Source organism: Alistipes sp. (assembly GCF_048465575.1).
Taxonomy (GTDB): domain Bacteria; phylum Bacteroidota; class Bacteroidia; order Bacteroidales; family Rikenellaceae; genus Alistipes.
On the sequence record NZ_DBFWLG010000009.1, the window covers coordinates 171,567 to 370,587 of the forward strand.

At 59.4% G+C, this 199,021-nt stretch carries 170 protein-coding genes, 4 tRNA genes and 1 other RNA gene (1 of these 175 running past the window's edge); 100 read left to right on the forward strand and 75 right to left on the reverse strand.

Features of this window, described 5'->3' with window-relative positions:
- From ACMQ11_RS03465 to proC, 3 genes are all read left to right on the forward strand, one after another.
- Window positions 1-742: the 3' portion of a WD40-like domain containing protein gene (locus tag ACMQ11_RS03465; protein ID WP_418991295.1), read on the forward strand. 509 nt of this gene lie to the left of the window's left edge; only the last 742 of its 1,251 coding nucleotides appear in the window; the start codon falls outside the window, past its left edge; it ends in the stop codon at window positions 740-742.
- 98 nt (window positions 743-840) lie between these two features.
- Window positions 841-1,515 (forward strand): YggS family pyridoxal phosphate-dependent enzyme, encoded by a 675-nt coding sequence (locus ACMQ11_RS03470; protein WP_418991297.1) that lies wholly within the window; start codon window positions 841-843, stop codon window positions 1,513-1,515.
- Window positions 1,512-2,291, forward strand: coding sequence for a pyrroline-5-carboxylate reductase (gene proC, locus ACMQ11_RS03475; protein ID WP_418991298.1), 780 nt, complete (start codon window positions 1,512-1,514; stop codon window positions 2,289-2,291). The genes ACMQ11_RS03470 and proC overlap by 4 nt, the downstream gene beginning before the upstream one ends.
- Window positions 2,292-2,344: 53 nt before the next feature.
- Here proC and ACMQ11_RS03480 read toward each other — a convergent pair whose 3' ends face one another.
- From ACMQ11_RS03480 to ACMQ11_RS03505, 6 genes are all read right to left on the reverse strand, one after another.
- Entirely contained in the window at window positions 2,345-3,403 is a 1,059-nt protein-coding gene (locus ACMQ11_RS03480; RefSeq protein ID WP_418991299.1) for a peptidoglycan DD-metalloendopeptidase family protein, read from the reverse strand.
- On the reverse strand, window positions 3,400-3,981 hold the full coding sequence (locus ACMQ11_RS03485) for a DUF3109 family protein (RefSeq protein WP_418991301.1): 582 nt from the start codon (window positions 3,979-3,981) through the stop codon (window positions 3,400-3,402). Before ACMQ11_RS03485 ends, ACMQ11_RS03480 begins: the two co-directional genes overlap by 4 nt.
- Window positions 3,978-4,964, reverse strand: a complete 987-nt coding sequence (locus ACMQ11_RS03490; protein WP_418991302.1) for a D-alanine--D-alanine ligase — start codon at window positions 4,962-4,964, stop codon at window positions 3,978-3,980. Before ACMQ11_RS03490 ends, ACMQ11_RS03485 begins: the two co-directional genes overlap by 4 nt.
- Window positions 4,964-5,773: a nicotinate (nicotinamide) nucleotide adenylyltransferase gene (gene nadD, locus ACMQ11_RS03495; RefSeq protein ID WP_418991304.1), complete on the reverse strand. Its 810-nt coding sequence runs from the start codon at window positions 5,771-5,773 to the stop codon at window positions 4,964-4,966. Before nadD ends, ACMQ11_RS03490 begins: the two co-directional genes overlap by 1 nt.
- A 3-nt stretch (window positions 5,774-5,776) precedes the next feature.
- A complete protein-coding gene (gene gmk / locus ACMQ11_RS03500; RefSeq protein WP_418991305.1) occupies window positions 5,777-6,340 on the reverse strand; it encodes a guanylate kinase in 564 nt (187 codons plus the stop codon).
- 110 nt (window positions 6,341-6,450) lie between these two features.
- Entirely contained in the window at window positions 6,451-7,311 is an 861-nt protein-coding gene (locus ACMQ11_RS03505; RefSeq protein WP_418991484.1) for a YicC/YloC family endoribonuclease, read from the reverse strand.
- A gap of 10 nt (window positions 7,312-7,321) precedes the next feature.
- Between ACMQ11_RS03505 and ACMQ11_RS03510 the strand changes: the two genes are divergently transcribed.
- The 4 genes from ACMQ11_RS03510 (at window position 7,322) to ACMQ11_RS03525 (ending at window position 10,913) form a co-directional block, all read left to right on the forward strand.
- On the forward strand, window positions 7,322-7,450 hold the full coding sequence (locus tag ACMQ11_RS03510; RefSeq protein WP_418991306.1) for a hypothetical protein: 129 nt from the start codon (window positions 7,322-7,324) through the stop codon (window positions 7,448-7,450).
- A gap of 70 nt (window positions 7,451-7,520) precedes the next feature.
- Window positions 7,521-8,591, forward strand: a complete 1,071-nt coding sequence (gene serC / locus ACMQ11_RS03515) for a 3-phosphoserine/phosphohydroxythreonine transaminase (protein ID WP_418991307.1) — start codon at window positions 7,521-7,523, stop codon at window positions 8,589-8,591.
- An 80-nt stretch (window positions 8,592-8,671) separates the two neighbouring features.
- The gene (locus tag ACMQ11_RS03520) at window positions 8,672-9,595 is read left to right on the forward strand and encodes a 3-phosphoglycerate dehydrogenase (protein WP_418991308.1); all 924 of its coding nucleotides are present in this window, start codon (window positions 8,672-8,674) and stop codon (window positions 9,593-9,595) included.
- A gap of 73 nt (window positions 9,596-9,668) precedes the next feature.
- Window positions 9,669-10,913, forward strand: a complete 1,245-nt coding sequence (locus ACMQ11_RS03525; RefSeq protein ID WP_418991310.1) for a DUF1015 domain-containing protein — start codon at window positions 9,669-9,671, stop codon at window positions 10,911-10,913.
- A 138-nt stretch (window positions 10,914-11,051) separates the two neighbouring features.
- Here the strand turns inward: ACMQ11_RS03525 and ACMQ11_RS03530 are convergent, their stop codons facing one another.
- Entirely contained in the window at window positions 11,052-11,363 is a 312-nt protein-coding gene (locus tag ACMQ11_RS03530; protein WP_418991311.1) for a DUF2752 domain-containing protein, read from the reverse strand.
- A complete protein-coding gene (locus tag ACMQ11_RS03535; protein ID WP_418991312.1) occupies window positions 11,329-11,640 on the reverse strand; it encodes an NINE protein in 312 nt (103 codons plus the stop codon). Before ACMQ11_RS03535 ends, ACMQ11_RS03530 begins: the two co-directional genes overlap by 35 nt.
- A gap of 197 nt (window positions 11,641-11,837) precedes the next feature.
- Between ACMQ11_RS03535 and ACMQ11_RS03540 the strand changes: the two genes are divergently transcribed.
- The 5 genes from ACMQ11_RS03540 (at window position 11,838) to ACMQ11_RS03560 (ending at window position 15,108) form a co-directional block, all read left to right on the forward strand.
- Window positions 11,838-12,308, forward strand: coding sequence for a DUF805 domain-containing protein (locus ACMQ11_RS03540; protein WP_418991313.1), 471 nt, complete (start codon window positions 11,838-11,840; stop codon window positions 12,306-12,308).
- 153 nt (window positions 12,309-12,461) lie between these two features.
- The gene (locus ACMQ11_RS03545; protein WP_418991315.1) at window positions 12,462-12,689 is read left to right on the forward strand and encodes a 4Fe-4S binding protein; all 228 of its coding nucleotides are present in this window, start codon (window positions 12,462-12,464) and stop codon (window positions 12,687-12,689) included.
- Between the two features lie 3 nt (window positions 12,690-12,692).
- Window positions 12,693-13,787, forward strand: coding sequence for a 3-methyl-2-oxobutanoate dehydrogenase subunit VorB (locus tag ACMQ11_RS03550; RefSeq protein WP_418991316.1), 1,095 nt, complete (start codon window positions 12,693-12,695; stop codon window positions 13,785-13,787).
- Between the two features lie 4 nt (window positions 13,788-13,791).
- Window positions 13,792-14,559, forward strand: coding sequence for a thiamine pyrophosphate-dependent enzyme (locus ACMQ11_RS03555; protein ID WP_418991317.1), 768 nt, complete (start codon window positions 13,792-13,794; stop codon window positions 14,557-14,559).
- Between the two features lie 3 nt (window positions 14,560-14,562).
- Window positions 14,563-15,108: a 2-oxoacid:acceptor oxidoreductase family protein gene (locus ACMQ11_RS03560; RefSeq protein ID WP_418991318.1), complete on the forward strand. Its 546-nt coding sequence runs from the start codon at window positions 14,563-14,565 to the stop codon at window positions 15,106-15,108.
- Between the two features lie 95 nt (window positions 15,109-15,203).
- On the opposite strand, the gene ACMQ11_RS03565 is transcribed toward ACMQ11_RS03560, so the two are convergent.
- Complete coding sequence (locus tag ACMQ11_RS03565) at window positions 15,204-15,953, reverse strand: hypothetical protein (RefSeq protein WP_418991320.1); 750 nt, start codon at window positions 15,951-15,953, stop codon at window positions 15,204-15,206.
- 114 nt (window positions 15,954-16,067) lie between these two features.
- Here ACMQ11_RS03565 and ACMQ11_RS03570 point away from each other — a divergent pair, with 114 nt between their 5' ends.
- Window positions 16,068-16,772 (forward strand): peroxiredoxin, encoded by a 705-nt coding sequence (locus ACMQ11_RS03570; RefSeq protein WP_418991322.1) that lies wholly within the window; start codon window positions 16,068-16,070, stop codon window positions 16,770-16,772.
- Between the two features lie 40 nt (window positions 16,773-16,812).
- On the opposite strand, the gene fmt is transcribed toward ACMQ11_RS03570, so the two are convergent.
- From fmt to ACMQ11_RS03595, 5 genes are all read right to left on the reverse strand, one after another.
- Entirely contained in the window at window positions 16,813-17,784 is a 972-nt protein-coding gene (fmt, locus tag ACMQ11_RS03575) for a methionyl-tRNA formyltransferase (RefSeq protein ID WP_418991324.1), read from the reverse strand.
- 3 nt (window positions 17,785-17,787) lie between these two features.
- Window positions 17,788-19,011: a bifunctional 3,4-dihydroxy-2-butanone-4-phosphate synthase/GTP cyclohydrolase II gene (locus ACMQ11_RS03580; RefSeq protein WP_418991325.1), complete on the reverse strand. Its 1,224-nt coding sequence runs from the start codon at window positions 19,009-19,011 to the stop codon at window positions 17,788-17,790.
- Window positions 18,986-20,488 (reverse strand): LptF/LptG family permease, encoded by a 1,503-nt coding sequence (locus ACMQ11_RS03585; protein ID WP_418991327.1) that lies wholly within the window; start codon window positions 20,486-20,488, stop codon window positions 18,986-18,988. Before ACMQ11_RS03585 ends, ACMQ11_RS03580 begins: the two co-directional genes overlap by 26 nt.
- The gene (locus ACMQ11_RS03590; RefSeq protein ID WP_418991329.1) at window positions 20,485-21,318 is read right to left on the reverse strand and encodes a metal ABC transporter permease; all 834 of its coding nucleotides are present in this window, start codon (window positions 21,316-21,318) and stop codon (window positions 20,485-20,487) included. Before ACMQ11_RS03590 ends, ACMQ11_RS03585 begins: the two co-directional genes overlap by 4 nt.
- Before the next feature lie 123 nt (window positions 21,319-21,441).
- Window positions 21,442-21,825 (reverse strand): DUF4377 domain-containing protein, encoded by a 384-nt coding sequence (locus tag ACMQ11_RS03595; RefSeq protein ID WP_418991330.1) that lies wholly within the window; start codon window positions 21,823-21,825, stop codon window positions 21,442-21,444.
- A 117-nt stretch (window positions 21,826-21,942) separates the two neighbouring features.
- On the opposite strand from ACMQ11_RS03595, the gene mtaB reads away from it, so the two are divergent.
- From mtaB to floA, 6 genes are read left to right on the forward strand one after another with little or no spacing between them, the layout of a single operon-like run.
- Window positions 21,943-23,241 (forward strand): tRNA (N(6)-L-threonylcarbamoyladenosine(37)-C(2))-methylthiotransferase MtaB, encoded by a 1,299-nt coding sequence (mtaB, locus tag ACMQ11_RS03600; RefSeq protein ID WP_418991331.1) that lies wholly within the window; start codon window positions 21,943-21,945, stop codon window positions 23,239-23,241.
- A 37-nt stretch (window positions 23,242-23,278) separates the two neighbouring features.
- Complete coding sequence (locus ACMQ11_RS03605) at window positions 23,279-24,064, forward strand: hypothetical protein (protein WP_418991332.1); 786 nt, start codon at window positions 23,279-23,281, stop codon at window positions 24,062-24,064.
- A 7-nt stretch (window positions 24,065-24,071) separates the two neighbouring features.
- On the forward strand, window positions 24,072-25,517 hold the full coding sequence (locus tag ACMQ11_RS03610; protein ID WP_418991333.1) for a TrkH family potassium uptake protein: 1,446 nt from the start codon (window positions 24,072-24,074) through the stop codon (window positions 25,515-25,517).
- 26 nt (window positions 25,518-25,543) lie between these two features.
- A complete protein-coding gene (locus tag ACMQ11_RS03615; protein WP_418991334.1) occupies window positions 25,544-27,061 on the forward strand; it encodes an SPOR domain-containing protein in 1,518 nt (505 codons plus the stop codon).
- A 43-nt stretch (window positions 27,062-27,104) separates the two neighbouring features.
- The gene (locus tag ACMQ11_RS03620) at window positions 27,105-27,572 is read left to right on the forward strand and encodes an NfeD family protein (RefSeq protein ID WP_418991335.1); all 468 of its coding nucleotides are present in this window, start codon (window positions 27,105-27,107) and stop codon (window positions 27,570-27,572) included.
- Window positions 27,573-27,583: 11 nt separating this feature from the next.
- Complete coding sequence (gene floA, locus ACMQ11_RS03625; RefSeq protein ID WP_418991336.1) at window positions 27,584-28,555, forward strand: flotillin-like protein FloA; 972 nt, start codon at window positions 27,584-27,586, stop codon at window positions 28,553-28,555.
- 64 nt (window positions 28,556-28,619) lie between these two features.
- On the opposite strand, the gene ACMQ11_RS03630 is transcribed toward floA, so the two are convergent.
- Entirely contained in the window at window positions 28,620-29,387 is a 768-nt protein-coding gene (locus ACMQ11_RS03630) for a CDGSH iron-sulfur domain-containing protein (RefSeq protein WP_418991337.1), read from the reverse strand.
- Between the two features lie 148 nt (window positions 29,388-29,535).
- Here ACMQ11_RS03630 and ACMQ11_RS03635 point away from each other — a divergent pair, with 148 nt between their 5' ends.
- From ACMQ11_RS03635 to ACMQ11_RS03645, 3 genes are all read left to right on the forward strand, one after another.
- A complete protein-coding gene (locus ACMQ11_RS03635; protein ID WP_418991338.1) occupies window positions 29,536-30,963 on the forward strand; it encodes a hypothetical protein in 1,428 nt (475 codons plus the stop codon).
- Window positions 30,964-31,051: 88 nt separating this feature from the next.
- On the forward strand, window positions 31,052-32,254 hold the full coding sequence (locus tag ACMQ11_RS03640; RefSeq protein WP_418991339.1) for an MFS transporter: 1,203 nt from the start codon (window positions 31,052-31,054) through the stop codon (window positions 32,252-32,254).
- Window positions 32,255-32,426: 172 nt separating this feature from the next.
- Window positions 32,427-33,659: a fimbrillin family protein gene (locus tag ACMQ11_RS03645; protein ID WP_418991340.1), complete on the forward strand. Its 1,233-nt coding sequence runs from the start codon at window positions 32,427-32,429 to the stop codon at window positions 33,657-33,659.
- 34 nt (window positions 33,660-33,693) lie between these two features.
- Here ACMQ11_RS03645 and ACMQ11_RS03650 read toward each other — a convergent pair whose 3' ends face one another.
- The 4 genes from ACMQ11_RS03650 to ACMQ11_RS03665 form a co-directional block, all read right to left on the reverse strand.
- Entirely contained in the window at window positions 33,694-34,908 is a 1,215-nt protein-coding gene (locus ACMQ11_RS03650) for a homoserine dehydrogenase (RefSeq protein ID WP_418991342.1), read from the reverse strand.
- Window positions 34,909-34,919: 11 nt separating this feature from the next.
- Window positions 34,920-35,930, reverse strand: a complete 1,011-nt coding sequence (locus ACMQ11_RS03655; protein WP_418991343.1) for a homoserine O-acetyltransferase family protein — start codon at window positions 35,928-35,930, stop codon at window positions 34,920-34,922.
- Window positions 35,930-37,213 carry an O-acetylhomoserine aminocarboxypropyltransferase/cysteine synthase family protein gene (locus tag ACMQ11_RS03660; protein ID WP_418991344.1) on the reverse strand — a complete coding sequence of 428 codons (1,284 nt, stop codon included), beginning with the start codon at window positions 37,211-37,213 and terminating at the stop codon, window positions 35,930-35,932. Before ACMQ11_RS03660 ends, ACMQ11_RS03655 begins: the two co-directional genes overlap by 1 nt.
- A gap of 85 nt (window positions 37,214-37,298) precedes the next feature.
- Window positions 37,299-37,451: a hypothetical protein gene (locus ACMQ11_RS03665; RefSeq protein WP_418991345.1), complete on the reverse strand. Its 153-nt coding sequence runs from the start codon at window positions 37,449-37,451 to the stop codon at window positions 37,299-37,301.
- A gap of 188 nt (window positions 37,452-37,639) precedes the next feature.
- Between ACMQ11_RS03665 and ACMQ11_RS03670 the strand changes: the two genes are divergently transcribed.
- Entirely contained in the window at window positions 37,640-40,027 is a 2,388-nt protein-coding gene (locus tag ACMQ11_RS03670) for an LruC domain-containing protein (RefSeq protein WP_418991346.1), read from the forward strand.
- Window positions 40,028-40,352: 325 nt separating this feature from the next.
- On the opposite strand, the gene ACMQ11_RS03675 is transcribed toward ACMQ11_RS03670, so the two are convergent.
- The 4 genes from ACMQ11_RS03675 to ACMQ11_RS03690 are packed head-to-tail and all read right to left on the reverse strand — an operon-like array spanning window position 40,353 to window position 46,670.
- Window positions 40,353-40,931, reverse strand: coding sequence for a TetR/AcrR family transcriptional regulator (locus tag ACMQ11_RS03675; RefSeq protein ID WP_418991347.1), 579 nt, complete (start codon window positions 40,929-40,931; stop codon window positions 40,353-40,355).
- Complete coding sequence (locus ACMQ11_RS03680) at window positions 40,931-42,307, reverse strand: TolC family protein (RefSeq protein ID WP_418991348.1); 1,377 nt, start codon at window positions 42,305-42,307, stop codon at window positions 40,931-40,933. Before ACMQ11_RS03680 ends, ACMQ11_RS03675 begins: the two co-directional genes overlap by 1 nt.
- Before the next feature lie 3 nt (window positions 42,308-42,310).
- Entirely contained in the window at window positions 42,311-45,496 is a 3,186-nt protein-coding gene (locus tag ACMQ11_RS03685) for an efflux RND transporter permease subunit (protein ID WP_418991349.1), read from the reverse strand.
- 4 nt (window positions 45,497-45,500) lie between these two features.
- Window positions 45,501-46,670, reverse strand: coding sequence for an efflux RND transporter periplasmic adaptor subunit (locus ACMQ11_RS03690; protein ID WP_418991350.1), 1,170 nt, complete (start codon window positions 46,668-46,670; stop codon window positions 45,501-45,503).
- A gap of 158 nt (window positions 46,671-46,828) precedes the next feature.
- Between ACMQ11_RS03690 and ACMQ11_RS03695 the strand changes: the two genes are divergently transcribed.
- The 11 genes from ACMQ11_RS03695 (at window position 46,829) to ACMQ11_RS03745 (ending at window position 62,029) form a co-directional block, all read left to right on the forward strand.
- Entirely contained in the window at window positions 46,829-47,677 is an 849-nt protein-coding gene (locus ACMQ11_RS03695; RefSeq protein ID WP_418991351.1) for a helix-turn-helix domain-containing protein, read from the forward strand.
- A 60-nt stretch (window positions 47,678-47,737) separates the two neighbouring features.
- Complete coding sequence (locus ACMQ11_RS03700) at window positions 47,738-48,790, forward strand: class I fructose-bisphosphate aldolase (RefSeq protein WP_418991352.1); 1,053 nt, start codon at window positions 47,738-47,740, stop codon at window positions 48,788-48,790.
- A 10-nt stretch (window positions 48,791-48,800) separates the two neighbouring features.
- Window positions 48,801-49,817 (forward strand): 2-hydroxyacid dehydrogenase, encoded by a 1,017-nt coding sequence (locus tag ACMQ11_RS03705; RefSeq protein ID WP_418991353.1) that lies wholly within the window; start codon window positions 48,801-48,803, stop codon window positions 49,815-49,817.
- A complete protein-coding gene (gene gpmA, locus ACMQ11_RS03710) occupies window positions 49,814-50,560 on the forward strand; it encodes a 2,3-diphosphoglycerate-dependent phosphoglycerate mutase (RefSeq protein ID WP_418991354.1) in 747 nt (248 codons plus the stop codon). The genes ACMQ11_RS03705 and gpmA overlap by 4 nt, the downstream gene beginning before the upstream one ends.
- A gap of 137 nt (window positions 50,561-50,697) precedes the next feature.
- Entirely contained in the window at window positions 50,698-52,170 is a 1,473-nt protein-coding gene (locus ACMQ11_RS03715; protein ID WP_418991356.1) for a 4Fe-4S binding protein, read from the forward strand.
- An 11-nt stretch (window positions 52,171-52,181) separates the two neighbouring features.
- Window positions 52,182-53,546: an aldo/keto reductase gene (locus ACMQ11_RS03720; RefSeq protein ID WP_418991357.1), complete on the forward strand. Its 1,365-nt coding sequence runs from the start codon at window positions 52,182-52,184 to the stop codon at window positions 53,544-53,546.
- Window positions 53,547-53,701: 155 nt separating this feature from the next.
- Entirely contained in the window at window positions 53,702-55,192 is a 1,491-nt protein-coding gene (locus ACMQ11_RS03725; RefSeq protein ID WP_418991358.1) for an ATP-binding protein, read from the forward strand.
- A 439-nt stretch (window positions 55,193-55,631) separates the two neighbouring features.
- Window positions 55,632-57,182, forward strand: a complete 1,551-nt coding sequence (locus ACMQ11_RS03730; protein ID WP_418991359.1) for a type I restriction-modification system subunit M — start codon at window positions 55,632-55,634, stop codon at window positions 57,180-57,182.
- The gene (locus ACMQ11_RS03735; RefSeq protein WP_418991360.1) at window positions 57,179-57,766 is read left to right on the forward strand and encodes a restriction endonuclease subunit S; all 588 of its coding nucleotides are present in this window, start codon (window positions 57,179-57,181) and stop codon (window positions 57,764-57,766) included. Before ACMQ11_RS03730 ends, ACMQ11_RS03735 begins: the two co-directional genes overlap by 4 nt.
- A 1-nt stretch (window position 57,767) precedes the next feature.
- Window positions 57,768-58,919: an AAA family ATPase gene (locus tag ACMQ11_RS03740; protein ID WP_418991361.1), complete on the forward strand. Its 1,152-nt coding sequence runs from the start codon at window positions 57,768-57,770 to the stop codon at window positions 58,917-58,919.
- Window positions 58,916-62,029 carry a type I restriction endonuclease subunit R gene (locus tag ACMQ11_RS03745; protein ID WP_418991362.1) on the forward strand — a complete coding sequence of 1,038 codons (3,114 nt, stop codon included), beginning with the start codon at window positions 58,916-58,918 and terminating at the stop codon, window positions 62,027-62,029. Before ACMQ11_RS03740 ends, ACMQ11_RS03745 begins: the two co-directional genes overlap by 4 nt.
- A gap of 56 nt (window positions 62,030-62,085) precedes the next feature.
- On the opposite strand, the gene ACMQ11_RS03750 is transcribed toward ACMQ11_RS03745, so the two are convergent.
- From ACMQ11_RS03750 to ACMQ11_RS03765, 4 genes are all read right to left on the reverse strand, one after another.
- Window positions 62,086-62,571, reverse strand: a complete 486-nt coding sequence (locus ACMQ11_RS03750) for a tyrosine-type recombinase/integrase (protein WP_418991363.1) — start codon at window positions 62,569-62,571, stop codon at window positions 62,086-62,088.
- A gap of 18 nt (window positions 62,572-62,589) precedes the next feature.
- Window positions 62,590-63,177: a phage integrase SAM-like domain and Arm DNA-binding domain-containing protein gene (locus ACMQ11_RS03755; RefSeq protein ID WP_418991364.1), complete on the reverse strand. Its 588-nt coding sequence runs from the start codon at window positions 63,175-63,177 to the stop codon at window positions 62,590-62,592.
- A gap of 177 nt (window positions 63,178-63,354) precedes the next feature.
- Window positions 63,355-63,430: transfer RNA gene (locus ACMQ11_RS03760), tRNA-Gly, on the reverse strand.
- A 105-nt stretch (window positions 63,431-63,535) separates the two neighbouring features.
- Window positions 63,536-64,138 carry a nitroreductase family protein gene (locus ACMQ11_RS03765; protein WP_418991365.1) on the reverse strand — a complete coding sequence of 201 codons (603 nt, stop codon included), beginning with the start codon at window positions 64,136-64,138 and terminating at the stop codon, window positions 63,536-63,538.
- A gap of 78 nt (window positions 64,139-64,216) precedes the next feature.
- On the opposite strand from ACMQ11_RS03765, the gene ACMQ11_RS03770 reads away from it, so the two are divergent.
- The 4 genes from ACMQ11_RS03770 (at window position 64,217) to ACMQ11_RS03785 (ending at window position 66,789) form a co-directional block, all read left to right on the forward strand.
- Entirely contained in the window at window positions 64,217-65,203 is a 987-nt protein-coding gene (locus tag ACMQ11_RS03770; RefSeq protein ID WP_418991366.1) for an acyl-CoA reductase, read from the forward strand.
- Window positions 65,204-65,248: 45 nt separating this feature from the next.
- Window positions 65,249-65,761 carry an IS1096 element passenger TnpR family protein gene (locus ACMQ11_RS03775; protein WP_418991367.1) on the forward strand — a complete coding sequence of 171 codons (513 nt, stop codon included), beginning with the start codon at window positions 65,249-65,251 and terminating at the stop codon, window positions 65,759-65,761.
- Window positions 65,754-66,653, forward strand: coding sequence for a tRNA (adenosine(37)-N6)-dimethylallyltransferase MiaA (gene miaA / locus ACMQ11_RS03780; protein WP_418991369.1), 900 nt, complete (start codon window positions 65,754-65,756; stop codon window positions 66,651-66,653). The genes ACMQ11_RS03775 and miaA overlap by 8 nt, the downstream gene beginning before the upstream one ends.
- A 50-nt stretch (window positions 66,654-66,703) precedes the next feature.
- Window positions 66,704-66,789, forward strand: a tRNA-Leu gene (locus tag ACMQ11_RS03785).
- A gap of 80 nt (window positions 66,790-66,869) precedes the next feature.
- Here ACMQ11_RS03785 and ACMQ11_RS03790 read toward each other — a convergent pair.
- The 12 genes from ACMQ11_RS03790 to lepA form a co-directional block, all read right to left on the reverse strand.
- Complete coding sequence (locus tag ACMQ11_RS03790) at window positions 66,870-67,640, reverse strand: S1/P1 nuclease (RefSeq protein WP_418991371.1); 771 nt, start codon at window positions 67,638-67,640, stop codon at window positions 66,870-66,872.
- A gap of 29 nt (window positions 67,641-67,669) precedes the next feature.
- The gene (gene rho / locus ACMQ11_RS03795; protein ID WP_418991372.1) at window positions 67,670-69,265 is read right to left on the reverse strand and encodes a transcription termination factor Rho; all 1,596 of its coding nucleotides are present in this window, start codon (window positions 69,263-69,265) and stop codon (window positions 67,670-67,672) included.
- Window positions 69,266-69,655: 390 nt separating this feature from the next.
- Window positions 69,656-70,939: a hypothetical protein gene (locus ACMQ11_RS03800; protein ID WP_418991373.1), complete on the reverse strand. Its 1,284-nt coding sequence runs from the start codon at window positions 70,937-70,939 to the stop codon at window positions 69,656-69,658.
- Between the two features lie 32 nt (window positions 70,940-70,971).
- A complete protein-coding gene (locus tag ACMQ11_RS03805) occupies window positions 70,972-71,181 on the reverse strand; it encodes a hypothetical protein (protein ID WP_418991374.1) in 210 nt (69 codons plus the stop codon).
- A gap of 14 nt (window positions 71,182-71,195) precedes the next feature.
- Window positions 71,196-72,575, reverse strand: a complete 1,380-nt coding sequence (locus ACMQ11_RS03810) for a RagB/SusD family nutrient uptake outer membrane protein (RefSeq protein ID WP_418991375.1) — start codon at window positions 72,573-72,575, stop codon at window positions 71,196-71,198.
- 12 nt (window positions 72,576-72,587) lie between these two features.
- A complete protein-coding gene (locus tag ACMQ11_RS03815; RefSeq protein WP_418991376.1) occupies window positions 72,588-75,950 on the reverse strand; it encodes a SusC/RagA family TonB-linked outer membrane protein in 3,363 nt (1,120 codons plus the stop codon).
- A gap of 21 nt (window positions 75,951-75,971) precedes the next feature.
- Window positions 75,972-78,245 (reverse strand): prolyl oligopeptidase family serine peptidase, encoded by a 2,274-nt coding sequence (locus ACMQ11_RS03820; RefSeq protein ID WP_418991377.1) that lies wholly within the window; start codon window positions 78,243-78,245, stop codon window positions 75,972-75,974.
- Window positions 78,242-79,741 carry a S8 family serine peptidase gene (locus tag ACMQ11_RS03825; RefSeq protein WP_418991485.1) on the reverse strand — a complete coding sequence of 500 codons (1,500 nt, stop codon included), beginning with the start codon at window positions 79,739-79,741 and terminating at the stop codon, window positions 78,242-78,244. The genes ACMQ11_RS03820 and ACMQ11_RS03825 overlap by 4 nt, the downstream gene beginning before the upstream one ends.
- A complete protein-coding gene (locus tag ACMQ11_RS03830) occupies window positions 79,660-79,860 on the reverse strand; it encodes a hypothetical protein (RefSeq protein ID WP_418991378.1) in 201 nt (66 codons plus the stop codon). Before ACMQ11_RS03830 ends, ACMQ11_RS03825 begins: the two co-directional genes overlap by 82 nt.
- Before the next feature lie 294 nt (window positions 79,861-80,154).
- A tRNA-Gly gene (locus ACMQ11_RS03835) sits at window positions 80,155-80,226 on the reverse strand.
- A 107-nt stretch (window positions 80,227-80,333) separates the two neighbouring features.
- Window positions 80,334-82,241: an AMP-dependent synthetase/ligase gene (locus ACMQ11_RS03840; protein WP_418991380.1), complete on the reverse strand. Its 1,908-nt coding sequence runs from the start codon at window positions 82,239-82,241 to the stop codon at window positions 80,334-80,336.
- Between the two features lie 2 nt (window positions 82,242-82,243).
- The gene (gene lepA / locus ACMQ11_RS03845; RefSeq protein ID WP_418991381.1) at window positions 82,244-84,034 is read right to left on the reverse strand and encodes a translation elongation factor 4; all 1,791 of its coding nucleotides are present in this window, start codon (window positions 84,032-84,034) and stop codon (window positions 82,244-82,246) included.
- 121 nt (window positions 84,035-84,155) lie between these two features.
- On the opposite strand from lepA, the gene ACMQ11_RS03850 reads away from it, so the two are divergent.
- The 3 genes from ACMQ11_RS03850 to ACMQ11_RS03860 all read left to right on the forward strand — a co-directional run bounded on the left by ACMQ11_RS03850 (window position 84,156) and on the right by ACMQ11_RS03860 (window position 87,133).
- Window positions 84,156-84,998, forward strand: coding sequence for a TIGR01777 family oxidoreductase (locus ACMQ11_RS03850; RefSeq protein WP_418991383.1), 843 nt, complete (start codon window positions 84,156-84,158; stop codon window positions 84,996-84,998).
- Window positions 84,999-85,059: 61 nt separating this feature from the next.
- Window positions 85,060-86,217: a diaminopimelate decarboxylase gene (gene lysA / locus ACMQ11_RS03855; RefSeq protein ID WP_418991385.1), complete on the forward strand. Its 1,158-nt coding sequence runs from the start codon at window positions 85,060-85,062 to the stop codon at window positions 86,215-86,217.
- Window positions 86,218-86,227: 10 nt separating this feature from the next.
- On the forward strand, window positions 86,228-87,133 hold the full coding sequence (locus tag ACMQ11_RS03860) for an EamA family transporter (protein WP_418991386.1): 906 nt from the start codon (window positions 86,228-86,230) through the stop codon (window positions 87,131-87,133).
- A gap of 30 nt (window positions 87,134-87,163) precedes the next feature.
- Here ACMQ11_RS03860 and ACMQ11_RS03865 read toward each other — a convergent pair whose 3' ends face one another.
- On the reverse strand, window positions 87,164-88,525 hold the full coding sequence (locus ACMQ11_RS03865) for a TrpB-like pyridoxal phosphate-dependent enzyme (protein ID WP_418991387.1): 1,362 nt from the start codon (window positions 88,523-88,525) through the stop codon (window positions 87,164-87,166).
- A 319-nt stretch (window positions 88,526-88,844) separates the two neighbouring features.
- Here ACMQ11_RS03865 and pheT point away from each other — a divergent pair, with 319 nt between their 5' ends.
- Complete coding sequence (gene pheT / locus ACMQ11_RS03870) at window positions 88,845-91,310, forward strand: phenylalanine--tRNA ligase subunit beta (protein WP_418991388.1); 2,466 nt, start codon at window positions 88,845-88,847, stop codon at window positions 91,308-91,310.
- 66 nt (window positions 91,311-91,376) lie between these two features.
- Here pheT and ACMQ11_RS03875 read toward each other — a convergent pair whose 3' ends face one another.
- Window positions 91,377-92,960, reverse strand: a complete 1,584-nt coding sequence (locus tag ACMQ11_RS03875; RefSeq protein ID WP_418991390.1) for a sulfatase — start codon at window positions 92,958-92,960, stop codon at window positions 91,377-91,379.
- Between the two features lie 7 nt (window positions 92,961-92,967).
- Entirely contained in the window at window positions 92,968-95,124 is a 2,157-nt protein-coding gene (locus ACMQ11_RS03880) for a beta-N-acetylhexosaminidase (protein ID WP_418991391.1), read from the reverse strand.
- A 98-nt stretch (window positions 95,125-95,222) separates the two neighbouring features.
- Between ACMQ11_RS03880 and mazG the strand changes: the two genes are divergently transcribed.
- The 6 genes from mazG (at window position 95,223) to ACMQ11_RS03910 (ending at window position 102,226) form a co-directional block, all read left to right on the forward strand.
- Window positions 95,223-95,999 (forward strand): nucleoside triphosphate pyrophosphohydrolase, encoded by a 777-nt coding sequence (mazG, locus tag ACMQ11_RS03885; protein WP_418991392.1) that lies wholly within the window; start codon window positions 95,223-95,225, stop codon window positions 95,997-95,999.
- 3 nt (window positions 96,000-96,002) lie between these two features.
- Window positions 96,003-96,545 carry a gamma carbonic anhydrase family protein gene (locus ACMQ11_RS03890; protein ID WP_418991393.1) on the forward strand — a complete coding sequence of 181 codons (543 nt, stop codon included), beginning with the start codon at window positions 96,003-96,005 and terminating at the stop codon, window positions 96,543-96,545.
- The gene (locus ACMQ11_RS03895; protein WP_418991394.1) at window positions 96,535-97,836 is read left to right on the forward strand and encodes a histidine kinase; all 1,302 of its coding nucleotides are present in this window, start codon (window positions 96,535-96,537) and stop codon (window positions 97,834-97,836) included. The genes ACMQ11_RS03890 and ACMQ11_RS03895 overlap by 11 nt, the downstream gene beginning before the upstream one ends.
- Window positions 97,833-98,594: a LytR/AlgR family response regulator transcription factor gene (locus tag ACMQ11_RS03900; RefSeq protein WP_418991396.1), complete on the forward strand. Its 762-nt coding sequence runs from the start codon at window positions 97,833-97,835 to the stop codon at window positions 98,592-98,594. Before ACMQ11_RS03895 ends, ACMQ11_RS03900 begins: the two co-directional genes overlap by 4 nt.
- A 132-nt stretch (window positions 98,595-98,726) precedes the next feature.
- Window positions 98,727-99,164, forward strand: coding sequence for a DUF4890 domain-containing protein (locus ACMQ11_RS03905; RefSeq protein WP_418991397.1), 438 nt, complete (start codon window positions 98,727-98,729; stop codon window positions 99,162-99,164).
- A gap of 152 nt (window positions 99,165-99,316) precedes the next feature.
- Window positions 99,317-102,226 carry an outer membrane beta-barrel protein gene (locus ACMQ11_RS03910; RefSeq protein ID WP_418991398.1) on the forward strand — a complete coding sequence of 970 codons (2,910 nt, stop codon included), beginning with the start codon at window positions 99,317-99,319 and terminating at the stop codon, window positions 102,224-102,226.
- A 31-nt stretch (window positions 102,227-102,257) separates the two neighbouring features.
- On the opposite strand, the gene ACMQ11_RS03915 is transcribed toward ACMQ11_RS03910, so the two are convergent.
- The 7 genes from ACMQ11_RS03915 to ACMQ11_RS03945 form a co-directional block, all read right to left on the reverse strand.
- Window positions 102,258-102,737 (reverse strand): VOC family protein, encoded by a 480-nt coding sequence (locus ACMQ11_RS03915; protein WP_418991399.1) that lies wholly within the window; start codon window positions 102,735-102,737, stop codon window positions 102,258-102,260.
- Window positions 102,734-103,960 (reverse strand): ABC transporter permease, encoded by a 1,227-nt coding sequence (locus ACMQ11_RS03920; RefSeq protein WP_418991400.1) that lies wholly within the window; start codon window positions 103,958-103,960, stop codon window positions 102,734-102,736. Before ACMQ11_RS03920 ends, ACMQ11_RS03915 begins: the two co-directional genes overlap by 4 nt.
- A 52-nt stretch (window positions 103,961-104,012) precedes the next feature.
- Entirely contained in the window at window positions 104,013-105,191 is a 1,179-nt protein-coding gene (locus ACMQ11_RS03925; protein ID WP_418991401.1) for an ABC transporter permease, read from the reverse strand.
- Window positions 105,192-105,194: 3 nt separating this feature from the next.
- On the reverse strand, window positions 105,195-106,184 hold the full coding sequence (locus tag ACMQ11_RS03930) for an HlyD family secretion protein (RefSeq protein ID WP_418991402.1): 990 nt from the start codon (window positions 106,182-106,184) through the stop codon (window positions 105,195-105,197).
- Between the two features lie 12 nt (window positions 106,185-106,196).
- On the reverse strand, window positions 106,197-107,651 hold the full coding sequence (locus ACMQ11_RS03935) for a TolC family protein (protein WP_418991403.1): 1,455 nt from the start codon (window positions 107,649-107,651) through the stop codon (window positions 106,197-106,199).
- Between the two features lie 104 nt (window positions 107,652-107,755).
- A complete protein-coding gene (locus ACMQ11_RS03940; protein ID WP_418991404.1) occupies window positions 107,756-108,841 on the reverse strand; it encodes a dihydrofolate reductase family protein in 1,086 nt (361 codons plus the stop codon).
- The gene (locus tag ACMQ11_RS03945; RefSeq protein WP_418991405.1) at window positions 108,832-110,001 is read right to left on the reverse strand and encodes a metallophosphoesterase; all 1,170 of its coding nucleotides are present in this window, start codon (window positions 109,999-110,001) and stop codon (window positions 108,832-108,834) included. The genes ACMQ11_RS03940 and ACMQ11_RS03945 overlap by 10 nt, the downstream gene beginning before the upstream one ends.
- Window positions 110,002-110,253: 252 nt before the next feature.
- On the opposite strand from ACMQ11_RS03945, the gene ACMQ11_RS03950 reads away from it, so the two are divergent.
- From ACMQ11_RS03950 to ACMQ11_RS04000, 11 genes are all read left to right on the forward strand, one after another.
- The gene (locus ACMQ11_RS03950) at window positions 110,254-111,603 is read left to right on the forward strand and encodes a DcaP family trimeric outer membrane transporter (protein ID WP_418991406.1); all 1,350 of its coding nucleotides are present in this window, start codon (window positions 110,254-110,256) and stop codon (window positions 111,601-111,603) included.
- A 688-nt stretch (window positions 111,604-112,291) separates the two neighbouring features.
- Entirely contained in the window at window positions 112,292-112,606 is a 315-nt protein-coding gene (locus tag ACMQ11_RS03955; protein ID WP_418991407.1) for a DUF4491 family protein, read from the forward strand.
- 6 nt (window positions 112,607-112,612) lie between these two features.
- Window positions 112,613-113,653, forward strand: coding sequence for a CapA family protein (locus ACMQ11_RS03960; protein ID WP_418991408.1), 1,041 nt, complete (start codon window positions 112,613-112,615; stop codon window positions 113,651-113,653).
- A gap of 113 nt (window positions 113,654-113,766) precedes the next feature.
- On the forward strand, window positions 113,767-114,345 hold the full coding sequence (rbr, locus tag ACMQ11_RS03965; RefSeq protein WP_418991409.1) for a rubrerythrin: 579 nt from the start codon (window positions 113,767-113,769) through the stop codon (window positions 114,343-114,345).
- A gap of 698 nt (window positions 114,346-115,043) precedes the next feature.
- Window positions 115,044-116,720, forward strand: coding sequence for an energy-dependent translational throttle protein EttA (gene ettA / locus ACMQ11_RS03970; RefSeq protein ID WP_418991410.1), 1,677 nt, complete (start codon window positions 115,044-115,046; stop codon window positions 116,718-116,720).
- A gap of 129 nt (window positions 116,721-116,849) precedes the next feature.
- Window positions 116,850-118,223 carry a histidine--tRNA ligase gene (gene hisS, locus ACMQ11_RS03975; RefSeq protein WP_418991411.1) on the forward strand — a complete coding sequence of 458 codons (1,374 nt, stop codon included), beginning with the start codon at window positions 116,850-116,852 and terminating at the stop codon, window positions 118,221-118,223.
- A 186-nt stretch (window positions 118,224-118,409) separates the two neighbouring features.
- The gene (locus tag ACMQ11_RS03980; RefSeq protein WP_418991412.1) at window positions 118,410-119,987 is read left to right on the forward strand and encodes a S41 family peptidase; all 1,578 of its coding nucleotides are present in this window, start codon (window positions 118,410-118,412) and stop codon (window positions 119,985-119,987) included.
- Between the two features lie 190 nt (window positions 119,988-120,177).
- On the forward strand, window positions 120,178-120,483 hold the full coding sequence (locus ACMQ11_RS03985; RefSeq protein ID WP_418991413.1) for a DUF3276 family protein: 306 nt from the start codon (window positions 120,178-120,180) through the stop codon (window positions 120,481-120,483).
- Window positions 120,484-120,887: 404 nt separating this feature from the next.
- Window positions 120,888-121,820: a DUF368 domain-containing protein gene (locus tag ACMQ11_RS03990; protein WP_418991414.1), complete on the forward strand. Its 933-nt coding sequence runs from the start codon at window positions 120,888-120,890 to the stop codon at window positions 121,818-121,820.
- A 2-nt stretch (window positions 121,821-121,822) separates the two neighbouring features.
- The gene (locus ACMQ11_RS03995) at window positions 121,823-122,557 is read left to right on the forward strand and encodes a shikimate dehydrogenase family protein (protein WP_418991415.1); all 735 of its coding nucleotides are present in this window, start codon (window positions 121,823-121,825) and stop codon (window positions 122,555-122,557) included.
- A gap of 10 nt (window positions 122,558-122,567) precedes the next feature.
- A complete protein-coding gene (locus ACMQ11_RS04000; protein ID WP_418991416.1) occupies window positions 122,568-123,287 on the forward strand; it encodes a TonB family protein in 720 nt (239 codons plus the stop codon).
- Between the two features lie 59 nt (window positions 123,288-123,346).
- Here ACMQ11_RS04000 and ACMQ11_RS04005 read toward each other — a convergent pair whose 3' ends face one another.
- Window positions 123,347-123,556: a putative signal transducing protein gene (locus tag ACMQ11_RS04005; protein WP_418991418.1), complete on the reverse strand. Its 210-nt coding sequence runs from the start codon at window positions 123,554-123,556 to the stop codon at window positions 123,347-123,349.
- Window positions 123,557-123,680: 124 nt separating this feature from the next.
- Here ACMQ11_RS04005 and dnaE point away from each other — a divergent pair, with 124 nt between their 5' ends.
- The 3 genes from dnaE to ACMQ11_RS04020 are packed head-to-tail and all read left to right on the forward strand — an operon-like array spanning window position 123,681 to window position 128,684.
- Complete coding sequence (gene dnaE / locus ACMQ11_RS04010; RefSeq protein WP_418991419.1) at window positions 123,681-127,337, forward strand: DNA polymerase III subunit alpha; 3,657 nt, start codon at window positions 123,681-123,683, stop codon at window positions 127,335-127,337.
- 36 nt (window positions 127,338-127,373) lie between these two features.
- Window positions 127,374-127,688 (forward strand): thioredoxin, encoded by a 315-nt coding sequence (gene trxA / locus ACMQ11_RS04015; RefSeq protein ID WP_418991420.1) that lies wholly within the window; start codon window positions 127,374-127,376, stop codon window positions 127,686-127,688.
- A gap of 3 nt (window positions 127,689-127,691) precedes the next feature.
- Complete coding sequence (locus tag ACMQ11_RS04020; protein ID WP_418991421.1) at window positions 127,692-128,684, forward strand: aldose 1-epimerase; 993 nt, start codon at window positions 127,692-127,694, stop codon at window positions 128,682-128,684.
- A gap of 134 nt (window positions 128,685-128,818) precedes the next feature.
- Here ACMQ11_RS04020 and ACMQ11_RS04025 read toward each other — a convergent pair whose 3' ends face one another.
- Window positions 128,819-129,337: a nitroreductase family protein gene (locus ACMQ11_RS04025; RefSeq protein WP_418991422.1), complete on the reverse strand. Its 519-nt coding sequence runs from the start codon at window positions 129,335-129,337 to the stop codon at window positions 128,819-128,821.
- Between the two features lie 156 nt (window positions 129,338-129,493).
- Here ACMQ11_RS04025 and htpG point away from each other — a divergent pair, with 156 nt between their 5' ends.
- Both htpG and ACMQ11_RS04035 read left to right on the forward strand, forming a co-directional pair.
- On the forward strand, window positions 129,494-131,554 hold the full coding sequence (htpG, locus tag ACMQ11_RS04030) for a molecular chaperone HtpG (RefSeq protein ID WP_418991423.1): 2,061 nt from the start codon (window positions 129,494-129,496) through the stop codon (window positions 131,552-131,554).
- 123 nt (window positions 131,555-131,677) lie between these two features.
- Window positions 131,678-133,564 (forward strand): TlpA family protein disulfide reductase, encoded by a 1,887-nt coding sequence (locus ACMQ11_RS04035; protein WP_418991424.1) that lies wholly within the window; start codon window positions 131,678-131,680, stop codon window positions 133,562-133,564.
- A gap of 86 nt (window positions 133,565-133,650) precedes the next feature.
- Here the strand turns inward: ACMQ11_RS04035 and ACMQ11_RS04040 are convergent, their stop codons facing one another.
- Genes ACMQ11_RS04040 through ACMQ11_RS04070 form a run of 7 tightly spaced genes read right to left on the reverse strand, consistent with a single transcriptional unit; the run spans window position 133,651 to window position 140,389 of the window.
- Window positions 133,651-134,061: an acyl-CoA thioesterase gene (locus ACMQ11_RS04040; RefSeq protein WP_418991425.1), complete on the reverse strand. Its 411-nt coding sequence runs from the start codon at window positions 134,059-134,061 to the stop codon at window positions 133,651-133,653.
- A gap of 10 nt (window positions 134,062-134,071) precedes the next feature.
- Window positions 134,072-135,076 carry a GNAT family N-acetyltransferase gene (locus tag ACMQ11_RS04045; RefSeq protein WP_418991426.1) on the reverse strand — a complete coding sequence of 335 codons (1,005 nt, stop codon included), beginning with the start codon at window positions 135,074-135,076 and terminating at the stop codon, window positions 134,072-134,074.
- A 3-nt stretch (window positions 135,077-135,079) separates the two neighbouring features.
- On the reverse strand, window positions 135,080-135,727 hold the full coding sequence (locus ACMQ11_RS04050) for a redox-sensing transcriptional repressor Rex (RefSeq protein WP_418991427.1): 648 nt from the start codon (window positions 135,725-135,727) through the stop codon (window positions 135,080-135,082).
- A gap of 1 nt (window position 135,728) precedes the next feature.
- Window positions 135,729-137,573, reverse strand: coding sequence for a LysM peptidoglycan-binding domain-containing protein (locus tag ACMQ11_RS04055; RefSeq protein ID WP_418991429.1), 1,845 nt, complete (start codon window positions 137,571-137,573; stop codon window positions 135,729-135,731).
- Window positions 137,570-138,337 (reverse strand): exonuclease domain-containing protein, encoded by a 768-nt coding sequence (locus ACMQ11_RS04060; RefSeq protein ID WP_418991431.1) that lies wholly within the window; start codon window positions 138,335-138,337, stop codon window positions 137,570-137,572. The genes ACMQ11_RS04055 and ACMQ11_RS04060 overlap by 4 nt, the downstream gene beginning before the upstream one ends.
- 11 nt (window positions 138,338-138,348) lie before the next feature.
- Window positions 138,349-139,473 carry a DNA polymerase III subunit beta gene (gene dnaN / locus ACMQ11_RS04065; protein WP_418991433.1) on the reverse strand — a complete coding sequence of 375 codons (1,125 nt, stop codon included), beginning with the start codon at window positions 139,471-139,473 and terminating at the stop codon, window positions 138,349-138,351.
- A gap of 37 nt (window positions 139,474-139,510) precedes the next feature.
- The gene (locus tag ACMQ11_RS04070) at window positions 139,511-140,389 is read right to left on the reverse strand and encodes a nucleoside phosphorylase (protein WP_418991486.1); all 879 of its coding nucleotides are present in this window, start codon (window positions 140,387-140,389) and stop codon (window positions 139,511-139,513) included.
- 99 nt (window positions 140,390-140,488) lie between these two features.
- Here ACMQ11_RS04070 and glmM point away from each other — a divergent pair, with 99 nt between their 5' ends.
- The 5 genes from glmM to glmS all read left to right on the forward strand — a co-directional run bounded on the left by glmM (window position 140,489) and on the right by glmS (window position 146,438).
- Window positions 140,489-141,877 (forward strand): phosphoglucosamine mutase, encoded by a 1,389-nt coding sequence (gene glmM / locus ACMQ11_RS04075; RefSeq protein WP_418991434.1) that lies wholly within the window; start codon window positions 140,489-140,491, stop codon window positions 141,875-141,877.
- Between the two features lie 5 nt (window positions 141,878-141,882).
- Window positions 141,883-142,329: a copper resistance protein NlpE gene (locus tag ACMQ11_RS04080; protein WP_418991435.1), complete on the forward strand. Its 447-nt coding sequence runs from the start codon at window positions 141,883-141,885 to the stop codon at window positions 142,327-142,329.
- A gap of 4 nt (window positions 142,330-142,333) precedes the next feature.
- The gene (locus tag ACMQ11_RS04085) at window positions 142,334-143,701 is read left to right on the forward strand and encodes a dipeptidase (RefSeq protein ID WP_418991436.1); all 1,368 of its coding nucleotides are present in this window, start codon (window positions 142,334-142,336) and stop codon (window positions 143,699-143,701) included.
- A gap of 2 nt (window positions 143,702-143,703) precedes the next feature.
- Window positions 143,704-144,486 (forward strand): inositol monophosphatase family protein, encoded by a 783-nt coding sequence (locus tag ACMQ11_RS04090; protein ID WP_418991437.1) that lies wholly within the window; start codon window positions 143,704-143,706, stop codon window positions 144,484-144,486.
- A gap of 107 nt (window positions 144,487-144,593) precedes the next feature.
- Window positions 144,594-146,438 (forward strand): glutamine--fructose-6-phosphate transaminase (isomerizing), encoded by a 1,845-nt coding sequence (gene glmS, locus ACMQ11_RS04095; RefSeq protein ID WP_418991438.1) that lies wholly within the window; start codon window positions 144,594-144,596, stop codon window positions 146,436-146,438.
- 59 nt (window positions 146,439-146,497) lie between these two features.
- On the opposite strand, the gene ACMQ11_RS04100 is transcribed toward glmS, so the two are convergent.
- The 4 genes from ACMQ11_RS04100 to ACMQ11_RS04115 all read right to left on the reverse strand — a co-directional run bounded on the left by ACMQ11_RS04100 (window position 146,498) and on the right by ACMQ11_RS04115 (window position 149,614).
- The gene (locus tag ACMQ11_RS04100; protein ID WP_418991439.1) at window positions 146,498-147,442 is read right to left on the reverse strand and encodes an alpha/beta hydrolase; all 945 of its coding nucleotides are present in this window, start codon (window positions 147,440-147,442) and stop codon (window positions 146,498-146,500) included.
- 2 nt (window positions 147,443-147,444) lie between these two features.
- Window positions 147,445-148,125, reverse strand: coding sequence for a DUF2461 domain-containing protein (locus ACMQ11_RS04105; protein ID WP_418991440.1), 681 nt, complete (start codon window positions 148,123-148,125; stop codon window positions 147,445-147,447).
- Window position 148,126: 1 nt separating this feature from the next.
- Complete coding sequence (glyA, locus tag ACMQ11_RS04110; RefSeq protein WP_418991441.1) at window positions 148,127-149,407, reverse strand: serine hydroxymethyltransferase; 1,281 nt, start codon at window positions 149,405-149,407, stop codon at window positions 148,127-148,129.
- A gap of 84 nt (window positions 149,408-149,491) precedes the next feature.
- Window positions 149,492-149,614 carry a hypothetical protein gene (locus ACMQ11_RS04115; RefSeq protein WP_418991442.1) on the reverse strand — a complete coding sequence of 41 codons (123 nt, stop codon included), beginning with the start codon at window positions 149,612-149,614 and terminating at the stop codon, window positions 149,492-149,494.
- A 239-nt stretch (window positions 149,615-149,853) separates the two neighbouring features.
- Here ACMQ11_RS04115 and ACMQ11_RS04120 point away from each other — a divergent pair, with 239 nt between their 5' ends.
- From ACMQ11_RS04120 to fabG, 3 genes are all read left to right on the forward strand, one after another.
- Entirely contained in the window at window positions 149,854-150,129 is a 276-nt protein-coding gene (locus tag ACMQ11_RS04120; protein ID WP_418991443.1) for a hypothetical protein, read from the forward strand.
- Between the two features lie 218 nt (window positions 150,130-150,347).
- The gene (locus tag ACMQ11_RS04125; protein ID WP_418991444.1) at window positions 150,348-150,803 is read left to right on the forward strand and encodes a hypothetical protein; all 456 of its coding nucleotides are present in this window, start codon (window positions 150,348-150,350) and stop codon (window positions 150,801-150,803) included.
- A 115-nt stretch (window positions 150,804-150,918) separates the two neighbouring features.
- Window positions 150,919-151,665, forward strand: a complete 747-nt coding sequence (gene fabG, locus ACMQ11_RS04130; protein WP_418991445.1) for a 3-oxoacyl-[acyl-carrier-protein] reductase — start codon at window positions 150,919-150,921, stop codon at window positions 151,663-151,665.
- A 232-nt stretch (window positions 151,666-151,897) separates the two neighbouring features.
- Here the strand turns inward: fabG and ACMQ11_RS04135 are convergent, their stop codons facing one another.
- Window positions 151,898-154,591: a carboxypeptidase-like regulatory domain-containing protein gene (locus tag ACMQ11_RS04135; RefSeq protein WP_418991446.1), complete on the reverse strand. Its 2,694-nt coding sequence runs from the start codon at window positions 154,589-154,591 to the stop codon at window positions 151,898-151,900.
- A gap of 119 nt (window positions 154,592-154,710) precedes the next feature.
- On the opposite strand from ACMQ11_RS04135, the gene ACMQ11_RS04140 reads away from it, so the two are divergent.
- The 3 genes from ACMQ11_RS04140 to ACMQ11_RS04150 all read left to right on the forward strand — a co-directional run bounded on the left by ACMQ11_RS04140 (window position 154,711) and on the right by ACMQ11_RS04150 (window position 156,098).
- Window positions 154,711-154,950, forward strand: coding sequence for a ubiquitin-like protein (locus ACMQ11_RS04140; RefSeq protein WP_418991487.1), 240 nt, complete (start codon window positions 154,711-154,713; stop codon window positions 154,948-154,950).
- A 63-nt stretch (window positions 154,951-155,013) separates the two neighbouring features.
- On the forward strand, window positions 155,014-155,166 hold the full coding sequence (locus tag ACMQ11_RS04145) for a hypothetical protein (RefSeq protein ID WP_418991447.1): 153 nt from the start codon (window positions 155,014-155,016) through the stop codon (window positions 155,164-155,166).
- A gap of 53 nt (window positions 155,167-155,219) precedes the next feature.
- Entirely contained in the window at window positions 155,220-156,098 is an 879-nt protein-coding gene (locus ACMQ11_RS04150; RefSeq protein ID WP_418991448.1) for a PorV/PorQ family protein, read from the forward strand.
- A 59-nt stretch (window positions 156,099-156,157) separates the two neighbouring features.
- Here the strand turns inward: ACMQ11_RS04150 and ACMQ11_RS04155 are convergent, their stop codons facing one another.
- Window positions 156,158-156,634, reverse strand: a complete 477-nt coding sequence (locus ACMQ11_RS04155; RefSeq protein ID WP_418991449.1) for a low molecular weight protein-tyrosine-phosphatase — start codon at window positions 156,632-156,634, stop codon at window positions 156,158-156,160.
- A gap of 47 nt (window positions 156,635-156,681) precedes the next feature.
- Between ACMQ11_RS04155 and ACMQ11_RS04160 the strand changes: the two genes are divergently transcribed.
- The 4 genes from ACMQ11_RS04160 to ACMQ11_RS04175 all read left to right on the forward strand — a co-directional run bounded on the left by ACMQ11_RS04160 (window position 156,682) and on the right by ACMQ11_RS04175 (window position 160,646).
- Window positions 156,682-157,095 carry a DoxX family protein gene (locus ACMQ11_RS04160; protein WP_418991450.1) on the forward strand — a complete coding sequence of 138 codons (414 nt, stop codon included), beginning with the start codon at window positions 156,682-156,684 and terminating at the stop codon, window positions 157,093-157,095.
- A 101-nt stretch (window positions 157,096-157,196) separates the two neighbouring features.
- Entirely contained in the window at window positions 157,197-157,715 is a 519-nt protein-coding gene (locus ACMQ11_RS04165; protein ID WP_418991451.1) for a hypothetical protein, read from the forward strand.
- A 5-nt stretch (window positions 157,716-157,720) separates the two neighbouring features.
- Window positions 157,721-158,929: a BamA/TamA family outer membrane protein gene (locus ACMQ11_RS04170; RefSeq protein ID WP_418991452.1), complete on the forward strand. Its 1,209-nt coding sequence runs from the start codon at window positions 157,721-157,723 to the stop codon at window positions 158,927-158,929.
- 4 nt (window positions 158,930-158,933) lie between these two features.
- Window positions 158,934-160,646 (forward strand): lipid A phosphoethanolamine transferase, encoded by a 1,713-nt coding sequence (locus tag ACMQ11_RS04175; RefSeq protein WP_418991453.1) that lies wholly within the window; start codon window positions 158,934-158,936, stop codon window positions 160,644-160,646.
- Between the two features lie 53 nt (window positions 160,647-160,699).
- On the opposite strand, the gene ACMQ11_RS04180 is transcribed toward ACMQ11_RS04175, so the two are convergent.
- A complete protein-coding gene (locus ACMQ11_RS04180) occupies window positions 160,700-160,873 on the reverse strand; it encodes a histone H1 (protein WP_418991454.1) in 174 nt (57 codons plus the stop codon).
- Between the two features lie 173 nt (window positions 160,874-161,046).
- Here ACMQ11_RS04180 and ACMQ11_RS04185 point away from each other — a divergent pair, with 173 nt between their 5' ends.
- The 9 genes from ACMQ11_RS04185 to ACMQ11_RS04225 all read left to right on the forward strand — a co-directional run bounded on the left by ACMQ11_RS04185 (window position 161,047) and on the right by ACMQ11_RS04225 (window position 173,665).
- Entirely contained in the window at window positions 161,047-162,156 is a 1,110-nt protein-coding gene (locus ACMQ11_RS04185) for an efflux RND transporter periplasmic adaptor subunit (protein WP_418991455.1), read from the forward strand.
- 4 nt (window positions 162,157-162,160) lie between these two features.
- Complete coding sequence (locus ACMQ11_RS04190; protein WP_418991456.1) at window positions 162,161-165,295, forward strand: efflux RND transporter permease subunit; 3,135 nt, start codon at window positions 162,161-162,163, stop codon at window positions 165,293-165,295.
- The gene (locus tag ACMQ11_RS04195) at window positions 165,292-166,656 is read left to right on the forward strand and encodes an efflux transporter outer membrane subunit (RefSeq protein ID WP_418991457.1); all 1,365 of its coding nucleotides are present in this window, start codon (window positions 165,292-165,294) and stop codon (window positions 166,654-166,656) included. The genes ACMQ11_RS04190 and ACMQ11_RS04195 overlap by 4 nt, the downstream gene beginning before the upstream one ends.
- A 244-nt stretch (window positions 166,657-166,900) precedes the next feature.
- Window positions 166,901-169,372 (forward strand): ferrous iron transport protein B, encoded by a 2,472-nt coding sequence (gene feoB, locus ACMQ11_RS04200; protein WP_418991458.1) that lies wholly within the window; start codon window positions 166,901-166,903, stop codon window positions 169,370-169,372.
- Window positions 169,363-169,530 (forward strand): hypothetical protein, encoded by a 168-nt coding sequence (locus ACMQ11_RS04205; RefSeq protein WP_418991459.1) that lies wholly within the window; start codon window positions 169,363-169,365, stop codon window positions 169,528-169,530. The genes feoB and ACMQ11_RS04205 overlap by 10 nt, the downstream gene beginning before the upstream one ends.
- Window positions 169,531-169,586: 56 nt before the next feature.
- Complete coding sequence (locus tag ACMQ11_RS04210) at window positions 169,587-169,958, forward strand: CidA/LrgA family protein (protein ID WP_418991460.1); 372 nt, start codon at window positions 169,587-169,589, stop codon at window positions 169,956-169,958.
- Window positions 169,951-170,649: an LrgB family protein gene (locus tag ACMQ11_RS04215; RefSeq protein ID WP_418991461.1), complete on the forward strand. Its 699-nt coding sequence runs from the start codon at window positions 169,951-169,953 to the stop codon at window positions 170,647-170,649. The genes ACMQ11_RS04210 and ACMQ11_RS04215 overlap by 8 nt, the downstream gene beginning before the upstream one ends.
- Window positions 170,650-170,733: 84 nt before the next feature.
- Window positions 170,734-172,398, forward strand: coding sequence for a putative transporter (locus ACMQ11_RS04220; RefSeq protein WP_418991462.1), 1,665 nt, complete (start codon window positions 170,734-170,736; stop codon window positions 172,396-172,398).
- Window positions 172,399-172,477: 79 nt separating this feature from the next.
- Window positions 172,478-173,665 (forward strand): pyridoxal phosphate-dependent aminotransferase, encoded by a 1,188-nt coding sequence (locus tag ACMQ11_RS04225; protein WP_418991463.1) that lies wholly within the window; start codon window positions 172,478-172,480, stop codon window positions 173,663-173,665.
- A 256-nt stretch (window positions 173,666-173,921) separates the two neighbouring features.
- On the opposite strand, the gene ACMQ11_RS04230 is transcribed toward ACMQ11_RS04225, so the two are convergent.
- Both ACMQ11_RS04230 and purT read right to left on the reverse strand, forming a co-directional pair.
- Window positions 173,922-174,362, reverse strand: a complete 441-nt coding sequence (locus ACMQ11_RS04230; protein WP_418991465.1) for a peptidylprolyl isomerase — start codon at window positions 174,360-174,362, stop codon at window positions 173,922-173,924.
- 11 nt (window positions 174,363-174,373) lie between these two features.
- Window positions 174,374-175,549 carry a formate-dependent phosphoribosylglycinamide formyltransferase gene (gene purT, locus ACMQ11_RS04235; RefSeq protein WP_418991466.1) on the reverse strand — a complete coding sequence of 392 codons (1,176 nt, stop codon included), beginning with the start codon at window positions 175,547-175,549 and terminating at the stop codon, window positions 174,374-174,376.
- 129 nt (window positions 175,550-175,678) lie between these two features.
- Here purT and ACMQ11_RS04240 point away from each other — a divergent pair, with 129 nt between their 5' ends.
- The gene (locus ACMQ11_RS04240; protein WP_418991467.1) at window positions 175,679-177,067 is read left to right on the forward strand and encodes an AAA family ATPase; all 1,389 of its coding nucleotides are present in this window, start codon (window positions 175,679-175,681) and stop codon (window positions 177,065-177,067) included.
- Entirely contained in the window at window positions 177,060-177,695 is a 636-nt protein-coding gene (locus ACMQ11_RS04245) for an HNH endonuclease (protein WP_418991468.1), read from the forward strand. The genes ACMQ11_RS04240 and ACMQ11_RS04245 overlap by 8 nt, the downstream gene beginning before the upstream one ends.
- 29 nt (window positions 177,696-177,724) lie before the next feature.
- Here ACMQ11_RS04245 and ssrA read toward each other — a convergent pair.
- Both ssrA and ACMQ11_RS04255 read right to left on the reverse strand, forming a co-directional pair.
- Window positions 177,725-178,128: a transfer-messenger RNA gene (gene ssrA, locus ACMQ11_RS04250) on the reverse strand.
- 173 nt (window positions 178,129-178,301) lie between these two features.
- Window positions 178,302-181,046: an ATP-binding protein gene (locus ACMQ11_RS04255; protein ID WP_418991469.1), complete on the reverse strand. Its 2,745-nt coding sequence runs from the start codon at window positions 181,044-181,046 to the stop codon at window positions 178,302-178,304.
- A 230-nt stretch (window positions 181,047-181,276) separates the two neighbouring features.
- On the opposite strand from ACMQ11_RS04255, the gene ACMQ11_RS04260 reads away from it, so the two are divergent.
- From ACMQ11_RS04260 to udk, 3 genes are all read left to right on the forward strand, one after another.
- Window positions 181,277-182,011, forward strand: coding sequence for a cell division ATP-binding protein FtsE (locus tag ACMQ11_RS04260; RefSeq protein WP_418991470.1), 735 nt, complete (start codon window positions 181,277-181,279; stop codon window positions 182,009-182,011).
- Between the two features lie 169 nt (window positions 182,012-182,180).
- Window positions 182,181-184,139, forward strand: a complete 1,959-nt coding sequence (gyrB, locus tag ACMQ11_RS04265; protein ID WP_418991471.1) for a DNA topoisomerase (ATP-hydrolyzing) subunit B — start codon at window positions 182,181-182,183, stop codon at window positions 184,137-184,139.
- A gap of 75 nt (window positions 184,140-184,214) precedes the next feature.
- Window positions 184,215-184,835, forward strand: coding sequence for a uridine kinase (gene udk, locus ACMQ11_RS04270; RefSeq protein ID WP_418991472.1), 621 nt, complete (start codon window positions 184,215-184,217; stop codon window positions 184,833-184,835).
- A gap of 275 nt (window positions 184,836-185,110) precedes the next feature.
- Here the strand turns inward: udk and ACMQ11_RS04275 are convergent, their stop codons facing one another.
- The 5 genes from ACMQ11_RS04275 to ACMQ11_RS04295 form a co-directional block, all read right to left on the reverse strand.
- The gene (locus ACMQ11_RS04275) at window positions 185,111-186,343 is read right to left on the reverse strand and encodes a permease (protein ID WP_418991473.1); all 1,233 of its coding nucleotides are present in this window, start codon (window positions 186,341-186,343) and stop codon (window positions 185,111-185,113) included.
- Window positions 186,344-186,416: 73 nt separating this feature from the next.
- Window positions 186,417-186,950 (reverse strand): helix-turn-helix domain-containing protein, encoded by a 534-nt coding sequence (locus tag ACMQ11_RS04280; RefSeq protein ID WP_418991474.1) that lies wholly within the window; start codon window positions 186,948-186,950, stop codon window positions 186,417-186,419.
- Between the two features lie 58 nt (window positions 186,951-187,008).
- On the reverse strand, window positions 187,009-189,672 hold the full coding sequence (mutS, locus tag ACMQ11_RS04285) for a DNA mismatch repair protein MutS (RefSeq protein ID WP_418991488.1): 2,664 nt from the start codon (window positions 189,670-189,672) through the stop codon (window positions 187,009-187,011).
- A gap of 127 nt (window positions 189,673-189,799) precedes the next feature.
- A complete protein-coding gene (locus ACMQ11_RS04290) occupies window positions 189,800-190,375 on the reverse strand; it encodes a uracil-DNA glycosylase family protein (RefSeq protein WP_418991475.1) in 576 nt (191 codons plus the stop codon).
- Window positions 190,368-191,783 carry an ATP-dependent DNA helicase gene (locus ACMQ11_RS04295; protein ID WP_418991476.1) on the reverse strand — a complete coding sequence of 472 codons (1,416 nt, stop codon included), beginning with the start codon at window positions 191,781-191,783 and terminating at the stop codon, window positions 190,368-190,370. The genes ACMQ11_RS04290 and ACMQ11_RS04295 overlap by 8 nt, the downstream gene beginning before the upstream one ends.
- 48 nt (window positions 191,784-191,831) lie before the next feature.
- Here ACMQ11_RS04295 and ACMQ11_RS04300 point away from each other — a divergent pair, with 48 nt between their 5' ends.
- From ACMQ11_RS04300 to ACMQ11_RS04325, 6 genes are all read left to right on the forward strand, one after another.
- Complete coding sequence (locus tag ACMQ11_RS04300; RefSeq protein ID WP_418991477.1) at window positions 191,832-192,467, forward strand: hypothetical protein; 636 nt, start codon at window positions 191,832-191,834, stop codon at window positions 192,465-192,467.
- 40 nt (window positions 192,468-192,507) lie between these two features.
- On the forward strand, window positions 192,508-193,056 hold the full coding sequence (locus ACMQ11_RS04305) for a hypothetical protein (RefSeq protein ID WP_418991478.1): 549 nt from the start codon (window positions 192,508-192,510) through the stop codon (window positions 193,054-193,056).
- Window positions 193,047-193,580 carry an RsmD family RNA methyltransferase gene (locus ACMQ11_RS04310; protein WP_418991479.1) on the forward strand — a complete coding sequence of 178 codons (534 nt, stop codon included), beginning with the start codon at window positions 193,047-193,049 and terminating at the stop codon, window positions 193,578-193,580. The genes ACMQ11_RS04305 and ACMQ11_RS04310 overlap by 10 nt, the downstream gene beginning before the upstream one ends.
- 77 nt (window positions 193,581-193,657) lie before the next feature.
- Window positions 193,658-193,734, forward strand: a tRNA-Asp gene (locus ACMQ11_RS04315).
- A 130-nt stretch (window positions 193,735-193,864) separates the two neighbouring features.
- Window positions 193,865-195,166 (forward strand): alpha-L-fucosidase, encoded by a 1,302-nt coding sequence (locus ACMQ11_RS04320; RefSeq protein WP_418991480.1) that lies wholly within the window; start codon window positions 193,865-193,867, stop codon window positions 195,164-195,166.
- Between the two features lie 6 nt (window positions 195,167-195,172).
- Window positions 195,173-197,797: a transglutaminase domain-containing protein gene (locus ACMQ11_RS04325; protein ID WP_418991481.1), complete on the forward strand. Its 2,625-nt coding sequence runs from the start codon at window positions 195,173-195,175 to the stop codon at window positions 197,795-197,797.
- Here the strand turns inward: ACMQ11_RS04325 and ACMQ11_RS04330 are convergent.
- Complete coding sequence (locus ACMQ11_RS04330) at window positions 197,781-198,527, reverse strand: copper homeostasis protein CutC (RefSeq protein ID WP_418991482.1); 747 nt, start codon at window positions 198,525-198,527, stop codon at window positions 197,781-197,783. The genes ACMQ11_RS04325 and ACMQ11_RS04330 overlap by 17 nt on opposite strands.
- Window positions 198,528-198,918: 391 nt before the next feature.
- Here ACMQ11_RS04330 and ACMQ11_RS04335 point away from each other — a divergent pair.
- On the forward strand, window positions 198,919-199,021 hold a 103-nt coding region (locus ACMQ11_RS04335), incomplete at its 3' end, for a hypothetical protein (protein WP_418991489.1).

A 199,021-nucleotide genomic window follows, 5' to 3' on the forward strand; every position in this document is an offset into this window, starting at 1 on the left:
GGTCTGCGGCCCCGGGCAGAACCGGATTTACGGACTGAGCTCGACAGCCCGGGGCAGCCTGGGTGTGTTCTACGACCTGACGATGCGCTACCTGCGCGACTCCGATCCGGAGCACTACCTCGTGGCGGGCGTGATCGGTACGAGTGCGGCCTATTTGCGCTGCGAGGACGACCGGCTCTATCTGACCTCGATGAACCGGACGCGGACCTCTCCTGTGGCGCCCCCTTCGTGGCAGCTGCCCGACGGGCTGGAGACTTCGATGCTGGCCGACCGTCCTTTCGTGCTGGGACCGCAGGGGACGCTGCTGCTCGCGGCCGACCGGGGCGACGGGACTTTCTCGGCGGTGGTGCTTTGTCCGGGCGTCAGCGGTTGCCGGGTGCAGGTCGGCGAGCCGGTCGCCTGCGACGGGATGATTCCGTTCCGTCTGATCCGTTCGCTGGAGGCCGAGGGACAGCAGCGCGACTATCCGGTCGCCGGCTATGCCCTGTCGGCCGCAGCGGGCGGCCAAAGCGAACTGCGGCTGTTCGATCCGGCGGCGATGGCTTTCGACGAACCGTTTGCCGTGCTCGATCTTCCCGTTCGTTCGCTGGCGGTGGATTACGACAGTGCGGCGCAGGAGATCTATTGTCTTGCGGAGCGCGCAGGGGGCGGGCAGATCGAGGTATACGACTGCGTGGAGAAGAGTTGGCGGACGCTGCCCGGCCGCGATTATCCCTATGCGGAGATCGTGCTGGCGAGGTGACCGGTCGGTAACATACGGAAGCGGGTGCGGAAAAACTCCGCACCCGCTTCCGTATTGTATGGATTTTGCGTAATTTTACCCGACCAAAATTGCATGATATGTCGGAAATAGCCTGTAACATCGCATTCGTAAGAAAGACGCTGCCCGAAAACGTGACGCTGGTAGCCGTATCGAAAACGCATCCCGTCGAAGCGATCCGCGAAGCGTACGATGCCGGACATCGCGTGTTCGGCGAAAGCCGCCCGCAGGAGCTGTGCGAAAAGTACGAGGCCCTGCCCAAGGACATCGAGTGGCACATGATCGGCCATTTGCAGACCAACAAGGTCAAGTCGATCGTACCTTTCGTAGCGCTCATCCACTCGGTGGACAGCGCCCGCCTGGCCGAAACGATCCAGCGCGAAGCCGCCCGCTGCGACCGGACGGTTGAGATGCTGCTCGAAATCCACGTGGCACGCGAAGAGACCAAGACGGGCTGGGACATCGGGGAGCTGAAGAACTACGTCGGCTCGACCCCCTTTGCGCGCATGCCCAACCTGTGCGTGCGCGGTGTGATGGGTATTGCCACCAATACGGACGTCGGCAAGGTCGTCGAGCGCGATTTCCGGGAGCTGAAGCGCTGCTTCGACCTTTTGCAGCCCTATTTCGGTCCGCGGTTCAATACCCTCTCGATGGGCATGTCGCACGATTACCCCATCGCCGTCGAGTGCGGCTCGACGATGGTGCGCGTGGGGTCGCTGATCTTCGGTGAAAGGGATTATACGCAGAGAGGATGAACGTAGGATTTATCGGATTCGGAAACATGGCGCAGGCCATGGCGGACGGCTGGCTGCGCTGCGAAGCGCTCCGTGCCGAGGAGATCGGCGCCTGCGCGCGCGACCCGCAGAAACTCGAACGCAATGCCCGCGTCCGCGGAATTCGTCCCCTGACGGATGCCGAGGCCGTCGTCCGGTTTGCGGATGTTGTTGTGGTCGCGGTCAAGCCCCGTCAGGTCGAAGAGGTGGTCGGGCCGGTGGCGGAACTGTTGCGGGACAAGATCGTCGTTTCGGTGGCCGCAGGCGTCCTGTTCGACGACTACGAGCGGATGCTGCCGTCAGGCGTTCGCCACCTCTCGACCGTACCCAACACGCCCGTGGCGGTCGGCGAGGGAATCGTCGTTTGCGAACGCCGCCATTCGCTCGGTGAAGAGGGGTGGCGGACCGTGGAAACGCTGTTTTCGCATTTGGGGCTGGTGATCGCTGTCGATACCCCGCTGCTGGGCATTGCCGGAACCGTGTGCGGCTGCGGTCCGGCGTTCGTGGCGCTGTTCATCGAGGCGCTGGCCGACGCCGCTGTCAAGCACGGTCTGCCGCGTGCCGATGCCTACCGCATGTGCAGTCAGATGGTCGTGGGAACGGGGAAGCTCCAGCTTCACACGGGACAGCATCCGGGGGCAATGAAAGATGCGGTCTCATCGCCCGGCGGGACGACCGTCCGCGGGGTGGCGGAGCTGGAGCGAAAACGGTTCCGCGGCGCGGTGATCGACGCCGTGGATGCGATCGAGAATAAGTAAAAATGCCCGGTGTGTGCGCACACACCGGGCATTTTCGTTTCCGGAAAGGTCCGTCAGCGGACCCGCAGCTTGCGGCCCAGCCGCAGGATGGTGGTCGACTTGATGTTGTTCAGCCGGCAGATGTTGCCCACGGTCGTGCCATATTTGCGGGCGATGTGGCCCAGCGTGTCGCCCGAGCGGATCGTGTGGTAACGCATGGCCGCTTTCTCGGCCGCCTCTTTCTTGTCCTGCTCCTCGTTGGCGATCTCGTCGTCGAAATCCTGCCCGGCGTTGGAGTAGATGCTGAAGAACGATTTTTTCAGCAGGAACGTCTCGCGGCACAACATTCCGTTCTTGAAATCGATCAGCCGCTCGGGGTCGAACGACTGGCCGTAGTAACGGGTTTCGAAATGGAGGTGCGGCCCCGTCGAGCGGCCCGTGGAGCCGCCCAGACCGATGATCTGCCCCGCTTCGACCCACTGTCCGGGCTCGACCATCCGCTCCGACAGGTGACCGTAGTAGGTCTCCAGCCCGTTGTCGTGGCGCAGGATGACCAGATTCCCGTAGCCACCCTTGTTGTATTGCGAGATACGCACGCGGCCGCAGAAAGTGGCGTAGATCGGATCGCCCGTCTTCAGGGGCAGGTCGACGCCCTGGTGCTGACGGCGGCGGCGCGGTCCGTATTTGCCGCGCGGATGCACCGAGCCCTGGTAGGGACAGTGGTAGCTGGTGGTGGAGTCGATCAGGTCGATGACCACCGACTGCGGCATGGCCGACATGTCGACCTCGCGGTAGGGAAAGAGCGTCGTGGTGTCCCAGTATTTTTCGAAGATGGTGCTGTCCTTGGCCACCTCGCGGTTGCGGACGTATTTCCAGGTGTTGTTGCTGAAAAGAACGACCTGCACGGCGTCGTTGCCCGATTCGAGGGTGTCGATCACGGTCAGTCCGTTGGTGTCGAAGATCGATTCGATCCGCGTGGGTTGCAGGCGGATCCGCAGGGCGGCGATCGAGTCGGCTGCTGCGGCCTGCTCGGGTGTCAGAGCCGCGACGAGCAGCGTGTCGGCGGGCTGCTCCTGGGCGGCGGCGGTAAATGCAGCCACGCTGGCTGCGAGGCAAAAGCAATATTTTTTCATCTGGTTCCTTGTTTGCGGATGAGGTCCCCGGCGGCTTCGAGCGCCCGGTAGAATTCTTCGCCGAAGCGGCGGATAATGGGCTCTCGAAGCGCTTTGTAGACGGGAATGCCCAATTTGCGGCCGCATTCGCGCGCCGCGGAGCAGACCTCCCAGCGGTGGTAGTTCAGCCCCGTGGAGCCGTTGGAGAAGCGCGTGAGCCGGATGGGATAGAGGTGGCATGAGATGGGTTTGCGCAGCGGCGTGCGCCCCTCCTGCCATGCTTTTTCGATAGCGCAGAGCGTGATGCCGTCCGCACGATAGGCATAGGCGCACTGGGCGTCGTCCACCAGCGGCGTGGTGAGGTCGCCGTCTTCGTCCACGACCATGAAACCCTGCCGCTCGACGGCTTCGATGCCCTCGGGCGTCATGCAGGACTTGTAGTTCGGATATTCGCGTTCGAGGATTTCGACCTCCTCGGGTTCGAGCGGCGCGCCGGCATTGCCCTCGACGCAGCAGATGCCCTTGCACCGGGTGAGGTCGCAGGCGAAGCATTCGCGCAGCAGATCGGCGCTTACGATCTTGTCGTCGATCTCGATCATCTGCGGCACGTGTCTTTGATGATCAAGTCGTACAGCTCTCCGAGCGACATGCCCATCGCGCGGGCCTGTTTGGGGACGATGCTGCCAGAGCTCATGCCCGGAATGGAGTTGAGCTCGATGAAATAGGGTTTGCCCTCCTCCGTCACGATGAAATCGACGCGCACCACGCCCGAGCAGCGGCACGTGCGGTAGGCTTCGCGCGTCATGCGGTTCAGTTCGGAGCGGATTTCGGGCGCGATGCGTGCCGGGGTGATCTCCTCGGAACAGCCGGCCGTATATTTGGCTTCGTAGTCGAAGAACTCCTTTTTCGGAACGATCTCCGTTTCGGGAAAGATATACTCCCTGCCTGCGGCCACGAGCATGCCGCAGCCGATCTCGCGGCCCGCGATGCACTCCTCCACCAGTATTTCGTCGCCCTGGGCGAAAGCCGCATCGACGGCTGCGGGGAGCTCGGCGGCCGCGCGCACCTTGGTCACGCCGAACGACGAGCCGCTGGCGTTGGGCTTGACGAAGAGCGGAAGCCCCAGTTCGGAGACGATCCGCGCCGGATCGACCGGCTCGCCGCGCCGCAGGAACACCTCGCGTGCCAGATTCAGGCCGCGGCCCGCGAGGGTGCGCTTGGTGGTGATCTTGTCGAAAGTGATAACCGAGGAGGCCATCGAGCACGACGAGTAGGGAATGCCCATCATGTCGAGGTAGCCTTGCAGGCGGCCGTCCTCGCCCGGGGTGCCGTGGATCATGATAAGCGCATAGTCGAACGCCTTGCGCCGGCCGTCGACCGTGAGCGAAAAGTCGTTCTTGTCCACCTGCCAGCAGCGGCCGTCGGGGGCCGTGTAGTGCCAGTCGCGGTGGTGGAGGTCGATGACCGTGATGTCGTATTTCGAGTGGTCGAGCGCCGCTTCGATCTGCGCCGCGCTCTGGAGTGCGATCTCCCGCTCGGGAGAGTCGCCGCCCGCCAGGAGGGCTATTTTCAATCGTTCCATCAGGGGTTGTAGATGTCTTTGTAACGGAATGCGAGAATTTCCCGAACCATATTTGCGAGTTGCCGCGCTTCGGCGTGCGATGCGTCCGCTTGCAGGACGCGGTTGAAATCGTTGAGCGCCGCACCCCATTCGTCGAGTCGGAAATGCAGCCGGCCCCGTTCGAGCAGCAGCGCGATGTCGTCGGGCGTGTTTTCTATCTGCGCCGTGAGGGCGGCCATGCGCGTCGCCGGGCTCCAAAGCCCCTTACGCCGAATGTAGGCCGCCACGGCGGGGTCGAGCATCGCGGCCGTGTCCTCGCCCCGCCCGAGCCGCTCGCGGACCTCCGTGGAGGAGAAATCGTGCAAGGGAGCCCCGTCGAGAAGCGTGATCCGGTCGCGGAAAAGGAAGGTGCCGGCACCGCGGCGCGGATAGACGTAGAGCGGGTATTCGAGTATTTTTTCGTGCTCTTTCCAACCTGAAAGACGGGCGATCTGATCGGCGCCCAAGAGGAGGGAGAACTGCCGCCCGGAGCTGAAATTCTCCTCCAGGTAGCGCAGCGTGTCGATGGTGTAGGAGGGTTTGGGAAGCAGGAACTCCACGACCGAGGGTTTGATCCGCTCGGGGAATTTCGAAGCCTTGCAGGCGAGTTCGGCCATTTCGAAGCGGTCCAGTTCGGGTGCGAGTTCATCGGCCGCTTTGTAGGGACTTTGGGGCGAAACGACCAAAACGACCTCGTCCGCCAGGTCGCGTTCGAGGACGTACTCTGCCAGGGCGATGTGGCCGTTGTGCACGGGGTTGAACGACCCGAAATAGAGCATCGTGCGTTTCATGGGTCAGCGGGCAAGGAATTCATCTATCACGCCGCAAGTCGAGCAGACGGCCTCGTCCAGGCAGTCATTGACAATGACGTGGTCGAACTGAGGGGCTTTGGTCAGCTCGAACTCCGCCTTGGCCACGCGGCGGTCGATGACCTCCGCCGTGTCGGTGCCGCGGTTCTCCAGCCGCCGGCGCAGCTCCTCGACCGAAGGCGGCATGACGAAAACCGAGCAGGCGTCCGCGCCGAAGATGCGCTTGAGGTTGAGCCCGCCGATCACGTCCACGTCGAAAACGATGACGTGGCCCTTTTGCCAGATGCGCTCCACCTCGCTGCGCAGCGTGCCGTAGCAGGTGCCCTTGTAGACCTCCTCCCACTCGACGAAGCGGTTTTCCGAGACGGCCTGCATGAACTCCTCCTCCGTGAAGAACCAGTAATCCACGCCGTTGCGCTCCTCTCCGCGGGGCGCGCGGCTGGTGGCCGAGACAGAGAATTCGAATTGCGGATAGCGCGCCAGCAGCCGGCGGACGATGGTTGTCTTGCCCGAACCGCTCGGAGCGGAGAATATGATGACTTTGCCCATTCCTTTTGGAATTAAGAATTAAAGTTAAGAATTAAAAATTAGAGACCTGCGCGGAACAAGTCGCAATAATTTTTCATTCTTAATTTTTCATTTTTAATTGTGTTGAATATTCAGAGAATATTCAACACTTGTTCCTTGATCTTCTCCAGTTCGTCTTTCATCTTCACCACCAGGATTTGGATGTTCGACTCGTTGGCCTTGGAGCCCATCGTGTTGATTTCGCGGCCCATCTCCTGGGAGATGAAGCCCAGCTTGCGGCCCGCGCCCTCCTCCGAGGCGGCCACCTCGCGGAAATAGCGGCAGTGGTTCGAAAGACGGACTTTCTCCTCGGTGATGTCGAGTTTTTCGAGGTAGAAGATCATCTCCTGCTCCAGCCGGTTGCGGTCGACATCTACCTTGAGTTGCGCGAGGTTGTCCAGGATGCGGGCCCTGACGGTCTCGGTGCGGGCTTTTTCGAACGGGACCACCTCCTCTTTATATTGCTCGATCAGATCGACGCGACGCAGCAGGTCGGCGATCAGAATCGCCCCCTCCTGTCGGCGGAAAGCGTCGAGCTGCGCGAGGGCGGCTTCGGTGGCTGCCGTCAGTGCCTCCTGTTCTTCCCCGGAGATGGTGTCGGTTTGGGTCGAAACCACTTCGGGCAGGCGCATGACCACCGGAACGAGGGCGTCGTAATCGGCGTCGATGCCCGAATAGACCAGCGCGTCGTTGAGCTGGCGCAGGTATTCGCGGAACAGGTCGCGGTTGACGCGGGCCGGGGTCTCGACGGTCTGCGTCTCGACCGAGACGAAGACATCGACCTTGCCGCGCTGGACGGCCCGCGAGATCAGGCTGCGGAGTTCGAATTCCGACTGCCGGTAGACGGCCGGCAGGCGCAGCGAGAGGTCGAGCTGCTTGGAGTTGAGCGACCGGATTTCGACCGTCAGCTTCTTATTGTCGAGAGCGGCTTCGCCCTTGCCGAAGCCCGTCATGGATTTTATCATGGAAGACATTGATTTTGGCGTTGAAGCCCTGATTTTCCCGGCAAATGTAGTAAAAACAATTCAAAAAGGCCAGCGTTCGGTTGGGGGGATTGAAATTAATTTGCGAAACCATTTGTTTTGGGAATAATTTTATATATATTTGTGTTAGTAAACTAACAGTTTAAAGTCGGAATCATCAAATTCTTATACGAATCATTATGAAAAAGCACAATTTCAATGCGGGACCTTCCATTCTGCCGGAAGAGGTGATCGAAAATGCCGCCAAGGCGATTCTCGATTTCAACGGATCGGGGCTGTCGTTGCTCTCGATCTCGCACCGCACCAAGGATTTCGACGAGGTGATGGCCGAGGCCGACACGCTGTTCCGCGAGTTGCTTCGTATTCCCGACAACTACAAGATCATCTACCTGGGCGGCGGCGCGAGTACTTATTTCTATGAAATACCGGCCAATTTCCTGGGTAATAAAGCCGGCTATGTCAATACGGGCGTATGGGCGAAGAAAGCCATCAAGGAGGCCAAACGCTACGGCGAGGTCGAGGTGCTGGCATCGTCCGAAGACCGCAGTTTCACTTACATTCCCAAGGGTTTCCCGATCCCCGAGGACCTCGACTACCTGCATATCACCACCAACAATACCATTTACGGAACCGAGTACCACGAGGACCTTGCGTCGCCCGTTCCCCTCATCGCCGACATGTCGTCGGACATTCTTTCGCGGCCGGTCGAGGTCGAAAAGTATGCCATGATCTACGGCGGCGCGCAAAAGAACCTGGCCCCGGCGGGCGTGGCTTTTGCCATCATCCGCGAGGACATGCTCGACCGCATCGTCCGCGACCTGCCCACCATGATGTCGTTCAAAACCCATGTGGAGAACAACTCGATGTTCAACACCCCGCCCGTTTTCCCGATCTACGTCTTGAAAGAGACCCTCAAATGGCTCAAGTCCATCGGCGGTGTTTCGGAAATCTACCGCCGCAACAAGGAGAAAGCCGCACTGCTCTACGACGAGATCGACCGCAATCCCCTCTTCCGCGGCACGGTCGACAAGGAGGACCGCTCGCTGATGAACATCTGCTTCGTGATGGCCGAGGGCCGCGAGGAACTGGCGCCCGAGTTCATGGAGTTCACCAAGAGCCGCGGTATCGTAGGCATCAAGGGCCACCGGCTCGTGGGCGGTTTCCGCGCGTCGTGCTACAACGCCCTGCCCGTCGAAAGCGTCGAGGTGCTGGTGGAGTGCATGCGCGAGTTTGCCGAGAAACACGCTTAGCGATGTGCCCGACCATTGTTCCGTTCATGCGGGAGACGAAAAAAGAGAAAGAGATTCATTTCACCTCATTGTTGAAAGATATGAAAGTATTGGTTGCAACGGAAAAACCGTTTGCCAAAAAGGCGGTGGACGGCATCCGCGGGATCGTCGAGGCTGCGGGCTACGAGCTGGCGCTGCTTGAAAAATACACCGACAAGGGTCAACTGCTGGAGGCTGTGGCCGACGCGGACGCGCTGATCGTCCGCAGCGACAAGGTGACGGCCGAGGTCATTGCGGCTGCCAAAAACCTCAAGATCGTGGTGCGTGCAGGCGCCGGATACGACAATGTGGACCTGGCGGCTGCGACTGCACGCGGTATTGTGGTGATGAACACCCCGGGCCAGAACTCCAACGCCGTGGCCGAACTGGCCATCGCCATGATAATCTACATGGCCCGCAACCGCTTCACGCCCGGTACGGGGACCGAGATTCAGGGCAAAACGCTCGCCATCCATGCCTACGGCAATGTCGGCCGGCTGGTCGCCTGCAAGGGCAAGGCCCTCGGCATGGAGGTTGCGGCCTACGACCCGTTCATCACCGATCCGGCTCTCTTCGAAGCCGACGGGGTGAAGCAGGTCGGGTCGGTCGAGGAGCTTTACAAGTGCGCGGACTTTCTCTCGCTGCACATTCCGGCCACGGAGCAGACGAAAGGCTCGATCGGCTACGAGCTGCTGATGTCCATGCCCAAGGGCGCTACGCTGGTCAACACGGCCCGCAAGGAGGTGATCGACGAAGCGGGGCTGGTGCGTGCGCTGACCGAGCGGGAAGACCTGAAATACATTACCGACATAGCCGCGGGCAATCAGGCGGAGCTGGATGAAAAGTTCGGCAAGCGGGTTTTCGCCACGGCTAAGAAGATGGGTGCCGAGACCGCCGAGGCCAACATCAACGCGGGGCTGGCGGCGGCCAACCAGATCGTGGATTTTCTGAAGAACGGCAATACGCGGTTCCATGTCAACAAGTAGAAATCACTGCATGAAAATGGCGGGTGCGACGATGCCGGGCCCGCCATTTTCGACTTAAAAAACCGATTGTAATATGGTAAGAATCAAACCTTTCTCAGCGATACGTCCCCCGAAGCAGTACGCTTCGGAGGTGGCCTCGCGCCCCTACGACGTGCTCAACTCCGCCGAGGCCAAGGCCGAAGCCACGGAGCGTTCGCTGCTGCACATCATCAAACCCGAGATCGATTTCGACCCCATCGCCGACGAGCATTCCGAGCCCGTCTACTGCAAGGCGGTCGAGAATTTCCGCAAGTGGCGCTCGGAGGGGTGGCTGGAGCAGGACCCCGAGGCGTACTACTACATTTATGCGCAGACGATGGAGGGCCGCACGCAGTACGGACTGGCCATGTGCTGCCATTTCGAGGACTACCTCTTGGGCGCCATCAAGAAGCACGAGCTGACGCGCCCCGACAAGGAGGAGGACCGCATGATCCATGTGCGCAACCAGCAGGCCAATATCGAGCCGGTGTTCTTCGCCTACCCCGACAATGCCCAGATCGACGCCATCGTGGCCGGGGTGGTCGAAAACAACGCGCCGGAGTACGATTTTACGGCCGAGGACGGCTTCGGGCACCGGTTGTGGGTGATCCGCGACCGCAAGACCAACGACCGCATTACCGAGATTTTTGCAGGCATACCGGCTCTCTATGTGGCGGACGGCCACCATCGTACGGCTGCGGCGGCACGTGTCGGCCAGGAGTGCAAGGCCAAGAATCCCGGCCACAAGGGGGATGAGGAGTACTGCTATTTCCTGGCGGTGACGTTCCCGGCCAATCAGCTGCGGATCATCGATTACAACCGCGTGGTGAAAGACCTGAACGGTTTGACGCCCGAGCAGCTGCTCGAAAGGCTGCGCGAGAATTTCACGGTCGAGGACAAGGGCGCGGAGGAGTACCGCCCGACTGGGCTGCACAATTTCTCTTTGTACATGGAGGGACGTTGGTACAGCCTGACGGCCAAGCCCGGGACCTACGACAACAACGACCCGATCGGGGTGCTGGACGTGACGGTGCTGTCCGATCTGGTGCTGGACAGGATTCTGGACATCAAGGACCTCAGAACCTCCAAGCGAATCGATTTCGTGGGAGGTATCCGCGGCCTGGGTGAACTGAAGCGCCGCGTCGACAGCGGGGAGATGAAAGCGGCGTTCGCCCTCTACCCCGTTTCGATGCAGCAGCTCATCCGGATCGCCGACACGGGGAACATCATGCCGCCCAAGACGACGTGGTTCGAACCCAAGCTGCGCTCGGGGGTGGTGATCCACTCGTTCGAAGAGTAAGACACGAAAAAGCCGCCTTTCGAAAGGCGGCTTTTTCGTGCCCGGCTGTACGAGTGGTTCGCCGCGGGCGGCACGAGCATTTGATGGGATGGTTGTGCCGTCGCCCGCAGGTCCCGTTGCGGAACGTTTCGGAGCTGGCTATTCGACCGGTTTCAATGCGCGGACGGCTCCGACGACCTCTTTCAGATAGAGCCACGCGAGCAGCGGCGCTACGACGACGACCAGACGGTTGTAACTCCAGGCGGCGCTCAGGTCGAAATGCAGCAGCGAAAAGAGCGCCCGCGTCATGCCGCAGCCGTAGCACTCCGTGCCGAAGAGGTTGCGGAACAGACAGACCGTGGGACCGCCGAAGACCAGTCGCTGCGGAATGCAGTAGAGCAGCACCGGAAACGCCAGCAGGAACAGCAGCCGGAGCTTAGCGTTTGTTGACGATGACCTTTCCCTCGCCATCGCGGAAACTGCCGCAGATTATCATGATGAAATCGATCAGCGCCCAGATGCCGCATCCGCCCAGAGTCAGCAGCTGGACCACGCCGATAACCGGTTTGCCCGAGTAGAAGCTGTGAATGCCGAATCCGCCCAGGAAGAAGCAGAGAAGCAGCGTCGTGAGCCAGTCCTTGTCGCTGGCGTCGGCCGGGATCTCGGGGCCTTTGCGGGTCGGGGCGCCGCAGGCGGGGCACATGAGGGCGTTGTCGGCAAGCTCCTTGCCGCAGTTGGTGCAGAACATAATGAAACGGTTTGAGTCAGTTGCGCCTACTCTTCAGCGGATTTCGGCTTTCTTCGTAGATCATTGTACAAAAATAGTAAAAAAGCTACGGAAAACAAGGCGGGTGCATTTTGTCGGTTTTTCTGGTGTAAAGAGATTATTTCCGTGCATTTTGTGTATATTTGTGGATGAATTAACCTTTAAAAAAACGTATCGATATGAAATGGTTCGTCAAGTGCATTAAGAATTATGTCAATTTTTCGGGGCGTGCGCGCCGGGCCGAGTACTGGTATTTCGTGCTTTTTTCGGTGATCTTCGCCATTGCGGCGATGATCCTCGACAAGATCGTGTTCGGAAAACCCAACAGCGTGTTCTATGCGTTGTGGGGGCTGTTTATCTTCCTGCCCGGTTTGGCGGTGCAGGTCAGGCGTCTGCACGATACGGGGCACAGCGGGAAGATGCTGCTGTGGTTTCTGATCGCCGAGATCGTCTGGATGGTGCTGCTGGTCGTTACCGGTTTGAGTTTTCTCATGTCGGCCGGGGCCGGATCGCCGTCGATCCTTTTCCTGATCATCGCCATTCTGGGTGGTTTGGGAATATTCGTATGGGGGATCTTTTTCCTGGTCTGGTACTGCACGGCCGGGGACAAGGGCGAGAACAAATACGGCCCCGATCCCTTGGCCGAATAATGCCGAAACGTTTTTGTATGCAGGGAGTTCGAACCGACGGGTTCGGGCTCCCTGCTTTTCGTTTGTCGTTTTCGACGAAAGATTTGTTGCGATCGGTTAGGAATCATGCGAAAAATTCGTATATTTGTAAGCAACTTAACAATACTTGGCGTTATGGCTAAAATAAAAGGAACAATCGTTGTCGACAGGGAGCGCTGCAAAGGGTGCGGGGTCTGCGTGGCTTCGTGTCCGTGCAATGTGCTGGCAATGTCCGCAGAGGTGAACAGCAAGGGGTACCCCGTGACCTGGATGGCGAATCCCGATGCCTGCACGGGCTGCGCTTCGTGCGCGGTGATCTGCCCGGACAGCGTGATCACGGTTTATCGTCAAAAAATCGAGTAAGCTATGGCAGAGAAAGAGGTGAAACTGATGAAAGGCAACGAGGTGATCGCCCATGCTGCGATCCGCTACGGTTGCGACGGATATTTCGGCTACCCCATCACGCCCCAGTCGGAGGTGATGGAGACGCTGATGGAACTCAAGCCCTGGGAGACGACCGGCATGGTCGTGTTGCAGGCCGAGTCGGAGATCTCTTCGATCAACATGGTCTACGGCGGCGCCTCGACCGGCAAGCGGGTGATGACCTCGTCGTCGAGCCCGGGCGTTTCGCTCATGTCCGAGGGGCTGAGCTACTTGGCCGGGGCCGAACTGCCGTGTCTGGTAATCAACTGCCAGCGCGGAGGTCCGGGACTGGGGACCATCCAGCCCTCACAGGGCGACTATTTCCAGGCCTGCAAGGGGGGCGGTCACGGCGATTTCCACCTGATCGTACTGGCGCCCAACTCGGTGCAGGAGATGCACGACCACGTGGCCGAGGCGTTCGACCTGGCGTTCAAATACCGCAATCCGGCGATGATTCTCGCCGATGGCGCTATCGGGCAGATGATGGAAAAGGTGGTGCTCGCGCCGCAGCGTCCGCGCAAGACCGACGCAGAGATCGCCTCGGAGTGCCGCGACTGGGCGACCTATGGCAAACCCGCCGACCGGGCGCGCAACGTCGTCACGTCGCTCGAATTGCAGTCCGAGAAGATGGAGATCATCAACAAGCGGCTGCAAGCCAAATACAGGGCACTGGAGGAGAACGAGGTGCGCTACGAGGCCATCGCGTGCGACGATGCCGACTACGTGATCGTGGCGTTCGGTTCGTCGGCCCGCATCTGCTCGGCCACGGTCGAGATGGCGCGCGCCGAGGGGCTGAAAGTGGGGCTGCTGCGTCCGATCACCCTCTACCCTTTCCCGACAAAGCAGCTGGCCGAGCTGGCCGCTCGCGGAGTCAAGGGGTTCCTCTCGGCCGAGCTCAATGCCGGGCAGATGGTCCAGGACGTGCGTCTGGCCGTGAACGGCAAGGCTCCGGTGGAACATTACGGCCGCCAGGGCGGTATGCTTTTCAATCCCGACGAGGTGCTCGACGCACTCAAGGAAAAACTGATTAACAAGTAAGACGATGGCAGAGGTTGAAATCAAACGGGAGAATCAGGTTTACGCCAAACCGAAACTCATTACCGATAATGTCATGCACTACTGCCCCGGTTGCAGCCACGGTACGGTGCACAAGTTGATCGCCGAGGTGATCGAAGAGATGGGGCTGGAGGAGAAGACCGTGGGCGTGTCGCCCGTGGGTTGCTCCGTCTTCGCCTACAATTATATCGACATCGACTGGATTGAGGCCGCACACGGACGTGCGCTGGCCGTGGCGACGGCCGTGAAGCGGCTGTACCCGGGCAATCTGGTCTTCACGTACCAGGGCGACGGCGACCTGTCGGCGATCGGTACGGCCGAGTCGATCCATGCGGCCGCGCGCGGCGAGAATGTGGTGGCGATCTACATCAACAACGCCATCTACGGCATGACGGGCGGGCAGATGGCCCCCACTACGCTCCTGGGCATGAAGACTGCGACGACCCCCTACGGGCGCGATCCGCGGTTGAACGGCTACCCCTACAAGATCGCCGAGATGATGGCCCATCTGGACGGTGCCACCTACATCACGCGCCAGAGCGTGCATACGGCGGCCAACGTGCGCAAGTGCAAGCGGGCGATCCGCAAGGCGTTCGAAAATTCGATGGCCGGAAAGGGCTTTTCGCTCGTGGAGGTCGTCTCGACCTGCAACAGCGGCTGGAAACTCTCGCCCGTGGCTTCGAACGAGTGGCTCGAGCAGAACATGCTCCCCTACTACCCGCTGGGCGACATCAAGGACGTTAAAAACGAGTAAGGTATGAAAGAGACGTTGATAATTGCAGGATTCGGAGGACAGGGCGTCCTCTCGATGGGTAAGATACTGGCCTACTCGGGCGTCATGCAGGATTTCGAGGTGACGTGGATGCCCTCCTACGGACCCGAGATGCGCGGCGGCACGGCCAACGTGACGGTCATCTTGTCCGACCGGAAAATCTCGTCGCCCATCGCGCACGAGTTCGACACGGCGATCATCCTCAACCAGCAGTCGATGGAGAAATTCGAACCGATGGTCAAGCCGGGCGGCGTACTGATCTACGACACCAACGGCATCACGCGCCACCCCGTCCGGGAGGACATTGCGGTCTATGCCATCGACGCCACGGCTGAATGCGCCCGGATGGGACAGGCCAAGCTGTTCAACACGATGATCCTGGGAGGTTACCTGAAAGTGCGCCCCGTCGTGGAGATGGAAAATGTGATGGTCGGTCTGAAGAAATCGCTTCCCGAGCGCGCCTGGAAGATGCTGCCTCAGAACGAGGAGGCGATCCGCCACGGCGGGGAGATCATCCGCAAGGTGCGGTAGTCGTCCTCTCCGGTATGATTGCAGCGCCCGGCCTTTTCGGCCGGGCGCTGTCTTTCGCAGAGGCCGGAATGGTTGTTCCTGCCCGCCGGTTCCTGTCAGAATCCGAATCCGATGCGGAACAGAATGGCGTTGGTGCCGGTTCCCATGTGTTGGAAGCGGATGCCGAAATCGCCGCGCAGGCGGCTCTTTTTGCTTGTGAGGCAGATGCCCGGACCGATCGATGCGTAGAACTCCGTGCCGTCGGCGTAGCCGGAGACGCCGATCGCAGCGCCGAGGTCCAGCGCAAGGAACGCGGAGACGTTTCGCCCAACGGGGCAGTAGCCTTTTATGTTCCAGAACGGGGCAAGAACAAGCGCACCGTCGTACAAATCGTCGATCCAAGAGTTTGAAATCTCCATGTCGGAGTAGAAATAATCGACACCCACGCCGATGCCGGTAAAGAGATAGGGATTGATTCGCAGACCGTGTACGGTTTCGAATACGATGCGGTCGGTGTTCAGAAAGTCCGATACATTCCCGACCCCAAGGCCATAACCCAAAGCGATCTCGCCCTGGTATTTCATTTGAAAGTTGTCCGCTATTCCCAAATGACCTCTTCGTGGTGCATTCCAGGTGGTTATAACGTCTTTCGAGCCGTTCTGATAGCGGATGAAAAAGACATCGCGGGTCGGAATGACGTACACGGGGCCGTCGGGATTGTCCCATCTGAGGTATTCGATTTCGGTGTCGGAAACCCGGAGCACCCTGGCTTCGATCTCTTCGGCGTTGCGTTTGGTGATGACGTCCTGTGCGAGCGCCGGACCGCTTACGGCGGCGAAAAGGAGGATAAAAAAGAATTTCTTCATGGTTGTGCGTTTGGTTGTGGAGTACAAATATAAGTAATAATTCCCTGTTCTCCTCCAAAAATCTGCGGGGCATCTATTTTGCTATGTATCGGTAGCAAGTTAAAAATCGAATTTATGGAAAATCAAGAACACGTCCTGCCGCGCCTGGGTGAACCCGTGCCGGCCTTTGAGGCGATGACCACCAGGGGCCATATCCGCTTCCCGGGAGACTACAAGGGAAAATGGGTGATCCTCTTTAGCCATCCGGCGGATTTCACGCCGATCTGCACCTCGGAGATTCTGACGTTCGGCGCCCGCGCCCGTGAGTTCCGGGAGTTGAACTGCGAGTTGGTCGGTCTGTCGGTGGACAGCCGCAACAGCCACATCGCGTGGCTGAGGACCATTCACGACAAGATCGAATACCGGGGCATGAAGCAGGTGAAAATCGAATTTCCGATCATCGACGACGTGGGGATGAAAGTGGCGTCGCTCTACGGAATGATCCAGCCGGGTGAGAGCCGGACCGCAGCCGTGCGGGCGGTCTTCTTCGTCGATCCGCAGGGCATCCTGCGTGCGATGATCTACTATCCGCTGGCGTTGGGCCGCAATTTCGATGAACTGCTGCGGGTCGTGACCGGGTTGCAAACCATCGACGCATTCGACATTGCGCTGCCTGCCGATTGGCGGCCGGGCGATGAGGTGATCGTCCCGATGAAAGGCGAGGACATGGACGACCAGCCCGACGGGGCCCGCTGCTACGACTGGTTCTTCTGCACGCGGCCGCTCCCGAAAGAGCAGATCGAAAAGAGGATCGGGCGACACGAGGCGGTCGAGGTGTAAAGAAAAAGAGCTTGCGGTTTTTGCAAGCTCTTTTTTCGCCTTATGCCTTGAACCGGTATTGCAGCACGTCGCGCCACCCCAGGAGCAGATCGCGGACCGAGAGACGCTTTTTTCCGGCGATCTGAATCTCGTCCAACTCGATCCAGCCGTCGGCGCAGGCCGCCCGAACAAAAGTGCGGCCGTCGCTCTGGAGCGTGCCGCACGCCTGGTCGTGTGCCGCAGGCTCGAAAGTAGCGGAGAACACTTTGGCGGTTTCGGGGGTTGCGCTCCCCTCTTTCCAGAGTTCGGTCCAAGCCGCCGGATAGGGCGAAAGGCCGCGGATGAAATCGAGGATGTTTTTGCCCGGCCCCGACCAGTCGATCCGGCAATCTTCCTTGAAGATTTTGGGTGCGGAACGCAGTGTGGACGGGTCGATATGGTGTTGCTCGACGGGCCGGATGTTGCCGGCGGCGATGCGGTCCACGGTCTCGGTCACCAGCGCCGCGCCGGTGTGCATCAGCCGGTCGTAGAGACTGCCCACATTGTCCTCGGCTCGGATCGGGACGCGGACCTGGCCCAGAATGGCGCCTTGGTCGATCTCGTGGTTCAACAGGAACGTCGTGACGCCCGTTTCTGTCTCGCCGCGGATGATGGCCCAGTTGATCGGAGCCGCACCGCGGTACTGCGGCAGCAGCGAGGCGTGGAGGTTGAACGTGCCCAGCCGCGGCAGGGCCCAAACGATTTCGGGCAGCATGCGGAATGCGATGACGATCCCCAGATCGGGCCGGAGCGCTGCGAGCGCTTCGACGAACTCCGGGGCTTTGAGCTTTTCGGGTTGCAGCACAGGAAGCCCCAGCTCTTCGGCAGCGACCTTGACCTCGCTGCGGTGCAGCCGCTGCCCGCGGCCGGCGGGTTTGTCGAGCGCTGTGACGACCGCTACGATATTATACCCCCCGGCGACCAGCGCCCGGAGCGACGGCACGGCGAACTCGGGCGTACCCATGAATACGATGCGTAACTCCTTGGGATTCATCGCTTATTTTTTGTCAAGTCCCAGTGCGTGGTGCATGCGCTGCTGCTTGGTCTTGAGGTATTGCTCGTTGAACGGGTTGGGCGCAACGACGATCGGTACGATCTCTTCGATCTTCAGACCGTAGCCCTCCAGTCCGGCGCGTTTGAGCGGGTTGTTGGTCATCAAGCGCATGCGGCGGATACCCAGCTCGCGGATGATGCTCGCCCCGACCCCGTAGTCGCGCTCGTCGGCCTTGAAGCCCAGTTGGAGGTTGGCGTCCACGGTGTCGAGCCCCTCGTCCTGGAGCTTGTAGGCGTGGATCTTGTTGCACAGCCCGATGCCGCGGCCCTCCTGATTGAGGTAGATGACGGCGCCCTTGCCCTCCTTGTCGATCATCTCCATGGCGCGGTGCAGCTGCTCGCCGCAATCGCAGCGGTACGAACCGAAGATGTCGCCCGTGGCGCACGAGGAGTGGACGCGAACCAAAACCGGTTCGTCTTCGCTCCACTCTCCCTTGGTCAGAGCCACGTGTTCGACGCCGTTGGATTTCTGGCGGAACGGCGTGATGCGGAACTCGCCCCATGCGGTAGGCAGCGGGACGGTAACGCCCCGTTCGATGATCGACTCCTCGCGCAGCCGGTAGGCGATCAGCGAGGCGATGGAAATGATTTTGAGTCCGAATTTCGCGGCGATCTGCTGCAATTGGGGCAGGCGGGCCATCGTGCCGTCGGCGTTCATGATCTCGATCAGGGCTCCGGCGGGCTGCAAGCCGGCCAGCCGGGCCAGGTCGATCGTGGCTTCGGTATGTCCCGGACGGCGCAGAACGCCCTTTTCGCGGGCACGCAGGGGGTTGATGTGTCCGGGGCGTCCCAGGTCGACGGGGCGGGTTGCGGGATCGGCCAGGGCGCGGATGGTGGCGGCACGGTCGTGGATCGAGACGCCGGTGGTGCAGCCGTTGCCCAGCAGATCGACCGTGACGGTGAACGGAGTGCCCAGCAGCGAGGTGTTGTTCTCCTCCATCATTTTCAGCCCCAGTTGCGCACAGCGCTCTTCGGACAAGGGGGCGCACAGCACGCCGCGGCCTTCGTGCAGCATGAAATTCACGATCTCGGGCGTGATTTTCTCCGCGGCGACGATGAAATCGCCCTCATTCTCCCGGTCCTCGTCATCGACGACGATGACCACCCGACCTTGGCGGAAATCTTCGATGACCTCCTCCACACTATTGAGTATCGTGTTTTTTTCCATTTCGTTTGGGTTTTATTGCTTTCTTCAGTTTGGCGAATTTGGGGGTCAGTTTGTCGCGCAGCGCCTTGATGCGACCCGCATACCAGTCGGTATCGAGCAGCGTCGAGTCGTTGGTGGCCTTGTAGGTGAGGTAGACGGCGATGGGCGTGAGGATGAAAGTGGAGAGCCACATGCCGTATACGGCGTCCCAGTTTCCCTCCTTGGCCAGTTTTTCGCCCGTGATGCTGATGATGTAGTAGATGACGAAGAAGATGATCGAGACCACCACGGGAAGCCCCAGGCCGCCCTTGCGGATGATCGCCCCGAGCGGCGCACCGATCAGGAAGAAGATCATGATCGAAACCGGCAGCGAAATTTTCTTGTGCCACTCGACTTTCGACCGGTAGAGCTGGTTCAGCGCCTCCTTGGCGTTGGATTCGTCGACCGAGAACATGTTGCGCGAATTTTTGGCCAGCGAACGGGCCTGGTCCCAGATGCGCTCCTTTTCGCGCAGCGGGAGAACCTCCAGGGAGTCTGTAATAAGGATGTCGCGGTAGCGGCTTTTATCGATCCTGAGGCTGTCGGGCAGCGGCAGTACCTGGTTGTCGCGGACGAAGATCTGCTCCTTGAGAAGCGGTTCGTAGGAGCGCGTGGTGGCCGAGTTTACGGTCAGTTCCAGCGAGTCGATGTCGCCTTGCAGCTGGTTGATGTTCTTGGTCTGGCTGTTGGAGAACTGGTTGGCGTCGCTGCGGCCCATGTCGAAGCCAGACATGGGAATCACCTGGTCCTGCCTGTCGAAGATGTGGTGGCGCAGCGCACTCTTGGTGAACCACTGGCTGTTGCGGGTCTGCTCGTAGGTTTCGCCGTGGAAGAGGGTGACCAGCAGGTATTTCTTGTCGTCCGACAGACGGATATAGCCCGAGTCGGCCGCGATGGTGTTCATGTTGCCGTTGGCCGCGCGGTTGTCGTAGATCAGTACGTCGTGCAGCAGGTGCGTCTGAGGCTCCTGGCGGCCGACGCGGATTGACATGTTTTCGATGCCGTTGAAAAAGAGGCCGTCCTGGAACTCGAGACTCTGCTTCTGCTGCCGGATGTCGTAAAGAATGCTGTATACCTTTTTGTTCGCATACGGCACCAGGTTGTTGCCGATGAAGAAACTGCCGACGGAGATGATGCTTACCAGGATAATCAGCGGTTTGGAGATCTGGATGAGCGACAGACCGGCCGATTTCATGGCCAGCAGTTCGTAGTTTTCGCCCAGGTTTCCCAGTGTCATGATCGCGGCCAGCAGCACGGCGAGTGGCAGACCCAAGGGCAGCATGTTGGCCATGAAATAGGTCATCAGCTCGATGATGATGCCCGCGCTCAGTCCCTTGCCCACCAGTTCGTCGATATAACGCCACACGATGTTCATCATCAGCACGAACATGACGATGAAGAACGTGAGGATCATCGGGCCCAGGTAGGCTTTCAGAACGAGTTTATGGATGGTTTTCATGCGGCGGCTCCCGGTTTTTTCCGACACAAAGTTAACAGTTTTACCATAACAAGCGTCAAGGTGAGCGTAAATATTATGGCGGCGCCGGACGGAACGTCGAATCGGTAGCTGGCTACGAGCCCCGCCACATTCCCGGCCACGGCGACCAGCGGGGCCGCGAGGGCGATGGTGCGGTAGGAGCGCGAAAGCGTGTTGACGATCACCACGGGCATGGTCAGCAGCGAGATAAGCAGCACGATGCCCATGATGCGGATCGAAAGTACGATCGTCACGGCTACCAGAGCGGCCATCAGGTAGGAAATGATGCGCGTCGGGATGCCCCGGCTGCGGGAGAAATCGCGGTCGAAAGCCACGTACATGACCGGTCGCAGCCACACGAGCGCCCCGCCGACCAGGAGCAAAGTCAAGAGGGCGAGTCCCCGCACGTCGCTGTCGATAACTGTAACGATGCTGCCGAAGAGGTAGGCCGAGAGGTCGCCCGAGGTGTAGCCCGGTCTGAGGCTCATGAACAGCGCACCGACGGCCATGCCGACCGACCAGATGATGCCGATGGCCGAATCCTCGCGGATGCGGCCCCGGCTGCCGGCCCATTCGATCCCCAGCGCCGAGAGGACGGCGAAGACGAGCGCCCCGGCGATGGGGTTGGTCCCCAGGTAAAAGGCGATACCCAGGCCGCCGAACGAGGCATGCGTAATGCCCCCGGCCAGAAAGACCATCCTGCGGCAGACGACGTAGGTGCCTACAAGTCCGCATGCGAGGCCCGAAAGCACGCAGGCCGTAAGGGCGTTCCTGAGATAGCCGTATTGCACCAGATCGCTGAAGAATTCCATGCCTTTTCCTTAGAATGCGCGCAAATGTACGCTTTTTCCCGATGGAAAGCAAATGAAAACACCTGCCGTTCCCGTACTGTTTGTTCGGGAACGGCAGGTGCGGTGGCGTGTCGTGTGCGAATGTTACTCTTCGGGAGAGGTGTCGGGCAGGCCTGCGGAGTGCTTTTTCTCCTGACTGACGATGCGGATCAGTCGGTACTCGACATTCGGAGCGTCCTGCGGCGGATTTTTCACCGGGATGATCTCGACGTCGATCACATATTCGTAACCGGTCTGATACTGATCGTCGAATCCCTCGATCGGAGAGCCGCCGAAATGCCTCCATTGAGACTCACCCGGATAAATGACAAGATAGGTCGGGATTTCGAAATTTCCGGTCGGTTCCGTCACGACGGTTCGTTCCGAAGCGACCGTTAGGCGCAGGGTCCGGGGTTCGTCCTTGTCGCACGAGACAAGGGCGCAGGCTGCAAGAAAAGTCAGGCAGGCGAGGAAAAGGGTTCTTTTCATGACGCGAAATTTTTACGTACTAAAGATACGCCTTTTTATTGCATCGAAATATACTTTCCGAATAATTTTTCACTTTCAGGCCGTTTTCGTAATTTCGCCGCCGAAAAACTCTATTCCATGCAACCTCGCAGAGTCAATTTCCATACCCTGGGCTGCAAGCTCAATTTTTCGGAGAGCTCCACGCTGGCCCGCGAGTTCGAACGCGGCGGTTTCGTGCGCGTGGCCCCCGGGGCCCCGGCGGACATATGCGTCATCAACAGCTGCTCGGTCACGGAGCACGCCGACAAGAAATGCCGCAACCTGATCCGCAAGCTCCACCGCCGCAACCCCGAGGCCATCATCGCCGTGACGGGGTGTTATGCTCAGTTGAAACCCGATGAGATTGCGGCTATCGAGGGGGTGGATATTGTTTTGAGCAACAAGGATAAAGGGGCGTTATATCAACGGGTGGTCGAACTGTCCGGCAAGGGCCGTGCGCAGGTGTACAGTTGCGACACCGACTCGCTCACCTCGTTCTTCGCGGCCTTTTCGAGCGGCGACCGCACGCGCGCTTTTCTCAAAGTGCAGGACGGCTGCGACTACTGCTGCTCCTACTGCACGATCCATTATGCCCGCGGCGCGAGCCGCAACATGCCCATCGCCGAGCTGGTGGCCGAAGCCCGTGAGATCGCGGCTGCGGGACAGAAAGAGATCGTTTTGACAGGGGTAAATACGGGCGATTTCGGCCGCACGACGGGCGAGCGGTTCATCGATCTGCTGCGGGCGCTCAACGAGGTCGAGGGGATCGAACGCTACCGCATTTCTTCTATCGAACCGAATTTGTTCACGGACGAAATTATAGCTTTTTGCGCCGCGTCACCTAAATTCCAGCATCACTTTCATATTCCGCTTCAGAGCGGATCGGACCGGATTCTGGGGCTGATGCGCCGGCGCTATACCACGGCGCGTTTCGCCGAGCGCATCGCCGCCGTACGCCGGGCCATGCCGGACTCCTTTATCGGCATCGACGTGATCGTCGGATTTCCGGGCGAGACGGACGCCGATTTCCGGGCCACATACGACTTTCTGGAGCGGCTGGAGCCCGCGTTCCTGCATATCTTCCCTTTCTCGGAGCGTCCCGGAACCCCGGCCGTCGAGCTGCCCGGGAAGGTCCAGGCCGCGGTGGCCACGCGCCGTGTGGCGGAGCTGGAGGCGTTATGCGAAAGGCTCCACAGCGCATTCTGCGCCCGGGCCGTCGGCCGTGAAGACACGGTGCTTTTCGAGAGTACGGTGCGCGGTGGCATGATGTTCGGATATACGGGCAACTACCGCCGGGTGAAAGCCCCTTACGACAAGCGGCGCATCAACACGATCTGCCGCGTCGGATTGGGCGAAATGGATGCTTCGCACGATTTGTGGGGTGAAATTCGGGATTAAATGACTATATTTGCAGGAACGTTAAATTTTTGAAAGTATGACGGGTATGCGCAGAAGGGTTACGATCGGATTTTTGAGTATCGTCTGCCTGCTGTTTTTTTCGGGTATGGTCTCGTTCCTCGAACTGAGCCATCTGAGCCGCGACACCGGAGAGATACTCAAGGCCAACAAGCGCAATATCGAACTGGCCAAGGAGATGCTCGATGCGGCCCATGAGCAGAACGTGGCGCTGGTGCATCTCTCGGTCTTCGGTGACAAGTCCTACGACAGCCTCTGCCGGGCCAGCATGGAGCGATTGGAAAACACGCTGCTGGTGGCCCAGAACGAAGCCCTCGAAAAGTCGTTTCTCGACTCGCTGGCTTTCGCTACGACCGAGCTGCGGCTCTTGACGGACAACTACCTCGCATTCGGCGCCCGTCATGCCGACTCCACCGCCTTGGTGCGTCCCGATTCGGTCGGCGGCAAGTGGTACAACGACGAATACGAAGCTCTTTACGGCCGTCTGACCTCGGCCATCAAGAATTACATGACATCGACGCAGAGTTCGCTCGCCCCGCGCGCCGAGCAGATGAAGACCAACGCCTACCGGGCCGTGACGCCCGTGCTGATCTCGCTGGCGGTGATGATCGCCACGGTGCTGATGCTCTTCTATTTCATGACCATCTACTGTGTCAACCCCATCCTCCGAATGAACAAGGGCCTGGGCGATTACCTCGCTTTCCGCGTGCCGTTTACGGTCAAGGGCGACTGCAAGGACGAGATGCTGGAGCTCAAGGAGAAGATCGACACGCTGATAGCGATTTCGAAGCAGACAAAATCCTGATCCGGCGATGAGAGTAGATGTGGTGTTGCGATATGTCGGCGTGGTGATGTTGTTCATCGCCCTGTTCATGCTGTTGTCGGCGGGGATCGCCTACGTGAGCAGCATGGATTCGTCGTTCTATCCCCTGCTGCTCTCGGCCCTGCTGACGGCGCTTCTGGGTGCGTTCCCGCTGATCTTCGTCGAGAAAAAGGAGCAGATAACCAACAAGGAGGGTTTCTGCATCGTGGTCGGTTCGTGGTTGGTGGCCTGCCTGGTGGGCATGTTCCCCTACCTGATCTGGGGCGGCGAGTTCAGCCTGGTGAACGCCTGGTTCGAAAGCGTCTCGGGATTCACCACGACGGGTGCGACGATCCTTAGGGACATCGAGGTGCTGCCGCGGGGCATGCAGTTCTGGCGCATGGCTTCGACCTGGATCGGCGGCATGGGCGTGGTGATGTTCGCGCTGTTGATCCTGCCGTCGATGGGACGCAACAAGATGACGCTCTCGAACGTGGAGCTTTCGACGCTTGCAAAGGACAATTACCGCTACCGCACCCAGATCATCGTGCAGATTCTGCTGGTGGTTTACGTCGGGCTGACGTTCCTCTCGACGGTGCTGCTCAAGTTGGCGGGCATGAACTGGTTCGACGCGATCTGCCACGCCATGTCGGCCTGCGCCACGAGCGGGTTTTCGACCAAGAACGCCAGTGTGGGCTTTTACAATAGTCCGATGATCGAGACGATCCTGATTTTTACCATGACCACGGCCGGTATCCATTTCGGATTGATCTATGCCACGGTCACAGGCAAGCGGAACAATATTTTCCGTTCGGAGGTGACGCGCTACTACCTGGGCATGCTGCTGGCCGGGGCGCTGCTTATCACCGTCAGCCTCTTTGCGGCAGGGATCTACCCCACGCTCACCTCCTCGTTCCGCCATGCGCTGTTCCAGTTCGTGTCGCTGGTCACCACGACCGGATTCGCTACGGCGGATACGAACGTATGGACGCCGCTGGCCATCATCATCCTGCTCTTCGGCTCGATCGTCTGCGCCTCGGCCGGATCGACTGCGGGCGGCGTGAAGATCAACCGGCTGGTGCTGGCCGGAAAAATGATCCGCACGCGGCTCAGACAGCAGCAGCACCCCAACGCGATCATCCGCATCAAGCTGGACGGCATCATTCAGGAGAATGAGTTTCTGCATTCGGTGATGATATTCATCGTAACCTACCTGATGCTGATCCTTGCCGGGACGGTCGTCGGAACGGCGTTCGGTGTCGATCTGATGACCAGTTTCTCGGGCTCGGTGGCCTCGATCGGCAACGTCGGTCCCGGATTCGGCGAGGTGTATTCGCTGGGCAACTACGCAGGACTGCCTTTCATGGTCAAACTGTCCAACTCGATGCTGATGCTGTTGGGCCGTCTGGAGATTTTCGGACTGATTCAGCTTTTTTTCATAAAATGGTGGAGATAACCAGAATGATTCGCAGGATTTACCTTATGGCAGGCGCCCTGTTTTTCGGCATCGGCGCAGTTTCGGCCCAGCCGCCCTCGGTGGAGGCGCGTATCGCGGGACTGGAAAGCAACCGGGAGTACATGTCGCTGCTCGAAGAGGACGCCCGGCTGCAAAACCGCGAGGATTCGACGGTGCGCGCCGTGGAAAGCATGCGGCAGTTGCTGCGCGAGAACCCGGCCGAGCGCCAGCGTTATTCGGATGAGATACTGGCGCTCGAAAGCCGTATCTTCGAAATACGCAATGCCAAGGGGCGGTTGATCGACCGGATCAACACCATCGAGCAGGAGTGGGTGCTGGCCAACCTGAACGGGGAGGCCGCTTTAGCGGAGGAGTCGCAGGCCCAACGTCCCTCGATACCCGATTCGCTCAAGGTCCGCAACCTGATCCGCAACCCCTATTTCCGCGAGAACCTGCCCGAAGCGGATTACCGGGCGTTGCTGCGGGCGCAGGGGTTGGAGATGCAGGCCGTGGATTACGTGAACCGCTACCTGTCGAATTACGGCACGATCTCCGATCTGGCCGAAGCCTATGCCGCGGCCGAAACGGAAGCCGAAGCGGTGGAGATACACGACCGGTACGAGGCCTTGCAGGGTTTCAACCGCATACTGGCCGACTCCCTGTCGGGGGTCTGGAACTACATTTTCGACAACAAGAGCTACGCCTACGGCTACCTGCTCGACCTCATGCGCCAGGACGAGGCGCTCGCACGCGAGGAGGAGCGGCTGTCGGAAGCCGCACGCGAACTGACGGGGCTGCGCGGCCGGACCGCTTCGGACGAGCTGTCCGACTATTTCCTGCGCAAGCGGGTGTTGATAGGATATGAAACCTCGGTAGCCGGGTTGCTCGATCTGAAAGCGGCACGCGATTCGCTGCGGGGAGTCGAGGCGCAACTCAAAACCATCGATTTCCGGTTGCCGCGTATCGAGGTGGAGGAGCGCTATTTCCTCGATTTCGACACCATCGCGTTCTCTTCGACGCCCAAATACAGCTACCAGCACCCCATCCCCGAGTGCAAGGTCTACGCCCGCGGTACGATCTACCGCATCCTGCTGGGAACGTTCAACACCAAACGCGCGGCCGCCACGTTCCGCGGAGCCTATCCGCTCTGCTACCTGACGGACGAGGAGGGCAAATGGCGCTATTTCGCAGGCGGCTTCGCCACGCTCGAAGAGGCCGAAGCGGCGCAGGCATTGCTGAAGAAACGCGGATTCGTGCGGCCCGAGATCGTGGTCTGGACCGACGGCGTCTACCGCAACCTCTCGCAGGAGCCCCGGACCGCCGAGGCGGCCTACCGGGTCGAAATCACCGGAACGGAGACGCTCTCGGAGCGCATCCGACAGGCAATCGCCGATGCCGCCGAGGGAACCGAAATTTCGCGTGTAGGGCAGCAATTGTTCGTCGTCGGAGCGTTCTCCGAGCGCGCTGCGGCCGATCGGGTGGCGGATGCCATACGACAAACGGACCCTCAGTTGGAAATAAAAGTCGAGGAAATTAAGGAATAACCGGATTTATTTCCTATCTTTATTGCGATAAAGATAAATTCGTATGGAAATGTTTTATATAGTAATTCTCGTGGTGTTCGGTCTGATGTTCCTCATCGCCGAACTCGTCCTGCTGCCCGGCGTCTCGATCGGCGCCGTGCTGGCCTTGGTCTGCTACGGCAGTTCGATCTACCTCGCTTTTCGGGATTACGGTCCCGTGGCGGGCGTGGTGGTGATTCTTATTGTGCTGGTGCTCTCGCTGGTAACGACCGTCATCTCGCTCAGGGCCAAAACGTGGCAGCGCTTCTCGCTCAGGCAGGAGATCCGCTCGTCGAGCGGATCGCTTCCGGTCGAAGAACTGAAAGTCGGCGACCGCGGCACTACCCTTTCGCGCCTTTCGCCCATGGGCAAGGTCGAGATCGGCGGCCGCATCTACGAAGCCAAGTCGCTGGACGCCTATGTCGATCCGCGGCGCGAGGTGGAAGTCGTGGGCTTCGAGAATTTCAGCGTGATCGTAAAAACAACCAAATAAAAAGTTAGCTTATGGATTTCCAGGCAGGAATGATCGTTCTGATCGTCTTTGTGAGCCTATTTGCCGTCTGGCTCATCTTCTATTTTATTCCGGTGGGACTTTGGTTCTCGGCCCTCGTATCGGGGGTGCGGATCAGCCTGCTGCAACTCATCCTGATGCGCTGGCGCAAGGTGCCGCCGTCGACCATCGTTTCGTCGATGATCGAAAGCACCAAAGCCGGTTTGAGCCTTGATCCCAATGAGTTGGAGGCGCATTACCTCGCTGGCGGCAACGTCTCGAACGTGGTCCACGCGCTGGTTTCGGCGCAGAAAGCCAATATTCTGCTCGATTTCAAGATGGCGACGGCCATCGACCTGGCGGGCCGCGACGTGTTCGAGGCCGTGCAGATGTCGGTGAATCCGAAAGTCATCAATACGCCTCCGGTGGCGGCCGTGGCCAAGGACGGCATCCAGCTGATCGCCAAGGCGCGTGTCACGGTGCGGGCCAATATCAAGCAGCTGGTCGGCGGTGCCGGCGAGGAGACCGTGCTGGCGCGTGTGGGCGAGGGAATCGTCTCGTCGATCGGTTCGGCGGCGTCGCACAAGATCGTGCTCGAAAACCCCGATTCGATCTCGCGCGTGGTGCTCGAAAAGGGGCTCGACGCCGGTACGGCGTTCGAGATTCTCTCGATCGACATTGCCGACATCGACGTGGGCAAGAACATCGGCGCCCAGTTGCAGATGGACCAGGCGCAGGCCGACAAGAACATCGCCCAGGCCAAAGCCGAGGAGCGGCGCGCCATGGCCGTAGCCCTGGAGCAGGAGAACAAGGCCAAGGCGCAGGATGCACGCGCCAAGGTGATCCTCGCAGAGGCCGAGGTGCCGCTGGCCATGGCCGAAGCGTTCCGCAGCGGTAACCTGGGGATCATGGATTATTACAAGATGAAGAACATCATGGCCGACACGCAGATGCGAGAAACGATTGCCAAACCCGAGAAGAAATAGCGGATCGGCTTTCAAACAAAAAGGGAAAGACATATTGTCTTTCCCTTTTTTGCCGGAATGGGGGTCAGTAGACCTCCTCGGGTATGGTCTCGCCGACGGGATCGCCCTCGAGACCGTCGCGCCACTTGATCGCGGCGTGCGTGCCGTCGCAATAGGGTTTGTTGGCCGACTGCCCGCAGCGGCATACGACCGCGCGGTTGCGGATTTCGTAGGTGCGCCCGTCCTCGCGGCGGAGGGGAATGCCGCCGCGGATCCAGAGTCCGCCGCTGGCTCCGATCGCCACGTCCTCGATCAGCCCCAGGCTGGGCTCGAAACGGAACTCATAGGGTTTCTGCGAGAGTTTGTCCCAGGCCATCAGCCGACCGCTCGGACACATCGAGGCTTCGCGGATGGCCAGGCGGCGCGCTTCGGGGTCGTCGGAGTGTTCGGTGAGTGTCCAGGCATCGCCGCCGGGATGGCAGAAGCGGGCGAAGACGCAGTATTTGGGGTTGTCGGTCATTGCAAGCGTTCCACCCTCGATAACCTCCGCTTCGTTCAGAAGCGGCTCTTGGTCGGAGGTCAGTTCGGGGTCCCAGCGAGCGTGTTCGTGACTGCCGTCGCAGTAGGGCTTGCGGCGGGAGGCGCCGCAGCGGCAGAGGGCCGTGGGCTCGGCTTCGGTGGAAAAGTGTTTCCCCTCTTGGAAATACCAGCTTTCGTTGTGTTCGTCGGGCATGATGAACTGCTCGGCCAAAGGCGGTTTGCCGTAAACCAGCAGCGGACCTTTCTCGGTGACGGTGATGCTGAATGTTTCGGGTGCGGGTACGCTCCCGGTCTCGATTTTCAGGTCGGACATACTATTTGCATTTATTAATTCGTTAGGCAGCAGGCGGCAATAATTATTCCCAAATGCAAATAAATTGGGCCGCCCATGTAGGAATTATTCCGCTTTTTGGTATCTTTGCAAAGATTTTAAAAACTGATATTCGGTAAATTTGAGCAATATGAAAGGATTGGTTAGAGGGTTGTCCGCTGTCGTAGCTGCGGTTGCGCTTTTCGCTTCGTGCAGCAAGGACAAGGATTCGGGTTCGCTGTCTCTGGACAAGCCCGCGGTATTTCTGAGGGCCGGGCAAACGGTAACCGTCGGATTCTCGGGAAGAAATATCCGCACCTACTCCGTCACGAGCAAGCCCGAGGGGTGGCCCGATCCGGTGCTCGATGTCGCCGCAATGACGCTATCGGTTACGGCACCCGCGACATTCGACGACGGCGAAGACATGTCGGGTTCGTTCGTGCTGACGGGGGCTCCCTACGAGGGCTCGGTCGTCTCTGCATCGCTTTTTGCCGCTGTTGCGACCACCGAGGACCGGACAGCTGAGCCTGCCAACAGCTACCTGCTGACCAAGCCCGAGACCAACTACCTCTTCGATGCCCGGTGCAAGGGCGAAGGACGCGCATCGCTTGCGACGGCCAGCGTGGGCGTGATCTGGCAGACGGCCGCGAATTTGATTCAGTACCTTACGCTGGACGGGGACAAGGCGTCGTTCTATGTCGGTGCCGCTGACGACGGCAAGATCAAGGAGGGAAATGCCCTGATTGGGGCATACGACGCCGACGGGACGCTCCTGTGGAGCTGGCATATCTGGACCGCGGCGGATTTCGATGCCGAGGGCGAAGCGCTCGACTACTCCGGACTGAAAGTCATGAGCCGCAACCTGGGGGCCCTGAAGAACGCGAATGCGACCTTTGCCGAGATTTTCGCCTCTTACGGACTCTATTACCAGTGGGGCCGCAAGGACCCGTTTATCGGCCCGGCGACCTACAACGCGGCCAACGGCGCTGCGGGTACCATGTACAACGGCAGCGGCAGCCGTGTCTACCTCAAAACCGTCGCATCGGACTCGTCGGTGGGAACCGAAGCCTATGCCCTGCAAAATCCGCTGACTTTCATTACCGGTAACGAAGATTCCGAAAACGACTGGCTGTGGACCTCGAACGATGCGCTGTGGGGAGAAACGAAGACGGTGAACGATCCCTGTCCTTACGGATGGAAAGTGGCTCCTGCCACGACTTTCAACGGCATGACGATCGTGGGACAGCCCGTGGAGGCGGATGTCGACAAATACGGATGGACGCTCGCGCGCGGCGGGGTCGAATCGCTCTATATCGGAGCGGGACGCCGCCGTTACGACGACGGGACGATTTTGAACGTCTACAACCCCCTGCCGCTGGCGACTCTTTCGGTGCGCTCGGCGCTCGAAGCCCAGCCTTGGGAGGGACTTTACTGGACGACCGGTACGCAATCCGGCGCCCGGTCCTCGGCCCTGCATTTCTGGTTCGAGAAGCTCGATACGACGGGAGGAGTCGAGAACGGAGTGCCCTATGCGCGTGCCAACGGCATGCAGGTCCGCTGCGTGAAAGCGGTGCAGTAGAAAGTTGCTGCAAAATTCGAAAGGCCGGCCGTTGCGCCGGCCTTTTTTTGGTATAACACTTGCTGGAAAGTTCGAAAAACTCCGGCAAATGAAAATCAATACTGGCAAGGGTTCGATCACGCTCGTCGTGCTGCTGGCGATCTGGTCGGTGTCGGCCATTTCGTCGCTGCCCGGGCTGGCGATCTCCCCTATTCTGGGCGACCTGAATCACATATTCCCCAAGGCGACGGATCTGCAAATCCAGATGCTCACGTCGCTGCCCTCGCTGCTGATTATTCCGTTCGTGCTGCTCGCGGGCAAACTCTCCATCGGTCGGGACAAACTCAAAATCCTGGTGGTCGGACTGACGATCTTCTTTCTGAGCGGCGTAGCCTGCCTCTTTGCCCGAAGCATGATGTGGCTGATTATCATCAGTTGCATTCTCGGTATCGGCGCCGGCATGGTAATCCCGCTTTCGACGGGACTGGTTGTCGACTATTTTACGGGAGACTACCGGGTCCGGCAGTTGGGATACAGCTCGGCGATCAACAACCTCACGCTCGTGCTGGCGACGGTCGTAACGGGCTATCTGGCCAAGGTCGACTGGCATCTGCCCTTTCTGGTCTATACCCTGCCCGGCGTATCGCTCGTGCTTGCGCTGTTTCTTCGGCGCAGCCGCTCTGAACCCGAGCCCGAGCACAGCATCCAGCTGCGAAACAAGCGTATCGACCGACGCAAACTGACGCAGTTGATGGCGTTCTATTTCTTTATCACATACGGAGTGGTGATCCTGACTTTCTATGCTTCGTTTCTGGTCGACGACTACCGGATCGACAGTTCGTTTTCGGGGGTTTTGATCTCGCTGTTCTTTCTGGCGATCATGCTGCCGGGGCTGATGATCGACCGCATCATCCGGCGGCTGAAGCACAATACGAATCTCGTGTCGCTGGCCCTTGTTTTTACGGGGCTCTTGCTGCTGGGCATCTTCCGCGACAAGACCATGCTGATCCTCGGATCGCTCTTGACGGGTTTGGGGTACGGCGTGATGCAGCCTGTGGTCTACGACAAGGCTGCCACCATCGCCCCGCCCCGCTCGGCTACCCTCGCCCTGTCGTTCGTCATGGCGATGAACTACCTGGCGGTGATGGTCTGCCCCTTTCTGATGTCGCTCTTCCGCGAGATTTTCCGCACCCACAGCGACCGCTTTCCGTTCTTCTTCAATGCAGCGCTGGTGCTTGCCGTGGCTGTGCTGACCTGGTTGCGGCGCGGGAATTTCGCCTTGGGGTTGGATGAGACCTATTATAAAAATTAGCGCAAGGGGTTTGAAATGACGGAAAAAGTTTTATTTTTGTGCTGAAAAGACACAGATGTAAAACTTTATTCGTTCAAAGATGAGAAAATCGGTTGTTGTTTTGCTGGCGGCAGTCGCTGCCGGAGTGGCGGGATGCACAAAAGACGGGCATGGCATTTCCGGGGTTAAAATCGTGCCGTCGATCGCAACCCGCGTAACGGGGCTCCATTTCGATGCCGGCGACCGGATCGGTCTGACCATTACGCGCGCTTCGGGCGTTTATGCCGACAACTCCCTGATGATCTTCGACGGTGCCGTCTTCTCGGGAGATGTAGCGTGGTATTCGGAACGGAACGAGCAATCGACGCTGACGGCTTATTATCCCTACTCCGACGCGGGTACGCCGACGGTCTTCGATATTGCCCTCGATCAGAGCGGCGGGTGCGCGGCGTCGGACCTGCTGGGTGCGGTAAAACACGACGTGGCGCCTGCCTCCGCACCGGTCGGGATGGTGTTTCGCCACCTGATGTCGGAGGTGAAGATCGTTGTGAACAACACCTCGGGAGCCGCGGTTTCGGGGGTGTCGGTCGGAGGATTTGCACCCACGGCCGAGGTGGATTTGGGAAATCTCTCGGCCCGGGTACAAGGCGGTGCCGCAGCGGCCGAGGTCGAAGCATGCGAACTGGTCGCCGGAACGAGTTACCGCGTCATGCTCGTACCGCAAACCGCCCAGCTCACGGTTACGGTCCACACGGACGGTAAGGATTTCAGTAAGACGGTCCCGGCGACGCTCGAAAGCGGGTACAGCTACGATGTGACGGTGGATGTGGCCGAGGAGGCCATTTCCGTGGAGTTGAGCGGCGAGATAACCGACTGGATGCCGGGCGGTTCGCTCGATGGCGGGCAGGCGGAGGAGGAGCCGGGCACGGTGACCTGCGGCAGTGAAACGTACCGAACCCGGACGATCGGCGGACGGGTGTGGATGGCCGAAAATATGCGCAACGTGCCTGCGGGCGTACAATTAGGCGCGGGTTACTGGAATCCTATCGGAGGAGCCGGCGCAGTCGCGGTGCAGGGATTGCTGTATGACCATGCCACAGCCGTAGGCGATGCACAGGTTGCGACGCAGGGACCGGTGCGGGGAATCTGTCCCGAGGGCTGGCACATTCCCGATGCTGACGAACTGGCTCAGTTGCTCGGTGCCGATTGCGGCGAGGATTTCTACTGCTGTGCCAGTTGGTGGGTCATATCGCTCGGAACAACCAAGTACGGCTCGAAAACCAAGGGCTACCTGATGAGTTCGACGCTCAGCGCTGAAGACATGCGCAGCTGCCTCGGTTTTACCACTACGGGAATACCGCCGTCGATGACGGCGCTTTCGACCGAGTACGGCCTCTCGCTACGCTGCATCAAAGACGTGAATTGAAAGCGTCCCGGGCACAGCCCGGGACGCTTTTCCATCAATTGTCCCGATTGAGGAAAAAGATCGGTATGTTGGCCAGAAAGACGTCCTCGCCCGCGAGTTGTTCGCGCTTGGCGAGCAACTCGCTCAGCGGGATTTCGCCGATGAGGTAGTTGCCGTTCTCCCGGCTGGTGTATTGTTCGAGAATTTTCGAGAAACGCAGGATGCCGTGGATGTCGGTATCGGTATAACGGACGTAGACTTTCAGGGTGATGTCGGTCGTATATTCCGGTTTGTGGAGGTAGCTCAGCTTCTTGTATTCGTACCGGTAGTTGTGCAGGCGGGCCATGATGTCGCTCAGAATCGACGAGGCGGTGGGCAGGCTCCCGGCGCCTTTGCCGAACATGAACTGACGGTCGTAGCATTCGCCGCGGATCACCACGCCGTTGTACTCGTCGTCGACGCTGTAAATGTATTTGGCTGGGCTGACGAACTCGGGCATGACGAACAGGGTGAAATGCTCGTCGCTGACCTTGACGACCTGGGCCACGAGTTTGATTTTCACCCCTTTTTCACGCGCATAGCGGATGTCCGCATCGTGGATCGTCGAGATACCGTAGGTGAAGATGCGTTCGGGAGCCACATAGGTTCCCAGCGCGTGTACGGTGATGATGACCAGCTTGAAGAGCGAATCGTATCCGCCGATGTCGAACGAGGGGTCGCTCTCGGCGAAACCCAGCTCCTGCGCCTGTTTCAAGGCATTGGCGTAGGTATCGTCGTGGTCGAAGACGCGCGAAAGGATGTAGTTCGACGAGCCGTTCAGAATGCCTTTGACCTCGAGCAGCAGGTCGTTGTCGTAGTACTCTTCGAGGTTGCGGATCACCGGGATCGAGCCGCACGACGAGGCATCGTACAGCAGCGCAACGTCGTGTGCTTTCTGAATCTCGATCAGTTCCGGCAGGTGGTGGGCCAGCATGGTTTTGTTCCCCGAAACGACGGGAATGCCCCGCAGCAGGGCGCTCTTGACGATCCGGTAGGAGGCTTGGGCGTCGTCGATGACCTCGACGACGAGGTTGATCGCCGGATTGTCGAGTATCTCGTCCGCCGAGGCGGTGAACAGCGCGGGATCGGCTGCGACCTTGCGGGGTTTCGAGGGGTTGCGCACGCAGATTTTGACGATTTCCGCATTGGCGTTCTTCGATTTGCGCACCACTTCGAAGATGCCCTGCCCGACGACGCCGAAGCCGAACAGGCCGATTTTGATTTTACTCATATAGAATTCTGTTATTGATTCATAAAGGGGTAGAGAATGTCGTTCAACTGCTCGTGCTCCACGAGGAATCCGTCGTGCCCGAACGGCGAGTCGATCTCGTGGTAGACGCTTCGGGGGATCATCCCGTGCAGTTCGCGCATTTCCGACGGGGTGAAGATGATGTCGGTGGTGATGCCGACGACCGCCGTGCGGGCTGTAATGCGGTTCAGAGCCGCTGCTACCCCGCCGCGCCCCCTGCCTGCGTCGTGGGTGTCGAACGCATTGAGGATGGCATAATAGGAGTAGGCGTTGTAGCGTTTGCAGAGCTTTTCGCCCTGGTATTGCTGGTAGGTAGACGCACGGTGTGCGGCGGGTAGCTCCTCGCGGTCCTGCTGCGTGAGGTTGTAGCCGCGCGGTCCGCGGTAGGTCAGAAGACCGATGGCACGGGCCGCGGAGAGACCGGCCATGCCGGCGTCGTCGCGCGGCTGGCCGAACGTGGCGTCGGCCTCGATGGCCATGCGCTGCGTCTCATCGACGGCGATGGTCCAGGGCGAAGCCTTTGCCGAGGTGGCGATCAGCACCAGATTTTCGATGCGCTCGGGCTCCATGACGGCCCACTCCACGGCCTGAAACCCGCCGACGGAGCTGCCCACCAGCGCCGCGATGCGGTCGATGCCCAGCGCGTCGGCCAGCAGCCGGTGGGCGCGGACCATGTCGCGGATGGTGAACGGCGGGAAATCCTTATAATAAGGTATGCCGGTCGCCGGATTCACATGCAGGGGCCCCGTGGTTCCGTAATGCGAACCGAGGATATTGGCGCAGACGACAAAATGGCGGGCCGGGTCGAGAAAGCGTCCCTCTTCGACGGTATGGGGCCACCAGTCGGCCACGTCCGAATTGGCAGTCAGGGCGTGGCAGACCCAGACGGCGTTATCGCGCGCCGCGTTCAGCCGACCGTAGGTGTGGTAGGCGATCCTCAGGTCCGGGAGCCGGCCGCCGAGTTCCAGCGGGAAAGGGCCCGTATGGTCGTAATAGCGTACCATCAGACGTTTGCGAAAGCCTGTTCGAAATCGGCGATCAAATCGTCCGGATGCTCCAGCCCCAGCGAGATGCGCAGCAGCGTGGGGGTGACGCCTGCCGCCGCGAGGTCCGCTTCGCTGAGTTGCTTGTGGGTCGTGGAGGCCGGATGCGTCACGACGGTGATCGAATCGCCGATCATGGTCATGTGGGCGGCAAGGCGGAGCGATTCGACGAAGCGCACGGTGCTTTCGAGCGTGCCGCACAGTTCGATGGTGAAGACGGCCGACGAGCCGAAACGGTAGTATTTCCGTGCATTCGCATAGCTGGGATGGGTCGGAAAGCCCACGAAGCTGACCGATTTTACTTTGGGGTGCTTCAGGCAGTACTCGGCCAGTTTGCGGGTCGACTCCACCTCGTGCCTGACGCGCAGCGAGAGGGTCTCCAGTCCGATCATCATCAGGTAGGAGTCGAACGGCGAGGGGCAGCAGCCCAGGTCGCGCAGACCGTCGACGCGGCATTTTACGATGAATGCCGCCTTGCCGAACGCTTCGTAGAGGTTCAGTCCGTGGTACCCCTCCGACGGTCCGTCGATCTGCGGAAATTTGCCGTTCGACCAGTCGTAGTTGCCGCCGTCGACGATCACGCCTCCCATCGCCGTGCCGTGGCCGTTGATCCATTTGGTCGCCGAATCCACGACGATATTCGCACCCCACTCGAACGGGTTGCAGAGGTAGCCCGCAGCGCCGAACGTGTTGTCCACCACAAAGGGTACGTCGTGCTTATTGGCCAGTGCGCCCAGCGCTTCCAGGTCGGCCACGGCACAGGTCGGATTGCCCATGCTCTCGGTGTAGAGCGCCCGGGTGCGGTCGTCGATCAGCCGCTCGAAATCTTCCGTCCGTTCGCTCTGAGCGATCCGGCAGTCGATGCCCAGCTTGCGCAGCGACGAGCGGAACTGGTTGTAGGTGCCGCCGTACAGGTAGGGCGAAGCGACGATGTTGTCGCCCTCGGCGGCCAGCGAGAGCACGGCGACGAGGATGGCCGACATGCCCGACGAGACGGCCAGCGCGCCCACGGCTCCGTAGAGCGCGGCGATACGCTGCTCGTAGGCGGAGGTAGTGGGATTCTGCAAGCGGGTGTAGATGTTCCCGGCCTCGCTCAGGTCGAAGAGCCGGGCCGCATGGTCGCATGTCTTGAAACGGTAGGCGGCCGTCGGACAGATCGCCACGCCGCGGGCTCCGGTCTCGGTATCGGGCTGAAGACCCGCATGGATTTGCAGGGTCTCGAATCGGTAGTTTTTCGTATTCATATTTTCGTTATGTCTGTTCGCACGATTTTCACAAAAAAATCCGACCTCAGGGAAGCCGGATTGTATCTTTCTGCATGCAAAGACCTTACACCCGGCTGAATCGGTTGCACATCCACATATCCATCATCATGCCGCAACGGTTGCTGCCGGCTGGTTCGGGGTATGGATAGCTGTTTTTCATGCCGTATCGAATCTCTTTGCGCTGCAAATATAGCGCTTTTTTGGTTTTTTCCTCCATTCCGTCCCGATTTTTAGCGGGATAGACAACCTTGCGGATTGCGGATGGCCGGATTTTTGCAAGCAAAACGGCAAACCGGACTTTTTTGTAATATGAAAGAGCTAAATTTTGTAGTTCGGGAAATAATGCTTACCTTTGTGTCGTGAAGATGGGACTGTGTGCTTGGTCAAGAAAATAAACTCTTAATTATGAGAAAATTCTACTTTGGGCTGCTCGCATTCGCACTCGCTGCGACGTCGTGTCAGAAAGAACTTGGCGAAGGGGGCGGCGGTAATCCGGGAAAATATCCCGAAATCCCGGCCGATTTCAACTGGAAGACAACGCAAGACGTGCAGATCACGGTCGCAGCTCCTGTCGTAGACGCCTCGACCCCCCCCCAGTATGCGGTGATCCGCGTCTATTCCTCCCCGATTCTTGTCGATGAAAACCTGGTAGCCAAAGGTGTGGCGACGTCCGCTACGCCGTTCCGTACGGTTTTTACGGCACCCGCAGGTGCGGATAATATCTACGTGGAAACGACGCTTCCGGATGGTTCGGTGGCTGTTTCGTCCGCTGCAGCCGCCGCTTCGGTCAATGTGCCGGGAGCCGCGATGAAAGCGAGCGCCACGGCTTCACCCGAAATTCGTATCGCCGCCGCGGCTAGCCAACCCGATATGCCCGACTATCCGAAGATGACTGTGAAAACGGCGTCGGATTTCGCTTCGGGAGCCATTGTCCGTTCGATCAAGGACGGCGAGCAGTTCGGTGCAAGCTGGTCGGCCTATCCCTATGCCGAGAGCTATGTACCGGCGGATGCGGATATAACGGTGAACGCGATCGACCTGAACGGTTTTGCTCCCCATGTGGATGCCGTCCTCTATGTCGCCGGCAAGGTCAATGTGAAGACCGTCAGTTGCGGTACGGCGCGCCTTGCGGTGCTTCCGGGCGGCGAGGTGACTGTCGAGGAGTTCTCGGCGCAGAATACGGGCAGCGCGGACAAACCCGCCGTCTATGTTTTCGAAGGCGGAAAAATCACTGTCAAAAAGATCAATTTCAGCGGCAAGAGCATCGTCAACTGCGGCCAGATGGTCGTAACGGACGATTTCGACCTGAACAACTCGGCCGTTCTCTACAATACGACGAATGCCGTTTTCGAGACCGTCGATCTGGATTGCTCGAACAATACGGCCGTGTACAACGACGGACAGTTTACGGTCACCGACGAATTGGAACTCAACTCGAGCGCCCGGTTCGAAAACCGTTCGAACGGCGATATGTTCGTTCACGATTTCGACCTGGAGAACGGCGGCTGCGAACTCTACCAGCAGGGCAAGGCTACGTTCGACGAACTGGATAATAATAACGGCAAGGTCTACGTGAACTGCTACACCTATGCCAAAAAACTCGAAGGCGACAACGGTTATTACGCCATCTCGGCGGGTGCCTGTCTGGAGAGTATCGAAACCGAGTTCGAGAATACGAAAGTCGATATGGCTGCTGCCTCGATGTTCGTCACCGAGTTGTTCAACGACGACGATGACGACGACGAGAATGAAAACGTGCAGTTCTTCGGGCCGACTGTAACGGACGGCTATGCGGTGATCCGTTTCGAGAAGAAAGCGATTACCGGCAAAGTCAAGTTCCACAACGCGCTCGAGGTTGTTTACGACGCGACGGGCTTGGCGAAACGCTACCGGCTCAACAGAAATTCGTTCAAGAGCGGTGCCTACTCGGTTCCCGAGCAGACGGTCAACGTTCCCACTACCGAATGCAACGGCGGCAAGGGACAGATCACGCCCGATCCGGAACCCGAACCCGAAGAGTTCGAGACCGTTTCCGGAGCAGTCTACACTTATTGCTTCGAGGACCGCTGGCCGTGGTTGGGCGACTACGACATGAACGACGCCATTGTCGTATGCAGCATCGACCGCAACGTCTCGAAAGACGGCAGCAAGGTCGCTTCGCTCGATATAAACTGGGAACTGGTAGCTGCCGGTAAGAAATGCAAATACCTCGCTTTCGCCGTTCGGATGGACAAGGTGGATGCATCGGAGATCGGCTCGGCAATTTCGACGCATCAGGCATTCGGTAACGGTCCATTTGCGGGAGTGGGCGTGCAGCAGGATTGCCAGCAGGCCGTGATTCCGTTCTTCAACAATACCGATGAGGTGCTGAGCGGGTCCAACACCTGGAAAGGTCATGCGGTTGCAGCCACCACAAAACACGTAACGACCGTGACGTTCAACGAGCCTGTCGATATTGCCAAAGTCGTGGAGTCGGAGATGAATTTCTTTGTGGCGGTCGATTCCCGTGCCAACGAAATTCACATGCCGGGATATAATCCTACTGAATCGGGCATCATTGGCGATGGTCATATTCTGGCCAGCGATCCCTACAAGTACTTCGTCTCGAAAGGCGAAAAGATGTACAACAACTACATGATGTGGGCTTTGATGATTCCGGGCCAGTTCCGCTACCCGACCGAGGGTAAGGATATTCGTGATACCTACCAGTATTTCAACATGTGGGCTTCGAGCAATGGCCAGGTGCATCCGGAGTGGTACGACGAAGAGGCTGACGAGAATTTACTTTACTAAAAGCCGATACAAATAGAAAAGAGCCGCGATTCGTTTTGAATCGCGGCTCTTTTCGTATCTGTCCGGATGGAACTACCCTGCTACTGCGGACCTGTATCAGGGCGGATGCGTTTTTGCCCCGATTGAGCGCAATGCAACTTGTACGCTGCCGAGCCCTTTCTTGCCGCAATTTCCGTTGGGTAGATGCTCTTCGGATTACGACGCGCTGTCGGGTTGGGTGATCCGTTAGCTGGCTTTGCAGGGGAGAGTCCGCTTTATCCCGAAAAGAGACGATCCGCAGAGACCGGCCAAAGTCTCTGCGGATCGTCGCATAAGAGGTGAAATGTTATTTCCGGTCGATCTGTTCGATGCCTTGCCGCGTAGCGGCTCCGCGCAGCAGAGTGCGGCAGAAGAGGTACATCTCCTCGCGGGTGATCTGGTTGAGCCGCAGTTCGAAGAGCGAATCCAGGATACGGTCGGCAAGTGTGGCCGTGTCGATCTCGGGCAGCAGGAACCCTTCGGCCCGGCACAGTTCGAGGTATCGGGACAGCTCGCTGTGCCAGAAATCGCGGTGTTCATCGAAATGCTCGGCGAAGACCACTTTGCGCCGGATGTCGGCCAGGAAACTGCTCTCCACGGCAAAGAGTCCGTCGATGTACTCGTGTACCAGCTTGAAAGCCTTTTGCAGCGAATTTCCGCCGTGCCGTTTGCGGCAGGCGGCGATGCGCCGTTGCTGCTGCTGACTCATCTCGTCCAGACAGGCGTAGACCAGATCGGTCTTGTCGGCAAACATTTCATAGAGCGTGCGTTTGGAGATCCCCAGCCGCTGCGCGATCTCATCTACCCGGACGGCACGGATGCCGTTCCGGGAGATGAGTTCTTGCGTGGCGAGGATGATCTCCTCTCTGGTCGCACCCCGTTTCATTACTTTTTCTCCTCCGGGGTGAGGTCGCGGCCGCCGCCGAGCGCCTGGTAGAGGTTCACGATACCCTGAATCTCATCGAAGCGGTCGGCGATCTGCGACAGCTGGGCCGAGAGCAGCGACTGCTGGGCGGTCAGCACCTCGAGGTAGGTCGAGGAACTGTGCTGCATCAACAGTTCGGTGCTTTCGACGGCCCGCTCCAGCGATTTGATCTGCTCGGTGCGGAGATCGGTTTTCGCCCGGGCCGACTGATACTGCGTCAGGGCGTTGTTGACCTCGGCGCCGGCGTTGAGCAGTGTCTGCTGGAACGCCAGCTTGGCCTCCTCCTGCTGCGCTTTCATGATCTTCACGCGGGCGCGGTTGGCGCCGGCGTTGAAGATCGGCTGCAACAGCGAGCCGGCTGCCGAAAGCAGCAGTTTGCCCGGATTGACGATCATCGACCCGGCGCTGTTGGTCCAGCCTGCCGTGCCGCTGAGCGTGATGGTGGGATAGAGGGCCGAACGCGCCTCGGCGGTGCCGTAATAGGCCTGCATGAGCGAATACTCGGCACTGCGGACATCGGGTCGGTTCGAAAGCATCTGAACCGGAATGCCCACCGCCAGCTCCGTGGGGAGCTGCTGTGCATTCAGCCGGCCGCGGGGAATTGCGTGCGGAGCTTCGGCCAGCATCGTGCAAAGGCTGTTTTCGACTTGCCGGATCTGGAACTCCAGATCGTGCAGCGAGGCCTTGATCGCAAGGTAGTTGGCTTCGTACTGGGCCACGCCGGCTTCGGTCGTCATGCCCGCCTCCTTCATGGCCCGCATCGTGCGGACGCTCTCGCTCCACTTGGCGGCCGTGCTGTTGGTGACCTCGTACTGGCTGTCGAGCATCAGCAGCGTGTAATAGAGGTTTGCGATGCCCGAGATAAGCTGGGTTTTCACCGCCTGCTCGTACTCCTTGCTCTGCGCATAGAGGGCACGGGCCTTGCGCTTGGCGTTGGTCAGCCCGTTGAAAATGTCGATCTGCCAGCTGGCCGATATCGGAACGTTGTAGGTTTTGGACGTATTCCGGTTGTCGAAACTGCTGATCGTGCCCTGGGGCGCGAAATTGAACGACGGCAGGTAGGCCAGGCGGGCCGACTTGAGCGTCGCCTCGGTCTCTTTCACCCGCCACTGCGCCGACAGCAGGTCGGTGTTGTTCTCCAGCCCCAGCCGGATGAGCGTCTGCAACGCGGGGTCGGTGAACATCTCCTGCCAGCGGACGCTGCCGATGGTCGTCGTATCGCCGCTCTCGGCCGTGCCGTACAGTCCGGCGGTCGTTACCTCGGGGCGGGTGTAGGGCTTGTAGATGCCGCAGCCCGTCAGTGCGGCTGCAAGGCATACGATAAGTATCTTTTTCATGCTTTATTCCTCCTCTTTCTCATTTTTTGCATCTTCCAGTTCCGCCCTTACGGCCCACTGCGGATCGGGATCGAATTCCAGCGGTTTGATCTTCTCCTGCAACGTCTGGAAGACGATGAACAGCGTCGGCACGAGGAACAGCAGTGCCAGCGTACCGACGATCATGCCGCCCACGACGCCCGCACCCAGGGTCGAGTTGCCGTTGGCGCCCACACCGTGCGAGAGCACCAGCGGAATCATACCGAATACCATCGTCAGGACGGTCATCAGGATGGGACGCAGACGAACCTTGGCGGCCGAAACGGCGGCCTGCGTGAGACTCATGCCCGCGGCGCGGCGGTCGGTGGCGTACTCCGTCAACAGGATGGCCGTCTTGGCCAACAGGCCGATGAGCATGATAAGACCCGTCTGGAGGTAAATGTTGTTCTCCAGCCCCATCATCTTGGCGAAGAGGAACGAACCCAGCAGACCGCACGGAACCGACAGGATGACGGCGAACGGAATGAGGAAACTTTCGTACAGGGCACTCAGAATCAGGTAGATGAGCAAAATGCAAATGCCGAAGATGATCGCCGTGTTGCTGCCCGTCTGCGCCTCTTCGCGGGTGATGCCGTCGAACTCGTAGCCGTAGCCTTTCGGAAGCACCTGCTCGGCAACCTCCTGGATGGTGCGGATGGCATCGCCCGACGAATAGCCCGCGGCTGCCGTTCCGGTCACAGCGATCGAGTTGTAGAGGTTGAACCGGTTGAGCGTCTCCGAACTGTACACTTTCGTCAGGTTGACGAACTGGCTCAGCGGAGCCATTTCACCGCTGTTCGTACGCACGAAGACGTTGTTGAGCGACTCCGTATCGAGGCGGTACTTGGGATCGGCCTGGAGCGTCACATAGTACATTTTCGAGAAACGGTTGATATTCGAGACGTACTGACCGCCGTAGTAGCCCGCCAGCGTCGAAAGGACCGTACTGGGCGAAACGCCGGCACGCTTGGCTTTCGCGGCGTCGACATCCACGACGTACTGCGGGAAATTAATATTGAAAGTCGAGTAGGCGCGCTCGATCTCCGGACGCTGGTTCAGTGCACCGATAAACTGCAAATAGACCTTGTAGAAATCGGTCAGCTCGCCGCCCGCCTTGTCCTGGAGGTTCATCGAGAAACCGGTCGACGTACCGTAACCTGAGATCATCGGCGGAGCCACGGCGAAAATCTGCGCGTTCTTAATGTCCGAGGTGCGGCCGTAAATCTGTCCGATGACGGCCTGCACGGCATCCTCCTTGTTCGGACGCTCGTCCCAGTCCTTGAGTTTGATGATGCACATGCCGTTCGACGAGCCCTGTCCGGCGATCATGCCGTAACCGGCCACCTGCATATAATCCCGAATCTGGGGAATGGTCTTGATGCGGTCGGAAACCTGCTCCATGATCTTGTGCGTCTCCGAGAGCGAGGAGCCCGGGGCTGCGGTGACGTTGACCATGATGGTTCCCTGGTCCTCGTCGGGCACCAGACCCGTCTTGGTCGTGTTCATCAAGAGGACCAGCGCCCCGATAGCCAGTGCGAGCGTCGACCACATGAGCCACTTGTGCTTGATAAAGAGCAGCACGCCGTGCTTGTACTTGTTGACCATGGCCGAAAAGGCCGAGTTGAAAGCCTTGCGGAAGCGGGCCGCGAAATTGTCGCGCATCTCGCCGTTTTCGTCGAGGTACGGCTTGAGAATCAGGGCGCAGAGGGCCGGCGACAGCGTAAGGGCGTTGACGGCCGAGAGTCCCACGGCCACGGCCATCGTGATACCGAACTGCGTGTAGAATACACCCGACGTACCGCCCATCATCGCCACGGGAATAAATACGGCCATGAAGACCAGCGTCGAGGTGACGATGGCCGACGTGATGCCGGACATGGCGTCGATGGTGGCCATGTAGGAGGATTTGTAGCCCACATCGAACCGCGCCTGCACGGCCTCGACCACGATGATCGCATCGTCGACGACCGTACCGATCGCAAGAACCAATGCGAAAAGGGTCAGCAGGTTGATCGAAAATCCGGCGAAAGCCAGGAATCCGAACGTACCGATCAGCGCCACGATGATCGAGACCGTGGGAATGAGCGTCGAACGAATGTCCTGGAGGAAGACATAGACCACCAGAATAACGAGCAGGATGGCTTCGAAGAGCGTTTTCAGCACCTCTTTCATCGAAGCGTAGAGAAAATCGTTGACACTTTGAAGATGGGCTACGGCCACGCCTTTCGGCAGTTCGGCCTCGACCTCTTCGAGCAGTGCGTTGACTTCGTTGACGACCTGCGTGGCGTTGGAGCCCGCGGTCTGGAAGATCATTGTACTGACGCCCGGATGTCCGTTGGTGTAGCCCTTGTAGGCGTAGGACTCGCTGCCCAACTCGATGTCGGCAATGTCTTTCAAACGCAGTATGGTACCGTCGGCTTTGGCCAGGATGACGATTTCACCGAACTCCTCGGGGGTCTGGTGGCGGCCGCGGTATTTCATCGTATACTGGAATGTGTTGTCGGAGTTCTCGCCCAGCGTACCGGTCGCCGACTCGATGTTCTGCTCGGCGAGCGCCGCCGTAACGTCCGACGGAATGAGTTTGTACTGTGCCATCACGTCGGGCTTCAGCCACACGCGCATCGAGTACGGGGAACCGAGCGTGAAAGCCTCGCCGACACCCGAAATACGCAGGATGCGCGGCTCGATATTGATCTTCGAGTAGTTCGACAGGAAGAACTCGTCGTAAGAGCCGTCGGGGCTGTATAGCGAGAAGATCTTGACCATGGACGGGTTGCGCTTCATGGTCATCACACCGATCTGTGTTACCTCTGACGGAAGCAGACCTGTCGCTCTCGACACCTTATTCTGCACGTTTACGGCTGCCATGTCGGCATTGGTTCCCTGACGGAAATAGACCGAAAGCGTGGCGCTTCCGACAGCGGCGCTGGAGGTGATGTAGGTCATGTTCTCCACGCCGTTGATGGCCTCTTCGAGCGGCACGATCACCGATTTCTGGATCGTCTCGGCGCTGGCGCCCGGGTAGGAGGCGCGCACCATCACCGTCGGCGGCGCGATGTCGGGATACTGCTCGATGGGCAGCGTCGCAAGACCGATCAGACCGGCGATTACGATGACGATGGATATGACCGACGCCAGTACGGGTCGTTCGATAAAATGTTTGAGTGTCATAAACTTATTCCTCCTTTACGGTTTGGGTTTGGGCGGCAGCGGCTTCGGATGCGGGAGCAGCCTGCGCAGCGGGTGCCGTCTTGGGCTGGATGGGTGTTCCCTCGCGCAGCAGACCGACACCCTCGGCGACGATCACGTCGCCCGGCGTAAGGCCCGATTTGACGATGTATTCGCTGCCGTTGCTGATTTGCTCGACGTCGATCATCGACGAGGAAGCCTTGCCGTCCACTACCTTATATACATAGACCTTGTCCTGGAGCTCGAACGTGGCGACCTGCGGCACGACGATGCAGTTTTCGAAGATGCTGGGCAGGATGACATTGCCCGCGCCGCCGCTGTGCAGCAGTCCGCCCTTGTTGGGGAATGCGGCACGGAGCGAAACGCTGCCCGTCGAGGGGTCGATAACACCGCTGATCGACTCCACGCGGCCTTTCCGGTCGTAGATCGAACCGTCGTTGAGCTGCAACTCGACGTCGGGCATGTTCTTGAGCGTGGCCTCGATCGAGCCGTACTCGCGCGTGAGATTCAGCAGTTGGTTTTCGGTCATCGAGAAATAGACGTACATCTCCGAGTTGTCCGAAACGGTCGTGAGCGGCTGCGGAATCGAAGCGCTCACCAGGGCGCCGACACGGTACGGCAGGGTGCCGACCACGCCGTTCGACGGGCTCTTCACGACGGTGTAGGAGAGGTTGTTTGCCGCATTGACGCGTTGCGCTTCGGCCTGGGCAAGCTGTGCATGGGCGGTCAGAAGCTGATTCTTTGCGGTCGAGAGGTCGAACTGCGAAACGACGTTGCGCTGGAAAAGCTCCTTGCGGCTGTCGTAGTTCAGCTGGGCCGTGGCCACGCCGGCCTTGGCGGCCTCGACGTTCGCTTCGGCGGTTTGCAGCGCCGCTTTGTAGGGGACCTGGTCTATGATGAAAAGCGTCTGACCTTTGGATACGGTCTGACCCTCGTTGACTGCAAGTTCGACGATCGTTCCCGAAACCTGCGGATAGATGGCGATGTCCTGGCGGCCGCGGATCGTGGCCGAATAGTTGCTCGGGATCACGCGGTCGGTGGTGGCGACGGTCGTCACGGCGTATTGGCCGGGTCCCATTGCCGTCGGAGTCTCTTTGCATCCTACGGCTGCCACACAGCACGCCATAAGCGCTGCTTTCACAAATGTTTGCTTCATAACTTCTCCTTTACTTTATACTAAAAAACTTTTTCAGGTGCAAAAGTATCCTAAATTGTCGCTCCCCGTGCCTTTAAATTGCGAACAGTGTTGTTCTTTTTCGGAATAAAACCGTGCGCTGTCACGAAATAATCGCTATTTTTGTTCGAAAAAAGAATATGCAACCGCTCAATCCGCTCCTCACAACCACCGAAGAACAGTTCGTCGTCGGCGATTCCGATTTTGCCTATTTCACCCGCTTCGCTTACAAGATGGACGGGTGCGCCATCCTCTTTTGCCGCACGGGGCGGGCCGAGGTGATGATCGACCAGCACCGGGGCGAGGTGCTGCGCAACACGCTGGTGTTGCTGCTGCCCGGCTCCTACCTCCTCTTTACGGAGCGTTCGGAGGATTTCAGGGCGACATTCTGCACATTTTCGCGGGACCTGTTCTCCGAGGCGGCCTACCGGCTCGATCCGGCGTTTTTCGAATCGGTACACCGAAACGCGATCTCCCATCCGCCCCACCGGATCGTCGAGGGGGCCGTGACCTGGTTTCAGATGGCGGCCTATACCTACCGCGACCGTGGTAATATCTTCCGCAACACGATCATCAAGAACAGGTTGCAAAATGTGCTTCTTGAAATCTACGACAAGATGCAGCGCTTCGCCGCCAAGCAGTCGCGCACGCCCGAGACGACCACGCGGCAGACCGAGCTGTTCCACCGCTTCGCGGCGCTGGTGCACGAGCACTGCTCCCGCGAGCGCGAGGTGGCGTTTTATGCCGACAGGCTCTGTATCTCGACGCGCTACCTTTCGACCATCGTGCGCAGCGTGGCGCACGCATCGGCCAAGGAGTTCATCGACCGTTCGGTGATTCTCGAGATCAAGATGCTGCTGCAATCGACCGACCTTTCGGTGCAGGAGATCGCCTACCGGCTCCACTTTCCCGACCAGTCCTACCTGGGTCGTTATTTCAAAAAACACGCGGGAGAATCTCCCACCGAGTACCGCAACACGAAAAAATAGCCATCGCTGTGTTTGGAACCCGAATTGCAGGGGTATAACGAAATATCTAATACAGTTAGTATGAGCAAGACAATAGAAATACTTGGACAGCAGGCCGCTTACTACCTCACCCACGTATGCCGCACCATCGACAAGCGCAGCCTCTATCTTCCGTCGGCCGACATGGTGGACCGGATCTGGATGGAGTCGGACCGCAATATCCGGACGCTGGGCAGCCTGCAATGGATCCTCTCGAACGGCCGCCTGGGCGGTACGGGCTATGTGTCGATCCTGCCCGTGGACCAGGGTGTGGAGCACGCTGCGGGTGCCTCGTTCGCACCCGAACCGGCCTATTTCGATCCCGAAAATATCTTGCGGCTGGCCATCGAAGGCGGCTGCAACGCGGTGGCCTCGACATTCGGGGTGCTGGGATCGGTGGCCCGCAAATATGCGCACAAAATACCGTTCATCGTGAAGATCAACCACAACGAGTTGCTCTCCTACCCCAATACGCACGACCAGATTCTCTTCGGGACGGTGCGCGATGCGTGGAACATGGGCGCGCAGGCCGTCGGAGCGACGATCTATTTCGGATCGCCCGAGAGCCGGCGGCAGATCGTCGAGATTGCCCGTGCGTTCGACCTGGCGCATGAATTGGGCATGGCGACCATCCTGTGGTGCTACCTGCGCAACGGCGATTTCAAGAAAGAGGGCGTCGACTACCACTCCGCGGCAGACCTCACGGGGCAGGCCGACCATCTGGGCGTGACGATCAAGGCCGACATCGTGAAGCAGAAACTGCCTACGAACAACGGCGGCTTCCGGGCCATCAATTTCGGCAAGACCCGCGACGAGGTCTATACCCGCCTTACGTCCGACCACCCGATCGATCTCTGTCGTTACCAGGTGGCCAACGGTTACATGGGGCGCGTGGGGCTGATCAATTCCGGCGGCGAGTCGCTCGGCGAATCGGACCTCAAGGAGGCCGTCACCACGGCCGTGGTGAACAAGCGGGCCGGAGGCATGGGCCTTATCAGCGGCCGCAAGGCTTTCCAGCGGCCCATGCGGGAGGGGATCGAGCTACTGCACGCCATTCAGGACGTCTACCTCGATGATGAAATCACCATTGCTTAATTCGGACGCTATGAAAATTACCTTTTTCGGCACGCAGCCCTACGACCGCGAATCTTTCGACCGCATCGGAGGCGCATACGGTTTCGAATTCCGATACCACCGCAACCACCTCAATGCCAACAATGCCATCCTGGCAAAAGGGTACGACGCGGTCTGCATCTTCGTCAACGACACGGCCGATGCCGAGACCATCGGGCAGCTGTCGGAACTGGGGGTAAAACTCATCGCATTGCGCTGTGCTGGGTTCAACAACGTGGACCTTGCGGCTGCGGCCCGCTGCCATATCCCCGTGGTCCGGGTTCCGGCCTACTCGCCGCATGCCGTGGCCGAACACGCCGTGGCATTGATGCTCTCGCTCAACCGCAAGATACACCGCGCCTACTGGCGCACGCGCGACGGCAATTTCTCGCTGCACGGGTTGCTGGGGTTCGACATGTACGGCAAGACAGCCGGCATTATCGGCACGGGAAAGATCGCGCGCGAGCTGATCCATATTCTCAAGGGGTTCGGTATGGACGTGCTGGCTCACGACATCTATCCCGATGCGGAGTATGCCCGCACGGCCGGGATCACCTACGTGCCGCTCGAGGAACTCTACGCCCGGGCGGACATCATCTCGCTCCACTGTCCTTTGACCGATCAAACCCGCTACATGATCGGCGACGTGGCCATCGCGCACATGAAACCGGGGGTGATGCTCATCAATACGGGCCGCGGACAGCTGATCCACACCGAGGCGCTGATCGACGGGCTCAAGGAGAAGAAAGTGGGCGCGGCCGGACTGGACGTCTACGAAGAGGAGGCCGGCTACTTTTACGAGGACACCTCCGACAGGATCATGGACGACGACGTGCTGGCGCGCCTCCTGTCGTTCAACAACGTCATCGTCACTTCGCACCAGGGGTTTTTCACGCGGGAAGCCCTCGACAACATTGCACGTACCACCTTGCAGAACATCGCCGATTTCGACCAGCATCGAAAGCTCGTCAACGAGGTGCGTGCCGAACCTGAAAACAGCATGGTATGAAAAAAGTAGTTTTGCTCCGCCACGGCGAGAGCGTCTGGAACAGGGAGAACCGCTTTACGGGTTGGACCGATGTCGATCTGAGCGAAAAGGGCATGGCCGAGGCCGTCGAGGCCGGGCGGACGCTGCGCAAGGAGGGTTTCTGTTTCGGGCAGGCGTTTACCTCCTACCTCAAGCGGGCCGTCAGGACGCTCGACCTCGCGCTCGACGCGCTCGACCAGGACTGGATTCCCGTAGCCAAAAGCTGGCGGCTGAACGAGAAACACTATGGTTCGCTGCAAGGCCTGAACAAACGCGAAACGGCCGAAAAGTACGGCGACGAGCAGGTTCACATCTGGCGCCGCAGTTACGACGTGGCCCCCGAGCCGCTGGCCGAAGACGACCCCCGCAACCCGCGCTTCGATCCCCGCTACCGCGACGTGCCCGCGGCCGAACTGCCCCGCACCGAATCGCTCGCGGACACCGTGGCGCGCATCCTCCCCTACTGGAAATGCGAGATACTGCCCGCGCTCGCCCGGCACGACGCCCTGTTGGTCGTGGCCCACGGGAACAGCCTGCGCGGTATCATCAAGCACCTGAAAGGCATCTCCGACGAGGCGATCGCCGAGTTCAACCTCCCCACGGCCGTGCCTTATGTCTTCGAATTCGACGAGGGGCTGGGGTATGCCAGGGACTACTTTCTGGGGGACCCCGACCGGATCGCCGCGCTCATGGCCGCCGTGGCCAATCAGGGACGCAAAGGCTGAGACGACAGCCCCGCCAAGTAAATCCCGGCACTATTTTCTGCCGGGATTTTCGTGTGCAGTCCGGCGCTAAAACGGGTAATGCGTATCTTGTGCAAACCTTGATTTTTCGTATATTTGCAACCACTGAAAGGTTGAATATGTTACGAAAAATCAGAATTGCGGCTGCGGCCCTCTTTTTCGGTCTTATCACGCTCCTGTTCCTCGATTTTTCGGGAACGCTGCACACGTGGTTCGGATGGATGGCCCGGATACAGCTGCTGCCGGCTCTGCTGGCCGTGAATGCGGTCGTCGTGGCGGTGCTTGTGGTTCTCACCCTCGTGTTCGGGAGAATCTATTGCTCCATCGTCTGTCCGCTGGGGGTCATGCAGGACATCGTGTCGCGGGTAAGCAGCCGACAGAAGAAAAACCGTTTTGCTTACTCGCCCGCGCGGTCGTGGCTGCGCTGGGGTGTGCTTGCCGTGTTTGTCGTTGCAATGGTTGCGGGAGCCGGGAAAGCGGCCGCGCTGATTGCTCCGTACAGCGCTTACGGGCGGATCGCTTCGACCCTGCTGGCCCCGCTCTGGCTGTGGGGAAACAATTTGCTGGCCTGGGGTGCCGAACGGTTGGACAGCTACGCGTTCTATCCGGTCGAGGTATGGCTGAAGAGCGGTGCGGCGTTGGCCGTCGCTGTGGTGACCTTTTGTGTTATCGCCCTGCTGGCTTGGCGCAACGGACGGACGTGGTGCAATACGGTCTGTCCGGTAGGGACGGTGCTGGGAGTGCTCTCGCGCTTTTCGCTCTACAAGGTCCGCATCGACCCGTCCAAATGCAACGGTTGCAAACGCTGCGCCCGCAACTGCAAGGCGTCGTGCATCGATCCGCAGAGCCATCGGATCGATTACAGCCGCTGCGTGGCCTGCATGAACTGTCTGGACAACTGCCGCCAGGGAGCCGTCGGCTTCACGCTCCGCAGGTCGGCCGCCCATGCCGAACCGAAAGCGCTCGATCCGGCACGCCGCCGGTTCTTCGGTCTGCTGGGCGTGTTTGCCTATACGGCCCTCCGAGCGCAGGAGATGAAAGTGGACGGCGGCCTGGCATTGATCGAGGAGAAGAAGATTCCCGAACGCAATACGCCGATCACCCCGCCCGGATCGCTCGGCGCCCGCAACCTGGCGGCGCACTGTACTGGTTGTCAACTCTGTATTTCAGTCTGTCCCAATCGGGTATTGCGTCCCTCGGGACGGCTGACGACACTCATGCAGCCAGACGTATCGTATGAACGGGGGTATTGCCGTCCGGAATGCACCCGCTGTTCGGAGGTATGTCCGACGGGTGCTATCCGTCGCATCACAGCGGCGGAAAAATCCGCCACGCAGATCGGTCACGCCGTCTGGATTCGGGAGAATTGCGTGGTGTTGAACGACGGGGTGAGTTGCGACAACTGCGCCCGTCACTGCCCCGCTGCGGCGATTCATCTGGTGCCGATCGATCCCTCCGATCCCGGTTCGCTGCGAATCCCGGTCGTGAACGAGGAGCGCTGCATCGGTTGCGGAGCCTGCGAAAACCTCTGTCCGGCGCGTCCGTTCAGCGCCATCTATGTCGAGGGCCACAGCCGCCACAGAACCATTTGAAGAAGCAAACCATGAAAGAGCAAAAAACGATGGACCGCAGGGCGTTCCTGAAAATCGCAGCCGGCGGCGCCGCCGCTTCGGCTGCCGCCCTGGTCGGTTGCGGTTCGAAAGGCCGTCCGGCTCGAACTGCTGCGCGCGGCGAGGTGCCGACCGACCGGATGACCTTTCGCACCTGTCCGTCCTCGGGGGACAGGGTGTCGCTGCTGGGGTACGGCTGCATGCGCTGGCCGACGGTGCCGCGCGACGACGGCACGGGCGATGAGATCGACCAGCAGGATGTCAACGAACTGGTCGACTACGCGCTGGCGCACGGGGTCAACTATTTCGACACGGCGCCGGTCTACGGGCAAGGGCAGTCGGAGCGGGTGACGGGCAATGCGCTCAAACGCCACCCCCGCGACCGCTATTTCATCGCCACCAAAATGTCCAACTTTTCGAATTTCACCTATGAGAACTCCGTGGCGCTCTATCGCAAGTCGTTCGAGGAGTTGCAGGTGGATTATATCGACTACTACCTGTTGCATTCGGTAAGCGGAGGGATCGACTCTTTCCGAGCGCGTTTTATCGATAACGGCATCCTGGATTTTCTGTTGCGCGAACGCGAGGCGGGCCGTATCCGCCACCTCGGCTGGTCGTTCCACGGCAGCGTCGAGTTGTTCGACTACGTGCTGGCGATGGATGTAAAGTGGGATTTCGTCCAGATTCAGATGAATTACGTCGACTGGCGGCATGCCTCCGGGCGCAATGTCGATGCCGAATACCTGTACGGTGAACTGGCGCGACGTGACGTTCCGGTCGTCATCATGGAGCCGCTGCTGGGCGGGCGTCTGTCGCAGTTGAACGACAGCCTGGTGGCCCGTCTCAAACAACGCAGGCCGATCGAGAGCACGGCTTCGTGGGCTTTCCGCTTCGCAGGTTCGTTTCCGGGAGTGCTGACCGTGTTGAGCGGGATGACCTACATGGAGCATTTGCAGGACAACATCCGCACCTACTCGCCGCTCGATCCCTGCACTGATGATGAATTGGCCTTGCTGGAAGACACGGCCGAACGGCTGCAGCGCTACCCCGTCATTCCCTGCACCGATTGCAAGTATTGCATGCCCTGCCCTTACGGGCTCGATATACCTGCTGTCTTTGCACATTACAACCGCTGTGTCAACGAGGGCAATGTCCCTGCCGGTGCGCAGGATGCCGGTTACCGCGCGGCCCGGCGGGCGTTTCTGGTAGGTTACGACCGTTCGGTACCCCGGCTGCGCCAGTCCAGCCATTGCATCGGCTGCAACAAATGTCTGGCGCACTGTCCGCAGAATATCCGCATTCCGCAAGAAATGCGTCGCATCGATCAGTTCGTCGAAAAACTCCGGCAGGGACGGTAAAACGATCGTTCTCGTCGTTATAAGGGAAGGCGCAGTTCGGAAGGCCGTGTCGATTTTTACCGATAAGGTGTAATTTTTACTCGAAAACCGGATCGAAATCCGAATTAATACGCTACTTTTGCCAAAAGGAATCCATCAAGGACGCCAATCAAAATATGTCCGATTCATCCAAAATCAATTGCGGCAATTCGGGTGCGCTCTCCGATCAGTTGCTCGACGCCATGCAGACCGGCGTGATTTTCTTCGACAGCGACGGCGTTGTGGTCCGTACCAACCAGCTTGCCCGTGATGATCTCCGCATTGCCCGGAACCCTGTCGGCAGCAAGCTCGCCGCAGTTATTTCGATTATTTACGGCAATAAGGATATTCTGCCGGAACTTATTGCCCGCCTCGACGAGGACGCAGCCGGACAGATCGTTCTGCCGCGTGATGTGCTGATGCGGAGCAAGATCGGGGGTGTGCAGTTTTTCGTGACGGGGCGTATCACCCGCTTGGATGGCGGCGCGCGGCTGCTCTCGTTCCGTAACGTCGTGGACGAGCTCACACAGGAATACATGCTCAAGATGGCGCTGAGTTCTACCAAGATTTTTCCGTGGTTTTACGACATGGAGCGCGGCGTGATGGTTATCGATGCGCGTTATTACGACTATACGGGAATTCCTACCCGGGACTATACCATGTCGATGGAGGAGTTCTCCGAGCGAATCCATCCCGAAGACCGGGCTGCCATGGCCGAGGCTTTCGCACAGCAGTTGCATGGCGATCACTACCCCTATCCCGTTCCGTTCAGGCTGTTGCGCGGTGACGGTCGCTACGAGTGGTTCGAGGGGCAGTCGACCTACCTGGGACAGGTCGAGGGGATGCCCTATCGTGTGGTGGGTATCTGCATGAGTACCCAGGCACACAAGGACATCGAGGAGGCACTGACCCTCGCCAAGAACAAGGCGGAACAGAGCGACCGGCTCAAATCGGCCTTTCTGGCCAACATGAGCCATGAAATACGCACGCCGTTGAATGCCATAATCGGATTTACGAACCTATTGTCGGACGGTGTGGTTTCGGCCGACAGCGAGGAGGGCCGCGAGTATGTGGACCTCATCAACCGCAACAGCGATTACCTGCTGACACTGGTATCGGACATCCTCGATCTGTCGCGTATCGAAACGGGCGCAATGGATTTCAGCATCGAGGAGTATTCGCTCGGGCAGCTTCTGACGGATATACACCGATTCAACAAACACCGGATACCTGAGCAGGTGGAGTTCAGAATGGTGCTGCCGCCGGAAGAGTTGCGGATCGAAACGGATGTGCAGCGGCTGCGTCAGGTGTTGGACAATCTGTTGGGAAATGCTCTCAAATTCACGGATAAGGGCTGTATCGAGTTGGGATATGCGCTTGCGGACGATGAGCGAAGCGTAGAGGTATTCGTGGCCGACACCGGGCGGGGTATTGCCGAGGAGCATGTCGAAAAGATATTCGAGCGGTTCTACAAGGTCGATTCTTTCATGCAGGGAGCCGGACTGGGATTGCCGATCTGCAAGACGATCGCAGAAGGGTTGGGCGGTTCGATAACGGTATCCTCGCGTTTGGGGGAAGGTTCGCGGTTCAGCTTGAAACTGCCTGTCCGCCAGCCGTCCGAACCGTGATTTCGATCGAGAAATCCCTTGACCCCATAGTAGGTCCTCCTTTTTATTACGTTTCGTCTTGTATCTTTCAAGTAGCGGTACAGGCGGTGGAACTTGTTCGTGAGTTGGGTGATACGCACCCCGATCTCGCCCTGCCGTTTCACGCAGTATTGCCCGAACTCCGAAAGGAATTGCTTGGATGTGCCGCGGGGTTCAACAGCAGGTCTTAATTTCGATGTAGTCTCCCTCGTGCTCCTTGCTTATAAATTCCTGCCTTATCGCCAATATCCGCGCCCGGTATTTCCCTTAATTCAAATAAATCGATATATTTGTATAATATTCAATAAAGTGATCGGGATGAAAGATATAAATCGGCTGAAAGTAGTTGATAGAAGAGATTATAGAAATATGAATTGTCAGAAGAGTAAGAGTTTATAATCACTGAAACAAAAATAATATAATGACAAGTATAATTCAAAGGGCTGAATTACAGGCCAAAATATGGAAAATAGCCAACGACGTACGTGGATCTGTCGATGGCTGGGATTTTAAACAGTTCGTGTTAGGTACTCTTTTCTATCGTTTTATTAGTGAAAATTTCTCTAATTATATCGAGGGAGGTGATGAGAGCGTTGATTATGCTAATTTGCCTGATAGCGTAATAACACCTGAGATTAAAGATGATGCAATAAAAACTAAAGGGTATTTTATCTATCCGAGTCAACTTTTTGTTAACGTTGCAAGAAATGCCAACACAAACCCCAATCTTAATACGGACTTAAAAGCCATTTTTGACGCTATTGAAAATTCCGCCACCGGTTATCCATCGGAGGAAGATATAAAAGGATTGTTTGCCGATTTCGACACTACCAGTACACGACTTGGCAATACGGTTGAAAACAAGAACAGTCGTTTAGCTGCCGTATTGAATGGAGTGGAAGAACTGAATTTTGGGAAATTTGAAGATAACCAGATAGATTTATTCGGTGATGCCTATGAATTTTTAATAAACAATTATGCCGCGAACGCCGGAAAGTCGGGAGGGGAATTTTTTACGCCGCAGCATGTTTCCAAGCTTATTGCTCAGCTTGCCATGCATAAGCAGACAAGCGTAAATAAAATTTATGATCCTGCCGCAGGCTCCGGTTCCCTACTTTTACAAGCTAAAAAACATTTCGACAATCATATCATCGAAGAAGGTTTCTTCGGTCAGGAGATAAATCATACCACCTATAATCTTGCTCGTATGAATATGTTTTTGCACAACATCAATTACGACAAGTTTAATATTGCGCTTGGTGATACGCTTAGAGACCCGCAGTTTGGCGACGATAAACCTTTTGATGCCATCGTTTCCAATCCACCTTATTCGGTAAATTGGATTGGTTCGGATGATCCTACTCTGATAAACGATGACCGTTTTGCTCCTGCCGGTGTGCTGGCTCCTAAATCAAAAGCCGATTTTGCCTTTGTGCTGCATGCCCTAAGCTATCTGTCAGGCAAAGGCCGGGCTGCCATTGTCTGCTTTCCCGGAATCTTCTATCGTGGTGGTGCAGAACAGAAAATTAGAAAGTATTTGGTAGATAATAATTTTGTAGAGACCATCATTTCTTTGGCACCCAATTTATTCTACGGGACCTCAATAGCTGTAAATATCTTAGTTCTTTCTAAACACAAGACCGATACAAAAATCCAGTTTATTGACGCAAGCGGTGAAGGTTTCTTTAAGAAAGTAACTAATAACAATATTCTCGAAGACAAACATATTGAGCGGATTATGGAAATCTTCGACCGCAAAGAAGATGTTGAATATATAGCAAAATCCATAGATAACAAATTCATTGCCGAAGAAAAAGATTATAACCTCTCTGTTAGTTCTTACGTGGAGGCAAAGGACAATCGAGAGGTGGTGGATATTACGAAATTGAATGCAGAAATTTCAAAAACAGTAGAGAAGATAAATGGTCTTCGTGCCGATATTGATGCAATAATAAAGGAGATTGAGGGATGAATTATTTGGAAAAAATATTGGATGGTGCTAAGGTTGAATGGAAGGCTTTGGGGGAAGTTGCCACTATCAATAGAGGATGTCGTGTCACAAAATGTGATTTGTCACCAGAAAAAAAATATCCTGTGTATAGTGGAGGTGTAACTCCTATGGGATATTTTGACAGTTATAATAACGAGGCAAATACAATCACCATTGTTAAATATGGCACAGCTGGTTTTGTGAATTTTATCATGGAAAGATTTTGGGCAAATGATATATGCTATTGTATAAAGCCTTCTTCTAATTTAGATAATAAGTATCTTTTTTATGTATTAAAAAATAATCAAGGTCATATTAAATCGCTTGCTACAGATGCCATTCCTGCACATTTGCCTACCGAGGCTATAAATAGCTTTCAAATTCCTATTCCCTGTCCGGATAATCCGGAAAAATCCCATAAAATTCAAAAAGAGATTGTCCATATTTTAGATACCTTTACCGAGCTTACAGCCGAGCTTACAGCCGAGCTTATAGCTCGCAAAAAGCAGTATGAATACTACCGAGATATGTTACTAACATTTCCAAAGGATAATTTAAAGGAATAATATGGGAACATTAACGGAAATAGCCCAAATGCTGAGAGATGCCAATAAAAAAGTGCAGTTGATCTACGCCTTTAATGGCACAGGAAAAACACGTTTGTCTCGTGAATTCAAAGAGTTGGTCGCACCCAAAAGCGATGATGCAGAAAATCAAGATGAATCAGGCACTAAAATACTCTACTATAACGCCTTTACAGAAGACTTATTCTACTGGGATAATGCAGACACAAACCGAAAATTAAAAATACAACCAAATAATTTTACAAAGTGGGTGCTTGAAGATCAAGGGCAAGAGAACAATATAGTGACGCATTTTCAGCATTACACCAGCGATAAATTAAACCCTCGCTTTAATGAGGAATATATAGTCAAGGATGAGGATAACAGAGATATTACTATAAGTGCATATTCTGAAATCACCTTCTCTATCGCAAGGGGAAATAATCAAGTTATTGATAATATAAAGATTTCTAAAGGTGAAGAAAGCTGCTTAATTTGGTGCGTGTTTTATAGTTTGCTTGAACAAGTCGTTGAAGTTTTGAGTATTGCAGAACCGAATGAACGAGAAACCGACAAATTTAATGATTTGGAATATGTTTTCATAGATGACCCGGTAAGTTCTTTAGATGACAATCATTTAATAGAATTAGCAGTTAATCTGGCGACACTTATAAAAAAACCAAGTGGCTTGAAATTCATTATTTCAACGCATAACCCGCTATTTTATAATGTGCTTTTTAATGAGTTTAGAAATGATGGTAACAGTATAAAGATGCGTTTGGAGAGATTGGATGATGGAACTTATACAATTGTAAAATCTAATGACTCACCTTTTTCCTATCATCTTATGCTTTTATCTGAACTAGAAAGAGCTATTGAGTCGAATAATATCCAAAAGTATCATTTTAACTTTCTTCGCAATATACTTGAAAAGACTTCTACCTTTCTCGGCCATGCAAACTGGAAAGAACTTTTGCCTAGAGAAGCCCGCGAAGCATACTATAACCGGATAATAAACCTGTATAGTCATTCTAAACACCATGCAGAAGAGGTCTCAATTGTAGATGAAAACGACAAAAAAGTGTTGAGATACTTAGTACTCGAATTCATAATCCCCACATACCATTTCAAGTCAAGTATTAACAACAACAAATGAATGAAATGACACAATATAAACCCATAGCGGAGTTGAACAATTTTATAGTTCTTGATAATTACACCAAGTATTCAACAGAGAATAAGGCATTCGCTGCCTATCAGACGGAGTCTGCCCTTGAACGAGAGTTTATACAAGATCTGATCAATCAAGGCTATGAAAACCCAACGATAAGGAGTGCTGAAGCTATGCTTGCTAATGCAAGGGAACAGATTCAGAAGCTTAACAATATGGAGTTTAGTGATGGTGAATGGACTCGTTATGTGGAGGAGTATTTGGATAAGCCAAGCGATAATCTCGTTGAAAAAACAAGGAAGATACATGATAACTTTAAATATGACTTTGTTTTTGATGATGGCCATATCCAAAATATCTACTTGGTAGATAAAATAGACGTTTCTCGTAACAAACTACAGGTAATCTCGCAATTTGAGCAAACAGGAACGCACGCCAATCGTTATGATGTTACTATATTGGTTAATGGGTTACCACTTGTGCAAGTAGAGCTGAAAAAGCGTGGCGTAGCTATTCGTGAAGCCTTTAACCAAGTACATCGCTACACGAAAGAAAGTTTTAATAAAGCACACTCACTCTTCAAATACCTACAAATATTTGTTATTTCAAATGGTACAGATAGTCGCTATTTTGCAAATACTGTAGAGCGAAATAAAAATAGTTTCGACTTTACAATGAACTGGGCTAATGCCAAGAATGAACTAATCAAGGACCTTAAGGACTTTACTGCAACATTCTTTCAGAAACATACACTGTTAAAAATACTTTTCACCTATTCGGTCTTCGACACGAGCGACACACTGCTGATAATGAGACCATACCAGATTGCAGCAACCGAGAGAATCCTGTGGAAAATTAAAAGCTCATTTCAAGCAAAGCAATGGTCTAAGCCCGAAGGTGGCGGATATATATGGCACACGACAGGATCGGGCAAAACCCTTACCAGTTTCAAAGCGGCTCGACTGGCAACACAGCTTGACTTTATCGACAAAGTGTTCTTTGTGGTGGATCGGAAAGATCTTGACTTTCAGACGATGAAAGAGTATCAACGATTCTCTCCCGATAGTGTCAATGGCTCTGAGAGCACAGCAGGGCTAAAAAGAAACCTCGAAAGAGACGACAACAAGATTATAGTTACCACCATTCAGAAGTTAAACAACTTGATGAAGGGTGAAGGTGAATTATCAATTTATCAAAAACAGGTAGTATTCATCTTTGATGAATGTCACCGCTCGCAGTTCGGAGAGGCTCAAAAGCTCTTACGGAAAAAGTTTAAACGATACTATCAATTCGGTTTTACTGGAACACCTATATTTCCTGAAAATGCTTTGGGAGATGAGACAACCGAAAGCGTATTTGGTCGTAAGCTGCACTCGTATGTCATCACAGATGCAATCAGAGATGAAAAGGTATTGAAGTTCAAAGTTGATTACAACGATGTTCGACCCAAATTCAAGGGAATAGAATCAGAGCAAGATGAAGAAAAGCTAAGCTCGGCAGAATATAAGAAAGCAATGCTTCACCCTGCTCGTATAAAAGAGATTTCGCAATATATCTTGCAGAATTTTAGAATCAAAACCCATCGAAACCAAGGAGGAGGCAAAGGATTTAACGCCATGTTTGCCGTAAGTAGTGTCGATGCTGCAAAATGCTATTACGAAGAGTTGAACCGTCTACAAAAAGATAGTGGAAACCCACTCAAGATTGCGACAATTTTCTCTTTTGTTGCCAATGAAGAGCAAAATGCAGTAGGCGAAATACCAGATGAAACCTTTGAGCCATCGGCACTGGATCTAAGTGCAAAAGAGTTTCTAACAAAGGCTATTGATGACTACAACACAATGTTTAAAACAAGCTATAGTGTTGATAGTAAAGAGTTTCAGAATTATTACCGCGACCTTGCCAAAAGAGTAAAAAGCAAAGAGGTTGATCTTATTATTGTTGTAGGCATGTTCCTTACGGGATTCGATGCTCCTACACTCAATACGCTATTTGTAGACAAAAGCCTGCGCTACCACGGATTAATACAGGCATTTTCTCGTACCAACCGGATTTATGATGCGACCAAAACCTTTGGCAATATCGTTACTTTTAGAGATTTGGAGGCTGCCACTATTGAGGCTATTAGAACATTCGGGGATAGTAACACAAGAAATGTAGTACTTGAAAAAAGCTACAAAGAGTATCTGGAAGGTTATACAGATGTAGTTACAGGTGAAGCACGTAGAGGTTATAAAGAAATTGTAAAGGAGCTAAACGAAAAGTTTCCAGATCCGGAAGCAATAGTTACAGAGCGCGAGAAAAAAGAGTTCTCGAAATTATTTGGTGAGTATTTGCGGGTGGAAAACATCCTGCAAAATTACGATGAATTTACACATCTTAAAGCACTTCAAGCAATAGACATAAACGATCCTCAAGCCATTGAAGCATTTAAAGAAGCTTATTTCGTTACAGACGAAGATATTGCAACAATGCAAGAGCTTACAGTATTGCCTGAGCGAACAAATCAAGATTACAGATCTACCTATAACGATATTCGTGACTGGTTAAGACGTGAGAAAAGCGGTAAAGAAGAGGCGGAATTAAATGTTGATTGGGATGATGTTGTCTTTGAGATTGATCTGCTAAAATCTCAAGAGATAAATCTCGACTATATTCTCGAATTGATCTTTGAGCATAACAAAAAGACCAGCGACAAAGCGGCATTGATAGACGAAATTCGTCGCGTTATTCGTGCCAGTATCGGAAACCGAGCAAAAGAGAGCTTAGTCGTTGATTATATTAACGAAACAGATATTGACGCTATTTGTGATAAACCAAGCATTCTGGATTCTTTCTACAATTATGCACAAGAAAGATTGAGAGTCGAGGCAGCACAGTTAATAGCGGATGAGAACCTAAATGAACAAGAGGCCAAACGTTACATATCTATCTCTTTAAAGCGTGAGTTTGCAAGCGAAAACGGAACGGAGCTTAATGCCATTTTACCAAAGATGAGTCCCTTGAACCCCCTGTATTTGACGAAAAAGCAAAGCGTTTTCAAAAAAATAGCTTTATTTATAGAAAAATTTAAGGGTATAGGTGGAAAAATTTAGATCATTGAAGGCTATGGGAATATCGTAAATACCTGCTTATCTTTCTGCAAGATGCATTAGAACGGATATTTACTGAGTACCGTGGCGTATGTGTGTCTTGCTACATAGGTCGTTAATGACGTATGCAGTCTTATTTCCTCACTCAATTCATGCAGGCGTTTGTTTACGTGTTTCAAGGTCTTTTTCACTCGTTCCAATATCTGTTTCTCGGTCTTGTGCACGTTACGGTCAAGGATCGGGAACAGATAATCTTCCTCCACTTGGTCGGTGTGGTATTTGTCGATGATCTCTTGTGCCTGTTCCGTCAGACAGCAGTTCATCATCTTACCCGTCTTGCGTCTGGCATAGTAGATTCTGCCGTGGTCGATGTCGCTATACGTGAGCAAGGCAATATCCTTGAAATTGATGCCTGCCATGAAATACGAAAACAAAAAGATGTCCTTTGCAAGCTGGGTGTAGTAGTCCCTGTCCGATAAATCCAACTCGATCAATTTGCGGATGTCCTCTTTCGTAATGGCCCGTTTGCGTGTATTCGTCCACAAACTGCCTACTTTGAATAACTAAAAGGGATTCGACTTAGGAACGAATACACCCTCTGAAACAGCCTTATTATAGACAGCCTTTAAGACGCTGAACTTGGTCGCAAGGCTGTTATTGACGTTGCCACGCTGACGCAGGAAGATTTCAAATTCCCTTAAATACGTCAAGTCCAATTCTTCAAAGCGCATATTCGTACTCTTGAAGTGTTGCATCAAGGCAAGCGTTACCTTGTGTTTGCTGGCTGAACCGTATTTCTCGACCTTTTCAAGTCGTTCGATGATTTGCTTGAAATAATCGCCTACCGTGCAGTTGATTCGCTTACCGTTCTGTTCAAAAAGCGTATCGAATGTAACGGGAATTTCCAGCACCTCCAACTTTTTGATCTTCTTTTCGTACTCACGTATTTTAGAGGTGATTTGAAACTGTATTTCTGCTCCATCGGGACAGTTGGCGGTAGGCTGTTGCTTGTCGAAATTCCAATACTCCAATGCTACCGAGATGCCCAAACCGAGGAATTTGCGACGGCGGTCATGGGTAAAGACAAGGGCAAGAGGGGCTAAATGGTCTTTATTGATGGCGTCTTTGCGACATACTACGTTGATTGTCATAACCATAAAGGATTACGCAAGCACCAAAACATGATTCGTGTGTTACACGATTTTATGTATCACACTCTGTATCACAAACAGCGATTTCGAGGTATTTTGTGTCACAGAAAGGGCTTCTGTATCACAAGTCATCAGAAACAAAAAAGCCGACAATCATTTGATTATCAGCTTCTTAACTGGAGCGGAAAACGGGACTCGGACCCGCGACCTCAACCTTGGCAAGGTTGCGCTCTACCAACTGAGCTATTTCCGCATGTGTTGTTTTGTAATTGCGAGTGCAAAGGTAGTTAAAAAATGTGAATATCCAAATTTTTTTGCACAATCTGTAATTTTTCCACGACAAAAAAATTTTCCCCCGCTACCTGAAAATCCGAAGCCGGGCATCCACCGGACAGAACGTCTTTTCGCCGGGTTCTCCTGCGGGCAGTCCGAACGGCATCTGAGCGATCAGCCGCCACTCTTCGGGCAGGCTCCAATGCACGCGGACATCCCGATCGACAAGCGGATTGTAGTGTTGCAGCGAAGCACCGAATCCGGCATCTTCGAGCATGGTCCAGACCGCCAGCTGATGCATGGCCGAGGTATGCTCTGACCAGACGGGGAAATTGCCCGCGTAAAGCGGATAGTTCTGCTGCAACTCCCGGACAACGTTCGTATCCTCATAGAAGAGCACCGTCCCATACCCTGCCGCCAAGCCGCGGTCGATCTTATCCTCGGTCTGCGCGAAAGAGTCTTCGGGAACGACCGCCCGCAACGTGCGTTTGACGATCTTCCAGAAAGCTGTGTGATGCTCATGCAGCAGGAGCACCAGGCGGGTCGACTGGGAGTTGAATGCCGATGGCACGTGTTTCAGGGCGAACCGAAGTATCTCTTCGATCTGCGTTTCGGTGATGGGCGACTCGGGTGAAAGGTCGTAATAACTGCGTCGGTGAAGCAGCGCTTCTTTAAAATTTCTCTCCATGATAGACATCGTATCCGTTACCCGTTGCAAAAATAGAACAATTGTCGTATTATGCAGGTAAAAAGTTATCTTTGTCCTATGAAAAACGCCATTGATCTTTTTTCCGCATTGGGAAAGCGGTTGAGCACTTTCGGCGCCGATGATCCGACGCGGCGGGTTATTGCGGAAGCCTGCCGGGCAAACGACTGGTTCCGGCCCGAGGATATTCGCCGTGCCGTGGAGGCCATTGCCGGAACCATGCTGCGGCGTGACCTGCTCGAAGCCTGGCTTGCACCCCACCCTGTCCCCGTAGCCGCGGCGCGGCGTGTGCTGGTGGTAATGGCGGGAAATATACCGCTTGTCGGCTTTTTCGATCTGGTGTGCGTGCTCGCAAGCGGTCATCGCTGCGTGGTGAAACCGTCGGCGAAAGATACCGTGCTGATCGAATATATCGTGGAGCAATTGCGAGAGATCGAACCGGAAATCCCTGTCGCGTTTTACGACGGGATTGAACCCGTTGACGCTGTAATAGCCACGGGGAGCGACAATGCGAACCGTTATTTCAGGGCCCGTTATGCCGGCCTCCCGGCCCTGCTGAGAGGAAGCCGCCAGTCGGTCGCCGTCTTGTCCGGCAAAGAGACTGCTGGTCAGCTTGCAGGACTTTTCGATGATATTTGGGCATATTCTGGCCTCGGGTGCCGCAACGTTTCGCTCGTCTTTCTGCCAGCGGGATGCGATTTGGCGCTGACCATGCCTGCGGTCAATGATAAGTACCGGAACAATTACCTCCAGACCCGGGCCTTGCTTGCGATGACCGGGCAGCCGTTCCGGGACTTGGGTGCCGCCGTTGTGGTCGAGGAGCGCGCATTTCCGGATGCGTTGAGCAAAATCTGCATGACGTATTACAACGCGCTGGAAGAGGTCGGAACGTGGCTGGCCGAACACGACGATCAGCTGCAATGCGTGGTCTCGGAGTGCGTCTGCCACAGCCGCCGTGTCGGCTTCGGCCGCTCGCAATCGCCCGCACTGACCGATTATCCCGACGACCGGGATGTTCTTGCGTTTCTTGCGAGGCTCGATGGATAAAATGTATTATTTTTGCTTCGGAATTCAAAAACGAAACGAATGGATATGTCGATGGTTTTCCGTTTCAGGATGTTGAGCGACGAAAACGATAATTTCGTGCGCGACTACGAGGTGATGTACGATACGACGCTGCTCGATTTTCATCATTTCATTCTCGATTCGCTCGAGTACGAACCGTGCATGGCTTCGTTCTATACGGCTGACGACCGTTGGGAGAAGCAGCGTGAATTCACGAGCATGGACATGGGCGTCGAAGCCGGAGCCGAGAGTCCGGAAGCGATGGAGAAAACGACGCTCGGGCAGATCATCCACAAGAAGCGCGACCGCCTGATCTACCTCTTCGACCTCTTCGGCGACAGGGCCTATTTTCTGGAGTTGACCGGCGTGTTCGAAGCGCAGCCCGGGGCCGAGTATCCGCGCGAGATTTTCGCACAGGCGGATGCGCCCGATCAGTACGATCCCTCGAAGAACGCGGCGGGCGACGAAGGCTCGATTTTCAGCGAGGTAATGGCCGATTTCAACGATTTCGACGGAGACGACAACTACGACGATGAGTAGACGGCGGCTTGTAGTGATCGTCGGGCCGACGGGGTCGGGAAAAACGGATATGAGCATCCGGATTGCCCGGCATTACGGTGCTCCGATCCTGTCGACCGATTCGCGGCAATTCTATCGTGGCTTGGCCATCGGTTCGGCCCAGCCCTCGCAAGAGCAGTTGGAAGCTGTTGAGCATCATTTTATTGCTTCGCATGATATAACCCAGAATCTGAGTTGCGGACAATACGAGGTCCAGGCGCTTGCGCGGCTCGAAGAACTCTTTGCGAGCCACGAAATCGTCGTGGCCGTAGGCGGTTCGGGGCTCTATGTGCAAGCGCTGTGCGAGGGCATGGACGAATTGCCGCAGGTCGACGAAGCGCTGCGCCGCGAGTTGACCAAAAGGTTGCGGCGAGACGGGTTGGAGAGCCTCACGACGGAACTCCATAAACTCGATCCCGTCTATTACGAAGCCGTGGACCGCAGCAATCCGGCCCGGGTGGTCCGGGCGTTGGAGGTCTGCCTGCAAACCGGTCGCCCCTACTCGATGCAGCGCACCGGCGCACGGCGCCAGCGACCGTTCGAAATCGTAAAGGCGGGTATCGATCTGCCTCGGGAGGAACTGTACGATCGTATCGACAGGCGTGTGGACCGAATGCTCGCGGACGGACTGGAAGCCGAAGCGCGGAGCATGTATCCATACAGGCATCTGAATGCGCTCCAGACAGTCGGCTACCGGGAGTTTTTCGACTTTTTCGACGGTAGCATCTCACGCGACGAGGCTGTGGAACGGATCAAGCGCAACTCGCGCCGCTATGCCAAGCGGCAGCTTACGTGGTTCCGGCGCGATCCCCAGGTCCGCTGGTTCGGTCCCGACGATACGCAGGCGATTATTGAGTACGTAGATTTTGGCTAATCCCGATAATTTTCGTAAATTTGCCGATGTCTTTCGCTAAAATGACGGCTGCTCGGATGGTGAAACAGGTAGACACGCCGGACTTAAAATCCTGTGGCCAGTAATGGCCGTGCGGGTTCGATTCCCGCTCCGAGTACGAAAATCCGCCTGTCCGGTGGAATTCGTATGAAAAACGCAAGTCGAATAACTTGCGTTTTTTTGATGGAATAGTGAGGATTACCGGTAAATCTCGTTCAGCAGACGCGCCAGGCGGTAGCCCCCGCGCAGGAACTGGCGTTCGATCACGGGCGTGTATTTGTCTACATAGTCGTAGGATATTTTGGTCCCCTCGGGCGATGCCTCGTAAACCTCCTTGCAGATTTCGTGCGTTTCGACCAGCCAGTCGCGGGGTTCGCCCGCCTGCATGAGCACGATTTCGTCGTCCGGCAGCCGGTCGATCTGCTCCTGCCATTCGGTGTAACTCCATTTGTGTGCGGCTTCGACGATGGCCGTGTCCCAGGCCGAGTGCAGGCTGGTTTCGCGGTTGAACATCAGCACCTGCCGCATGTTGCCGCCCAGGTCCGAAAGGCGTCCCGTGTGCATCGGGCAGTGCATGTCCCCCATCAGGTGAATGAGCATCTTGAGGTTGAGCGTCTCTTCTTCGGACGTGAGTTTGCCGCTCTTGAGTTTTTCGACGATGGAGGTAACGGCCGTCAGCACGTCGCCCTTGGGGTTCTTGGGCATGGTCTCCAGGGTTTCGTCCTCGTCGATATTTAGGTAGTGCCACGTGCGGGTGTAGTCGTATTGGGGAGTGTGGCTGGCAATGTCGAGCCAGTTGGCGTAGTAGACTGGCGAATGGCCATTCAACACCTTGTCCACCTTTTCGGCGGCTTCGGGCGTCAGATGACATTCGGCGATGTATGCCGTCAGATCGTGGCCTTTCTGTCCCCACGCGAATGCGCTGCGGGCGCAAAAGAGGGGCAGTAAAAAGATCAGCAGTTTCTTCATTTCGGGATTGGATTTTCTGTTTATCCGGTTTAGTGGTTCATCGTGGCGAGGAACTCCTCGTTGGTTTCGGTGTGGTTCATCTGCTTTTGAAGGAACTCCATCGCTTCGACCGGATTCATGTCCGAGAGGTACTTGCGCAACACCCACGTGCGGTTCATCACCTCGCGCGGCAGCAGCAGGTCCTCGCGGCGCGTGCCCGAAGCGATGACATCGACGGCGGGATAGACGCGCTTGTTGGCCAGTTTGCGGTCGAGCTGCAACTCCATGTTGCCCGTGCCCTTGAACTCCTCGAAGATCACCTCGTCCATCTTCGAACCGGTGTCGATCAGCGCCGTGGCGATGATCGTCAGCGAACCTTTCTCCTCCGTATTGCGGGCTGCGCCGAAGAAACGCTTGGGTTTGTGGAGTGCATTGGCATCCACACCGCCCGAGAGCACCTTGCCCGAGGCGGGCTGGACCGAGTTGTAGGCACGGGCCAGGCGGGTGATCGAGTCGAGGAAAATCACTACGTCGTGACCGCTTTCGACCATGCGCTTGGCCTTGTCGAGCACCATCTCTGCGACTTTGACGTGGCGCGAGGCCTGCTCGTCGAATGTCGAAGCCACGACCTCGGCCTTGACGTTGCGCGCCATCTCGGTCACCTCCTCGGGACGCTCGTCGATCAGCAGCACGATCATGTAGACCTCGGGGTGGTTGTCGGCGATGGCATTGGCGATCGATTGCAGCAGCATCGTCTTACCGGTTTTGGGCTGGGCGACGATCAGTGCGCGCTGCCCTTTTCCGATGGGCGAGAAGAGGTCCACGATGCGGGTCGACATGTTGTTGTGGCCGTTGCCCGTCAGGCAGAACTTTTCGCTCGGGAAGAGCGGCGTCATGTATTCGAACTGGACGCGGTCGCGGATATACTCCGGAGCCAGGCCGTTGATCTCGTTCACGCGCACCAGCGGGAAATACTTTTCACCCTCTTTCGGAGGGCGGATCGCCCCGTTTACCGTATCGCCGGGTTTGAGACCGAAGAGTTTGATCTGGGACGGGGAGACGTAAATATCATCGGGCGAATTGAGGTAGTTGTAGTCGGCCGAACGGAGGAAACCGTAGCCGTCGGGCATGACCTCCAAAACCCCCTCGCCCTCGATCTCCCCGGCGAAATCGTCCTTGGTGATGACCTCCTCGCGCGGTTGCGGCTGCTCCGGAGCGACTTGCTGTTCCGCAACCGGGGCCTCCTGCACCTTGGGCTTGCGGCCCCGGCGTTTGGGTTCGGTCTTCGACTCCTGAGCTTGTGGCTCGGCCTGCCTAAGGGGTTCCGGTTGGGAGGTGGATTGTTCAGCCGAAAGTTCCGGGTCCGGGGCGCTCTCTTGCACGGTAGGCTGCGACACAAGGGCCGGCTCTTCGGTCTTGGCAATCCGCGGACGGCGGCCGCGCGGGGATTTGGGTTTGGCTTCTGCGGCCGCAGGGGCAGCCTGTGTTTCATTACTATTCTCGGCAGGAGCCTCCGTCGAGGCGGTTCCCGCAATCTTTTCGATCAGTTCGCGCTTTTTCACCAGGACGTTTTCGATGCCGAGCTGTTTTGCTATTTCACGCAGCTGGGCAAGGCTTTTACCTTCGAGCGCTTTTAAATCCTGCATACGATTTGTTTCTGTTCAATGTGATTTTCGAAAACCGGACGGTCGCCCAGTTCGTTGGAATTCGATGCAAAGATAATGCATTATTTTGAATTTCAAAACAAAAATCGGTTCCGCCGGTGCGGCGAACACTCCCCTGTCCTGCTGCATGTGTGTTTTCGTGATGCGCCGTGGAAAAAATACTCATAAATTGGGATTGCGCGGCAGGCAAATTTGTCGGACATTTGCAACCAGAACAATGAAATATGATTCAGCCATTGCATTGTTGTATTGTTGATGTTTGTGTGTGAAAAACCTCCCGCGTGTGTCTGGAGGTTTTTTGTTGCGGTAAGAAAAGCGCCGCGCCCGTCACCGGGCGCGGCGCTGCCGCGCGGAATCGCTTATGGTAGTGGATCAGGCCGCGGGTTTGAGGATGAAGAGGTGGTAGGCGCCGCTGCCCCAGGCCGAAGGGCGGGTCTGTTCGAATCCGAACTCCAGGATCTCGAGCATGAACGTCGTGGGATAGTAGTCCATGATATAGAGTTCGAGCCGGTCTTCGTTCGCATCGTTCTTGATCTTGCGCACGCCGATATAGGAGTGTTTGTCGGCGCTCTGCGAATCGGGTGCGAAATTGCGGTTGCAGTTATCCAGGTCGATCATCAGCACGCGGATCTCCTGCATCATGGTCTCCATGTCGTAGATTACATATTCCTTGTCCTTGGTCATGTTGCTGTCCCCGAGGAAGAAATTTCTCAGCTCCGACTGGAGTTCGACTTTCAGCTTCTTGTTGGCCGTGTCGAACGTGAACTTGTCGGCGGTGTTGAGCGTGGGGAATCCCGTATAGGAGGTCACCATGCCGTAGAAATTCGTTTCGAGCCACTCGCGCGTGAGCATTTGCTGCTCGACGGTGTAGGTGCCGCTGATGCCGTCCCAGTAGGAGGGAAGCATCGTGATGGTCATGCGGCCCGGATCGCCGACGTTCAGCCCGTCGACCTCGCCCAGATCGAGAACGATCTTCGATTTCGAGGCGTCGTAGTTCTTCAAGTTGATGTCGACGGTGCCCGAGCGTTTCCCCTCCGGAATGACGATTTGCGCCTTGCCGCCCGCGAATTCGAAATTGTCGCCCTGGACGGCCGTGGAGCTGGCGTCGACCTTCAGCGGAATGGTGATCTCGGTGTCTGCGCTCTTGCCCGAGCCGGCATCGTCGGTCATCTCGACCTCGATGACCATCGAGTCGTGCATGTCGGCCGCATGGGTGATGAACGAGTAGAAAATCTGACGCGGATTGAGCGCGACCTTGGTCGTGGCATTCTTGCCCGTCTTGAAGCCTTCGGGGGCGTTCAGCCGGACCTCGACATTCTTGGTGTCGGTCGTAAAGTTGTTCGAGGTCAGCGTAATCGTGGTCCGGGGCGACTTGACTTTCATCAGGAAAGACTCTTTCGACACTTTGTAATCGGTTCCCTTGACCGCATCGCCTCCGAAAGTGAGGGCGATCTCGATCTCCTCGTCTTCGGCCATCGTGTTCATGTCGAATCCGTCTACCACCAGCGTCAGCGTGGCTTTGCCCTGCGAAAGCGGCGTTACGGGGCGGTCGAACGAGACCGACGGACGCGTGTCGGCCGGCCCCGAATCATCGTCCGAGCAGGCGGCGAATGCCAGGAGGGGCATTGCCAGCAGGAGGTAAAATAATTTTTTCATGGTCGTAAAAGATTAAATGGATAAATGGGTGTTCAGATGTCGTTCTTGTGCTGGTCGTATTCGTCGCGCAACTGTTGCAGGTAGTTGCGCTCCGAGGCCGACAGCGGCGTGGGGCTCGGCAGAATGACGTTCTGCTGGTAGCCTTCGTTCAGCGGAGGGCATTCCGCCGCATCGCCGCACGAGCTCAGCGTCAGGAGCGCCGCGGCAGCGGCGGCAAGCGAAAGGATGCGTTTGTTTTTCATGTTTCGTCAGTTTTTTATTCGATATTTTCGTAGCCCGGATTCTGGATCATTCCGTCCACCAGCAGCACGTCGCGGATGTAGATCGGGAATGTGTACATGAATTTCTCGGTCGTGTATTTCAGCCCGCTCTGCGCCACCCAGAACTCCGGGCTACCGTTGCGCTTGAGTTCGAACCAGCGGTCGCCGTTTTCGAGGTAGAACTCCTTGCGCCGTTCCGAGAGGATGGCATACAGCAGCGGCGTCAGCGGGTTTCCCGCAGCATCGACCTTGATCCGCTCGTTGGGATTGACCGACGGCAGCGTGCTCGCGGTATAGTCCGCCACACCCTCGATCCGGTGGCGGCGCAGCAGGTTCAGATACTCCAGCGCCCGGTCCTCATCCCCCGCGTGGTAGTAACTCTCGGCCAGAATCAGGCACATTTCGGCGCTGCGCAGCGAGGCGAAAATGTTTTTCCGGTTCTTGCGCTCGGGACCCACCGACAACTGGTAGCGAATGTCGCGGCTCTTCTCCGGGAAGAGTTCGAGGAAGCGGCTGCTGACGGGCCGTGCCCGGAGGTACTTTTTCAATCCCTCGAGACCCGATCCGTCGCCCGAGGTGAGGATTTCGGCCTTGAAGAGCGTGTTGCCTTTCTTTTGAATTTGCGACTCCATCATCGTCCGGTAGGCTTCGCCGCCGAGCAAGGGGTATTTTTCGAGCACTTCGGCGGCATAGGGAATCGCCTCGGCATAACGCCCCGTCCAGAAGCAGGCGCGGGCCAGATACCCTTTCGCCACGTCGTTGTCGAAGCGGTAAATCTCATCCTGAATATCGTACTCGACGGCTTTTTTCAGGTCTTCGATCACCCGGTCCGCGGTCTGCGCCAGGGTGCTTCGCAGCGGCTTGGCCTCCATGTCGAACTCCGTGACCAGCGGCAGTCCCAGTTGTTCTCCGGCGGACGGGTCGTAAGCGGGACAGAAGCGGCGCATCAGTTCATAGTAGCAAACGCCCCGCAGGGCATAAGCCGTTCCGAGTACATCCCGTCCCAGGCGCGTGTCGCGCTCCTTCAACTCGCCGATGGTGATGTTGCAGTCGCGGATCGTGCTGTACAGCGATTGGTAGACCTGCTGCTGCATCGACAGATTCGAGCCGACGTAAAGGAGCAACTTGTTTCCCTCGGGATAGCTCGTGAGGTTGGCTTCGAGGTTGTCGGCAAAGCACTCGTACTCCATGACCGACGAGACGTTGCCGACTATATCCTCCTCGCCGTAGTCGATCTTGTTTAGCGTGCTGTTGAGCAGCGACGAGAATTCATCGGCCGTCTTGGGAATGGCCTGACCGTAGGGTTGGATGTCCAGATACTCTTTGCAGGAGACCAGCGCGAGCGCTGCTGCGGGGATCAAAAATATTCGTTTCATACGCTTTGCAGTTTAGAATCCCATCGACAAACCGATCGAGAACGCCCGGCTCTGGGGATAGACCGCGCCCGGAGTCTCGGGGTCGATGCCCGAATAGTTGGTGATGGTGTAGATGTTGTTCATCGTAAAGGAGACACTCATGTTCGACATGTGCATCCGCTTGACCCACCTTTCGGGCAGGTTGTAAATCAGCGCTACGGAACCGAACTTGAGGTAGGAGACGTTCTCCAGCAGCGGGCTGTTGGTAATCGTGCTGCTCGTGGGCAGAAAATCGCTGATCAGAACGCCGTTCTTGTCCCTGAGCCGGCCGCCGTACTTGTCGATCAGCCGCGGGTAGCCGTCCGTGCGCGGATTGGCTTCGGTCCAGCGATTGACCACCCCGCGCTTGACATTGAGGTGGTGCGTGTAGAGGTCGTTCATCTGGTTGGGGATGGGTTCGGTGTCTATCCCGCTGCTTCCCAGCAGGTCGGCATAGGCGGGCGAGGAGATGTTGTTCAAGACCTTGCCGCCGAGTGAGAACGAACCGGTCATGCTCAGCGTGAATCCCTTGTAGGTGAAACTGGTCGTGAAACCGCCGTTCCACGGAGCGTTGCTCGTGCCCACGTAGAAGAGGTAATTGTCCCGATCGCGGTAGTCGGCCATGTCGTTCAGCACGGCGTCGGGACGCAGTTTGTAGTTGTAGAGACCCGTTTCGGGGTCGATCCCGTCGGGTTTGCCCGAGAAGATCTTGCCCAGCGGATAGCCCACGTAGTAGTCTCCGAACACGCTGCCCGTGGGCGAGGTGTATTTGGTGAGTTCGTTGCGGTTGTAGGCGATGTTGCCCGAAATGCGCCAGGTGAATCCCCGGGTGTTGACCGGTGTGGCGCTGAGGTTGAACTCGATGCCCTTGTTGATTTGCTCCGAGGTGTTATAGCTTTGGGCGTCGAATCCGGTCGTGACGGGGACTGCGACCCTTGTTACCAGGTCCATGCCCTTGCGGTGGTAGACCTCGACCTGGAAGCGCAGGCGCTCCTTCAGGAAGCCCACGTCGAGTGCCGCCTTCAAATCCCGGGTCCGCTCCCACCGCAGATGCGGGTTGGGGGCGTTGCGAATCTCGCCGATGCGGAACGAGTCGTCGTCGGTCTTGCGGTAGTCGGAGTTGTAATCCATGATGAAGAGCGGGTAGACCGTCTTGTTCACACCGCCCGTATAACCCGTGGCCAGTCGCAGCGTCAACGAACTAATCGCCTTGCGGATGCCGCCCTGCATGAATTTCTCCTCATCGACGTTCCATGAAAAACCGGCCGACCAGTTGGTATTGAACTGCTCCTTGCTGCCGAAATTGTTCGAGCCGTCGGTACGGGCCGTGAATGTGAAGACATATTTGTTCATCAGGATGTAGTCGACGGTTCCGTAAAACGAAGCGAACGCACTCTCGCTGATGCTCTGGCCCGCGCATCCGTCCATGATGCGGCCGAAAGACTCCAGTTTGTCGTAGGAGATGGTGCCGTCCTCGTTGACTGACGGGAACAGGGGCGTCGAATGGTTGCCCGAAACCGGGTCGTAACCGTACCGCTTCTCGAAGATACTCTTGGCATAGGAGCTGCGGATTTCGGCGCCGGCCGAAACGCTCAGGCGGTGGATGTCGGCGAACGTGCGGGCATAACTCAACTGTCCGCGCAGGATGTACGAGGTATTGTAGGCCGCGTTCTGGGAGATCGAGCCGTAGACTCTTTTCGAGCTTTGCGTGTTGTTCTCGAAAGGCCGGTCGTTGAACGCCGCATAGGTGTACTTGCCGTTGATGTTCTCGCTCATGTTGGAGGCGTAGGAGAACGATGCCAGCCCCGTGAACCGGAGGTGCTCGGTGATCTTGTACGTGAGGTTGCCCGTGAGCTTGATCGAGGCGCTGGAGTCGGTGGACGAGGTTTCGTTGATCTCGCGCATGAGGTTGAATCCGTTGTCGGGCACGGCCTTGGTATAGGAACCGTTGGTTTCGTGGAGCGTGAAATAGGTCTCGTCGGGTTTGTAAGAGCCGTCCTCGTTGTAGAGCCGCTCGTAGGGGTTGGCGAAATAGGCGTAGCGGAACATGTCGACATTGTTCGACGGCGACTTGGATTTCTGGTAGGAGAAATCGGCATTTACGCCGAGGTAGAGCCGCTTGTTGGGACGGGCATCGACCTTGGAGCTGAAACTGTACGTGTCGTAGTGGTTGTTTTTCAGAATACCGTTGTTGCGGCTGTAACCCAGCGAGGTGTAATAGGTCAGCTTCTCCGTGCCGCCCGAGACGGAGACGTTGTGGCTGGTGGCGATCGAATTGCGGAACAGCGAAGCGAACCAGTCGGTCGTGTGGTTGCCCAGTCGGGCGATGTAGGCGTCCTGCTCAGCCTGGGACATGCCCGAGAAACGGCCGTAACCCGAGCGGATCATGCCGACAATGCCTATGACCGGATAATGGGTCGAGACGCCCCCTTGCGTGGCTGTGAAACCCGGGGCCGAAAACTCGTCCCACAACTCCTGCTCCCAGGCAAGTTTTTCGCGCGAATTCATCAGGTTGTTGCTGCGCGTGGGACGGGTCTGGACGGATACCGAACCCGAGTAGCTGACATGCGTGGCACCGGGCTTACCGCGTTTGGTCGTCACGACGATCACGCCGCCCGAGGCCCGGGATCCGTAGATGGCCGCCGCTGCGGCATCCTTGAGCACGGTGATCGACTCGATGTCATTGGGGTTGATGCTGCCGATACCCGTGGTGAAGAGATTTGTAAAGTCGCCGGACTTGAACTGGCTGCCGGTGATCTTGGGCATGGGGATGTCCTGCTGCATGGGCACCCCGTCCACTACCCACAGCGGTTCGGCGTCGCCCGTGATGGTGCTCTGGCCACGGATGCGGATCTGGGCTACCTCGCCCGGACGGCCCGAGGTAGCTTTCACGCTGACGCCCGCCAGTTTGCCTTTCAGCAGGTAGTCGACCGAGGCGACGGGCGAGGTGTTGAGCTCTTTGCCGTCGAGAATGCCGACCGAGCCGGTGCTCTTGCGCAGTTCGGTCTGCGAGTAACCCGTCACGACCACCTGGTCGATGGCCAGCTGGGAGTCTTTCATCGTGACGTTGTATTTGCCCTTGCGGACCTCGATCTCCGTCGGTTCGTAACCCACGTAGGTGAACCGCAGCTTCGAATCGTATTTCACCTGGATACGGTACTGACCTTTGAGGTCGGTATTCACGCCGTTGGTCGTTCCGGCCTCCACGACCGAGACGCCGATCAGGGGCGAACCTTCGGAGTCTTTGACCGTGCCCTGCACGATCATCCGGTTGTCCTGGGCCCGTGTGAATTCGGGCCGGAAGAGGATCGCGGCAAGCAGCACGGGAATGGCGAAAAATCGGAGAAAATGCTTCATACGCACACCTTTTTGAGTTGGTTATTCGTGTATTAAAATGTCGATGTCCTTTTGCGGAAGCCCCAGCAGGTGCTCCACGAAATAGTATCGGACCGTGTTGTTGAAATAGCGGATCGGCAGGCCGTGGTCGGCGCCGGGGATGAGGAGCATGTCGAAACGCTTGCCGGCGCGGATCAGCGCGTCGGCAAGCCGCAGCGTCGAGGCCGGGTGCACGTTGTCGTCCATATCGCCGTGCACCAGCAGCAACCGCCCCCGCAGCCGGCCGGCCAGCTCCGCCGTAGTGGGTACGCGGCATTCGAAATACACCTTGCCGTCCGCATCGGTTCGCTGCTCGACGCCGTGGAACACCTCGCCCCACCATTGGGCGTAGATGTTGTTGTCGTGGTTTCCCGAGGCGGCGATGCCGACCTTGTAGAATTCCGGGTGCTGCAACAGGGCCGTGGCAGCCATGAACCCGCCGCCCGAATGGCCGTAGATGCCCACGCGGTCGGGGTCGGCGAACGGGTAGCGGGCCGCGACCTGGCGGACGAGGGCCATGTCGTCCGCGACGGCGTAGTCGCGCAGGTTGCCGCGGCCGTAGTTGTAGTAGTCGCGTCCGCGCGTGGGGCTGCTGCCGCGGTGCGAGAAATTCAGTACGATGAATCCCAACTGTGCCAGGAGCATGTTCTCGTTGTCGTCGACCGAGAATGCGAGCGGCACCTGGTCGTCCTGCGGTCCGGGATAGACATTGCTGATGATCGGGTATTTGCGGCCCGGCTCGATCTCGAACGGCAGGTAGACCACGCCGTAGAGTTCGGTGACGGAATCGGCGGCCAGGAGCTTGAGCAGTTCCGGCTCGCGCCACCCTTTTGCACGCACCTCCGAAATGTCGCAGCCCGGCAGTTCGAGCACGGTGCGTCCCGCCGGGTCGGCGATACGCCGGCGTTCGGGCAGGTCCATCCGCGACCAGCGGTCGTAGAAACGGCCTCCGTCGGGTGCGATGTCGACCGTGTGGTGCCCGTTGCCGGGAGTAAGGCAGACGGCCGGGCCGCCGTCCAGGGGCACCTTGTAGAAGAGCCGGTAGTGCGGATTGATCCCCTCCTCGCCGCCATACCCCTCGACGATCAGCGAGCGGCCGAGCGTGTCGATCCGTGCGACGTGACCGGCCACGAAGCGGCCGTCGGTAACGGCGTTCTTCAGGCGTCCGTCGCCGTCGTAGAGGTAGAACTGCCCGCGGCCCGAGCGCTCCGACCACCAGAGTATTTCGTTACCGTCGTTGATGACGTGGTACTCGAACAGCTGCTCGTTCAGATGCGGCGCGGTCGTTTCGCGGATAATCGGATGCACGGCGTTGTCCGCGACGTCCACGCGGCATAACTCCATCGAATCGCACGTGCGGCTGCGGCGGATGAACCAGGCCGAACGGTCGGTGACGGGGAACGCCTGGAAGCGCGGCACCTCGATCTTCTGGTCCGGCCAGCGGGCTATGTCCAGCTCGAAAGATGCGCGGCGGTCGGCGTCGACCAGCCGGATGCCGTACTGCACGACCTCCCGGTCGCCCGAAGCTACATACTTGTAGGTTTTGGCTTCGGGACGCTCGGCCAGGTTGTTGACCACGGTCATGGTCCCTACCCTGCGCTTGTCCTCGCGCACGGCCAGGTACTTGTGGCTTCGCCCGATCCAGCAACCCGTCGGACCTCCCGTGCCTTTGCCCGAAGCGGCTCCGCCCGACGCAAACGAGTAGTAGGGCTCGCCATCCGCGGTCAGTCGGATGCTGTCTCCGGCTCCGACCAGCACCAGGTCGTGCCGGCAGGCGGTTATGTAGAAGAGGCTGTCGGCCGAGTAGTCCCGCTCCCAATGCCCCCGGTCGAACCGCCTCTCTTTCTTCGGCGCAGGCAGCTCTTTCAGCCGTCCGGTGCGGATGTCGTATTGCAGCAGGTGTTTATTGTAATCGAACGTGAAGCGAAGCGGATGGCGCGGGTCGAATTCGAGCGCATAGAGCCCCAGTTTCCCGGGTGTCGGCTGCCGCAGGGAGTCGGCATAAGGCGCCAGCTGCGCCGCCATCCGGGTGTTGTCGAACATGCGGCGTGTTCGTCCCGTTTTCAGGTCGGCCAGGAACCAGGTGCGCATCCCCCGCTCCTCGGCTTCGTACCAGGCGTAGCGGCTGCCGTCGCCGATCCACCGCATGTCGAGCGACGCATTGCGTCCCGATCCGAGCGAGTCGGACGAGAAGCGTTCGGCCCGCAGCATGTAGGACTGAGCCCCACCCGGCAGCGTACACCACGCGGCCAGGATAACGAGAAAAAACCGTTTCATCGCCGTGCGGTTATGCTGATTTCCAGGGCTTTTCCGAGCGCAGCGTTCGCATCGAGCATGCCGCGGCTCAGGCACAGATCGCCCGAAAAACCGGTTTGTTTCCCTTTCGTTCCGGGGATCGGGGTTTCGACATGGGACAGGTCGCGGACCGTTTCCAGGAGGATGCGCCGCACCTCGGCGGCTTTCAGATCGGGGCACACGCTGCGGATCAGCGCCGCGACCCCCGCGACCATCGGAGCCGAGATGCTCGTACCCATCGCCGCGTCGTATCGGCCCTCCGGGGCGGTCGAGAGGATGTCGCTGCCCGGAGCGAAGAGATCGACCGTGCGGCAGCCGTAATTGGAGAAATCGCATACCCTGCCCCGGCGGTCGGTGGAGCCGACCACGAGCATGTTTTCGTGACGGCGGCCCGAGGCGGAGACGTTGCGCGGGTAGATCGGCCGCAGGTCGATGTCGCGGCCGTCGTTGCCCGAGGCCATGACCAGCAGCACGTCGCGGCGGGCGGCATGGCGGATGGCCTGCTGCACCTCTTTCGAATAGTGCGAAGCGTATTTTCCGAAGCTCATGTTGACCACCCGGGCGCCGTTGTCCACCGCATAGCGGATCGCGGCGGCTATGTCGCGGTCGTATTCGTCGCCCTCGGGTACGGCGCGGATACCCATGATCTTGACGGTCTGCTCGACGCCGGGCGCGGCGGTGCAGGCCGCGATCACGCCCGAAACCATCGTACCGTGGTAGGGATCGCAGTGGATGTGGTTGTTTCCGTATCGGAAATTCCGGAAATCATCGGGATCGTTGCCGAGCTTCAGATGCGGATCGTCGTCGTTGCGGTCGAGGCTTTCGACCCGTTTGCGGGCCGTGTCATACTCGGCAGCGGCTTTTCGCACGACCTCGTTCCACGAGGCATCGGGCTGCATGACCGCCGGACGCGACGCTGCGATTTGCAGGTCCTGCCCCAGGCCGGTCGTGTCGGCCACCTCGATGCGGAGGAAATCCCCTATTGTGGTCGCCTTGTCGCCATAGCAGGCTTTCATTAGCGAGTCGCACACCTCGTAGGCCCGGGCGATGCGGCCGAGGTATTGCGCGTATAGAATATAGGTATCGAGCCGCGCTTCGCGCTCCATGCGCTTATAGAGGGCGTATTCGGCCCGTTGGCGACGGTTCAGACGGCAGGTGTCCGCATTCTTGTAGCGGGGCCGCAGCCGCTTGTAATCGCGGAACTGCGCCGTGCCGGCCTTCAGAAAATCTTCACCGCAGGCATTACCCAGGAAATTCCAGCCGTGGAGATCGTCCGCATAGCCGTTGCCGTCGTCGTCGAGGCCGTTGTCCGGAGTCTCGGACGCGTTGATCCACACGCGTTCCCGGAGGTCGGGATGCGTGAAATCGAAACCGCCGTCGATGACGGCTACTACGGTCAGATCAGGGCAGGAACCCTGTGGGGGGGGGATTTCGGGTCGCTCAGACGCGCAAAGGCGCCCGGAATGTCGATTCCGCAGAGCGAGTCGGCCGGGGCCAGATACCAGCCATCACGCAGCGATGCAGGCCCCTTGGCGGAAGCCGGGATCGCCAGTGCCGAGGCGCAGGCCAGAAACGATATGAAACGTGTTTTGAACATGCGGACAGGATGGGATGTTGTTCGGAGGCAAATATAGGTCTTTTTTCGCAATATCGGACACGCCTCTGCAACAAACGGGCGTGCCGGTACGGGGTGTGGCAAACCCGTTTTGTTCGATTATGCTAACGATTGGAGGATATTTTGCCCGATTCCATTGCAAATGCAAAGCGAATGCCCGTCAAAAAGACGAAATCGTAATCCGAAATAGAGTTTTCGAATTAAAGTTTCGAAATGATTTTTTTCGAAACAAGGTAAAAGAAAAGGGTTGCGATACGATTCGCAACCTCTCCATCGAGCGGGAAACGGGGATCGAACCCGCGACCCTCAGCTTGGGAAGCTGATGCTCTACCACTGAGCTACTCCCGCATTACGGAGTACAAAGATACGCCCGTTTTTCGAAATTTCAAGTTTTCACGGCATAATTTTTATCCGGACGCTGTTTTTTACTTATCGTCCGAATGGGCTCAGGCGATTCAGGCGCCGAGTTTACGCAGCGAGGCCAGGTTGCGTTCGCTGCGCAGCTTGCGGCCCTCGGGGGTGTAGAGGTCGTCCAGCCGGTCGCGGAAACGCTCTTCAACCTTGCCGCGCACGACTTTCATCGTGCTGTTCATCAATCCGTTCTGCTCGGTAAAGCCCTCGTCGACAAAGGCCAGCGCCGCGGGCAGCCACCGCTCGGGAAATTCGCCGGCATGGCTTCCGCCGGACCGGTAGCGGTCGATTTCGGCACCCAACAGATCGGCGGCCGTACCGGCCCGCTCTTCCGGGATGACCCCGCGGCCGTCCAACTCGCGTCGCAGCGCGTCGCGGTTGGGTACGACGAGGGCAGTCGTATAGGGGCTCTGGTTGTTGTAGATCAGAATCTGGTCGATGAAAGGCGACTTGTCCACGATGGCCTCCTCCATCCCCTCGGGGCTGTATTTCTCGCCGTCCGAGGCGATCAAAAGGCTCTTGAAGCGGCCCAGCACATAGAGAAAATCATCTTCGGAGACGTAGCCCATGTCGCCCGTGTGGAGCCAGCCGTCGCGTACGGTGTCGGCCGTGGCTTCGGGGTTTTTCCAGTAGCAGGCCATGACGTTCTCGCCGCGGACGACGATCTCCCCTTTCTGCCCGCGGGGAACCTCGCGTCCCTCCTCGTCTAAGATCTTCAGGTCCATCGGAATCAGAATCTTGCCCGACGAACCGAACCGGTGCCAGTGGTAGTTGGGCGAGTTGGTCGAGATGACGGGAGTGGCTTCCGAAAGACCGTAGCCCTGGAACATGGGGATGCCGATGGCGTAATAGAAACGCTGCAACTCCGCATCAAGCAGCGCCCCGCCGCCGACAAAGAACTTGAGCGAACCGCCGAACGCCTGGCGTACCTTGCGGAAAAGCAAGGCGTCGAAGAGCGCGACGGCCGGTTTGAGCGCAATGCGCCAGCCGCGGCCCTTGTGGTAACCGTCGAGGTTGTAGGCGTAGGCCGTGCGCAGAGCCAAGTGGAAGAGCCGCTCCGTGGCGGGCCCTTTGGCCCGGATCGACGCTTCGATCCCCTTGCGGAAATTCTTGGCCAGGGCGGGCACCGAAAGCAGGAAATGGGGGCGCACCTCGCGGATATTCTGCGGGATGTTCTTCAGGGTCTCCATCGGCGTCGAGCCGATCTGCACCGTGGCCACCGAAGCGCCGCAGGCGATCATGATGTAGAAGCCGACCACGTGCGCGAAGCAATGGTCGAGCGGCAGGATAATCAGCGTGCGGTACCACGACGGAATATCGATGCGCGAAAGCGACTGCTCGACGTTGGCCGTGTAGTTGCGATGCGTCAGCACGACGCCCTTGGGATCGGCCGTGGTGCCCGAGGTGTAGGTGATCGTGGCGTAGTCGTCGTTGCGGATCGCCCGTCCGATTCCGAGAAATTCGTCGCGGTGTTTCGAAAGGTAGTCGCGGCCCAGCCGCTTGAGCATTCCGAAAGCCGTTTCGCCCGCTTCCAACGGAATGTGCCCCAGCACGATGATGTGCTCGACCTCGGGCAGTTCGGCACGTATGCGCCGGATCTTGGGAAGCTGCTGTTTGGAGACGAACAGCGCCCGTACCTCGGCGTGGCGCAGGCGGAACAGCAGGTCGTTGGACTCTTCGAGTTTGATCGAGAGCGGCACGCTGATGCCGCCGGCGTAGAATATGCCCAGCTCGGAGATGATCCAGCCGTTGCTGCCCTCGGCCAGAATGGCGACCTTGTCCCCGGGGCGGATACCGATCGAAGCCAGTCCGGCCCCGACCTGAAGCGCCTGCTCGCGGGTCTCGGCATAAGTCGTGGGCTCGAACCGGTGGTGTCTTTTTTCGAGCAGGAAAGTCTTTTTTCCGTACTTTTCGACCGAACTTTCGAAAAGGTCGATGATGGTCTTTTTCATGGCTAATCCATTTTCAGAACCGCAAGGAATGCCGACTGCGGCACCTCGACGTTACCGATCTGACGCATGCGTTTCTTGCCTTTCTTCTGCTTTTCGAGCAGTTTGCGTTTGCGTGATATGTCGCCGCCGTAACACTTGGCCGTCACGTCCTTGCGCACGGCCTTGACCGTTTCGCGGGCGATGATCTTGGCGCCGATGGCGGCCTGGATGGCGATGTCGAACTGCTGGCGCGGGATCAGCTCCTTGAGCTTCTCGCACATCTTGCGCCCGAAATCGTAGGCGTGGTCGGTGTAGGTGAGCGACGAGAGGGCGTCGACCGGCTCGCCGTTGAGCAGAATATCCAGCTTGACCAGCTTCGAGGGCTGGTAGCCCGTGCGGTGGTAGTCGAACGAGGCGTAGCCCTTGGAGATGCTTTTAAGCTTGTCGTAAAAGTCGAAGACGATCTCCGAGAGGGGCATGTCGAAATTGATCTCCACGCGGTCCTGCGTGATAAAGGTCTGGTTCTTCATCACGCCGCGCTTGTCGATGCACAGTTTGATGACGTTGCCCAGGAATTCGGTCTTGGTGATGATCTGGGCCAGAATATAGGGTTCTTCGATCTTGTCGATCCGCGTAACCTCGGGCAGCCCCGAAGGGTTGTGCACCTCGACCACCTCGCCCTGTGTCGTGGTGATGCGGTACGAGACGTTGGGCACGGTGGTGATGACGTCCATGTCGAATTCCCGGTAGAGCCGCTCCTGGATGATCTCCATGTGGAGCAGTCCGAGAAAGCCGCAGCGGAAACCGAACCCCAGCGCCAGCGAACTCTCGGGTTCGAACGTCAGCGAGGCGTCGTTGAGCTGCAACTTTTCGAGCGAGGCCCTGAGGTCCTCGTACTGGTCGGCCTCGACCGGATAGACGCCCGCAAAGACCATCGGTTTGACGTCCTCGAAACCGGCGATGGCCTCGCGGGCGGGATTGGCCACCGAGGTGATCGTGTCGCCGACTTTCACGTCCGCCGAGGTTTTGATACCCGAGCAGATATACCCTACGTCGCCGGCCTTGATCTCCTGCCGGGGCTGCATCTTCAGCTTCAGCACGCCCACCTCGTCGGCGTCGTAGACGCTGCCCGTGTTGAAGAACTTGACGTGGTCCCCCTTGCGGATCGTTCCGTTGAAGACGCGGAAATAGGCGATGATGCCGCGGAACGGGTTGAACACCGAGTCGAAGATCAGCGCTTGGAGCGGAGCGTTCTCGTCGCCCTCGGGGGCGGGCACGCGCGCGACGATGGCTTCGAGGACCTCCTCCACGCCCAGGCCCGTCTTGCCCGAAGCCAGCAGAATGTCCTCCTCCTTGCAGCCTATGAGGTCGATGACCTGGTCGCGCACCTCGTCGATCATCGCCGAGTCCATGTCGATCTTGTTCAGCACGGGGATAATTTCCAGATCGTGCCCCAGCGCGAGGTAGAGATTGGAAATGGTCTGTGCCTGAATTCCTTGCGTAGCGTCTACCACCAGCAGCGCCCCCTCGCACGAGGCGATGGCGCGCGAGACCTCGTACGAGAAATCGACGTGTCCCGGGGTGTCGATCAGATTGAGCACGTAGGTTTGGCCGTCGCGGGCCTTGTACTCCATCTGGATGGCGTGGCTCTTGATGGTAATGCCTTTCTCGCGTTCGAGCTCCATGTCGTCGAGCACCTGGGACTGCATTTCGCGCTGGTTCAGCGTGTTGGTTTTTTCGAGCAGACGGTCCGCCAGGGTCGACTTGCCGTGGTCGATATGGGCTATGATGCAAAAGTTGCGGATATTTTTCATAGGTTCGCAGAGAAAATGTGCGCAAATATACGAAAAAAATCGGATTTGCGGCGCTCCGCTCCGCTGCCGATTTGCACGCACTTTGCGGTTGGACGCATCTGTCGGACAAGAAAAGGAGAAGATGAAAATAGCGATCAGCGGTGCGACGGGATTCATAGGGAGCCATCTGACAGCCTATCTGGAGAAAAAGGGACACGAGGTCGTTCCGCTCGGGCGAGCCGATTTTGCCGAGGAGCGGCGCGACCGGCTGGCCTATCTGGTGGCCGAGTGCGATGCCGTGGTTAACCTGGCCGGAGCGCCCATCGACCGGCGTTGGAGCCCCGAATACAAGGAGGAGCTCCTTGCGAGCCGCGTGGAGACTACCCGGCGGCTGGTCGATGCCGTCAACCGCAGCGAGAGGACCCGCACTTTCGTCTCGGCCTCGGCCGTGGGCTGCTACCCTCCCGTGGGTTGTTACGACGAATCGTCTGCGGAGCGCGGCTCGGGCTTTCTGGCCCGGTTGTGCGAACGCTGGGAGGCCGAAGCGCGGCGGGTCCGGGTGCGCTGCGTCATCACCCGCTTCGGGGTGGTGCTTGCGGGCGACGGCGGCGCCTTTGCGCGGCTGGTGCGTCCGACGGCCTGGGGCCTCGCGGTGGTGCCGGGCGGCGGGTCGCAGCCCTTTTCGTGGATCGACATCGCCGACCTGGTGCGGGCCGAGCTCTTTCTGATTCAGCACGACAGGCTGGACGGCGTATTCAATTTCGCAGCCCCCGAGAACACCTCCCTTCGGGAGTTCGTGCGGGCCGTCGGGCGGCACCGCCGCGCACGGATTACGGCCACGGTGCCTGCTTTTGCCGTGCGGATGGCGCTGGGCGAAGGAGCTTCCGCCCTGCTCGACGGAGCGTGCGCCGTGCCGCAGCGGTTGCAGCAGGCCGGGTTCCGCTTCTGCTCGCCCTCGGTTTCGGAATTCCTGCGCCGGCTGTAAGCGCGATTTGCCGGTTTGATCCGAAAATGCTACCTTTGCACCTCATTCAAATCAGGTCAGCATGTTATCGAGACAGATCGCACCCAAACTGCGGGGCTACGAAACTCCTTTTTACCTATACGATACGGCCCTGCTGCGGCAGACGCTCGAAAGCGTCGTCTACGAGTCGAACAAGTACGGCTACAAGGTCCACTACGCCATCAAGGCCAACTACGACGATCACCTGCTGGCGATCATCCGCGAATACGGGCTGGGGATCGACTGCGCCAGCGGCAACGAACTGCAAAAGGCGATCGAAGCGGGGTTCGATCCGCAGGGGATCGTTTACGCCGGGGTCGGCAAGCGTGACAAGGAGTTGCGCTACGCCATCGGGCAGCGCATCCTGGCCATCAACTGCGAGTCGATCGAGGAGCTGGAGCTGGTGAACGTCCTCTCGGGCGAAGCGGGCGTCGGGACGGACGTGGCGCTGCGCATCAATCCCGACATCGATCCAAAGACCAACCACTGCATCGATACCGGTCAGGCAGACAGCAAGTTCGGCATATCTTACGAAGAGGTCCTCGAACACGCCGACCGGATCAAGAGCCTGGAACACATCCGCATCATCGGCCTGCACCTGCATATCGGTTCGCAAATCCGCGAGCTGCATGTCTTCGAAAACATGTGTTTGAAAGTGAACGCCATTGTGCGGAATCTCGAAAAACTCGGTTTCAGCTTCCGTTTCGTCGACTTGGGCGGCGGCCTGGGCGTCAATTACGACGTGCCCGAAAACGAGCCGATCCCCAATTTCGCGTCGCTCTTCTCGATCGTCCACAACCACCTCGACGTAGGCGGCAAGGAGGTGCATTTCGAATTCGGCCGCTCGATCGTGGCCGAGTGCGGCGAACTGATTACCTCGGTGCTCTTCAACAAGACCACGGCCACGGGACGCCGGCTGGTGATCGTGGACGCCTCGATGACCGAGCTGATCCGCCCGGCGCTTTACGGCTCGTACCACAACATCGAGAACATCACCTCCGACGACGAGACCTCCCACAAATACACCGTAGTAGGCACGGCCTGCGAATCGACCGACGTGTTCGACGAGAACGTCAGCCTGCGAAAAACCCGCCGCGGCGACCTGCTGACCATCAAGTCGGCCGGCGCATACGGCATGTCGATGGCTTCGCGCTACAACCTCCACGACCTGCCCGGAGCGGTGTACAGCGACGAACTGTGACCATTCGAGCATGTGGCTGACCCTTGCATTCATCTCCGCGACGCTGCTGGGATTCTACGATGCGGCCAAGAAAAAGGCCCTTACCGGGAATGCCGTGCTGCCGGTGCTGCTGCTCAACACGCTCTTTTCCTCGCTGATCTTTCTGCCGGCCGTCCTCTCCGCCGAGCTGGGGCTGGGGTGGTTCGACCGCACGCTGCTGGCGACGGCTCCGGGTTCGGCGCATGCGCACGCGCTGGTTGTGCTCAAGTCGGTCATCGTGCTGACCTCGTGGATATTCGGTTATTTCGGCATGAAGCATCTCCCCATCACCATCGTGGGACCCATCAACGCCACGCGTCCGGTGATGGTCTTGGTCGGCGCGATGCTTCTCTTCGGCGAACGGCTCAACGCCTGGCAGTGGACCGGCGTCGCGCTGGCCCTCCTTTCGCTCTTTCTGCTGAGCCGCTCGAGCCGCCGCGAGGGCGTCGATTTCCGCCACAACCTCTGGATTCTGTTCATCGCCCTGGCGGCGCTCACGGGCGCCGTCAGCGGGCTATACGACCGCTATATCATGACGCGGCTCGATCCGGTCTTCGTGCAGAGTTGGTACAACCTCTACCAGCTGGGAATGATGACCGTGCTGGTCGGTGTCATGTGGTGGCCCCGCAGAGCGCACACCACCCCGTTTCGCTGGAGCTGGGCCATCCCGCTCATCTCACTTTTCCTCTCTGCGGCCGATTTCGCCTACCTCTTCGCCCTGCGGGAGCCGGACGCCCTGATCTCCGTGGTCTCGATGATCCGCCGCGGCTCGGTGGTCGTTTCGTTCCTCTGCGGCGCGGTGCTCTTCCACGAACGCAACCTGCGTTCCAAAGCCGTCGATCTGGCTTTCATCCTGGTGGGCATGTTCTTCCTCTGGCTCGGCTCCCGGCCGGCATAGGACGCCTCCGCATTCACTTATCCGCAAAGTTTAGATGAGTTTTTCCAACCGGTTGACGGTCTGTCGGATTTCGTCGTCTCCGGGAACGTAGTCTTTCAACGCGCCGGCCAGGTATTGCTCGTAGGCGTACAGATCGATCACGCCGTTGCCCGAGAGGTTGAAAAGAATAGTCTTTTCCGTTCCCTCCTCCTTGGCGCGCAGCGCTTCGCGGACGGCTGCGGCGATGGCGTGGGTCGACTCCGGGGCCGGGATGATTCCCTCGGTCTTGGCGAAGAGAATGCCTGCGCCGAGCGTCTCGGTCTGCGGGATGGACTGCGCCTCGATCAGGCCGTCTTTCAAAAGCTGGCTGACGATCGAGCCCGCTCCGTGGTAGCGCAGACCGCCGGCATGAATGTCCGAGGGCTGGAAATCGTGTCCCAGGGTATACATCGGAATCAGCGGCGTGAAGCCTGCCGTGTCGCCGAAATCGTACTGGAACGCGCCGCGCGTGAGTTTGGGACAGCTCGACGGCTCGACCGCCACGACGCGAATCCGCTTGCCCTCGCTAAAATTCTTCCTCAGGAACGGAAAACCGATACCGGCGAAATTGCTGCCGCCGCCGAAGCATCCGATCACCACGTCGGGTTCCGCATCGGCCAGCTCCATCTGCGCGACGGCTTCCTGGCCGATGACGGTCTGGTGGAGCAGCACGTGGTTCAGGACGCTGCCCAGGCAGTAGCGCGTATCTTCGGGGTGTTGGAGGGCCATTTCGACCGCCTCGGAGATCGCCAGTCCCAGGCTGCCCGAACAATGCGGGTCCTGTGCGAGCGCGGCGCGGCCCGAGGCGGTCTTGAGCGAGGGCGAAGCGTAGCACTGTGCACCCCATGTGTTCATCATCAGCCGGCGGTAGGGCTTCTGCTCGTAGCTCACCTTGACCATGTAAACCTCGACGTCGATACCGAAATGCTTGGCCGCGAATGCAATGGCCGAACCCCACTGTCCCGCTCCGGTCTCGGTCGTCAGGCGGCGAATGCCCTGCTTGTAGTTGTAGTAGGCTTGCGGCACGGCGGTGTTGGGCTTGTGCGACCCGGCGGGCGAAACGCTCTCGTTCTTGAAAAAGATACGGGCGGGGGTATCGAGCGCCTTTTCGAGGCCGTAGGCCCGCACCAGCGGCGTAGGACGCCAGATCCGGTAGATTTCCTGCACCTCTTCGGGTATGTCGATGAAGCGCTCGGCGGACATCTCCTGGTCGATCAGCTCCTCGGCGAAGATCGCCGACATCTGCTCTTTCGTTACGGGTTGCTTCGTCGCAGGGTGCAGCGGCGGCAGCGGACGGTTGGGCATGTCTGCCACGATGTTGTACCATTGGGTGGGCATCTGACGCTCGGTCAGGCAGAATTTCTTGGTTTTCATTGCGGATTGTTTTTTGAGTGATGATGCAAAAGGAAAAGCCCGTCGCTTACTTCTCGTAAACAACGGGCTTGTGTTATTCGATCCGGGTCCGGCTATACGCATGACGAATCGCACTCATTGTCCACGAGAGTCAACGAGCGCCACCACCATGCCTGTATGTCGAACCTGTTAATCATAGCTTCTGCTGCAAATATAGCGGGTCGGATCGGGAAATGCAAATTTTTCGCCGCTTTTTTTCGACACCTTATATAGAGGAAAAAGTGGACGACTTTGCCGAAAAATGCCTATCTTTGCTCGACTTTAGCAAAATCTTACCATTATGAATATCTCATACAACTGGCTCAGACGCTATCTGGATACGGACCTCACGGCCGAAGAGGTCGCCACGATTCTTACGGACATCGGGCTCGAGGTCGAGGGCTTCGAGAAGATCGAGACCGTCCGCGGCGGCCTGCAAGGCGTGGTGGTCGCCGAGGTGCTGACCTCGACGGACCATCCCGATTCGGATCACCTCCACGTCACGGCGGTCGATACCGGCGCGGGCGAACCCTTGCAGATCGTCTGCGGCGCTCCCAACTGCCGGGCAGGTCTGAAAGTCCTTTGTGCCACGGTCGGCGCAGTGCTCTACCCCGACGGCGGCGAGGAGGAGTTCAAGATCAAACGCTCGAAAATCCGGGGCGTCGAATCGCTCGGAATGCTCTGCGCCGAGGACGAACTGGGTATCGGCGCTTCGCATGAGGGGATCATGGAGCTTCCGGCCGACGCGCCCGTGGGCATGCCGGCCCGCGAATACCTCCGTATCGAGGACGATTACCTGATCCAGATCGGCCTGACGCCCAACCGGGCCGATGCCGCGTCGCACATCGGCGTGGCCCGCGACCTGGCCGCCTACCTCCGCAGCCGCGGCAAGGACGTGGCGGTGAAGCTGCCCGACGTTTCGGCCTTTGCCCCCGACAACCACGAGCTGGAGATTGCCATCCGCGTCGAAAACACGGAAGCCGCACCGCGTTATGCGGGCGTTACGGTCACGGGCTGCAAGATCGGCCCGTCGCCCGACTGGATGCAGAACTGTCTGCGCGCCGCGGGCATTCACCCGAAGAACAACCTGGTGGACATCACCAATTTCGTGCTTTTCGAACTGGGACAGCCCCTGCATGCGTTCGATGCCCGCAAGATCGCGGGCCGCGAGGTCGTGGTCCGCACCTGCCCCGAGGGTACGCCGTTCGTCACGCTGGACGGCGTCGAGCGCAAACTCACCGACCGCGACCTGATGATCTGCGACGCCGAGCGTCCCATGTGCATCGCCGGGGTCTTCGGCGGCCTGGATTCGGGTATCGGCGACACGACCACCGACGTGTTCATCGAGAGCGCCTGCTTCAATCCCGTCTGGGTCCGCAAGACCGCCAAGCGGTTCGGGCTCAACACCGACGCTTCGTTCCGCTTCGAGCGCGGGGTCGACCCCAACATCCAGGTCTATGCCGCCAAGCGCGCCGCCCTCTTGATGAAAGAGCTGGCCGGAGGGACGATTTCGAGCGACGTGACGGACATCTACCCCGCCCCCGTCTCCGATTTCGTGTTCGATATTTCGTTCGCACGCATCAATTCACTCATCGGTAAGGAAATACCCGAGGATACGGTCCGCACGATCCTCGCGGCGCTGGAGGTGAAAGTCCTCGCCGGGAATGCGGGTGTGCTGACCGTGGCCGTCCCGCCCTACCGGGTCGACGTGCAGCGCGAAGCCGATCTGATCGAAGACATCCTGCGCATCTACGGCTACAACAGCGTCGAGGTCCCCTCGCGGGTGCGATCGACCCTCTCCTATGCGCCCCGCCCCGACCGCAACCGGCTGATGAACCTGGCGGCGAATTACCTGACCGGCAACGGTTTCACGGAGATCATGTCCAATTCGCTGACGCGGGCGGCCTATTACGAGGGGCTGGAATCCTACCCGGCGGATCGCTGCGTGCGCATCCTCAATCCGCTGAGCACCGACCTGAACGTGATGCGCCAGACGCTGCTGTTCAACATGCTGGAGGCCGTGCAGCTCAATGCCAACCGCCGCAACGGCGATCTGAAACTCTACGAGTTCGGCAACTGCTACTTTTACGACGCTTCCCGCCGAAGCGAAGAAAATCCCTTGGCGGCCTACTCCGAGGAGTACCGGCTGGCCATCGCCGTGACGGGCATCGCAACCCCGCCGTCGTGGAACGCGAAGCCTGTGGCGGCCTCATTCTTTACCCTGCGCGCCGTGGCCGAAAAGCTTCTGCGCCGCTTCGGTATCGACATCTATGCGTTGCAGACCGAGACGCTCCGAAGCGACCTGTTCGGCGAGGGACTCTCCATGTCGCTGGCCGGCAAACCGCTGTTGCAGATCGGCACGGTGAGCGGTGCGATTCGCCGCCGGATGGAGATCAAGCAGGACGTATTCTATCTGGAGATGAATTTCGACGCGCTCGTCCGCTCGACGCGGAAATCGAAAATCACGGCCACGGAACTCTCGAAATTCCCCGAGGTGAAGCGCGACCTGGCGCTGCTGCTGGACAAGCAGGTGACTTTCTCGGCCCTGCGCGACGTGGCGTTCGCCACCGAGCGCAAACTGCTCCGGAGCGTTTCGCTCTTCGACGTCTACGAGGGCGACAAACTCCCCGAGGGCAAGAAATCCTACGCCTTGAGCTTCATCCTCGAGGACAAGACGCGCACGCTCGATGAGAAGACCATCGAACGGGTGATGAAAAACCTCGCCGCGCAGTTCGAGCAGCGGTGCGGCGCTCAGGTTCGGGCCTGATTACCGGTCGGGCTTTCCCAATCAAACGAAGACGGAGTGTAGCCGACCTACACTCCGTCTTGCGTTTTACTGTTCCAGTGCGGTGTCATAGTACCGTTCCATGATCCGCCGCATGCGCTCCGACCCCTCGTCCGTATCGCGGTATTTTTCGCGCAGCGCGAGCAGTTCGTGTTTCATCCGCCCGATCACCGCCGCATAGGCCGGATCGCCGTACCGGTTGCGGTTTTCGTGCGGGTCGGTCTCCAGATCGTAGAACTCCCACGATGGAGCCGTCGTGCAGTCGTCCGAGCCGGTCATGCCGAGCCGGTCGCCGTAGAAGAAGATCAGCTTGTAACGCTCGTTGCGGATACCCATGTGCGCGGGACGTATCTCGTGCTGGGTCCAGTAGCGGTAGTACATGCTCCGGGGCCAGTCGCCGGGCGTGCGGCCCCGGAGATTGTCGCGGAAACTGCGGCCCTGTGCTTCCGAGGGCGGCTCGGCTCCGGCATAGTCGGCCAGCAGCGAGGCGAAATCGACATTGGTAACGAGGTCCCGGTTGCGGGTTCCGGTGGAAATCTCCCGCGGGTAGCGGATCACGAAAGGCATGCGCAGCGGCTCCTCGTACATGATGCGCTTGTCGAAGAAGCCGTGCTCGCCGAGGAAATAGCCCTGGTCCGAGACATAGATCATGACGGTGTTTTCCGCCAGCCCCTGCCGGTCGAGTTCGTCGAGCAGGCGGCCGATGTTGTCGTCGATCGCAGCGGCGCAGCGCAGGTAGTCGCGGACGAGTTTCTGGTAGATCGCCCGGCGCGTTGCGACGGAGTCGAGCCCGTCGGCCTCGAACGGCAGCTCGGGATAGTAGGTCCACCAGTTCTCCGGATCGGTGTATGCCTTTTGCCAGCGCCACGCCATCGTTTCGAGCGGCTGTCCGGGGAATGTGCGGCCCGATTGCGCGGAACCGAACTCCAGCAGGTTCTCTGGCTCGGGGAACGTCACCCCGTCGTAGAGGCGGGCGAAGCGTTCGGGAAAGTCGCAGGGTTCGTGCGTGGCCTTGAAATGACAGAAGAGGGAAAACGGTCGGCTCCGGTCGCGCTCCCGCATCCAGCGGATCGCCTTATCGGTCACCAGGTCGGTCGAGAAGCCCTTTTCGACCGTGCCGCCGATCCCCTTGTCGTCGTCCACCCAGTTTTCGGGGCTTTTGAATACCGGATCGCGGTAGGTGCCCTGATCGTGGAACACCTCGTAGCGGTCGAATCCCGCAGGCTCCTTTTTCAGGTGCCACTTGCCGAACAGTGCCGTGCGGTAGCCCGCCTGCTGCAACCGCTTGGCGATGTTGTCCCGCTCGGGCGACAGGGCATCGTCGAGCGTGTAGACCCCGTTCAGGTGGCTGTACTGTCCCGTGAGGATCGCGGCCCGGCTGGGGACCGAGATCGAATTGGTGCAGAAAGCATTGTCCAGCACGCACCCTTCGGCTGCCAGGCGGGCGATGTTCGCGTTGTGGGCATAAGGCGCCAACACGCCGCCGTAAATGCCCCAGCTTTGCGAGGTGTGGTCGTCCGAAAGGATGAAGAGGATGTTGGGCCGTTGCTGCTTGGCCGTCTGTGCACACCCGACAGCCAGCGGGATCAATCCTACCGTCGCCACGCATTTCGTGAATCTGTGTTTGTTCATATCGCTATTATAAAACAGGTTTGACGACAGGCGGTTGAACCATCACATAGGGCGTGCCGTTGTCCCGGCAGGTCGAAACCAGACGCACGGCCCGCACAGGCTTTTCGGGCCGCAGCGTGACGGCGCCCTTTTCCAGTTCGGCGACGCGCTCGAACGTCGTGCCGTCGTACGAAACCTCGGCGTATCCCGTCGTAAGAATGTATTTGGGCAGGTGGCGCGTGCCGGTCTGTAGGAACATTTCGCGGCACGCAACGGGTTTGTCGAACGCATAGAGCACCCAGTCTCCCTCGCGGCAGGCGCGGGCCGTGCAGCTGGCGCCCCGGTACGACGAGGCGTTGGCATAGGGGAATTTGCGGCTCTCTCCCATCGAGGAGGTGAGCGTCAGTGCGGGCGCAGCGGTGCGGTAGAACGATTTGTCGGCCACGTAGGGGCTGCGGGCCGTCTTGTAGCGCGTGAAGAATCGGAAGAGATGGGGGTTGTCCGTGCGGATCGGCCCCATATAGCGATGCTCCTCAGGCGAATCGCCGACCAGGTAGCGGATTTCGGCCCCGTCGTCGGTCGAAGCGCTGAACAGCCCCTTTTCGTAGCGCACTGCGGGCGGGAAGAGCCGGAACCGAATGCCCATCGCCGCCAGGCGGTCGTAGTGCCGGTCGTGCAGGGCGCGGTAGTACTCCTCCCACTCTCCGCCGCTGCCCCAGGCGACCGCCGAGAGGGCGCAGATGCGCGGGAAACACATGTAGTCCATGTAATCGGGCTTCTCGGGCTCGTGCGAAACGTAGGCTTCGCTGAAGAACGAACCCTCGAGCCCCGCCACGTGCTGCATCCGTGCGGGCGTGAAGCCCAGTTCGGCGGGATCGAACCCGTAGACTTTCCGGGCATCGAAGATCGCGGCCCACTGGTGGCCCTCCTCGTGCTGCGATTGGCGCATGTCGAAATAGAAATACTGCCCCGGCATCACGACCGTCGGGTAGCCTTTGTCCGCGGCATCGAGACACGCCTCGATGCTCTCCCAGCCGTAGGCGCGGCTCCGGCGCGTGAACGCTCCGGTCCGGACCGCTTCGTTCCAGACACCCGGACGTTTGCCGTTGGCTTCGAGGATTGCGGCCATGCGCTCCATGAAGAGGTCCTCCAGCCGGTGCGGGTCGTCCGTTACGAGCCGCCGCATCAGCGCCCGACAGTCGGGGCAGCGCTCCCACTGGCTCATATCGACCTCGTCGCCGCCCACATGGATGTACTCCGAGGGAAAGAGCGCGCAGATTTCACCCAAAATGTCTTCGAGTATCCCGTAGTTCGCCTCGCGGGCCACGCACCACGCCGAGCGGTAGTCGTAGCCGTTGGTCGAAACCGTGTCGGGCCGGTAGTTGCAGCGAATCTCGGGATAGACCGATCCGAAAGCGCGGCTGTGTCCGGGCAGGTCGATCTCGGGGATGATCTCGATGTTGCGCTGCGCGGCGTATGCAACGATCCCGCGCATCTGCTGCTGCGTGTAGTAACCGCCGTATTTCTCCTCCCACTTGCCCCAGATCGCCCGCACGGGCGAATCGCCGCCGCGAAAACCGCCCGTCGGGGCCAGCTCGGGGTGCGAACGAATTTCGATCCGCCACCCCTCGTCGTTCGACAGGACAAGGTGCAATTTATTGATACTGTGATAGGCCAGCAGGTCTATATAACGCTTCACAGCATCCGCATCCATCCACGTGCGCACCACATCGAGCAGCATCCCGCGGTAGGCGAAGCGCGGGGCGTCCTCGATCGCCGTGCAGCCGATCCGGACGGGCAGCGGACACGCTTTGGCGTAGACCTCGGGCGGCAGCTCCCGCAGGAGGGTTTGAATGCCGTTGAACACGCCGCCGTAACCGCCGCCCGTGATGCGGATGCGTTCGGTGCCGATGTCGAGCCGGTAGGCTTCGTCGGCCAGAGCCGGATCGGTTTCGAGCACGACGGCCGGGTCGGAGGAGATACGATCGCTGGCGGTTTCGACGTTGGTATGCTCCAGGAGGTAGTCGGCCAGCGGCGCGAGCCCTTTTTCGAAGCAGATCGCGGTTTGCCGGGTCAACTCGAAAGCGCCCTCCCGGTCGGTGCGGCAGGCCGGAGCGGGTTGTGCATGGGCTTGGTCGAGCCCTGCGAAGAGGGCCGCCAGGAGAATGAGGATGCGTAGTTTCATGCGGGGGTCGGATATTTGTCGGGAACAAAGTTACATTTTTTCCGCCGATTTGCTACCTTTGCGGGTGCAAGACACCTCGTTTCGGGTGTGAGATAACTATGGAAGATAAAAAACTGAAGGCCACGGCCCGGCTGCTGGAGGTGATGGACACCCTCCGCCGCGAATGCCCTTGGGATCGGGAACAGACGTTCGATTCGCTGCGCAGCAACACCATCGAGGAGACGTACGAACTGGCCGATGCCATTACCGACCACAACCTGGAGGGTATCAAGGAGGAGCTGGGCGACCTGCTGCTCCATGTGGTGTTCTACTCCAAGCTGGGCGAGGAAGAGGGAGCTTTCGACTATGCCGACGTGGCGGACGCTGTATGCGACAAGCTCATCTACCGCCATCCGCACGTATACGGGGATATTCACGCCAACACGCCCGGGGAGGTCAAGGAGAACTGGGAGGCGCTCAAACTGCGCAAGAAGAACCGCAAGAGCGGTACGCTCGGCGGAGTGCCCCGCTCGCTGCCCGCGATGGTCAAGGCCTACCGCGTGGGCGAGAAAGCCGCCGCAACGGGGTTCGACTGGCAGCGTAAGGAGGACGTGTGGGACAAGGTGAAAGAGGAGATCGCCGAGGTCGAGGCCGAAATGCGGGCCTCGGACAAGCGTAAAATGGAGGATGAGTTCGGCGACCTGTTCTTCGCCCTTGTCAACGCCTGCCGCTTGTACGGCGTGGACCCCGAATCGGCGCTCGAACGGACCAACAAGAAATTCATCCGCCGCTTCGATTGCATGGAGGAAAAGGCGGCCGAACAGGGAGTTACACTGCATGACATGCCGCTCGACCGCATGGAGGAGCTATGGCGGGAAGCCAAACACAAAGAGTAAATTATGGCATTGATTCGAAAAGTGCGCGGGCACGAACCCGTGGTGGGAGAAAATACCTTTCTGGCCGAAACGGCCGTCTTGCTGGGCGACGTGACCGTCGGCCGGGACTGCTCCATCTGGTACAATGCGGTACTGAGGGGCGACGTGAACAAAATCGTGATCGGCGACCGGACCAATATCCAGGACGGCGCGGTGCTCCACACGATCTACGACGGGGCCAAGAACCCGTCGCAGACGATCATCGGCAACGACGTTTCGGTGGGCCACAACGCCATCATCCACGGTGCGGTGATCGGCGACAACTGCCTGATCGGCATGGGCGCTACCCTGCTCGACAATGCGCACATCCCCTCGGGCTGCATCATCGCCGCCAACGCGCTGGTCCTTTCGAACGCGCAACTCGAACCCGACTCGGTCTATGCGGGCGTTCCGGCCCGCAAGGTCAAGGAGGTGACTCCCGAGCAGCGCGAGGAGATCATCCGCCGCACGGCCCGCGACTACATGCTCTACGCATCGTGGTATAAGGAGGAACAGCATGGTGCGTGAATCGAGATACGCCCCTGTCGTGCTCAACCTGCTGGTGGCCGTGGCAGTGAGTCTGGTGGTGAATTTCTCCTACCTGCTGCTGTTTTTCGTCGACCAGCGGAGCGAGCAGCCCAAGCCGCCCGACGAACGGATCGTCCGACGGGCCGGGGAGGGGGTCCTTTCGGTCAGTCCCGACGGCCACGGCTACCTGATCTACCCGGGCGGCGACAGCGTCTACGTGACCATACAGCGCATCCGGCGGCTCAATCTGCGGGACGGCGACCGGCTCGTGGCCGACCTCGTGCCGCGCCGTGCTGGCGCCCACCCCATGCTGACGGCGGTCCGCATGCGCAACGGACGGGAGTTCGACTACGGAGCCCTCTTCAACCGCCCGTCCGAGACGGTGGAAATGTCGCTGCAACTGCTCTACTACCTGCTCGTATCCTTTATTCTGCTCTCGATCCTCACGTCGGTCCGGCGGAACTACACCCCGGGCCGGTTCGCGCGCCGCTGCATGTGGTGCCTTGCGGCCGCCGTGGGACTTTACCTGCTGGCCCCCGTGACCGACTGGCACACGGGACGCATCGAACTGAATTTCATGGGCGGCCGGATGCTCGACTACATGCTGCTGCTCAAATGCTCGTTCGCCGTCGTGGTCTCGATGCTCTTCGGCTGGACCTATGTGCTCATCTCGCGCCAGCAGGCCGTGGTGATGGAGAACGAGCGGCTCAAGAACGAGAACCTGGCCACGCGCTACAACATGCTCGTGGGGCAGATCAATCCCCATTTCTTCTTCAATTCGCTCAACACGCTGGCCATGCTCGTGCGCGAAAAGCTCGACCAGAAAGCCCTCACCTACATCGACCAGCTCTCCTACACGTTCCGCTACATCATCCAGAACGGGCAGAGCACGCTGATGACCCTCGAGGAGGAGCTGAAATTCGTCGAGGCGTACAGCTACCTGTTCCGCATCCGCTATGCCGACAAGCTCTTCTTCGACATCGACGTGGAGGAGCGCTACCTGCAATGGACGCTCCCGGCGCTGACGATGCAGCCGTTGATCGGCAACGCCGTGAAACACAACACCATCACCCGGAACAACCCGCTTCACGTCTCGATCCGCACGCGCGACGGCTGGCTGGAGATTTCGAACCCCAAGGTACCCAAGTTGGAAGCCGAACCCTCGACGGGCATCGGGCTCGAAAACCTCTCGAACCGCTGGCGTCTCATCACGGGACGCGACATCGAGATCGTGGACGACGGGCATACCTTCACCGTGCGCATGCCGCTTCAGAAACCCGCCGGACAATGAAAGCACTGATTATCGAAGACGAGACCGCCGCCGCGCAGAACCTGCGGGCCATTCTCAGGCAGGTGGCGCCCGGAATGGAGATTCTCGACACACTCGAAAGCGTCTCGGAGAGCGTCGCCTGGCTCGAATCCAACCCACAGCCCGACCTGCTCTTCATGGACATCCACCTCGCGGACGGCGAGTCGTTCCGGATTTTCCGTGCCGTGGAGATCACCGCTCCGGTCATCTTCACCACCGCTTACGACCAGTATGCGCTCGAAGCATTCAAGGTCAGCAGCATCGACTACCTGTTGAAACCCATCAACGCCGCCGACGTGGCGCGGGCGCTCGAAAAGCTGCGCCGGCTGACGGGCAGCGAGCGCCTCGAATACGGTTCGCGCGTCCGGGAGCTGGCCGAACGGCAGCAGGAGGACACGTTCCTCGTCCACGTGCGCGACAAGATCATCCCCCTGCGGCGCGAACAGATCGCCTATTGTTATACCTCCAACGAAAAGGTCACGGCCTGCTGCTTCGACGGCGCCGTCTATCCGCTCGACAAGACGCTCGAAGCGTTGCAGACGCTGCTTCCCGAGGCGGATTTTTTCCGGGCCAACCGCCAGTTCATCGTCTCGCGCAGGGCCGTCGGGGAGATCGTCGTCTGGTTCGGCAGCCGCCTGGCGCTCCATCTCACCGTCCCGACCCCCGAGCGGATCGTCATCTCCAAGGCCCGCGTCCCCGAATTCAAGGCCTGGCTGCGGTCGGTTCACCCCGCCGGGTAGCCGGTTGACCGTGCGGTTTTTCCGTTTGACCCGAAGTTCCGGCTTCGGGTTTTCGTTTTGGCCCTACCTTTGCAACGTAAGACCCCGATGAACGAGGTCCGAATCGATGGACAAACCAAAATTTCAAAAACGATGAAAAAGAAAATTTTTGCAGCCGCAATGGCTCTTTGCCTGATGGCAGGAACGGGTGCTTTCGCACAGGAACGGAAAATGGCTCCCCAGACCAAGGAGCGTCCCACGGTCGAGCAGATGGCGCAGCGCATGACCGACCGCATGACCCAGCGGCTGAAGCTTACGGATGCGCAGGCCAAGCAGGTCTACGACATCAACCTCGCGCAGATCAAGCAGATGCAGGCACAGCGCGAACAGATGCGCGCCGCACGCAACGCCGAGGCCGAGAAGATGAAATCGGTGCTCACGACCGAGCAGTTCGTCGAGTGGTCGCAGATGCAGGGCCCCCGTCCGGGCGAGATGCATCACAACCGCATGGGCAAGAACAACAAGGGCAACAAGGATTGCATGAACAACCGCAACTGCGGGGATTCGAAAAAAGATTGTCCGCGCAAATAGCGGCTCGGAGTCGGAAGACCGCTCGGTCGCAAGGGGTGTCGGTTGGTCAACTGACACCCTTTTTTTGTCGATTCACCCGGCCCGGAACCGGAATCTGCGGGAAAAAGAGTATCTTCGCAGACGCAAAATACACAGGCAAACAAGCATTAAAGATGAAACGAATACTACTGACTGCGCTTGCGACGCTCGTCGCTGCCGCTGCGTTCGCCCAGCGGGGCACCGTCTCGGCGACCGTGGTCGATGCCGAAACCGGCGAAAGCGTCGCCGGGGCCGTCGTGACGGTCGCTCCGGTCAAGACTCCGGACAAAAAACAGTATTTCACCTCGGCCTACAAGGGGGCGCTGTCGATCCCGGGGCTTGCCTACGGCGAGTATACCCTTTCGGTTGCGTTCCTGGGTTACGATAACCTCGAGATGGCATTCAAGCTCTCGGCCGCGAAACTCAACCTGGGCGAACTGAAGCTCAAGCCGGGCGTGCGGATTGAAACGGTGGTCAAGGAGGTCAAGGCGCTGCGCACCTCGCAGAAAGGCGATACGGTGAGCTACAACGCCGGGGCGTTCAAGGTCGTGGCCGACGCCGACGTGGAGGGGCTGCTGAAGAAAATGCCGGGCATTACCGTGTCGGACGGCACGGTCGAAGCGCAGGGCGAGGAGATCAAAAAGGTATTCGTGGACGGCAAGGAGTTCTTCGGCGAGGATGTCACGACAGCCATCAAGTCGCTACCGGCCGAGGCCGTGGACCGCATCGAGGTCTACAACAAGCTCTCCGACGCCGCCGAGTTCTCGGGCATGGACGACGGCGAGGGCTACAAGGCCATCAACATCGTCACGCGCGCCAACATGCGCCAGGGCCAGTTCGGCAAGCTCTATGCCGGTGTGGGCTACGATGCCGACACCAAGACCGAGGACAAGTTCAAATACGTCGCGGGCGGCAATGCCAACGTCTTCAGCGGCGACAGCCGGATCTCTTTCATCGGACTGTTCAACAACATCAACCAGCAGAACTTTTCGTTCGAGGACATTCTGGGCGTCTCGGGCAATTCGGGCGGCCGCCGCCGGGGCGGCGTCGGTCAGTATATGGTCCGGCCGCAAAGCGGCGTGGCTACGGTCAACGCATTGGGCGTCAACTACTCCGACACGTGGGGCAAACGCGACCAGGTGACGTTCCAGGGCAGTTATTTCTTCAACAACACCCATACCGAGAACCGTTCGACGGTGGACAAGTGGTACGAAACGCCCTACGTCGATACGCTCTCGACCCGCGGCTATTCCGACACGCGGGCATTCAACCACCGTTTCAACGCCCGTCTGGAGTGGAAGATTTCGGAGAACCAGAACCTGATGATCCGCCCCGGATTCAGCTACCAGTCCAACGATCCGCTCAGTTCGACCGCCGGCTGGCAGTGGGGCGACAACGGCTTCAGCCGCATCGACAATTTCAGCGACGGCCTCAGGCACGGCTACAACCTCCGTACCAACGCCACCTACCGCGCCAAACTGGGCAAGACGGGGCGGACCATCACCGTGGACGGCCGCGTGAACTACTCGGACAACACCAACAACTCCTCGTCGAGCTCCAACCTGCTGGGCTATCTCGAAGATCGGCCCGCAGGCGTCGACGCCCCTTGGGGCTGGGACACGACGGGCTACACCCGGCTGCGCTACCTGCGCAACCTGGCGCCGTCGAGCAGCTACTCGCTGCGGGGCGAGTTCACCTATACCGAGCCGGTCGCCGAACACGCGCAGGTCAGCATGCAGTACCGTCTCGGCTACGAGCACCAGGAGCGCGACAAGCAGAGCTACGAGACGCTGGGCGATTTCTCGATCGCCGGACGGCAGCCCACCCCCTCGCTCTCGAACTCCTATGAGAGCAACTACCTCACGCAGCGGGTGGGTCCCGGGTTCCGCTACTCCAAGGACCGCAATACGTTCGTGGCCAACGTCTACTACCAGCGTTCGGCGCTCGACGGGCAGGTGCTGCGCGACAACGCCGAGAAGATCCGCCACAACTACAACGACGTGACCTATTTCATGATGGGGCAGCTCAACATCAACCGCGAGAACTCGCTGCGGCTCTTCGTCTCGTCCTATACCGACAACCCCTCCGTGACGCAGCTCCAGAGCGTTTTCGACATATCGGATGCACAATACATTTCGAGCGGTAACCCCGATCTGAACCCCTCCTACTACCACCGGATCAATTTCCACTACACCAATTCGAATGTCGAGAAAGGCCGTACGTTCATGTGGATGTTCTCGTTCAGCGCGGCGCAGGATTACATAACCTCCGATGTCCATTACAACGGGACGGTGGATATTCCGGACGTGCAGAACGGTTACAATTACCTCCAATACTCGCGGCCGGTGAACATGAACGGCTACCGGAGCCTGATGACCCACCTGAGCTACGGCCTGCCGGTCGGGTTCCTGCGGAGCAATTTCAACGTCATGGCGGGCATCGTCTACTCCAAGACCCCGAGCGCCATCGACGGCGTGCGCAACGACGCCAAGAACATGGGCTACGATTTCCGCACCGTGCTGGGCAGCAACATCTCGGAGAACGTCGATTTCACCCTCTCGTGGAACGGCACCTACAACGAGGCGACCAACTCGATCGACAAGAGCGTCGGCAAGAACCGCTATTTCAACCACACGGCACAGGGCAACATGAAATTCGTCCTGCCGCTTGGCTTCACTTTCACCGGATCGCTCGCCTACACGCAGTACCTCGGATTCACGAACAACTACAACGACGACTACCTGCTCTGCAACGCCTATATCGGCAAAAAGGTATTCCGCAACCAACGCGGCGAGGTGATGGTCGGCGTGAACGACCTCTTCAACCAGAACAAGGCATTTTCCCGTTCGACCGGCTCGGGGTGGACGCAGAACGCCACCAACAGCGTCGTCGGCCGCTACTACATGGTGCAGTTCACCTACAACCTGCGGCGCTTCGGCAAGAAAGGGTCGCGCAACGTGAAAGATTACGAAGGCGTGGAGCCGGCGTCCGGTTCACGACGCATGGGTCCCGGCGGACCTCCTCCGGGCATGTTCCGGCATTGACGGAAAAGTCAGGCTTTCGGGCCTGACTTTTTTATTTGCACTCTTCGGCGCATCGGAGGACGAACTCCAGCGGGTGCTGCGTGATTTCGGCCGTCTGTTGGGGCGTAAGCCCCTCTCGCAGACACCGCCGCACGACGATCTGCATCGCTTCGCCCACCTCGATCAGGTGGCCGTCGGGGTCGTAGAGACGTACCACGCGCTGCCGCCACGGATAGGTGCGGGGCGGATGGAGCAGCTCGACGGGATTGTCCAGCGCTTCGAGCTTCTGCATAAAGGCCTCCAGATCGTTCGTCTCGAAATAGAGTTCCATGTTGTGCGGCCGCTCGCGGATCGACGCCCGGGGAATGCCGGTCAGGCGGTCGAATCCCTCCTGAATGGCGAACCCGTCGCTGAAAGTGACGTTTTCGCCGAAATCGAGCACGACCTTTTGGTCGAACAGTTCGCAGTAGAAGCGTTTGGAGCGCTCCACGTCGCGCACGGCAAGGAGCGGCGCCTCGAAAGTCAGTTTCATGGTTTTCTCAGACAGGTTGTTGCGCGTTCGCGCAGTTCGCGGCCGATGACCTGGTGGGTGCCGATCGCGGCCAGTCCGCCGTAGACCACCGTCAGGATGACGAGCATCTTGATCTCCTGGAACACCTCGCCCGTCGAAGCTCCCATCGATTGGATGCGGATGAAGCCCGCGACGCCGTGGCTGCTGGGGAAGAGCTGCCCCAGCGTGAAGAGCCAGTCGGGAATGCCCTCCCGGGGGTACGAAACGCCGCTGAGCATCAGGAGCGGAATCGAGGTCCATAGCAGGAGCAGCAGCGAGTTCTCGCGGTAGCGGAACAGCGTCGACAGGGCGATTCCCAGCGCGATGCAGGCCGCGAGGTAGCAAAGCATGAAGAGCACGACGGTACCCGTCGCCCCGTTCATCGGATAGTGGAACAGCCGGTAGTGCAATGCGAGGATGTAGGTGCTCGTCACGGCGTAGATGCCTCCGTAGACCAGCGCGCGCCCCACGACGACCGGAAGCGTCGACATGCGCCGCCGTCCCGGAGGGCAGAGCTTGTGGTAGAGCCCGAATTCGCGCCACGTGCCGCCGACCATGCCGATGCCGATGAGCAGCGTCTGCTGGATGATGACCATGATGATGGCCGGCATGACGAAAGTGGCATAGCCCAGGTAGGGGTTGAAGAGGTTGTGCGCCTCGTAGATCACGGGCTGCACGGTGGCCTGCGCCTGCGGGATGTTGGCGCCCTTGGCGATCAGGCGCTGGAATTCGACCATGGCGCCCGTCTTGCCGATGGTGGTGACCAGCTCCTGGAACACCTGCCGGTACATGAGAAAGTAGCTGGCGTCGGCATAGATGGCCACATTGGCCTGCGAACCGCCCAAGAGGTCGCGTTCGTACGACTCGGGGATGTAGACCACGCCGTAAATCCGGCGGCCGTAGAAGAGTTCCCTGGCCTCCTCCATCGAGGTGGGGTTGTAGGCCACGTAGGTGTTCGGTCCGGCGTTGAACGTCTGGATCAGGCTGCGGCTGGCCGCGGTGCGGCTCTCGTCGATCACCCCGATGGGCACGTCGCGCAGCACCTGCGAGCCGTAGGCCAGCGAATAGGCCGTGGCGTAGATAATCAGCGCGAAGACCAGGATCAGCAGCGCCCCCTCGTCGCTGAACACCGCGTGGAACTCGTTGCGCATGACCGTTCCCAGCTGCTGCCGGTAGGATTTTATCTGCTTCGAGAATCTTGTCATGTCACGCCCCCCAATTCTTAATTTTTAATTTTTAATTCTTGATTCTTATCGGTCACAGCCGTCCCCAGAATTTCTCCTCGGTGCAGACCCTCCTCAAGCGCGGCAGCGCAAGAAGCGGCAGGACGATGAAGAGCGCGATGTAGCCCAGGTCGGGCAGCGAGTAGACGGCCGGGGCGCCCCGCAGCATCTGGTCGACGAAGATGTCGGTGTAGTAGGTGAACGGAAAGATCCGGCTCACCCACCGCATCGGCTCCCACATGGCCATGATCGGGAACGTGAGACCCGAAAAGGTGAACGCCAGCACGGAGTAGCCTCCGCCGATCGAGAGCGAGAGACGCAGGTTGGCCAGGAGGGCCACGATCATCACCGACAACGACTGGTAGCTTAAAAGGAAGAGCAGCGTGCCGACCAGAATCACCGTGAGGCTGCCGTTCAGCGGCGTGCCGACGATCTTGAAGATGATGACGAGCATCACCAGCGAGATCATGAAGAGCCCGGCGGTGATGGGAAGCAGTTTGCCCAAGAGCGACGCGGTCATCGAATCGCCGCCCGTGAGAAGCCACTCGCGGGCCGTGCGGTGCTTGAGCTCGGTGCCGATGGCGAAAACGGTGGTCATCACGGCGAAGATCAGCAGCATCATCGGCATGAAGCTCGGCGAGAGGTAATAGCCGTAATTGATATGGGGATTGAACAGTACGTGTTTGTCGAACCGCACGGGCATCAGTTGCGCCATGGCCTGCCGCTCGGTCAGTCCCTGCTTGGTGAGCAGTTGAATCTGTATGCCGGCCGTGAAGGTCGTCACGGCGGTCTGGATGTCTTTCGACAGAAGCCCGTTGACCGTGATGTTGGTCCCCGTGACGTAATTCTCGATGTGGGTCTGGCTGTTGCTCAGGATGTTCTTCTCGAAGAATGCCGGGACCTGGATAATGGCCATGATCCGTCCCTCGCGCATCAGCCGCTCGCCCTCGTCCATGTCCTGAATGCCGTATGCGACCAGCGCCGTCGGGGTGTCGTCGATCATCTGTACGACCTTGCGCGAGAGCGTGGTGTTGTCCTCATCGAGCACGGCGATGGGGATGTTGCGGATCGCACCCTGGTTGAACAACAGGGCAAAGAACGCGAACGACACCACGGGCAGCACGAGCATCAGCGAGAAATACATGGGCTGATGCGTCAGGCGTACCATTTCGCGCCGCAGGACGGCACCCGTATTTCGGAGGAAGCCGGGCATCGCTTAGTTTTCGATTTGGTCCCAGTCCACCAATACGCTCATGCCGGGGCGCAAACCGGGAACGCCGGCCTCGGGTTTGACTTTCACGGCGAACGTGCGGATGTCGAAGCCGCCCTGCGTGCGGGTTGCGGCCCAAGTGGCGAAATCGGCCTGCGGGGCGATGTAGGTGACGTGCAGGTCCACGTCGCAGTCCAAAGCCGGCACGAAGCCCCGCATGCGGGTCCCCATGCGGATGCGCGGCATGAGGGTCTCCTTGATGTTGAACGTCACCCACATGTCGCTCATGTCCAGAATGGCCACCACCGGGTAGCCGCTGCCGACCAGTTCGCCCTCTTCGGCGATGACAGTCGAGATTTCACCCGTGACGGGCGAGTAGACCAGGGCGTCGGAGATGTAGGATTCGACCTCCTGCACGGCCCCCTGCGCCTGACGGACCCGGGCCGCAGCGGCCTCCTTGTCCTCCTTGCGGGCGCCGTCGCGCGCCAGCTGGTACTGCGCCTGCGCGGCCTGCGCCGTGGCTTTCAGGGCATTGTAGTTGGCCGAGGCCTCGTCGAGTTTCTGCTCGGGAACGACCCCCTGTTCGTAGAGGTTCTTCACCCGCTCGTAGGTCTTGCGGGCCAGCTCCAACCCGGCCTGGGCCTTTTCCCACATGTTCAGTGCGGCTTCGATCTGCTGCACGCGCGCACCGGCCACGGCGGCGGCGTCCAGCGCCGAGGCGGCGCTCTGGGCGGCTTCGGCCTGCGTGAGTTTGGCTTCCAGTTCGGGCGTGGAGAGCGTGTAGAGCAGCTGCCCCCGCTCCACGCGGTCGCCCTCCTGTACTTTCATGCAGTCGATGCGTCCGGGCACTTTCGACGAGGCTTTGTAGGTCGTGCACTCCACCGTGCCCTGGATCAGCATGGGCGTCCGCCGGGTGAGGTACCAGCTGATCAGTACGACCGAGACGACGATGACCGCCGCCGCAACGAGGATTCCGATAACATTGTTTCGTTTCATATCGTCCGTGTTTTATTTTTGATCGAAAAGAATGGCCCGGGCATCGGCACGGCGGGCATAGGCGGGAAATTCGTCGCTGATACCGGCCGCTTCGAGCAGCCGGGCCAGCCCGAGGTCGTAGTTGTAGGCCGCTTCGAGGCGCTCGGCCCGCACCTTGGCCAGGTTCAGCTCGGCGTCGATCAGGTCCGTCGACGAACTCATGCCCTCCAGAAAGGCGGCGTTCTTCATGCGCAGGTACTCCTCGGCGAACGCCAGCGAGGCGTCGATCGAAACCATTTGGTTGCGGTAGTTGAGCAGCTGGTTGTAGAGCTGCTCGACCAGCACCGCGATGTCCCGCCCGGCCTTGTTCTGCAACTCCCCGACCCGGCGGGCGGTCTGCTTGGCGGCCGAGTACTTGTATTCGCGGTTCAGACCGTCGAAAATCTTGATGTTCACCCCCACGCCGACGGCCCAGCGGGGCACCAGCCCGGCCACCTGGTAGTTGTAGAATGACCCGCCGCCCATGGCCGCCACCTGCGGCAGAAAGTCGGCCCGCTGTACGCGCACGCCCTCTTCGGCCAACTGGCGCTTGAGCGATACCTGATTGAGGAGCGGGTTGCGCGCGGCGGCCAGCTGCTGCCAGTAGGCGAGGTCCTCGATCCGCTCCAGCAGGAACATGGCCGTGACGGGCAGGCAGTCGTTGGGCTGTCCCAGGGTGTTCGACAGGGCGCTCGAAACGGTCTGCATTTTGAGCTGCGCATCGGCCAGCTCGCGCTCGGCCTCGGCCATCTTGAAACGCACGTAGTAGAGTTCGCTCTGGGCCAGCATGCCGTTCTGCTCCAGAGCGATGGCGTCCTGGAGGTGCTTGCGCACCCCCTCGACCACCTGCCGGCGCACCTCGACGACCTGCATGGCCAGCGACAGGCCGAAATAGCGCTCGACGAGCTCCGAGACCAGCGCATTGCGCGTCTGGTCGCCCTCGGCTGCGGCCGTGCGCTCGTTGATCTTCGCGGCCCGGTTGGCGGCGTTGATCTTGCCGCCCATCCAGATCGGGAGGGTCACCTCGCCGCCCACGAAGCCCAGGCTGCGGTCCTGCACCTTGAGAAACCAGTCGGCGTTCATCAGGGGGTTCAAAAGGCCCTGGATCGAGGGGATCAACTCGGGCGGCACCAGTCCGCTGCCGAGCACCTGGCCCGCTATCTCTTTGGCCGGACCTTTCATCTCGTTGAAATCGAAACCGATGTCCTTGCCCAGATAGGCATAGGCCCCCGTGACATTGATCTGCGGCATGCGCAGACCGATGGCGGCCCGGCGCTGCTGCATGGCGGCCCGCTCCTCGTAGGCGGCCGCTTTCATCGCCGGATTCTCCGTGAGGGTGACGGCAATCGCTTCGTCGAGCGAAAGCGTCCGCTTCGTCTGTTGCGCGGATGCGGTTCCGGCCGGGACGAACACGGCCGCCGCAAGGGCTATCCAGATTGCTGATTTCATATCGTTTGCATTTATGCGGCAAATATAACCGAAAACCGTTATAAAACTACTTTAGTGAAGCCATTTAGACCAATATTGGGCTTTTAGGACACATTTTGCGCCCGTTACCGCCACAGGTGGGCGTTCACGGCGAGCACCTCTTCGCCCAGCGACGGATAGGCCCGCACATCCACCCCCGCCTCCCGCAGCAGCAAGGCCCCGCGGCAGCAGACGAAACGGTCGGGTTCGTAGAGTGCGAAAACCACCCGGCTAAAACCGTGCCGCAGAATCAGTTGCGAACAGCTTTCCGGCTCGCTCGCCCGTGTGGAGCAGGGTTCCATCGAGGAGTAGATCGCCGCCCCGCGCAGTTCGGCGCAGGCCTGGAGGGCTTTGGCGACAGCTTCCTGCTCGGCATGGTGGGTCGGAGAGGTTTCGTGGGTATAACCTTTGAAAACGCGCCCGTCGGCCGCAACAACCACGGCACCGACACGATACGAGGTCGGTGCGGGCGTGCAGCGGCGGCTCTCGCTTATGGCCAGCCGCAGATAGGCCAGGTCCTCCTCCGTGGTATCGGGATGCAGGGTCCAGGTGCGAACCTCCATGCCGCCGAGCCGCTCCTCCCGGCAGGGCGTATCCGCGGGCAAACGGGGTTCGAAGCGGGCACGGCCCCCCTGTCCGGGACCGAGGCGCAGCGCCGGGTTGACGGCCAGCCGGAGCGTATCGGCCATACGCTCCGAGAGGAAGAGACCGAGTATGCGGGAGCCGCCCTCGACGAAGAGGCGCCCGATCCCCCGCTTTTCGAGTTCGGTCACGACGAAGCGTGCCGTCAGGGGTTCGCCATTGCTTGAAATAACCGTGGCAACAGACGAGAGTTCAGGCAATTCATGCGTCGAAAAAACATACCGGTCGGCCTCTCCCTGCGTGAAGAAATGCAGGCCGGGCGAGAGCCGTCCGGAGCGCGTGAGCGTCACCTTGGTCGGATCGGGCCGCAGGCCCTTTTCGATGCGCGCGAGGCGGGCCTGCGGGTCCCGGAGCACGAGGGCCGGATCGTCGCAGCGGAGCGTCTCGGCGCCGACCAGGATGGCATCGTGGTCGGCCCTGAGGGCGTGGACCGCGGCCCAGTCCTCGGGGGTCGAGATAATCAGCCGCTCGGGGGCGCAACTGTCCAGGTAGCCGTCGGCCGTGACCGCGGCGGAGAGGGTTATTCGCATGAGGGGTCGTGTCGGAGGGTGAAGAGGGTGATCTCGGGCCAGGCGCCCAGCCGCATGGGATAGGCCACGCACCCCGTGCCGTCGTTGATGTATAGCGTGCTGCCCGCCTCGTCGTAGCGTCCGCTCCAGCGCTTGTAGAGCAGCCGGGCCGGAGACCAGGCGCGCCCCAGCAGGCGCACCTTGAGCTGCATGGCGTGGACGTGGCCAGCGAGGGTCAGGTCGCCGTACCCCGCCTCCGCGATCTGGGGCCACAACTGCGGCAGGTGGACCACCGTGATGTTGTAGAGCGTGTCGGGAACCCCGCGGTAGGCCGCTTTGCTGACCGGCGGGAGCTCCTTGTCGTGGCGCTTCTTCCGCAATTCCGGGTCGAACGAAATGCCTGACAGCGAGATGCTGTCGCCGTGCGATCTCAGGTAAAGCGTCGTGTCCTGCAAAACCCGCCACCCCATCGCCTGCTGCCGCCGGATGACCCGGCGCAGGTTCTCCGCGGCAGGCAGCGCCGTCGTGTCCTTGACGTAAACCCCGACGTCGTGGTTGCCCGTGACCGAGACCACCGGCGCGCGGAATCCGGCCAGGATGCGCATCGCCGTGGAATCCAACTCCGTATAGCGGATATTTACCAGATCGCCCGAGAAAACCACCAGGTCGGGGCGCAGCCGGTTCACGCTGTCGACGATGCGCTGCAACTCCCGCGCGGGCCGCACCACCGATCCCAGATGAATGTCCGAGAGCTGCGCGATGCGGTAGCCGTCGAAACCCGCCGGAATGCGGCAGCTGACAACCTCTACCCTATTGATATGCAGCCGGGTACGTCCCGTCGTGGCGCCCCAGATCATCAGCAGGGCCACGCAGACGCCCAGCACCCTGCCGGTGCGGGGGAGGCGCACCAGCTCGAAGAGGTAGAAAACGAGCCGGGGCAGGACCGTTGCGAGCCAGAGCCAGAGCGCCCACATGGCGAACCACATGTAGGCCGGGGTGTTGTCGCGCACGAGCACGCCCGAGACCGCCACCGCCAGCGGCAGCAGGTCCGTCAGGACCGCCCAGGCGGCCGGCAGCCTCAGCCGTGCCGCAGCCGCACCCCGGCGCCGGAGACGGTGCAGGCGGAAAAAATCGGCAGTTGCGGCGCCGAGGGCCAGAGTCAGAATCATTACCAGAAGCATATATACCTTTTTATATTAGAAAACACGCAGGCGGCCCTGCAAAACGGTTGCTGCGTTCTTCCCTTCATGTCGCAACCCCTGTCGTGCAGGCAAAGATAGCGATTTTTGGGTTCCGTCCGAGAAAATCAAATTCCGTGCGGTTTCTTTGGCATACAACTTGCTAAATTTCCGGTGAATATTAACTCATTGTGTTCCAAAAGCAAAACATATCGACCAAGCAAGTTAATTAAAAAAACCAAATTTATTCGGCTTATGAAAACATTTCGACTTTTGATTGTGGCTCTGCTGTTTGCAACCACCGCATCGGCCCAACGCTATTCGGGCTCGTCCCAGAATGGCGAGTATTCGCCGACGGTCTACCTCATCTCGGTGCAGGAGGTGGACACTGTGTACAACTGCGGCCCGGCCCAGCAGATGGCAGCCCTCAATCGCATGGCGATAGCCAATGCCACGCAGGACTACATTGAGACCCATCGCCCTGGTTTCCAGCAGGTTGAAAAGCCCCAATTCCTGTTCGCAACCAAGAACAACAAATTCTCGCTGGCAGTGGGCGGTTTCATCCGGCTGCGTGCAGGCTATGATTTCGACGGCATTGTCGACAACATCGATTTCATCCCCTACGACATCCCCGTACACGGCAATTACAACACCAAGCAGAAGCTGATGATGGACGCCACGACCTCGCGCGTCTTCCTGAAAGCCATCACCAATTCGCGCGCGCTGGGCCGCGTGGTCGTCTTCATCGACTCCGATTTCCGCGGCGGAGCCGAGAACAGCTACACGCCCCGCCTGCGTTCGGCTTACGTGTCGTTCCTGGGCTTCACGTTCGGACGCGACGTGACGACTTTCTGCGACTTGCAGGCCGCTCCCGAGACGATCGATTTCCAGGGTCCCAACGCCTATAATTTCAACTTTGCAACGATGATCCGCTGGGAGGTTTCGTTCGCCCGCGACCGGCTCCAGTTCGGCGTCGCAGCCGAAATGCCCAACGTGAAAGGCACCTACAACGACAATTTCGCCGAGCTGCGGCAGCGCGTGCCCGATTTCCCCGCTTTCCTGCAACTCTCGTGGGGCAACAACCGCGAAAGCCACATCCGCGCTTCGGGCGTCGTGCGCACCATGTATATCCGCAACCTGCGCACCAGCAAGAACACCACGTTGCTGGGCTGGGGCGCTCAGTTCAGCGGTACGATCAAGGTGGCCCGTCCGCTGCGCCTGTTCATGAACGGCGTCTACGGCGAGGGCATCACCCCCTACATTCAGGACCTCACGGGCTCGGGCCTCGACTTTACGCCCAACCCGCAGAATGCCGACAAGATCCAGACCATGCCCATGTGGGGCTGGCAGGCTGCCGCACAGCTCAACCTGACGCGCCGTCTGGCGCTCTCGGGCGGTTATTCGGAGGTCAACGTGCGCCGCAACCACGGCTACTACTCGGACGACGAGTACAAGCGCGGCCGCTACATCTTCGGCAATATCTTCTGCGCCATCACCCCGCGCTGCAAGATCGGGGCCGAGTACCTCTACGGTTCGCGCAAGGACATGAACGGCAACGCCAACCATGCCAACCGCGCCAATCTGATGATTCAGTACAATTTCTAACCGGTCTTCCGGTTTTGGCGGGCGGTCCAGACGGATCGCCCGTTTTTTTGCGTATCTTTGCAAACCTGAGAGGTTCGTTTTACGGGCGGCGGAGAGACCGCCGCAGGCGGGTGAAAGGTGAAAAGTGAAAAGTGTTCTCGATCCCCGAGCCTGACGAGGGGTTGCAGGCTATAGCAAAGAAGTCGCCGCTGGAAGCGGCGGCAGTCCGCAGCCACCCCGGGCGGAGGACTGCACTCCGCCAGAGGCTTCGAGCAGACCTCCGCTGGCTGCGGACCGCAAAACCGGGGAGCGCGGAACCGGCTCGAAAGCGCCCGGACCGCTTGCCGCCCTTAAAACGGGCGTCTTACGCCCGCCGCTGGCTGCGGACCGCGAGTAAGGTGAAAAGTGAAAGGTGAAAGGTGAAAAGTGAACTTTGCGGTTGAGCGAGTGCAGAGACTGCTTGCAGGCTATGCCGAGCGTTAGCAAAGTCAAGCCGCCGCAGGCGGGTTAAAGGTGAAAGGTCATTTCGAGCGGATGCGAGGAATCTTCCGCTGACTGTTTCCTCTCGACTGTCGCTGTGGATCGAAAACTGGCTCGCACTCTACCCCCGAGCAGCGTCGAGGGGCGGTCCCCCCCCCGAGCGCAGTCGAGGAGCGTAAGTGAAAAGGCAGCCCCGTCCCGCGTAATTATGAATTTTGAATTGTGAATTATGAATTTTGAATTGTTTGATTTCCTTGCACGCTACAACCTCACGGGTCTGGTGATCGGGGTTGCTACCTTTTTGATTATCGGCCTGTTTCATCCCCTGGTCATCCGGGGCGAATACCGTTACGGCGTACGGATCTGGTGGCTGTTTCTCGTGATGGGGCTGGCCGCCATCGCGGCTTCGGTGGCCGTGCGGCACGTGCTGTGGTCCACGCTGCTGGCCGTCTGGGGCGCTTCGTCGCTCTGGTCGATCGGCGAACTGTTCGAGCAGCGGAAACGGGTCGCCAAAGGCTGGTTCCCGCGCAATCCCAAACGATAGGGCCACGTGCTGCCGTTGCGATCCATCCTGCTGCTTGCGGCGTGCTCGCTGCCCGGTCGACTGCCCTACCTCAACCCCAGGGTGGAGCGGCCCGCTCCGGTGCGCGTGGAGCTGCTCTTCACGGGCGACGTGATGCAGCACCTGCCCCAGGTCGAAGCGGCCCGCTGCGGCGGCGGATTCGATTACGACACATCGCTCGGAGCGGTTCGTTCGCTGTTCGAGGGGGCCGATCTGGTGGTCGTCAACCTCGAAACCACTCTCACGCGCCGGGACCGCTACGCGGGTTATCCTCAGTTCCGCTCGCCCGCGGCGCTGGCCGGGGCGCTCCGGCGCGCGGGGGTCGACGTGGCGTGTCTGGCCAACAACCACTGCTGCGACGGCGGCGGCGAGGGCATGCGGACCACGGCCTCCGAGCTGGACAGTTGCGGCATCCGGCGCACGGGTGTGTTCATCGATTCTGCTGATTACAAGAAAAATAACCCGCTCTACCTCACTTGCCGCGGTATCCGCTTCGCCCTGCTCGACTATACCTACGGCACCAACGGGCTGCCCGTGCCCGCCGGGACGCTCGTCAACCGGATCGACACGGTGCAAATGGCCCGCGATCTGGCTGCGGCTGCCGAAGCGGGGGTCGACTGCAAGGTGGTTTCGATCCACTGGGGCGACGAGTACGCGCGGCAGCCGAACGCCTCGCAGCGCGCCCTGGCGGCTTTTCTCAGGCGCCACGGAGCCGATCTGATCGTCGGCAGCCACCCGCATGTGGTGCAGCCCTGGGAGGCGGACTCCGCGCACGTGGTGCTCTATTCGCTGGGCAATTTCGTTTCGAACCAGCGCCGCCGCTATACCGACGGCGGTCTGGTGGCCCGCATCGGGGCCGCGAAGCACCCCGACGGCCGCATGACCTACTCGCTGGAGACCATACCGGTCTGGGTCCGGCTGCCCGACTACCGCGTCCTGCCGCCCGCTGCGGCCGATACCGCCCCGCTGCCGGCAGCCTATCGCCTTTTCCGCGACGATATGGACCGGTTGACGGGAACGGCTTTATAAGTAATCCGAATAGCCCCATCAAAACAAACGATAGCGATTTCTTGACGCTTTGCCCGAGAAATCGCTATCTTTGTCGTCGGAAAATAAACGATACACCAAAACATTTCGACACTATGGAAAAGAGCATCAAAGGTACCCGTACCGAGCAGAACCTGCTCAAGGCGTTCGCAGGCGAGAGCCAGGCCCGCAGCCGCTATGTATTCTTCGCCAGCAAGGCCAAAAAAGAGGGTTACGAGCAGATCGCGGGCGTCTTTCTCGAGACCGCCGAGCAGGAAAAGGAGCACGCCGAGCGCTTCTTCAAGTTCCTCGAGGGCGGCGACGTCACGATCACGGCCAGCTACCCCACCGGCCCCATCGGCACCACGCAGGAGAACCTGCTGGCAGCGGCCCAGGGCGAGCGCGAGGAGTGGGATGTCCTCTACCGCGATTTCGGCCGGGTGGCCGAGGAGGAGGGTTTCCCCGAGATCGCCACGGCATTCAAGATGATCTCGACGGTCGAGGCCGAGCACGAAAGCCGCTACCTGAAGCTGATGAGCCGCCTCACGGACGGCAATTTCTTCAAGCGCGACGGCAAAATCTGGTGGCAGTGCCGCAACTGCGGCTATGTCTGCGAGGCTTCCGAGGCTCCGAAGATCTGCCCCGCCTGCAAGCACCCCCAGGCCTATTTCGAGCCCAAGAAAGAGAACTATTAGCGGTCCTTGCCGCTTCGGCACCAGCCCCGGCCCCACGGCCGGGGTTTTTCGTTACAGCCATTACAGCCATTACAGCCATTACGCCCCTGTAACGGTGTAATGTGTAACGGGCGCGAGGGATGGTAGGTACCGTTACATCCGTTACAGCCATTACACCCCTGTAACGGTGTAATGTGTAACGGGAGCGAGGGTTGATAAGTACCGTTACAGCCATTACATCCGTTACACCCCTGTAACGGTGTAATGGTGTAACGGAATATATATAAATATATATATTATATAATTAATTGATTTATATGTATATACGATCACAGAGCTTAGTCGAGGGGTCGCAAGGCAAAACAGTGAGCGGCAGATTCCTCGCATCCGCTCGGAATGACAGGAATCGAACGCCGTCCCTCCTTAGGCTCAAGGAACGCCCCGTTACCCATTACACCGTTACAGGGGTGTAACGGCTGTAACGGGTGTAACGGACGTGAATGGATGGAGGCATTACCCATTACACCGTTACAGGGGTGTAACGGATGTAACGCGTGTAACGGACAGGAACGGATGGAGGCATTACCCATTACACCGTTACAGGGGTGTAACGGATGTAATGGCTGTAACGGATCGTTTCAACTTTCCCGACCGATTGTTTCCGAAATCCGTTATTGCGTTGTATCTTTGCACGAATACGAAACAAACAGCACAAAAATATGGCAGACGAAAAAATCATCTTCTCGATGGTGGGCGTGAGCAAGACGTTCACCAACCAGAAAAAAGTCCTCAACAACATCTACCTCTCGTTCTTCTACGGCGCCAAAATCGGCATCATCGGTCTGAACGGCTCGGGTAAGTCGACCCTGATGAAGATCATCGCCGGACTGGATAAGAATTTCCAGGGCGAGGTGGTCTTCTCGCCCGGCTACTCGGTGGGCTATCTCGAACAGGAGCCGCAGCTGGACGACACGAAAACCGTCCGCCAGGTGGTCGAGGAGGGTTGCGCCTCGACGGTGGCGCTGCTCAAGGAGTACGAAGAGATCAACCAGAAACTGTGCGAGCCGATGGACGACGACGAGATGGCCCGCCTGATCGAACGGCAGGGCGAGTTGTACGAGCAGATCGACCACGTGAACGGCTGGGAGCTGGACAGCGTGCTCGAACGGGCGATGGATGCCCTGAGGTGTCCCGATCCCGATGAATCGGTCCGCCATCTCTCGGGCGGTGAGCGCCGCCGGGTGGCCCTCTGCCGCCTGTTGCTGCAACAGCCCGACGTGCTGCTGCTGGACGAGCCGACGAACCACCTCGACGCCGAGTCGATCGACTGGCTCGAACAGCACCTCCAGCAGTACAAGGGCACGGTGATCGCCGTCACGCACGACCGCTACTTTCTGGACAACGTGGCCGGGTGGATTCTCGAACTGGACCGCGGCGAGGGCATTCCGTGGAAAGGCAACTACTCGGGCTGGCTCGAGCAGAAGACCACGCGCATGGCGCAGGAGGAGAAGCAGGAGTCCAAGCGCCGCAAGACGCTCGAACGCGAGCTGGAGTGGGTGCGCATGTCGCCCTCGGGCCGTCATGCCAAGTCCAAGGCGCGTCTGACGGCCTACGACAAAATGATGTCGGAGGACGCCAAACAAAAGGAGGAGAAGCTCGAAATATTCATCCCCAACGGTCCGCGTCTGGGCGACGTGGTGATCGAAGCCCAGGGGGTCAAAAAGGCGTTCGGCGACCGCGTGCTCTACGAGGGGCTCGAGTTCTCGCTGCCGCCCGCGGGCATCGTGGGCGTGATCGGCCCCAACGGCACGGGCAAGACCACCCTCTTCCGCATGATCATGGGGCTGGAGAGTCCGACCGAGGGGTCGTTCCGCGTGGGTCCGACCGTGAAACTGGCCTACGTCGACCAGCAGCACAAGTCCATCGATCCCGAAAAGACGGTCTACGAGGTGATCTCGGGCGGCTCGGACCTCATCCTGCTGGGCAACCGCCAGGTCAACGCCCGAGCCTACGTGGCGCGCTTCAATTTCTCGGGCGCCGACCAGGAGAAGAAATGCGGCATGCTCTCGGGCGGCGAGCGCAACCGCCTCCACCTGGCCCTGGCGCTCAAGGAGGAGGGGAACGTACTGCTGCTCGACGAGCCGACCAACGACATCGATGTCAACACGCTGCGGGCGCTGGAGGAGGGCCTCGAAAACTTTGCGGGCTGCGCCGTCGTCATCTCCCACGACCGCTGGTTCCTCGACCGCATCGCCACGCACATCCTCTCGTTCGAGGGCGATTCGCGGGTGGTCTTCTACGAGGGCTCCTACTCCGAGTACGAAGCCTGGAAAAAGGCCCAGGGCGAGGACACCGCGCCCCACCGGGTGAAATACAGGAAACTAATCGAAAATTAGTTTCCTAATTAAGAATTAAGAATTAAAAATGAAAAGTTCAGGCAGATATATCATCAGCTCATTTACAAACTCCGGTTTCACTCTCAATTTTTAATTCTTAATTTTTCATTTTTAATTCTTTTTTTTGCCATGCAAAAACCATCCATCCCCAAGGGCACGCGCGATTTCTCTCCGGCCGAGATGATGCGCCGCCACTATATTTTCGATACCATCCGCCGCGTGTTCCGCCTCTACGGCTATGCCCCGCTCGAAACCCCCTCGATGGAGCTGCTCTCCACCCTCTTGGGCAAGTACGGCGACGAGGGCGACAAACTCTTGTTCAAGGTCCTCAACTCGGGCGACTACGCCGCCGGGCTCTCGGACGAGGAGGTGCGCCAGGCTTCGCGCATTTCGGAAAAGGGGCTGCGCTACGATCTGACGGTGCCCTTTGCGCGCTACGTCGTGCAGCACCAGAGCGAGCTGACGTTCCCGTTCAAACGCTACCAGATACAGCCCGTATGGCGCGCCGACCGGCCGCAGAAAGGGCGCTACCGCGAGTTCTACCAGTGCGACGTCGACGTGATCGGCACGCGCTCGCTGCTGTGCGAGGTCGAGCTGGTGGAGATCGTCGCCGAGGTGTTCCGGGCACTGGGCATCCGCGTGGTGCTGAAGATGAACAACCGCAAGATTCTCTACGGCATCGCCGAGGCCATCGGCCACGCCGACAAGATGATGGAGATCACGGTGGCCATCGACAAGCTGGACAAGATCGGGCTGGACAACGTGCGGGCCGAACTGCTGGAGCGCGGACTGACGCCGGAGGCTGTCGAGCGGCTGCAACCGATACTCGAACTGAGCGGCACCAACGACGAAAAACTCAAGCGGTTGCGAACCGTTCTTTCGGCTTCCGAAACGGGCTTGGCGGGCATCTCGGAGATGGAGACCGTGCTGGGTTATGTCGCGCGGCTGGGCGTGGAGCTGCCCGTCGAACTGGACCTCTCGCTGGCACGCGGTTTGAACTACTATACGGGCGCGATCTTCGAGGTCAAGGCCCTCGACCACGCCATCGGCTCGATCTCCGGCGGCGGCCGCTACGACGACCTGACGGGCATCTTCGGCATGGCCGGCATGTCGGGCGTGGGCATCTCGTTCGGCGCCGACCGCATCTACGACGTCATGTCCGCGCTGGGGCTCTTTCCCGAGGAGGTCGCCTCCTCGACGCAGCTGCTGCTGGTCAACCTTGGGCCGGACGAGGAACTGGCGTCGCTGCGGCTGCTGCGAAGCATGCGCCGGGCCGGCATCGCGGCCGAAATCTACCCCGAGAGCGCCAAGATGAAGAAGCAGCTGGACTATGCCAACCGCCGTTCGATCCCCCGCGTGGCCATCATCGGTTCGCGCGAGCTGGCCGAGGGCACGGTCAATATCAAGGACATGTGCACCGGCGAACAGCGGCAGGTGCGGTACGACGAGCTGCTGGAGAAACCGGCGCTGGCGTTCTGTGCGGAGGTACCCGTCGAAAGGTGAAAAGTGAAAGGTGAAAGGTCATTCCGAGCGGATGCGAGGAATCTTCCGCTGGGTGTTTTTGGCTTGCGACCCCTCGACGCTGCTCGGGGATCGAAAATGTTTTCTGCAACACGCTCGTATTCGGGAGCTCGCAAGTGATAAGACACCGCCCCGTCCCGCGTAATTATGAATTTTGAATTGTGAATTATGAATTATAAGCCCCTCCTTGCGGCCCTCCTGGCCCTTATCGTCCTGCCCCTCGCGGCGCAGGAGCGCGACGCCGTGGAGCAGTTGCAGAAATTCGTGCAGGCCTACCGCTACCTGAGCAGCCTCTATGTCGACGAGGTGGAGATGGGACCCGTGGTCGAGGGCGCCATCGAGGGGATGCTCGAAGAGTTGGACCCCCACTCGGCCTACATCGGGGCCGAGGAGATGAAAGGCGTCGAGGCAAGTTTCGACGGGGAGTTCAGCGGCATCGGCGTCGAGTTCGCCATCATGCGCGACACGGTGGTGGTCGTGAATACCATCGCCGGAGGCCCTGCCGAGCGCGTCGGCGTGCTGCCCAACGACCGGATCGTGCGGATCGACACCCTCGATGCGGTGGGATTCCGCCAGACGGACGTGCCCCGCTACCTCAGAGGCAAGACCGGCACGCGGGTCGAGATCGATGTCGTACGCCACGGGGAGCCCGAGCGGCTGCACTTTGTCATCGTGCGCGACAAGATACCCCTCAATACGGTCGATGCGGCTTACCTGATCGCGGACGACGCGGGCTACATCAAGGTCAACCGCTTCGGCCGGACCACCATGACCGAGTTCCGCCGGGCCTGGGAGCAGCTGGGACGCCCGGCCCGACTGGTGCTCGATCTGCGGGGCAACGGCGGTGGACTGCTGGAGCAGGCCGTCGAGATGGCCGGTTTCTTCCTCCCCCGCGGTGCGGCGATCGTCTCGACCGAGGGGCGCTCGGTGCCGGCCATGTCGTTCCGGGCGCAGCGCGACGGCGAGGACCTCGACGGGCGGCTGGTGGTGCTGATCGACGAACAGTCGGCTTCGGCGTCGGAGATCGTCGCCGGGGCCGTGCAGGACTGGGACCGGGGTGTGGTCGTGGGACGCCCGAGCTTCGGCAAGGGGCTGGTGCAGCGCCAGATACCGTTGGGCGACGGCTCCGCCGTGCGCATCACCGTGGCCCGCTACCATACGCCCTCGGGCCGCGTGATCCAGCGTCCCTACCGGCAGGGCAAACGCAAGGAGTACTACCTCGACCACCTGCGCCGCTACGACGATGCGGTGCGCGATTCGCTCGACGCTTCGGCCCCCGCCTACCGCACGCTCCGTACGGGCCGCACGGTCTACGGGGGCGGCGGAATCCGGCCCGATGTGGTGGTGGAGCAGGACACGACGGGCTTCTCGCACTACTATGCCGACCTGATCCGCCGGGGTGTGGTCAACGAACTGGTGATGAGCTACCTCGACCGCAACCGCGAGGCCCTCGACCGTGCCTGCCCCGATTTCGAAACGTTCGAAGCGAACTACACGGTGCCCGATTCGCTGCTGCAAGAGCTCACGGCGCTGGGCGAAAAACAGGGCGTCGCGTTCGATGAAAAGGGGTTCGAGGAGTCGGCTCCGCTCATGCGCATCCAGCTCAAAGCCCTTACGGCGCAGCGCCTCTTCGATACGGGGGCGTTCTACCGCATCATGAACGGCGCCCGTGGCGACGCCTACGCCCGGGCGGTGGAGATTCTCATGCAGTGGGAGACCCTGGGGCAGCCGCTCCTGGATTCCTGATTCCGGTCATTCGTTTTGGTTACACGCATTACACCGTTACACCCCCTGTAACGGTGTAATGGCGTAACGGTAGTTGTACGAGCAGACACGAGCCCGATTCCGGATTGTGAATTTTGCACGAAATGTTTGGCGTTTCAGGGAAAATAGTGTATATTCGTATATACCTAAATGACCCTTAAAACCCGAACCTATGGCACCATCATCTGCTATCCGCGAAGCGGAGGAATACGGCGAGGTCGTCCTCTCGAAAGTCGTCAAGGCCGGTCGCCGGACCTACTTTCTCGACGTAAGGTCGACGCGCGGCGGAGACTACTTTCTGACCGTCACCGAGAGCCGGAAGATCACCGACCGCGACGGCAACGTCACTTACGACCGGCACAAGATTTTTCTCTACAAGGAGGATTTCGAAAAGTTCACCCAGGGGCTTCACGAGGTCGTGGAGTTCATCCGGCAGGCCAAACCCGAATTTTTCGCCGCAGAGGTCCCCGCCGAGTAAAAATTCACGGTTCCGTAACCCGACTTTCCGGCAAAACGGTTATCTTTGCCCGAAGCAAATTGCCCGGACCGCTGCCGCGGGCATGAGTGGCATTGCGCGCTTTCGGGTGCGCCGCCTGCACCCCGGGCCGGGCCGTTGTGCGGAAAGTTTCGCTGCGGCCGGGGGCTCGGTTTGCCTGCGGGGAGTTGGGCTGGGCGGTTTGCCGACACGACGGTCCGCAGAGCGGTCTGCGGGTGGCCGGTCGACGACTACAATCCGCGGGGAGGTTCTGCGCGGCGATTGGGCCGGTTCGCTTGCGATGTGGCCTGCGGCAGGGCTGGTCGGGCCCGTTAGCCGGCCGGCCGATGTGTCGCAGGGCAGCGTGTAGCCGGAGCGATCCGGTGCGGTAAAGAAAACTGTGAACTATGAGATTTCTGATTCTGGCCCTCAAGGGCTGCGCCATGGGTATGGCCGACGTCGTTCCGGGGGTTTCGGGCGGCACGATCGCCTTTATTTCGGGCATCTACGAGGAGTTGATCGAATCGATCCGGCGGGTCGATCCGACGGCTTTGAAGCTCCTCGTGCGGTTCCGCCCGGCGGATTTCTGGCGCCACATCAACGGGCGTTTCCTGCTGCCCGTCCTGCTGGGCATCGGCGTGGCGATCTTCTCGCTGGCGCGGCTGATGACCTACCTGTTGACCCACCACCCCATCGCCATCTGGTCGTTTTTCTTCGGGCTGATCGTCGCTTCGGCCATCCTGGTGTCGAAGCAGGTCGGACGGTGGAACGTGCGCACCGTTGCGGCGCTGGCGATCGGTGCGGCCGTCGCGTGGTGGATCACCGTCGCCACCCCCGCCGAGACGCCGAACACCTGGTGGTTCGTGATGCTCGCGGGCGCCATCGCCATCTGCGCCATGATCCTCCCGGGCATCTCGGGGGCCTTTATCCTGCTGCTGCTGGGCAAGTACCAGTACATCATGCAGGCCGTCGGCAACCTCGACCTCCCGGTCATCCTGATCTTCGTGGCGGGCGCCGTCGTGGGGATCGTCTCGTTCTCGCACCTGCTCTCGTGGCTGCTGCGCCACTGGCACGACGCCACGGTGGCCGTGCTGATGGGCTTCATGCTCGGCTCGCTGAACAAGGTGTGGCCCTGGAAAGAGGTGCTGCAAACCTACACCGACAGCCACGGCGAACTCCAGCCCCTTGTCGAAGCCAACGTCTCGCCCGCTCGCTTCGAAGCGCTCACGGGGTACGATGCGCAGCTTCTGGAGGCGGTGCTGCTCTGTGCGGCGGGTTTTCTGGCGATCTACGGCATCGAGCGCGCGGCCCGCTTCATCGTCCGCAAACGCGGGGAGTAGCCATGCGACGCTTCGGACTGATCGGACGCCCGCTGGGCCACTCCGCCTCGGCGGCCTGGTTTACCGCCAAATTCGAGCGCGAGGGGCTGACCGACTGCGCCTATGCCCTCTACGAACTGCCCGCGATCGACGCCCTGCCCGGACTGCTGGCCGAAGCCCCCGAGCTGGAGGGGTTCAACGTCACGATCCCCTACAAGCGTGCCGTGATGGAGTATGTGGACTCCCTCTCGTTCGACGCCCGGATGATCGGCGCTGTCAACTGCGTCCGCCGCACGGCAGACGGTCTGACAGGACACAACACCGACATCGCAGGGCTGCGCCTCTCGCTCGACGAACTGCTGGGCGACGCCCTGCCCCAACGCGCCCTCGTGCTGGGCACCGGCGGCGCTTCGCAGGCCGTGCAGTATGCTCTTGCCGAGCGGGGGATCGCCTACGAGCTGGTCTCGCGCGACCCGGCCCGGGGCAACTATACTTATGATAATCTTCCGTGTGAGGTGGTGGCCGATAGTCACTTGATAATCAATGCGTCGCCCGTCGGAACCTACCCCGCTGCCGACGAGGCGCCCCGCATCCCCTATGCGTACGTGACCCCCGCGCATTTCCTGTTCGATCTGGTCTACAATCCGCCGCTCACGCAGTTTCTCGACTACGGCCGCCAGCGCGGGGCCCGGATTTTGAATGGCGAACGCATGTTCTCCGCCCAGGCCGAAGCCTCGTGGCGCATTTGGAACGAATAACTTACGAATTATGAAAAAACAGCTCGCTCTCCTACTGCTCTTCCTGGCCGGCCCGCTTGCGGCGCAGCAGCTCGTTCCGCCCCGTTTCCAGGGCTCCGACGCCCAGCGCTTCATGGCCCGGCTGCTGGGCGAAGCGGAGAAGATCGTCATCGAGAAAGAGGTGCCTGCCGAAGACCTTTCGCCCCGCGTGGCCGTCCGTTTTCGAGTCGACACCGCGGGAACGGTCACCGACTGGCGTTTTCTGGACAACACGTGCGAGGGAGCGGATCGCCGCGAGGTGGAGCCTGCCAGCGAAGCGACGCGCAGCCTGCTGACCGAGGCCCTCTCGCGGCTCGAACCGTGGACCCCCGCCACCGAGGCGGGCCGTCCCGTGCCCTACACGTGGCGGCTCACCATGCGGCTGCCCGTCGAGAAGATCGCCGCCGCGCAGGACCCCGACCCGCTGCTCTTCGAGGGCCAGGACCCCGACAAGTCGTTCTTCGAGTGGGCGCGCATCCGCATCCGCTACGACCAGCGCTACGAGGGACGGGGCGAGGGCGTGGTGCATGTGCGCTTCTGGGTCGAACCGGACGGCAGGATCACCATCGACCGGGTGCTCCGCACGCCCGACGAGAAACTCGCCCGCGAGGTGGTGCGCGTCATCCGCAACAGCCGGGGCAAGTGGACGCCCCGCAAGGTCCGCGGCGTGGCGCAGCGCACGGCCTACGTGCTGCGGATCAATTTCACCTGAACCCTGTGCCGGCTACGCAACGAGCAAGGAACCCCTGCCACGAGGAGTTCCTTTTTTCGTTACCGGATGTGGAGCATGGCGCGGGCCTTTTCGAGGTCCTCCTCGCGGACGACGACCTGGGCCGGCATGGTGCCGATGGGATAGATGGCCGACATGTATTCGTTGCGGATCGTCGACCAGATACCGGCGCTGTCGAGCATCGATTTACTGATCTCGGCCTCGGTGATGGTGTTGTACTCCGCCAATACAACCATAGTTTCGTCTTGCATGATTCCCGGGTTTTGGTTCGATATTTAAAGTTACGCATTTTGTTGATAAATTGCAATAGTCACGCCGGGAATTTTCCGAAAAATGCACTATATTTGTTCACTCAATACACTTAGGAGTCCGACCATGCCCGAATTCGTCCACCTGCACGTCCATACGCAATACTCGATCCTCGACGGCGCCGCCGCCGTCAAGCCCCTCGTCAAGCGGGTCAAAGCCCTGGGGATGAACGCTCTGGCGATCACCGACCACGGCAACATGTACGGCGTCAAGAATTTCCACGACACGGCCACCGAGGCCGGTCTGAAGCCGATCCTCGGGTGCGAGGTCTATGTGGTGAAAAACCGCTTCGAAAAGGACAAGGACGAAAAGGCCGGCGACCACCTGATCCTGCTGGCCAAGAACCTGGAGGGCTACCACAACCTCTGCAAGATGGTCTCCTACTCGTTCACCGAGGGCTTCTACTACAAGCCCCGCGTGGACAAGCAGCTGCTGGAACAGTACCACGAGGGGCTGATCTGCTGCTCGGCCTGCCTGGGCGGCGAGCTGCCGCAGGCGATCATGCACAACGATCGGGAGGAGGCAGATCGGGTGGTGCAGTGGTTCAAAAACGTCTTCGGCGAGGACTACTACCTCGAAATGCAGCTCCACCCCTCGGGCGATCCGCAGAAAGACGCAGATGTCTACGAGAACCAGCTGCGCGTGAACAAGGCCATTCTGGAGCTGGCCGCCCGGCACGGCGTCAAGTATATCTGTTCGAACGACGTGCATTTCATCCTGGCCGAGGACGCTCCGGCGCACGACCACCTGATCTGCCTCAATACGGGCCGCGATCTGGACGACCCCAACCGGATGCGCTACACGTTCCAGGAGTACCTCAAGTCGCCCGAGGAGATGGCCGCCCTCTTCCCCGACCACCCCGAAGCGCTCGAAACGACGCTCGAAATCGCTGCCAAGTGCGAGGAGTACGAACTCACGCACGCCCCGCTGATGCCCAACTTTCCCCCGCCCGAGGATTTCCCCATCGCGCTGGACGAGCTGCGCGAGTCGTTCGTCAAGAAGATCGAGGGCGACGAGCTCGTCGCGCGGGTGTCCGCCTGCACGAGCGTGGCCGAACTGGAGGCGCTGGTGGCGGGCGACCCGGAGATGGAAGACAAGCTGATGGTGGCCAAGCAGTTCTGCTACCTCAAGGACCTCACCTACAAGGGCGCGCACCGCCGCTACGGCGAGGTGCTGGACGCCAAGGTGGAGGAGCGGCTTCAATACGAGCTTTCGACCATCGAGTGGATGGGATTTCCGGGCTATTTCCTCATCGTCTGGGACTACATCCGCGCCGCCCGCGAAATGGGCGTGTCGGTGGGTCCGGGCCGCGGTTCGGCGGCCGGTTCGGTGGTGGCCTACTGCCTGAAGATCACCAATATCGATCCGCTGAAATACGACCTGCTGTTCGAGCGTTTCCTCAACCCCGAGCGCATCTCGCTTCCGGATGTCGATGTGGATTTCGACGAGGACGGCCGTGCCGACGTGCTGCGCTACTGCGTGCAGAAATACGGTCAGAAGCGCGTGGCGCAGATCGTCACGTTCGGCACGATGGCCCCCAAGATGGCCATCAAGGACGTGGCCCGCGTGCAGAAGCTGGCCCTCTCGGAGAGCGACCGCCTCTCGAAGCTGGTGCCCGACAAGGTCACGCCCGACAAGAAGCACGGCGAGACCCCGTTCGATTTCGTCTACAAGGAGTCGCCCGAGCTGGCCGCCGAGCGCGAATCGCCCAACCAGCTGATCCGCAACACGCTCAAATACGCCGAGAAGCTCGAGGGTTCGATCCGCCAGACCGGCGTGCACGCCTGCGGCGTGATCATCGGCCGGGACGACCTCGAAAATTTCGCCCCCATGGCCACGGCCAAGGACGCCGATCTGAACGTGGTGGAGTTCGAGGGCAAGGAGGTCGAGAGCGTGGGGCTCATCAAGATGGACTTTCTGGGGCTGCGCACGCTGTCGATCATCAAGGATGCCGTGGAGAACGTCAAGTCGGTACGCGGCGAGGAGGTCGCCATCGACGACATTCCGCTCGACGACGCCCCGACCTACGAGGTTTTCGCCCGCGGCGAGACCACCGGCCTGTTCCAGTTCGAGTCCCCGGGCATGAAGAAGCACCTCAAGAACCTGCGTCCCAACCGCTTCGAGGACCTGATCGCCATGAATGCCCTCTACCGCCCCGGCCCGATGGAGTACATCCCCAATTTCATCGCCCGCAAACACGGCCAGGAGCCGGTGACCTACGAGATCGCCGACATGGAGGAGTACCTGAGCGACACCTACGGCATTACGGTCTACCAGGAGCAGGTCATGCTGTTGTCGCAGAAGCTCGCCGGATTCACCGGCGGCGAGGCCGACACGCTCCGCAAGGCGATGGGCAAGAAGAAGCGCGACGTGCTGGACAAGATGAAACCCAAGTTCATCGAGGGCTGCAAGCAGCGCGGGCACGACGAACGGATCTGCGACAAGATCTGGGGCGACTGGGAGGCGTTCGCTTCGTACGCTTTCAACAAGTCGCACTCCACATGCTATGCCTACGTCGCCTACCAGACGGGTTACCTCAAGGCGCACTACCCCTCGGAGTTCATGGCGGCGCTTCTGAGCCGCAACCTCGCGGACATCAAGCAGCTGACGCTCTACATGAACGAGTGCAAGCGCATGGGCATCCGCGTCATGGGACCCGACATCAACGAGTCGATGCGCACCTTTTCGGCCAACCTCGCGGGCGACGTGCGCTTCGGCATGGCGGCCGTCAAGGGCGTGGGCGAAGCGGCCGTGGAGAGCATCATCGCCGAGCGCAAGGCCAACGGGCGTTTCAAGGACGTGTACGATTTGATGGAGCGCGTCAATTTCGCGGCCGTCAACCGCAAATGCCTGGAGAACCTGGCCTACGCCGGGGCTTTCGACTCCATCTCGGGCTTCCACCGCGGCAAGTTCTTCGGCGCCGACGCCCGCGACAGCAGCGGCGTGACCTTTATCGAGCAACTGATGCGCTACGGACAGCGGTTCCAGGCCGAGAAAGACAACGCCCAGCAGAGTCTCTTCGGCGGCGACGGCCACGTCGATATTCAGCGTCCCGTACTGCCCGCCTGCAAGGACTGGTCGCAGCTCGAAACGCTCTCCAAGGAGCGCGAGATGATCGGTCTCTACCTCTCGGCCCACCCGCTCGACGACTACAAGGTCATCATCGACCACATGTGCAAGACGCAGCTCTCCGACCTGGACAACCTCGAAGCCCTCAAGGGGCAGGAGATCGCCGTGGCGGGCATGGTCACCGGCGTGCAGAACCTGATGACCAAGACCGGCAAGCCCTGGGGCAAGTTCGTCCTGGAGGACTACAACGGCACGCACGAGTTCGCGCTGTTCAGCAAGGACTACGAGAATTTCCGCAAATACCTCTTCGCGGACTATTTCCTCTTCATCCGCGGCAAGGTCCAGCCCAAGCCCTACAACGATCGGGAACTGGAGTTCAAGATCATTTCGATGGTCCAGTTGCAGGAGATGCGCGACACGATGATCCGCGAGATGCACGTCCAGCTCCTCGTCGGGGAGGTGACCGAAGAGCTGATCCGCGATTTTACGCAAAAAGTCCGTGAATCGCGCGGCGACACGCTGCTGCGGGTCAACGTCTACGACCCCCAGGCCAACGTCTCGATCCGGCTCTTCTCGAAAAGCCACAAGGTGAGTCTTTCGCAGACGCTGGTCTCGTGGCTCGACGAAAACAGCATACGCTACTCGATAGCTTGAGATAACACATCATAACATTCTAAAAATTTTACTATTATGGCATTAGCGATTAACAAGGACAATTTCGAGGAGCTGCTCGCATCGGGGCAGTTGGTAGTAGTGGATTTCTGGGCCGAATGGTGCGGACCGTGCCGCATGATGGCGCCCATCGTCGACGAGCTGGCCGCCGAGTTCGAGGGCCGGGCCGTCATCGGCAAGTGCGACGTGGAGGACAACGACGAGATCACGATGAAATACGGCGTACGGAACATCCCCACCATCATCTTCCTCAAGGGCGGCGAGCAGGTTGACAAGCAGGTCGGAGCCTGCTCGAAAGACGCGCTGAAAGCCAAGATCGAAAAGCACCTCTAAGCCATGCTGCACAGCACGGAGTGGAACGGCCTCGAAGCCGTGGAGTTTTCGAAAGGCGACTACCGGGCGCTCCTGATTCCCGGAGTGGGTGCCAACCTGGTGCGGCTGGACAACACGCGGCTGGGCGTCGAGATTCTCAGGACCCCTGCGGCCGACGAGATCGAAACTTTCCGCAGCCGGCCGCAGGTGTTCGGTCTGCCGCTGCTCTTCCCGCCCAACCGCATCGAGGACGGGCGCTACACGTTCGGCGGTCGTACCTACCGATACCCCATCACCATCGAAAAGGAGCACAACTACCACCACGGCATTCTCAAGGGGCTGCCGTTCGCGGTCTCCAAGGCCCGCGAAACCGACCAGGAGGTGCTCGTCGAGTGCCGCTACTACTCGAATGCCGGGAGCGACGCCGTGTTCCGCGACTTTCCGCACGAGTTCAAGTGCAAGGTCGTCTACCGGCTCACGGCCGGGGGGCTGGAGCAGGAGGTGGCGTTCTTCAACCGCAGCGACGCTCCGATGCCCGTGGGCGTGGGGTTCCACACCCCGATGCGGATTCCGTTCGCCGACGGATCGGACGCGGATTACGTGATGCGCGTGGCGGTCGGGGAACAGGTCGAGCTCAGCGAGCGGAACCTGCCTACGGGCCGCAAGCTGCCGCTCACGGAGCAGTTCGCCCGCCTGCGCGAGGGCGGCTTGCGGGTGACGGGCTGCGAGCCCATCGAAGCGGGCTTCACCCTGCGCGAGATCGAGGTGGACGGCAGGCCCTACCGGGGCGCCGTGGTCGAAAACCTCCGCACGGGCGTGCGTACGTTCTACGAAACGGACGACAAGACCGTCTACTGGACGATCTGGAACAACGGCGGTCAGGCCCCCTACTGCTGTCCCGAACCGCAATCGTGGTGGACCAACGCCCCCAACCTCTCCGACCCCGCGGCCGCCGGCTTCCAAGCCATCGAGCCGGGCGGCAAGTGGAGCATGAAATTCCGGCTCTACGCCAGATAAGCCGAAAAGGGAGGTCGCTTTCGACCTCTTTTTTTCATGCCGCATACCAGCCTTACAGACTCTCTATGTCGAATAAGCAAAGGGAGGTCGCTGTCGACCTCCCTTTTTCATGCGCTGCGAAAAGCGCCGTCCCGTTAAAAGTGCTCCGTGAAAACGGTCTCGGCGAGCGGTTTGCGCATCAGGTCGTGGCGGTCGGGCGAAGCGGGTTCGCCGTCGCCGTATCCGACGAGCAGGATATTGACCGGTTCGACGTGGGCGGGCAGTCCGAACTCCTCCCTGACGGCTTCGGGCTTGAACATGCAGACCCACAGGGTGTCCAACCCGAGCGATGCGGCGGCGAGCATCATGTGGTCCGTGACGATCGTGGCGTCGATGTCGCCGATCTGTTTGCCGTCGTATTTGCGCGTCCACGCCTCGGAGGTATCGGCGCAGACGACGATCGCCAGCGGCGCCCCGAAATCGCGCGTGCAGCGCGCCAGCCGCTCCATCCCCTCCTGCGATTCGACCACCACGAGCCGCTGGGGCTGCCGGTTGGCTCCCGTGGGCGCCACGCGCCCCGCTTCGAGAATCAGCGCCAGTTTCTCCTTTTCCACCTTCGTGTCCCTGTACTTGCGGCAGGCATACCGCCTCTTGGCCAATGCGAGAAAATCCATATCGTTCTGTTGTTTTAAATGCCCAAATATACGCAAAATTTCAGTCATGGCAACCGGCTTTGTCAGCCCCGACTGACAGATTGGCAGAAATCGGGCGCTGGCACACCGTTTGATGATAGCGGATGCAGACAATCAAGAAAACACAACGATAAAACTATGAAAAACGGAAAAATCGGAGTTACGACGGAGAACATTTTTCCCGTCATCAAGAAATTCCTCTATTCGGACCATGAGATTTTCCTGCGCGAGCTGATTTCCAATGCCGTGGATGCGACCCAGAAGCTGAAGACCCTCTCGTCGATGGGCGACGTGAAAGGCGAACTGGGCGACCTGACGATCCGCGTGGCGGTGGACCCGGAAGCCCGCACGCTCACCGTCACGGACCGCGGCGTGGGCATGACCGCCGACGAGGTGGACCGCTACATCAACCAGATCGCTTTCTCGGGTGCCGAAGAGTTCATGGCCAAATACAAGGACCAGGCGATCATCGGCCATTTCGGTCTGGGGTTCTACTCCGCATTCATGGTTTCGGACAAGGTCGAGATCTTCACCAAGTCCTGCCGGGAGGGGGCGAAGACCGTCCACTGGAGTTGCACCGGAACGCCCGAATTCGAGATGGAGGAGACCGACGAGGAGCACGATCGCGGCACCACCATCGTCCTGCACCTTTCGGAGGACAGTGCCCAATACGCCGAGGAATCCACCGTCGAGGGGCTGCTGAAGAAATACTGCCGTTTCCTGCCCGTGCCCATCGCTTTCGGCAAGGTCAAGGAGTGGAAAGACGGCAAATACGTCGATACCGACAAGGATAACATCGTCAACGACACCGATCCCTTGTGGACCCGCAAGCCGGCCGAGATCACCGAGGAGCAGTACAAGGAGTTCTACCGCGAGCTTTATCCGATGAGCGACGAGCCGCTGTTCTCGATCCATCTGAATATCGACTACCCGTTCCACCTCACGGGAATCCTCTATTTCCCGAAGATTCACAACAATTTCGAGATTCAGAAGAACAAGATCCAGCTCTACTCCAACCAGGTCTACGTCACGGATCAGGTCGAGGGCATCGTTCCGGAGTACCTCACGCTGCTGCACGGGGTGATCGACTCGCCCGATATTCCGCTCAACGTCTCGCGCAGCTACCTCCAGAGCGATGCGAACGTGAAGAAGATTTCGAGCTACATCACCCGCAAGGTCGCCGACCGCCTGCAGGAGCTCTTCAACACCATGCGCTCCGACTACGAGGCCAAGTGGGACGACCTGAAAATTTTTATCCAGTACGGCATTCTCACCGACGAGAAATTCGCCGAAAAGGCCCAGGACCTCATGCTGTGGAAGAACACCGAGGGCAAATATTTCACGCCCAAGGAGTACACCGGGAAAGTCAAGGAGAACCAGACCGACAAGAACAAGACCGTGGTATTCCTCTATGTGGACGATCCGGTGTCCAAACACAGCTTCCTCGAAGCGGCGCACTGCAAGGGATACGACGTGCTGGTGATGGACGGGCAGCTGGACAACCACTACGTCAACTGGTACGAATCGAAGAACAAGGATACGCGTTTCGTGCGTGTCGACAGCGACGTGGTGGACAAGCTGATCCAAAAGGAGGAGAACGTGAAAATGTCGCTCACCGAAGCCCAGCAGGAGATTCTGACCCCCGTTTTCGAGAGCCAGATGCCCAAGGACGACAAGATTCACTACCACATTTCGTTCGAGGCCATGTCGCCCGACGAGGCGCCGGTGGTCATCACGCAGAACGAGTTCATGCGCCGCATGAAAGAGATGGCCCGAATGGGCGGCGGGGGCATGAGCCAGTTCTACGGCCAGATGCCCGACGATTTCACCATCGCCGTGAACGGCAACCACCCCATCGTGGCCGACATTCTGGCCGACGCCGAGAAAGCCTACGGCGACAAGCTCAAGTCGATCACCAAGAAGATCGACGCCGCCGTGGCCGAAGAGAAGCGTTTCGACGAGGTGGTCAAGGACAAAAAGGAGGAGGACATGACCCCCGAGGAGAAATCCACGCGCGAGGAGCTCTCGAAGAAGATCGTCACCCTGCGCGACGAGCGCAACGAGCGGCTGCGTGCCATCGGCGGCGAGAACCGGCTCGTCAAGCAGATCATCGACCTGGCGCTGTTGACCAACGGCATGCTCAAGGGCAAGAACCTTTCGGATTTCATCCAGCGGTCGATCTCGCTGATCGAGAAATAGGCTGCGAACATTTTCCCGAAAAAGGACCGGGTTTAAAAAAACGCCGGTCCTTTTTCGTGCTCTGCAAAGAACAACGGGAGCCGCAAATCGTTATATTTGCAAACACTGCCAAATCCGACTTTTATGAGAAATCTCCCGATTCCGTGTTGTGCTGCGGCCGTCGCTTTGCTGTCGTTTTGCACTCCCGCAAACCGCATCGTGGAAAATCCGCTGATCGAGACGGCCAATACCCAAACGCTCGACATCGTGCAGGTCTGCCTGAGCGACACGGCGACCGTGCTGCACATGAACGCCTGTTTCACGCCCCGAAAGTGGATTCGCATCGACGCGAAATCATACCTGAGGACCGGCGGGCGGAAATATATGCTGACCGGAGCCGACGGCATCGCACCCGACTCGCTGTTCTGGATGCCCGACTCGGGCGAAGCGTCGTTCGCGCTTCGGTTCCAGCCGCTGCCCCTCGGCACGAAATCGTTCGACTTTATCGAATCGGACTGCGACGACTGTTTCAAACTCTACGGCGTGGACCTGACGGGCAAAACCGCCTATGCCGAATACCCCGAGGGGCTTCCGCGTGAGCTGCGCAAAGCCCCCGAGGACGGTCCCGTGCCCGACCCGATCCTGGCCGTGGGCGAAACGACCGTGAATCTCCACCTGCTCGGTTACCGGGAGGGGATGTTGCGGGGGATCACTATTTACGTCAACTCCTTGCTGACCGGTCAGAAGAGTTATGACGCGAGGGTCGATCCCGCAAGCGGCGTTGCGACCGTCACGTTCGCGCAATACGGCACGGGAGTCGCTTTCCTCGCCAATACGGGCGTTCATTTCTCGCCGTTCTGGATCGCGCCGGGCGAAGCCGTCGACCTCTATCTCGACCTGCGCAGTGCGGGCAAAGCCATCGTGCAGCGCCGGAACCGGGTGCAGCGACATCCCGGACCGCGGCTCTATGCGCGGGGAACCTATGCCGACCTGAACATGCTTGTCGACCGGAACGAATGCGGACGAATCGCACTCGAAATGTATACGGGCGATTTCGCCGATTACCGGATGACGGCGGACGAGTTCACGCAGATGCTCGTCTCGGAATACCGGACGCTGGCAGACAGTATCGCCCGCAGCGGCATGTCGGAAATGGTTCGAGAGCTGTCCCTCTTGTCGCTGCGGCAGCAGATGCTCCAGGCCATCGCGTCGGGGAGGTTTCTGTTGGAACACAACTACCGGGCAGTGAACGAACGGTGGGACCTCCGGGACAAAATCGATTACCGGTTCGCCGAGATCGGCCCGGAACATGTCGCCGCCGTCTGCCAGCTGTTCGACGCTGCCGATCCGAAACTGCCGATGGGCTTTTTTATCGGCGATTACCGCGATGCGGCGATGAACCCGAAGATCGACTGGGCGAAAGCCGCGAACACGACCGCAGGAACGCTGGTCGCCCTGCACAGGATCGGGACCCTGCCCTCGAAAGCCGAGAACGACCAGTTGACCGAAGAGGAGCTGAATATGCTCCGCACGCTCGAGGACCCTTTCTATGCCGAGGCCTGCGAGGCCATTCGGGCGAAGACGCGCCGGGAACTGGCGGCCGTGGATGGCAGGGCCCGGATCGAGCCGACGCCGGACGTGAGCCTCGACGAACTCTTCGATGCGATCGTCGAGCCTTTCAAGGGAAAGGTCGTGCTCGTCGATTTCTGGAATACCTGGTGCGTTCCCTGCCAGGCTGCGATCCAGGCCGTGGAACCGCTGAAAAACGCCGAACTCGGGAGCGACGACCTGGTTTGGATTTATATTGCCAACGAAACCTCGCCGCTGGTGACCTATAAAACCCGTATCGCCACGATTCGGGGCAGGCATTTCCGGCTGAACGACAAGCAGTGGGGCTATCTGTGCGAGCAGTTTCGGATCGACGGCATCCCCTCCTACGTGGTCGTCGGCAAGGAGGGATCGTACAAGCTGCGCAACGACCTGCGCGACCACGAGAAATTGAAAAGGGAACTCCAAAAGATGATTGACTAAATACCGGAACACGCTAAAACAGCACGTACCTCTCCCGATCGGGCAAGGTACGTGCTGCATTTTCCGGAATAATTCCGGTGGAATTGCTACTCCTCCCAGCGGTTGCGGACGAGGTCGAGGAACCACTCCGGACAGCGGCACGGGCGGCGCGAATCGCTGTGGATGAAGCCCAACTGGGTCATGCCCGTGTTGAGCAGGTCGCCCCGGTCGTTGTAGATTTCGTAGAAGAAATCGATCCGCGTCGAGGGCATTTCCCTGAGGATGATCCGCACGGTGAGCAGCTCGTCGAAATAGGCCGGCTTGCGGTATTTGGACTGCACCTCCAGGATGGGCATCATGATACCGCGCTTTTCGACCTCGGCGAACGACATGCCCAGTTCGCGCAACAGTTCGCTGCGGGCCGCTTCGTAATAACAAATGTAATTCGAGTGGTGGCAGATCGCCATCTGGTCGGTATGCTTGTACCAGACGCGGATCCGACAATCGTGACTTAACATGATTTTCAGTTTATCGGTTCGATTTCATTTTCAGTATCGGGAACGGTCTTCCCTGTCCGTCGGTCGCGGTGCGTTCGAACACCTCGAAACCCATGTGTTCGTAAAACGCGACGGCAGCCGGGTTCTGTTCGTTCACATCGACCCGATTCACACCCCGCTCGCATGCGATTCCGATCAGGCGGCTGCCGATCCCCTGCCCGAAATGTTCCGGGGCGACGAAAAGCAGCTCCACTTTTCCGGCCTCGGTGCCCATGAAAGCGGCGGGCCGGGAACCGTCGTATGCGACGTAGAGGGTTTCGACTGCCGCAACGGCCTCCCGGACGCAGGGGGTCAGTTCCGCCACATCCCGGTCGGTCAGAAACGTGTGCGTGGCCCGGACCGATGCTTCCCACAGGGCCGCAAGACGCTCCCTCAGAGCCGTTGTCCGCATGGGATCGAACAGGATCGCAGCGGTTCCCGCCGCGTGCAGCGGATGTCCCAGCAGGCGTTCAGCTTCGGCCCGCTCGCCACGATCGAGAAGCCTGCGAATGACGGTCGAACTGACCCGGTCGCCCTCCACGACCCGTTCGTCGACCTCGACGATCCGAAGCCCCGGCGTGTCGGCCAGCGAGCGGCTGTCCCGCGCGTCATGCCCGAAGCGGTGGTTGTAGCCAGCCACAAGCGTCCGGGCCCCGACCTTGCCCAAGAGGTAGTGTTCGACGAACTTCCGGCCCGACAGCGCGGCGAACGCGCGATCGAACGGGATGACGATCACATGGTCTGCGCCCAAGGCCTCCAACAGCGCGATTTTCTCCTCGAGCTTCGTCAGCAGCCGCATCCCCGCAGCACGGCCCAGCGCCATGCGCGGATGGGGTTCGAACGTCAGGACGATGCTCTCGCCCCCGTCCCGCCGCGCTTCGGCCGCCAGCCGTTCCAGGATGGCCCGGTGTCCGAGGTGCACGCCGTCGAACGAGCCGACCGTGACGGCCGGACACTCGAACCGGGGCAGCGAATCGAAACCGTGGAAAATGCGCATCGCTCAGGAATTGCTGTTGTCGCTCTCCTTGACGAAATAGGCCACCTTTTCGAGCAGCGTGGTGATGTCGTAGTTCTCGACCACGATCCCCTGCGGGAAATTGAGGGGCGTGGAGGTGAAATTGAGCACCCCCTTGATTCCGGCGTTGATGATCGGCAGCACCAGGTTCGGCGCGACTTTGGTGGGCGACGAGACGATCACGATCGAGATGTCTTTCTCCTCGGCCATGCCCTCGAACGAGTCCATGTGGTAGCAGGGAATGCCGTCGATGGTCTTGCCGACCTTTTCGGGGTCGACATCGAATGCTGCGGTGATCTTGAGCGCCAACCCCTTGCCGTTGAAATACTTGGTGATGGCCTGGCCCAGGTGGCCCATGCCCAGCACGGCGATGTTCATCGGCGTGGGGCTGTCCAGAATCTTGCTGATGTACTCGATCAGTACCTGTACGTCGTAGCCTTTCTTGGTGTCGCTCGAAAAACCGATGAGCATCAGATCGCGCCGCACCTGCACGGCCGTGATGCCGTGGATGCCGGCCAGCACGTGCGAGAAGATGTGGGTGATGCCCTGCTTGTGGCTGGCAAGCAGCGTGCGGCGGTACTCGCTCAGCCGTTCGATGGTTTTCTCGGGTATTCCGTTTGTCAGCGAAGCCATATCATTCGGTGGTTATCGTAAAGTCGTTGTTGTAGTTCACCCGCGTCCAGTTGCGGTTCAGGTGGTTGGCGCGCCCCTCGCCCTGCCCGAAGAGGTAGGTGGTTTGCAGCGGCGTGTAGCGGCGCCCCTCCATGTCGTACTCGATGTCGTTGTACATGGCCGGAGCGAAGATCATCGCCGCATCGTATCCGCGGTAGGAGTAGAGCGTGGGCAGCGCACCGAACGCCCGGATGTAGGCGCTGTCGAAATCGACGACGGCCTGGCTGTCGCGCTTGGCGTGGTAGGTGGAGATGAAGACCACGCGGTCCTTGAAGAAGATCGTGCGGTCGATGTTGTTGTAGCGGTTCCAGCGGGCGTTGCCCAGCACGACGAAACGCGGTGCCGTGCGTCCGCGGCTCGTGAGACTCGTGTCGGCCGAAGCCAGCGCCGCCAGGATGCGGTCCACGTCGATCTCGTTGTCCGAGAGGATGATGAACACGTTGTCGTCGCCGTTCTCCAAGAGGGGCGTCAGGTCGCCGGTGTTCTCTTCATCGGACCGGACCGCCGTGGGATGCAGGTATTTGAACGTGTGCCGCGTATACTCCGCGTCGCCCAGGAGTGCCAGTATCTCCTGCTCGAATTCGGTGTCGGTGCTCTCGGTATAGATGAGCGTCACGCGCCGGTCGCCGTTGATGAGGTCCGCGACTTTCTCGTATTTGCGCGCCGGGTCGGGCGCCAGCTGGAACAGCACGTCGCTGTTCATGCGCGTGATGTTGGCCAGCGGCGACACGACGGGAATCCGCTCCTGCTCCGCGAAACGGATGACCGGATAGAGCCCCTCTTCATAGACGGGTCCCACGACCAGGTCGGTGCCGCGGAACGAGTCGCTGCCGACGATCTCTTCGATCCGCTCCGCATCGCGCCCCGTATTGTAGAGATCGACATTCACCGAGTAGCCGTAGCGGGTCTTTATGCTGTCGAGCGCCAGCAGAAATCCCTGGTAAAACTCCAGGTAGTTGGGGTTCGGAGTTTCGTCCACGGCGATGGGCAGCAGCAACGCCACGTCGAGCGGCTCGCTCTGACGGAGGGCCCGGAACTCGATCTCGGGCACCCGGTTCTGCTCGAACTCCGGAGCCGTCGGCTCCATGCGCACGCTGTCGGCGTGCCCGGCGGTCGTGTCGGTCGCAGCATCCGCACCTCCCGGCACCTTGATCATGGCTCCGGCCTTGAGGTCACAGGCTTTCAGACCGCCGTTCAGCAGGCTCAGTTCGGTCTCGGAGATGCCGAAGCGCCGCGCCAGCGAGTAGAACGTCTCGCCCGGATGCACGATGTGGTAGGCCGTGCCCGGCTCAGAGACGCTGTTGAGCGTCTGCCGGTACTCCTCCCACTGCGATTTGCTCGCGGCTTCGTCCTGCCGGCCGATCTGCTTCTTGCGGATCAGAATGCGCTGTCCGAGCCGGAGGTGGATCGGATCGAGGTCGGGGTTGTCCGCAATCAGGGTTCGGATCGGAATTTCGTACTGCCGTGCGATGGCGTAGAGCGTTTCCCCTTGCGATACGAAGTGCATGTCGAACGTCCGGCGGAGCTTCTTCTCCGACTGCTGCGCGGGCACGGCTGCGACGAACGGAATCTTCACCGTCTCCCCAGCCCGCAACCCGTCGGCGGCCTTGGGGTTGTTCTCGACGATCACTTTCTCCCCCACCTCGTATTCCCGGGAGAGGGCGTAGAGCGTCTCGCCCGGCTGGACCGTGTGGATGTAGTATTTCGAACCGTTGATGTACACGATGGTTCCCGATTTCTCGACCGCCAGGGCGCAAAGCCCCCAGGCGACGAGCAGGGCCGTGGCGCAGAGTCGTCTCATCGTCATTTGGTTTTGTCGCGCATGCGTATCTCGGTGATGACTTTCTTGGTATAGAGCGGAAAATCGCCGTTCATCATCCAGGCGTAGTAGCTGGGCTCCTGACGGAACACCTCGGCCACGGAGCGCCCCTTGTACTTGCCGAAGCCGAAGACCTCGACTCCCTTGTCGTTCAGGAGGATGCGTCCGGCATAGTCGGCGCAGTCGTTGCGGCACGAGAATTCGGCCAGCTTTTCGACGTCGTTCTCCAGGTCGTCGTAGCGCTCCAGCTGCGCCTTGAGCACCTCGTAGGTGGCGCGCGTGTCGGCCTCGGCCGAGTGGGCGTCGGTGAGGTCCTTGTCGCAGTAGAAGCGGTAGGCCGCTACCAGCGTGCGCTGCTCTTTCTTGTGGAAGATGTTCTGCACGTCGATGAACTTGCGGCGTTTGAAATCCACGTCCACGCCCGCTCGCAGGAACTCCTCGACCAGCAGCGGCAGGTCGAAGCGGTTGGAGTTGAAGCCGCCGAAATCGCAGCCGCGGATGAACTGCTCCAGGGACCGGGCGATTTGCGCGAACGTCGGTTCGTTCTTCACGTCCTCGTCCGTGATGCCGTGGATGGCCGTCGCTTCGGGGGGAATGGGGATTCCGGGGTTGAGCCTGCGAGTTTTCGGAATCTCCTCGCCGTCGGGCATGACCTTGACCATCGAAATCTCCACGATGCGGTCCTTTGCCGTGTCCACTCCGGTGGTTTCGAGGTCGAAGAAGATGATCGGGCGTTTGAGGTTTAACTTCATTCAGCGGGTCGTTAGGCGTTGATCATCATCGGCATGAGCAGCATGAGCGTCCTGCTCGACTGCTTGTCGTCGTAGACGGGTTTGAAGACGCCGGCGCGGGTCGAGTCGGCCAGTTCTACCACCACCGTGGGGGTCTCCATGTTCGACAGAATCTCCACCAGGAAAGTCGATTTGAAGCCGATCGTGATGGCCTGCCCCTCGTAGCTGCACGAGATGGTCTCGTTGGCCGAGACCGAAAAGTCGATGTCCTGTGCCGTGAGGTTGATCCGGTTGTCGGCGATGTCCATGCGGATGAGGTTGGTCGTCGGGTTGGAGCAGACCGCCACGCGCTTGATGCCGTTGACCAACTCGATGCGGTCCACGAGCACCTTGTTGGGGTTGTTCGCGGGGATCACGGCGTTGTAATTGGGGTAATTGCCCTCGATCAGCCGGCAGACGAGCGTGTGGCTCTTGAGTTTGAACAGCGCATTCTTTGAGTCGAAAGCCACCTCGATGGCGTCGTCCTCTTTCAGCAGCACCGACTTGAGCAGCGTAGCGGGTTTCTTCGGGAGGATGAACGAGGCCGTCACCTCGTTGGCCGTCTCGGACTCGTACTTGACCAGCTTGTGCGCGTCGGTGCCGACGAACGTCAGCGTCTCGGGTTCGAGGCTGATATAGATGCCGTTCATCACGGGGCGCAACTCGTCGTCGGCCGTGGCGAAGATCGTCTTGTTGATGCCGTTCACCAGCGTGTCCACGTCCAGACGCAATTCTTTCTTTTCCGAGCTGAGCTGCGGCACGGCGGGATAGCTCACGGCGCTGGCTCCGGGGATGGAGAGCGAACCGCTCTTCCAGTTGATCTTGATCTCCCAGTTCTTGTCGTTGACCTCGATCGTCAGGGGCAGCTCGGAAAACTCTTTGAGCGAGTCGAGCATCAGTTTGGCGGGCGCGGCGATGGTTCCTTCGCTTTCGACGCTGTCCACGCTGATCGACCCGATAAGCGTCGTTTCGAGGTCCGAAGTGGTGACTTTCAGCGTATTTCCGTTGAGTTCCATGAGGAAATAGTCGAGGATGGGCAGTGTGTTCTTATTGCTGATGACTTTGCCGGTGGTTGCCAGAAGCGAGAGCAGGGCCGAGCTTGATACGGTGAATTTCATAGGTGTTGTTTCTGTTTATTTTCTGTTTTACAATCGATTACAAAGTAGCGAGTTTGTCCAGCGCCGTCCGGATCATCTGCTTCACGAACGGCTTGTAGTCGGTGCAGGCGTCCAGTGCGATCCGCTGCGCGATGATCGTGCAGACGGTGGCGGCGCGGTGTCCCATCAGGGCCGCCAGACCGGCCAGGGCCGAACCCTCCATCTCGAAATTGGTGATGCGGCGGCCGCCCAGTTCGAACGATTCGATCTTCTCGTTCAGATGCACATCGTGCGGTTCGAGCCGCACCCAGCGCCCCTGCGGCGCGTAGAAGCCCGGCGCGGCGATGGTGATTCCCTCGACGCATACGTCGCGGAACAGTTCGAAGAGCGCGGGGTCGGCATCGACGAAATAGGGCCGGGGCATCTTCTCGTACCAGCCGGTATGTTTCACGAACGCCTCCTCCAGATCGAGATCGCAAACCGCGTCGCGCCCCTTGTAGTAGCTCAAGAGGCCGTCGAAGCCGCACGAGGTGCGCGAAAAAACGAAATCCCCCACCTTGATGTCGGGCTGGATGGCCCCCGACGTTCCCAGCCGCACCAGCGTAAGCTGCTTTTTCTCGGGCTTCACCTGCCGCGTGGCGAAATCCACGTTGGCCAGCGCGTCGAGCTCCGTGACGCAAATGTCGATGTTCCCGATACCGATACCGGTCGAGAGGACCGTCATGCGCTTGCCCTTGCAGGTGCCCGTGACGGTGTTGAACTCGCGGTTGGAGACCCGGCACTCCGTGGTGTCGAAATGCTCGGCCACCAGCGCCACGCGGCCCGGATCGCCCACGAGAATCACCGTGTCGGCCAGCTGTTCGGGGCGCAGGTGGAGGTGGAAAATCGAACCGTCGTCGTTGATAATCAATTCGGAAGCGGGTATCGTTCTCATAATAGTCGTTTTTTAATTTTCAGAATTGGCATAAAAGTACTATTTTTACCTCAAATATCAAAACTTGGGCGAGAATATTTCATAAATATAAGTATTGCAGACATGACCCTCATCAAATCCATTTCGGGCATCCGCGGAACCGTCGGCGGCCCCTCGGGCGAGAATCTGACGCCGCCCGACGTCGTGAAATTCACCACGGCCTATGCGCGTCTGATGGCTCGACGCAACCCGGGCAAAAAACTTACCATTGTCGTAGGACGCGACGCCCGCATTTCGGGCCGAATGGTCGCCGATCTGGTCGAAGGCACGCTGCTCGCGGCCGGGGCCGACGTGATCGACGTGGGGCTCTGCACCACGCCGGGCACCGAGATGGCCGTCATCGCCAAAGGCGCCGACGGGGGAATCATCATCACCGCCTCGCACAACCCCCGCCAGTGGAACGCTCTGAAGCTGCTGAACGCCGACGGAGAATTCCTCTCCGATGCCGAGGGCCGGGAGCTGCTGGCACTCGCCGAAGAGAGCGCTTACGACTACCCCGCGGTGGACGGGATCGGGCATGTCCTCGCGCGCGAGGATTTCAACCCCGAGCATATCCGCCGCGTGCTGGCTCTTCCGGCGGTCGATGCAGAGGCCGTGCGCCGCTGCCGCTTCAAGGTGGTCGTGGACGCCGTAAACTCGGTGGGCGGCATCGTCATGCCCGAATTGCTGCATCAGCTGGGCTGCGAGGTGGTCTGCCTGAACTGCTCCCCGACGGGCGAGTTCGCCCACAACCCCGAGCCGCTGCCCGAGAACCTGACCGAAATTTCGGAGGTCATCGTGCGCGAGAAAGCCGACCTGGGCATTGTCGTCGATCCCGACGTGGACCGACTGGCATTCGTCTCGGAGGACGGTTCGATGTTTGTCGAGGAGTACACGCTGGTGGCCGTGGCCGACTATATCCTCTCCCGGCAGCCCGGCAATACGGTCTCGAACCTCTCCTCGTCGCGCGCCCTGCGGGATGTTACCGAGCGGTACGGCGGCCGATACTACGCTTCGGCCGTCGGCGAGGTGAACGTGGTGGCCCGAATGAAAGAGGTCGGCGCCGTAATCGGCGGCGAGGGCAACGGCGGGGTGATCTACCCCGAACTCCATTACGGCCGCGATGCGCTGGTCGGAACGGCACTCTTTTTGACGTGGCTGGCCCGAAAGGGAATGACCATGATTGCGCTGCGCGCGACCTACCCATCCTATTTCGCCTCGAAGAACAAGATCGAGCTGACACCGGCCATCGACGTGGATAAAGTACTGCGTGAGATCAAGGCGCGTTACAGCAGTGAACAGGTGAACGATACGGACGGCGTAAAGATCGATTTCGCTGAAAACTGGGTCCACCTGCGCAAGTCGAACACCGAACCGATCATCCGCGTCTACACCGAGGCGAAATCGCGGGACGAAGCCGATGCGCTGGCGCAGCGTTTCATCGGCGAAATCAAAGAGATATGCAAAATCTGACCGATATGAAAAGAACGATTCTGATCGCCGCAGCCGCCCTTGCACTGGCCGCCTGCGGTTCTTCCACACGCAAGAAAGCAGCTTCGGCCGACCGGGCCGCCACCGAAACGCGGTCGCCCGACATGCACACGGCCGAGACGTCGCTCGATTACAAGGGCACCTACACCGGGACGTTCCCGGCCGCGGACTGTCCGGGTATCGAGATGACGCTCCGCCTGCGGGACGACGGCAAGTACGACCTCCACATGAAATACATCGACCGCCGGACGGAGTTCGACGAGCAGGGAACCTACACCGTGGAGGACAACCTGCTGACGCTCCGCCCCTCGGACGGCGACGAGCCGGACTACTACAAGGTCGAGGAGAACCGCCTGCGTCTGCTCGACGCCGCCCGGCAGCCCATCACCGGCGAGCTGGCCGCCCACTACATCCTGACCAAGCAAAACGACTGACGATATGGATCAAGTAAAGAATTACATCGAAGCCAATAAGGATCGCTTTCTCAATGAGTTGTTCGATCTGCTGCGCATTCCCTCGATCAGCGCCCAGTCCGAACACAAACCCGACATGCAGCGTTGCGCCGAATTTCTGGCCGGGGCGCTCCGCCGGGCCGGCGCCGACCGCGCGGAGGTTATGCCCACCGCGGGCAACCCGGTGGTCTATGCCGAGAAAACCGTTGATCCCGCAGCCAAAACCGTGCTGGTCTACGGCCACTACGACGTCATGCCCGTGGACCCGCGCGAAGAATGGCGCACCGACCCGTTCGAACCGGTCATCGAGGAGGGCCGCATCCGCGCACGCGGCGCCGACGACGACAAGGGCCAGCTGTGGATGCACGCCAAGGCGTTCGAGGCCATGTGCGCCACCGGAACGCTCCCCTGCAACGTCAAATTCATGCTGGAGGGCGAGGAGGAGATCGGCTCGCCGAGCCTCTACGGCTTCTGCGAAGCGCACAAGGAGCTGCTTCGGGCCGACATCATTCTGGTATCGGACACCTCGATGATCTCGATGCAAACCCCCTCGATTACATGCGGTTTGCGCGGGTTGGCTTACATGGAGGTCGAGGTCGAGGGACCCGACAAGGACCTCCACTCGGGCCTTTTCGGCGGCGCGGTGGCCAACCCGGCCAACGTGCTGACGCGCCTGGTGGCCTCGCTGGTCGACGAGAACGGCCGCATCACGATTCCCGGCTTCTACGACGACGTACACGAATTGACGGCCGCCGAGCGCGAGGCGTTCAACCGCGCTCCGTTCGACTTGGAGGAGTACAAAAAATCGCTCCATATCGGCGATGTCGAGGGCGAGCGGGGCTACACGACCATCGAGCGTACGGGCATCCGCCCCTCGCTCGACGTGAACGGCATCTGGGGCGGCTATACCGGCGAGGGCACCAAGACGGTGATTCCGGCCCGCGCTTCGGCCAAAATTTCGATGCGCCTGGTGCCGAACCAGGACTACCGGAAGATCTCCGAACTGTTCGAAGCGCATTTCAAGGCCATTGCGCCTCCGAGCGTCCGCGTGACGGTCCGGGCGCTGCACGGCGGCATGCCCTACCTCTGTCCGACCGACACCCCGGCCTACCGGGCCGCCGAGCGGGCCGTCACCGAGTCTTTCGGCCGCAAGCCGCTCCCATTCTACTCGGGCGGTTCGATCCCCATCATCAGCGGCTTCGAGTCGATCCTGGGCATCAAGTCGCTCCTTTTGGGCTTCGGCCTGGCCGAGGACGCCATCCACTCGCCCAACGAGAGCTACGGAGTGGAGCAGTTCGAAATGGGGCTGAGGACCATCCCGCTGTTTTACAAGTATTTCGCCGGGGAGCGATAGCCGTGTACGACGAATTTCTCACCTTTGCCGTCGCCCTGGCGCGCGAGGCCGGGCAGATACAACTCGCCTACTTTCGGGGCAACGACCTGGCGATCCGCACCAAGTCCAACATTTCGGACGTGGTGACGCGCGCCGACCGCGAAAGCGAGGAGCTGATCGCGGGGGCCATAGTGGAACGCTGGCCCTCCCACGCGATTCTGGGCGAGGAGGGCGGCAGCCGGGGAGCGGCTGCAAGCGACTACCGCTGGGTGATCGATCCGCTCGACGGCACGACCAATTACAGCCAGGGGCTCCCGGTCTTCGCCGTCTCGATCGCCCTGCAATACCGGGGCGAGCCGATCGTCGGCGTGGTCTATGCGCCCTACCTGAACGAACTCTTCACCGCGGCCCGCGGAGGCGGAGCGTATCTGAGCACCGGCGGCGGCACGCCGCAGCCGATCCATGTGGCCGGCAAACAGTCGCTCCCCACGGCGGTCGTCGCCACGGGTTTTCCCTACGACAAGGACCGCAACCCCGATAACAACGCCGCGAACGTGGCCCGCATCCTGCCTCACGTCAGGGACCTGCGCCGCATGGGTGCGGCGGCTTACGACCTCTGCGCGGTCGCCGCCGGCTTTCTGGACGGCTTCTGGGAGCTGGGCCTGCACGAGTGGGACGTGGCCGCCGGCAGCCTGATCCTGCTCGAGGCCGGGGGCGTTATCCGGGAGTTGCGTGCCGACCGCGGCGTCTCGCTGGTGGCGGGCAATGCGGCTATCGTGGATGAGATCGGCCGATACGTCGAATAATCAATTACTTGCAGTTCAATTACCAAGGGGCTGAATGCAAATTCAGTCCCTTTTTTGCACCATTATTAAATAATTTTCTTATTTTGCGGAGCTAAAATACGGAAGCAATGTGCGGAATAGTCGGTTATGTAGGCAGGCGGGAAGCCTGTCCCATTCTGTTGAAAGGTCTGCACCGCCTCGAATACCGCGGTTACGACAGCGCGGGTGTGGCTCTGGTCGATGAGGAGGGTGCTCTGAGTGTCTACAAGTGCAAAGGCAAGGTCTCGGACCTCGAACATTTCCTCATGGATAAGCCGCTGAGCGGTTCGAGCGGAATCGCACACACGCGCTGGGCGACGCACGGGGAGCCGAACGACGTGAACGCCCATCCCCACTACTCCGAATCGGAGTCGATCGCCCTGATCCACAACGGCATCATCGAGAACTACCGCGTGCTCAGGGAGGCGCTGATCCAACACGGCTATACGTTTCGCAGCAGCACCGATTCCGAGGTGCTGGTCAACCTGATCGAATACGTGCGCCTCACCAACGGCTGCACGCTCGTCGAAGCCGTGCAGCAGGCCTTGAAGCAGGTCGTGGGCGCCTATGCCATCGCCATTCTCGAAAAGGGCTGCCCGGGGCGCATCATCGCCGCACGGCAGAGCAGCCCCATGGTCGTCGGGCTGGGAGAGGACGAATTTTTCCTCTCGTCGGACGCGGCGTCGATCATCGAGCACACCGACCGTTTCGTCTACATCGACGACGAAGAGATCGCGGTCCTCGACCGCGACGCCCCATTTCGGGTGCTCACGCTGGACAACCACGAGGGGCGGATCGACATCCGCAAGCTCCAGCTCTCGATCTCGCAGCTCGAAAAGGGGGGCTACCCGCATTTCATGCTCAAGGAGATCGACGAGCAGCCCGGAACCATCGTGGACTGCATCCGCGGCCGCATTGACCCCGAGACATGCGAGGTCAAACTCTCGGGCGTGATCGACAACCGCGAGCGGTTCCTGCGGGCCGGCCGCATCGTCTTCGTGGCATGCGGCACCTCGTGGCACGCCTCGCTCATCGGCGAGCACCTGATCGAGTCGATCTGCCGCATCCCCGTCGAGGTGGAGTACGCCTCGGAGTTCCGCTACCGCGATCCGATCCTGCGCGAAGACGACATCGTGATCGCCGTCTCGCAGTCGGGCGAAACGGCCGACACGCTGGCCGCCGTGGAGCTGGCCCGCCGGGCCGGGGTTTTCGTTTTCGGCATCTGCAACGTCGTCGGCTCCTCGATCGCCCGCGCCACCGACTCGGGAGCCTATATCCACGTGGGGCCCGAGATCGGCGTGGCTTCGACCAAGGCGTTCACCGGACAGGTTACGGTTATGGCCATGCTCGCGCTGGCCGTGGGCCGCGAGCGGGGTACGGTCAGCGACGCCCGTTACCGCGAGGTCGCAGAAGCCCTGCTTGCACTGCCCGACACCTTGAAAGAGGTACTCAAAGCGGGGTCCCAAATCGCGGAATTGGCCAAGATATTCACCTATGCCCACAATTTCATCTACCTGGGCCGCGGCTACAACTACCCCACGGCGCTGGAGGGGGCGCTCAAACTCAAGGAGATCTCCTACATCCACGCCGAGGGCTACCCTGCGGCCGAGATGAAGCACGGACCCATCGCCCTGATCGACGCCGAAATGCCCACCATCGCCATCGCCACGCCCGACCGCACCTACGAGAAGACGGCCAGCAACATCGAGGAGATCCGCTCGCGCGGCGGGCGGATCGTGGCGGTCGTCGCCCGCGACGACACCGAGGTCCGCCGCTCGGCCGACTACGTGATCGAGGTGCCGGTCATCACCGAATGCCTCATGCCGATCGTGGTCTCGGTGCCCCTGCAACTGCTGGCCTACCATATCGCCGTCAACAAAGGGCGCAACGTTGACCAGCCCCGCAACCTGGCCAAGTCGGTCACGGTGGAATAGAAAAATCCGCAACCCCGAAAAGGTTGCGGATTTTTTGTGCGTGCCTTACGTGTCGGGTGTCAGCGGGCGAAATTGGCCTCGATATAGTCGCGCATCGTAAAGGCGCGGGGGCCGCCCGATTCGTCGGCGGGCGCCACGGTGGTGTCGATCACCAGCGGCTGCCGCTGCCAGACCAGCTTTTCGAGGAACGAGTCGATCTCGTAGCGGTTCTCGTACATCGGCCGCACGGAGATCGCGTGGTCGGCCCCGGCGGCCGAGTAGAACCAGTGCGGAAAGCGCTTTTGGGTAAACTGCCGGGCGATATACTCCGACCCGAAGAACCCCGCACCCTCGTAGCGCACGGCGCCGTACGGCACGTTGGGATCGGCATCGCCGTGGAAGAGCATCGTCGGCGCCGGCGTCCGCGGCCACTCCAGTTCGCTGTCGGGGTCGAAAATCGCCCCGGCAAAGGAGATCACGCCCGCATAGTCGAACCCCTCGGGAAGCCGCCGCGCGAGGGCGCTGCCGTTCGAAATGCCGTACTCGCCCATCAGCACCGTGATGGCTCCGGCGCTCGATCCGCATACGACGATCATCCGCGGATCGACGCCCCAATCAGCGGTGTGTGCGCACACACTGGCCGTTGCGTCGTACAAATCCTCGACGGCCATCTCCAGCGCCCCGAGGAACACCGGGGCGAAACTCCGCTCGTCGAGCGTTCCGCGCTCCATCGGCTCCCGCATTCCCAGGCGGTAGTCGATCGAGACGACCACATACCCTTTTTTGGCGTAGTACTCGAAAAACGGGAGGTAGGGTTCGCCGTCGCGCGTGCCCGAGACGAAGCCGCCGCCGAAGACGAACAGGAGGCAGGGCCGCATGCGGCTCTCCACGGACGGTGCGACATAGCGGTCCAGCCGCAGCGTGTCGGCCCCCTTAACGGCATATATGAACGTCTCTTTTTCCACTTTCTGCGCATGGGCCGCAACTGCCGCGAAGAGCGCGACGAACATCAACAGTCCTTTCATAATCACATCATTTCATCGTAAGCGTACTGCACGGCCCGGTTCAGAATCGCCACGAACGGCTGCGTGAGGCGAAACTCCTCGACGGCACGCTCGACCAGATCGTCGGCGAGGACGAACTCCTCGGTGACAGGCTTTTCGAGGTAGAAATCCTTGAGCCGCAGGAGGTGGTCGTACTCCGTACCCGTGGGAAATCCCGTGGGCGTACGCTTCAGCGAGTTGTTTTCGCATATCCGGAATCCCCGGGCCGCCCGGGCGGCCTGCACAAATTCCGCGCCGTTGTCGAGAATCTCCTCGCGTACGGAGCGCAGCACCGCGGGTTCGATGCAGACCATGCCGGCCGACAAAAGGTTGCAACCCAGCAGGTTGTCGCCGCACGGTTCGAGGTGGAAATAGTACCCCGCGAAGCCCGATTTTTTGCCTTTCGGTGCGATGTAGGCTCCTATGTAATCTTTGTAGGGGCGTTTATCCGGCGAGAAGCGCGTGTCGCGTGCGATGCGGTAGGTGCAGTTCTGCGGACGCAGCCCGCGCACCGTCGGATCGAACGACGCCAGGCCCTCGATCAGCTGCGCGGTGAAATCGGCGAACCGCCCTTTCACGCGGGTCCATTCCGCGCGGTGGGCGTCGAACCACGCCCTGTCGTTGTTGTCGTGCAGCCGGCGCAGAAAATCGACGATCTCTTTCATGTTACCAGGCGAAGAGCGGATAATCGGCCATCAGGGCGTTCACGTCGCGCCGCACGGCGGCGATGTTCTCTTCATTCTCAGGGTCTTGCAGCACGCGGTCGATCAGCGAGACGATGTAATCCATCTTGTCCTCTTTCAGGCCGCGGGTGGTGATGGCCGGGGTGCCGAACCGCAGACCCGAGGTTTGGAACGGCGAACGGGTGTCGAACGGCACCATGTTCTTGTTGGTCGTGATGTCGGCGGCCACGAGGCACCGCTCGGCCAGTTTTCCGGTCAGTTCGGGGAATTTGGTCCGCAGGTCGACCAGCATCAGGTGGTTGTCCGTGCCGCCCGAAACGATCTTGTAGCCGCGCCCGACGAATGCCTCGGCCATGGCGCGGGCGTTCTTCTGCACCTGGGTCTGGTACTCCTTGTACGCGGGGTCGAGCGCCTCGCCGAACGCCACGGCCTTGGCGGCGATCACGTGCTCCAGCGGTCCGCCCTGAATGCCGGGGAAGACGGCCGAATTGAGTATCTGCGACATTTTCTTCACGGCGCCCTTGGGTGTAGTCAGCCCCCAGGGATTATCGAAATCCTTGCCCATGAGGATGATGCCGCCGCGCGGTCCGCGCAGGGTCTTGTGGGTGGTCGAGGTGACGATATGCGCGTGCTGCACGGGGTTGTCGAGCAGCCCCGCGGCGATCAGGCCCGCCGTGTGGGCCATGTCCACGAGCAGCAGCGCCCCCACCTTGTCGGCGATGGCGCGCATGCGGGCATAGTCCCACTCGCGCGAGTAGGCCGAAGCGCCGCCTACGATCAGCCGCGGTTTGCACTCCAGGGCCAGCCGCTCCATGGCGTCGTAGTCGATGCGGCCCGTGGCTTCGTCGAGCCGGTAGCCCACGGCCTTGAAATACTTGCCCGACATGTTGACCGGCGAACCGTGCGAGAGGTGGCCGCCGTGCGCGAGGTCCAGCCCCATGAACGTGTCGCCGGGCTGCATGACGGCGAAGAACACGGCCATGTTGGCCTGGGCGCCCGAGTGGGGCTGCACGTTGGCATATTCGGCGCCGTAAAGCTGGCAGAGGCGCCCGATGGCCAGCGATTCGACCTGGTCCACGACCTCGCAGCCGCCGTAGTAGCGGGCCGCCGGGTAGCCCTCGGCGTATTTGTTGGTCAAAACGGAGCCCATGGCCTCCATGACCTGGTCGCTGACGAAATTTTCCGAAGCGATCAATTCGATGCCGTGCATCTGACGGCTGCGCTCGGCGGCGATCAGATCGAAAATCCGGGTGTCTCTTTTCATATTGTAAGGGTTTTATGTGTTTTCGTTTACAGAGTGTAAAGATAGATAAATTTGGCGAAATCGGCGGGCGCGGCGCAAAATAAATTACACGCCCGCCCGTCGCCAGATCGCTTCGGCTGCGATTTGCCGCGAATCCATCTCCAGACCGCGCCGGCGGAGCCGCTGCGCCTTCGCCTTGAAGCGGGAATCCCCCAACAGAAGCTCCACGGCCCGGGCGATGCGCGGGGCACTCCAATCGCGCCGGGAAAGGGCGATGGCCGCTCCGTAATCGGATAGGTGGTTGGAGGTTCATCTGCTGTTCGGGCTGGGCCGCCATACCGACGAGCGGGGTTCCGCTCAGCATCGCCGTCTGGAGCGTTCCCTGCCCGCCGTGGCAGATCACGGCATCGGCCAGGGCGTTGACCTCGGCGGCGGGAACGAAAGCGTCCGTCAGCACGACGTCGGGATTGCGCGACAACGCTTGGGCCTCGCTCAGTTCGCAGATCGAGGGAGGACAGAGCACCACTCCGCTCCACGCACAACCCGGGGCGTTGAACATGCGGATCACCTCGAAGAGCGCCTCCCGGCTCCCCGACGTGCCGAGCGTGCAGAAAAGTTTGGGTTTGGGGTTGTCCGACGAAAGCGTGCGGATGATGCGCCGGTCTTCGATCCGCGCCGAGGCGGGTCGGGAAAACAGCGGTCCGGTGAAGACGACCCGCCGGTCGAAGAGCCCCGGAGGATAGAAATCGGGGAAATCGTTGACCAGGTAGCAATCCGAACGCAGCATGCGGAAGATGTTGCTCAGCGGCTCCCCGGTCCATCCCGCCTCTTCGGCCGCACGACGGATACAGCCGTGCCTGAGGGCCGGCATCCGCTCCTTGAGCGCCTGCGGCACCGACCTGAGGATCGACCGCTGCACCGATTCGGGCAGTCTCGAAAGGGGCATTTCGTCGGGAAAACGATGCACCGTACCGAGGAATGGTTCCTCGAGGGGAAGCGGCAGGAACGCGACGGCCGGCGTATGGGGAATCGCCATGCGGCGGGCGATGCTGCCGATGGGCCAGAATCCGTACACCAGCACGTCGGGGCGCAGGTTCCGGTAGGCGTCCAGTTCCCCGAGCAGAATCTCTTTGGCCAGCGCAGTCGAACCGATCAGTTCGCCGAAGCGCGTGCCAAAATCGTCGAGGTACTGCACGCCGCCGAGCGGGGGTTCGGCCCGATAGATCGAGAAACCATCGTCCAAGGCCTGCTGCTCGAAGCGGCTGCCGCGCGAAAGAAAAACGATACGGGCGTCGTACCCAGCGGGAGCATGGTCGCGCACGGCTTTGGCCAGTTCGATGGCGCGCGTGGCATCCCCGCCGTTCTGAAAGATCGTGGCGAACACGAATTTTACGGTTTTCATCGTACCGATTTTTAGTCGCATAAAGATACGGTTTTCCGGGGAACATTTTCCGGACGGGACCGTCATTGAGATTTTTTTTCTATCTTTGTGCTGCAAAACGGAAAAACTCATTATAAAACATACTTAAAAAATGAAATTACTCGAAGGGAAAGTGGCCGTAGTGACGGGTGCCGCACGCGGCATCGGCAAGGCCATCGCACTCCAGTTCGCCAAAGAGGGCGCCGACGTGGCGTTCACCGATCTTACGATCGACGAGAACGGCAAGGCTACCGAAGCCGAGATCGCCGCGCTGGGCGTCAAGGTCAAGGGATACGCCTCGAATGCGGCCGATTTCGAACAGACCCACCAGGTGATCGAGGAGATCGTCCGCGATTTCGGCCGCATCGACATTCTGGTCAACAACGCCGGCATCACCAAGGACGGCCTGATGATGCGCATGTCCGAAGCGCAGTGGGACGCCGTGCTGACGGTGAACCTCAAGTCGGCTTTCAATTTCATCCACGCCGTCACGCCAGTCATGGCGCGCCAGAAGAGCGGCTCGATCATCAACATGTCGTCGGTGGTGGGCGTGAGCGGCAATGCCGGCCAGTGCAACTACTCGGCCTCGAAAGCCGGCATGATCGGTCTGGCGAAATCCATTGCGAAAGAGATGGGACCGCGCGGCATCCGCGCCAACGCCATCGCCCCGGGCTTCATCATCACCGACATGACCGACAAGCTGCCCGACGAGGTCAAGGAGGGTTGGTACAAGCAGATCCCGCTGCGCCGGGGCGGCACGCCCGAGGACGTGGCCAAGGTAGCCCTGTTCCTCGCCTCGGACCTCTCGTCCTATGTCAGCGGCCAGGTCATCCACTGCTGCGGCGCGATGAATTGTTAAGAAACGATACGAGCAGAACCGTCGCGCTGAAAATGCCGACAGGCATCTGCTGAAAGGAAAAGCGCCCACCGAATTTATTCGATGGGCGTTTTTCCTTTCGGACAAAACCCGCAGGGTTTCAGCGTGACGGCTCTGCCGTTGCGCCGCCGACAATCGCCGAGCGGCGCGCAGCCCCCGAGGGGCGGAGCGAAGCGAGGTAAAACCCGCCACCGGAAACGTCGGCCTGTTGCAATTAAAATTCGAACTGAATACGCAGATACCCGTACCGTCCGAGGTAGGAAATTCGGGACGTCCGGATGTAATCGGCAGCGAAAAGCGTTTTCAGCCAGGAGACCTGATCGAACAGGTTAGCCGCACCCGCCGCTATTGCAAACCGCCTGTTTTTTCCAAACCTGTATCCTGCCTCCGCATCGACCAACAGATCGTCCTGTTTGAAGAGGGACGATTTGTCGTTGCGATAGAGTTCGTAAACGCAGGAGAGAGCCGTGAAGAAACCGGCTCCGATCGACGCGTCGAAATTTCCGGTCAACAGCTCTTTCACATACCGTGATTTTCCGTTCTGCGTCGTATATACTCCCAAATCGGTGGTGCTCCTGATCCCGATTCTGACCTTGGATGAAAAACCCGAATTGAACCCTATTTTCAAGCTCATTGCCTGTTTTCGGGACTCGTAGCGCCTCTCAGCCAGGAAATAGGGCGTATTCTCGAAGCCGTATTCCACGCCGATGCGTATCGTGGATTTCAGTGCCGCGCTGCGCTGCGCGTAATTCATCCGTGCCCTCAATTCGTAGCGACCGTCGATGTTGACGAACGTGGCGAGCTGAGCGCCCTGCTGCGCCGTATAGTCGTATCGTGAGAGGCGTGTCTGCTCTTTGAACAGCGTTTGTTTCACGGCGATGTAGTTAAAGTTGTAAATACCCGTCAGGCCGAATGAAACGGATCGCGCATTTTTGCCATTGGTCGATGTATAGCTCACGTCGAAACGGGCGGTATTCGTCGGCTTCAGACCGGGGTTTCCGGCTTTGAGAAAGAGCGGGTCGCTTGCATCCAGGGCCATTCCCAGTATTTCGGGCTGCAAATCCTGACTCGACAAGTCGAACCTTGCATCCAGCCTGCCCGACGGTTTGCCGGTCGAAAATGCGAGCGAGGGGTTGAACAGGATGAAACGCCGGCATACCGACTCGTACGCCGGGAAACGTTCCGCCCGGTTCACCTCATAGAGCGACCCTTCTATCACCGCTTCAAGACGCGTATGGTCCCGATTGTACGCCCACTTTCCAGACAGGGTATGCCACAGCGAATTGACCGTGAAATCATGGGTGTTTACCGGATCCGGCACCCCTTGAGCCAGATGGAGAAAATCGGTGGCTGTACGTTTCGAATCCAGTCGGTTGTAACGAAACGCATAGCATGCACTGACGCGCGTTCTGTCGCCTGTTTGCCGGCCCGCTTCGCAGGAGGCGACCACATTCAGCCTAGGGCCGCGCAATTCATTGTCCAGCAATACGCGCAGTCCCTTGTCCGACGCGAGCGTATCGACATTCCATCCCGAACCATGCGTGTTGCCGTAAGCGGCAACGAACTGCGCATTCAATGATGTTTTAGCTGAAAAGTAATGGTCGAAAACCAGAGTCGCGTCCAGATCGTATTTCCGGTTGTCGTCGGTTTTCGAGAGGTTGGTTCGGGTGACACGGTCGTCCAGTTGCTGCACGGTCGCTGCAACAGCCTGCCGCCAGAGGTCGTCGTACTTGAAATTGAACATGGCGGACAGCATGCTCTTTTTCCGACGCAGCACGGTTTGGTTTCCCGCAGCGATACCCCACGACCTGTCGTTATCCTCCTGCCGTGCTTCGACCGTCCGCGAAGCATATTGCGGCGATGAAAAATAGTCGGTAGTCACAGCGTCCGTCATCCGCGTTTTTCCGCGCTCGAAATGGGCGAATGTCATGATCCAGGTGGAGTCGCCGCGACGATATTCCTGCATCAAGCGGGTTTTAAACGCTTTAAACGGAGTTATTTTGGAGGCGTTTGCCGCCTGCTCTCCGCCTCCGGCGTCTTTGGTGTTGCCAAGTTCCATACGAAGATTGCCCTTTTCCGTATTGCGGTACAAAGTCGCCGCTTCGCTATGACGGATTTCGTGCTTGTCGGAATAGTCGCGCTCCGTGCTCACTCCCAGGAGCGCCCCGGCCTTTCCGCCCTGGATTACATCTCGTTTGCTGTATGTAATCACATCCATTACCCGCTCCTTGGGAGGGTTTCGATCCCCGACGCTTTTTGCCAGGGCGTTTTCTTCGTCATAAATTTTCACGTTCCGGACCTCCGCCGCCTCGAGATCCGTCAAGGCATACCCCGCATTGAGGCCAAAGAGGTTTTTCCCGTCTACATAGACCCGTTTGATCTCTTCGCCTTGCGCATATATTTTGTTGTTCCTGATCTCGACGCCCGGAAGCTGTCTGACGAGTTCCATGAAACGATCTCCGGTCATGGTGCCGAACGAATCGGCATTGTAAATCGTCGTATCTCCCTTTATCACCATCGCAGCCCGGTTGCCGACAATGATGATTTGCCCGATTTCCCGCTCCTCTTCCTCCATATAAATCCAGATACCCCCGTTGATCGCCTCAGCCGGAAAGCGGTCTTCGAACGGCTTGAAACCGACGTAGCTAACCCGCAGGGTTACGGAGTCGCTAAAGACCCGATTGCAAGCATACACAGCCCGCACTCCGTTTATGGCAGCCTGTTTGTGGGTGCTTCCCCGCAATGTGTCGGGTCCGCATGCAATGGTCACATGGGCATTTGGCAGGGCGTTTCCGTTCAGATCGGCCACGAAAATCTTCCCCGTCCGGTCCGGTTCGTATCCACGAGCGGATATTCCGGCCGGCAGGGCACACAGCAATATCGCAAAGTACAGCAAGATATATCTCATGAGCGTGAATTCGATTCTTATCGTACAAAAATAATAATTTGGATGTGATTTCTATACAATTTGCGCCAAACAAACAGTGTATTTGTGCGGTTTCGACAGAGCCGTTATATTCAATTGGGGTGCGTGCATATCCTCATGACTATCAGATTACTATCAAGCTTGAATCCGGAAAACAGATTTCATTGACTGTAGCAAGTTCGGACACCATTGAAAATGTAAAGCGAAAAATTTATGACAAGATATCGATACCTCCTGATAACCAGAGACTTATTTTTGCAGGTATGCAATTGGAGGACGGTAGAACATTGAGTGATTATAACATTATGCAATATTCGACTATCAAACTTGTAAAGAGATAGTATTCCCAACACAGTGAACCCCCAGGCTAACGGTCCGGGGTTTCACACGGCAGACGACTCCCCATGCCGTCCATCCGAATCTTCAGGTCCATTAGTCGCGGGGAGCGGCTGAAAATGCCTTTCTCGCTCTTCGTCAACCACGCATTCGTGGACGGCGCCCATATCGCCCGCCTGGTCGCGCTTGCGCAGGCTTCTCTTCGAATGCACGGTGCGTAAAACCCATCGAGCCGACTGCGCACCGTTGCATCTTTTTTGCTATCTTTGCCGGCATGAAACGATTTGCTCTGTTACTTTTCGCCAGTGTGTGCGCACACACCGCCCATTCGCAGGAGGCGACGCTTCCGACGCCCGACGCCAAGACGATCTCCATGGGCGGCGTGGCGATGACCACCCTCTCGGGGTCGCACGCCATCTACAACAATGCGTCGATGGCTATCTTCTCGCGCACGCCCGCACAAATCTCCTCGTCCTACTACGGGCAGGACGATTTCGACTACTATGCCGTCTCGGGATTCTGCCGTTTCGACAACATCAACTTGGCACAGATCGGCTGGCGGCAATACCTGCGCGAAAGGGGAAACAACGACATGGCAGTGGACCTGGGCTATGCGCGCCGGATCGGCAACCGTTGGGCCGTGGGTATCGTGGGGCGTTACACGCACCTCAAACGGCCCGATGAATCGTCCAATGCCCTTGCGGTGGACCTGAGCGCATCGTGGTCCATGCCGCTGGAGAAGCTGGGCAGCTTCTCGACGCTGCGCGCCGGGGCCCGGCTGAGCAACCTGGGCGGCTATCTCAATAAGTCGGACTACACCCTGCCGATGGATCTGATGGCGGGCGTGGCGCTGGATACGTTCCTTTCGGATGCACACGAAATCACGGTCGGCACCGACCTGGGCTACTATTTCACCCCCGGGGAGGTGCGCGGCTTCCAGCTGTCGGTCGGGGCTGAATACAACCTGATGCAGCTCTTTCAGCTCCGCGCAGGCTACCACTACGGCCAGCGCAAGGCCTACTACCCCAGTTATGCGAGCCTCGGCGCCGGGGTGCGCATCCTGCATCTGAGGCTCGATTTCGCCTACCTGTTCGCCAGCCGAAACTCCTGGATGCACAACACGTACAGCATCAGTTTCGGCTTCGACTTTTAGCGCCGGGCGTACTCCTCCGTTCGGTCGAAGCTGAGCCACCCCCCCCCTCTGATTGTGAATTATGAATTCAGCATTGTGAATTCAAGTATCCCCTCGCAGCCGTCTTCGAGCAGATCGAGCACCCGCTCGAATCCCTCGCGCCCCTCGTAGTAGGGGTCGGGAACATGGGTGCACTCCGCATGGCGGCGGCAGAACTCCGTGAAGCGGTGGATTTTGCAGGCCAGTTCGCGCGAGGGCGCCAGCCGGTGTACCGCCTCGTAATTCATGTCGTCCATGACCACGATCCGGTCGAAACGTTCGAAATCCTCCTCCCGAATCTGCCGGGCGCGATGGGCCAAGTCGTAACCGCGCAGCGCGGCGGCGCGCCGCATCCGCCCGTCGGGCCGGTCGCCCGCGTGGCCTCCGTAGGTGCCTGCCGAGTCGATCTCTACCCTTTCGGACAAGCCTCGGCGGGCAGCCATCGCGCGCAGGATGCCCTCGGCGGCCGGAGAGCGGCAGATGTTGCCCAGACAGACGAACAGTATCCTCGTTTTCATGCGTGCAAAGATAGTGATTTGGAATACAAATTGCAGCCGGACACCGTATGAAAAACAAAATCGAAGCGTGGCTGGAACGGTACCGCTGCCTGGATTGGGCGGTGCTCTACATGCGGTTGTTCATCGGGGGCGTCCTGTTGTTCCACAACATCGGCAAGATGCAGACCTACAACGAAATCATCGACACCTACCCCTCGTTGCCTTTCTTGAGCAATGCCGCCGTGTTCGTCATCGTCTCGGTGGCCGAGGTGCTCTTTTCGGTACTCCTCATCATGGGACTGTGGGTGCGCATGTCGGCGCTTATCCTGGCGCTGGGCATGGTCCTGATGTTCGTCTGGGACCGGTTCGGAGCCGGCGAGGCGGAGTTCATGTGGCTCGGAATCTACGTTTTTCTGGTGATCTCGGGCGGCGGAACATACGCATTCGACCGGTTCGCAGCGGCGACCAAAGAGAAAAAATGAACGTTCGGAACAACATTGGGGCGCTCCCGGCCTGCAACATTGCGGGAAAAAGCGTACCTTTGTGCCGATTTGTTTTCATTTGCAACTAAAAGACAACAGCCATGAAGATGAAATGTATGCTGATGCTGGCCGCTTTCGCATTCACCGTTTCTGCCGCCGAGGCGCAGGAACTGCCCCGCAAAGTCAGCAACATCGAGGTGCTCGATCTGGACGGCAAGCCCGTCAAGCTGCCCTGCTGGGGCGAGAAGAACCTGATGATATTCTACGTCGACCCCGACCGCCACAAGCAGAACGAAGATTTCACCATCGAACTCGAAGAGAACCACCGCGCCCAGGGCGACAACATCTACGGATTCGGCGTGATGAATCTCAAGGATGCGCCGATGGTCCCCAACGGCATGGCCCGCAACATGGCCAAGAAGCGCACGGCCAGGAACGGCGCCACGGTGCTGGCCGACCAGAATCGCATTCTGAGCACGGCATGGGGGCTGGGCGACTGCAACAACCAGTTCGTACTGATGATCGTCTCGAAAGAGGGCGAACTGGTCTTCCTGCGCAAAGGCCTCCTCTCGGCAGAGGACAAGGAGGCGTTCTACGAGGTGATCGAGCAGTATAAATAGACGGGATGATCCGTGCAGCCGCCGCCCTCGTCCTCCTGCTGGCAGTCGTTCCCGACGCAAAGGCGCAGCAGAGAACATACGTCCGCGACGGCGATACGCTGCGCTACACCTACACCCCGCTTGCGGTGCAGGACACCGTATTGCGCGAGCGCCGCAAAAACATTTTCCGGCGTTTCGTGGACTATTTCGACAAGTCGACCGTCGACCGCACGTTCGAAAAGAAGATCGACTTTACGTTCGCCGGGGGACCGAGCTATTCGAAGAACACCAGCTTCGGCATCGGGCTGCTCGCAGCGGGGCTCTACCGCATCGACCGGACCGATTCGGTGACGGCTCCGTCGGACATTTCGATCTTCGCCAGCGTCTCGGTATCGGGGTTCTATGCGCTCGGAGTTACGGGCAACACGATCTTCTCGCGCAACACCCGCCGCGTCGACTACACGCTGGCTTTCTCCTCGGCTCCGCGCGACATGTGGGGCATCGGCTACGACAACGGGCGCCACAACCCTAAAGGCTCCTATGTCGAGAAGCACTACCAGGTCAAGGGCCGCTACCTGCACCGGGTGCTGCCCAACCTCTATGTCGGGGGCATGCTCAGTTTCGAGCACACCGAGGGCAAAAAGTTCGACGCCCTGAGCGAACGCTACCTCGACGGACAGAAACACCGCTACACGGCCACGGGAATCGGAGGCATCCTCGAATACGACTCGCGCGATTTCATCCCCAATCCCTACCGGGGGCTCTACCTGAGCGTGCAGGAGACGCTCTTCCCGAAACCGCTGGGGAACTGCGGCCGGTCGCTGTGGCGCACCACCCTGACGGCGGATTACTACCACGGGGTATGGAAAGGCGGCGTCGTGGCCGCGGATTTCTTCGCCGAGTTCAACTCCGACGGAACGCCGTGGCCCATGCTCTCCCGCATGGGCGGCAGCCAGCGCATGCGGGGCTATTACCAGGGACGCTACACGGACAACGACCTGGTGACCTTGCAGGTCGAACTGCGCCAGCGCATCTGGCGGCGGATCGGCTGCACGGTGTGGGCGGGGGCGGGCAACGTCTTTCCCGACCTCGGACGGTTCGACTGGAGCCAGACGCTGCCCAACTACGGCGTCGGGTTCCGCTGGGAACTGAAGAAACGGGTGAATGTAAGATTGGATTACGGATTCGGTCGCAAAACGAGCGGATTCCTGCTGAATATAAACGAGGCATTTTGATGGCATGAATGCTGACCTGAACAGAAAGAGACGCCGCACGGTCAAAACGCGCAGCCGGTTCACCACGCTCCTGTGCGTCTACTTTTTCGTGGCGCTGATTATCCCCAACTGCGTGCTGGCCAATACGGAACCCTATACGACCTGGACGATCGAGGCGCTGATCCTCCTGCCGCTGGGCTTCTACATGATGTGGAGCGTGGCGCTGCGCCGCTCGGGCGTGATGATCTGGCTGGCTTTCCCGTTCATCTTCCTGTGCGCCTTTCAGATCGTGCTGCTCTACCTTTTCGGCAACTCGATCATCGCCACCGACATGTTCACCAACCTCCTGACGACCAATCCGGGCGAGGCGGGCGAACTGCTGGGCAATATCTATCCGTCGGTGGTGCTGGTATGCGTCATGTACCTCCCGCTGCTGTGGCTGGCGGCACGCGAGATCGGACACAAGCGCTACATTTCGCGCACGGCACGGCTCAATATCGGTCTGACGGGTGCCGCCCTCTTCGCCATCGGCCTCTTGACCCTCTGGCCCGCCTACCGCGTGAGCGAGGAGCGGCACGTGCTGCGCGACGAGATATTCCCGATCAACGTACTCTACAACGTCGGGCTGAGCGCCTCGGAGTTCCGCAAGACCCACAATTTCCGCAAGACCTCGGCCGGGTTCACCTACGAGGCCCGGCGCACGGCCCAGGCGCCCGGGCGCGAAATCTATGTCTATATTATAGGTGAGGCCGCCCGGGCGATGAACTGGCAGCTGTACGGGTACGGCCGCAAGACCAACCCCGAACTCGCAGCCGTCGACGACCTGGTGGTCTTCGGCGACATGCTGACCCAGAGCAACACCACCCACAAGAGCGTACCGCTGATCCTCTCGTCGGTCGATACCCACCAGCACGAGGAGCTCTACCGCCGCAAGGGGCTTCCGGCGCTCTTCAACGAGGCCGGATTCGAAACCTGGTTCATCTCCAACCAGTCGCCGCAGGGCGCCATGATCGACAACCTGGCCAACGACGCCCGGTACATGATCTACATCCGCTCGCCGCGCCACGACATGCAGCTCTTGGACGAGATGCGCCGCGCCGTGGAGCGCAGCACGTCCCAAAAGATGCTCTTCGTGCTCCACTGCTATGGGTCGCATTTCAGCTACCACCAGCGCTATCCCCGCCGGTTCGCGCGCTTCACGCCCGATGCGGACGTGGCCATCGCCCGGCAGCACCGCGAGATGATCCTGAACGCCTACGACAACTCGATCTGTTACACGGACCATTTCCTCGCGCAAACCATCGCCTATCTGCGCTCGCTCGAGGACACTTCGTCGGCCCTGCTCTACTGCTCCGACCACGGCGAGGACCTGATGGACGACGACCGCGAGCGCTTCCTGCACGCCTCGCCCACTACGACGGCCTACCAGCTGTGGGTGGCCTCGCTGGCGTGGTTCTCGGAACGCTACCGGGACCACTTCCCCGAAAAGGCCGCGGCCGCCGAAGCCAACCGGACGGCTCCGGCCACGACCCGCGCGCTGTTTCAGACGATGGCCGACATGGCTTCGATCGAGGGCCGCTGCCTGGACCGCTCGGTATCGCTGGTCAATGCGGAGTACGACCGCACCTATCCCCGCCGCTACCTGAACGACCACAACGAAGCGGTGCCCTACTGCAAAACGGGTCTCGCTCCGCAGGACATGGCGATTTTCGAGCGGCACGGAATCCGACTGCAATAACAAAGGCCGTCCCGAAAGGGGCGGCCTTTATGATCGATCGAAATCGAGACGGATTATTTCGCAGCGTCGACGGAAACCTTGCGAAACTCTTTCATCAGCTTCGAAATTTCGAGAGCGGACTTGCGGGCGCGCGTACCTGCGGCCTTGTTGCCTTTCTCTACCTGAGCTGCCGCATTCGCTGCGAATACTTCGAACTCTGCATTGATCTTTGCTACCAAATCTTTCATACGTTTTTTATTTAAAGGGGTTTGTTATCAACGCAAAGATATAAAATTTATCGAAACATGTTCGCCGGGGAGCACAAAAATCACTATTTTTTTGCGGAAAATCCCCCTTTCAGGGCGCTGTGACCCCGGATGCGGTACGTTTTTTGTCCTCCGAAAGGGTAAATCGTACCGCCATGAACAGATTTTTCACCGCAACCTGCCTGGTCGTCTCAGCGCTCGCGGGCTGCGCAAAACATACCGCCAAGCCCCAAATGCCGCCCGTGCGGGTGGTGGTCGCCGAGGCCGTTCTGGACAGCGTGCCCAACCGCATGCGCTTCATCGGCTACCTGGCGAGCAATTTCGACGCCGTGATCCAGCCGCGCGTGAACGGCTACCTCAAATCCAAGGAGTACAGCAACGGCATGCCCGTCAAGGCGGGGCAGGTGCTCTTCACCATCGACCCGGCGCAGTTCTCGACCTCGATGCTCGCCGCCGAGGCGGCGCTCCAGTCGGCGCGCGCCCAGGCCATCGAGGCCAGGAACAACTACGACCGCGCCGTGCCGCTGGCGCGCATCAACGCCATCAGCCAGGCGCAGTTGGACCAGTACACGGCCCAGTACAAGGCCGCCGAGGCCACCGTGCGTTCGGCCGAGCAGACGCTGCGCAGCTCGCAGCTCAATGTGGGCTACACCAAGATCGTCTCACCGATCGACGGCATCATCGAACACACCGCGGCACACGTGGGCGACTACATCGGTCCGGGCACGCAGTTCAGCGTGCTGACCACCGTGTCGAACATCGACACGCTGACCGTCGATCTGGCCATCCCGATGGCCGAATACCTGCGTGTCTCCGGGCCCCGCGAGTCGATCTTCGACAATGCCGGGCTGCTCTCGGACATCCGCCTGACGCTGGCAGACGGCACGCAGTACCCGCTGGAGGGGCTCTACGACTACACGCGCAAGGACGTCTCCTCCTCGACCGGAACGCTCGTGGTGGTGGCCATGTTTCCCAATCCCGACCAGTCGCTCAAGCCCGGGCAGTTCGCCCGCGTCGAAGCCAACGTGGGGCCCGTGCGGGCGCGCGTGGTCGTGCCGCAGCAGAGCGTGAGCCAGACTCAGAACCTCAGTTCGGTGTGGGTGGTCGAACCCGACAGCACGGTCCGCTACCGCCGGGTGGTGCCGGGCGACACGTACGGCTCGCTGTGGTGCATCGACAGCGGACTGGCGGCCGGCGAACGGGTCGTGGTCGAGGGGCAGCAGAAACTGCGCGACGGCGCCCGGGTCACTATCGAAAAACGATGAAAAGATGGAAAAATTCTTCGTTTCGCGCCCCATCTTCGCCATCTCGCTGGCCATCGTCATCGTCCTTATCGGCGCCATCTCGATCCTCCGGCTGCCCATCGAGCAGTATCCCGACATCACCCCGCCGGTAGTCGAGGTCTCGGCCTCGTACGACGGCGCCGACGCCGAGACGGTCAACAATGCCGTAGCCACGCCCGTGGCCCAGAGCATCATGGGGGTGAGCGACATGCTCTACATGCAGGCCACCTCGGCCAACGACGGTTCGATGGTCATCCAGGTGACGTTCGACATCGGCTCCGACCCCGACCTGGACGCCATCTTCACGCAGAACAACGTCGCCACGGCCACCCCGCTGCTGCCCGCCACCGTGACCCGCCAGGGCGTCACCACCCGCAAGACCATGACCGGGTTTCTTTTGGTCTACTCACTCCACAGCGACGGCCGCTACGACAACGAATTTCTCTCCAACTACGCCTACATCAACATGCAGAACGAGCTGCTGAAGATCGACGGCGTAGGCAAGGTTTCGATCATGGGTGCCGGAGAGTACGCCATGCGCGTATGGCTCAAGCCCGACATCCTCAAATACTACGGCATCGAGGTCTCTGAAATTACCGCGGCCATCGAGAATCAGGGCGGCATCTACCCCGCCGGACAGTTCGGCGCGGAACCCGCCCCCGACGGTACGGTCTACACCTACACCGTAACCATGCCCCCGCAGATCAACACGGCCGAGCAGTTCGGCGACATCGTGATCCGCACCACCTCCACGGGCGAGCAGATTCGGCTCCGGGACGTGGCCGACGTGTCGCTCGGAAGCCAGAGCTACGGCGTTACGTCGCTCTACGAGGGCAAACCCACGGCGCTCCTGGTCGTCTACCAGCAGCCGGGCAGCAACGCCATGCAGGTGGGGCGGGCCGTAAAAGAGGCCATGCAGCGGATCGAAAAACGCTTCCCTGACGGCATCACGGCCACGACCATCGTGGACAATACGGTCAGCATCGAAGCGGGCGTGAAGGACATCTTCCGCACGCTGCTCATCGCTCTTGCGCTGGTGATCTTCATCATCTACCTCTTCATCCAGGACTGGCGCGCCACGGTCATTCCGCTGGTAGCCATCCCCGTCTCGCTGGTGGGTGCGTTCATGCTCTTCCCCTTGCTGGGATTCACGATCAACATCATCTCGCTGCTGGGGCTGGTGCTGGCCATCGGTCTGGTGGTGGACGACGCCATCGTAGTGGTCGAGGCCGCGCAGGTCAACATCGCCGCGGGCATGAATCCCCGCCAGGCGGCGCTCGAAGCCATGCGAAACGTGGCGTCGCCGATCGTGGCCACGACCGTGGTGCTGCTGGCGGTCTTTATTCCCGTATCGTTCACGGGCGGCATCACGGGCCGCCTGTTCCAGCAGTTTTCGATCACCATTGCCGTGTCGGTCGTCATCTCGGCATTCAACGCCCTGACCCTTTCGCCCGCGCTGTGCGCTCTCTTGCTACGCCGCCGCGAACCGCCGAAAAAGGGCTTTTTCGCAGCCTTCAACCGCTGGTTCGGCCGGCAGATGGAGCGATATTCCTCCTTCACCCCGACGCTCATCCGCCATGTCGCCCGCACGGGCGTGTTCATCGCCGTGGTGCTGGTGGCCATCTTCCTGGTCTGGCGCAGCCTGCCTGCCGGATTCCTGCCCGAGGAGGACCAGGGCTACGTCATGGTAATGGTCTCTACCCCCGAAGCCTCGTCGTTGCAGGTGACCCAGGCCGTCATGCAGCAGGCCGACGCCGTGATCCGCACCCTGCCCGAGGTCGAATCGACCTCGTTCGCCGCGGGTTTCAACATGATGGCGGGCATCGCCTCGACCGACAGCGGCATCATCTTCGTCAAGCTGGTGGGCTACGCCGACCGCAAGCTCTCGGCCATGCAGATCGCCCAGCGACTCACCGGAGAGCTCTACGTCGCCGTGCCGGGCGGCGAGTGCTACGCCTTCATTCCGCCCTCGATTCCGGGGCTGGGCATCTCTTCGGGCGTCTCGGTCGAGGTGCAGGACCTCGAAGGGCGCGGCACGGCCTACCTTGCGGAGCAGACCGACCGGCTGATCGACTCGCTCCGAAAGCTGCCCTCGATCGCATCGGTGACCACGCAGTTCAACGACGGCGTACCCCAGCGGCGGCTGAGGATCGACAAGGGACAGGCGCTCGCCGCAGGCGTGGACTTAGGAGTGCTTTATGCCGAGCTGACCACCCTCCTGGGCGGCCAGTACATCAACAACTTCACCCGCTTCGGCAAGCTCTACCAGACCTATTTGCAGGCGGCGCCCGAGTACCGCATCGACCGCCGTTCGCTCGACAGCTACTACGTCACCTCGTCCTCGGGCGAGAGCGTGCCCGTGGCCTCGCTGGTCGAGGTGGTGGACACGGTGGGCGTCGAGTACGTCTCGCAGTTCAACCTCTACCGTTCGATTTCGCTGACGATCACCCCCGACGCGCGCTCTTCGACCTCGACGGTCATGCAGGAGATCACCCGCACGGCCTCGGAGGTACTGCCCCAGGACATCGGCATCGCCTGGAGCGGCACCTCCTACCAGGAGGCCAACGCCTCGAAGACCGGCGGGCTGGTCTACCTGCTGGCGCTGGTCTTCGTCTTCCTGGCGCTGGCGGCCCTGTACGAATCGTGGGGACTGCCGCTCTCGATCCTGATGAGCGTGCCGGTGGCCGTGCTCGGAGCGGTGCTCTTCATAGGCGGGATGCACCTGATGAATACGTTGTACGTGAATGACATTTACATGCAGATTTCGCTGGTCATGCTGATCGGGCTGGCGGCCAAGAACGCCATTCTGGTGGTCGAATACGCCGACCGGCTCTTTCGCGAAAAGGGCGCCACGCTGATGGAGGCGGCCATCGGCGCGGCCAAACTGCGCGTGCGGCCCATCATCATGACGGCATTCGCATTCATCCTGGGTGTGCTGCCGCTGGTCTTCGCCAGCGGGGTCTACGCCACGGCCCGCAACATCATGGGCGTGGCGCTCGTGGGCGGCATGCTCTTCGCCACGCTGCTGGGAATCTTCGTCTACCCCGCTCTCTACTATTTCGTCGGACGCATCGGTCGCTTCGAACGCCACCGGGCAAACAAACAACAGCAACAGCCATGAGACGCATCATCCATATCCTGACCGTCGCATTCATCCTGGCGGCCTGCACCCCGCGGCTCTATCCGCCGACCGTGGAGACGCCCGCGCGGTGGGCCTATGCCGACGGGTTTTCCGAGGACACGACCTCGCTGGGGCTGAGATGGTGGGAGTTGTTCGGCGATACGACGCTCAACCGGCTGGTCGAACGGGCCCTGGAGAACAACCGCGACCTGGCAGCAGCCGCCTCGCGGATCCAGGAGGCACGGGCCAACCTCGCCGTGGCGCGTGCGAACTACCTGCCGCAGGCGGGCATCGGCGTGGAAGCCGAGGGCGAATATACGCCGCAGACGAAGATCGTGCAGACCTACGGCCTCGAACCGACGCTCTCGTGGGAGGTGCCCTTGTTCGGCGCGCTCCGGCAGGCGAACCGGGCCGCAAGGGCCGCCTTCATGTCTACGGAGTGGGCCTGGCGGGGCGTGCAGCTGTCGCTGGCCGCCGAGGTCGCCACGACCTATTTCACGCTTTTGGAGTACGAACGCGACCTGATGATCGCCCGCCGCAGCTGTTCGCTCAGGCAGGAATCGGCGGCGCTGATCGACTCCATGTTCCGCTACGGCATGTCGGACGGCGTGGCGCTGGAGCAGGCCCGCAGCCTGGTCTACACCGCCCAGGCCGACATTCCGCAGTACAAACGGGCCGTGGAGCAGGCGTCGCTCTCGCTCAACCTGCTGCTGGGTGAGAATCCCAGGCGCGGGACCCCGGTGGACTCGGGGCTCAGGCTGCTGACCGACTACCACCCGGCCCGGATACCCGTAGGGCTCCCCTCCGAACTGCTCAAAAGGCGGCCCGACGTGATGCAGGCCTACTGGAACGTGCAGCAGGCAGCCGCGCAGGCGGGAGCCGCCCGGAGCGCGCGGTTTCCATCCATTGCATTGACGGCCAAAGGGGGAATCGCATCCAATTCGATCAAAGGTTTAACCGCGGCAAACCCCTGGGCATGGGATGCCGTCGGTTCGCTCACGCAGCCGATCTTCGCGTTCGGCAAGCTCCGGCGTGCGGAGCAGGCGGCCGTGGAGCGTTACAACCAGGCGGCGCTCACCTACGAGCAGACCGTGCTGACGGCCTTTTCCGACGTCGAGACGGCTCTGGTGGCCATCACGACCTACCGCCGGCAGGCCGAGCGGTACAGCGAGCTGGTGATGGCCAACGACCGGATCGCCACCATGACGCAGGCCCTCTACCGCAGCGGCATGTCGGACTACCTGGACGTGATCGACGCCGAGCGCAACCTCTACCAGTCGCAGATGGAGCTGGTCAATCTGGTGGCCCAGCAGTACATCAACTACGTGAATCTCTGCAAGGCCCTGGGCGGAGGGTGGTGACAATTCACAATTCACAATTCATAATTAGGCAAGGCGGGAAATTCCGGTGTGATACTTTTCAGTATCATTTTTTGTGCTTTCTCGACTTTGCCTGAGGATTGAGAATGACTGTTAGTTATTTTCTCCGCTATTACAAAATTGTGAATTTTGAATTGTGAATTTTGAATTGCCCGAACCTCTACCTACTTTTGGGGATTGCGCATATCGCCCGAAAATCGTACCTTTGGACGCAAAAAGTGTCACAATGCGTCTATCGGAACTCAAGACCGGGGAGTCGGCCACGATCCTCAAGCTAACGGGCCACGGCGGATTCCGCCGCCGCATCATGGAGATGGGATTCGTCCGCGGACAGCGGGTCGAGGTGGTGCTCAACGCGCCGCTGAAAGACCCCATCGAATACCGAATCATGGGATACGACATCTCGCTGCGACGCACCGAAGCCGACATGGTCGTCGTACTCTCGGACAGCGAGGCCCGCGAATTGCTGGCCGGGCCCCATTGCGTTCATCCCCCTTTCCATCCTCATCCCGACTGCGAACTACCTGGCAGGAGCTGTTGCGCTACGCTCGACGAGGTGGTGACGGACCAGAGCCGCACGATCTCGGTGGCGCTGGTGGGCAACCCCAACAGCGGCAAAACCTCGCTTTTCAATGCCATCTCGGGCGGACACGAACACGTGGGCAATTACAGCGGCGTGACCGTCGGGGCCAAGGCCGGACACCTCGACTACCGCGGCTACCGTTTCGAAATAACCGACCTGCCGGGCACCTACGCCTTGTCGGCCTATACGCCCGAAGAACGCTATGTGCGCGCACACATCGCCGAACGAACGCCCGACGTGATCGTCAATTCGGTGGTAGCCTCGAATCTGGAGCGCAACCTCTACCTCACCACCGAACTGATCGACATAAACCCCCGCATGGTCGTGGCGCTCAACATGTTCGACGAGTTGACGGCCAGCGGCGCAAGGCTCGACTACGAGAACCTGGGCCGGATGCTGGGCGTGCCGATGGTGCCCGTCGAAGCGCGCAACAACCGCGGGATCGAAGCACTGCTCGACACGGTGATCGCCGTGTACGAGAACCAGGACGAACGCGTGCGGCACATCCATATCAACCAGGGTCCCGTCATCGAAGAGGGGCTGCGGCGGCTCAACGACGACATAAATGCCTACCGCGACTGCCTGCCCAAAGCCTTTCCGCCCCGCTATTACGCCCTGAAGCTGCTCGAGGGCGACCGCCAGATCGAGGAGCTGCTGCGCGGCTGCGAGCGCTTCGGACACTGGATCGAAATCCGCGACCGCGAAGCCCGGCGGATCGCCGAAGCGCTGGGCGAGGATGTCGAGACGGCGCTGGCCAACCAGAAATACGGATTCATCTCGGGGGCGCTCAAGGAGACATTCACCGCCGGGAAACACGCTGAGGCTTCCGCGACGGCGCTGATCGACACGTTCGTGACGCACAAGCTGTGGGGATTTCCGATCTTCTTCTTCCTCATGTGGCTCATGTTCTGGTGTACGTTCCGCTTGGGCGCCTATCCGCAGGAGTGGATCGACACGCTGGTGGGCTGGATCGGCGCGGGCGTCGAGGCGCTGCTCCCCGCAGGGCCGCTGCGCGACCTTTTGACGGACGGGGTGATCGGCGGCGTGGGGGCGGTGATCGTCTTCCTGCCCAACATCATGATTCTCTACCTCTTCATCTCGTTCATGGAGGATTCGGGCTACCTGGCCCGCGCGGCGTTCATCATGGACCGCGTGATGCACCGGATCGGCCTGCACGGCAAGTCGTTCATCCCGCTGGTGATGGGTTTCGGCTGCAACGTGCCGGCGATCATGGCGTGCCGGACCATCGAGAGCCGCAGCAGCCGGCTGATAACCATCCTCATCACGCCGTTCATGTCGTGCAGCGCCCGCATTCCGATCTACCTGCTGCTGGCCGGGACGTTCTTCTCGGCGAACGCCGGGCTGGTGATGATCGGGCTCTATGTGCTCGGGGTGGTGCTGGCGGTAGTAACGGCAAGGCTGATGCGGCGGTTCCTGTTCCCGGTGGACGAGACGCCGTTCGTCATGGAGCTGCCGCCCTACCGGCTGCCGACCTGGAAAACCACGCTGTCGCACATGTGGGACAAGTGTGCGCAATACCTGCGGAAGATGGGCGGCATGATCCTCGTGGCCTCGGTCGTCGTCTGGTTTCTGAGTTATTACCCCCGCACGGAGCAGACGGAGGGCCGCAACGTGTCGCACTACGAAAACTCCTACCTGGGGCGCGTGGGCAAGGCCTGCGAACCGGTATTCAGCCCCCTGGGACTCGACTGGAAAGCGGGCGTGGCGCTGCTTTCGGGCGTACCGGCCAAGGAGATCGTGGTCTCGACGCTGGGCGTGCTCTACACCGAAGACGCAGCGCCGCCTGCCGCGGACGCCGGGGCCCGTGAGGCCGAAATCATCGGCGGCGCGGAGGGCCCGACCGAAATTTACGTGGCCGACGCATCCGACGAGACGGCCACCCTCTCGCGGCGGCTCTTGGCGAGCGGCGACTTTACGACCGCTTCGGCGCTGGCGTTTCTGGTCTTCATCCTGCTCTATTTTCCCTGCATCGCCACCGTGGCGGCCATCGCTTCCGAAGCCGGGTGGCGATGGGCCGTGGCGGCTGTCGTTTACGACACATTGCTGGCCTGGGCGGCCGCCTGGGCTTGTTACCGGTTAGTAACATGGCTGTAAGTATGGGCTGGCAGGATTATACGGTATGGCTTATCGGCGCGGCGGTGGCCGTGCTGATCTTCCGGCGCGTGCGGTGCCTTTTCCGGGGACGCGGCCGGGGCGGATGCGCCGCGTGCGGCAGCACGGGGTGTCCGCTGCGCCGCAAGGAGAGAAAGTGAAAATTATTCCGTACGAAGCGCCGTCGTGCGGAATTGTTTCGTACCTTTGGGCCGCCATGACCGGACTGTTCTTCATCCTGCTTTTCTGGCTCGCGGGCAATGCCCTGAGCGCACTGACCGGGGGTTATGTCTCGGGCAATATCATCGGCATGGTTCTCCTGTTCGCGTCCCTGTGCCTCGGATGGGTGCGCCCCGAGACCGTGCGGCCCGCGGCGCGGTTCCTGCTGGGAGCAATGGCCCTCTTCTTCGTTCCCTACGGCGTCGGGCTGATGGACTCTTACCACGTCATAGCGGACAACCTCTGGGCCATCGTCGTGTCGGGCATCCTCTCCACGCTCGTCGTGCTGCTCATAACGGGGCGCACGTTCCAGAGCCTCGACCGCCGCAGCCGGTTCAAACGCATCCAGCATCTCCGCCGCCATGATTGACACGTCATTTCTAAGTTCGGACCTTTTTCTGCTGACCCTTACCGTGGGGCTCTACTGCCTGGGCGGGGCGATCTACCGCCGCACGCGGCTGGCGCTGCTCCACCCGGTGCTGCTGACGTTCGGGGCCGTGATCGTCTTTCTGCAACTGACGGACATCCCCTACGACCGCTACCGCGAGGCGGCCGGGGTGCTCGATTTCGGACTGGGCCTGTCGGTGGTGGCGCTGGGCTACCTGCTTTACGAACAGCTGGAGCGGCTGCGCGGAAGCCTCCTCCCGGTAGCCGTGGCGACGCTGGCCGGGTGCATCGCGGGTGTGCTGAGCGTGGTATACATCGCCCGGGCGTTCGGTGCCGAACGCGAAATACTCGTCTCGCTGGCGCCCAAATCGGTGACGGTGCCCATCGCCGTATCGGTCTCGGGGTCGCTGGGCGGCAACGTGTCGGTTACGTCGGTGGTGGTTTTTTGCGTCGGAATCTTCGGCAGCATCATCGGCGATTGGTTCCTGCGCCGCAGCGGCGTGCGGGACCCGCATGCGCGGGGTTTCGCCCTCGGTGCCGCCGCCCACGGCATCGGCACGGCGCGCGCCATCGAGATCGGAGCCGCCGAGGGGGCGCTGAGCGGCCTGGCCATGGCGCTGATGGGGTTGGCGACGGCCCTGGTCATGCCGCTCATGGAGCGCTGCCTCTACTGACCGGGCGGAAGAAGAAAGTGCGGCGAAAGTTTTTTAAATCCTCGGGGAATCGCTAATTTTGCGCCCGAATAAATCATTTTTAGTATGGAATGGTTGCACACGCTCGTTTTCGGTCAGGGCATCGCCCATGCCGTGCTGACGTTCGCCGTGGTCATCACCCTGGGCATCGCGCTGGGTAAGATCCGCCTCGGCGGCGTCTCGCTCGGCATCACATGGATTCTCTTCGTGGGGATCGCGCTGAGCCATTTCGGGATGCAGGTGGAGGGCGAGGTGCTGCATTTCGTCAAGGAGTTCGGGCTGATCCTCTTCGTCTTCTCGATCGGATTGCAGGTGGGGCCGGGCTTCTTCGCCTCGTTCAAGCACGGCGGGGTGACGCTCGTCGGCTGCGCCGCCGCCATCGTGCTGTTAGGCGTGGCGACGGCCTGGGTGCTGCACGTTGCGACCGGCACGCCCATTCCGACGATGGTGGGCATCCTCTCGGGTGCCGTGACAAACACCCCGGGTCTGGGCGCCGCGCAGCAGGCCTACGCCGATGCGTCGGGCCTGAACGACCCCACGATCGCCCTGGGTTATGCCGTGGCCTATCCGCTGGGCGTGGTGGGCATCATCCTGACGATGATCTTCATCCGCTACGCCCTGCGTGTCAGGTTCGAGCAGGAGGATGAGGGGCTCGCGGCGCTGGCCCGCGAGCAGAAATTCGCCGACAAGGTCTCCGTGGAGTTCACCAACCGGATGCTCGACGGCCGCACGGTGGAGAACATGCGCGACCTGGTAAACCGCCAGTTCGTCATCTCGCGCGTGATGCACCCCGACGGGACGATCGCCATGGCCGATGCCGATACGGTAATCCGCACGGGCGACCGGTTGTGGGTGATCTGCCGGGAGGAGGACACCGAGGCCATCGTAGCCTTCTTCGGCCGCCGCGTGGAGATGACCGACACGGACTGGAACAACAACACACCCAATGCCGAACTTATTTCGCGCCGCATCCTGATTACCAAACCCGCACTCAACGGCAAGAAATTCTCGGACCTCCGGCTTCGCACCAAGTACGGCATCACCATCACGCGCGTCAACCGCGCGGGCATGGACCTGATCCCCTATCAGGGGCTCGAATTGCAGGTCGGCGACCGGGTGATGGTCGTCGGTCCCGAAAAGGCCGTGGCGCAGGTGGCCGACCTCCTGGGCAACTCGCTCAAGAAGCTGGACCACCCCAATCTGATTACGATCTTCGTGGGAATCGCGCTGGGCGTGCTCCTGGGCTCGATCCCGCTGCTGAACGTCCCGCAGCCCGTCAAGCTGGGACTGGCTGGCGGACCGTTGATCGTGGCCATTCTGATCGGCCGCTTCGGCACCCATTTCCACCTGGTAACCTACACCACCATGAGCGCCAATCTCATGTTGCGCGAGGTGGGCATCGCGCTGTTCCTCGCGGCCGTGGGCATCGGTGCGGGGGACGGATTCTTCGAAGCCATCGTAAACGGCGGTTACCGCTGGATCGGATACGGTGTCATCATCACCGTCGTACCTCTGGTGATCGTTTCGCTGATAGCCCGGTTGTGGCTGAAAATGAACTACTACACGCTAATGGGACTCATCGCCGGCTCGACGACCGATCCCCCGGCCCTGGCCTATGCCGCCGCCACGGCGGGCAACGACATGCCGGCCGTGGGTTACTCGACGGTCTACCCCGTGGTCATGTTCCTGCGCGTATTGACCGCACAGATATTTATCCTTTTCGCATTGTAAACGAGGGCTGCTTCGGCGGCCCTTTTTAATTTTTTTCACTATCTTTGTCTCCAGAGCAAATCCAAACAAATCGCATACTATGGCAAAAGCAGTCAACATCGCCCGTTCGCACCGGCTGGACGGCATCGGAGAGTACTATTTTTCACGCCGTCTGCGCGAAATCGGCGAAATCGAGGCGGCCACGGGTCGCCAGATCGTCAAACTGGCCATGGGAAGCCCCGACCTGCCGCCCCACCGGTCGGTCATCGACCGTCTGGCCAAAGAAGCACAGCGCCCCGACGTACACAAATACATGTCCTACAAGGGCGAACCCATTCTGCGCAAGGCTTTTGCCGACTGGTACCGCAAATGGTACCGCACGGAACTGGACTACAATGCGGAGGTGCTGCCGCTGATCGGCTCGAAAGAGGGTATCATGCACATCTGCATGACCTTTCTCAACGCGGGCGACCGCGTGCTGGTGCCCAACCCGGGTTACCCGACCTATTCGGCTGCCGTGCGGCTCGCTGGCGGCCAGATGGTGCCCTATGCCCTGAACAAAGCTACGAATTTCTATCCCGATTTCGAGGCGATCGAACGGGCCGGGCTCGACGGCGTGAAGATGATGCTGGTCAACTACCCCAACATGCCTACGGGGCAGACCCCCTCGCTGGAATTGTTCCAGCAAATCGTCGATTTCGGCGCCCGGCACAACATCCTGATCGTCCACGACAACCCGTACAGTTTCATCCGCAACGCGGCGGCGCCGATCTCGATCCTGGAGGCCGAGGGCGCCCGCGAGGTGGCTTTGGAGATGAATTCGCTCTCCAAGGGTCATTCGATGGCCGGCTGGCGCGTCGGCGTGGTGGTAGGTAAAAAGGAGTGGATCGATGCGATCCTGACGTTCAAGTCGAACATGGACTCGGGCATGTTCTACCCCATCCAGGCGGCGGCCGATACGGCCCTTGCGCTGGGTGAAGAGTGGTTCCGCGAACTGAACGACATCTATTACGGCCGCGAGAAACAGGCCTATGCCCTGCTCGACGCCCTCGGATGCCGCTACCGCGAGCACCAGGCCGGCCTGTTCGTCTGGGCCGAGCTGCCCGAGGAGTATGCCGGCGACAGCTTCGCTTTTTCGGACGAGGTGATGGAGCGGTGCGACGTGTTCCTCACCCCGGGCGGCATCTTCGGTTCGGAGGGCAACCGCTATATCCGCATCACGCTCTGCTGCCCCGAGGAGCTGCTCCGAAAGGCGACGGAAAACGTGGTCGCCAAGTTCGGCAGGTAATTTCCGCGAATAGTAGAACGAACCGGCCCGGAACGCTTTGTTCCGGGCCGGTTCGTTTAAAGCATCGCAGCAAGGAAGCCACGGGGCCGTTCGAGGATTTTTCGGTTCGCCCCAAGACCTGTCGTCCGACCCCAGGGGAGCATCCCCGGACGTGTATTCCTGTTTTCCGAGCTGGCTTTCTGCGATGAAAAATCTCCCGAATATGCGGAAGATTCCTCGCTTGCGTTCGGAATGACAGCTTTTTCGGACCGCTGTGTTACTCCTCGACGATGCGGATCGAGAGGATGAGGTCGCCGGGGCGGATGGCGTCGATCACGTCGATCCCCTCCACGACCCGGCCGAAGCAGGTGTGGCGGCCGTCGAGGTGCTGCGTATTCTCCCGGTTGTGGCAGATGAAGAACTGCGAACCGCCCGTATCCTTGCCCGCATGGGCCATCGAGAGCACGCCCCGGTCGTGGTACTGGCGCGGAGCCGAGGTCTCGCACTTGATGCGGTAGCCCGGACCGCCCGTGCCGTCGCCCTTGGGGCAGCCGCCCTGGATGACGAAATCGGGAATGACGCGGTGGAAAGTCAGTCCGTCGTAGAAATTGTGATTCGCAAGTTCGACGAAATTCGCCACCGTACCCGGTGTCGCGTCGGTGTAGAGTTCGGCTTTCAGGTCGCCTTTCTCGGTCGAGATAATGGCAAATTGCTTCATGGGATTAGCTGTTATTCGTGAATTTTCACTTGGTCGGCCGCAGTCTTTACCCGGTCGCGCAGGCCATCGAGGTCGCTGTCCAGGGGGGCATACCCCACCGCGACGCCCATGCGTCGGTTCAGGCGTGCCGAGGGTTTGCCGAAGATGCGGATGTCGATGCGCGGGTCGGCGGCCAGGGCGCGTTCCAACCCCTCGTAAACAGGAGCCGCCGGCGTCGCCACGGGCGAGAGGATCACGGCGCTGGCGCCCAGCCGCTCGAAAGTGATCTCGGGAATGGGCAAACCGAGCACGGCCCGCAGATGCAGTTCGAACTCGTTGAGATTCTGCGTTCCGGCCAGCGTGACCATGCCCGTATCGTGTGGCCGGGGCGAGAGTTCCGAAAAATAGACCCCTTTTTCGTGGCTCAGGAAGAACTCCACGCCCCACAATCCCGCGCCCGTAAGCGCTTCGGTGACGGCGGCCGCCATGCGCTGCGCTTCGGCCAGGTGTTCCGGGGCGATCGGGGGCGACTGGAAACTCTCGCGGTAGTCGCCGCTCTTTTGCACGTGGCCGATGGGCGGGCAGAAGAGCGTCGGGCCGTTCTTCTGCGTGACGGTGAGCAGCGTGATCTCGCTGTCGAACGGGACGAACTCCTCGACGATCAACTCGCGGATGTCGCCGCGCGAGCCCTCGCAGCCATAGCGCCAGGCTTCGTCCAGCCCTTCGGCCGATTTGACCAGCGACTGGCCCTTGCCCGAGGAGGACATGAGCGGCTTGACCACGCACGGGAAGCCGATCTTCCGGGCGGCCTCTTTCAGTTCGTCGAGCGATGTGGCATAGAAATACCGCGCCGTCTTCAGCCCCAGTTCGACGGCCGCCAGGTCGCGGATGGCCTTGCGGTTCATCGTGAAATTGACGGCCCGTGCGCTCGGGACCACCTGCACGCCCTGCCGCTCGAATTCGTAGAGCCGCTCGGTGCGGATGGCTTCGATCTCGGGGACGATCAGGTCGGGACGGTATTTGGCTACAGCGGCCGCGAGGGCGTCGCCGTCGAGCATGTCGAACACCTCGGCGGCATCGGCCACCTGCATCGCGGGTGCACCCGCATACGAATCGCAGGCGACGACGGTCTGCCCCAGCCTTTGGGCCGCGATGACGAACTCCTTGCCCAACTCCCCCGAGCCGAGCAGCATGATCTTTCGGGTCATATGAATCGGATTTTGATGGGGCAAAGATAGCTTTTTCTCAAGCCAAAATCAAAAACATCCGATAAATTAGGACTTTTCCTTGGCAGAATTGATTTTTGTTCGTAATTTTATTTATTCAATCCATATCCTATGGCTTTCAGATTAAAATCAATTCAGTTGCATACCGCGGAAATACCGCTTGTCAACCCGAAACGTACAAGCATTTCGGAAAATTTTTATACTTTGCTTATCGGTAATAACGGAACAGGCAAAAGTACCATATTGAGCAGCATTGCCAGGCATTTTAACACTTTGTTGAACAACAAGAGACAAACTTCGAATACTGTCTGCTTGAAATACCAAAATCTTCCATCGAAAGTAATAGCCTTAACAAACAGTATTTCCGATAAATTTCCCACTGACGAACGGTACCGATTCAGATACCGAATCAAAAATACGAATTTCAAAGACAGCAGGTACATCTATCTGGGCGCCCGCTCGATGATGAACGGTTTTTCGGCGCGGGCATTGATGAACAAGGCGCTTGACATTGTTTTGGAAAACTATTCGGACCGGAAAATTTCAAACATATACCAACATGTTTTCAATTATCTCGAATATGCGCCCATTCTGAAACTCAATTACAGATTCTCTTTCCGAACTATGAATTATGCACCAAAAAGTAAGAAAGATATAGTAGAATACATATACGATATACTCCAGGATCCGCGTCAGAACTTTATAAATGAAAATTTCGTCTCGTTGGTTGAAAGTCGGATGGCAGAATTATGTGAATTTATAGAGGGTAATTTACCAAAAGAAAATAGGAATTCAATCATCATCAATTTTTCCTCTCGTAATATCGAACGCTTGTCGGAAGACAACAGCGAATACCTTGAACAATTAAGAATATACAATCTTATCAATATCCTACGCAAATTGGAAATTGTGAGCAACTATGAAATAAGAGTATTTAAAAAAAATGGTGGTGAATTCAATTTCAGTGAAGCAAGTTCCGGCGAAGCCTGTATCCTTTCGACCATGCTGGGACTTATTCCTGTAATTGAAAACGATTGCTTGGTGCTTATCGACGAGCCCGAGATCAGTTTGCACCCTTCCTGGCAGTCCCGATATATCGATTTGTTATCCGGAATTTTTTCCAATTTTCACGGCTGCCATATCATCATTGCGTCGCATTCCCATTTTTTGGTGACCGATCTGCCTCCTCGCAACTCCGCTGTTGTCGTCCTGCAAAACGACGGTTACGATATTACGGGTAAACTGCTCAACCAGCCTACGTTCGGATGGTCGGCCGAAAACATATTGCTCAATGTGTTTCAGGTACCCTCGACCAGAAATTACTACCTTTCGCAGAAAATTTCTCGATCTCTGGAACTTATAGCAGAGCGGCAAATGGATACCCAGGAGTTCAAACAGCTGCGGTCGGAACTGGTTACATATTACAAACTCTTGAAAGAGACAGATCCTTTGAAAGAGATCATTTCACTGATTCGAGGTATCAGACTGGATCATGAATAACCGCATTGAAATACCTTATGCGATTCCGGAAGATGAAAAGCAAGTTATCCGGGATAATTTCGCCTCCCATACCGATTGGGACAAATCTGTTTTCGACCGGATAAAAGCCCATATCATCAGACATTTACGTCAACAGCAGGAAAATGAATGCTGTTACTGCAAACGTCAGTTGGGGTTTGACATCAAGGAGGTGGATATAGAACACATTATACCAAAATCGAAATATGAAAGGTTTACGTTCGAACCGAAAAACCTTGCGCTGAGCTGTCCGGGATGCAATACGAAAAAAGGAGATCGGAATGTACTCAGATCGAAAGTGACCAATTATCCGCGTACCGGTAGCAATCTAACCATAATTCATGCTCACTACGACCTGTATAGCGATCATATTGAAATACTCAACCAGGTCATCTATATTCCCAAGACGGACAAAGGATGCGAAACAATCAAACTTTGTGAACTTTACAGACTTAAAACGGTCGAGGATAATATGAAAGCGTTTCTTTCTCAGCAGGATGAAATCAAGAAAATAGTCGAGCAATTACGAAGCACCGAAACGAAATCGGGAACGTTAGTTCGTTTGCTTGCACAATTACGTCGAATATTGAAACGAAACCCGATGCAATAAATAAAGAGACGGACCGAAATCCGTCTCTTTTGTGGAGGTGGCGGGAGTCGAACCCGCGTCCAAACAGGGAACCCGAAAGCTTTCTACACGTTTAGCCGCCGTTTGATCCTTCTACCCGGGCCTGGCAGGCGGCAGCCGAACCCGGGTCCCAGTTCCTTGATTTTCGCACGCCGGTCGGAACCGTCCGACGTACTATCTCTAAATGAATGATACCCCGTATGGAAAAGGATTAAAGAGCGGAACCCTCTTCCGGGATACTCGTCGCCAAGCCGCCTCGGGCTCAGGGATTAAGCCAATTTTCTCTGAAAATTAGGCAGCGAGTGCATAGCTGTTATTGCCATTTGTAACTCGAGCATCGGGATTAACGAGCCGCCGCACAGCGCTCGACGTGCTTACAATCAAACTCTGCCTGCTGTCAAAACCGGGCACCCCCGTTTTTCGAGCAACCGAGTCGCATCGGAAACTGCTGCAAAAATAGTACATTTTTCCGGAATTCGGGCAGGTCTGCTCCCCAAATTTTTCCTATTTTCGCAACAAATTGTGGAACAGTCTATTCCTATCAGACCGTTCGGCATTATCGTGGCTTCGGAATTGTCCGGCAGCAATTCACGCGCTTTTGCCTGTCGGCACCGTAAACCAGAACAGGGAGCCCCGGCCCGGTTCGGATTCGACGCCGATCCGTCCGCCCATCTGCTCGACGATGGATTTGCAGATCGAGAGGCCCAGGCCCGTACCCTGCACGAAACTGTTGAGCTTGACGAAGCGGTCGAAAACGGTCGGCTGCTTGTCGTAGGGAATGCCCGAGCCCGTATCTTCGACCTCGAAGCGAACCATGCCGTCGGTGACGGAATAACGCAGGGCGATATATCCTTTCTGGGTGAATTTCAGTGCATTGTTGATGAAATTGGTGATGATCTGCAACAGCCTGTTCTTGTCGCCGTACAGGGAGCACGGCTCGTCGTGCGGCTCGAAAACAAGCTCGATGGGCCGGCCCTGCACTTTCAGACCGAGCGAACGTACGGCCTCCTCGCAGAGTTGATCGACCTGCACCGGACCGTAATCGAACTCGAAGGTGCCCGCCTCGATCTTCGACAGGTCGAGGATGTCCGAGATGAGTTTCAGCAGCAGGTCGTTGTTCTCCTCGACCACGCGCATGAACTCCCGGCGCTCGCCGATGTCCTCGGTTTCGGCCAGCAGATTCGAAAATCCGACGATGGCATTGAGCGGCGTACGGATCTCGTGGCTCATGTTGGCCAGGAATGCCGACTTGAGACGGTCGCTGATTTCGGCCTTGTTCTTGGCTTCGATCAGGTTGCGCTCGGTCTGCTTGAGTTCGGTGATGTCGTAGTTGACGCACACCATCTCGATCTTCGAGGGGTCGTTGTTCATCGGATTGCGCATGACATTGATCCGTGTCCAGGTGTCGCCCTCGGGACGCTCGATGCGCAGATCGAGCCCGAAGCTGTCGCCCAGCCCCTGCTTCACGCGGCCGATGCACTCCAGAATCGCGGCACGGTCCACGGGATCGACATGCGAGTAGACGCCGATCACCTCCGCGAGCGGCGTATCTTCCTTTTCTCCGAGGTTGTAGTACCACTGCGGCAGGCCGTAGCCCTCTTTGGACAGCAGGTCGAAGCGGCAGTAGCCCACCTTGCCGAAGCGGCTGACGAGCGAGAACGAACTCTCGAATTCGGCCAGCCGCGAATGGGCGCGGTTGATCTCGGTATTGTCGATGTTGATGAGCATGAAATTGACCAGGTTGCCCTGCATGTCGTAAAGCAGGTTGGCCGTGGAGAAGATTTCGAGCAGCCCGGTCTTTTTCGAGGGGTAGTAGCCGGCGAGGCGGTCGAACGGATAGTCGACGCGGAATGCCTGATCGTGTCCGGCACGTACGCCCTCGCGCACATCCTCCGGAATATTGGGATTGTCGTAAAAGTTGATTCCCAGCGCGTCCTCCTTGCTGGCCACACCGAATATCTCCATGTCCTTGTTGTTGATGTCTACCATGTAACCGTCCTTGTCGTAGAGTTCCACACCGACCTGGATGTTGTCGAAAATGGTGCGCAGAAGCCGTTCGTTGCGCGCAATCGCCTCGTGGGCCTTGCGGACGTCGGTGGTGTCCGAAAAGAGGCAGATGATCTCGTCGGGACGGGTGGTGTAGAGAATGGAGTGGACGAACCGTCCGGTGGATTCGAGCAGCGTATCGCTCTCGTAATACTCGCCGGTATCCAGCACGCGGTTCATCAGTCCCAGAATACTCTCGGGGGCCAATCCCAGCTCCAGGGCCGTGCGCCCGACATACGCTTCGCGCTTCAGGCCCACGATCTTGTCCGCGGCCAGATTGGATTCCGTCACCCGATAATCGGTCGCCCGCCCCTCGGCGTCGTAGATCATTTCGAGCCGCACATACCCCATCGGCATGTGGCGGTAGAGCCGCTGGAGGTAGGTGCGTTCGTCCCGGGCCACCTGTTCGGAGCGTTGCAGTTCCAGACAGAGGCTGATGATGTTGACCAGCGACGAGAACCACTGGCAGTCGACGTTGGACCATTCGCGCACCGCCTCCACGATGTCGATACCCGCGTATCCCCACACCCTGTCGCGCGAGACGAGCGGCATGACGATCAGCGACTTGATGTTTTGCGCTTCGAGCACGGCCCGCTCGACGGCGGCCTCCGGGGGCAGCTGGTCCAGCGTGGAGAGGACGACCGGAGCGCCTTTGGAGATACATTCGGTCCACCAGGTCAGGTCGTCCATCATGATCCGGTTGACCGCTTCCCGCTCGGGGTTGACCCCGCTGGCCGTCACCTCGAACGTGCAGACGTGCATCCGACGGGCCCAGTCGAACTCGACGATGTAGGCGCGGTCGCCGCGGAACATGTGGAGGATGTCGGTCAGAATCTTGTCGACGGCCGTATTCACCCGGTCGGTGTGCAGCAGCGAGAGCAGCGTTTCGGAGATGCTCCTCAGCCGGAAGAGCAGGTCGTCGATGCGATCCGTTTCGGGTCCGGCTGCGCCCGGCTGCGGATCGAGCAGGCGGGCATAGCCCGTCAAGATGCGCGAACCCTCCGCTGTGCTCTCTTCCGAGAGCAGTTTGCTGCTTATCCACACCTCCCGTCCGTCGATCCGAAGCGGATAGGTGCGCTTGCCGTAGCGGTCCGGCGAAAAAGCGTAATCCCGGTAGGATTCGCCGACCAGACGGCCGAACTCTTCGAAACTCAAGGTGCCGTCACTCCGTCCGAGCAGTTCGGAAAGGGTGTCGGACAAACGCAAAATACGGTGGGTCGTATCGGCTTCCCACCAGCCGGTCTTTATATCCCGCAAAATGGTTCGCAGGATTTCGTTCTCTTTCATTACGATATAAACAAGGGGGATGAAAAATCATACAAATTTAGCCAGCTTCGGGTTCATTCACAAATCGGCTGCGATCTTTCGCCGCTCTTTTCGGCCTTTTATCCACACAATATCGACCGAACGAAAGTGCAAAGCGCGAAGCCCGACACCCAAATGGCTTTTTTCATCTGTACAAACCCTCGAAACGATATTTTTCGTATCTTTACCTGCGCAAAAAATTCGAAAGAAACATGGATGACAAGCATGTCATACGGCTCCGCGATGCGGCGATCTACCACGCCGGCGACGGTCGCTCCGAAAGCAAGATGCTGCGCCACGGCGAGATGGTGCTCTCCGATGTCAGCTTCTCGGTAGCCCCGGGCGAGTTCGTCTACCTGATCGGACGGGTGGGCAGCGGGAAAAGCACCCTGCTGAAAACCCTCTACGCCGAGGTGCGGCTGCTCACGGGCGAGGGGTTCGTCGCGGGATTCGATCTGCGCAGGCTCCGCCGGCGGGACATCCCCTACCTGCGCCGCCGGATCGGCATCGTCTTCCAGGACTACCAGCTGCTCACCGACCGCAACGTGTTCATGAACCTGCACTACGTGATGCGCGCTACGGGGCGGAAGCGCGAAGCGGAGATTCGCCAGCGTATCGACCAGGTGCTCAATCTGGTGGACCTCGAACCGAAAAGTTACAAAATGCCGTTCGAACTCTCGGGCGGCGAGCAGCAGCGGCTGGTTATCGCACGCGCATTGCTGAACGATCCCAAGGTGCTCCTGGCCGACGAGCCGACGGGCAATCTCGACCCCGTCACGGCCGACGGCATCATGCAGCTGTTCCGCAAGATCGCCGCCCGGGGCTGCGCCGTAGTCATGTCCACGCACAACACCTCGCTGATCGAAAACTACCCGGCCCGCGCCATCCTCTTCGCGCAGGGACGCATCCGCGAGGTGGACCTCAAGGCGGAACTGGCGGACGACTGATGCTTTCCAAGTCACGGCGGAGCCACACACCAAACGGCCCGGAAAAACGTTTATTCCTACACGCGGAACCTTGCGGAAAAAAGATTGCTTTCCGGGTTGGAAACCGGCTCCGCGGATTTGTATCTTTCACAAATGATTCGTATATTTGTACGATATTTTAATGACTACGATGAGTACCGAACAAGAAAACGTTAAAAGACAAGAAGAGGAATATTCCGCGTCGAATATCCAGGTCCTCGAGGGCCTCGAGGCGGTGCGCAAGCGTCCGGCCATGTACATCGGCGACATCGGCGAGAAAGGGCTTCACCACCTGGTCTACGAGGTGGTCGACAACTCGATCGACGAGGCGCTGGCCGGTTACTGCACGGACATCGACGTGACCATCAACGAAGACAACTCGATCACCGTCAGCGACAACGGCCGCGGCATCCCCACCGATTACCACGAAAAGGAGGGCAAGTCGGCACTCGAAGTCGTCCTCACGGTGCTCCATGCAGGCGGCAAGTTCGACAAGGGCAGCTACAAGGTCTCGGGCGGTCTGCACGGCGTGGGCGTCTCGTGCGTCAACGCACTCTCGACCCTGCTGGTGGCCGAGATTCGCAGCCGCGACGGAAAAATCTACCGCCAGACTTACAGCAAGGGCGCTCCCACGTCGGGGGTGGAGGTCGTCGGCGAGTGCTCCGACCGCGGAACCACCATCACGTTCAAGCCCGACGACTCGATCTTCACGCTGACCACCGAATACAAATACGAGATTCTGGCCAACCGCCTGCGCGAACTGGCGTTCCTGAACAAAGGCATCACCCTGAACCTCTACGATCGGCGCAAGGACGACGAGGGGAAGACCCGCGAGGACCATTTCCACTCGGACGAGGGGCTCAAGGAGTTCGTCAAGTACCTCGACGCCACGCGCGGCACGCCGATCATCGACTCGGTGATCTACCTCGATACCGAGAAGAACGGCGTTCCGGTGGAGGTGGCCATGCAGTACAACGACTCGTTCTCGGAGAACGTCCACTCCTATGTCAACAACATCAACACCATCGAAGGCGGCACGCACCTGACGGGTTTCCGCCGTGCGCTGACCCGTACGCTCAAGAAATACGCCGAGGATTCGGGCATGCTCTCCAAGCTCAAGTTCGACATCAGCGGGGACGATTTCCGCGAGGGGCTCACGGCCGTGGTTTCGGTCAAGGTGCAGGAGCCGCAGTTCGAGGGACAGACCAAGACCAAGCTGGGTAACGACGAGGTGTCGGCCGCGGTCGATCAGGCCATGACCGCCGCGCTGGGCCACTACCTCGAGGAGAATCCCAAGGATGCCAAGGCCATCGTGCAGAAAGTTATTCTCGCCGCCACGGCGCGCCACGCCGCACGCCATGCGCGCGAACTGGTGCAGCGCAAGACCGTCCTCTCGGGCGCCGGACTGCCGGGCAAACTGGCCGACTGTTCGAGCCGCGACCGTTCGATTGCCGAGATCTTCTTCGTCGAGGGCGACTCGGCAGGCGGCACGGCCAAATCGGGCCGCGACCGCAATTTCCAGGCGATCATGCCGCTGCGCGGTAAGATTCTCAATATCGAGAAAGCGCAGGAGCACCGCATGTGGGAGAACGAGGAGATCAAAAACATGTTTACGGCGCTGGGCGTCACAATCGGCACCGAGGAGGACAGCAAGGCGCTCAACCTGGAAAAGTTGCGTTACGACAAGATCATCATCATGACCGATGCCGACGTCGATGGCAGCCACATCGCCACGCTGATGCTGACGTTCTTCTTCCGCAAGATGAAAGAGCTGATCGAAAACGGACACGTCTACATCGCCACCCCGCCCCTCTACCTGGTGAAAAAGGGGAAGCAGGAGCGCTACTGCTGGACCGAGAAGGAGCGCGACGCCATCACCGAGGAGTTCGGCAAGGGAACGCACGTGCAGCGTTACAAAGGTCTGGGCGAGATGAACGCCCACCAGTTGTGGGAGACGACGATGAATCCCGACACGCGCATCCTGCGCAAGGTCAACATCGACAACGCCGCCGAAGCTGACCGCATCTTCTCGATGCTGATGGGCGACGAGGTGCCGCCGCGCCGCGAATTCATCGAGAAAAATGCGCATTACGCCAATATCGACGCATAGAGCACTGCAATGAAGAGGATTGCCCGTCAAGGGTGATCCTCTTCTTTATATAATCACGACCTAACTACTGATACCATGAAAGTTACCGTCATCGGGGTTGCCGGCGGAACCGGCTCGGGCAAATCGACGCTCGTCAAACGCCTTCAGGAGGCGTTCGTGGGCGACGACGTGGTGACCCTCTGCCACGATTACTACTACAAGGCCCATCCCGAACTCACCTACGAGGAGCGCACCAAACTCAACTACGACCACCCGCAGGCGTTCGACACGGAGATGCTCGTGGAGCACATCAAGGCCCTGAAAGACAACGTGCCGATCGAGCATCCGGTCTATTCGTTCGTGGACCACAACCGCACGACCGAAACGGTGAGCGTCAAGCCGTCGAAAGTGATTATCGTGGACGGGATTCTGATCTTCGAAAACAGGGAGTTGCGCGATTTGATGGACATCAAGGTCTACGTGGACACCGACGCCGACATCCGCCTGGCGCGGCGCATCCTGCGCGACGTCTGCGAACGCGGCCGCACGATGCAGTCGGTCATCGCGCAGTACACCTCCACGGTCAAACCCATGCACGAGGAGTTCGTCGAGCCCTCGAAGAAATACGCCGACGTGATCATCCCCGAGGGCGGGTTCAATTCGGTGGCCGTGTCGATGCTTATCCAGAACATCCGGTCGCTGATCCGGCGCGAATAGAGCGGCACTTTCGGAACGCACGCCCGTCCGCCGGGAGCCGAAACCATTGCCTGTTACCGGACGGTAACAGGAATCTACTGAAAACACCGACCGAGGTCGGTGTTTTGTCATTTACGGGTACGGCGGATTGCCCCAATGTTACCGGGCGGTAACACTCTTCCACAGGAAATCGGGGTTTCGAACGATGCGGTTCCCTTTGGAAGCATGATATGGCGCGCATCTGTTACCGGGCGGTAACAAGCGGCGGCGTGTGTCTTGCCGGCTCCGGCGTTCGGTCAGCTACTCCGCTCCTCACATTCATAGCCCAGCTGCTCGATTGCAGCCACGATCTCCTCGGCAGCGGCTTCACCCTCGACCGAGGCGACGCCCTGCGCCAGATCGACCTCGACCGAGGCGACGCCCGGTATCCTTGCAAGGCCTTGTTCGACATTCGATTTGCAATGGTTGCACACCATGCCCTCGATCCGGAATGTACGTTTCATATGCGTATCTATTTTGGGGGTTCGGTATTTGAGAAGAAATGCCCGGGCCAGCAGGGCCAGGAAGAGGACGCTCGACAGGGTTTTCCACCAGACCGGTCCGGCCGCAGCACAGTGTGCCGGACTGAAATCGGCCAGGACGGATGTGAACCACCCGCTCGGCAGCAGGTAGTCGACGGCCAGTCCGAAGCCGATGGCTCCGGCGAGGATGGCCGCCAGGTAGCAGAGGAGCGTCCGGCGGCCCAGCACCTTGCCGATGACCAGCATGGCGGCCAGGTTCGTGGCGGGGCCCGCCATCAGCAGCACCAGAGCCGCACCGGGCGAAAGGCCCTTGAGCATCAGCGCGGCAGCAATCGGAATCGACCCCGTGGCGCACAGGTACATGGGGACGGACAGCGCCAGTACGAGCAGCATATTCAGCAGCGGCCGGTCGTGGAAAGCGGCGAAGAAACCGTCGGGCAGCAGGACCGTGACGAGCCCCGCCAGCACCAGTCCGGCCACCAGCCAGCGGCCGATGTCCTGCATCATCTCGACGAAGCCGTAGCGGAGCGCCGCCCGGCATTTTTCCCCGAACGTACGCTGCGGATGCTCCGCAGCGTACGTTTCGGCGCGGCCACCGGGGGACTCTTCGACCAGCGCCCCTGTCAGCACCCCTCCGAACAACGCCGTGACGAAAGCCGCCACGGGGCGCACGAGGGCGAACGGCAGGCCCAGCAGCGAGGCGGTGGCGAAGATCGAATCGACGCCCGTCTGCGGCGTGGAGACGAGGAACGACACGGTCGCCGCCCGCGAGGCGCCCTCCCGGCGCATCGACATGGCCGTGGGGATCACCCCGCACGAACACAGCGGCAGGGGCACGCCGAAAAGGGCCGCCAGCGCAACCGAACGGAAATCGCTGCCCGCCAGGTAGTCGGAGTAGAGCCTGCGGGGGACGAACGCGTGCAGCAGGCCTGCGATCAGAAAGCCCAGCAACAGATAGGGCGACATCTCCCCGAGCAGATAGACCAAAGGTAAGATATATTCCTGCATGCTCTTTTTTCCGCAAAAATACACCTTACGCCCCCGTCGGGCATTACATAATTTTCGGAATTCGTTACATGATTTACACCTCGTCGAGCGAACGGCGCCGTTTGTCCCTTTTGAACAGGCTGGGCGTGAGGCCCGTCGTGCGCTTGAACTGGCCGCTCAGGTGCGCCACGCTCGAATAGCCCAGGCGAAAGGCGATCTCCCCGAGGGTCAACTCGTCGTAGACCAGCAGCTCCTTCGCGCGCTCGATCTTCTGGGCGATGAAATACTTTTCGACGGTGCGCCCCTCGGTCTGGGAAAAGAGCGTGCTCAGATAGCGGTAGTCCAGGCCCAGTTTCGCGGAGAGGTAGCCCGACAGGTTGGCATCGGGGAGGACCTGCGGCGAGCGGACCAGCTCCACGATGCAGTTCTTGATCCCCTCGATGAGCTGCGCACGTCGGTCTTCGAGCAGTTCGAAACCCAGCTCCCGAAGCGCATCCGAGAGGCGCGATTTCCGCTCCGCGGACAGGTCGCCGACGATCTCGGCCTCGCCCAGCCGGACGGACCGCACCTCCAGCCCCGCCTGTTCGAGCACCTCGCGCACGGCCCGGATGCAGCGGGGACAAACCATATTTCGGATATGCAGCGTCATGGAACGAGCCTTGTCGCAATCTTCATGCAACGCTTTGTCAGATTCCGGTTATCTTCTTGATTTCATTCAACTTGTTCAACGCTTCGAGGGGCGTCAGCGCGTCCAGGTCGAGTCCCCGGATCTGGTCGCGGATCTGCACCAGCACGGGGTCGTCCAGCTGGAACATGGAGAGCTGCATGTTCTGCGGCGCACCGCTCTCGGCGGCCTCTTTCACGGCTTGTGCCGAGGGTTTGCGGCCGCGGTCCTTGAGGCTGCGGCTCGGGACGATCTCGTTGGAGCCGTAGACCAGTTCGAGGTTGCGCAGAATCTCGTCGGCGCGCGAGACGATCGACGCGGGCATACCGGCCATGCGCGCTACGTGGATGCCGAACGAGTGCTCGGTGCCGCCTCGCTCGAGTTTGCGCAGGAAGACGATCTGGTTGCCCATCTCCTTGACCGAGACGTGGTAGTTCTTCACGCGCGAACACATCTGCTCCATCTCGTTCAGCTCGTGGTAGTGGGTGGCGAAGAGCGTTTTGGCGTGGGCCGAGGGGTGGTTGTGCAGGTACTCGACCATGGCCCATGCGATCGAAATGCCGTCGTAGGTCGAGGTGCCGCGGCCGATCTCGTCCAGCAGCACGATGCTGCGGTCGGAGATGTTGTTGAGGATGCTGGCCGATTCGAGCATCTCGACCATGAACGTGGATTCGCCCTGCGAAATGTTGTCCGAAGCGCCCACGCGCGTGAAAATCTTGTCCACGACCCCGATGTGCGCCGACTTGGCCGGAACGAACGAGCCCATCTGCGCCATGAGGATGATCAACGCCGTCTGCCGCAGCAGGGCCGATTTACCCGACATGTTGGGACCCGTGATCATCATGATCTGCTGCTTGCGGTCGTCGAGCATCACGTCGTTGGGGATGTACTCCTCGCCCACGGGCATGAGGGTCTCGATGACCGGATGGCGGCCCTGCCGGATCTCGATGCGCTTGCCGTCGTCCAGCACCGGGCGCACGTAGCGCCGCTCGCAGGCGATGCGGGCGAACGATTGCAGGCAGTCGATGCGCGCCACGACCGCAGCGTCGCGCAGCAGGACGGAGAGCGAGCGGGCGATGAATGCCATGATCCCGGCATAGATGCGCTGTTCGAGGACGAGCATCTTCTCCTCGGCGCCCAGAATCTTCCCCTCGTACTCTTTCAGCTCCTCGGTGATGTAGCGTTCGGCGTTGGCGAGGGTCTGCTTGCGTATCCACGTCCCGGGCACCTTGTCCCGGTGGGCGTTGCGCACCTCGATGTAGTAGCCGAAGACGTTGTTGTAGCTGATCTTGAGCGAGGGAATGCCCGTCACCTCGCTTTCGCGCTGCTGGATGCGCGCGAGGTAATCCTTGCCGTGGAGGGCGATGCGGCGCAGGTCGTCCAGCTCGGGATCGACGCCGTCGGCGATCACGCCGCCCTTTTGTATCTGGTTGTTGAGCGGATCAGGGTAAATCTCGCGCGCAATGCGGTCGCGCACCTCCGCCAGCGGATCGATTCCGCCGGCCAGGGCGTGCAGGCGGTCGCTGTCGGTCGATTCGAGGGCCGCCTTGAGCAATTCGATGGCCGCGAGGGAGTTTTTGAGCTGGACCAGTTCGCGCGGCGTGACCCGGGCCGCGGCGATGCGCGAAGCGATCCGCTCCAGGTCGCCGATCAAAGCCACCTGCTCGCGGATGGCATCGGCCAGCTCGGCGTCGCGGACAAGCCGCTCGACTACGTCGAGCCGTTCGTCGATCTTCGCGGGGTCCTTGATCGGCATGGCGATCCACCGTTTGAGCAAGCGCCCGCCCATCGGAGTCAACGTACGGTCGATCACGTCGGCAAAACTGCCTTTCTCGCGCCCGCCGTTCGAAGAGAAGAGCTCCAGGTTGCGGATGGTGAACTTGTCGACCCAGACGTATTCGTCCTCATCGATGCGCGAAAGGGAGGTAATGTGGCCGATGTCGCGGTGTTCGGTGAATTCGAGGTAGTAGAGGATGGCGCCCGCGGCCGAGATGCCGGAGGTGAAATGGTCCACGCCGAACCCCTTGAGCGAGGGGGTGCCCAGTTGCTTGCAGAGCCGCTCGCGGTTGACCTCCTCCGAAAAGACCCACTCGTCGAGCCGGTAGGTGTAGAGCTTCGAGCCGAACGCGTCGGAGAAGCGGTCCTCGTAACCGCGCTGGTAGATGATCTCCTTGGGCTGGAGGTTCGATATGAGCTTGTCGACGTACTGGTCGTCGCCCTCGGCCACATAGAACTCGCCGGTGGAGATGTCCAGAAACGCCACACCCGTGGTCTGGCGGCCGAAATAGACCGAGGCGAGGTAGGTGTTCTCCTTGTTGGATAGAATGTTGTCGCCCAGAACGATGCCGGGTGTCACCAGCTCGATCACGCCCCGCTTGACCAGTCCCTTGACCAGCTTGGGGTCCTCCAGCTGCTCGCAGATGGCCACGCGCTCGCCGGCCCGGACCAGTTTGGGCAGGTAGGTGTCGATGGCGTGGTAGGGAAATCCGGCCAGTTCGACGTAGGTCGCCGAGCCGTTGGCCCGGCGCGTGAGCGTGATGCCCAGGATGCCGCTGGCCTTGATGGCGTCTTCGCCGAACGTCTCGTAAAAGTCGCCCACGCGGAAGAGCAGGATGGCGTCGGGATGCACCGCCTTGACGGCGTAATATTGCTTCATGAGCGGCGTCTCGACGTACTTTTTATCTATTTTCTTTTCCGATGTCACAATACAATATTGTATGATTTTCTACACAAAGATAGCAGAATTTGAACGCCGCACAAAGCCCGAAGCGAAAATAATTTTTCGTTTCCGGCATATCATACTCCACTGTATACTACATTATTCCGTTCTCTTCGAATATTTTACGGTAAAATTCGGCTTTCCACTCCACCGGCCGCGGATAGGCCCGCGACGAGGAGGGCATGCGCCACAGTTCCAACTCCCTCCCCGCAAAACTCAGCGGCACGCACCCGCCCACGAGCGGCTGGTCGCAGCCGGTAAGGGCACGCAGCGTGTCGGTAGCTTTCTGCCCCGTGGTTACGAGCGACCGGCAGTGGGGAATCCGTGCCAGGAGGGCGGCGAGGTCGACCTCGCGCACGACTTGAAGAAAATTGTCCGACGCATTGTCTTTCAATCGGATCACCTCGACAGCCGTGTCATACAGAGCGATTCCCCGCTCGCGGCAGAAAGCCTCGATGCGCTCCCGGTCGAAACGTCGTCCGTCGGGCTGGAGAAAGTGCGCTTTGTCGCCCGTGGCGAGGTAGCCCACGATGCGCCACATGTCGTTCTGGAGGTTGGGATAGAAAAACTCCATCGACCAGCGGATGCGCTTGGGAGGAAAGCTGCCCAACATCAGGATGCGGGCGTTTTCGGGGAGAAAGGGCTCGAGCGGATGGCGTTCGCTATTCATAGAACTGTTTGTCGAAATTCACGAGATACAACTTTTCGGTGGCGCGCGTGAGGGCCGTATAGAGCCAGCGCAGCATGTCGCGCGTCATGGGCTCGTCGCCGAACAGGCAGCGGTCTACGAAAACCGCTTTCCACTGGCCGCCCTGTGCCTTGTGGCACGTGACGGCGTAGGAGAACTTGACCTGAACGGCGTTAAAATGCCGGTTTTCACGAATTTCCTTGAAGCGTTTGAGTTTGCTCCTAATCTCCGTATAATCCTTTTCCACCTCGTAGAACAGCCGCGTGGACTCCTCGCGCGTAAGCGAGGGAGACATCGAAACGAGGGTGTCCAGCAGAATCTTGCACTCGATCTGCGCTTCGTCGTAATCGGGGAATTCCAGCACCGCATCGGCAAAACGGAAACCGTAAAAATCCTCGAACCGCCGCAGCCGCTTCAGCCGCGCGATGTCGCCGTTGGCGATGAAATTCATCGGACAGGCCTCGGTATGCTCCGGGTAATAGTAGTTGTTCTTCACAACCATCAGCATGTCACCGCTTTCGATCTCCTCCTCGGCGTAGAGCACGTTGCGGCGAATGCCCTCGTTGTAGCGGTTGGCGCGCTTGTTCGAACGGGTGACTACAATCGTCTCGTCGCGTCCGTAGCGGGCATAGGCGTCCTGGAGTTTTTCCAGAAACTCGCCTCCCTCAACCGCTTCGACGTCGGGGAAATCCAACTCGAAACGGGGTATTTCGTGGATACCGTTTTCCAACATGCAACGGACGAGGGTGGCATTGAAAAGAATGCCCGACTGCGCCTCCTGGCGCACCACGTCGTCCAGCGTGACGTACTCCACCTCGCCGTATGCACCGAGCACAGCAGGATCGAGCGCCGGACTGAAATCGGCCCCCACGGGCGGCAGCTGGGCGCTGTCGCCGACCAGGACCAGGCGGCACCCCCGGCCGCTGCGGACAAACCGGACAAGGTCCTCGAGCAGCGAACCGCTGCCGAACAGCGCCCCGTCGGAGGTGCCGTCCGAGAGCATCGAGGCCTCGTCGACGATGAACACCGCGTTGCGCTCGGTGTTCAGATCGAGCGAGAATTTCGACTCGTAGTCGGCATTGGTGCGCTGACGGTAGATGCGTTTGTGAATGGTAAAAGCCTTTTCCTGAGCGTATTGGGCCAGCACTTTGGCGGCCCGACCCGTTGGAGCCAACAGCACGGGTTTGATATTCAAGTCTTTAAGAGCTGCGACCACGGCGGCAATGAGCGTCGTCTTGCCGGTTCCGGCATATCCGTTGAGCACGAAGATCCGGGAAAAATCGTCGTCTGCAAGGTATTCCGACAATTTTTCTATGATTTTTTTTTGCCCGGGAGTTGTTTCGAAACAAATTTTAGCGTAAATTTGGGTCGCAATACGTGTACTAAACATGCGCAGCTAATTGTCCGACAAAATTAATAACAAATACTTAAATAAAAAATGAAAAAACTTTTTCAGATCATTCTTGCCGTAGCCATCGTAGGCCTTGTTTATGTGATCTACGACCAGATCTCGACCCCGATCCGTTTCGACAACGAGATGAAAGCCAAGCGGGCGCAGGTCATCGACCGCATCAAGGACATTCGTACGGCACAGCGCGCCTTCAAATCGAAGTACCAGCATTTCACCGGCAGCTTCGACACCCTGACCTCGTTCATTCTCAACGACACGCTCGAGCTCGAACGCAAGATCGTCGACGAGGACGACTCGGTGGGAATGGCGATGCTCAAGAAATTGAAAAAGGCCAACGTCGAGAAATTCAAGGTAGCCGTGATCGACACCATTTTCGCTCCCAAGGTGCTTTCGGCGGCCGATGTCGAGCAGCTGCGCTTCATTCCCGGAACGGATGACAAGGCCCAGTATATCATGGAGGCCGGCATCATCACCACCGAATCGAAAGTCGTGATTCCGGTCGTCGAGGTGCGCGCGCCCTACAAATCGTTCCTCGATACGGTCAATTTCCGCCAGGAGATCGTCAACCTGATCGACGACGACGTGAACAACTACAACCGGTATCCGGGCGTCAAGTTCGGCTCGATGGAAGCAGGTAACAATGAGGCGGGCAACTGGGAGTAACACGCCCGAGGCCGCAAACAAGGTGTCCATTCAGCAGTCGTTGGATGGACACTCTTTTTCGGTTCGGGGGCTCGACTGCGAATTTACCGGCAGCGAGCCGGTTGCGGTCGAGGTGCTCAGCGCCCGCACGATGCTCGTTCCCAAGGAGCTGTTCGATGCGGAACGGGCTCGTGCCCTGCTTGCGGCGAACGGCATGCCCCTCAGGGGTGCAGAGCGGGTGGTGTGGAGCGATACGCAGGCCGAAACGGTAGCCGTTATCGCCGTCCACCCCGAAGCAATTCGCCAGACGGAAGAGCGATTGGGAGCCCGGGTTCGGTTCACTACCCCGCTGCTGCACGTTCCGATCGCGGCCTGCGCGACGGTCTGGCTCTACTACACAGGGCTACTCCTATATATTAAGGTCTATAAGGGTGCGCTGCAACTGGCCGAGGTCATCGAAGCACCCGCAGAGGCGGATATACTCTTCGCACTGGAGCGGCTCGGACAGGAATTTGCAGCCGACGACTACGAGTTGTGCGTGGCCGGGGAGAGAGACCGGCCACTTTACAAGTTGCTCCGCAAACGTTTTCCGAAGATCCGATGCGAATAGTCAGCGGCAAATACCGGGGCCGGTCGATCGACCCGCCCCGCAATCTGAGGGCCCGTCCGACGACGGATTTCGCCAAGGAAAACCTCTTCAACGTACTGGGCAACCTGGTGGATTTCGAAGAATGCGACGTGCTGGACCTCTTTGCCGGAACCGGCTCGATCAGTTACGAATTCGCCTCGCGCGGAGCCCGGAGCGTCACGGCGGTGGAGATAAACACCGTACATTATAATTTCATCCGCCGGACCGCCGAGCGGCTCGGAATCGAAAATTTCTATCCCGTCAAGGCCAACGTGTTTCTCTACCTGCGCAACTGCGCAAAACAGTTCGACGTGATCTTTTCGGATGCTCCCTACGATCTGGAGGGCAGCGAAGAGGTCGTGCGGCTCGTGCTGGAGCGCGACCTGCTCCGGCCGGGCGGGATTCTGATCTTCGAACACTCGAAGAAGATGGATTTTTCTTCCTATCCGGAATTCTGGCAATTAAGGAGTTACGGAAGCGTGCAATTTTCCCTGTTCAAAAAATGAAAAAAATATTTGGAGTTAGCGAAAATTGTATTACCTTTGCATTCGCAATCAGGAAATGATACGCAAAGCAACACTAAGGTGCGTTAGTTCAGCTGGTTAGAATACGTGCCTGTCACGCACGGGGTCAGGGGTTCGAGTCCCCTACGCACCGCCAGCCATCAAAAAACCTCTGTATTTCGGTACAGAGGTTTTTCTTTTCTCTTTGCTGCAATAAAAATCTGCCAAGGCGGGCTGTGAGACGGAAAAATCACTACCTTTAGGGACCAAACCTAAAAAACCGCTTCATGAAGAGATTTTTCCTCCTGTCAGCCCTCCTCTGCCTGACGGGTCGCGTATTCGCGCAACCGCAGTATGTACCGGCCGAAGAGAATTTGCAGGCGCGCGAGGCGTTCCGCGACGCCAAATTCGGCATTTTCATCCACTGGGGGCTCTATGCCTTGCTCGGCACGGGCGAATGGACGATGACCAACCGCAACATCGATTACAGAGAGTACGCCAAACTGGCCGACGCTTTCTACCCGCATCGTTTCGACGCAGCCGAGTGGGTGGAGGCGATCAAGGGCGCGGGCGCCCGATACGTCTGTTTTACCTCGCGCCACCACGAGGGCTTCTCCATGTTCAACTCCGAGTGGACGGACTACAACATCGTGGACGCTACCCCGTTCGGCCGCGACGTGGTGGGCGAACTGGCCGCTGAGTGCCACCGGCAGCAGATCGGCCTCCACCTCTACTACTCCCACATCGACTGGTACCGCGAAGACTGCCCGCGGGGCCGCACCGGACTGGGGACCGGCCGGCCCAACCCCGCGGGCGACTGGCCCTCGTACTACCGTTTTATGAACAACCAGCTTACGGAACTGCTGACCCGCTACGGAAAGATCGGTGCCATCTGGTTCGACGGTATCTGGGACCAGGACCAAAACCCCGGTTTCGACTGGCAGCTGCCCGGGCAGTATGCCCTCATTCACAAGCTCCAGCCCGGCTGCCTGATCGGCAACAACCACCACCTACACCCGTTCGCCGGGGAGGACATCCAGATATTCGAACGCGACCTGCCCGGTGAGAACACGGCGGGGCTTTCGGGACAGACCATCGGCCAGCTGCCGCTCGAGACCTGCCAGACGATGAACGGCATGTGGGGCTACAAGATTACCGACCTGGATTACAAGCCGGCGCCGACGCTTATCCGCTACCTGGTCCGTGCCGCCGGACGCAACGCCAACCTCCTGCTCAACATCGGCCCCCAACCCGACGGACGGCTCCCGGAGGGGGCGCTCGAACTGCTCCGGGAGATGGGCCAATGGCTCGCACGGTACGGTGAAACGATCTACGGCACGCGCGGAGGAATCGTGCCGCCCCGCGACTGGGGCGTCACCACGCAAAAAGGCGACACGCTCTATGTACATATTCTCGATTTGCAGGACGACTGCCTCTACCTCCCGCTCGGCGGCAAGCGCGTGAAATCGGCCCGCAAGTTCGGAACCGCCACGCCGGTTTCGTTCCGGCAGGAAAAGGAGGGCGTGCTGCTGCGGCTGGGCGAGGTGCCCGACGATACGGACTACATTGTGGAACTGACGCTTAACTGATCCGACATGAAGCGATACCTATTGTGCGGAACGCTGTTCGCCCTGCTGCTCGCAGCCTGCGGACAGAAGCATTTCATCAGCGACAAGGCCTACCGCGCAGCCGTGGAGGCGGACCTTGCGGCCAAACGGAAAGCGCTGCCCGATGGCAATCTGTTCGGCGTGCTCGACAGCCCGCTGAGCACCTCCGAGCGGGAAGCGATGACGTTCCTCTATGCCTACCTGCCCCTGGGCGACCTGACCGACTATCCGGTCGACTACCACCTCGAAAACTACCGTTTGGCCGAGCGGGCGCGCCGGACGATGCCGTGGGGCAAGAGCGTTTCCGAGGAGCTGTTCCGGCATTTCGTGGTGCCGGTGCGGGTCAACAACGAAAATCTGGACGATTCGCGCCGCGTGTTCTACGACGAATTGGCACCCCGCGTTGCGGGTCTTTCGATGTACGACGCCGTGTTGGAGGTCAACCACTGGTGCCATGAAAAGGCGGTCTATACTCCGTCGGATGCCCGCACCAGTTCGCCGCTCGCCACCGTGCGCACGGCCAGCGGGCGCTGCGGCGAGGAGTCGACCCTGCTGGTGGCGGCCCTGCGGTCGGTCGGCATTCCGGCCCGGCAGGTCTACACGCCCCGCTGGGCGCACACCGACGACAACCACGCCTGGGTGGAGGCGTGGGCCGACGGCAGGTGGTACTTTTTGGGGGCCTGCGAACCCGAACCGGTCCTGAATCTGGGGTGGTTCAACGCCCCGGCCAGCCGGGGTATGCTCATGCACACCAAGGTGTTCGGCCGCTACGCCGGCGGCGAGGAGGTCGTGAACACGACGCCCAACACGACGGAGATCAACGTGACGGCCAACTATGCGGATACGGCTTCGGTCCGCGTAACCGTGACCGATACGCAAGGGCGTCCCGTCGAGGGAGCCCGGGTCGAATACAAACTCTACAACTACGCCGAACTCTATCCCGTCGCTGCGCGGACGAGCGACGCCGCAGGGCGTTCGTCGCTCTCGGCCGGACTGGGCGACCTGGTCGTCTGGGCCTCGAAAGCGGGTCGATTCGGATTCCGCAAAGTTTCCGTGGGAAAGGATCGGGAGGTCGTCGTGCCGCTCGACAAACAGGAGGGCGAGGCTTTCGGCACCGACCTCGACCTGACGCCCCCGCCCGGCAAAGACCGCTCCCCGAGCGTCACGCCGCAGCAGCGCGCGGAGAACGACCGGCGGATGATGCGCGAAGATTCGGTGCGCAAAGCCTATACGGCCACTTTCGCAAGCCGGGAACAGGCCGGCCGCTTCGCCAAGGAGCACGGGCTGGACTCAGCAACGGTTATTCCGCTGCTCGTCGCTTCGAAAGGGAACCACGCCGTCGTGAGCGGATTTCTGGCCGATGCCGCCCGCGCCGGAAACGGTCCGAGAGCACTGGAACTGCTCGGCACGCTCTCCGAAAAGGACCTGCGCGACGTGCAGCGGGAGGTGCTCGACGACCACCTCGAAAACACCCCGGCCGGAGCCGATGCCCGGCTCGTGTTGTGTCCGCGCGTGGAAAATGAGATGCTGACGCCTTACAAGGCGTTCTTCCGCCAAGCGATCCCGGCCGACGAGACGGACCGGTTCCGCGACGATCCCTCGCGGCTGGTCGCCTGGTGCTCGGAGCACATCGCCCCGTGCGACAGCCTCAATGCGCCGCGCATCCTCGTCTCACCGCAAGGGGTGTGGCGTGCACGCCGGGCCGACAGCGCTTCGCGCGACATTTTCTTCGTCGCCGTGGCCCGTTCGCTCGGGATAGCGGCCTGGAAAGATGCCGTGACGGGGAGGGTCCGCTACCGCCACCGGGGCTGCGAATACGATGCAGATTTCGGGGGAGCGGTTCGACCCGCTGCACCCCGAGGCGTGTTGCAAGCTGCTTACAGACCGATCGCGCTGTTGGACAATCCCAAATACTACAACCATTTCACCCTCTCGAAATCGGATGGGAAAGGGGCATTCCGCCTGCTCAACTACGAGGAGGAGGCGACCTGGAGATCGCTGCTGGCCGGGGGCGAAGAGCTCGAAAGCGGCTACTACATGCTGGTCAGCGGAACGCGGCTGGCTGCCGGCAATGTGCTGGCACGAATCGTCTGCCTGCCCGTCGAAGCGGGCCGGACCGCCCGCACGGAGCTGGTCATGCGCGAGGATGCCGGTGAAATCCGCGTTATCGGGTCGTTCGATTCGGAGGCCCGCTTCCGGCCCGTCGGAAAAACGGAACCGCAGAGCATCCTGCAAACCACCGGACGCGGCTATTTCATCGTCGGCCTGTTGGGAGCCGGCGAGGAGCCCACGAACCATACGCTGCGCGACCTGGCAGCACACCGTCAGCAACTCGAAGAGTGGGGACGGCAGATCGTGCTGCTCTTCCCGAGCGAAGAGAACTACCGCAAGTTCGACCCGCAGGAGTTTCCTCCGCTTCCCCGCAACATCACGCTGGGTATAGACAGCGACGGCAGCATCCGGCGGATGATGGCCGAAAACATGAAACGCCCCCACGGCGGACGGCTGCCGCTTCTGGTCGTAGCCGACACGTTCAACCGGGTGGTCTTCTTCTCGGAAGGGTACTCGATCGGCTCGGGAGAGCAGCTGACGAAAGTTATCGGCGGCCTCTGAGTGCTTCGATCGTGCGGCGCACCAGCTCCTCGGAGGTGATGCTGCGCACGTACTCGTCCGCCTCGTTGCCGCCCATCGAAACCTCGGGATTACGGAGCCGCATGCGGCTCCGTATCTCCGTGCGGGCGGAAAAGTGGAATTCGCGGGCTCCGGTAGCGGCGGCTATGCGGGCGATATTGCATTCGGTGATTCCGGCACCGGGCATGATGCCGATGCGGCCGGCTGCCCGCTCGACCAGCTGTGCCAGCAGCGGAATTCCCTCCTCGGCCGTCGGGCACTGTCCCGATGTGAGAATCCGGTCGCAGCCCAGCGACACGATCCGTTCGAGTGCCGCAAAGGGATCGCGGCAGCGGTCGAAAGCCCGGTGAAAGGTGACGGACATGCCCTCGGCCGCCCGCATGAGCCGTTCCATGACCGCGGTGTCCACCTCGCCCTCTTCGGTCAGGCAGCCGAAAACCACCCCGTCGGCCCCGGCCGCCTTGGCGGCGTGAATGTCCTGCTCCATGATCTGCTGTTCGAGAGGCGAATAGAGAAAATCGCCGCCCCGCGGCCGGATGATTACGTGCAGGCGGATGCCGATGGCTTCGCGCGCCGCAGCAATCTCCCCTATCGAGGGCGTCGTTCCGCCCTCGGGCATGCCGGCACACAGCTCCACGCGCTGTGCGCCTCCCCGCTCGGCGGCGATGCAACTCTGCGCCGAGTTGGCGCATATCTCGACCGTATACTTCATATTCGCAAGTTTTGATGCAAAGATAAGAATAAAAAATGAGAGATTGAGCAGATGAGCGCAAGAAGGTTGTAAATAAGGGGTTTAGAGGAAAACGGACTGCGAGGATGAAGCCAAGTGAAACCGCCAAAAAGCCAAATGAAACCGGAGTTACGTTACTATCCCGTTACTCTTTTCAAAATGGCGACAGAGGTTTTAAGAGGCTTTCAACACGCTGAATTACAAGTCCGATTCGGAGGATTCCGACTGCAAATGTAGCAGGATTTTCGATTTTCGGGCTGCACACCTTGAAAAAAGTCGGTTTTCGGGTGCGATTGCGCTGATTCGCTGCATTTTGCGTATCGACGGACGGCTCTACAAGAAATAATTTTGTTCACTAAAAAATTGTAGAGTTATGAGATCGACATTCAAAGTATTATTCTATCTGAAACGCAACGCCCCGAAGAAGAACGGGCTTATTCCGGTGATGTGCCGGATTACGGTAAACGGCAAAATCG

Excerpts from the sequence above, each read along its gene's own strand:
- ACMQ11_RS03470 (WP_418991297.1), top strand. The coding sequence starts at position 841 with ATGTCGGAAATAGCCTGTAACATCGCATTCGTAAGAAAGACGCTGCCC.
- proC (WP_418991298.1), top strand. The coding sequence starts at position 1,512 with ATGAACGTAGGATTTATCGGATTCGGAAACATGGCGCAGGCCATGGCG.
- ACMQ11_RS03480 (WP_418991299.1), bottom strand. The coding sequence starts at position 3,403 with ATGAAAAAATATTGCTTTTGCCTCGCAGCCAGCGTGGCTGCATTTACC.
- ACMQ11_RS03485 (WP_418991301.1), bottom strand. The coding sequence starts at position 3,981 with ATGATCGAGATCGACGACAAGATCGTAAGCGCCGATCTGCTGCGCGAA.
- ACMQ11_RS03490 (WP_418991302.1), bottom strand. The coding sequence starts at position 4,964 with ATGGAACGATTGAAAATAGCCCTCCTGGCGGGCGGCGACTCTCCCGAG.
- nadD (WP_418991304.1), bottom strand. The coding sequence starts at position 5,773 with ATGAAACGCACGATGCTCTATTTCGGGTCGTTCAACCCCGTGCACAAC.
- gmk (WP_418991305.1), bottom strand. The coding sequence starts at position 6,340 with ATGGGCAAAGTCATCATATTCTCCGCTCCGAGCGGTTCGGGCAAGACA.
- ACMQ11_RS03505 (WP_418991484.1), bottom strand. The coding sequence starts at position 7,311 with ATGACGGGCTTCGGCAAGGGCGAAGCCGCTCTCGACAATAAGAAGCTG.
- ACMQ11_RS03510 (WP_418991306.1), top strand. The coding sequence starts at position 7,322 with ATGGAAGACATTGATTTTGGCGTTGAAGCCCTGATTTTCCCGGCAAAT.
- serC (WP_418991307.1), top strand. The coding sequence starts at position 7,521 with ATGAAAAAGCACAATTTCAATGCGGGACCTTCCATTCTGCCGGAAGAG.
- ACMQ11_RS03520 (WP_418991308.1), top strand. The coding sequence starts at position 8,672 with ATGAAAGTATTGGTTGCAACGGAAAAACCGTTTGCCAAAAAGGCGGTG.
- ACMQ11_RS03525 (WP_418991310.1), top strand. The coding sequence starts at position 9,669 with ATGGTAAGAATCAAACCTTTCTCAGCGATACGTCCCCCGAAGCAGTAC.
- ACMQ11_RS03530 (WP_418991311.1), bottom strand. The coding sequence starts at position 11,363 with ATGGCGAGGGAAAGGTCATCGTCAACAAACGCTAAGCTCCGGCTGCTG.
- ACMQ11_RS03535 (WP_418991312.1), bottom strand. The coding sequence starts at position 11,640 with ATGTTCTGCACCAACTGCGGCAAGGAGCTTGCCGACAACGCCCTCATG.
- ACMQ11_RS03540 (WP_418991313.1), top strand. The coding sequence starts at position 11,838 with ATGAAATGGTTCGTCAAGTGCATTAAGAATTATGTCAATTTTTCGGGG.
- ACMQ11_RS03545 (WP_418991315.1), top strand. The coding sequence starts at position 12,462 with ATGGCTAAAATAAAAGGAACAATCGTTGTCGACAGGGAGCGCTGCAAA.
- ACMQ11_RS03550 (WP_418991316.1), top strand. The coding sequence starts at position 12,693 with ATGGCAGAGAAAGAGGTGAAACTGATGAAAGGCAACGAGGTGATCGCC.
- ACMQ11_RS03555 (WP_418991317.1), top strand. The coding sequence starts at position 13,792 with ATGGCAGAGGTTGAAATCAAACGGGAGAATCAGGTTTACGCCAAACCG.
- ACMQ11_RS03560 (WP_418991318.1), top strand. The coding sequence starts at position 14,563 with ATGAAAGAGACGTTGATAATTGCAGGATTCGGAGGACAGGGCGTCCTC.
- ACMQ11_RS03565 (WP_418991320.1), bottom strand. The coding sequence starts at position 15,953 with ATGAAGAAATTCTTTTTTATCCTCCTTTTCGCCGCCGTAAGCGGTCCG.
- ACMQ11_RS03570 (WP_418991322.1), top strand. The coding sequence starts at position 16,068 with ATGGAAAATCAAGAACACGTCCTGCCGCGCCTGGGTGAACCCGTGCCG.
- fmt (WP_418991324.1), bottom strand. The coding sequence starts at position 17,784 with ATGAATCCCAAGGAGTTACGCATCGTATTCATGGGTACGCCCGAGTTC.
- ACMQ11_RS03580 (WP_418991325.1), bottom strand. The coding sequence starts at position 19,011 with ATGGAAAAAAACACGATACTCAATAGTGTGGAGGAGGTCATCGAAGAT.
- ACMQ11_RS03585 (WP_418991327.1), bottom strand. The coding sequence starts at position 20,488 with ATGAAAACCATCCATAAACTCGTTCTGAAAGCCTACCTGGGCCCGATG.
- ACMQ11_RS03590 (WP_418991329.1), bottom strand. The coding sequence starts at position 21,318 with ATGGAATTCTTCAGCGATCTGGTGCAATACGGCTATCTCAGGAACGCC.
- ACMQ11_RS03595 (WP_418991330.1), bottom strand. The coding sequence starts at position 21,825 with ATGAAAAGAACCCTTTTCCTCGCCTGCCTGACTTTTCTTGCAGCCTGC.
- mtaB (WP_418991331.1), top strand. The coding sequence starts at position 21,943 with ATGCAACCTCGCAGAGTCAATTTCCATACCCTGGGCTGCAAGCTCAAT.
- ACMQ11_RS03605 (WP_418991332.1), top strand. The coding sequence starts at position 23,279 with ATGACGGGTATGCGCAGAAGGGTTACGATCGGATTTTTGAGTATCGTC.
- ACMQ11_RS03610 (WP_418991333.1), top strand. The coding sequence starts at position 24,072 with ATGAGAGTAGATGTGGTGTTGCGATATGTCGGCGTGGTGATGTTGTTC.
- ACMQ11_RS03615 (WP_418991334.1), top strand. The coding sequence starts at position 25,544 with ATGGCAGGCGCCCTGTTTTTCGGCATCGGCGCAGTTTCGGCCCAGCCG.
- ACMQ11_RS03620 (WP_418991335.1), top strand. The coding sequence starts at position 27,105 with ATGGAAATGTTTTATATAGTAATTCTCGTGGTGTTCGGTCTGATGTTC.
- floA (WP_418991336.1), top strand. The coding sequence starts at position 27,584 with ATGGATTTCCAGGCAGGAATGATCGTTCTGATCGTCTTTGTGAGCCTA.
- ACMQ11_RS03630 (WP_418991337.1), bottom strand. The coding sequence starts at position 29,387 with ATGTCCGACCTGAAAATCGAGACCGGGAGCGTACCCGCACCCGAAACA.
- ACMQ11_RS03635 (WP_418991338.1), top strand. The coding sequence starts at position 29,536 with ATGAAAGGATTGGTTAGAGGGTTGTCCGCTGTCGTAGCTGCGGTTGCG.
- ACMQ11_RS03640 (WP_418991339.1), top strand. The coding sequence starts at position 31,052 with ATGAAAATCAATACTGGCAAGGGTTCGATCACGCTCGTCGTGCTGCTG.
- ACMQ11_RS03650 (WP_418991342.1), bottom strand. The coding sequence starts at position 34,908 with ATGAGTAAAATCAAAATCGGCCTGTTCGGCTTCGGCGTCGTCGGGCAG.
- ACMQ11_RS03655 (WP_418991343.1), bottom strand. The coding sequence starts at position 35,930 with ATGGTACGCTATTACGACCATACGGGCCCTTTCCCGCTGGAACTCGGC.
- ACMQ11_RS03660 (WP_418991344.1), bottom strand. The coding sequence starts at position 37,213 with ATGAATACGAAAAACTACCGATTCGAGACCCTGCAAATCCATGCGGGT.
- ACMQ11_RS03665 (WP_418991345.1), bottom strand. The coding sequence starts at position 37,451 with ATGGAGGAAAAAACCAAAAAAGCGCTATATTTGCAGCGCAAAGAGATT.
- ACMQ11_RS03670 (WP_418991346.1), top strand. The coding sequence starts at position 37,640 with ATGAGAAAATTCTACTTTGGGCTGCTCGCATTCGCACTCGCTGCGACG.
- ACMQ11_RS03675 (WP_418991347.1), bottom strand. The coding sequence starts at position 40,931 with ATGAAACGGGGTGCGACCAGAGAGGAGATCATCCTCGCCACGCAAGAA.
- ACMQ11_RS03680 (WP_418991348.1), bottom strand. The coding sequence starts at position 42,307 with ATGAAAAAGATACTTATCGTATGCCTTGCAGCCGCACTGACGGGCTGC.
- ACMQ11_RS03685 (WP_418991349.1), bottom strand. The coding sequence starts at position 45,496 with ATGACACTCAAACATTTTATCGAACGACCCGTACTGGCGTCGGTCATA.
- ACMQ11_RS03690 (WP_418991350.1), bottom strand. The coding sequence starts at position 46,670 with ATGAAGCAAACATTTGTGAAAGCAGCGCTTATGGCGTGCTGTGTGGCA.
- ACMQ11_RS03695 (WP_418991351.1), top strand. The coding sequence starts at position 46,829 with ATGCAACCGCTCAATCCGCTCCTCACAACCACCGAAGAACAGTTCGTC.
- ACMQ11_RS03700 (WP_418991352.1), top strand. The coding sequence starts at position 47,738 with ATGAGCAAGACAATAGAAATACTTGGACAGCAGGCCGCTTACTACCTC.
- ACMQ11_RS03705 (WP_418991353.1), top strand. The coding sequence starts at position 48,801 with ATGAAAATTACCTTTTTCGGCACGCAGCCCTACGACCGCGAATCTTTC.
- gpmA (WP_418991354.1), top strand. The coding sequence starts at position 49,814 with ATGAAAAAAGTAGTTTTGCTCCGCCACGGCGAGAGCGTCTGGAACAGG.
- ACMQ11_RS03715 (WP_418991356.1), top strand. The coding sequence starts at position 50,698 with ATGTTACGAAAAATCAGAATTGCGGCTGCGGCCCTCTTTTTCGGTCTT.
- ACMQ11_RS03720 (WP_418991357.1), top strand. The coding sequence starts at position 52,182 with ATGAAAGAGCAAAAAACGATGGACCGCAGGGCGTTCCTGAAAATCGCA.
- ACMQ11_RS03725 (WP_418991358.1), top strand. The coding sequence starts at position 53,702 with ATGTCCGATTCATCCAAAATCAATTGCGGCAATTCGGGTGCGCTCTCC.
- ACMQ11_RS03730 (WP_418991359.1), top strand. The coding sequence starts at position 55,632 with ATGACAAGTATAATTCAAAGGGCTGAATTACAGGCCAAAATATGGAAA.
- ACMQ11_RS03735 (WP_418991360.1), top strand. The coding sequence starts at position 57,179 with ATGAATTATTTGGAAAAAATATTGGATGGTGCTAAGGTTGAATGGAAG.
- ACMQ11_RS03740 (WP_418991361.1), top strand. The coding sequence starts at position 57,768 with ATGGGAACATTAACGGAAATAGCCCAAATGCTGAGAGATGCCAATAAA.
- ACMQ11_RS03745 (WP_418991362.1), top strand. The coding sequence starts at position 58,916 with ATGAATGAAATGACACAATATAAACCCATAGCGGAGTTGAACAATTTT.
- ACMQ11_RS03755 (WP_418991364.1), bottom strand. The coding sequence starts at position 63,177 with ATGACAATCAACGTAGTATGTCGCAAAGACGCCATCAATAAAGACCAT.
- ACMQ11_RS03765 (WP_418991365.1), bottom strand. The coding sequence starts at position 64,138 with ATGGAGAGAAATTTTAAAGAAGCGCTGCTTCACCGACGCAGTTATTAC.
- ACMQ11_RS03770 (WP_418991366.1), top strand. The coding sequence starts at position 64,217 with ATGAAAAACGCCATTGATCTTTTTTCCGCATTGGGAAAGCGGTTGAGC.
- ACMQ11_RS03775 (WP_418991367.1), top strand. The coding sequence starts at position 65,249 with ATGTCGATGGTTTTCCGTTTCAGGATGTTGAGCGACGAAAACGATAAT.
- miaA (WP_418991369.1), top strand. The coding sequence starts at position 65,754 with ATGAGTAGACGGCGGCTTGTAGTGATCGTCGGGCCGACGGGGTCGGGA.
- ACMQ11_RS03790 (WP_418991371.1), bottom strand. The coding sequence starts at position 67,640 with ATGAAGAAACTGCTGATCTTTTTACTGCCCCTCTTTTGCGCCCGCAGC.
- rho (WP_418991372.1), bottom strand. The coding sequence starts at position 69,265 with ATGCAGGATTTAAAAGCGCTCGAAGGTAAAAGCCTTGCCCAGCTGCGT.
- ACMQ11_RS03800 (WP_418991373.1), bottom strand. The coding sequence starts at position 70,939 with ATGAAAAAATTATTTTACCTCCTGCTGGCAATGCCCCTCCTGGCATTC.
- ACMQ11_RS03805 (WP_418991374.1), bottom strand. The coding sequence starts at position 71,181 with ATGAAAAACAAACGCATCCTTTCGCTTGCCGCCGCTGCCGCGGCGCTC.
- ACMQ11_RS03810 (WP_418991375.1), bottom strand. The coding sequence starts at position 72,575 with ATGAAACGAATATTTTTGATCCCCGCAGCAGCGCTCGCGCTGGTCTCC.
- ACMQ11_RS03815 (WP_418991376.1), bottom strand. The coding sequence starts at position 75,950 with ATGAAGCATTTTCTCCGATTTTTCGCCATTCCCGTGCTGCTTGCCGCG.
- ACMQ11_RS03820 (WP_418991377.1), bottom strand. The coding sequence starts at position 78,245 with ATGAAACGGTTTTTTCTCGTTATCCTGGCCGCGTGGTGTACGCTGCCG.
- ACMQ11_RS03830 (WP_418991378.1), bottom strand. The coding sequence starts at position 79,860 with ATGTTCAAAACACGTTTCATATCGTTTCTGGCCTGCGCCTCGGCACTG.
- ACMQ11_RS03840 (WP_418991380.1), bottom strand. The coding sequence starts at position 82,241 with ATGAAAAAGACCATCATCGACCTTTTCGAAAGTTCGGTCGAAAAGTAC.
- lepA (WP_418991381.1), bottom strand. The coding sequence starts at position 84,034 with ATGAAAAATATCCGCAACTTTTGCATCATAGCCCATATCGACCACGGC.
- ACMQ11_RS03850 (WP_418991383.1), top strand. The coding sequence starts at position 84,156 with ATGAAAATAGCGATCAGCGGTGCGACGGGATTCATAGGGAGCCATCTG.
- lysA (WP_418991385.1), top strand. The coding sequence starts at position 85,060 with ATGTTATCGAGACAGATCGCACCCAAACTGCGGGGCTACGAAACTCCT.
- ACMQ11_RS03860 (WP_418991386.1), top strand. The coding sequence starts at position 86,228 with ATGTGGCTGACCCTTGCATTCATCTCCGCGACGCTGCTGGGATTCTAC.
- ACMQ11_RS03865 (WP_418991387.1), bottom strand. The coding sequence starts at position 88,525 with ATGAAAACCAAGAAATTCTGCCTGACCGAGCGTCAGATGCCCACCCAA.
- pheT (WP_418991388.1), top strand. The coding sequence starts at position 88,845 with ATGAATATCTCATACAACTGGCTCAGACGCTATCTGGATACGGACCTC.
- ACMQ11_RS03875 (WP_418991390.1), bottom strand. The coding sequence starts at position 92,960 with ATGAACAAACACAGATTCACGAAATGCGTGGCGACGGTAGGATTGATC.
- ACMQ11_RS03880 (WP_418991391.1), bottom strand. The coding sequence starts at position 95,124 with ATGAAACTACGCATCCTCATTCTCCTGGCGGCCCTCTTCGCAGGGCTC.
- mazG (WP_418991392.1), top strand. The coding sequence starts at position 95,223 with ATGGAAGATAAAAAACTGAAGGCCACGGCCCGGCTGCTGGAGGTGATG.
- ACMQ11_RS03890 (WP_418991393.1), top strand. The coding sequence starts at position 96,003 with ATGGCATTGATTCGAAAAGTGCGCGGGCACGAACCCGTGGTGGGAGAA.
- ACMQ11_RS03895 (WP_418991394.1), top strand. The coding sequence starts at position 96,535 with ATGGTGCGTGAATCGAGATACGCCCCTGTCGTGCTCAACCTGCTGGTG.
- ACMQ11_RS03900 (WP_418991396.1), top strand. The coding sequence starts at position 97,833 with ATGAAAGCACTGATTATCGAAGACGAGACCGCCGCCGCGCAGAACCTG.
- ACMQ11_RS03905 (WP_418991397.1), top strand. The coding sequence starts at position 98,727 with ATGAAAAAGAAAATTTTTGCAGCCGCAATGGCTCTTTGCCTGATGGCA.
- ACMQ11_RS03910 (WP_418991398.1), top strand. The coding sequence starts at position 99,317 with ATGAAACGAATACTACTGACTGCGCTTGCGACGCTCGTCGCTGCCGCT.
- ACMQ11_RS03915 (WP_418991399.1), bottom strand. The coding sequence starts at position 102,737 with ATGAAACTGACTTTCGAGGCGCCGCTCCTTGCCGTGCGCGACGTGGAG.
- ACMQ11_RS03920 (WP_418991400.1), bottom strand. The coding sequence starts at position 103,960 with ATGACAAGATTCTCGAAGCAGATAAAATCCTACCGGCAGCAGCTGGGA.
- ACMQ11_RS03925 (WP_418991401.1), bottom strand. The coding sequence starts at position 105,191 with ATGCCCGGCTTCCTCCGAAATACGGGTGCCGTCCTGCGGCGCGAAATG.
- ACMQ11_RS03930 (WP_418991402.1), bottom strand. The coding sequence starts at position 106,184 with ATGAAACGAAACAATGTTATCGGAATCCTCGTTGCGGCGGCGGTCATC.
- ACMQ11_RS03935 (WP_418991403.1), bottom strand. The coding sequence starts at position 107,651 with ATGAAATCAGCAATCTGGATAGCCCTTGCGGCGGCCGTGTTCGTCCCG.
- ACMQ11_RS03940 (WP_418991404.1), bottom strand. The coding sequence starts at position 108,841 with ATGCGAATAACCCTCTCCGCCGCGGTCACGGCCGACGGCTACCTGGAC.
- ACMQ11_RS03945 (WP_418991405.1), bottom strand. The coding sequence starts at position 110,001 with ATGCTTCTGGTAATGATTCTGACTCTGGCCCTCGGCGCCGCAACTGCC.
- ACMQ11_RS03950 (WP_418991406.1), top strand. The coding sequence starts at position 110,254 with ATGAAAACATTTCGACTTTTGATTGTGGCTCTGCTGTTTGCAACCACC.
- ACMQ11_RS03955 (WP_418991407.1), top strand. The coding sequence starts at position 112,292 with ATGAATTTTGAATTGTTTGATTTCCTTGCACGCTACAACCTCACGGGT.
- rbr (WP_418991409.1), top strand. The coding sequence starts at position 113,767 with ATGGAAAAGAGCATCAAAGGTACCCGTACCGAGCAGAACCTGCTCAAG.
- ettA (WP_418991410.1), top strand. The coding sequence starts at position 115,044 with ATGGCAGACGAAAAAATCATCTTCTCGATGGTGGGCGTGAGCAAGACG.
- hisS (WP_418991411.1), top strand. The coding sequence starts at position 116,850 with ATGCAAAAACCATCCATCCCCAAGGGCACGCGCGATTTCTCTCCGGCC.
- ACMQ11_RS03980 (WP_418991412.1), top strand. The coding sequence starts at position 118,410 with ATGAATTATAAGCCCCTCCTTGCGGCCCTCCTGGCCCTTATCGTCCTG.
- ACMQ11_RS03985 (WP_418991413.1), top strand. The coding sequence starts at position 120,178 with ATGGCACCATCATCTGCTATCCGCGAAGCGGAGGAATACGGCGAGGTC.
- ACMQ11_RS03990 (WP_418991414.1), top strand. The coding sequence starts at position 120,888 with ATGAGATTTCTGATTCTGGCCCTCAAGGGCTGCGCCATGGGTATGGCC.
- ACMQ11_RS03995 (WP_418991415.1), top strand. The coding sequence starts at position 121,823 with ATGCGACGCTTCGGACTGATCGGACGCCCGCTGGGCCACTCCGCCTCG.
- ACMQ11_RS04000 (WP_418991416.1), top strand. The coding sequence starts at position 122,568 with ATGAAAAAACAGCTCGCTCTCCTACTGCTCTTCCTGGCCGGCCCGCTT.
- ACMQ11_RS04005 (WP_418991418.1), bottom strand. The coding sequence starts at position 123,556 with ATGCAAGACGAAACTATGGTTGTATTGGCGGAGTACAACACCATCACC.
- dnaE (WP_418991419.1), top strand. The coding sequence starts at position 123,681 with ATGCCCGAATTCGTCCACCTGCACGTCCATACGCAATACTCGATCCTC.
- trxA (WP_418991420.1), top strand. The coding sequence starts at position 127,374 with ATGGCATTAGCGATTAACAAGGACAATTTCGAGGAGCTGCTCGCATCG.
- ACMQ11_RS04020 (WP_418991421.1), top strand. The coding sequence starts at position 127,692 with ATGCTGCACAGCACGGAGTGGAACGGCCTCGAAGCCGTGGAGTTTTCG.
- ACMQ11_RS04025 (WP_418991422.1), bottom strand. The coding sequence starts at position 129,337 with ATGGATTTTCTCGCATTGGCCAAGAGGCGGTATGCCTGCCGCAAGTAC.
- htpG (WP_418991423.1), top strand. The coding sequence starts at position 129,494 with ATGAAAAACGGAAAAATCGGAGTTACGACGGAGAACATTTTTCCCGTC.
- ACMQ11_RS04035 (WP_418991424.1), top strand. The coding sequence starts at position 131,678 with ATGAGAAATCTCCCGATTCCGTGTTGTGCTGCGGCCGTCGCTTTGCTG.
- ACMQ11_RS04040 (WP_418991425.1), bottom strand. The coding sequence starts at position 134,061 with ATGTTAAGTCACGATTGTCGGATCCGCGTCTGGTACAAGCATACCGAC.
- ACMQ11_RS04045 (WP_418991426.1), bottom strand. The coding sequence starts at position 135,076 with ATGCGCATTTTCCACGGTTTCGATTCGCTGCCCCGGTTCGAGTGTCCG.
- ACMQ11_RS04050 (WP_418991427.1), bottom strand. The coding sequence starts at position 135,727 with ATGGCTTCGCTGACAAACGGAATACCCGAGAAAACCATCGAACGGCTG.
- ACMQ11_RS04055 (WP_418991429.1), bottom strand. The coding sequence starts at position 137,573 with ATGACGATGAGACGACTCTGCGCCACGGCCCTGCTCGTCGCCTGGGGG.
- ACMQ11_RS04060 (WP_418991431.1), bottom strand. The coding sequence starts at position 138,337 with ATGAAGTTAAACCTCAAACGCCCGATCATCTTCTTCGACCTCGAAACC.
- dnaN (WP_418991433.1), bottom strand. The coding sequence starts at position 139,473 with ATGAAATTCACCGTATCAAGCTCGGCCCTGCTCTCGCTTCTGGCAACC.
- glmM (WP_418991434.1), top strand. The coding sequence starts at position 140,489 with ATGACCCTCATCAAATCCATTTCGGGCATCCGCGGAACCGTCGGCGGC.
- ACMQ11_RS04080 (WP_418991435.1), top strand. The coding sequence starts at position 141,883 with ATGAAAAGAACGATTCTGATCGCCGCAGCCGCCCTTGCACTGGCCGCC.
- ACMQ11_RS04085 (WP_418991436.1), top strand. The coding sequence starts at position 142,334 with ATGGATCAAGTAAAGAATTACATCGAAGCCAATAAGGATCGCTTTCTC.
- glmS (WP_418991438.1), top strand. The coding sequence starts at position 144,594 with ATGTGCGGAATAGTCGGTTATGTAGGCAGGCGGGAAGCCTGTCCCATT.
- ACMQ11_RS04100 (WP_418991439.1), bottom strand. The coding sequence starts at position 147,442 with ATGAAAGGACTGTTGATGTTCGTCGCGCTCTTCGCGGCAGTTGCGGCC.
- ACMQ11_RS04105 (WP_418991440.1), bottom strand. The coding sequence starts at position 148,125 with ATGAAAGAGATCGTCGATTTTCTGCGCCGGCTGCACGACAACAACGAC.
- glyA (WP_418991441.1), bottom strand. The coding sequence starts at position 149,407 with ATGAAAAGAGACACCCGGATTTTCGATCTGATCGCCGCCGAGCGCAGC.
- ACMQ11_RS04125 (WP_418991444.1), top strand. The coding sequence starts at position 150,348 with ATGCACCGTACCGAGGAATGGTTCCTCGAGGGGAAGCGGCAGGAACGC.
- fabG (WP_418991445.1), top strand. The coding sequence starts at position 150,919 with ATGAAATTACTCGAAGGGAAAGTGGCCGTAGTGACGGGTGCCGCACGC.
- ACMQ11_RS04135 (WP_418991446.1), bottom strand. The coding sequence starts at position 154,591 with ATGAGATATATCTTGCTGTACTTTGCGATATTGCTGTGTGCCCTGCCG.
- ACMQ11_RS04145 (WP_418991447.1), top strand. The coding sequence starts at position 155,014 with ATGCCGTCCATCCGAATCTTCAGGTCCATTAGTCGCGGGGAGCGGCTG.
- ACMQ11_RS04150 (WP_418991448.1), top strand. The coding sequence starts at position 155,220 with ATGAAACGATTTGCTCTGTTACTTTTCGCCAGTGTGTGCGCACACACC.
- ACMQ11_RS04155 (WP_418991449.1), bottom strand. The coding sequence starts at position 156,634 with ATGAAAACGAGGATACTGTTCGTCTGTCTGGGCAACATCTGCCGCTCT.
- ACMQ11_RS04160 (WP_418991450.1), top strand. The coding sequence starts at position 156,682 with ATGAAAAACAAAATCGAAGCGTGGCTGGAACGGTACCGCTGCCTGGAT.
- ACMQ11_RS04165 (WP_418991451.1), top strand. The coding sequence starts at position 157,197 with ATGAAGATGAAATGTATGCTGATGCTGGCCGCTTTCGCATTCACCGTT.
- ACMQ11_RS04170 (WP_418991452.1), top strand. The coding sequence starts at position 157,721 with ATGATCCGTGCAGCCGCCGCCCTCGTCCTCCTGCTGGCAGTCGTTCCC.
- ACMQ11_RS04175 (WP_418991453.1), top strand. The coding sequence starts at position 158,934 with ATGAATGCTGACCTGAACAGAAAGAGACGCCGCACGGTCAAAACGCGC.
- ACMQ11_RS04180 (WP_418991454.1), bottom strand. The coding sequence starts at position 160,873 with ATGAAAGATTTGGTAGCAAAGATCAATGCAGAGTTCGAAGTATTCGCA.
- ACMQ11_RS04185 (WP_418991455.1), top strand. The coding sequence starts at position 161,047 with ATGAACAGATTTTTCACCGCAACCTGCCTGGTCGTCTCAGCGCTCGCG.
- ACMQ11_RS04190 (WP_418991456.1), top strand. The coding sequence starts at position 162,161 with ATGGAAAAATTCTTCGTTTCGCGCCCCATCTTCGCCATCTCGCTGGCC.
- ACMQ11_RS04195 (WP_418991457.1), top strand. The coding sequence starts at position 165,292 with ATGAGACGCATCATCCATATCCTGACCGTCGCATTCATCCTGGCGGCC.
- feoB (WP_418991458.1), top strand. The coding sequence starts at position 166,901 with ATGCGTCTATCGGAACTCAAGACCGGGGAGTCGGCCACGATCCTCAAG.
- ACMQ11_RS04205 (WP_418991459.1), top strand. The coding sequence starts at position 169,363 with ATGGCTGTAAGTATGGGCTGGCAGGATTATACGGTATGGCTTATCGGC.
- ACMQ11_RS04210 (WP_418991460.1), top strand. The coding sequence starts at position 169,587 with ATGACCGGACTGTTCTTCATCCTGCTTTTCTGGCTCGCGGGCAATGCC.
- ACMQ11_RS04215 (WP_418991461.1), top strand. The coding sequence starts at position 169,951 with ATGATTGACACGTCATTTCTAAGTTCGGACCTTTTTCTGCTGACCCTT.
- ACMQ11_RS04220 (WP_418991462.1), top strand. The coding sequence starts at position 170,734 with ATGGAATGGTTGCACACGCTCGTTTTCGGTCAGGGCATCGCCCATGCC.
- ACMQ11_RS04225 (WP_418991463.1), top strand. The coding sequence starts at position 172,478 with ATGGCAAAAGCAGTCAACATCGCCCGTTCGCACCGGCTGGACGGCATC.
- ACMQ11_RS04230 (WP_418991465.1), bottom strand. The coding sequence starts at position 174,362 with ATGAAGCAATTTGCCATTATCTCGACCGAGAAAGGCGACCTGAAAGCC.
- purT (WP_418991466.1), bottom strand. The coding sequence starts at position 175,549 with ATGACCCGAAAGATCATGCTGCTCGGCTCGGGGGAGTTGGGCAAGGAG.
- ACMQ11_RS04240 (WP_418991467.1), top strand. The coding sequence starts at position 175,679 with ATGGCTTTCAGATTAAAATCAATTCAGTTGCATACCGCGGAAATACCG.
- ACMQ11_RS04245 (WP_418991468.1), top strand. The coding sequence starts at position 177,060 with ATGAATAACCGCATTGAAATACCTTATGCGATTCCGGAAGATGAAAAG.
- ACMQ11_RS04255 (WP_418991469.1), bottom strand. The coding sequence starts at position 181,046 with ATGAAAGAGAACGAAATCCTGCGAACCATTTTGCGGGATATAAAGACC.
- ACMQ11_RS04260 (WP_418991470.1), top strand. The coding sequence starts at position 181,277 with ATGGATGACAAGCATGTCATACGGCTCCGCGATGCGGCGATCTACCAC.
- gyrB (WP_418991471.1), top strand. The coding sequence starts at position 182,181 with ATGAGTACCGAACAAGAAAACGTTAAAAGACAAGAAGAGGAATATTCC.
- udk (WP_418991472.1), top strand. The coding sequence starts at position 184,215 with ATGAAAGTTACCGTCATCGGGGTTGCCGGCGGAACCGGCTCGGGCAAA.
- ACMQ11_RS04275 (WP_418991473.1), bottom strand. The coding sequence starts at position 186,343 with ATGCAGGAATATATCTTACCTTTGGTCTATCTGCTCGGGGAGATGTCG.
- ACMQ11_RS04280 (WP_418991474.1), bottom strand. The coding sequence starts at position 186,950 with ATGGTTTGTCCCCGCTGCATCCGGGCCGTGCGCGAGGTGCTCGAACAG.
- ACMQ11_RS04290 (WP_418991475.1), bottom strand. The coding sequence starts at position 190,375 with ATGAATAGCGAACGCCATCCGCTCGAGCCCTTTCTCCCCGAAAACGCC.
- ACMQ11_RS04295 (WP_418991476.1), bottom strand. The coding sequence starts at position 191,783 with ATGTTTAGTACACGTATTGCGACCCAAATTTACGCTAAAATTTGTTTC.
- ACMQ11_RS04300 (WP_418991477.1), top strand. The coding sequence starts at position 191,832 with ATGAAAAAACTTTTTCAGATCATTCTTGCCGTAGCCATCGTAGGCCTT.
- ACMQ11_RS04310 (WP_418991479.1), top strand. The coding sequence starts at position 193,047 with ATGCGAATAGTCAGCGGCAAATACCGGGGCCGGTCGATCGACCCGCCC.
- ACMQ11_RS04320 (WP_418991480.1), top strand. The coding sequence starts at position 193,865 with ATGAAGAGATTTTTCCTCCTGTCAGCCCTCCTCTGCCTGACGGGTCGC.
- ACMQ11_RS04325 (WP_418991481.1), top strand. The coding sequence starts at position 195,173 with ATGAAGCGATACCTATTGTGCGGAACGCTGTTCGCCCTGCTGCTCGCA.
- ACMQ11_RS04330 (WP_418991482.1), bottom strand. The coding sequence starts at position 198,527 with ATGAAGTATACGGTCGAGATATGCGCCAACTCGGCGCAGAGTTGCATC.